The organism is Micromonospora citrea (assembly GCF_900090315.1).
GTDB classification, from domain to species: Bacteria; Actinomycetota; Actinomycetes; order Mycobacteriales; family Micromonosporaceae; genus Micromonospora; species Micromonospora citrea.
Window position 1 is genome coordinate 2,631,147 of the sequence record NZ_FMHZ01000002.1, and the last position, 224,509, is coordinate 2,855,655.

Consider the following 224,509-nt stretch of genomic DNA (forward strand, 5'->3'; position numbering starts at 1 on the left):
CCAGCTTCGCGTGGATGTCGGCCGACTGGGCCAGCGCGAGGCGCTTGACCCGCTCGTGCACCGCCCGGGCGTCGACGGTGACCGCCTCCAGCCCGTCGGAGTGCACCCCGAACTCCTCCGTGTCCCGGTAGCCGGTCACCACCTCGGAGCTGGCGATGAACGTCTTCGACGGCACGCAGTCGGACAGCACGCAGGCCCCGCCGGCGCCTTCGGCCTCCACGACGGTGACGTCGGCGTCAAGCTGCGCGGCGACCAGAGCCGCCTCGTAGCCCGCCGGTCCGCCGCCGATGATCACGATCCGGCTCACAGCGCCGTCCCTTCGTTCGCGACTGCGGGGCTCCGCTCCGCTGCACTCCTCACGCTCACCGGGCCATCCTTTCGTTCGCGGCTGCGGGGCTCCGCTCCGCTGCACTCCTCGCGCTCACCGTGCCCGCCCCCGACCAGTGCTCACAGTGACTTTCTTCTCCCGAACGCGTCCGACACGCACCGTCGTATTCTCCCCCACCCGGCGGGCGGGCTATCGTCATCGCCGTGCGTCATTACGCCGCCTACGGCTCAAACCTCGACCCCGCCCGCATGCGCGCCTACTGCCCGCACTCGCCGATGGTGGGCACCGGCTGGCTGGAGGGCTGGCGGCTCACCTTCGCGGGTGAGGACGTCATCGGCTGGGAGGGCGCGGTCAGCACCGTCGTCGAGTCGCCCGGCGACCGGGTCTTCGTGGCGCTCTACGACATCCACCCCTACGACGCCGCCCAGCTCGACGAGATCGAAGGCGTGACCGCCGGCACGTACCGCAAGCTGCACGTGCGCGTCTCGACCCTCGACGGCGACGTCACCGCGTGGGTCTACGTCTTCGACGGCTACGAGGGCGGCCTGCCCACCTCGTGGTACCTCTCGGAGATCGCGAACGCCGCCGAGAAGGCGGGCGCCCCGGACGACTACGTCACCGAGCTGCGGTCCCGCCCCACCGGCACCGCGTCGGCGTAGCGCGTATCCCACGGCCCCCAGTCTGCTCCGGGGCCGGGCCGGGCCTCCAGCCGGCCCCGGCCGGGGTCGTCAATCACACACGGCCGGCCCCGACCGGGGATCGCCGGTCACCCGGCGGCGGCCGGGACGACCAGCTCGTACATGTCGGTCCAGCGCACCTCGCGCAACCCCACCGAGCGGTAGAGCGTCACCGGGGCGGTGGGGTTGGTCAGGTCCACGCCCAGCCCGGCGGACTCGCGGCCCTTGGCCGCGTAGGTGGCGAAGGCCCGCAACAGCAGCGCCGCGCCCACCCCCCGGCGCCGGTACGCCGGCAGCACCGACAGGGCCCGCACGAAGCCCTCGTTCTGCTCCAGCGCCTGGTCGGAGGACTGGAGCGCCCCGGCCGGCACCCCGTCGACCTCGGCGACGAACCACTCGTCCCAGGTGGTGCCGAACGGGATGATCCGCTCCCGCCACCGGTCGAAGTCGACCGGCTCGTAGTCCGGGGTGTCGCGGAACGCGGTGTCGTAGATCCGGTGGAACTCGCGCAGGTCGGCCTCGTCGTCGCCGCGCAGCGGGCGGACGGTCACCCCGGGCGGGGGCGGCGGCTCGGCAGGCAGCCCGGCCAGCGGGCGGCGCATCCGCACGTACCGCTTGGCGCGGGTGAACCCGGCCTCGGCCAGCTCTTTCGCCCAGCGCGTCTCGGGGGCGAAGACGGCCGTACGCACCGTCAGCTCCGGCAGGCCCCGCTCGGCGGCGCGATCGGCGACCCGGTCGAGCTGCCGGGCCAGCAGGGGCGCGCGCAGGTCGTCGCCCCGCGCCGGGTCGACGTAGACCTCGACGAACTCGCGCCCGACGCCGGTCGGGTTGTCGAGCGTCGCCCAGGCCACGACCACGCCGTCGGGGTCGGTGACCACCCACGAGTCGCGGGCCGGGTCGAAGAACGGCGCGGTCAGCGCGGCCGTGACGTCCTCTGCGTCGAAGTCGGGGTGACCGACGGCGAAGGTGTCGGCGGCGTGCACCACGGCCAGGATCGCCGGCACGTCGTCGTGGGTGGGACGGCGGGCGTGCCGGCCGGCGGGAAGAGTCACGGGGGCGATCCTGACAGGCGGGCCGGCCGGTGCGCCGCCGAATTTCGCCCGGCCGCCCCGGGCCGGCTCAGCCCACCGGCGCGGTGGGTTCCAAGGCGGGCCCGGCTCAGCCGCCGCGCAGGTGGCCCCCCGAGCGGGACCGGCTCAGCCCACCGGCGCGGTGGCTCCGGGGGCGGGACCGGCTCAGCCGCCGCCGCGCAGGTGGGCCCGGGTCGCCAGGAGCAGGTCCACCAGCTCGGCGCCGTCCGCCGGGCCGAGGGCCGCGAAAGCCGCCGAGACCAACCGGTCCGTCACCGCCTCGGCCCACAGCCGCCGCCGCACCAGCGGCCCGACCGGCGGGTACGGCGGCGGCCAGCCGCAGGCCACCGCCCCGGCCTCCCCCTCCGGCCCGGCGAGCACCGCCTCCAGCGGGGTCATCCCGCCGGCCCGGACGGCGAGCAGGTGCGCCCCGGCGAAGTGCTCCCGGAGCAGACGCAGGCCGACGGCGGCCCGGGCGCCGGCGGTGCGCTCCGGCACCGGCATCGCCCGCCAGGCGGCGAAGAGCGGCATGCCGCTGGCGTCCGCGGCCTCGACCGCCCGGCCGAGCAGCGCCGCGAGCCGGCCCGCACCGGGGAGGGCGTCGAGCCGCTCGTCGCCCCACCGGCAGCACTCGGCGAGGGTGGCGGCGGCGACCTCGGCCGGGCGGACGGTGCGCAGCGCCGCGTCCCACCCGTCGGCGACCGCGTCGGGGGCCAGGAAGCCGAGGGCGGCGGCGACCGTCTCGGCGCGGACGTCACCGAGGGCGCCGGCCCGGCCCGTGACGTAGAACGACCAACCGGAGATCCCGAGCAGCCGGGCCCGGCGCAGGGTCGTCGGGCACCGGGTGTAGGCGTCGCCGAGTTCGAGCACGATCGGCTTGCTGGCCGCGGCGACCTGCTCCGGCGTCATCCGCCCGCTCCCGGGGTGCCCCCTCCGTCCACAGGGGTCAGTCTGCCCCGCCGTCGCCCGCCTCGGCATCCCCCTCTTCGGCGTCGAGGGCCTCCACCGCCGCCTCTACCTCGCCGGCGCGGCGGCGGGCGGCGGTCACCGTCCGCTCCGCCCCGCGGCGGGCCAGCTTCGCCCGGCTCAGGTCCTGCTCGGCGACGGCCCGCCGCCGCTCCAGCTCGGCCAGCTCCGCCTCGATCGCGTCCAGGGCGGCGGCGCCGTCGCGCTCGGCCGCCGTCGCGTCGGCCAGCTCCGACTCGGCCCGTTCCTGTTCGGTACGCGCCCTCGCCAGCTCCTTCTCCAGCGCCCGGCGCCGGCGGGCCCGCTCCGCGCGGGCTGCCCGTTCCGCCTGCTCGGCGCGGAGCGCGGCCCGGTCGACGCCGGCCCCGCGCCTGCCGGACGGTGTCGGCCGGCGCTCCGGTTCCGGCTCCTCGCCGCCGGTCACCAGGCGCAGCTGCGGGCGGGGCACCTCCCCGAACCCGGCGTAGTGGGCGGCCCGCAGCAGCCGGCCGGACCGGACCTGCTCGGCGACCTCGGTGTCGGAGAGCGCGGCGTTGAGGGTGCCCTCCACCTCGGCCAGCGGCAGCTTCCCGGCCGGCGGCGCCCCCTCGGCCCCGGCGGCCAGCTTGCGCACCTCGGCGACGAGCGCGCCGACCACCGCCCGTCGCTGGGCGGACAGCTCCCGCAGCCGGGGCCCCTTCAACTCGCGCTGGGCGGACCGCAGCGCCTCGGCGAGCTGGGCCAGGTCGGCGACCAGCTCGGGGCGGCGGATGGCGAGCAGGTTGACCAGCCAGGCGGCCACGGTGGGGCGGCGCAGCCGGGCGATCTCCCGGGCGGTCTTCGGGTCGCCGGCCCGCCGCGCCTCGGCGACGGCCTCGTCGCGGATCGCCACGAACCGGTCCGGTGGGGTGGTGTAGAGCCGGTGCACCAGCTCTCGGGGCGGGCCGGGCATCGCCGTCAGGCGTCGATCCGGGTGCCCGGTTCGAGCCGGCGGTAGTCGACCTCGGAGAGCCGGGCGAAGTTGTTGTTCAGCACGGCGAGCCCGTTGTCGTTGAGCAGCCCGTCGTGCAGCGCGTACGCCCGGCGCGGGGCGACGGCGCGGAGGAAGTCCAGCGACTCGGAGAACTTCGTCCACGGGGCGTGGATGGGCAGGAAGAGCGTGTCGACCCGCACGTCCTCGGGGACGACCAGGGAGTCCCCGGGGTGGTAGACGACGTCGTCGAGCAGGTAGGCCAGGTTGTCCACCACCGGGATGTCGGGGTGGATCACGGCGTGCCGGCCACCGTACGCGCGCACCGGCACGCCCGCGGCCGTGAAGGACTGTCCGGGTTGGACCGCCTCGAGGGCCTCGGCCGCGTCGCCCAGCATCCCGGCGAGCGAGGCCGGGCCGTGGATGGTGAACGGCCGACGGTCGAGCTGGCGGGTGACCGCCTCGACGTGCACGTGGTCGGGATGCTCGTGGGTGATCAGCACCGCGTCCGCCCCGTCGAGCGCCGCGGGCTCGCTGAACACGCCCGGGTCGATGACCAGCACTCCCCCGTCGTGCTCCACGCGGAGGCAGGAGTGGGCGTACTTGGTGACGTGCATCGTGACTCCAAGATTATCGAATCGTGATGTCCTGAGCGCAGTCTGCCGGAACCGGCGTATCGACGCGCCGCGTCTGAGGTATCGCCCCGCACGGGGCGACGACGAGGGGAGCCGGGATGGACGGACGGGAACGACGGCGCCGGGGCGTACGGCTGACGGCTGTCGCGCTGGTCGCACTGCTGGGGCTGGCGGCCTGCGGCAGCGGCGACTCCGGCGGGCGCGAGGACTCGGCCGCCAGCGCGCCGGAGGCGGCGCCGGCGGACCGGGACCGGGCCGGCGGCGCGGCGGAGCAGGGCGAGAAGGGCGCCGGCGCGGGCGCGCCGGACCTGCGCGTCGACCAGCGGTCCATCATCTACACCGGCTCCATGCGGGTGAAGGTTGACGATGTGGACGCCGCCGCGCGCAGCGCGATCGCCACAGTGACGGCGGCCGGCGGCTTCATCGGGGGCGACCAGCGACGCAGCGCCGACGCCGACGCCACCGCGAGGCTGGAGCTGCGGGTGCCCGCCGCGAAGTTCCACGGCGTGGTGGACGAGTTGGCGAAGCTGGGCCGGCAGGAGCGGCGGGAGATCCGCACCGAGGACGTCACCGAGCAGGTGGTCGACCTGGACGCCCGGATCACCACGCAGCGCGCCCGGGTGGAGACCGCCCGCAAGCTGCTGGCCCGGGCCACCACGATCAGCGACCTGGTGTCGCTGGAGAACGAGCTGGCCCGCCGCGAGGCCGACCTGGCCTCCCTGCAGGCGAAGAAGGACAGGCTGGCCGACCTGACCAGCCTGTCGACGATCACCGTGTCGCTGGTCGGGCCGGACGCGAGCACCGCCGACGAGGAGACCGAGGTGGGCTTCATGGTCGGGCTCGAGGGCGGCTGGAAGGTCTTCCTGACCTCGATGACGATCCTGCTGACCGTGCTGGGCGCCGTGCTGCCGTGGCTGCTGGCGTTCGGCGTGCCGCTGGCCGTCCTGCTGATGGTGCTGCGCCGCCGCCGGCGTCGCGCCGGCCCGCCGCCGACCCGGCCGGGCGGACCGGCCGGCCCGCTGCCCACCGCGCCGCCGCCGGTGCCCGCGGCCCGGCCCGGGCAGTGACCGGGCGGGTGCCCGTCCGGGCGGTGCCCCGGGCGGGCACCGTCCCGGCCGTACCCGGGGCGGGCACCGTCCCGGCCGTGACCAGGCGGGCACCGTCCCGGCCGTGACCGGGCGGGCACCGTCCCGGCCGTGACCGGGCGGGCGCCCGTCTGGACGGTGACCGGGCGGGCACCGTCCCGGCCGTGACCAGGCGGGCACCGTCCCGGCCGCGACCGTGCAGGCGCCCGTCCGGACGGTGACCGGGCGGGCGCCGCTGCCCACCGCGCCGCCGGGTGCCCGCGGTGCGGGGCCGGGCAGTGACCCGCCGGCGCGGCTTCCTACCGCGCCGCCGCCAGGGCCCGCAGCGCCGTCTGGACCATGAGCCGCACGCCGACCGGGATGGCCCGTTCGTCCACGTCGAACGAGGCCCGGTGCAGGTCCACGTTGGGGCCGGAGCGACCCACGCCGAGCCGGGCGAGCGCGCCGGGGACGTACTCCAGGTACCAGGAGAAGTCCTCGCCGCCCATGCTCTGCGGGGTCTCGGCGACGCCCTCCGGCCCGAGCGCGGCGGCGGTGGCGGCGGTCAGGACCTGGATGGCCCGCGAGTCGTTGCAGACCGGCGGGCGGCCACGCAGGTATTCCAGGTCGACCGTGGCCCCGGTCGGCGCGATCACGTCGCGGACCACCTGACCCACGATCTTGGGAGCCAGCTCCCAGGTGTCCCGGTCCATCACCCGCAGGGTGCCGGAGGCGGACGCTTCGGAGGGGATGACGTTGTAACGGGTGCCGGCCGTGGCGTGCCCGAACACCAGCAGCAGCCCGCTGTTGGCCGGCACCCGGCGGCTGACCAGGGCCGGCACCTCGGTGATCAGGCGGCCGAGGGCGTCGACCAGGTCGACGGTCAGGTGCGGCCGGGCGGTGTGCCCGCCGGGGCCGGTCAGCCGGACGGTGACGTTGTCGGCGGCGGCGGTGATCGGGCCGACCCGCAGACCCACCTTGCCGACCGGCTGGTTGGGGTCGCAGTGCAGCGCGAAGATCTGCACCACGTCGTCGAGGCCGCCGGCCTCGATGACCTCCAGCGAACCGCAGGGCAGGATCTCCTCGGCGGGCTGGAAGATCAGGCGGACCCGGCCGGGCAGCTCGCCGAGGTCGGCGAGCTGGGCCAGCAGCATGCCGACGCCGAGCATGACGGTGGTGTGCACGTCGTGGCCGCAGGCGTGGCAGACGCCGTCGACGGTCGAGCGGTAGGGCACGTCCTTCGAGTCGGTCAGCGGCAGCGCGTCGATGTCGGCACGCAGCGCGACCACCGGACCGTCGGGTCGGCCGTCGATGTCGCAGATGACCCCGTTGCCCTTGGGCAGCAGTCGCGGGCGCAGCCCCGCCAGGGAGAGTTCCCGGGCGATCAGGGCTGCCGTCTCGAACTCCTCGCCGGAGAGCTCCGGATGCGAGTGGAGGTGGCGACGGGTGGCGATCAGCCCGGGCACCCGGAGGGCGAGCAGGTGGTCCAGCTCGAACGGCAGGGGCTCGGACCCGGAAGGCGCCTCCGGCCAGGACGACGCCAGCTGGCCGCCGGTGGGCAGCGTCAACGCACTCGTCACGTCGAATTCTCGTTCGCTAGAGATGGATGGATCATCAGGAACAGCAGACAGCCTAGACCTCCGGCGGTGACGCTGCGCAACCTCGTTCCGGTGATCGTCGGGACGCACAGCGTCACGTATGCCCTGCTGAGAGCGCTCGTAGATCTGCGGGACAGCAGGTAGATCGCGGTCGAACGCCGTCATCTGCCCCACACCTCCTACAACGCGTAACCGGCTCGGCCGTCGCCAAATCGACGCCGATCTCGGGGGCCGTCGTTCCGAATTGTCGCATTAGTCGGTCCGATGAACCGACACTCCGACAATTGGCCGACCATCGTCGGCGACGGGCCCCGGAGACTGTCACACAGTCGAGCACGGGACGACCGCACACCGTGTGCGTCCGAGTTCACCCGGTCGGGTTACCCCGAACCGCTGCGGCACACGCCGCGACCGGTGGGCCGCGCCGCCCCGCCGGGCACGGGAGCCGCCCGGGCGGCGTCGCCCCGGCCCGCTCCCGCGGAACTGCGTCGCCGACCGGCGACGGGAACTCCTCCGACTGTAGCGCTCGCCCGGCATGCGCCGCGACCTGCACAAACGTCCCGACCGGCCGGCCCGTACGGGCAGCGGGAACGGCCGACGGCCGCCCGCTGCGCCGGGTGCGCGGGACCGGACGGCCGTCGGTCGGAGCTTGATCAGAAGCTTGATCAGAAACGGTCGGAGGGGCGGTAGAGCCCCCACACCTGGCGCAGGGTGCCGCAGACCTCGCCCACGGTGGCACGGGCCCGCAGCGCCTCCTTCATCGGGTAGAGCACGTTCCCGGTGCCCTCGGCGGCGGTCCGCAGCTCCGCGAGCGCCCGCTCGACCGCGCCGGCGTCCCGCTCGGCGCGCAGCCGGGCCAGCCGCTCGGCCTGCGCCGCCTCGATCGCAGGGTCGACCCGCAGCGGCTCGTACGGCTCCTCCTCGTCGACGGCGAACCGGTTGAGGCCGACCACCACCCGCTCGCCGGAGTCGATCTCCTGCGCGATCCGGTACGCCGACTGCTCGATCTCCCGCTTCTGGAAGCCCGCCTCGATGGCGTCGACCGCCGACCCGTGGTCGAAGACCCGGTCCATCAGCTCCGTCGCCGCCGCCTCGATCTCGGCGGTCATCGCCTCCACCACGTACGAGCCGGCGAACGGGTCGACGGTGGCGGTCAGGTCGGTCTCGTACGCCAGCACCTGCTGGGTGCGCAGCGCCAGCCGGGCCGCCTTCTCGGTGGGCAGCGCGATCGCCTCGTCGAAGCTGTTGGTGTGCAGCGACTGCGTGCCGCCGAGCACCGCGCCGAGGCCCTGCACCGCCACCCGGACCAGGTTGACCTCGGGCTGCTGGGCGGTGAGCTGCACGCCCGCGGTCTGGGTGTGGAAGCGCAGCATCATCGACTTCGGGTTCTTGGCGCCGAAGTCGTCGCGCATCAGCCGCGCCCAGATGCGCCGGGCGGCCCGGAACTTCGCCACCTCCTCCAGCAGGGTGGTGCGGGCGACGAAGAAGAACGACAGCCGGGGCGCGAAGTCGTCCACGGCCAGCCCGGCGGCCAGCGCGGCCCGGACGTACTCGACGCCGTTGGCCAGGGTGAACGCGATCTCCTGCGCGGGCGTCGCGCCGGCCTCGGCCATGTGGTAGCCGGAGATGGAGATCGTGTTCCACTTCGGCACCTCCTTGCGGCAGTAGCCGAAGGTGTCGGCGACCAGCCGCAGCGAGGGCTTCGGGGGGAAGATGTACGTCCCCCGGGCGATGTACTCCTTGAGGATGTCGTTCTGGATCGTGCCGTTGAGGGCCGATCCGGGGACCCCGTTCTCCTCGGCGACGAGCTGGTAGAGCAGGAGCAGCACCGAGCCGGGCGCGTTGATCGTCATCGACGTGGAGACCTTGTCCAGCGGGATGCCGTCGAAGAGCAGCCGCATGTCGTCGATCGAGTCGATGGCCACCCCGACCTTGCCCACCTCGCCGTGCGCGATCGGGTCGTCGGAGTCGTAGCCCATCTGGGTCGGCAGGTCGAAGGCGACCGAGAGGCCCATCGTGCCGGCCCGCAACAACTGGTGGTAACGCGCGTTGGACTCGGTGGCGGTGCCGAAACCGGCGTACTGGCGCATCGTCCACGGACGGGAGGTGTACATGGTGGGGTAGACCCCGCGCGTGTACGGGAACTCGCCCGGGCCGCCCAGCCGGGAGTCCAGGTCCTCCGGAAGGTCGGCCGCCGTGTAGACGCCCTTGATCGGGAAACCGGACTCGCTTGACCGCCGTTCGCTCATTAGCGGATGGTAGGACGCGCGACGGCTCCGGCGGGTGAGGGATACCGCACACCGGGCCGCAGGAGATCGACGAGAGGTGAACTTTCGGGCACGCAGTGTCGAGTTAGGGAAACGTCCGTCGCGTCGGCTTTCGCATCGGGCGTCGGAACCAGCAAGATAGGGGGGTTGTGTCCCAGCCCCCCTCGATTTCCCCCGGTGGCTTTTCTGTGACTCAGATCCCGACGTGGAGCGGCGGACCAGTCAGTCCCCCCAACGGACGCGCGACACCCGGCACCACCATCGGTGGTCGCTACTCGCTGCGTTCCGCGGTGGGCAACGGCGGCATGGGCACGGTCTGGCGTGCCACAGACACGCTCCTGCGGCGGGACGTCGCCGTCAAGGAGGTCGTCCTGCCCCCAGGGCTCGCCCCCAGCGACCGCGACGCCATGTACGAGCGCACCCTGCGCGAGGCCCGCGCGGCGGCGGCCATCCAGCACCCGGCCGTCGTCCAGGTCTACGACGTGGTCACCGAGGGCGGCCGGCCGTGGATCGTGATGGAGCTGCTGGACGCCCGCAGCCTCGCCGACATGGTCATCGAGGACGGGCCGGTCGCGCAGCGGGTGGTCGCCAAGATCGGCATCGCGCTGCTCGGCGCGCTGGAGGTGGCGCACGCGATCGGCGTGCTGCACCGCGACGTCAAGCCGGCCAACGTGCTGATCTGCGTCGACGGCCGCTGCGTGCTGACCGACTTCGGCGTGGCCCGGATGCCCACCGACGTGCAGCTCACCACCCCCGGGATGGTGCTGGGCTCGCCGCACTTCATCTCGCCCGAGCGGGCGATGGGCCAGGAGTTCGGCCCGCCGAGCGACCTGTTCTCGCTGGGCGTGACGCTCTACACGGCGGTGGAGGGGCGGCCCCCGTTCGACAGGGGCGACCCGATCGAGACCATGCACGCGGTGGTCGAGGACCCGCCCGCCCCGCCGCAGCGCAGCGGGCCGCTGACCCGGGTGCTCATGGGCCTGTTGGAGAAGGACCCGGCCCGCCGCCTCGACGTGCACACCGCCCGGGCGATGCTGCGCGAGCTGCTCGCCGGCCCGCTGACCAGCACCGCCGCGGCGGTCAACTCGGTGACCGACCCGTACTCGGTCGTGCCGGTGCAGCGGCCGGTGCCGGCCCCGCCGGCCGCCGAGCCGGAGCAGCCGAAGCCGAGCGGGCAGATCGGCGGGCGGGCGATGCTCGGCCCCGACGAGTCGCTCACCGACCGGCTGGCCGCCCTGCGCCGGGGCGAGCGCCCGGCCCAGGCCGCGCTTCCCGCCGGCTCCGCCGCCGCCATGGAGGACACCAGCGCCGACGCGCTGTCCGGGCCGCTGCACACGCCCACCGGCGCGATGCCGGCCCCGGGCGGGGCCGCGCCGACCGGCCGCACCTACGGCGGCCCGGAGGCCACCCCGCGCACCGGCGCCGCCGACGCCACCCAGCAGCTGCGGACCAACGCGGCCGGCCTGGTCGGTTTCAGCGGTCCGACGGAGGCCACCCAGCGGGTGAGCGCCGGCACGCCCGTCTTCGGCGCCCCACCGGAGGCCACCCAGCGGGTGAGCGCCGGCACGCCCGTCTTCGGCGCTCCACCGGAGGCCACCCAGCAGCTCGGCGGGACCTACGGCGGCGGCCAGTGGTCGGTGCCGGGCACCGGCCAGCCCTGGACCTCCCCGGCCACCGTGCCGGGCGCGGGCAACGCCGGCGGCGGGCTCGGCGGTCGCGTACGCGCCACCGGCGACCGACTCGTCGGCACGGTCAAGGGCTGGCCCCGCAAGGTCCAGCTCGCCGCCGCCGGTGGCCTGGCCGTGCTGCTGCTGATCGGTGCGGTCGTCCTGTTCACCGGCGGCGACGACCCGGCGCCGACCGTCCCGCAGGCCGCCCCGACCTCGCAGGCCCCGGCCGCCGGCGTGCCCGAGATGAAGGAGCACACCGGCAAGGGCGTACGGGTCCTGGTTCCCCAGGGCTGGGAGATCAAGAGCGCTGGCAACTGGGTGGACTACGTCGACCCGGAGGACGAGGGCCGCAAGGTCCGGATCCTGGTGGAAGACTTCCGCACCAACTCCATGCGCTGGGCGGAGGTCGCCGAGGACGGCCTGAAGAACCGTTCCAAGTCCTGCGCCAAGCCGTACGCCCAGCTCGCCATGAACGAGGTGCAGTGGGTCGGCATGGCGGCGGCCGAGTTCGAATACACCTGCGGCGAGGGCGACACCAAGCGGCACGGCGTGTGGCGCGGCGTGGTCCACGAGGGCAAGGTCTACTCGTTCTATCTCACCTCGACCGACGCGAAGTTCGACGAGAGCAAGCCGATCTTCGACGAGATGGTGAAGTCGTTCCAACTCACCGACGCCGGCTGATCGCAGGGGAAGAAGCAGCGGTGATCCGCCGGCGTGCTATCAAGAGGCATGCCGGCGGAAACCACTGACATCGACGACCTTCGCGAGCGAGCACGGCGCTGGCTCGACGACGACCCCGACCCGGCCAGCCGGGACGAGCTGCGGGCGGTGCTCGACCGCCTGCCGGCGAGCGCCCCGGAGCTGGCCGACCGGTTCGCCGGCCCGCTGACCTTCGGCACCGCCGGGCTGCGCGGCCCGCTGCGCGCCGGCCCGAACGGGATGAACCTCGCGGTGGTCACCCGGGCCGCCGCCGGGCTGGTCGCCTGGCTCGCGGCCCAGGGCGGCTCCGGCCCGCTGGTGATCGGGTACGACGCCCGGCACGGTTCCCGCGAGTTCGCCGAGCGCACCGCCCAGGTCGCCACCGGCGCGGGACGCCCGGCGCTGCTGCTGCCCCGCCCCCTGCCCACCCCGGTGCTCGCCTACGCGGTGCGGCACCTCGGGGCGGTCGCCGGGGTGATGGTGACCGCCAGCCACAACCCGCCCCAGGACAACGGCTACAAGGTCTACCTCGGCGCGGAGCTGGGCGGCACGCTCGGGGCGGGCGCGCAGATCGTGCCGCCGGCCGACGCCGGCATCGAGGCCGCGATCCGGTCGGTCGGCCCGCTGGCGGAGGTGCCGCTCGGCCCTGCCGGGGAGGTCCTCGGCGACGACCTGGTCGCCTCGTACGTCGGGCGGGCCACCGCCGTCATCGACCCGGACGGGCCGCGCGACCTGGCGGTGGCGTACACGCCGCTGCACGGGGTGGGCGCTGCGGTGCTCACGGCCGCCTTCGCCCGCGCCGGCTTCCCGGTGCCGGGGGTGGTGCCCGAGCAGGCGGAGCCGGACCCGGCGTTCCCGACCGTCTCCTTCCCCAACCCGGAGGAGCCGGGGGCGGTGGACCGGCTGATCGCGCTGGCCGAGTCGACCGGCGCCGACATCGCCATCGCCAACGACCCCGACGCGGACCGCTGCGCGGTGGTGGTCCGGGACACCGGCCCGGCGGCGAGCGCCCGGGGCGAGGTCGCCGGGCCCGCCGAGCCCGACGCCGACCGGCCCGGGTGGCGGATGCTGCGCGGCGACGAGGTGGGCGTACTGCTGGCCGACCACCTCATGCGGCGCGGCGTCACCGGCCTGTACGCCACCACGATCGTGTCGTCGTCCCTGCTGCGGGCCATGTGCGCCGCCCGGGGCCTGCCCTACGACGAGACGCTGACCGGGTTCAAGTGGATCGTGCGCGCCGGCGGTGGGGCCGAGCCGCTGGTCTTCGGCTACGAGGAGGCGCTCGGCTACTGCGTCGCCCCGGAGCACGTCCGCGACAAGGACGGCATCACCGCCGCGCTGACGGTGGCCGAGCTGGCCGCCGGGCTCAGGGCGCGGGGGCGCACGCTCACCGACCGGCTGGACGAGCTGGCCGCCGAGTTCGGCGTGCACCACACCGACCAGCTCTCGGTGCGGGTGGACGACCTGCGGGTCATCGCGGACGCCATGGCCCGGATCCGCGCCGCGACCCCGACCACGCTGCTCGGTCACCCGGTCACGGAGGCGCAGGACCTGCTCCCCGAGGCGGACGTGGTGATCCTGCGTACCCGGGCCGCCCGGGTGGTGATCCGCCCGTCCGGCACCGAGCCGAAGCTCAAGGCGTACCTGGAGGTGGTGGAGCCGGTGGCGGACGGCGACGTCGCCGCGGCCCGCGCCCGGGCCACGGACGCCGTGGCCGCCCTCCGCACGGAGATGAAGACGGCCCTCAACCTCTGACCCGCCCACCCGCTCCCCCGCTCCCCGCCCCCGCTTCCCGCGGTTGATCATGACGTTGCCGACCCGGGAAGCGCTTTCCGGCACCGGCAACGCCATGATCAACGCAAGTACGGGGCCGGGGCGGGGTGGGGTGGGGCGGGTGGGTGGGGCGGGGTGGGTGGGGAGCTGGGGTGGGGTCAGGGGCGGGGGCCCAGGGCGGCGTCTACGGCGCGGCCCAGGGCGGCCACGACGAGGCCCACCGAGGGGCGGACGACGGAGTCGTCGAGGCTGACGTTGCCCGAGAAGCCGGCGCCGCCGGCGATCTCCTCCAGGCGGCGGCGGGCGTCCCGGGCGGCGTCGCCGGTCAGGCCGAGCGCCGGCTCCATCCGCAGCACCGCGACCAGCGTGGCCAGGGCGGCGGTCCGCTCGTCGGGGAGCTGCCCGTCGGCCAGCGCCTCGGCCAGCCGGCGCCGGGTGTCCGCCTCCACCTCGGGGTCCACCGTCGGGTAGCGGTGCACGTGGATGAAACCCAGCTCGGTCTCGTCGACGTCGCGCACCACGCCCTGGGCGCACAGGTCGCCGAGGATCCTGTCGCGCAGGCCGTGCCGCAGCCGCTGCACCCAGGACGACGGGCTGTGCGGCGTGTCGGCGGCGATCCGGGCGAGCACCCCGTCGACGAGCGGCTCGCCGGTGGGCGTCGAATCGACCACCACCAGGGACCCCTCGGAATACACGATCCGCCCGGCCAGGGCCAGCTCGATCAGCACCGCGGCGGCCATCCCCAGGTCGAGGCTGATCCGCGGCATGGTCGCCTTGCCGGTCTCGTCGTCGTACGCGAGGAGAAGCAGCTCTTCGGCGAGCGCAACACCAGTCATGGCCGCAGACGCTAGCGGGTGCGCGCACCCCGCGCACCCACTGCGCCCCGACGACGCGCCGCCGCGACCACACGCCCCGCCGTCGCCGCAGGCCGGAGACGGTAGGCCAGGGACGGCACGCCGGGGCGGTCGGGGCACGCGCCCGACCGCCCCGGCGCGGCCGGTCAGCCCACCGTGCCGGTGCGACGGGCGTCGAGCATGAGCGCGTAGTGCAGCACGCGGCGCTTCGGGGCCGTCGCCAGGTATTCGTAGGCGAGCAGTTCACCGGTCGACGGGTGGAAGACCAGCAGCATCTGCGCCCGCTCCGGGTGCTGGCCCGTGGGCGGAACGAGGTCGGCGGTGACGGCCACCCCCTGGCGGCCGGCCCGGTCGACGACCCGGCCGCGCCACACGAAGCCGGGCTTCTCCGCGAGGATGGTGAGGAGGTCGGCCCGGGTCCGCCGCGGCACCAGGTAGCTGCTGTAGAGCTGGTACGTGCGCATGGCCAGCTCGCCCGCCGGCTTACCAGTCCCGAGCCAGCGCGCGAGTTCCGCCCGGTCGGCCGGCAACCGCCTGACCTGCGGGTCGGACGGGATCTCCCGGGCTCCCTCCGGCGGCCTGGTGGCCGAAGGGCTGGCAGCGGGCGTCTCCAGCGGCGGCCGCGTGGACCAGTATTCCCGGGACGCGGCGTCGGGGTACTCGACGCCCAGGATTCGATCGTCCTGCCACTGCCTGCCGTCGTCCGCCGCCCAGTGGCGGCGTTCCTGCACGTAGCTCATCGTGTGACCCTCGGGCGACGTCATCGTCGGTTCGCCCCAGGACTTGGTGTGGTGGTGTGAGTAGCGGCCACCGGTTGCGTCCTGCGGGCCGTCGACCAGGCGGGCGGCGAGCGCCCGCAGATGCCGTCCGGCCGGCTCGCCCTCGACGATCTCGTAGGCCACCGGAACGAGCACGGTCCCGGCGGCCGGCTGCGCGGGCACCGCGCCGGTGGGCGCCACGTCCCGGAGCACCTGTGCCACTCCGGCGGAGCCGAGCACGGCCAGCGCGGCGGCCGCGCCGACGAGCATGGTGCGGCGGGGCGCGCCCCGCCGCGCCGGCCCGGCCGGGGTCGCGGTCGCGGCCTCCGCGCGGAGGATCAGGTCGTGGGCGGTGAGGGGCGACGGGGGTACGACGGCGTCACGCGCCGGGTCGGCCGGGCCCAGGAGCTCCCGGATCTGCTGCTTGGTGTGCATGCTGCTGCTCCTCTCAGACGTGGGCGGACGCCGGCCGGGCGCCGCGGGCGGGGGTGGGGGTGGCCAGGGCGGAGCGCAGTCGGCGCCGGGCCCGGTAGAGCCGCACGGCGGCGGCGGACCGGGTGCAGCCCATGACGACGGCGGCGTCGCTGACTCTCAGGTCCTCCCAGCCGACCAGCCGGAGGATCTCCTGGTCGACTTCGGGCAAAGTGCGCAGCGCCCGGTGCAGGTCGAGCATCGGCACGACGGCGTCGGGCCCGACGATTCGCGCCGGTACGTGGTCCGCCTCGGCGAGCGGAAGCAGGTTCGGGCCGTCGCGCCGGGACCGCCACCGGTTCGCCACGACGTGCCGCGCCACGGCGTAGAGCCAGGGAAGGGCGCGTTCCGGCACCTCGCCGCGTCGCCGCCAGACGACGACGAACACGTCCTGGGCGAGTTCGGCCGCCGCCTCGGCATCGGGGAGCCGACGCATGCCGTATCTGACGATGTCCGGGTAGTGCGCGGCGTAGAGGCTGGTGAACCAGCCCTCGCCCCGCTCACCCACGGGTTTCACTATCGATCTCCCGACCGCAGTTCCTGACAGGGACACCACGTATGTGTCGCGGGCGGGGCGGATCGTTACCGGCGGCCGGGGCGGAAGTCCACCGGCCGGGGCGAGAACTCACCGGCCGAGGGCCGGAACGGCCTGCCGGCCGGGGCCGGAACGGCCTGCCGGCCGCAAGTCACCGGCCGGGGCGGAGGTCACCGGCCAGGGCGGGACGGCCCGTCGGCCGGAGCCCGCCCGCCCCGGCGGCCGGGGACGGGCGGGATGGCGTGGGCGCCGTCTAGAAGCGGGGCATGCCGCCGAACTGGCGGTCGCCGGCGTCGCCGAGGCCCGGCACGATGAACTTCCGGTCGTTGAGGCCCTCGTCGATCGAGGCGGTGACCAGGCGCAGCGGCAGGCCCGAGCGCTCCAGCCGCTCGATGCCGACGGGCGCGGCGAGGACGCAGAGCACGGTGATGTCGGTGCAGCCCCGGTCGGCCAGCAGCCGGCAGCAGTGCTCCAGGGAGCCGCCGGTGGCGAGCATCGGGTCGAGCACCAGCACCGGCAGGCCGCTCAGGTCCCGGGGCAGCGACTCCATGTAGGCGCGCGGCTCGTACGTCTCCTCGTCGCGGGCCAGGCCGACGAAGCCCATCGACGACTCCGGCAGCAGGCCGAGCGCGGCGTCGGCCATGCCCAGGCCGGCCCGCAGCACCGGCACCAGCAGCGGCGGGTTCGCCAGCCGGGTGCCCTCGGTGCCGGTGACGGGGGTCTGCACCGGGTACTTCTCGACGGGGAACGAGCGCGCGGCCTCGTACACCAGCATGGTGGTGAGTTCGTGCAGCGCCGCTCGGAACGACGAGGAGTCGGTGCGCGCGTCCCGCATGGCGGTCAGCCGCGACTGGGCGAGCGGATGGTCAATGACGTGTACGTCCACGATCGCTCAACCTACCGGTCCGCGCGCCCCGGCACTGCGGGTGCGGCCCGACCAGCGACGTCGCTCACCACGGGGCCCGGCCGGCCGACCCGTGACCAAGATCACGCGGCGGTCGGATGCGTAGACTTCGGGGCATGACGGCGACAGCGACGTCGGCCCGGTCGGAGCTCTCCGAGCTGGGACGATCCGAGACCGCTCTGCGGACCTTCCTGCACGGCCTGCCCGGCGTGGACCAGGTCGGCGCGGAGCAGCGGGCGGCACAGCTCGGCACCCGCTCCATCAAGACCACGGCCAAGGCGCAGGCGATCGACCTGGCGATCCGGATGGTCGACCTGACCACCCTGGAGGGGGCCGACACCCCCGGCAAGGTGCGCGCGCTGGCCGCGAAGGCGCTGCGCCCCGACCCGGCCGACCCGTCCTGCCCGCACGTGGGCGCGGTCTGCGTCTATCCCGCGATGGTCCCGTACGTGGCGGAGGTGCTGCGCGGTTCCGGCGTGCACCTGGCCAGCGTGGCGACCGCCTTCCCGTCGGGACAGGCACCGCTGGAGATCAAGCTCGCCGACACCCGGGCGGCCGTCGAGGCCGGCGCGGACGAGATCGACATGGTGATCAACCGGGGCGCGTTCCTGGCCGGGCGTTACAAGGAGGTGTACGACGAGATCGTCGCCACCAAGGAGGCCTGCGGGGACGCCCACCTCAAGGTGATCCTGGAGACCGGTGAGCTGGCCACGTACGACAACGTGCGCCGCGCCTCCTGGCTGGCGATGCTGGCCGGCGGCGACTTCATCAAGACCTCCACCGGCAAGGTCCCGGTCGCGGCGACGCCCCCGGTGACGCTGGTGATGCTGGAGGCGGTCCGCGACTTCCGGGCCGCGACCGGCCGGCAGGTCGGCGTGAAGCCGGCCGGCGGCATCAGGACCACCAAGGACGCGATCAAGTACCTGGTGATGGTCAACGAGACCGTCGGCGCGGACTGGCTCGACCCGGACTGGTTCCGCTTCGGCGCGTCCAGCCTGCTCAACGACCTGCTCATGCAGCGCACCAAGCTGACGACCGGCACCTACTCCGGTCCCGACTACTTCACCCTGGACTGAGAGCCGATGTTCGAATACGCACCCGCCCCCGAGTCCCGCTCGGTGGTGGACATCAAGCCCTCGTACGGGCTCTTCGTCGACGGGCAGTTCGTCGACCCGACCGACGGCGGCACCTTCAAGTCGGTCAACCCGGCCTCCGAGGAGGTCCTCGCCGAGATCGCCGAGGCCGGCGCTCAGGACGTGGACCGCGCGGTCCGCGCCGCCCGGGCCGCGTACGAGAAGGTCTGGGGCCCGATGCCGGGCCGCGACCGGGCCAAGTACCTGTTCCGGATCGCCCGGATCATCCAGGAGCGCTCCCGCGAGCTGGCCGTGCTCGAGTCGCTCGACAACGGCAAGCCGATCAAGGAGTCCCGCGACGTCGACCTGCCCCTGGTCGCCGCGCACTTCTTCTACTACGCCGGCTGGGCCGACAAGCTGGAGCACGCCGGCTTCGGCGCGAACCCGCGTCCGCTGGGTGTGGCCGCCCAGGTCATCCCGTGGAACTTTCCGCTGCTCATGCTCGCGTGGAAGATCGCTCCCGCGTTGGCGGCCGGCAACACGGTGGTGCTGAAGCCGGCCGAGACGACCCCGCTGACCGCGCTGCTCTTCGCCGAGATCTGCCAGCAGGCCGACCTGCCCGCCGGCGTCGTCAACATCGTCACCGGCGCCGGCGACACCGGCCGGGCACTGGTCGAGCACCCGGGCGTGGACAAGGTCGCCTTCACCGGCTCGACCGAGGTGGGCCGCGCCATCGCCCGCTCGGTGGCCGGCACCCGCAAGAAGCTCACCCTGGAGCTGGGCGGCAAGGCCGCCAACATCGTCTTCGACGACGCGCCGGTCGACCAGGCGGTCGAGGGGATCGTCAACGGGATCTTCTTCAACCAGGGGCACGTCTGCTGCGCCGGCTCCCGGCTGCTGGTCCAGGAGAACGTCGCCGACCGGGTGCTGGAGTCGCTGAAGCGGCGGATGGCCCAGCTGCGCGTCGGCGACCCGCTGGACAAGAACACCGACATCGGCGCGATCAACTCGGCCGCCCAGCTCGCCCGGATCCGGGAGCTGTCCGACGCCGGTTCCGCCGAGGGCGCGGAGCGCTGGTCGCCGCCGTGCGAGCTGCCGGAGCGCGGCTTCTGGTTCGCGCCGACGATCTTCACCGGAGTCACCCAGGCGCACCGGATCGCCCGGGAGGAGATCTTCGGCCCGGTGCTGTCCGTGCTGACGTTCCGCACCCCGGCCGAGGCCGTCGAGAAGGCCAACAACACGCCGTACGGGCTGTCGGCCGGGATCTGGACCGACAAGGGCTCCCGGATCCTGTGGATGGCCGACCGGCTGCGCGCCGGCGTGGTCTGGGCCAACACGTTCAACAAGTTCGACCCCACCTCGCCGTTCGGCGGCTACAAGGAGTCGGGCTACGGTCGCGAGGGCGGCCGGCACGGGCTGGAGGGCTACCTCAATGTCTGAGCGGGTCGCGGTACGCAAGACGTACAAGCTCTTCATCGGCGGGAAGTTCCCGCGCAGCGAGTCGGGACGGTCGTATCTCGTGCAGGACGCCAACGTTTCCCTCGCCTCCCGCAAGGACGCGCGGGACGCCGTGGTCGCCGCCCGCGCCGCCGTGAAGGGCTGGGCCGGGGCGACCGCGTACAACCGGGGCCAGATCCTCTACCGGGTCGCCGAGATGCTGGAGGGCCGGCGCGAGCAGTTCGTCTCGCTCGGCGTGCCCGGCAACGAGGTGGACGCGGCCGTGGACCGCTGGGTCTGGTACGCCGGCTGGTCCGACAAGCTCGCCCAGGTGTACGGCGGCGCCAACCCGGTGGCCGGGCCCTACTTCAACCTGTCGGCGCCCGAGCCGACCGGCGTGGTGGCCGTGGTGGCCCCGGAGTCCCCGGCGCTGCTCGGCCTGGTCAGCGTGATCGCCCCGGCGATCGTCACCGGCAACACGGTGGTGGTGGCGACCTCGCCGACGCAGCCGCTGGCGGCGGTGACCCTGGCCGAGGTGCTCGCCACCTCCGACCTGCCCGGCGGGGTGGTCAACCTGCTCACCGGCCGGATCACCGAGACCGTGCCGACGCTGGCCGCCCACATGGACGTCAACGCCGTCGACCTGACCGGGGTGGCCGACGCCGAGCTGGCGGCCGAGCTGGAGGTGAAGGCGGCGGAGAACCTCAAGCGGGTGCTCCGGCCGGCCCCGTCCGACCACGACTGGACCGCCGACCCGGGCATCACCCGGATGACCAGCCTGCTGGAGACGAAGACCGTCTGGCACCCGAAGGGCGTCTGAGGACGCGTGACCGGGGCGTCCGCCGACGCGGACGCCCCGGCTCGGCGCCGGTCGGCACGCCCCGGCCCGCGGATGGCTCGAGTAGGCGCCGTGGTCGACGCTGCCGCGCCAGGAGGCACGCCGGCGGATGGTCCAGGGCGGGACCGCAAACCCGGCAGGTCGCGGGTGGTGATGGGCATCGGTCGGCCCGCCGGGTGCTGTCGGGTCGGCCCGCCGGGTGCTCTCTGTTGGGCCACCGAATGCTCCCTGTCGGCCCGCCGGATGCCGTCGGGTCGGCCCGCCGGATGCCGTCGGCTCGGCCCGCCGAATGCTCTCTGTTGGGCCACCGAATGCTCTCTGTCGCCCCTGTGGAGCTGATGTCGTAGACGACTCAGGCATCCGCCGCTGGAAGGCCCGCCGCTCGACGCTCCGCTGTCCGCCGCACGATTGCTCGCCACAGGGTGCGCCAGCCACCGCCCAGCACCCGACCGCCCACCCCGGGTGCCGCCGCACGGTTACTGGCCGCAGGACGCACCAGCCGCTGCTGCCGCCGCCGCGCGACGGCTTGCCGTTGGTTCGTCGCTCACCGGTGTCGCCCCGCGCTGGGCGGGCTCGGGCTCGGTGGCCGCCGCTCGCAGGCTCTGCCGGGCCTGATGTCGTAAACGACTCAGCTCGACAGGGCGGCGAGGGCAACCCGCACCCGAACCGGCGCCGCCACCCCACGCGAGCCGGCCCCGCGCCGCATCCCTGCACAGATCGCCGCCGAGGATGTGCCCGACGTCACGTCGTACTACGGGGGGTAGGATTGCGGCGTGACTCGGCTCGGTGATCTCGAACGTGCGGTGATGGACGTGCTGTGGGACTCGGTCCCGACCACGTCGGACGGGATCACCGTGCGCGAGGTGGCCGACGCGCTGGACGGCCGCGAGTTGGCGTACACCACGGTGATGACCGTGCTGGACCGGCTCGCCGGCAAGGGCATGGTCCAGCGCGAGCGGGAGGGGCGGGCCTGGCGCTACCGGGCCGCCGCCAGCCGCGAGGCGCACATCGCCCAGCTCATGCTCGACGCCCTCGACCTCGGCGGCAGCCGGGACGCCGCGCTGGTGCGCTTCGCCCGCTCGGTGACCGGCACCGAGGCCGAGGTGCTGCGCGCCGCGCTCGGCGCCGAGGCCGCCGCCGGGCAGACCGGGCGCCGCCAGGACGGCCTGACCGACCGGATCGAGGCGCCGACCGACCGGGCCGGCCGGCCGGTCCGGGCCGACGAGGCAGCGGACCGGTAGGGCGGCGGCCGTGGCGTACGCCCTGCACTTCGCCGCGTCGATGCTGGCCTGCTGGCTGATCGCGCAGGTGCTGGCGCGCTCCACCTGGACGTGGCGCAGCCCTCGGGTGGCGATCGTCTGCTGGCAGGCGGTGGGGCTGGCGCTCGGCCTCTCCGCGATGGGCCTGCCGATGGCGGTGGGCCTGGCCGCCTACGAGCGGTCGACCGGCAGCGCGCTGGTCGCTCTGGCGACCGACCTGAGCCACGGCACCCTGCCCGTCGGGGTGGGCGCGCCGCAACTGGCCGCCGTGGGGGTGGGCTTCGGCATCGGCGCGGTGCTGCTGACCACGACGGTGCGCAGCATCCATGGCACCGTACGCGCCCAGCGCCGGCACCGGGACCTGCTCACCCTCGTCGCCCGGCGGGACCCGACGGTCCCCGGCGCGCTGGTGCTCGACCATCCGAGTGCGGCGGCGTACTGCCTGCCGGGGGTGAAGCCGCGGGTGGTGGTCAGCGCGGGCACGCTCGACCTGCTGGACCGGGAGCAACTGGCGGCGGTGCTGGCCCACGAGCGGGCGCACGCCCAGGAGCGGCACGATCTGGTGCTGCTGCCGTTCACCGCGCTGTGCCGGGCACTGCCCTGGTTCGCCTGGGTCCGCGCGGCGCACGAGCGCGTCGCGCTGCTGGTGGAAATGCGGGCCGACGACAAGGCCCGGGAGGCGCACGCCGACGCGCCGCTGGCCGGCGCGCTGCGCCGGTTCGCCGCGGCGGGCAACCGGATCACGCCGGCCGGCGCCCTCGGGATGGGCGACCGGGACCTCGACGTGCGGGTGCAGCGGCTGCTCGTCGCCGACCGGCCGCCTCGGCTGATCGGGGCCGCCGCGCTGACGGCGACGACCACCCTGGCCGCCCTGCCGATCTCGCTCTTCCTCAGCTAGGCCGCCGCCCCGGGCGGCATCGATCCCCATGATCGCCCTGCGTCGTCGCGGGTTCCTGCCGGGCTGATAGGTAGAGAAACTACGTGTAGGCTGACTACGACATGTGAGCCGACAGTACGGAGAGCCGGCCATGGACACGCTGCTCCTCGCCCGCCTGCAGTTCGCCACCACCACCTCGATCCACTTCCTCTTCGTGGTGGTCACGCTCGGCCTGGTCACCCTGCTCGTGGGATTGCAGACCACCGCGGTGCTGACCGGTAAGCCGGTCTACTGGCGGCTGACCCGCTTCTGGGGTCAGCTCTACGTGATCAACTACGTGCTCGGCATCGCCACCGGCATCGTCATGGAGTTCCAGTTCGGGCTGAACTGGAGCGGCCTGTCGCGCTACGTCGGCAACGTCTTCGGGGCACCGCTGGCCATCGAGACGCTCGTCGCCTTCTTCCTGGAGTCGACGTTCCTCGGCATGTGGATCTTCGGCTGGCACCGGCTGCGCCGGGGCGTCCACCTCGCCCTGCTCTGGGGCGTCGCGCTCACGGCGTACGCCTCGGCCTTCTGGATCATGGTGGCGAACTCCTGGCTGCAGAACCCGGTCGGCCACGAGGTGCGCGACGGCGTCGCCCACCTCACCGACTTCTCCGCGCTGCTGACCAACCCCAGCCTCGGCATGGCCTTCGGCCACGTGGTCTTCGCGGCGCTGCTGGTCGGCGGAATGCTGATGGCAGCGGTCAGCGCCTGGCACCTGATCCGGCGCACCCCGGACTTCGCACTGTTCCGCACCTCGCTGCGGATCGGCCTGGTCACCGCCGCGCTGTCGATCAGCATGGTGCAGGGCTTCGGCTTCGCCCAGTTCGGCCCGGTCGGGCAGGTGCAGCCCACCAAGTTCGGCGGCGGCCCGGCGGCGGACGAGCTGGTCGCCGACTGGACCGCCCGGTTCGGCCCGGGCGACTACACCCCACCGGTGCTCGCCAGCGTCGGCCTCGGCTTCATGGTCCTGATCGGTTTCGGTCTCGGCCTGCTCTGGCTGCTGCTCCCGCTGCTCTGGCGGGACTGGGCCGTCCGGCTGCGCTTCCCCCTCTGGCTGGTGCTGCTCGCCCTGCCGCTGCCGTTCGTCGCGGTGATCCTCGGCTGGATCTCCCGCGAGGTCGGCCGCCAACCCTGGGTCGCGTACGGGCTGCTGCCGGTGGACCAGGCGGTGTCGCCGGTCAGTCCCTGGCTGATGCTCGCCTCGCTCGTCGGCTTCAGCCTGCTGCTCGGCGCCCTGGCCGTCACCAACTGGGTGCTACTGGCCCGGTACGCCGCCCGGGGCGCGGCCGACCCCGCGCTGGGTCGCCGGCCAGGGCAGCCGCCCGCCGACCACCGCCCCGAGCCCGCCTTCGCCTGAGGAGACCACGTGGAACTCGCCTGGTACGCCCTGCTCGGCCTCTTCTTCGCCACCTACCTGGTGCTCGGCGGCTACGACTACGGCGTCGGCCTGCTGCTCGCCCGGGGCGCCGACCCGGCCCGCCGCCGCGCCGCCCTGAACGCCGTCGGCCCGTTCTTCCTCGGCAACGAGGTCTGGCTGGTGGCCGCCGTCGGCATCCTCTTCGGCGCGTTCCCCGTGCTGGAGGGGGAACTGCTCGCCGGCTTCTACCCGGCCGTGGCGGGCGCGCTGGTCGGGGTGATCCTGGTGACCGTCGGGGTGCAGTTGCGCAGCCGGCCGGCCGGGGCACGGGCCCGCGCCGCGTGGGACCGGGTCGTGGTCGTCGGCAGCGTGCTCGCCGCGCTCGGCTGGGGCACCCTGCTGGCCGGGCTGCTCCAGGGCGTACCGCTGCACGCCGACGGCCACGTCGCCGGCGTGACCCACCTGTTCACCCCCTTCGTGGCCGCCGCCGGGCTCGCGGTCGTCGCGCTGGTCGCGCTGCACGGTGCGACGTTCCTCACCCTCCGGCTGCCGACCGCCGAGGCCGCGCCGGTCGGGCGGCTGGCCCGCCGGCTCGTCCCGGTCGCGCTCGTCGCCGTCGGCGCGGCCACCGCGCTGGGCCTGCTCTCCGCCGACGTACGCGCCGCGGTCGGGCAGCCCGTGGCGGCCGCACTGCTGCCGGTGCTGCTGGTGTCGGTGCTGGTGGGGGCCCGGGTGGCGCTCGCCCGGCGGCGGCCGGGGCTGGCCTTCGCCGCCACCGGGGCGGCCCTCGCGCTGCCGGTCGCGCTCGTCGGCGCGGCCCTCTGGCCGCACGCGCTGGTCTCCACGGTCGACCCCGGGGCGTCCCTGACCGTGGCCGACGCGGCGGCGAGCACACCCACGCTGCGGCTGCTGGGCTGGCTGACGCTGCCGCTCCTGCCGGCCCTACTAGGCTTTCAGGCGATGTGCTGGTGGGTTTTCCGGGGACGGACCGACGGCAGGGCACCGGTGTACTGGTGAACCGCCGTCCCTTCGACCCGCGTCTGCTGCGCCGGGTCCCCGCGGCCCGGCGCGACCTCGCCGTGCTCGCGCTGCTCGGCGTGCTGGCCGCGGGGCTGGTCGTCGCGCAGGCCACCGCGCTGGCCGCGCTGCTGGCGACCGCGTTCGACGGGCGGCTGGACCGGCCCGCGCTGGCCGGTTTCGTCGCCGCCGTGGCCGCCCGGTCCGTGCTGGTGTGGGCGCAGGGCACGGTGTCGGCGCGGGTCGCCGCGACGGTCAAGGCGGCGCTGCGCGCGGAGCTGTTGGGCGCGGTCGGGCGGCAGGGCCCCGGCTGGGTCGCCGGCCAGCGCGCCGGGCAGCTCGCCACGCTGGCCGGGCGCGGGCTGGACGCGTTGGACGCCTACTTCACCGGCTACCTGCCGCAGCTCGTGCTGAGCGTCACCGTGCCGGTCGCCGTGCTGCTGCGGGTCTTCGTCGCCGACTGGGGCTCGGCGCTGATCATCGCGGCGACCCTGCCGCTGATCCCGATCTTCGGCGCGCTGCTCGGCTGGCAGGCGCAGGCCGCCACCGAGCGCCAGTGGCGGCGGCTCTCGCTGCTCGGCGGGCACTTCCTCGACATGGTCGCCGGGCTGCCCACGCTGCGCGCGTTCGGCCGGGCCGGGGCGCAGACCGAGGTGGTCCGCCGGATGGCCGACGGGCACCGCGTGGCGACCATGAAGACCCTGCGGATCGCGTTCCTCTCCGCCCTGGTGCTGGAGCTGGTGGCCACCCTCTCGGTGGCGCTGGTCGCCGTGCCGGTGGGCGTACGGCTGCTCGGCGGCGGGCTGACGCTGCAGACCGCGCTGCTGGTGCTGCTGCTCACGCCGGAGGCGTACCTGCCGCTGCGGGCGGCCGGCAGCCGCTTCCACGCCAGCATGGAGGGTCTGACCGCGCTGGACGAGGCACTCACCCTCTCGGCCGCCGCCCCCGCCGCGCCGGCCGGGGCCGGGGCCGCCCCCGACGGCCGGGGGGTGATCCGGTTCGACTCGGTGACCGTCGAGTACGAGCGGACCACCGCCCTGCGCGACGTCACGCTGACCATCCGGCCCGGCGAACGCATCGCGGTCATCGGCCCGAGCGGCGCCGGCAAGAGCACGCTGCTCGGCCTCCTGCTCGGCTTCGTCGCCCCGACCGTCGGCCGGGTCACCGTGGACGGGACGGACCTGGCCGGCACCGACCTGGACGCCTGGCGCCGCCAGGTGGCCTGGGTGCCGCAGCGGGCCCACCTCTTCGCCGCCTCGCTGGCCGACAACATCCGGCTCGGCGCCCCCGACACCCCGGACGCGGCCCTCGGCGCCGCCGTCCACGACGCCGCCCTGGACGACGTGGTCGCCGGCCTGCCGGAAGGGCTCGCCACCGTCCTCGGCGAGCGCGGGCACGGCCTGTCCAGCGGACAGCGGCAGCGCGTCGCGCTGGCCCGCGCGTTCCTGCGGGACGCCCCGGTGGTGCTGCTCGACGAGCCCACCGCCCGGCTGGACACCGCGAGCGAGGCCGTCGTCCTCGACGCCACCCGCCGGCTGGTGGCCGGACGGACGGCGGTGCTGGTGGCCCACCGACCGGCGCTGCTCGCCGACGCGGACCGGATCCTGCGGGTCGAGGACGGCCGGGTCACGGAGCTGACCCCGACGGTGGCCGGGGAGGCGACCCGATGACCGAGGCGCCGAGGCCGGCCGGAGACGCCGGAACGCGACCGGACGCGGGTGCCCCCGGCGAGCCGGCGCGCGTCCGCTCCCCCGAGCGGACCGTCCTGCGGCTGGCCCGGCCGTACCTGGACCGGCTGCTCGGCGCGGGGCTGCTCGCCGCCGCCACCGAGTTCGCCGGCCTCGCCCTGATGGCCACCGCGACCTGGCTGCTGATGAGCGCCGCCGGCCGGCCCCCGCTGGACCGCCTCACCGTGGCGATCGTCGCGGTCCGGGCGCTCGCCGTGAGCCGGGGCGTGCTCCGCTACACCGAGCGGCTCGCCGGGCACGACGCCGTGCTGCGGATGATCACCGACGTCCGGGCCCGGGTGTTCGCCACCCTCGCCGCCCGCCCGACCCTGCGGCAGCGCTCGGGGGACGCGCTGAGCCGGCTCGTCTCCGACGTGGAGGCCGTCCAGGACCTGCTGCTGCGGGTGCTGGTGCCGGCCTCGGCGGCGGCCCTGGTCAGCGCGGTCGCGGTCGGCGGGGCGGCGCTGATCTCGCCGGCCGCCGCCGGTGCGCTCGCCGTCGGGCTGCTGGTCGCCGGCGTGGCGCTGCCCGCCCTGGCCACGGCGCTGACCCGGCGCGCTGCCGCCGAACTCGCCCCCCTGCGCGGCGCGCTCGCCGTCGACGCGGTCGACCTCACCCACGGCGCCGCCGACCTGGCCGCGTTCGGCGCCACCGGGCACGCGCTGGAGGCGGCCGACCGACGCGCCCGGCGCCTGGTCCGGCTGGAGCGGCGCCTCGCCGCCACCGGCTTCGCCGTCGACGCCGCCGGGGTGCTGGTCTCCGGGCTCACCTCCGGCGCGGTGGTGCTCGCCGCCCTCGCGGCGGACGTGGACGGGGTGCTGGTCGGCGTGCTGGCGGTCGGCACGCTCGCCGCCGTCGAGATCGCGCTGGCGCTGGTCGGGGCGGGCCGGCAGTGGACCCAGCTCCGCGCCGGCCTGTCCCGGGTGGCCGCCCTGCTGGGCTCCTCGGCCGCGCCGCCCGAGTCCGGCGACACGCCGGTCGGCCCCGGCCCGCACGACGTGCGGTTCGCGGAGGTGACCGTGCGGTACCGGAAGGGTGCCGCGCCCGCCCTCGACGGCTTCGACCTCCACCTGCCGCCCGGCCGCCGGGTGGCCGTGGTCGGCCCGAGCGGCGCCGGCAAGAGCACCCTCGCCGCCGTACTCACCGGGTCGGTGCGCCCGGAGCGCGGGCAGGTCACCCTCGACGGGCGGGACCTGTCGGCGTACCGGGCCGGGGAGCTGCCCCGCGCGGTCGGCGGGCTGCTCGCCGAGGCGTACGTCTTCCACGCCACCGTCCGGGAGAACCTGCTGCTCGGGCGGCCCGGCGCCGACGAGGACGAGCTGGCGGCGGCGACGGCGGCGGCCGGCCTGCTGGACTGGGTACGCGAGCAGCCGGACGGCTGGGACACGGTGGTCGGCGAGGAGGGCGGCCAGCTCTCCGGCGGCCAGCGGCAGCGGCTCGCGCTGGCCCGGGCACTGCTGGCGGCGCCGGGCGTGCTGGTGCTCGACGAGCCGACCGAGGGGCTCGACCCCGCCGCCGCCGACGCGGTGCTCGCCTCGACGCTGGCGGCCACCCCGGCCGGGCACTCCGTGCTGCTGATCAGCCACCGGCTCAGCGGGCTGGCGGACCTAGACGAGATCGTGGTGCTGGACGCGGGCCGGGTGGTCCAGCGCGGCCGGCACGCCGAGCTGGTCGCCGCCCCCGGCTGGTACCGGGACCAGTGGCTGCTCCAGGACGCGGCCGAACGCGGATACCTGGCGCTGCGGCCCTGACCGTCGCGCCCCTCCCCGATCCCGCACCTCCGGGTCGGGCCAGGGTTGTCCCGGACGACGTCCGTCGGCCGCCCGTGCCAGGGTGGTGCCATGCGGGGCGACGACGCGACGGTGGTGGAGGAACGGCTGCGGGAGCTGGACGCGAGCCTGCGTGGGCCGCGCCGGTTGAAGTCCGACCTGCTGACCGAGGCGAGGCACGGCCTGCTGGACGCCGTCGACGCGTACCGGGAGGACGGGCTGCCGGCGGCGGAGGCCCAGCGGCGGGCGGTGGCCGAGTTCGGCTCCCCGGCGCAACTGGTTCCGGCCTACCAGGCGGAGCTGACGGTGGGGGCGCTGCGTGGGCTGTCGCTGCGGGTCGTCGGGCTGGCCGTGGTCGCGTTCGTGGCCGGCGACCTGACCTGGCAGGGAGCGAGCTGGAGCGACGGCCCCCGCCCGCCGGCCGGTTACGTGCTCCTGTCGGCCTCGGTGGACTGGATCTGGGCCGTCGCGTTCGTGCTGGCGGCGACCGGGCTGCTGCTCGCCGGGGCGGGCCGGTGGGCACCGCGCGGCGGCGACGCGGTCGGCCGGGCGGTGGGCACGGCCCTGACCGGTGTCCTCGCCCTCAGCGTGCTGGCCGGCGCGGGCCTCTTCGCGTGGTCGATGGGGCTGTGGGAGGCCGCCCTCACCTGGCCGCCCATGCTCGTCGGCGCGGCGGTGGCCGCCGCCGGCCACCTGTGGCTCGGCCGGGCCGCCCGCACCTGGCTGCTCGCCGTCCGCTCGACCGGGCGGTCGTCCACGCCGGCACCGGCCGCCTGACCGGACGGCCGGCCCCTCGCGCCCCCGACCGGTGCGTGGTTCCTCGCGATCGGCGCGGCCTGGCGCGGTCGTCTCGTGCGAGAGCTGGGATGCCGCCGGACGGGGCCGGCGCCGGGCGGCGTCAGGCGGGGGCGGTGGGCGGGGTGTCGGTGTCGAGGAAGCGGCCGACGGTGCTGCTGAACTCGCGCCACCCGGACCGCTCCCCGGCCAGCGCCCGCCGCCCCGCGTCGGTGAGCTGGTAGGTCCGCCGCTCCCGGCCGTTGACGGTGCTCCAGGTGCTGGCCACGTGGCCGGCCCGCTCCAGCCGGCGCAGCGCCGGATATATGGTGCCGGTCGGCAGGTCGAGCTGGCCGTCGCTGCGGGCCCGCAGCGCCTCGATGATGGCGTAGCCGTGCAGCGCGCCCTGCTCCAGCACCGCGAGCAGCAGCGCGTCGAGGTGTCCGTGCAGCGCCTGGGCCTTCATGCGTAGCAAGCCTACTTGTCGACGGGCCGCTCCGCCACCGGGGTGCGGGCACCGGCCCCCGGAGCCGCCCACTAGGGTATGTGCCCAGAGTCACTCGTCGGCGGCGGACGCCGGCGGGTGGGCAACCCGAAGCACACGGAGGTCAGCGTGGCCCGCCAGTCGCCCCAACGGCCCGACGCCGACGAGCCCGAGCTCGACGACGTGGACGACCCGGCCGAGTCCGACACCGCAACCGTCTCCGCCGAGGCCGCCCGCGCCCTCTGGGACGAGCTGCGGATCGACCCGGTGGAGATCGCGCTGCCCGCCGGCACCGGCTACACGCTGCGGGCCTACCGGCCGGCGCGGGAGCTGACCCCGACCGACGTCGCCGAGCGCGACCAGGACGATCCGTTCCTGGCCCGCCGCCAGGCCGTCGACGAGGACGAGGAGGAGGACGACGAGACCGTCGTCATCCTCGACGAGGACGTCGCCCAGGAGTTCGCCGAGAGCGACGAGGAGGACGGCAAGACCCGTCGCGAGGTCGCCGACGACGAGGACGCCGCGGCGGTCGCCGAGGCCGAGGACGAGGCGGGCGACGAGGAGGTCCCGGTCTTCCTCAGCCACCGCGGCAAGCTGCTGCTGTTCAAGACCCCCGAGTCGCTGGTCAGTTTCATCCGTTCCGGCGCGCCCAACGACCTGTCTCAACTGGACAGCTGGAACGAACTGTCCGAACGGGTGGAACCGGCCGACATCGCGCCGCTGGACGAGGACATCTACGAACTCGACCTGGTGGTGGAGAACCTCCGCGGCGGCCACGACACCTGGGACCCGACGCTGCTCATCGAGGCGGGCGAGGTGGCCCGCGACCTGGCGTACGCGCTGCGGCTGCCCGCCGTGCTGGACATGCTCTCCGCCGGCTCCAGCCTCGACGATCTGGACGAGGCGCTGCGCGCAACGGTCGACGGCGGCGTCGGCGGTTTCTTCGGCCGGCGGCGGCTGAAGAAAATCGGGGCACAAACCGCAAGTCTCGGTTGGCGCACCATTGTCGGCAAGATCTCTGCGGTCGTGGACTGGCGCGACTGACCCTTTACGGGGAGCATCAGTCTCTGGCAGTGAAAGCCTTGTGTCCCGGGAGGAGGACGACGCCGTGGCGCTCGTGCGCGTGTACTGCGGTCTGGCCTCGGCGGATCCGGCCGACCGATCGGCTTCGGCCGGTTCGACGCTGACGTCCGCTGTGGTCGACGACGCAGGCCGTCTGCTGCACGTCTGCGAGATCGGCGACGACCCGGCTGGCTACGCCCAGCTGGTCGCGCTGCTCGTGGAGCGGTCGGGCGGGCCGAGCGGAGCGGCGATCGCCGCCGACAGCGACGACCACACGGTCACCTCGCTGCTCAGCGCCGCGGGTCGTCCCCTGGCGATCGCCGACGACGACTCCGTCGACGACTTCGCCGAGCGGTTCGCCGACGACGACTCCCTCGAGGAGATGCAGTCACCCCCGGCCGAGCGGCGCGCCGTCGGCCTGGCCCGCGCCCTGCAGGCCGGCGCGCTCTCCGCCGTCACCCTCCCGGCTCCCCGCGACCTCGCGGGATACAAGCAGGTGCTCGCCGCGCACGCCGCGCTGGCCAGCGGCCGGCACTCCGCCGCCGTCGCGCTGCGCGAGGTGCTCCGCGAGCTCTACCCGGCCGCGCTGCGCGCCTATCCGGACCCGGCCGAGCCGGTCTCGCTGGCGGTGCTGGACGCACTACCCGAGCCGGGCATGCTGGCCGGGCGCGAGGTCTCGGTCGCCGCCGACGCGGTCGCGGCGCACCTCGCCGCCGACGGGGTCGCCAGCGCCGAGCAGCTCACCGAGGCGGTGACCGCCCTGCGGGTCGCCATCAGCGAGACGCCGCGACGCGCCACCGTCAACCGCGCGCTCACCTCCGCCGTGGCGGAGACCGTCCGGCAGGCCGTCGCCTCCGTCCGCGCCTGCGACGCCGGCTGCGAGGCCCTCGTCGGCGCGCTCAACTCCCGGGTCGGCGCGCCCGCCGAGCCGGCACCCGGGCGCCGCGCCGCGGCCCGGCGCGGTGAGCCGGTCGGCGACCTGCCCGGCCTCGCCCCCACCGGGGCAGGCCTGCGCCCCGCCCGGCCCACCGAGCCCGAGCCGGCCCCGACCGGCGGCCGGCGGAGCCGGCCGGAGCCCGTCTCCGGCGCGACGCCGCCCCCCGCGCCCCGGCCGCTCGGCCCCCCGCCGGTCGCCCCGGCCCCGATCACCCCGCCGCCCGTCGCCCCGGCGCCGGTGACCCCGGCCGCGGTGGCCGGTCCCCCGGTCTCCGCGCCGCCGTCGCGGCCCGCCGCTGCGCCGAGCCGCGTCGACGGCCCCACCAACCGCCCGGTCTCCGCGCCGCCGCCCCCGCCGCCCGGCATCACCCCGATCGCCCCGGCACAGCGCGGCACGGTCCCGCCGGCCGAGGCCGGGGAGCCGTTCCGGCCGACGCTGACCACCGCGGCGATCCAGAGCGCCCGCGCCGAGCGGCAACGCACCGTGATCCCGCCCCGGCCCAAGACCAGCAGCGAACCCCCGACGCCGACGGGCGGCTTCAGCGCCACCGACCTCAGCGTCCCCGTGCCCACCCCCCGGCCCGACCAGGACTCCGCTCCCCCCGGCTCGCGGGCCAACTGGCCGCTGGTCAACAACCCGGAGGACCCGTCCGACAGCTCCGCCACGAACCCGGTCGTCGGCTCCTACGGCGACCGTGGCGGGCGCGGCGTCGACGCGCCGACCGACCCGGGTGCCGAGCGGCGTGTGACCCCACCCTGGCTGGCCGACGACCTGCCCCAGGAACCTCCGATGCTGCGCCTGGTCGAGCCGCCGCCGCTGGCCGACCGCGCGCTGCGCGACGGGCCGGGCCAGCCCGCCGAGCCGGAGACGCCGCCGCTGCGGCTCGTCGACCGCGAGGAGGCCGGGCGCAGCGGCCGGCCGGCCCCCAGCCCCGAGCGTACGGCGGCCGAGCACCGGCCGGCGCCCCCCGTGGAGCGGCGGCCCCCGCCGGTCTCCGACGAGGGCGACGGCGATCTGCTGATCTTCGCGCAGGCCAAGTCCGCCTGGTTCGTGGGGCACACGGAGGAGTCCGACCTGGACTGGTCGACCACGGCCGACACCGGCTGGCAGGCCGCCGAGCAGGCCGCCCGCCCGGCGGTCGGCGCCGAGACGCGGGCCGGGCTGCCCAAGCGGGTCCCGCAGGCCAACCTCGTCCCCGGGTCGCCCCTGCGCGACGAGCGTCCCCTGCGGATCGTCCGGGACGCGGCGAGCCTCGCCGAGAACACGACCGGCTACTTCCGCGGCTGGCGTCGCGGGCAGGAGATCGGCGGGTTCGCGGTCGGCGGTCGACCCGGCCGGGAGGCCGCCGGCGGCTGGGACTTCACCCGCGACACCGGCGACCGCGACGACGACCGGGAATACGAGTACCGTTCCGCCGGATACCGCTCCTGATCGCCGGGAAACCGCCCTCCACCTGCGTGTCCCTGCCCACACCCGGATAATTTGACGCCGGGCCGCGGCGGCCGGGAGCATACCGGCGGAACGGCCGGCGGCAGGGGTCGCCGGGGGGAAGGCGACTCGTGGCGACATCGGCAACCGGTCCCTCCGTGCTCACCCGTCGCGGCCTGCTGGCTGCGGCGGCGGGCACTCTGCTGCTCAGCGCCTGCGGGCGCGAGGAGCCGGGCGAGGGAGATCCGGTCAGGACGGTCGCGCCGGGCGGTCAGGAACTGCTGATCGGGGTCAGCCTGGAGCTGACCGGCCCCGGCGCCGCGCTCGGCGTGCTCCAGCGACGCGCGCTGGACATCACCCTCGAAACGCTCAACGACAAGGGCGTGCCCATCGGCAACCTGCGCCGCAACGTCCGGCTGGAGGTGCGCGACAACGCCGGCGATGCCCGACTGGCGGCCCGGCAGGTCACCGAACTGGCCCGCGAGACCGGCGTGCACGCCCTGCTCGGCGGGACCATGGCGGAGACCTCCGTCGCCCTCGCCACCGTGGCGCAGCGGGAGCGGGTGCCGTTCGTCTCGCTCGGCTTCGGCGACGGGATCGTGCTGCCGCTGGCCCAGCGCACGTACGTCTTCAAGCTGACCCCCGACGGCGGCGACATGGCGCGGCGGCTGGCTCGGCTGATCGCCTCGCAGCGGCTGCGCCGCGTGGCGGTGCTGGCCCAGCACGGGCTGCACGGTGATTCGGGCGTACGGGCCACGTCAGCGGCCCTGCGAGCGGCCGGGCTGGAGCTGGTGTCCAGCACGCGGCTGCCCCGCACCGGCGAAAACTTCCGCCGGGCGGCCCGGTCGACGGCCGCCTCCCGGCCGGACGGCGTGGTGGTGTGGGCGACCGCCCCGGATTCCGCCGCCGCCGTCGGTGCGCTGCGCCGGGCCGGGTACGACGGTCCGGTGTTCCTCGACGCGGGTGCGGTCGCCGAGGAGACCCTCCAGGGCGGGAACGCGGCCACGATGGAGGGCGCGTACGCCGTCCACCCCGTCTCGCTGGGCGGGGCGATGCTCGCCAACACCACCATGTCGGCGCTGCTGCGTAAGGACTTCGTCTACCGCTACGTCCAGCTGCACGGCGGGTTCAGCGGCTTCGCCCCGTACGCGTCCGACGCGCTGCAGCTCATCGCGGACGCGGCGCGCCTGTCCACCAGCGTCGACCGTGGACGGTTGCGGGCGTTCCTGCAGAACCAGGTCACCGAGGGGATGGTGGGGATGTACTCCTTCACCCCCATCCGGCACGGCGGCATGGACCAGGGATCGCTGGGCCTCTACACCGTCAGCTCCGGCACCTGGACGCGGGTGTCCTGACCGTCGGCGCCCGCACCGGGCGCGGGCAGCGACGAGCGCCCGGTGCCGGCCGAAGCCGACGCCGGGCGCTCGTCGTTCGATCAGGCCGGTGCGACGGCGCGCGAGCGCCGCATGGTGAGCACGTACTCGACCAGCGAGATCAGCACGTGCTTGGTCGACTCCCGGTTCCGGGCGTCACAGGCCACCACCGGCACGTCGTTCGAGATCGCGAGCGCGTCCCGGACGTCCTGCGGGTCGTGGTACTGCATCCCGTCGAAGCAGTTGATGGCCACCAGGTACGGCAGCCGCCGGTGCTCGAAGAAGTCGATCGCCGCGAAGCAGTCGGCCAGCCGGCGGGTGTCCACCAGCACCACCGCTCCGATCGCGCCGCGCACCAGTTCGTCCCACATGAACCAGAACCGGGTCTGACCCGGCGTACCGAACAGGTACAGGATCAGGTCGCGGTCGATCGAGATGCGGCCGAAGTCCATCGCCACCGTGGTCGTCGTCTTGCCCGGCACCTGCCGGGTGTCGTCGACGCCCACGCCGGCGGAGGTCATGATCGCCTCGGTCGTCAGCGGCGTGATCTCCGAGACCGAGCCGACCAGCGTCGTCTTGCCGACGCCGAATCCACCGGCGATAACGATCTTCGCCGACGTCACGCGCCCGCTCGGGGCAGGCGGCCGGTGCGACATGTCAGAGCCTGCGAAGTCCACTCAGCACCCTCTCCAGCAGTTCAGTGCCCACCGCGTCGTCCGAGTCGTCCAGGATGGTCGGCTCGTGGACCGCGACCAGGCCGTCCGTCGCCATGTCGGCGATGAGCACCCGGGCCACACCGAGCGGGAGCTGCATCCGCGCCGCGATTTCGGCGAGCGACTGCACACGTCCGTCACACAGCGCGGCGATGTACTGGTGCTCGCGGCCCTGGCCGCCGTTGCCATTGGCAGCGGCCCGGCCGCGCACCGTCGTCTCGACGAGCGCCTCCAGCGCGATGTCGAGACGGGGGCGGGTACGACCGCGGGTCACGGCGTATGGACGGACCAACGCTCCGGTCGGTTCGTCACGATCGGCCATGTCGCCGCTCACCTCCTTCGTACCCGGCACCTGCTCCCGAGGGAGCCTGTCGTCGTTGTCGTTGCCGCCCCGCCGACCTCACGGTCAGCAGGTCGTCAGCCCAGCATGCCCGCAGCCGCACGCGGCTGCGGGGTCAGCGCGTCGCCCACCCGGTCGACCAGGAGGGCCATCTCGTAGCCGACCTGCCCGACGTCGCAGCTACGGGCGGCCAGCACCGCGAACGACGAGCCGTCCGAGATGGACATCAGGAACAGGAAGCCGTTGTCCATCTCCACCACCGTCTGCAGCACCGCGCCTCCCTCGAAGCAGCGGGCCGCACCCTGGGTGAGGCTGACGAGGCCGGACGCGATCGCGGCCAACTGGTCGGCCCGGTCACGCGGGAGATCCCGTGACGACGCGAGGAGCAGACCGTCCGCGGAGACGGCGACCGCATGCGCGACACCGGGCACCCGGTCGGCGAAGTTGGCCAGCAGCCAACCGAGATCCTGCGTAGTTGTCATCGTTCTTGCTCCTTCTGCCCGCTCCCGGCCACCGGGCCTGAGCCAGACTGCGAGGATTGCTGCCCTCCCGGAGTCGCCTCCGGGTTGGTCGGGTTGCTGTCCGACGGGGACGTACGCCCCCGCTGCACGCCCCGGTGGTACGCCGAGAGCAGGCCCCGGACGCCCTCCGGCGTACGCCGCTGCACCGAGGTGGTGGGCTTCTCCACCGCACCCGGCACGAGCTGCGCCATCGGGGTGCGCTTGGGCAGCCCCGTCGAGGTGGTCGCCGCGACCGGAACCTCGCTCGCCGCGGAGGCCGCGCGCCACCCGTCGTCGGCGGCGGTCTGCCAGCCGCCGCCCTGCTGCTGGGGCCGGCGGTGACCGAAGCTGTCGGCGACACCGGGGCGGGCACCCCCGTTGACCGTCGATCCGTTCTCGCGCGGCGCTCCTCCGGCCGTCGACTGCTCTGCCATCGGTGCGTTACCTGTCCCGGGTGGTGTCTGCTGCACGGCTCGACCGCTGGCGTCGACGCGGGCGAACTGCTGGGTCGCGGCGCCGTTGGCGGCCGGCGCCGCCTCCTCCGGGCCCGGCCGACGGGTACGGAACCAGGCCGACTCGAGCTCCCGGAAGATCGGCAGCTCCATCGTCTCGTCCGCGTACCGCTGCCGGTTCTGGGCCTGCGGCGGGGTGTTCGGCCGCGCCGGCGGGGCGGCCGGCACCGGGGCGGGGGTCGGCGTGGGGGCCGGAGCGGCCGGAGCCGGAGCGGCCTGCGCACCCGGGGTGTCCGCGCCGGAGCGCGGCACCCGCGGCAGCTCGGTGGTCATGTCCAGCGCGGCGGCGAGGCGCTCGGGCACCGGCGGGGTCACCGCGTCGCGCTCCGCCCCGGCGACCGGCGGCCAGGCCGGCGGCGCCGGGGTGCTCGGCCCGGGCGCGCCGGGAACCGGGCGCTGGGGCAGCGGGCCGGTCGGCGGGGCCGAGACCGGCGGGCCGGAGAACGGCGCGGCCGAGACCGGGTGACCGGAGACCGGCGACGCCGAGACCGGCATGCCGGAGACCGGAGCGCCGGAGACCGGGGGCGCCGAGTAGGGAATCGGCGGGGTCGACACCGGCGGGCCGGCGTAGTGCGACGGCGGCCCGGAGACCGGCGGGACGGGCGGGGCCGACACCGGGGGGACCGGCGGGGCCGAGTACGGCCGGGCCTCGGGGCTGCTGGGCAGCTGCCGCGGAACGGCGGCCTGCTGGCCGGTCGCGCCGGGGTCGTCGCCGGCACGCCGCTGCGGCAGCGGGTCGATCGGCTGCCCGTTGGACGTGCGGGGGCGGAAGGTCTCGCCGTTGGTGGTCCCGGTGGCGCCGGTCAGGTCGGACCAGGCCGGCATGGAGCGCGCGCCGCCCGCCGAGGCCGGCGTGCCGGCCCCGTTGCGCGGGGCCGGGTCGAACGGCCGGCCGCCGAGGGTGACCTGGTTGCCGGACTCGCCGGATCGCTGCGGCGGCGTCGGATTGGGCTGGCGGTGGCCGAGCGCCGGCAGCGCGCCGAAGGTCGGGGCCGGGCCGGAGGGCGCCCCGCCGAACGCGGGAGCCTGGCCCGACGACGGCCCGCCGAAGGCCGGGGCCGGGCCGGACGCCTGGGCGCCCGGAGCGGGCAGCGCGGGCGAGGACTGCACGCGGCCGGAGAGGGCCCGCGGCACGAGCACCGACGTGGGCATGACCACCTCGGCCACGGTCCCCCGGTCGGTGCCGGGCCGCAGCTCGACCTTGACGCCGTGCCGGGACGCCAGCCGGGCGACCACGACCAGGCCCATCATCCGGGAGACGGCGACGTCCACCTGCGGGGGCGTGGCGAGCCGCTCGTTGAGCTCGTGGAGCTGCTCGGGGCTGATGCCGATGCCCCGGTCCTCCACGTAGAGCGACGCGCGGTCGCCGACCCGGCGGGCCTCGACCATGACGTGCGAGTCCGGCGGCGAGAAGGCGGTGGCGTTGTCGAACAGCTCGGCGACGAGGTGCACCAGGTCGTTGACGGCGTGCGCGGAGACCTCGATGTCGCGGTCGATCACCCCGAACTCGATGCGGGTGTAGTGCTCGACCTCGGACTGGGCCGCCCGGAGCACGTCGATCAGCGCGGCCGGCTCCCGCTGCACGCGGGTGGAGTCGGCACCGGCGAGCACCAGGAGGTTTTCGTCGTTGCGGCGCATCCGGGTGGCCAGGTGGTCGAGCTGGAACAGCTCGGCCAGCCGGTCCGGGTCCTCCTCGCCGCGCTCCAGCCGGTCGAGGTGGCCGATCAGGCGGTCGACCAGGATCTGCGAGCGGCGGGCCAGGTTGACGAACATCGTCGCGACGGACGCGCGCAGCGCGGCCTGCTCGGCGGCGGTGCGGACGGCCTCCAGGTGGACCGCGTTGAACGCCTCGGTCACCTGGCCGAACTCGTCCTTGCTGCGCACCGGCAGCGGCTCGGCGATCTGGTTGGCCAGCTGCACCGGGGAGAGCTGGCCGGTGACCTGGGGGTCGCGCAGCCGGGCCACGGCCTGGGGCAGGCCGTACTGGGCGATGGAGAGGGCGCCCTGCCGCAGGTCGCGCAGCGAGCGGGCCATCGAGCGGGCGACCAGGTAGGCGAAGAGGATGGCCAGCAGCAGCATGCTGAGCAGCAGGCCGGTCTCCAGGAACACCTGGCGCTGCACGTCCGAGCGCAGGTCGTCGGCGACCGCGACGACGTCGCTGTCGATCTTCGACTCGACCGTGCGGATGAGCTTGGCGTTGGCCACCATGGCCGCGTCCCACTCGTCCGCGTCGAACGGCGCGCCGGTCAGGCTGTCGGCGGTGGTGATGCCGTTGAGCCAGCTGTTGTAGGTGTTCGCCTCGCGCAGGTCGGGGCCCGCGACCACCTGGGCGTAGTACTCCTGCTCGGGCTGGCTGGCCACCACCCGGAAGCTCTGCAGCCACTGGCTGGAGCCGGTGCTGGCGGCGATGTACTCGTTACGCAGGTTGGGGGTCAGCCGCTGCTGGATGAACGCCCGGTGCACCACGTCCCGGCGGCGGGACAGGAACTCCTTGTTGCGGGCGGTGGCGGTGGCCGCGCGCATCTGGTCGCTCAGCTCGTTGTCGCCGGCGAGCTGGGTGGCCGAGTCGCGGACGCTCAGCAGGTTGTCGATGAGGCCGTCGTAGGCCTGCATCGCCGGCACGAGCCCGAGCTTGCCGTTGAAGACCTGGCTGCGGGTGCCGGGAAGGTCGGTCAGGGTCTGGTCGATCTCGCGGAGCAGGGTCTCGAAGTTGGCCGGGAGGTCCTCGACCTCGCCGCGCTGCTGCGAGTAGGGCCCCCAGGCCTTGTCGACCCGACCGTTGGCCTCCTCGTAGGCCTGCTTGAAGCGGGCGGCGTCCTGGCCCTTCGGCACGCCCAGCAGGCGCAGCGCGTTGGTCCGCTCGTCCTGGAGCGTGTCGACCAGGTCACCCGAGTAGCCGACGAGGTTGGCCAGGTCACCGGCCCGGTTGGCGTTGTTGAGCGTCTCCAGGTGGTCCACCAGGCCACTGGTGCCCACGACGACCGTGGCGATGGTCGGCACGATCATGATGAGACCGAGCTTGGACCAGATCGGCATGTCGCGGAGCCGACCGGCGGGCCGGCGTAGCCGCGACAGGAAGGAGCCCGCCGTCTTTGGCCGTTTGCTCACGTCACCGCCCTCGACATTTCAACGTCCGCGTTGCCCTCGGACAACGCCCAGCGGCCGACCCAGCGGGTCGGACCATCCGAGATTCCATCACGCCACCCTAAAAAGAGAAAGCCCAGGTTGGCCGTCACGCGAGGTGTGATGAGATGTTGATGCAATTTGATCGCAGTCTGTCTGGCCGGAGTCACTGAAGGTAATGGATCACCCCCACCGCGTTGTCCTGCTCGCCGGCCCCTCCGGCTCGGGAAAGTCGTACATCGCACGGCGAACCGGCCTTCCGGTGCTGTGCCTGGACGACTTCTACAAGAACGGCGATGACCCTACGCTGCCACGACAGAACGACCTGGTGGATTGGGAGTCGCCCCGCTCCTGGGACGCCGAGGCCGCCGTGGAGACGATTACCCGACTGGCCACCGAGGGCAAGGCCGATGTGCCGGTTTATGCGATCGGTGAGGACCGCCGGGTGACCACCCGGCCGTTCGACCTGGCCGGTTCGCCACTTTTCGTGGCCGAAGGGATTTTCGCGGCCGAGATCGTCGAGGAGTGCCGCCGCCGGGGGGTGCTCGCCGGGGCGTACGCCCTGCGCCGGCCGCGCGGCGCGACCTTCGTCCGCCGGCTGGCCCGCGACCTGTCCGAGCAGCGCAAGGCGCCCCGGGTGCTGGTCCGCCGCGGGCTGACGCTGCTGCGCACCGAGCCGGCCGTGCTGCGCCGGCAGACCGGCCTCGGCGCCGAGGCCGCCCGGGCGGGTGAGGTGCTGCGCCGGGTGGCCGGCCTGCTCGCCGGCCACCCGCACCGCCCGTGACGCCCGCCGCCGCGACCGCGGCGGGACCGCCGGTGATCAGCCCAGCAGCTTGGCGTACGCGGGCTTGATCACCTCGTCGATGATCTTCAGCCGCTCGTCGAACGGGATGAAGGCGCTCTTCATGGCGTTGATGGTGAACCACTGGAGCTCCTTCCAGCCGTAGCCGAAGGCGTCCACCAGCAGGGCCATCTCCCGCGACATCGACGTGCCGCTCATCAGCCGGTTGTCGGTGTTCACCGTCACCCGGAACCGCAGGTCCCGCAGCAGCCCGATCGGGTGCTCGGCGATCGACGGCGCGGCGCCGGTCTGCACGTTCGACGACGGGCACAGCTCCAGCGGGATCCGCTTGTCCCGCACGTACGCGGCCAGCCGCCCGAGCACCGGCTCCGGTCCGGGCGTGATGTCGTCCACGATCCGCACGCCGTGGCCGAGCCGGTCCGCCCCGCACCACTGGATCGCCTGCCAGATCGACGGCAGGCCGAAGGCCTCGCCGGCGTGGATGGTGAAGTGGAAGTTCTCCCGCTGGAGGTACTCGAAGGCGTCCAGGTGCCGGGTGGGCGGGAAGCCCGCCTCGGCGCCGGCGATGTCGAAGCCGACCACCCCGGCGTCCCGGTGCCGCACGGCCAGCTCGGCGATCTCCTGCGAGCGGGCGGCGTGCCGCATCGCGGTGAGCAGGGTGCCGACCCGGATGTGCCGGCCCGCCTCGGCGGCCAGCGCGCTGCCCTCGACGAAGCCGGCGAGCACCGCCTCGACCACCTCGTCCAGGGTCAGGTCCCGTTCCAGGTGCTGCTCGGGGGCGAAGCGCACCTCGGCGTAGACCACCCCGTCGGCGGCCAGGTCCTGGGCGCACTCCCGGGCCACCCGGCGCAACGCCGACGCGGTCTGCATGACGGCGACGGTGTGCGCGAACGTCTCCAGGTAGCGCTCCAGGGAGCCGGAGTCGGCCGCCTCGACGAACCACCGGCCGAGCGCCTCGGGATCGGTGGTGGGCAGCTCGTGGCCCACCTCGGCGGCCAGTTCGACGATCGTCGCCGGCCGCAGGCCGCCGTCGAGGTGATCGTGCAGCAGCGCCTTCGGGACCTTGACGATGTCCTCGTAACGGATTGTCGCGACCATGCTCAGACCCTAGTCGGCCGCGCCCGCACCGGCCGACGGGACCAGCGGGGACCGGCGGGGACCCAGCGGGGACCGGCGGTGGGAGGCCGGCACCTGCGGCGGGGCGACGGCGGGCAGCTCCGGCGCGGTGATCTGCCGGGCCCGGCCGATGCCCACCCCCGGGCGAACCGGCCGCCGGTCCGGCGACCCACGCGGCCCGGGCACCGGCGCCGACGAACGTTCAGGCGAGGCGTGGCGGCGTCGCTCCCGTGGCGGGCCGACGCTGGGCCGGCACGGTGAACCTCGGGATGAGGTGCTGCGCCAGCGGGCCGATGCTGACGGCGAAGAGGAGGGTGCCGGGACCGACGGTGCCGCCGAGCGCCCAGCCCAGCGCGAGCACGCCGAGCTCGATGGCCGTGCGTGCCCGCCCGATCGGCAGGCCACGGGCGGCCAGTCCGGTCATCAGGCCGTCGCGCGGCCCCGGCCCGAGTCGCGCGCCGAGGTAGAGGGCCGTGGCGAGCCCGTTGAGCAGGACGCCGACGACCAGCAGGCCGATCCGGCCGGCGACCGGGAGCACCGGCGGCACGAGGGCGAGCGCGGCGTCGGCGACGAACCCGACCACCACCACGTTCGCGACGGTGCCGAACCCGGGGCGCTGCCGCAGCGGGATCCACAGCAGCAGCACTACCACGGCGACCAGGTTGACCACTTGGCCGAGGCTCAGCCCGGTCCGCTCGGCGAGCCCCTGGTGCAGCACGTCCCAGGACGCGAGGCCCAGGTCGGCGCGGACCATCAGGGCCACGCTGACACCGAACAGCGCGAGGCCGCCCAGCAGACGGGCCAGCCGGCCCGGCAATTTCGTTGACATGTCACTCACCTTAGAGAACCGGTTGATGACATGTCAACAAGATGACTACGATGCGTCTCGTGGACCAACCACGCTGGCTCGACGAGCGGGAGCAGCGCGCCTGGCGGGGGTACCGGCGGATGCGCCGCCTCCTCGACCTGGAGCTGGCCCGCGACCTCGCGCGGGACGCCGGCCTCTCCGAGCCGGACTACGACGTCCTCTCCGACCTCTCCGAAACCCCGGACCAGCGGTTGCGGCTCAGCGAGCTGGCCGACCGGATGCTCTGGTCCCGCAGCCGGCTCTCCCACCACCTGACCCGGATGCAGCAGCGCGGCCTGGTCACCCGCGAGGAGTGCGCCACCGACGGCCGGGGCGCGGTCGTCGCGCTCACCGCCGAGGGCCGGCGGGCGATCGAGGCCGCCGCCCCCGGTCACGTCGCGGCGGTCCGCCGGCACCTGATCGACCTGCTGACCCCCGACGAGGTCGCCGCGCTGGACGCGCTGAGCCACCGCGTGGTCGACCACCTCACCGGCCGGGACGGCGCGCGAGGCTGACCGATGGTGGTGCGGGCACCACCATCGGGCTGGCGTGCGCGCACCATCGAATCGACCCGTCCGGCTGCCTAGCGTCAGCGGCGACAAGGAAAGCCGACGCGGGGAGAGTCGCACGTGTTCACGACATTGGCCACAGCGGTGGTCCGCCGTCCGGGGCGGGTGATCGCTGGCTGGCTGCTCGCCATCGCCGCGCTGACCGCCGCCACCTTCGCCGTCTACGGGCCGGCGGGCCCACGCCCCGCCGACAGCCAGGCCGACTTCCTGCCGGCCCGCTACGAGTCCGCACGGGCCGCCGGCATCGCCGCCCGGATCTTCCCCGACCAGCCGGGCACCAGCGCGGTGCTGGTCGTCCGCCGGGCCGACGGGGCGCCGTTGACCCCCGACGACAGCGCCCGGATCGACGGGCTGCCGCAGGAACTGCGGGTCGCCGGCGTCACCGGGGTGACCCCGGGCGCGACCGCCCCGGACGGGCGGCTGCGGCTGGCCGAGGCACGCCTGACCGGCGACGCGCACGACGAGGCCACCATCCAGGCCGTCGGGAGACTGCGGGACGCCACCGACGACGCGCTGGCCGGCAGCGGCCTGGTCGCCGGCTGGACCGGCGAGGCCGCCGGCGCCGCCGACAGCTTCCTGCTCGACATGATCGTCAACGGCGCCATGATGCTGGTGATCCTGGTCCTGCTGCTCGTCGTCTTCCGCAGCCCGACGATCGCGCTGCTCAACCTGTTCCTGGTGCTGCTGGTGGCGCAGGCCGCCACCGGCCTGCTCGCCCTCGGCGGAAAGGTCTTCGGGTACGCCCTGGACGCCTCCACCACGGGCCTGCTCCCGGTCGTCCTGCTCGGCATCGGCACCGACTACGCGGTCTTCCTGCTCTTCCGCTACCGGGAACGGCTCCGGGCCGGCGAGGACCGGCGCGCCGCGATGGTCCACGCGGTCGGCCGGATCGGCGGCGCGGTCACCGTGTCCGCCCTGGTCGTGGCGGTGGCGTTCGGCGCGCTGGTGCTCTCCCGGCTCGCCTCCTTCCAGGTGCTCGGGCCGGCCCTGGCCGTCGCCGTCCTGCTCATGGTGGCCGCCGCGCTGACCCTGTTCCCCGCGGTCTACTCGCTGCTCGGGCGGCGGGCGTACTGGCCGGCAAAGCTCGTCGCGTCGGGCGACGACGCCGCCGCGCGGAACGGACGGGCGGCCCGCGCCGGCCGGCTGGTCGCCCGCCGGCCCGCCCGGGTGGTGCTGACCACGGTCGCCGCGCTCGCGCTGCTCGGCCTCGGCGCGCTGCACCACCGGCCGAGCTACGAGCTCGACGCGCTGCCGACCGGCTCCGAGTCGGCCGAGGCCCTGGACTGGCTCCGCTCGGGGCTGCCCGCCGGGACCCTCTCCCCCACCGACGTCTACCTCACCGGCGCCGGGGTGGACGCGGCCGGCGCCGAGCGGTTCGCCGAACGGCTCGGCGAGGTGCCGATCGTGGCGGCCCCGGCCGGCGTCGAGATCGTCGACGGCGTGGCGCGGGTGCGGCTGCTGCTGGCCGAGCCGCCGTACTCGCAGCGGGCGATCGACGCGGTGGAGTCCCAGTTGCGGCCGGCGGCGCACGCCGCGGCGCCGCCCGGCACCCGCGCGTACGTCGGCGGGGAGACCGCCACCTTCGCCGACGTCCGCGCCGTGCTCGACGAGGACCTGCGGCGGGTCTTCCCCGTGGCCGCCGGGCTTATCGGCCTGCTCCTGCTGCTCATGCTGCGCGGGCTGCTCGCCTCGCTGGGCCTGCTCGCCGCCGTCGCGCTCGGTTTCGCCGCCACCCTCGGCACCAGCGTGCTGGCGTTCCAGGTCGTCGGCGGCCAGCCCGGGCTCAACTTCCAGCTGCCGCTGGTCGTGTTCCTCTTCGTCACCGCGATCGGCACCGACTACAACATCCTGATGATCGCCCGGCTGCGGGAGGAACTGCGCGCCGGCCGCTCGCCCCGGCAGGCCGCCGAGGAGGCGGTACGCCGGGCCGGCCCGGCGGTCGCCGCGGCCGGGGTGATCCTGGCGGGCAGCTTCGGGGTGCTCGTCGCGTCGCCGATGATGGCCCAGATCGGGTTCGCCGTCGCCGTCGGCGTACTGATCGCCACCTTCGGCCTGTCCTGGCTGCTGGTGCCGGCGGCGGCCGCCCTCACCGGCCGGGCGGCCTTCTGGCCGGCGCGGACCCGCCCCGCGACACTGCCGGCGGGCGTCGCACCGACGTCCGCCCCGTCGGAGGCCGTCGCGCCGGCTAGGACAATGGCCCGGTGAGCGGGGTGCGGCGGGCGTGGCGGGAGCTGGGGCGGCTGGCCGTCGCGGCGGGGCTGGCCTGTCTGGGCCTCGGATGCTTCCTGGCCACCCTCCTGACCGCCGGGCTCAGTCTGCTCGGCGTCGGCCTGCCACTGCTCGACCGCACCCTCGCCGGCACCCGTGAGCTGCTGGACCGGCAGCGCCACCGGCTGCCCGGCCCGCCGGTCCGGTCCCCGTACCGGCCGGTGGCCGGGCCGCTGGTGGCCCGGCTGCGGACGGCGGCCGGCGACCCCGCCACCTACCGGGACCTGGCGTTCCTGTTCGCGCACTTCTGCTTCGCCCCGGTCGCCCTGGCGCTGGCCGTGGGGCTCTGGCTCGGCGCCGCCCAGGGCCTCGCCCTGCCGCTGATCCACACGGTTGCGCCCGGCGCGGTCGACAACTACCTCGGCGTGCCGATCGACTCCCCGGGCAACGCCGCGCTCGCCATGGTGCCCGCGCTGCTGGTGGGTGTCGGGGCGTACTGGCTGCCCCGGGGGCTGCTCCACCTGGACGACCGGCTGACCCGGGCGCTGCTCGCGCCGACCGCCCGCGCGGCCCTCGTCGAGCGGGTGGAGGAGCTGACCGACACCCGGGCGCAGACCGTCGACGCGCAGGCCGCCGAGCTGCGCCGGATCGAGCGGGACCTGCACGACGGCGCGCAGGCCCGGCTGGTGGCGATGGCGATGAACCTCGGCCTCGCCGAGGAGTTGCTGGCCCGCGACCCGGAGGCGGCTCGCGGGCTGGTCGCCGAGGCCCGTACGAGCGCCGGCACCGCCCTGTCCGAGCTGCGCGACGTGGTCCGCGGCATCCACCCGCCGGTGCTCGCCGACCGGGGGCTCGCCGGCGGCGTCGCCGCCCTCGCCCTCGGCGCCGCCCTCCCCGTCGACCTGGACGTCGACCTGCCCGACCGGCTGGCGCCGCCGCTGGAGTCGGCGCTCTACTTCACCGTCGCCGAGCTGCTCACCAACGCCGCCCGACACAGTGGGGCGGCCCGGGTGGCGGTGCGGCTGCGCCGGCTGGACGACACGGTCGCGCTGACCGTCTCCGACGACGGCCGGGGCGGCGCCGACCCGGAGCGGGGCACCGGGCTGGCCGGCATCCGCCGGCGGCTCGCCGCCTTCGACGGCCGGGTCCGGATCAGCTCGCCGGCCGGTGGGCCTACGGTTGTCGACGTGGAGCTGCCGTGCGAGTCGTGATCGCCGAGGACCTGGCGCTGCTGCGCGACGGGCTGATCCGCCTGCTCACCGCGTACGGCGACGAGGTGGTGGCCGCCGTGGAGACCGGCGACGAGCTGCTCGCCGCCCTGCTGGAGCACCGCCCCGACGTGGCGGTGGTGGACGTCCGCCTTCCCCCGACCCACACCGACGAGGGGCTGCGGGCCGCGCTGGCCGCCCGCGAGCGGATCCCCGGCCTGCCGGTGCTGGTCCTCTCCCAGTACGTCGAGCAGCTCTACGCCCGGGAGCTGCTCTCCGACGGCGCGGGCGCGGTGGGCTACCTGCTCAAGGACCGGGTGGCCGACGTCGCGCAGTTCGTCTCCGCCGTGCACGGGGTGGCCGGGGGCGGGATGGCGATGGACCCGGAGGTGGTCTCGCAGCTCCTCGCCCGGCCGGCCCGGGCCGCGCCGCTGCGCCGGCTGACCCCGCGCGAGCACGAGGTGCTGTCCCTGATGGCCGAGGGCCGCTCGAACGGCGCGATCGCGCAACGCCTGGTGATCACCGAGAAGGCGGTCAGCAAGCACATCAACTCGATCTTCGCGAAGCTCGACCTGCGCGACTGCGACGACGACCACCGCCGGGTCCGCGCGGTGCTGACCTATCTGGACGCCTGACGTGGACGCCCGCATCGTCGACCGGCTCCGCTGCCCGGTCTGCGCCGAGCCGCTGGCCGAGGCCGCCGCCGGGACCGCCCGCGCGCTGCGCTGCCCCCGCCGGCACAGCTTCGACGTCGCCCGGCAGGGCTACGTCAACCTCCTCGCCGGCCGCGCCCCGCACGCCGGGGACACCGCCGAGATGGTGGCCGCCCGCGCCGACTTCCTGGCCGCCGGGCACTACGACCTGATCTCGTCGGCCCTCGCCGCCGCCGCTGCGGACGCCGCCGACCGGGTGCGCGCGGCGCGGCCGGAGGCGTACCCCCTGGTGGTGGACGCCGGGGCGGGGACGGGCCGGCACCTCGCGGCGGTGCTGGCGGCGCTGCCGGACGCCGTGGGCCTGGCCCTGGACGTGTCGAAGCCGGCGCTGCGCCGGGCCGCGCGGGCCCACCCCCACGCGGCGGCGGCGCTGGCCGACACCTGGCAGCGGCTGCCGCTGGCCGACGCCGACGCCGCGGTGCTGCTCAACGTCTTCGCCCCGCGCAACGGCGCGGAGTTCCACCGGGTCCTCGCCCCGGCGGGGACCCTGCTGGTGGTGACGCCGGCCGCCGACCACCTCACCGAGCTGGTCGGCGCGCTCGGCCTGCTCCGCGTCGACCCCGACAAGGCGGACCGGGTCGCCGACAGCCTCGGCGGGCACTTCATCGAGGTGGCGGCGGCCGAGCACCGGCGGGAGCTGGCGCTGACCGGGCCGGAGGTCGCCACGCTGGTCGGGATGGGCCCCAGCGCCTGGCACACCGACCCGGCCGGGCTCGCCACCCGGATCGCCGCGCTGCCCGAACCGGTCCGGGTGACCGTCGCGGTGCGGCTGACCGTCTGGCACCCGGCGCCACGCTGACCCGACCCGGCGCGTCCCCCGCGCCGCCACGCTGACCCGACCCCGCGCGTCCCCCGCGCCGCCATGCTGACCCCGCACGGCGCGTCGCCCGCCGTCAGGTGGAGAGGTCGACCTCTTCCCAGCCCGGCGGCTCGTCGTGGTAGGGCCCCCGCAGGATCACCGCCCACTCCAGCGCCCAGCGGCGCTGGCCGATCGCGTTGGCGTCCACCAGGCCGGGCGGCGTCCGGCCGGCCCGCTCCGTCTCCAGGTACGCCCAGTCCAGGCAGTAGTGCAGGTCGAGCAGGGCCGCCGCGTCGGCGGGATGCTGCGGCGCGGCGAGGATCCGGGCGCGCCACTGACCGAAGGTCTCCCCGTCCGCGATGTGCGGCATCCGCTCGACCAGCCGCTCGTCCACCGGCAGCGTCGGGTCGAGCTGCTTGGTCAGGCCGAGCACCCAGGCCAGCGCGAACAGCGCGTCGTGGTGCAGCACGAACGAGCGGTGGTCGCCCTTGCCGCCGGTGACGAACTGGAACTCCGGTGGCGTGACCATGTCGACGAGGTGCGACGTGAGCAGCCAGCTCATCGCGGCCTGCGGCGGCATCCCGAAGCAGCGGGCCAGGATGAGGTGCAGCACCGCGATGCGGGCCTCGATCTCCACCGTGGAGCGGAGCTCGATCTGGTCGCCGGGCTCCCACACGAGCGGGAACTGGGGTGGCGGCAGCGGGAGACGCAGCCGGGACAGCTCGTCCAGGCTCGCCTCACGCACCTCCCGTGGATCGGGGGCAGGTACGGTCACGGCGAAGGTTCCTGTCTGCTCGCGACGACTCGGCGCCGGTTTGTCCCCCCTTGGCCAGGCAGGATAGCGGTCCGGGCCGAGCGGCACCACGCCGCCCCGGGCGACCGCCGCGCTCAGCCGATCCGCTCGATGACCAGCGGCGTAGCGGTGGGCGCCGACGACGAGATCCGCACCGCCCGCGCGGCGTCGTCCCGGGCGGCGGGGATCCGGGCGGCATGCTCGGCGCGCAGCTCGTACAGGGGGTCGCCGGCGCGCACCGGGTCGCCCGGGCGCTTGTGCAGCACGACGCCCGCCGGCACGCTTACCGGGTCCTCCTTGCGGGCCCGCCCGGCGCCGAGCCGCCACGCGGCGATCCCCATGTCGTACGCGTCGATCGAGGCGACGAAGCCGTCCGTGTCGGCGCGCACCACCTCGACCTCGTTCGCGGTCGGCATCGGGGCGTCCGGGTCACCGCCCTGGGCGCGGATCATCGCGCGCCACGAGTCCATCGCCCGGCCGTCGCGCAGCGCGGCCTCCGGGTCGGCGTCGGGCAGCCCCGCCGCGTCGAGCATCTCGCGGGCCAGCGCCAGGGTCAGCTCGACCACGTCGGCGGGGCCGCCGCCGGCCAGCACCTCGACCGACTCGGTCACCTCGACGGCGTTGCCGATCGTCAGGCCCAGCGGGGTGGACATGTCGGTGAGCAGCGCGACGGTCCGTACGCCGTGGGCGCCGCCCAGCTCGACCATCGTGCGGGCCAGCTCGCGGGCCTGCTCGACGGACTTCATGAACGCGCCGGAGCCGACCTTCACGTCGAGCACCAGCGCGCCGGTGCCCTCGGCGATCTTCTTGCTCATGATCGAGCTGGCGATCAGCGGGACGGCCTCGACGGTGCCGGTCACGTCGCGCAGCGCGTACAGCTTGCGGTCGGCCGGGGCGAGCCCGTCGCCGGCCGCGCAGATCACCGCGCCCACGTCCCGGAGCTGGGCGATGAACTCGTCGTTGCTCAGCGCCGCCCGCCAGCCGGGGACGGACTCCAGCTTGTCCAGCGTGCCGCCGGTGTGCCCGAGGCCACGCCCGCTGAGCTGCGGCACGGCCGCGCCGCACGCCGCCACCAGCGGGGTGAGCGGAAGAGTGATCTTGTCGCCGACGCCGCCGGTGGAGTGCTTGTCGACGGTCGGCCGGTCGACGGCGGAGAGGTCGAGCCGCTCCCCGCTGGCGATCATCGCGGCGGTCCAGCGGGCGATCTCCGTCGGCGTCATGCCGCGCAGCAGGATCGCCATGGCCAGCGCCGACATCTGCTCGTCGGCCACCAGCCCCCGGGTGTACGCGTCCACCACCCAGTCGATCTGCGCGTCGGAGAGCACCCCCCCGTCCCGCTTGGTCCGGATGACGTCGATCGCCGTGAAAGCACTCACCTTTGAGTTCCTATCGATCGTTGCGAAACGGGTCGACGGGCCGTGCCCACCGAGGGCTCGGGCCGACCGTGCCCGGCGAAGGGATCAAGCCTGACCGCCCGGAGCCGGGCACGGTCGGCCCGGGCCGCTCCAAGCTCAACCACCCCAGCGGGCAGGGATCTCCATCGGTGGCTCACCCTCGCCGGCCCAGAAGATCGCGCCCGAGGCGTCCACGACCACGACCCGGGGCGTACGGGCCAGCCCCCACGTGATCGCCTCGGCCGGGTCGCCCCAGCTCGGCCCCTCCTCCAGCACGCCGGTCTCGGCACTCTCGTCGTCGCCCGCCGACCGCTCCCAGTAGGCCGTCCAGACCTGCTGGCCGGCGGACAGGTCGGGGTGCACGAAGACCGTGCCGCGCCCACGCCAGGCGGCCAGCCGATCCGGCACCACGGGCACCGGCGCCTCCCCGGTCACCGCCTCCAGGTCGGCCACGTCGAAGGCGTGCGGCAGCAGCTCCGCCATCCGCAGCGGGCCGTCCTTCGCCTCGATGAGGCACTCCGGCCCGCCCTGCTCCCACAGCAGCTGGCGGCACCGGCCGCACGGCATCAGCGGCTCGCCGGTGGCGTCGACGCAGGAGAGGGCCACGATCCGGCCGCCCCCGGTGGCGTGCAGCGAGGAGACGACGCCGCACTCGGCGCAGAGCACCACGCCGTACGCGGCGTTCTCCACGTTGCAGCCGACCACCACCCGGCCGTCGTCGACCAGCGCGGCCGCCCCGACCGGGAACTTCGAGTACGGCACGTACGCGTGCCGCATCACCTCGGTGGCGGCGGCCCGCAGCCGCTCCCAGTCGATCTCCATGGGTTACTCCCCCGTCAGCCCTTGATGTACGGCTTGCCGTCGGCGGCCGGCGCCCGCACCCGGCCGACCAGCCCGGCCACGGCCAGGATCGTCGCCAGGTAGGGCAGCATGGCCAGGAACTGGCTCGGGATCGCGCTGTTGATGGCGCCGAGGTAGGTGGCGAGCTGGTCGGCGAAGCCGAAGAAGAGCGCCGCGAGCAGCGCCCCCGTCGGGCTCCACCGGCCGAAGATCAGCGCGGCGAGGGCGATGAAGCCCTTGCCGCCGATCATGTTCTTGGTGAACGAGTAGAGCGCCAGCGTGTAGGACGCGCCGCCGATGCCGGCCACCACCCCGGCGAGCAGCACGTTGCGGTAGCGCAGCCCGAGCACCTTGACGCCCAGGGTGTCGGCGGCGGTCGGGTGCTCGCCGACCGAGCGGGTACGCAGACCCCACCGGGTGCGGAACAGCGCGATGTGGATGACCAGCACCAGCAGCAGGCCGAGGTAGAGGAAGATGTTGCCCCGGAACAGCGCCGGCCCGAGCAGCGGGATGTCCGACAGCAGCGGGATCTCCCAGTTGCTGAACCGGGGGGCGCTGTTGTATTTCTGCGCGTCGGTCTGCATCAGCCGCTCGTAGAGGAAGCCGGTGACGCCGACCGCCAGCAGGTTGAGCACGATGCCCATGACGACCTGGTCGACCAGGTAGCGGATCGAGAAGACGGCCAGCAGCAGCGAGATGAACGCACCGCCGATCGCCGCCGCGACGAGACCCACCCAGACGTTGCCGGAGAGGCTGCCGAAGAGCGCGCCGCTGAAGGCGCCCATCAGCAGCTGCCCCTCGATGGCCACGTTGACCACGCCGGAGCGCTCGCAGAGCACGCCGGCCAGGGCGCCGAAGATCAGCGGCAGGGCCAGGATGAACGTGCCCCGGACGATGTTGACCAGCGGCATGAAGTTCTGCCCGGCCGGCGCGGCGGAGACCTGCCAGCAGAGGAACGACAGCACGAAGCCGACCAGGCCGACGCCGAGCACCAGGGTGAACCAGCGCTTCGGCAGCCCGGCGAGCATCGCGACGCCGGCGGCGACCGCGACGAGGCCGAAGAGGATCGCGCCGAGCGTGCCGTCGATCTTCAGCGCGGCGCCGGCGGCGTCCTCGCTGAGGGTGAAGCGGGCCTGCTCGCCGGTGGCGAGCGCCCCGAACAGCACTGTCGCCAGCAGGCCGAGCGCGAGCAGCACGGCGCCGACCTTGCGGGTGCGGGTCCAGAAGCCCTGGTCCACGGGGGCGACGGCGACGTCTTCGACAGCCATGGTGGACATGAGTTACCAGCCCTTCGCCAGGCTCGTCTGCAACCGGGCGGCGCGGGCGGCCCGGAGCTGGAAGATCGCCTTCACCAGGGCCGGCGCGGCGATGAAGATGACGATCAGCGCCTGGAGCACGGTGACCAGCTCCAGCGAGATCCCCGAGTAGGACTGCATCCGGTTGCCGCCGGCCTGCAACGCGCCGAAGAGCAGCGCGGCCAGCGCCACCCCCCACGGCTTCACCCGGCCGAGCAGCGCCACCAGGATGCCGTCGAAGCCGATCTGGGCGATCACCAGCGGCGTCAGCGCGCTCGCGGTGGAGCCGAGCACCATGTTCGAGCCGCCGAGGCCGGCCAGGATCCCGGCGAAGACCATGATCAGGACGTACGTCCGGGTGACGCTGATGCCGGCGGTCCGCGCGGCGTCCGGGTTGGCGCCGACCGCGCGCAGCTCGAAGCCGAGCGTGGAGCGGTTCAGCAGCCACCAGACCGCCCAGGTGGCCAGCACCGCCAGGATGATGCCGGCGTGCACCCGCAGGCCGTCGCCGAGCAGCCGGGGGAACTGGGCCGACGCGTCGACCGGCCGGCTGATCGCGTCCGTACGGTTCGGGTCCTGGATGCCGTTCTGCATGATGAGCCAGGTCAGGAAGTACGTGGCGATGTAGTTGAGCATGATCGTGTTGATCACCTCGTGGGCGCCGGTGCGCGCCTTGAGGATGCCCGGGATGAAGCCCCAGACGGCCCCGCCGAGCGCGCCGGCGAGCACCGCGACGAGCAGGTGCAGGCCGGGCGGCAGGGGCAGCAGGAAGCCGGCCAGCGCGGCCAGGATCACGCCCATGATGGCCTGGCCCTGGGCGCCGATGTTGAACAGGCCGCCCCGGAACGCCAGCGCCACCGACAGGCCGGTGAAGACCAGCGGCGCGGTGTAGGTGAGCGTCTCGGAGATCGGGCTCATCACGGCCTGGAAGCCGACCGCCTCGGGGTCGAAGACGGCACCCTTGAAGAGGTTCCCGTACGCCTCGCTGACCAGCGTCCAGCTCGCGGTGAGCGCGTCGGACGGCCGGGCGGTGATGTAGCTGTAGGTGGCCAGCACCTCGGGGTCGGAGACGATCATCAGCACCGCGCCGACGACCATCGCCAGGACCAGCGACAGCAGGGTCACCGTGAAGGTGTTCGCGGCCCAGAGATTGTCCAGGAACAGCCGCCCCAGCGAGGGCTTCGCCTCCGGCGCCGGCCGCTTCGGCGAGGTGGCCGGCTCGGCGCGCTCGGTGTTGCCGAGCGCGGTCTGCGCGGCCTGCGCCTCTGTCGCCGGCTCCTTGTCGGGGGAGCCCGCCTGGGGATTCGGGTTGTCCGGGGTGCCCGACCCGGGGTTCGGGTTGCTCATGCCGGCACTCCGCTTCGCTTGCTCATGCCTCGTCCTCGTTACCAGGGCGCTCGGCGGTGGGGGCCGCCGCGGCGCCGTCGGCCGTCGGCGCGGCCGGGGTCGTACCGGTCGCGGCGGCGGGCGCCGCGTCGGGGGTGATGCCGGCCATCAGCAGGCCGATCTCCTCGCGCGGGGTGTCCGGGCCGACGATGCCGATGATCCGGCCGCGGTACATCACGGCGATCCGGTCGGCCAGGCCGATCACCTCGTCGAGCTCGCTGGAGACCACCATGACGGCGGTGCCGACGTCCCGCTCGCGGATGACCCGGCTGTGGATGAACTCGATCGACCCGACGTCGACGCCGCGGGTCGGCTGGGCGGCGATGAAGAGCTTCAGCGGCCGGGACAGCTCCCGGGCCACGATCACCTTCTGCTGGTTGCCGCCGGAGAGGGTGCCGACCGGCGCGTCGGCCGAGGAGGTGCGGACGTCGAACTGCTCGATCCGCTCCTTCGCCGACGAGGCGATGGCGTCCGGCTTGAGCGCCAGGCCCTTGCCGAAGGGCGGCCGGTCGTAGATGTCGAGCACCAGGTTCTCCGCGACGGAGAACTCCTTGACCAGGCCGTCGACGCTGCGGTCCTCCGGCACGTAGCCGACCCCGGCGCGGAGCACCTTCTTGGTCGACCAGCCGTGGACCGGCTGCCCGTCGAGCGTGATCGTGCCGGCGAGCGTCGGGCGCAGGCCCATGATCGCCTCGATCAGCTCGGTCTGGCCGTTGCCCTGCACGCCGGCCACGCCGAGCACCTCGCCCGCGTGCACGGTCAGGTCGACCCCGTCGACCGCCCGGATGTGCCGGTCGTCGTCGACGACCAGGCCGGCGACCTCCAGGATCGGCTTGCCCGGGATGGCCGGCTCCTTCTCCACGGTGAGCCGCACGCTGCGGCCGACCATGAGCGCGGCCAGCTCGTCGCGGCTCGCCTCGGGGGAGGCGGTGCCGACGGTCTTCCCCCGCCGGATGACGGTGATCCGGTCGGCGATCGCCTTGACCTCGCCCAGCTTGTGGGTGATGAAGACGATCGACTTGCCGGCCGCCTTGAGCGACCGCATCACGGCGAGCAGTTCCTCGGTCTCCTGCGGCGTGAGCACCGCGGTCGGCTCGTCGAGGATGAGCAGGTCGACGTCCCGGGTGAGCGCCTTGACGATCTCCACCCGCTGCTGGATGCCGACCGGCAGGTCCTCGATCACCGCGTCCGGGTCGACCTGCAGGTTGTACCGCTCGGAGACCTCGGCGACCTGGCGCCGGGCCTTGCGCCGGTCCAGGAGGCCGACGATGCCGCCGCGAACCTGCTCGGAACCGAGCATGGCGTTCTCGGTGACGGTGAAGACGGGCACCAGCATGAAGTGCTGGTGCACCATGCCGATCCCGGCCGCGATCGCGTCGGACGGCCCGCGCAGCTTGAGCGGCGCGCCGTCGACCAGGATCTCGCCCTCGTCGGGCTGGTAGAGCCCGTAGAGCACGTTCATCAGGGTCGACTTGCCCGCGCCGTTCTCGCCGAGCAGGGCGTGGATCTCTCCAGGCTCCACCGTCAGGTCGATGTGGTCGTTGGCGACCAGATCACCGAACCGCTTGGTGATGCCGCGCAGTTCGAGTCTCAGCGCAACCTCCTGGAGTGCGAAGCGATGGTGCAGCGTAGCTGCCGGCGGACCGCTCGCGACGCGGGGCCGTCGTCGGGTGGTGCGGATCGGCCGCCCCGGCGCGCCGTGGGATGTCCCCGCGACGCCGGGGCGGCCGGAAGGTCGTGCTGTCACCGTTCGCCGGCCCGCCCCGGTGATCGTCTCACCGGGGCGGGCCGGCGGTGCCTCACTTCGGCTGGGCCGCGGAGGTGACCTTGACGGTGCCGGCGGCGATGTCCGCCTTCAGCTTGTCGATCTCGGCCTTCAGCTCGGCCGGGACCTTGCTGTCGAACTCGTGGTACGGGGCGAGCCCGACACCGTTGTTGGCGAGGTTGCCCAGGAAGCCCGGGTCGTGCGAGAGCTTCTCGCCGTTGGCGGCCTTGACGACGGCATCCTTGACGGCGTCCGGGATGTTCTTCTCGACGGTGGTGAGGATCGCCGAGCAGTCCGAGGTGCTTTCGCAGCCGTCGACGTCGACCCAGATGGCGCTGTACTTGCCGCCCGAGGCCTTGGCCGCGGCCGTGGTGCCGAGGCCGGCGCCGCCGGCGACCGGCATGATGATGTCGGCGCCCTGGGCGACCAGCGTGTCGCTGACCTTCTTGCCCTCGTCCTGCTTCTCGAACGAGTTGGTGAAGGAGCCCTCCTGGGTGGCCTTGTCCCAGCCGATGGCCTTGACGGTCTTGCCCTTGGTCTTGTTGTAGTGCGCGACGCCGTCGGTGAAGCCGTCCATGAAGATCCTGACCGGCTGGATCGGCACGGCGCCGTAGGTGCCCACCACGCCGGTCTTGGTCATGCCGGCCGCCAGGTAACCGGCGAGGAAGGCGGCCTGGGCGGTGTCGAACTGCATCGGATAGACGTTGGTCTCCGGCAGCTTCGCGTCGACGATGCCGAACTGCTGGTTCGGGTTCGCCTTGGCGATCTTGGAGGTGGCGTTACCCATCAGGCCGCCGACGGCCAGGATGAAGTCGCACTTCTGGTTGACGTACTGGGTCAGGTTGACCTCGTAGTCCGCCTCGGCCTTCGACGCGACGTACTTGATGTCGATGTTGTCGTTGGCCTTCTTGGCCGCCTCGAGGCCCTGCCACGCCGAGGTGTTGAACGACTTGTCGTCGATGCCACCGACGTCGGTCACCATGCAGGCGCTGTACTTCTTGTCGCCGCTGCCGGCGTTGTTGTTGTCCTCGGGAGCCTCACCACAAGCGGCGGCGCTCAGCACGAGCCCACCCACCGCGAAGACCGAGGCAATCCGCATCCCACGCACCGAGCGCAAGACGTCTCCTTCCCATTGCACACCGCGTCCTGCACGGTGGCAGCCCTTTGAGCCGGCCTGCGCTGCGCCGCCGGCGTCCCACGTTACGGACGGGAGCGTACGCCCGCGCCCACCCACCGGCCGACAATCGTGCACGACTGTTGAGTGCCTGTTACCCCTACGTAACCCTTAGGTGGGGCAGATCACTCTGAGTGCTGGTGGATGAGCACCGGGGCGTCGCGAAAACGTCCGTTTCTGCGCGTGCCCCCTGCCGGAAACGTTACCGCCAGAAGACCGCCACCGCCGCGTTGACCAGGGTCAACCCGACGATCGCCAGGAAGTGGCCGCGGTTGACCTCGTCGCGCTTGCGGGCAAAGAAGACCATTACGAAGATCAGCAGGGCGAGCACCAACTTGGTAACAAGTTTCGCCGGGTCCGGCTCGTCACCGTCGCGCAGCGGCGCGGAGAGGCCGATGCCGGTCAGCAGCATGATCACGGCACCCCAGAGCATGGCCGGGTTGATCCGCAGCTTGCCGCTGACGTACTGGACGATCGCGCCGCCGAGCAGCAGGGCGAAACCGATCAGATGGATGTAGCGCAGTATCAGTCTGAGAGCTTCCACGCCCACATCCTCCCCCACCAACGACGGATCGTAGTAGCGGGGCGCGTCAGGGCGTGTCCACCGCCGCCCCGGATCCGGCCGGGCGGAAGGGCCGGGCACCGGGATCGGCCCGCCGCGACGAACCACCAGCCGAGTCGGCCCGACGCGACGAGCCACCGGCGGAGGCGGCCGGGCGCGGCGAGCCGGCAGCCGAATCCGCCAGGAGCGGCGAGCCGGCCTCCGGGGCCGCCGGGCGCGGCGACTCGGCGGGGCGGCGGGCCAGCAGCACCAGGGTCAGGCCGACGAGCGCGTAGCCGGCCAGCACGGCGAGCGGCCGACCGGATCCGGCGCCGTCGAAGAAGGTCACCGAGCGGAGCAGGGTGCCGCCCGCGCCCACCGGCAGGAACTGACCGACCGTGCCCCACGGCTGCGGCAGCAGCTCGGGGGCCGCGCTGACCGCCGAGAGCGGGTTGCCGACCAGGAAGACCAGCAGCGCGCCCAGGCCGATACCCGGCCGGCCGAGCAGCGCCCCGAGGCCGGCCACGGTGGCGGCGGCGGCGAGCGCGAAGAGCCCGGCCGCCGCCGCCTCGGCGAGCGGGTCGCCGTCGAGCACGCCGAGCCAGCCGTGCAGCACGGCCGCGCCGACGACCCCGGCGAGGAGCCCGAACGCGAGCAGGCCGAGCAGCCGGGCGATCCGGCCGGTGACCACGAGGGTCAGCAGCGCGCCGGCCAGCACGCTCGCCATCGCGAAGGGCAGGAAGCCGGCCGCGAACCCGGCGCCCCTGGGATCGTCCGGCGCGCCGGAGACCACCTCGACCACCGGCACCGGGCGGCCCGCGGAGAACTGGGCGGCGGCCTCGGTGAGCAGCGCGGCGACCGTCGGGCTGGCGGCCGGGGCGGTGTGCAGGGCGACGCCCTCCGGACCGGCGACGAAGGCCGCGTACACCTGTCGGTCGCGCAGCGCCCGGTCGGCGGCCGCGGCGTCCGGCAGCGTGGTCACCTCGAAGGCCCCCGGCCGCGCAGCGGCGAGGCGGGCGGCGAGGTCGCCGGCGACGGGCGCCGGCCCCGCGACGGCGACGGGCAGGTCGCGCGGCGCCAGGTGGGTGGCCGGAGCCGCGAAGAGGGGCACGAGCAGCGCCAGCAGGACCGCCGCCAGGGCGGCGACGCCGAGGGCGGCGGGCAGGGGCGGCCGGGTGCGGGTCGACATGGGTCCACTCCTAAAACGAACGCTCATTCTCTTATGACTCCAGGCTGCCCCCCTCCGTGCCCGACTGTCAAGAACGAACGTTCGCTTTACGATGTATCCCGTGCCACGCGTCTCCCCGGAACACCTCGCCGCCCGCCGCCGCCAGATCGTCGACGCGGCGCGGCGGTGCTTCCTCCGAGAGGGCTTCCACCGCACCACCATGCAGGACGTGATCGCCGAGGCCGGCCTCTCGGTGGGCGCCGTCTACCGCTACTTCCCCAGCAAGGCGGATCTGATCAGCGCGATCGCCGAGGAGGCGGTCGGCGGTGCCGAGGCTGTCCTCGACGAGGTCCGCCACCGGGAGCCACCGCCTCCCCTGGCCGAGGCGCTCGACCGCGCGCTGGCCTACGTGGAGACCCAGCTCGGCGACGACGGCGTGCTGCGGATCGCGGTCCAGGTCTGGGGCGAGGCCCAGCGCGACCGGGCGTTGGCCACTCTCGTCGCCGGCAAGTACGACCACGTCCGCGGCTACCTCGCGGCGCTCGTCCGGCGCGCCCAGGACACCGGCGAGGTGGCCGCCGACGCCGACCCCGACGCCGTGGCCTCGGCCATGTTGGCCCTGATCCTCGGCTGGCTCCTCCAGCAACTGCTCACCGGCCGACCGGACCGCGCCACCTACATCGCCGGCGTCCGCGCCCTACTCACCCCCTGACCACCCCTACCCCGCGCCCCCCACGTGCGCGATCTTGCACTTCCTGCCCTCGATCTGGGCGATTGGTCCCTTACATCGGGGCAACAAGTGCAAGATCGCGAGGGCGGGGAGGGCGGGGTGGGGGTGGGGGTCAGGGGAGGCGCCAGGCCTGGAAGGTGGGGCCGTCGGCGGGGAGGGTGACCGCGCCGTCGGCGTCGGGGCGGAGGGCCGGGGCGCCGCCGTGGACGTTCTCGCCGGCCGGCAGGCCGACCAGCCGCACCGGGGCGCCGGGGGCCCGGCGGGCCAGCACCAGCACCGAGCCGGTCGGCGCCTCCCGCAGGAAGACCAGGGTGTCCGCGTCGTGGTGCAGCCAGCGCAGTCCGCCGTGGCGCAGGGCGGGCTCGGCGCGGCGCAGCGCCACCAACGCCCGGTAGCTGGCGAACGTGGCGGCGTCCCAGGTCTCGGGCCGGTGCCACGGCATCGGGGTACGCGAGCCCTCGCCGTTGGTGCCGGTGAGGCCCAGCTCGTCCCCGGCGAAGATCACCGGGGTGCCCGGCATGGTGGCGAGCAGGCCGGCGGCGACCTCCTGCCGCGCGGCGTCGCCGACCACCGTGCGGATCCGGGCGGAGTCGTGCGAGCCGAGCAGCTGCCACGAGTGCGTGTACGACCGCCACGAGACCAGCGAGCGGTAGGCGTTCATGGTGGCCAGCACGGCGTCGGCGTCCCGCCTCGGGACCCCGCCCGGGGTGCCGAGGAAGTTCGGCACCGGGTCGTCGCCGTGCCGCAGCCAGGACCAGACCGGGTCGGTGAAGCCGACGTAGTTCATCGTCCCGTGCCAGCCGTCGCGGTCCAGGTCGCCCGTGTGGTCGTGACCGTGCTCGGCCAGCAGCAGGCCGTCGGCGCGGGTCTCGGCGACCACCCGGCGCAGCAGCGCCGCCACCTCGTGGGTGTACGCGTCGGCGCCCCGCCGGCCCGTCATGTTCGCCACGTCGACCCGCCAGCCGTCCAGCCCGTACGGCGGGCGCAGCCAGCGGCGCAGCAGCGAGTCCTCGGCGGTGGCGAAGCGCCGGCGCAGCTCGGCGCTGCCCCAGTTCAGCTTCGGCAGCGACTTGACCCCGTTCCAGGACTCGTAGTCCCCGGTGACCTCGTCGAAGTAGTACAGCTCCCGCTCGGGCGCGGACACGTCGGAGGCGGCCCTGGTGAACCACTCGTGCGCGTCGCCGGTGTGGTTGCTGGTGATGTCGCCCAGCAGCCGCCAGCCCCGGGCGCGTACGGCGTCGGCGAGGCGGGCCAGCGCGGCGTTCCCACCGAGCAGCGGGTCGACGGTGTCGAAGCTGGACGCGTCGTAGCGGTGGTTGGAGCGGGCCGGGAAGATCGGGGTGAGGTAGACGGTGTTGACGCCGAGCCGGTCCAGGTGGTCCAGCCGCCCGGTGATGCCGTCCAGGTCGCCGCCGTAGAACTGGTACGGGGTCTCCGGCCCGCGCCCGATCACCGGCGTGTCCCAGTCGCACGGGATCGCCCAGTCCGGCAGTTCGCGGCCCTCGGCGGCGGCGGAGCGGGCGAACCGGTCCGGGAAGATCTGGTAGATCACCGCGTCGCGGGCCCAGGCCGGCGGCGGCGCGTACGTGACGAGCTTGAAGTCGCCGTTGTCCGGCACGTCGTGGGGCACGATGCCGGCGGCGTTGAGCCAGCGGTGGCCGCGACCGCCGGTCAGCAGGAACCGGTAGTTGCTGACCGGGTTGCGGGCCTCGACGGGGACCCGCCACCAGACGTCGCCGCCGTCGGTGCGGTCCACGACCGCCTCGGTGAAGCGGGGCTCTCCGTCGCCGGTGGTGCGCACGTGCACCTGCCGGACGTCGGCGCCCGCCGGCACCCGGACGAAGACGTCGACGACGTCGCCGAGGGCGGGCTCCTGCTCGGGCACGTACAGGGCGGAACCGTCGTGGTGCGGCAACAGGGACATGGTGGCGCCTTTCGCGTCGGTCGGACTGGGAGAGAAGGGGTCTCCCGCCGCGGCCGGTTGCCCGGCCGCGGCGGTCGATCCGTGACTGCTCCGGTGTACGTCGGACGCCGACGCCCTTGCCGCAGCTCTGCGGTGTCGCGCAACCGCCGGTGGACCCGGCTGGTCGCGACGGAGCGGCACCCCTCGCCTCGACCTCGGCGAGGAGCGACCACCTGTCCGCCTTATCCTTTGACCGCCCCGGCCGTGAGGCCGTTGACGATGTAGCGCTGGAGGAGTTGGAACACCAGCACCGTCGGGACGGCGGTGAGCAGGGTGCCCGCCGCGAAGATCCCGAAGTTGTTGTTGCGCTCGCCGGCCACCAGCCCGAACATGCCGACCGCGAGGGTCTTCGAGTTGGTGTTCGTGAGGAACACGTTGGCGATCACGAACTCGTTGATCGAACCGATGAAGGCGAGCAGGCCGGTCACCGCCAGGATCGGCGCCACCAGCGGCAGCATGATCCGGAAGAAGACCTGGGCGTGCGAGGCGCCGTCCATGGTGGCGGACTCGTCCAGCTCCTTCGGCAGCGTGTCGAAGAAGCCCTTCATCAGCCAGGTGTTCGCGCCGAGGGCGGCGCCCATGTAGAGCAGGAAGAGGCCCCACGGGGTGTTGAAGCCGATCACCGGCCACAGTTCGGTGACCTTCGTGAAGATCAGGAAGATCGCCACGATCGCCAGGAACTGCGGGAACATCTGGATCAGCAGCAGGGAGAGCAGCCCGACCCGGCGGCCGGCGAACCGCATCCGGGAGAAGGCGTACGCCGCCAGCGCCGACAGGAAGATCGACGCGAAGCTGGCCACCCCTGCCAGGAGCAGCGAGTTGAGGAACCAGCGGCCGAAGGCGGTCCGCTCGAAGAGGTTGGTGAAGTTCTCCAGCGAGGCGCCGGTCGGCACCAGCTCCGTGGAGGAGAGCGTGCCGAGCGGGTTGAGCGCCGCCGAGACGACGAACAGGATCGGGAAGAGGCTGAACGCCACCGCCAGGACGCCGACCAGGTGCCGCCATCCCACCTGGGCGAACCAGCGGTTCCGCCGTCCGGTCGCGTTGCGGTTGGCGACGGGCGCTTCGGTGCGGGTGCTCACGAGTACACCTCCTCCTGCTTGCGGGTCCGGGAGAAGCTGATCGCCGAGACCGTCGCCACGATCGCGAAGATGAAGATCGAGACAGCGGCGGCCAGGCCGTACTCGGCGCCCTGGGCGCCGAAGGCCAGCCGGTAGGTGTAGGTGATCAGCAGGTCGGTGGCGCCGGCCGTCGGGTTGTCCGCCGGGAACGGTCCGCCCTCGGTGACGAACTGGATCGCGTTGAAGTTGTTGAAGTTGTACGCGAACGACGCGATCAGCAGCGGCGAGATCGCCACCAGCAGCAGCGGCATGGTGACCGCGCGGAACGACTGGAACGGCGACGCCCCGTCGACCGAGGTGGCCTCGGTCAGCTCGCGCGGGATGGCCTGCAACGCCCCGGTGGTCACCAGGAACATGTACGGGTAGCCGAGCCAGAGCTGCACGAGCAGCACCGCGAGCCGGGCCGACCAGGTCTCACCGAACCAGTCCACCCCCAGCCCGAAGAGGTTGTTGATCAGGCCGAAGTCGGTGTTGAACATGTCCCGCCAGACCAGCAGCATCGCGAAGGACGGCATGGCGTAGGGCAGGATCAGCAGCACCCGGTAGAAGTTCGTGCCCCGCATCCGGGGTGAGTGCAGCGCGAGCGCGACGCCCATGCCGAGCAGGAAGGTGAAGCCGGTGGAGCCGAGCGCGAAGGCGAAGTTCCAGATCAGCGTGCCGAAGAACGGGCCGGAGATGGCCGGGTCGGTGAGCACGCTGGTGAAGTTGCGCAGCCCGACGTTGACCTGCCAGCCCTGGGCCAGTGTCTCGCCGTCGGCGGCGACGAAGGAGCCGACCTTCCCGTCGGCGGTCCAGGTCTTCCCGGTCTCGCTGTCGCGGATGCAGTCGCAGCCCGCGTCGTACGCCCGGACCGCCTTGCCCTCGTAGGCGCGCGACAGGCCGGACGAGCGCAGCGCGCCCCCGGAGGTCGGCACCACCAGGTCGGTGATGTCCTTGCTCCGGTTGCTGGCCTCGCCGAAGTTGAGGATCTGGTAGCCGTCGGCGGCGGTGACCTTGCCGCCCGGCGCGACGGTGACGCTGTTGGCGCCGAGCGGGCGCAGGCCCTCGGTGTCGCCGACGGAGACCGTGTTCGTCTGCGGGTCGGTGATCAGGAAGACCAGCTCGCCGGTGGCGGGGTCGCCCTTGGTGGCGACGGTCAGCGGGTACTGGATCGAGCCGGGGACCTGCTTCACCGAGCCGCTCTGGATGGCGACGATGGCGTCGTCCTTGCTGCCACGGTGGCCGTCGCCGAAGTTCGTGAACGCGGTGCTCGCGGTGTAGAGCACCGGGATGATCTGGAACGCCACCAGGAAGAGCGTGCCCGGGACCAGGTACTTGGCGGGAATGCGGCGGGGGCTCAGGTAGAGGTAGAAGAGTCCGGCGGTGGTCGCCAGCAGGATCGCCAGCCCGACCCAGAGCTCGGCCTCGATGAGCGGGAAGGCCGCCCAGACCGCGATCCCGGCCACGAGGCCGAGCAGGACCACCTTGACGAGCAGGCCGGTCAGCGTGGTCGGCGCGTGGTTCCGCGCGGTACGGGACTTGCGCGGGGACCCGGACCGTACGGGCCCCCGGCCCGGGGACTGCGTGGCAGCACCCGGGCCGGACGACGACGTACTCATTACTTGATCTGGCCGGAGATCGTCTTACCGGCTGCGGTGATCGTCTTGGCCGGGTCGGCACCGCCGATGATGGCGGCCTCCGCCTTGCCGAACGGGTCCCAGATCGCGGCCATGGCCGGGATCGCCGGGAGCACCTGGCCGTTCTTGCCGGCCTCCTGGAACTTGGCCAGGTCCGGGTCACTGCCCTTGACCTGGTCGAGCGCGGCGGTCAGCGCCGGCGGACGGGGCTCGGCGTTGTAGAGCGCCACGGCCAGCTCGGGGGTGGTGACGTGGTTGGCCACGAACTCCTGGGCCAGGGCCTTGTTCTGCCCCTTGGCCGCGACGTAGAAGGACTGGACGCCCACGAACGGCTGGGCCTCCTTGCCACCGGCGAAGCCGGGGACCGGGGAGATGTCGTACTTGATGTTGGCCTTCTTGGCGTCCGCGATGGCCCACGGGCCGGAGACCAGGTAGGCGCACTTCTTGCCGGTGAAGGTGGCGATGGAGTTCTCGCCGGTGATGGAGCGCTTCAGCGCACCCTCGCCCTTCTCACCCAGCTTGGCGATCTTCTGGAACGCCGCGATCGACTCCGGCTTGCCCACGCCCAGGTCCTTCGGGTCGTAGTCGCCGTTGGCGGCGGTGCCGAAGAGGTAGCCGCCGGCCGAGGTGTAGAGCGGGTAGATGTGGTACGCGTCGCCGTTCTGGCCGGACTGGAGGCAGAGGATCTCGCTGACCTTCTTCTCGGCCTTGAGCTTCTTGCCGGCGGTGACCAGCTCTTCGATGGTCTTCGGCGCCTCGGGGGCCAGCTCGGTGTTGCGGATCAGCGCCAGGTTCTCCATGGCGTAGGGCACGCCGTAGAGCTGGCCGTTGAAGGTCACGGCCTTGACGGCGGTCTCGTTGAAGGCGCTCTTCTGCTCGGCGGCGAGCTGGACCGGGTCGATGGCGCCGTTCTGGACGAGGTTGCCGATCCAGTCGTGCGCGCCGACCACGACGTCCGGGCCGCTGCCCTGCTGCGAGGCGGTGACGAAGTTGGTCTGGAGATCCTTGGAGACGGCCTGGACCTCGACCGTGACGCCGTTCTCCTGGCCGAACTTCTCGCCGAACGGCTTGAGGGCGGCCGCCCGCTTGTCGTCGGCCCAGATCACCAGCTTGCCGCCGGTGGCGGCCTTGGTGGATTCCTTCGCGGCCGGCTCGTCGTTGCTGTCGCTGCCGCAGCCCGACGCGGCGAGCGCCAGGCCGAGGACGGCGACCACACCCGCGGTACGGATGCGCATCGGTACTCCTGTCGTCATGGCGGCCCGCGGGGGAGGGCGACCCGCCAGTGGAAACCTCTGAAAATTTGTTGCCAACCGGCGCCCGGCGTGCTGCGCCGCTGCTCTCGCGTGTTGCGGGGACGTTAGCAAGGGGTTTCAGAGAATGGAAGGGCTTGCAGAAGTGTACGCAAGAACTTGCCGGTGAGCTAAAGTGCGGGCCATGCGCGCTCGACTGTCCGACATCGCCCAACAGGCCGAAGTCAGCGAGGCCACGGTGTCGCGGGTGCTCAACGACCGCCCGGGAGTGGCCCCCGAGACCCGGCAGGCCGTCCTGACCGCCCTCGACGTGCTCGGCTACGAGCGCCCGGCCCGGCTGCGCAAGCGCAGCGCCGGCCTGGTGGGCCTGGTGGTCCCCGAACTGGACAACCCGATCTTCCCCGCGTTCGCGCAGGTTATCGAGTCCACGCTGGCGCAGAGCGGGTTCACCCCCGTGCTGTGCACCCAGACCCCGGGCGGCGTCACCGAGGACGAGTACGTCGAGATGCTGCTGGACCGGCAGGTCTCCGGGATCGTCTTCGTCTCCGGCCTGCACGCCGACACCGCCGCCAACCACGACCGGTACCGGGCCCTGCTCGCCCGCCCGCTGCCCATCGTGATGATCAACGGGTACGCGCCGGGCATCCCCGCGCCGTTCGTCTCCTGCGACGACGGCGAGGCCACCGAGCTGGCCGTGGCCCACCTGGTGGCGCTCGGGCACCGCCGCATCGGCCTGATCACCGGCCCGGACCGGTTCGTGCCGGTGCAGCGCCGGGTGGCCGGCTTCCGGGCCGCGATGGCCCGGCTGGCCGGCGCGACCGAGGCGGACCTCGGCGAGCTGGCCGAACTCTCCCTCTTCGGCGTGGAGGGCGGCGAGGCGGCCGCCGCGCGGCTGCTGGAGCGCGGCGTCACCGGCATCGTCTGCGGCTCGGACCTGATGGCGCTCGGCGCGATCCGGGCCGCCCGGCAGCGCGGCCTTTCCGTGCCGGCGGACCTCTCGGTGGTCGGCTACGACGACTCCCCGCTGATGGCCTTCACCGATCCGCCGCTGACCACCATGCGCCAGCCGGTGGCCGCGATGGCGGTCGCCGCCGTGCGGGCCCTGGTCGACGAGATCAACGGGCACGCGGCCCCGCACTCGGAGTACGTGTTCCGCCCGGAGCTGGTGGTGCGCGGCTCCACCGCGGTCGCCCCGGCGGGTGGGTCCCGCCCGGCCCGCGGCGGCGACGGTCCGCACCGGCAGCGCCCGGCGCCGCCCGCACTCGCCGTGCCGGCCTGAACCCGCCCGCCGGCCGATCCCGCGCTCCGCGGGCCGGGAGATTTCGGGCGGGTGCAGGGCGTGACCGACGTCATTCCTTGCGCAAGAAATGCTTGACTCTTGCAGTATTCGGGCGGCATCCTGCTCAGACAAACCGCGCCGCACACCCGCACCGCACCGGGTGCCGCCGTCCCACGCGCCCACAGAAACGGGGAACCGCCTCCGATGACCGTCAGCAACCCCACGCCGACGACCGCCGACGACGACTGGTGGCGCTCCGCGGTCGTCTACCAGGTCTACGTCCGCAGCTTCGCCGACTCCGACGGCGACGGGATCGGCGACCTGCAGGGCATCCGCGAGCGGCTGCCCTACCTGCGTGACCTCGGCGTGGACGCACTCTGGCTGACCCCCTTCTACACCTCGCCCATGGTCGACGGCGGATACGACGTGGCCGACTACCGCGACGTCGACCCCATGTTCGGCACCCTGGCCGACTTCGACGCGATGATCACCGACGCGCACGCGCTCGGCCTGCGGATCATCGTCGACCTGGTGCCCAACCACACCTCCGACCGGCATCCGTGGTTCCAGGCGGCGCTGGCCGCCGGCCCGGGCTCCGCCGAGCGCGAGCGCTACCTCTTCGCCGACGGCCGGGGCGCCGACGGCGAGCAGCCGCCCAACGACTGGGAGAGCATCTTCGGCGGTCCCGCCTGGACGCGGGTCGACGACGGCCAGTGGTACCTGCACCTGTTCGACCCGGCCCAGCCGGACCTGAACTGGCGCCACCCCGAGGTCCGGGCCGAGTTCGAGGACATCCTGCGCTTCTGGCTGGACCGGGGCGTGGACGGCTTCCGGATCGACGTGGCGCACGGCATGATCAAGGCCGAAGGGCTGCCGGACGTCGGCTTCAGCACGATGACCACCGGCCAGCGCCAGGTGGAACTGCTCGGCAAGGGCCGGCTCCCCTACTTCGACCAGGACGAGGTGCACGACATCTACCGCGCCTGGCGGCCGATCCTGGACAGCTACCCGGGCGGCCGGATGGCGGTCGCCGAGGCGTGGGCCGAGACCCCGCAGCGCCTCGCCCGCTACATCGGCCCGGACGAGCTGCACCAGGCGTTCAGCTTCGACTTCCTCGACGCGACCTGGTCGGCCGACTCGTTCCGCAAGGTCATCGACACCGCGCTGGCCGAGTCGACAATCGTCGGCGCGCCGACCACCTGGGTGCTCTCCAACCACGACAAGCAGCGGCACGTCACCCGCTACGGCGACGGCGCGGAGGGGCTGCGCCGGGCGCGGGCGGCCACCCTGCTGATGCTCGCCCTGCCCGGCTGCGCCTACGTCTACCAGGGCGAGGAGCTGGGCCTGCCGGAGGTGCTCGACCTGCCGGACGAGCTGCGCCAGGACCCGGCGTTCCTGCGCACCGGCGAGAGCCGCGACGGCTGCCGGGTGCCGATCCCGTGGAGCGGCGAGCTGGCCCCGTACGGCTTCGGGCCGGCCGGCAGCGAGCTGAGCTGGCTGCCGGCCCCCGCGACCTGGCGCGGCCTCTCGGTCGCCGCCCAGACCGGCGTGCCGGGCTCGACGCTGGAGCTCTACCGCACCGCCCTGCGGATCCGCCACGAGCACCCGGCCCTGGCCGCCGACGCGGGCGGGGTCACCTGGCTGGAGACCGAGCCGGGTGTGCTCGCCTTCAGCCGCGCCGCCGGCGACACCGTGCTGACCTGCGTGGTCAACATCAGCGGTGCCCCGGCCCTGATCGACGGGTACGGCGAACCGATCGCCGCCAGCGAGCCGCTCACCGGGCAGGGCTCCGGCCACCTGCTCCCGGTCGACGCGGCCGCCTGGTTCGAACGGCGCTGAACGGGTAACCCGTCATCGACCTGGTCGTCCGTTGTGCCCCGCGCCGACGGGCGACCGGGCAACCGACCCCTTGTGGTGGGGGGTGAGGTGGCGTCGGCGCCTCGGGGAGTCCGCTCCCCGGGGCGCCGGCGTCCATCGGGGACGGGTGTCGCGCCCGGCCCGCGCGGGTACGACGCCTCCATGGTGGTTCGCGTCACGCAGTACACCCTCGACGTCGTCGACCTCGACCTGATGGCCGGCTTCTGGTCGGCGGCCCTCGGCTACGCCGTCCACGCGGGCGGCGACGGCAGCGCGAAGCTCTGCCCGCCGGACGGGACCGTGGAGGCCCCGACGGTCTGGTTGCAGGGCTCCGGCACCCCGAAGCACGGCAAGAACCGGCTGCACCTGGACCTCGTCGCCGACGGCGACCCGGCCGACGAGGTGCGCCGGCTGATCGGGCTCGGCGCCCGGCGCGCCGACGTGGGACAGCGCGGCGACGAGGGCCTCGACGTGCTCGCCGACCCGGAGGGCAACGAGTTCTGCGTGCTGCACCGACCCCCCGTCCGTCCCTGAGCCCTCGGACGGGCCCGTCCGCTCAGGCAGACCCGCCGGTCAGCTTCGCGGCGATGCGGCTGAAGCCGGCCCGCAGCTCGGCCTCGCTGGGCGGGGCGAGCGGCTCGGCGGGGTGGTCCTCCGCGGCCGCCGCCTCCAGTTCGTCGTCGATGGTGTCCTCGAAGTCGCCGTAGAGGTCGGCCTCCTCGATCCGCGCCGTCTCGTCCTCGGCGGCCACCTGCGCCGCGGCGATCTCGTTCCGGATCTCCTCCGCCGACACCGCCGGCAGCAGGGGCTCGACCACCGCCATCAACTGCTCCTCGGCGACCACCGCCTCAGCGAGCGCGAGGGCGTGCGGCCGCTCGTAGGGACCGCAGACCACCGGTTCCCACTCGTCGGCGTCGCCGAGCGGCCCGAAGGTGATGATCCAGGGCAGGCCGAGCATCGGCGAGTCGTCCGGCAGGTCCAGTGTCACGAGTGCGCCCACGCGCCCATCATCGTCCGTCCCGCCGCAAACGTGGGCGGCATTCGGCCCAATCACCGGCCCCGGGGGCGGGACCGATCCCGGGGACCCACCTTCCGCAGACGGCCCCCGGCAGCCGCAGAGGCCCGCCGGACCGATCGCGGCGGCCACCAGGTCCGCCGGAGCGGGGGCGGTCAGCCGGCGGCGGCGACCGCGGCCTGCCAGCGGTCGGACCACTCCCGGCGCAGCCGGTCGAGCTCGGCCTCGTCCACGCCGTAGGCGCTGACCGTCAGGCTGACGGGTGACACGTCGGCGCTGCTGCCCAGCGGCGCGCCGGCGGCCACCCCGATCAGCCTGCCCCCGGCGTCGACGACGATGCGCTGGCGCGGGCTGTCGTGCCAGCGCTCGGCCGGGCCCGCCGCGTCGAGCGCGGCGAGGGCCTGCGCGCCGGTCGCGGCGCCCGTCAGGTGGACGGTGCGCCGTCGCCCCGACGGCCGCCGCTCCAGCAGGAAGCGAAGCTGCTCGAAGAAGGTGCGCCAGCCCTCCGCGATCGCGTCCCACGGCTCGCCGCCGCCCGGCGGGGGCAGGACCACCCGCAGCCGCGTGCGGTCGCCATCGCCGACCAGCTGGATCTCCTGGCCGCCGGCCATCCCGATGCGGTCCGGCGGGGTGGGTCGGGCATGGTCGACGAAGATGAACCGGATCTCGTCGGCCAGACCCTCGTGCTCCCAGCCGAACCACTGCGAGATCCGGCCCGGCTCGGTCAGCGCCGACCAGACCCGCTCGGCGGTCGCGGCCACCGTCGTCTCGACTGCGGTCGTCCGCGCTTCGGCCATCGCTCTCCTCCTGCCGTCGTGGGCGGCGGCCGGGGTCTTCCGCCGCGTCGTCAGCCCGGGCGCGCCGCGTCGAGCGCCGCGCGGACCAGGGCGAGCGCCGCCGACGGCGGCACTCCCAACCGGGCGGCCTCGGCGGCGTAGTCGGCCGCCGCCCGCTGCAACCGGTCCACCGCATCATCGCGGCCGGGTGCGACGAAAGTGCCGTGCCGGCCCCGGGTCTCCAGCAGACCGGCCGCCTCCAGCTCCCGGTAGGCCCGCGCCACGGTGTTGGCCGCCAGCCCGAGGTCCGCCGCGAACTGCCGCACCGTCGGCAGCCGGGTGCCGACCGCCAGCCGGCCCGTCCCGATCAGCTCCGCGAGCTGCCCGCGCACCTGCTCGTACGGCGGCACCGCCGAGCCCTGGTCGACCGAGATCCGCACGCCCGCTCCCCCGTTCATCCGGCCCCGCCCGGGGTGCCGGGATCCGTGTCCGCGTCGAGGTCGGCCGGCGCCGGACCCTCCGCCAGGTCCACCACGCGGCCGCGCCGGCTGGTGGCGGCGAGCGCCGCGCCGAAGAGCACCAGCTGGTTGAGCAGGTAGAGGTAGAGCAGCAGCCCCACCGCGCCGGCCACCACGGTGTACGCCGGGTTCCGCTCGGTGCGCACCACGTAGTACCGCCCGACGGTGTTCAGCAGCGTGATGCCGACGGCGACGAGCAGCACCACCGGGCGCAGCCGGGACCGGCTCATCCGCAGCCGCGGCACCGCCACCAGCAGCAGGGTGGCGAGCACCGCGTTGACCAGCACGCTGAGCACCGCGCTGACCGTGGTCAGGCCGACCGAGCCGGTGCTGCGCAGCATGAACCGCAGCAGCGACTCCAGCGCGTCCACCGCCGCCACCGAGACGCCGAGCAGCACGAAGACGACGAGCAGCACCCCGAGGTCGACCAGGCGGCGGATCACCAGGTTCCCGGGCTGCTGGTTGAGCCCGTACATCAGCCGCTGCGAGGAGCGGATGGCCTCCACCCAGCCGATGCCGGTGAAGCCCAGGATGATCAGGCCGACCACCCCGACCGTGCCGCTGCTCTCGGCGATCTGCACGGGGTCCAGGAACGGCAGGTTCTCCCGCAGGAAGTCGGCGGCGGCGGCGCTGACCTCGTCGTTGTCCTCCAGGATGGCCCCGAAGATCGAGTACGCGACCAGCGCCAGCGCGAACACCGCGAAGAAGCCGTAGTACGCGATTGCGGCGGCCAGTCGCCCGCCCAGCAGGTCGTTGTAGAGCACGCCGGCCCGCCACAGGTGGTCGACCGCGGCGGACCGGCGGCGCGCGGCGCTGATCCGTCGGTCGATGCCCGCCTCGATGCGGCCCCACGCGTTCACGCCGTCATCCTCGCCGATCTCCCGCCGCCGGGGCGGGCAACCGGCCGTCGGCCCTCGCCGGCCCGGCGCGTCGCCGGCACCGATCGCGTCGCCGGCACCGGTCGCCGCGCGCCGGCGGCGGCTCGGACCACGTGACCGTGCGGCGGTGACCCGGCGGCTCCGCCGGCACCGGTCGCCACGGCGGCGGCGGGAGTCAGCCGCCCAGCCGGAAGTCCCGGCGCGGCTGCCACCGGGTCTCCCCGCTGTGCGAGAAGAGGGTGAACGCCTCCACCTCGAACATCGCGGAGAAGTCGGCCAGGTCCTCGTACGCCCGGTCGAGCGCCTCCGGCGCGACGTCCTGCGCGACGGTGACGTGCGGGTGGTACGGGAAGCGCGCCTCGCGGCGCAGCTCCGGGGCGGCGCTGATCGCGGCGGCGAGCAGCTCGCACTCGCTGATCCCGGCGGCCACGGCCACGAAGACCACCTGGGTCACCGGCCGGAAGGTGCCGGTGCCGCGCAGGTGCAGGGTGAACGGCAGGTGGGCGGCGGCCACCGCGGTGAGGTGCCGCTCCACCGCCGGCAGCGCCGCCACCGGGATCTCGGTCGGCCCGAGCAGGGTCACGTGCGCGGGCACGACCTGCGGGTCGCCGGCCTCGACCCGGCGTCGGGTGAGCAGGCCGCCCCACGGCTCCGGGATGTCCACCGCGATGCCGATCTGGATGGTGTCGCCGGCCTCCGGCGCCCCGTCCCTGCGATCCACGCTGCGCGCCACCCCTCCGGCCACCGACCTGTCCACCCTCACCCGTCGCGTCGCGGCGCTACTCGCCGCGCACCGGCGGGAAGAAGCCGACCCGCTCGTAGACGGCGCGCAGCGTCGCCGAGGCGACCACGCGGGCCTTCTCGGCGCCGGCGGCGAGCAGCTTGTCCAGCTGCGCCGGGTCGTCGAGGTAGGTCCGGGTGCGCTCCTGGATCGGCGTGACGAACTCCCGAACCACCTCGGCGAGGTCCTTCTTCAGGTCGCCGTAGCCCTTGCCGGCGTACGCGGCCACCAGGTCGTCGATGCTCCGCCCGCTGAGCGCGGAGTAGATGGTGAGCAGGTTGGAGACGCCGGCCTTGGTCTCGCTGTCGAAGACGATCTCCCGCCCGGTGTCGGTGACCGCCGAGCGGATCTTCTTGGCCGAGCGGGCCGGATCCTCCAGCAGGTCGATGATGCCGGCGGGCGAGGACGACGACTTCGACATCTTCGCCGTCGGGTCCTGCAGGTCGGTGATCTTCGCGGTGTCCTTGACGATGTGCGGCGCGGGCACGGTGAAGGTCTGCCCGAACAGCGAGTTGAACCGCTGGGCCAGGTCGCGGGAGAGCTCCAGGTGCTGGCGCTGGTCCTCGCCCACCGGCACGGCGTTCGCCTGGTAGAGCAGGATGTCGGCGGCCTGGAGGATCGGATAGGTGAACAGGCCGACGCTCGCCCGCTCGCCGCCCTGCTTCTGCGACTTGTCCTTGAACTGGGTCATCCGGCTCGCCTCGCCGAAGCCGGTGAGGCAGCCCAGCACCCAGGCGAGCATCGGGTGCTCCGGCACCTGCGACTGGACGAAGAGCGTGCTGCGCTCCGGGTCGAGGCCCACGGCGAACAACTGCGCGGCGGCCAGCCGGGACCGTTGGGTGAGCACCTTCGGGTCGTGCCCGGCGGTGATCGCGTGCAGGTCGACGACGCAGTAGTAGGCGTCGTGGGTGTCCTGCAGGGCCACCCAGTGCCGCACCGCGCCGAGGTAGTTGCCGAGGTGGAACGAGTCGGCCGTCGGCTGGATGCCGGAGAAGACGCGGGGGCGGGCGGGAACGTCGGACATGACGGCAATTCTGTCAGCAACCCCCGGCGTACGTCATGACGGGCCGGCGGGTCGGCTCCGACCCACCGGCGTGCGGGTGGTGGCCTCGCGCCGGGGCTCGGGCACGCGCACGGCGGAGACGGTGAGCCGGGCCACCCGGCGCCCCTCCAGCGTGTGCACCCGCAGCAGCCAGCCACCGGGCGGGGCGCCGGGTTCCGGGCCGCCGCCGTCGGCCGGGCCGCCGGTCACGGGCACCTCGTCGCCGGGGACCGGGAGCCGCCCCAGCGCCGCCATCACGAAGCCGCCCACCGTCTCGTACGGCCCGGTCGGCAGCGTCACGCCGGTGCGCTCGGCGAAGTCGGCGAGGTTGAGCCGGCCGTCCACCACGGCGGGCAGGCCGGCGTGCACCGGGTCGGGGGCGGTGTCGTACTCGTCGTGGATCTCCCCGATCAGCTCCTCGATCAGGTCCTCCAGGGTGACGATGCCGGCGGTGCCGCCGTACTCGTCGACCACCACGGCGAGGTGGTGGCGTTCCCGGCGCATCTCGCTGAGCGCGGCGAGCACCCGCTTGCTGCCGGGCAGCCGCTTCACCTCGCGGGTCAGCTCGCCGACCGTGGTGCAGGGGTCGAGGTCGGGGCGGAGCAGCACGTCGCGCAGGTGCACGAAGCCCACCACGTCGTCGTGGGTGCCGTCGACGACCGGGTAGCGGGTGTGCGTCTCGGCCCGGACCAGCCGTTCCGCCTCGGCGATGGTCAGCCGGGCGGAGAGGAAGACCACCTCGGTGCGGGGCATCATCACCTCGCGGACCAGGCTCGCGCCGGCGACCAGCACCTCGTCGATGATCCGGCGTTCGAACGGGTCGAGCAGGGTGTTGGCGGCCACCAGGTCGCGCAGCTCCGCCTCGCTGATCCGTTCCCGGCCGGCGGCCGGGCTGGCGCCGAGCAGGGCCGTCACCGCGCGGGTGGCGCCGTCGGCGGCGCGGACGACGATCCGGGCGACGGCCCGGGCCAGCGGGCCGGGCTCGCGGCGCGGCCGATTCCGGGCGCGTCGACGCAGCCCGGGACCACCCGCCTCCCGCATGACAGTGATGGTAGACAGCCCGGGGCCGCCCGGCGCGCGATGTTCGCCTCTGTTCGATCGTGAGAGGTTGTGGTGGAATGGCGAGGGCGCGGCCGGGTGCGCGTCGACGGCGGGCGGGAGCACCGCGACCGGCCTTAGGGTGATCACGACACGGGTCGCGACCGGGCGGCCGGGCGGGAGGAGACCGACGTGAAACTGCTCGTCACCGGCGGCGCCGGCTTCATCGGCAGCGTGGTGACCCGGATGCTGCTCGACGCCGGCCACGAGGTGGTGGTCCTCGACGACCTGCGCACCGGTCACCGGGAGGCGCTCGCGCCCGACGCCACGCACGTCGACGCCCCGGTCCACGACGCCGCCCGGGTGCTCACCCCGCAGGCCGGCTTCGACGGCGTGCTGCACTTCGCCGCCCTCATCGCCGCCGGCGAGTCGATGGTCAGGCCCGAGCTCTACTGGCACACCAACACCGTCGGCACCATCGCCCTGATCGACGCCGTCCGCGCCGCCGGCGTGCCCCGGCTGGTCTTCTCCTCCACCGCCGCGGTCTACGGCAACCCCACCGAGCTGCCGATCCCGGAGACCGCCGTGAAGGCCCCCACCAACACGTACGGGGCCACCAAGCTCGCCGTCGACATGGCGCTCACCTCCGAGGCGATCGCCCACGGCCTCGCCGCCGTCTCGCTGCGCTACTTCAACGTCGCCGGGGCGCACCTCGACGGCGACGTCGCGCTCGGCGAGCGGCACGACCCGGAGACCCACCTGATCCCGATCGCCCTGGAGGTGGCCGCCGGCCGACGCGAGAAGCTCCAGCTCTTCGGCGACGACTACCCCACCGTCGACGGCACCTGCGTGCGCGACTACATCCACGTCGCCGACCTGGCCCGCGCCCACCTGCTGGCGCTCGACGCGGCGACCGCCGGCCAGCACCGGATCTACAACCTGGGCAACGGCAACGGCTTCACCAACCGTCAGGTGGTCGACGTGGTCCGCGAGGTCACCGGGCAGCCGGTGCCGGTCGAGGTGGCCCCGCGCCGCGAGGGCGACCCCGCCGAGCTGGTCGCCTCGTCGGCGCTGGCCCGCGAGGAGCTGGGCTGGGTGCCGCGAAAGCCGACCCTGCACGACATGGTCGGCGACGCCTGGGCCTTCTACCGCACGCACGTCCTGGAACGCCGGTGACCGACCTCGCGCGCCCCGGGAGGCCGGCGACCGACGTCGCGGCCCGCGCCACCGCCGGCTTCCGCTCGGCGTACGGCGGGGAGCCCGCCGGCCGCTGGGCGGCTCCCGGCCGGGCCAACCTGATCGGCGAGCACACCGACTACAACGACGGCTTCGTGCTCCCCTTCGCCCTGCCGCTGCGCACCGTGGCAGCCGCCGCGGGTCGGCCCGGGCAGCGCTGGACGGTCTGGTCCGAGCTGTCCGGCGAGACGATCGACTTCGGCGCCGACGAGGTCGCCGCGCCCGGCCGGGTCACCGGTTGGGGCGCGTACGTGGCCGGGGTGGTCTGGGCGCTGCGGGAGGCCGGGCACGCGGTGCCCGGCGCCCGGCTGGCCATCGCCTCCGACGTGCCGCTCGGCTCCGGCCTGTCCTCCTCGGCGGCGCTGGAGGCCGCCGTGCTGGCCGCCCTGGTCGACCTCGGCGGGCTGGACCTGCCCCCCGAGCGGCAGCCCCGGTTGGCCCAGCGCGCCGAGAACGCCTACGTCGGCGCGCCGACCGGGATCATGGACCAGTCGGCCGTGATCCGCTGCCGCGCCGGCCACGCGCTCTTCCTGGACTGCCGCGACGAGTCGGTCGAGCACGTCCCGTTCGACCTGGACGCCGCCGGCCTGGCCGTGCTGGTGGTCGACAGCCGGGCCCCGCACCGGCACGCCGACGGCGAATACTCCGCCCGCCGCGCCTCCTGCGAGGCGGCGGCCGGGCTGCTCGGCGTGCCCGCCCTGCGCGACGTACCCGTCGACGGGCTGCCCGACGCGCTGGCCCGGCTCGACGACGCGGAGACCCGCCGCCGGGTGCGGCACGTGGTCACCGAGGACCAGCGGGTGCTCGACACCGTCGCCCTGCTGCGCGCCGGCAGCGTACGCGAGATCGGCCCGCTGCTCACCGCCTCGCACGCCTCGATGCGCGACGACTTCGAGATCACCGTGCCGGAGGTCGACACGGCCGTCGAGGCGGCCCTGTCGGCCGGTGCGCTCGGCGCGCGGATGACCGGCGGCGGCTTCGGCGGCTGCGTCCTCGCCCTGGTCGACGCCGGCCGCGCCGAGACGGTCGCCGCCGCCGTCACGGCCGCGTACGCCGAACGCGGCTTCGCCGCGCCCGGCCACGTCACCGTCCTGCCCGGCCCGGGGGCGACCCGGCTCGACTGAGCGCACGACCGGCAGGCACCCACGCGGGCAACGCCGTGGGGTCCCGGGGCGACCACGGCTTCCCACAGCGGAACCCCGTGCGGGCGGTGCCGGGGCGGCCACGGCGTCCCGGCGGGCGAGCCCCGCCGGCGGCGGCTGCCGGCCCCGCACCCGCTCCGCACCAGCCTGACCGTCCGGTCACGACGGTCGGTAGGGTGTTGTGCCCGCCGAGGATCCCAACGGGGAGGGAGACGACGTGAGCGATGCCGGAATCGTGGCGCAGGAGCGGGCGCTGGCCCTCAACGGCGTCGGGCGACACGCCGAGGCGGCGCAGGTGCTGCGCGACGCGCTGGCCGAGCAGCCCGACCACGTCGGGTTGCTGGTCGCGCTGGCCCGCTGCCACCGGTCGATGGGCCAACTGGCGTCGGCCATGCGCCTGGTCGACCAGGCCCTCGGCGTCGCCCGCGCCCAGGAGCACCTGCTCGCCGAGAAGGCCCGGATCCTGCTGGCAGCCGGGCAGGCCGGATACGCGGCGGCCGCCGCCCAGCGCGCCCTGGCGCTCGCGCCGCAGTCGTGGGAGGCCCACGCGCTCTTCGCCGAGGCGCTGCTGACCATGGGCAACCCCACCCGCGTCGTGGTCGCCCGCCGGCACGCCGACACCGCACGGCAGATCCGCCGCGACATCCCCGACGTGCACCTGCTGGACGCCCGGATCCACCTGCGGATGGGCCGGCTCCGCGCGGCGCGGGAGGCGTGCCGGCAGGCACTCGTCCTGGACCCGGCCCACGAGCCGGCCCTGGCCCTGATGGCGCGGATGGACGCGTCGCGGGACCGGGTCGGCCGCGCCGCCCGGGGATACTCCGACGCCCTGACCGCCGACCCGCAGGCCCACGGGTCCGCCGTGGCGCACGAGGCGGTCACCGCGGCCCTGTGCTGGCGGCTGTTCGACGCGGCGGCGCTGGCCGGCGTCGGCCACTGGGCGTTGTTCGCGCTGGTCGACGCCGGGCGGCCCGGACGGCTCGCCGTCGCAGCGGCCCTCCTGACGGTCGTCGCCGGGGCGATCCTGCCGGTCTGGCGCCGGCAGCCGCCCGCGGTCCGGCTCCAGCTCCGCCGCCAGCTCGGCTCGGCGTCCGTCGTGCTGTGCCTGGCGCTCACCGCGGTGGCGCTGGCCGGGCTGGTCGTCAGCGGCCTCGCCCCCGGCAGGGACACCCCCGCCGGCGGGATGGCCGCGCTGCTGCTGGTCCCGGCCGCCGCGATCCTCGCCTTCCGCGTCTGGCGGCAGCTCAAGCGCAGGGCCGTCCCGATGGTCCGCTGGGTCGGCTACCGGATCTGGACCCGCCTCGTGGCCCGCGCGAACGCACCGGCGCCGGCCGCCGACGCGGCACCGCCGACCGTGTAGGCGGAAGGCGGTCGGCCCGATGGGCGACGGGCGGGCGTCGGGCCCGCCCGTCGGTGCGGCTCACTGCGCCTCGACGATCATCCCCGCGCCGACCGTACGGTTGGTGGTCTCGTCGATGATCACGAATCCGCCGGTGGTGCGGTTACGGCGGTACTCGTCCGCGAGCAACGGCACGGTGGTCCGCAGCCGCACCCGACCGATCTCGTTGAGCCTCAGCTCGCCGGCCGACTCGTCCCGGTGCAGCGAGTTGATGTCCAGCCGGTAGTGCAGGCCGCGCACGATGGCCCGCGCCGAGCGGGTGGTGTGCTTGACGGCGTACCTGCCGCCGACCTGGAGCGGGCGGGTCTCGTCCATCCAGCACACCATCGCCTCGATGTCCTGCGCCACCGCCGGGGCGTTGTTCGGCCGGCAGATCATGTCGCCCCGGGAGATGTCGATCTCGTCCGCCAGGCGTACGGTGACCGACATCGGCGGGAACGCCTCCGCGACCGGCCCGTCGGCGGTCTCCACGGCGGAGATCCGGCTGGTGAAGCCGGACGGCAGCACCATCACCTCGTCGCCCGGCTTGAGCACCCCGGAGGCCACCTGGCCGGCGTAGCCGCGGTAGTCGGTGACGGTGGTGGACTGCGGCCGGATCACGTACTGCACGGGGAACCGGACGTCGACCAGGTTACGGTCGCTGGCGATGTGCACCCGCTCCAGGTGGTGCAGCAGCGACGGCCCCTCGTACCAGGGCATGTTCTCCGACCGGCTGACGATGTTGTCGCCCTTGAGCGCGGAGATCGGCACCACGGTCAGGTCGGGCGCGTCGAGCTTCGCGGCGAACGCGGTGAACTCGTCCGCGATCCGCTCGAAGACGTCCTGCGAGTAGTCGACCAGGTCCATCTTGTTGACGCAGAGGACCAGGTGCGGCACCCGCAGCAGCGAACAGAGGAACGCGTGCCGCCGGGACTGCTCGACCAGCCCCTTGCGGGCGTCCACCAGGATCAGCGCCAGGTCGGCCGTCGACGCCCCGGTGACCATGTTCCGGGTGTACTGGATGTGCCCCGGCGTGTCCGCGATGATGAACTTCCGCCGGGGGGTGGCGAAGTAACGGTAGGCCACGTCGATGGTGATGCCCTGCTCCCGCTCGGCCCGCAGGCCGTCGGTGAGCAGCGCCAGGTTCGTGTACTCGTCGCCCCGCGCCGCGCTGACCGCCTCGACGGCGGCGAGCTGGTCGGTGAAGAGCGACTTCGTGTCGTAGAGCAGCCGGCCGATCAGTGTCGACTTGCCGTCGTCCACGCTGCCGGCGGTGGCGAACCGCAGCAGGTCCATCGGCCGGGCGTCCGGCACGGCCCGGGTGTCCGCCGGATTCGCGCCGGCCGGCGGGACGGTCTCGGTGGTCATCAGAAGTAGCCCTCCCGCTTGCGGTCCTCCATGGCGGCCTCGCTGACCCGGTCGTCGCCGCGGGTCGCGCCGCGCTCGGTGATCCGGGTGGCCGCCACCTCCTCGATGACCTTCTCCACCGTGTCGGCGTCGGAGCGGACCGCCGCGGTGCAGGACGCGTCACCCACCGTGCGGTAGCGCACCCGCGCCTTGAACCGCTCCTCGCCCGCCCGGGGCCGGAAGAACTCGTTGACCGCGTACAGCATGCCGTCGCGCTCGACCACCTCGCGCTCGTGCGCGTAGTAGATCGACGGCAGGGCGATCCGCTCGCGGGCGATGTAGTGCCAGACGTCCAGCTCGGTCCAGTTGGACAGCGGGAAGACCCGGATCGACTCGCCCGGGTGGTGCCGGCCGTTGTAGAGCGACCACAGCTCGGGACGCTGGTTCTTCGGGTCCCACTGGCCGAACTCGTCGCGGAAGCTGAACACCCGCTCCTTGGCGCGGGCCTTCTCCTCGTCGCGGCGGGCGCCGCCGAACAGCGCGTCGAACCGGTGCTTCTCCACCGCGTCCAGCAGCACCGGCGTCTGGATCCGGTTGCGCATCCCGTCGCCCGACTCCCGCACCAGCCCGCTGGCCAGGGCCTCCGGGACGCTCGCCACCACCAGCTGCAGCCCCAGCTCGGCGACCCGCTGGTCCCGGTATTCCAGCACCTCGGGGAAGTTGTGGCCGGTGTCCACGTGCATGACCGGGAACGGGATGTTGGCCGGGGCGAACGCCTTCTGGGCCAGCCGGAGCATCACGATCGAGTCCTTGCCGCCCGAGAAGAGCAGCACCGGCCGCTCCATCTCGGCGACCACCTCGCGCATCACGAAGATGCTCTCGGCCTCCAGCGCGTCGAGGTGGGACACCTGGTAGGCGGCGGGGGCGGTCATGACACGGGCTCGCTTCGGTCGAATCCGCTCATCTGATTCCAGACCTTTCCGGTCGGACATGCCAAGAAGTGCCGATCAGGCTACCCGGAATGACGCTGCAGCGCTGCAAGCAACCGACTGGCGAGATCCTTGCGACAGACCAACAGATCCGGTAGACGTGGATCCGCCTCGTTGTATTTCAGCGCAGAACCGTCGATCCGGGAAGCGTGCAGTCCGGTGGCCGTCGCCACAGCCACCGGTGCCGCCGAGTCCCACTCGTACTGCCCGCCCGCGTGGATGTAGGCGTCCACCTCGCCGGTCACCACCGCGGCGATCTTGGCCCCGGCCGAGCCCATCGGCACCAGGTGCGCCCCGACGTCCTCGGCCAGGTCCGACAGGAACACCGGCGGCCGACTCCGGCTCGCCGCCAGGCGGATCGTCCGCCCACCTGGCGCCGTCGCCGCCTCCACCGTCATCGGCGGGTACGCCGGCGGATAGTCCGTGCCCAGCACCCGGTGCTGCGCCGGCAACGCCACCGCCCCCGCGACCAGGCCGTGCGGCGTCGGCGCCGTACGCGCCCAGAGCGCCACGTGCACCGCCCAGTCGGAGCGGCCCTCCTCGGCGAACTCGCGGGTGCCGTCCAGCGGGTCGACGATCCACACCCGGTCGGCGGTCAGCCGCGACACCGCCCCGGCGTTCACCTCCGCCGCCCACGCCAGCCGCGAGCCCTCGTCCTCCTCCGAGAGCACCGCGTCACCCGGCCGCCACCTCGCCAACTCGGTGCGGATCAGGTCGTGCGAGACCTTGTCCCCGGCCGACTTCAGCGCGCCCGCATCGGCGAAACCCATCTCGGCCCGCAGACCGAGCAGCGCCTGACCGGCCCTGGCCGCCAGCCACCGGGCGAACGCGCCGTCGATCATCGGAGGACTGCCCATAACCCTGCTCCCGTCGCCTCGCACGCGCTGCGCGCCGGCACGCCGGGCCCCGCCGCCGGTCGCGCCGCGCCGAAAGGCGCAGACTACCGGCTCACCGCGGGCGATCGGGGGCTCACACCCCGTGGTAGAGGTTCTGCGTCGGCTCCACGCCCCTGGTGACCACGGACTCCACCACGTCCGCCGCGCGGTCCACCAGGAACTCCAACTCCTTGCGCTCGACCGCGCCGAAATCCGACAGCACGTAGTCCGCCGGGTCCTGCCGGCCCGGCGGCCGGCCGATGCCGAACCGCACCCGGACGTACTCCTTCGTGCCCAACGACTTCGACATCGACCGCAGGCCGTTGTGCCCGCCCTCGCCGCCGCCGCACTTCACCCGAAGCTGGCCGTAGCCGATGTCCAGCTCGTCGTGCACCGCGATCACCCGGCCCGGCGGCACCTTGTGGAACTGGGCCAGGCCGGCCACCGGCCCGCCGGAAAGGTTCATGTAGGTCAGCGGCTTGACCAGCACCAGCTTCGGCCCGCCGAACCCGAGCCGCCCCTCGGCGACCTCCGCCACCGCCCGCTTGTGCCGGCCGAACCTCGCGCCGAGCCGACCCGCCAGCAGGTCGGCCACCATGAAACCGACGTTGTGCCGGTTGCCGGCGTACCCCCGACCGGGGTTGCCCAGGCCGACCACCAGCCACGGCCCCGTCTCGTCCGTCACGCCCCGCCCCTCCCGCTGCTCGCCGAGCACCAGCCCGCCCGGACACCGATACGCCGACAGGCGCCCCCGACCGCGCGGGGACGCCTGTCGCAACGATGCGGACCGATCAGGCCTCGGTCTTCGCCTCGGCGTTCTCCTCGCCCTCGGCGGCCGGAGCCTCGGCGCCCTCGGCGGTCTCCTCGCCGACCTCGGCCTCGGCCTCCTCGGCGGCCTCCTCGACCTCGGGGAGGGTGGCCTCGAGCTGCTCGGCGGTCGGCGCGGCGGTCACCGCGGCGACCGGCAGCTCCGGGTCGGCGGCCAGCTCGACGCCGGCCGGCAGCTCCACGTCACCGGCGGTGACCTGGGTGCCCGCCTCCAGGCCCTCGATCGACGCCTCCAGGTGATCCGGCACCTTGGTGGCGTCGGCGGTCACCGAGAGGGTGTCGTGGTCGTGCACGATCAGGGTGTCCTTCGCGGCCTCGCCGGTCAGCTGGACCGGGACCTCGACGGTGACCTTCTCGCCACGGCGGACCAGCAGCAGGTCCACGTGCTCGAAGGTGTCCTTGATCGGGTCACGCTGGATCGCCTTCGGCAGCGCCAGCACCTGGGTGCCGTCGCTGACCTCGATCGCGAAGAGCTGGTTGGCGCCGCCCTTGCGAATCGCGGCCGCGAACTCGCGGGACGGCAGCGCGATGTGCTTGGGCTTCTCGCCGTGGCCGTACAGCACGGCGGGCACCTTGCCGGCCCGGCGGGTACGACGGGCACCACCCTTGCCGAACTCGGTACGGGGCTCGGCGCTGATCTTTACCTCGGACACGGGGAAACTCCTGATGCTTCGCGCGGCGGCTTGTCGACTGGCGGTGCTGGGGCGAGGGGCTCGCTGGGGCTCATGCGTCGAGAACGACTGCCCGGAGCACCGCGTCGATGACGGTGCCTCCGTGCGGCGCTTGACAGCGGCCCGCCGGGCACCCTCGCCGTGGCAACCGCACCAGTCTACCCGAGATGATTCCGAGCTTTCCGGCAGTCCCCTTATCACCGTTCCCGCCGGCCCGCAGGCCGATCCGGGCCGGCCGCTCCCCGGCTGGCCGCCCCGCTTCCGACGGGCTACCCCGTTCTCGGCGGGCCGCCCCAACTCCCCGGCTGGCCGCCCCGTTTCCGACGGGCTACCCCGTTCTCGGCGGGCCGCCCCGCTCCCGGCGGGCGACCGCCGGGAGCGCCCCGCCCGGCGACGGTCGCGCCGGGCGCCGGCACCGGGCAGGAAGGGCGTCGCCCGCCCGGCCCGGCGCCGTCAGGCCGTCAGCGCCCATCACCGCAGAGGGATGGTCAGCGGGCGGTCGTCGTCAGCTCAGGCCACCGAAGAGGGTGGTCACCGAGCCGTCGTCGAACACCTCGCGGATCGCCCGCGCCAGCAGCGGCGCGATCGACAGCACGGTGATCTTGTCGAGCTGCTTCTCCGGCGGCAGCGGCAGCGTGTTGGTCACCACGACCTCGCTGATCGGGCTGTTCTTCAGCCGCTCCGTCGCCGGGTCGGAGAGCAGCGCGTGGGTGGAGGCGACGATCACGTCGGCCGCGCCGGACTCCCGGAGGATGTCCGCCGCCTTGGAGATCGTGCCGCCCGTGTCGATCATGTCGTCGACGATCAGGCAGACCCGCCCCTCGACCTCGCCGACCACCCGGTTCGCCACCACCTGGTTCGGCTTCAGCGGGTCCCGGGTCTTGTGGATGAACGCCAGCGGGCAGCCGCCCAGCCGGTCCGTCCACCGCTCGGCCACCCGCACCCGACCCGAGTCCGGCGCGACCACCGTCATCGGCCGGCCCGCGTACTTGTGCTCGACGTACTCCGCGAGGATGTCCATCGCGAAGAGGTGGTCGACCGGGCCGTCGAAGAAGCCCTGGATCTGCGCGGTGTGCAGGTCGACGGTGAGGATGCGGTTCGCACCGGCCGTCTTCAGCAGGTCCGCCACCAGGCGCGCCGAGATCGGCTCCCGGCCGCGGTGCTTCTTGTCCTGCCGGGAGTACGGGTAGAACGGCAGGACCACGGTGATCCGCTTGGCCGAGCCACGCTTCAGCGCGTCGATCATGATCAGGGTCTCCATGACCCAGGTGTTGACCCCGTGCGTCACGGACTGCACCACGAAGGCGTCCGAACCACGCACCGAGTCCTTGAACCGTACGAAGATCTCGCCGTTGGCGAACTCGTACGCGTCGGCCGGCGTCGGCGCGACGCCGAGCACCTCGCCGATCTCCTTGGCCAACTCCGGAAAGCCACGTCCGGAGAAGAGCATCAGGCTCTTGCGGTTTTCGGCGACGATGCTGCCCATGGGCCCGTCTGCTCCCGTTGGTCGGTGGTACCCGGCGGTGGTGGTGGGCCGGGGACTATTCGGTTGCAGTATCCCCCGCGCCGGACGCCGGCCTGACCGCCTCGGCATCCCCGTGGATTGCCTCACCTTCACTTGCCCCGGCGGCCCGCGCCGACACACCCTCACCGGCCCTGCCCGCCCGCTCGGCGGCCTCGGCGGAGGCCGTGCCGGGCCGCTTGCGGGCCACCCACCCGTCGATGCTGCGCTGCGGCGCCCGGGTGACCCCGAGCGCGCCCGGCGGCACGTCCTGGCTGATCGCGCTGCCCGCCGCCACGTACGCCCCCGCGCCCACCTCGACCGGCGCGATCAGGCTGGTGTCGCAGCCGATGAAGGCCGCCTCGCCGACCGTCGTGCGGTGCTTGTTCACGCCGTCGTAGTTCACGAAGATCGTCGCCGCGCCGATGTTGGCCTTCGCGCCGATCGTCGCGTCCCCCACGTACGACAGGTGCGGCACCTTCGCGCCCGCGCCCACCTCGGAGTTCTTCACCTCGACGAACGTGCCGACCTTGGCCTTCTCCGCCAGCCGGGCGTCCGGCCGCAGGTACGCGTACGGCCCCACGGTGGCGCCCGGGCCGACCTCGGCGCCCACGGCGTGGCTGCGCAGCACGGTGGCGCCCGGGCCCACCACCGTGTCGACCAGCGTCACGTCCGGCCCGACGACCGCGCCGGTGCCCACCACCGTACCGCCGCGCAGCTGGGTGTTCTGGTCGACGACCGCGTCCCGGTCCAGGGCCACGGTCACGTCGATCCACGTGGTGTCCGGGTCGAGGAGGCTGACCCCGGTGCGCATCCACGCCTCGTTGACCCGGTCCCGCAGCAGGCGGCGCAGCGCGGCCAGCTCGACCCGGTCGTTGCAGCCCAGCGTCTCCACGTGGTCCGCCGCCACGTGCACCGCCACCGGCTCACCGGCCGAGACCAGCAGGCCGAAGACGTCGGTCAGGTATTCCTCACCCTGGTCGTTGTCGGTCGACAGCTTGCCGAGCGCGTCGCGCAGCCGGGTCACGTCGAACGCGTAGATGCCCGCGTTGATCTCCCGGATCGCGCGCTGCGCCGCGCTGGCGTCGCGCTCCTCGACGATCCGCTCCAGCCGCCCGCCGGCGTCCCGCACGATCCGGCCCAGGCCGGTCGGGTCGGGCACCTCGGCGGCGAGCACCGTGGCCGCCGCGTTCTCGCCCTCGTGCGCCTCGACGAGCGCGGCCACCGTCTCCGGCCGCAGCAACGGCACGTCGCCGTTGATCACGACCACGGTGCCGGTGGCGTCCGACGCGGCGTCCAGCGCGATCCGGACGGCGTGCCCGGTGCCGAGCTGCTCGGCCTGGAGCACCGGCGTGGCCTGGGGGGCGATCTCCGCCAGGTGCGCGCGGACCTGGTCGGCGCCGTGGCCGACCACGACCACCGTGCGGTCCGCGGCCAGTGGCGCGGCGGCGGCGAGCACGTGGCCGACGAGGGTACGGCCGAGCAGGGGGTGCAGCACCTTGGGCAGCGCCGACTTCATCCGCTTGCCCTCACCGGCGGCGAGCACGACAACGGTGCGGAGGTGGGACTGGGACACGACGCGGGCTCCCGTCGGGACGGCGGACAGTCTCGCGGCCATGCTAACCAGACGAAAGTCCGCGACGAGCGGAAGCTCCCGGGAGAGGACTCGAACCCCTACAATCAGGACCAAAACCTGACGTCCTGCCATTAGACGACCCGGGACGGTCTAAAACGGGCAAAAAAGCAACCCGCCGGCCCCTACACCTTAGCGCCCCGGGGCGGCGACGCCATCGTTCATTCCCTTCATGATCCCCTCGATCTTCCAGTAGAGGCGGCTCGATCGCAGGACGTAGACGGTGAGACAGCCCCGATAGTCGCCTCCGACGTTCTGTCGTCTGGTCTCCGGACGGTGGCGCTTCAGAGAGGAGCGCTGGAACTTCTCCGCCGGCACCCCGACCAGATCCGCCCACCACCGCACCGCCGCCTCCTCGTCGGCACTCTCGTGGATGCTGACCCGGAAGCGCAGCGCAGCCGGGGCAACCCCCAGCGCCTCGACGAACCGGAGGAACAACAGCACCAGCACCGGGTCGCTGTTGATGAACTTGACCCGGCAGTCGTTGGGCCGCCACGGCTTGGCCTTGCCGCCCTCGCACCAGTAGATCGCCGCGCCGACCAGGACGAGTTCCCGGTGGCGGAGCTGCTTGACCCAGGCCGCGACCTTCGCCACCGTCTCGGCCCGGGCCGCGTCGCGGACGGCGCGGTGCCGACCCCACTAGGCGTCGGTCATCACCTTGGAATGCGCCCTCCGGCGCGCCCTCGCCTCGTCGGAGTCGCTGTCGATCGGAAGGTGACACACCCACTGGTAGGCGGTGGACCGGGCCACCCCCACCCGCCTCGCGATCTCCGGCACGGTGCACCCGTCGCGGCGCAGACTCAGCGCCCGCTCGTACAGCTCCGGCAGTGGCCCACGGTAGCCGCCGGCAGGCTGCGCCGTTGGCGGACCGGTGGTTGATGGATCAGTCATGACCAGCACGTTAGTACGGGCGTACGACAGTTCAAGCATTCATTCCCGACGCTGTCCCGTGCGCGCAGCACGAAGCTAAGTTACGGTGACGTAGGCGTAACTTCGTGATCGATCGTCCCTCTGCGAGGTGCCATGTCCACCACCCTTCTCGAGCCCGCGTCGGGCCCCAAGCCGCTTACCCAGGGGAGCCAGTCCCGAGGCATCCTCGTCGCCCTCTGGGCGTTCGTGGTGATTCCCTTCCTCGCCCTCCTCGCCGCCGTACCGGTCGCCTGGGGCGGCTGGCTGGGCTGGACCGACGTGGCGGTCGCCGCCCTCTGGTACGTCGTCTCCGGGCTGGGCATCACCGTCGGCTACCACCGCTACTTCACCCACGGCTCGTTCAAGGCCAAGCGCTGGCTGCGGGTGGCGCTGGCGGTCTCGGGCTCGCTGGCGGTGCAGGGCGACATCATCCAGTGGGTGGCCGACCACCGGCGGCACCACGCCTTCTCCGACCTGGAGGGCGACCCGCACTCGCCGTGGCGGTTCGGGGAGAGCGTGCGCGGGCTGGCCAGGGGCCTCTTCCACGCGCACGTCGGCTGGCTCTTCGGCCGGGAGCTGTCCAACCGGGAGCGGTTCGCCCCGGACCTGCTCGCCGACCGCGACATCAACCGGGTGGACCGGCTCTTCCCGCTGCTGGTGGCCGTCTCGGTGCTGGGGCCCGCGCTGATGGGCGGCCTGCTGACCTGGTCGTGGCAGGGCGCGCTGACCGCGCTCTTCTGGGGCGGGCTGGTCCGCATCGCGCTGCTGCACCACGTGACCTGGTCGATCAACTCGGTGTGTCACGTGTACGGCGAGCGGCCGTTCGCGATGCGCCAGGGCGACCGGGCGTCGAACTTCTGGCCGCTGGCGATCCTGTCGTTCGGCGAGAGCTGGCACAACCTGCACCACGCCGATCCGACCTGTGCGCGGCACGGGGTACTGCGGGGCCAGGTGGACATCTCGGCCCGGGTGATCTGGCTGTTCGAGAAGGCCGGCGCGGCCTGGGACGTGCGCTGGCCCAAGCCCGAGCGCATCGCGGCGAAGCTCGTCAAGCCGGCCACGGGGACGTAAACCGGGCGGTGCCTGTCGGGGGCACCTGGCAGTATGGCCGGGTGACCGAGCAGAGCGGGGGCGACGGCGGGCGGCCCGCCGCCGCCGGAGCCGGCGAGGAGACGGTCGGGCGGCGCCTCGTCGCCATCCGACCGATCGCCGGTGAGGCGACGACGTGAGCCGGCACACCGACGGCACCATTCCACGACAGGGCGTCACCGAGCGCCGGCGGAGTGACGACATGGCGGATGTCCCTGGCAGCACCGGCAGCACCGGCCGGCGGCGGGCGGTCGCCGCCGGCAAGACCTCTTCGCGGGTACGCATGTCGGCGGCCCAGCGGCGCGAGCAGCTGATCTCGATCGCCCGGCAGATCTTCGCCGAGCGCGGTTTCGACGCCACCTCGATAGAGGAGGTGGCGGCCCGCGCGAAGGTCTCCAAGCCGGTGGTCTACGAGCACTTCGGCGGCAAGGAGGGGCTCTACGCGGTGGTGGTGGACCGGGAGGTCCGGGCCCTGCTGGACAGGATCACCACGGCGTTGACCGCCGGTCATCCGCGTGAGCTGCTGGAGCAGGCGGCGATGGCCCTGCTGACCTACATCGAGGAGGAGACCGACGGCTTCCGGGTGCTGGTGCGCGAGTCCCCGGTGCTGTCGGCGACGGGCAACTTCAGCAGCGTCATGAACGACGTTGCGCACCAGGTGGAGCACATCCTGGGCGCCGAGTTCTCCAGCCGGGGCTACGACCCGAAGCTGGCCGAGCTCTACTCGCAGGCGCTGGTGGGCATGGTGGCGTTGACCGGCCGGTGGTGGCTGGAGGTGCGCAAGCCGCGCAAGGAGACGGTCGGGGCGCACCTGGTCAACCTGGCGTGGAACGGGCTGTCGCACCTGGAGGCCAAGCCGGGCCTGATCACGGCGCGGGGCCGCTGACCGCCGCGAGGCCCGTGAGCCAAGCGGGGGCCGCTGATCGCCGCGAGGCCCGTGAGCCAAGCGGGGCCGCTGATCGCCGCGAGGCCCTGAGCGACGCGAGGCCCTGAGCGACGCGAGGCCCTGAGCGACGCGAGGCCCTGAGCGACGCGAGACCCCGGAGCGGCGCGGGCGGTCAGCGGTGCGCCTCGGAGACCGGGTGGTGGCGGCGCCGCCGCTCCTCCTCGGCGTGCTCGTCGGTGCCGACCTTGTCGTAGAGGCCGGTGCCGAGCAGGAGCAGCCCGAAGATCATCGACACGATGACCGTGGACATCGAGAAGTTGAGGAAGTTGGCCTCGGTCTGGAGCACGGCCATCATGAGGATGCTGGTCGCCAGGAAGACGACCCCGGCGGTCAGGTTCATGTGGTGGCCGAGGTTGCCGCGCCGTGAGGCGCCGACGATCAGCACGATCCCGAAGATCACCGAGGCCAACGAGAAGGCCAGGTTGGTGCGGAGCCCGAGGGCCCAGGCGTCGCCGCGGTCGAAGAGCGGGTCGCCCCACGTCAGGGCGACGCCCCAGACCCCGAAGACCAGGATGTAGAGGCCGACCAGCCCGGCGAGGACCCGGTAGATCGGCCGCGCCGGGTGGTTCACGGGAAAGTGCGGCATGACCCCTCCGCCCGTTTGGTGACGATCACCCGATTGTCACCCGCGCAGAGCCCGATGTCCGGCAAAACACCCGAAGGCAGCGCCGAGGGGAAGGCAGAACCACAAAGGTCCCACCCCCCGGGCCGCAGGGCCGGGTTGGAGCGGGACCACGACAGGTTTTCGCCGGAGCCCGACCCGCGGAGGGATCAAGCCTGACCGCCCGGAGCGGGTCGGGCTCCGGCGAAAACCCACACAACCACTCAGAGCACGAGCCGGGCCTTCTGCCAGGCCTCCTTCTCCTCGTCCGTGCCGACCTTGCCGTACATCCCGACCATCAGCAGCACCAGGCCGACCACCATCAGCACGATGACGGTGATGATGCTGAAGTTGAAGATGTTGGCCTCGGTCTGGATGAAGGCGAGGCCGGCGAGGCTGATCGCCATGATGGCGTACGCCAGCCACTGGTTGATCATGACGTCGATGTTGCGACCGATCACGGTGCCGGCGAGCACCGCGGCCCCGAGCAGGATGCTGAGCAGCGAGAACCCGAGGTTCGTGCCCTGCGCGAGGACCTTGGTGTCGTCCTGCGCGAGGATCTCGTTCCCGGCGCTCGCGATGATGCCGAGCACGCCGAAGGCCACCAGGTACAGACCGGTCAGCCCGCCGATCGCCCGGTATACCGGCCGCGCGGGGTGGTTGACGGGGGTGTGGGCCATGTCTGTGTCTCCAACGCCGTTCGGGTGAGGGGTCGCGGACGATTGTCCCGCACCTCGCGGTGTGACGCCGCACACGGGGTGCCTCCCGCGGGCGGCGTCACGACGAGGGACGCCTCAGATCGCCGGGATCTCGTCCGCCAGGGCCAGCCACGATTCCTCGGTCCGCTCCCGCTCGGCCCGCAGCTCCCTGAGCTGGGCGTCGAGTTCGGCGACCTTGGCGTAGTCCGTGGCGTGCGCGGCGAGCTGGTCGAGCAGGCCCGCCTCCTTCTGCTCCAGCTTGGCGACCTGCCGTTCCAGCCGGGCCAGTTCCTTGCGCGCCTGCCGCGCCTCGGCGGCCGACATGCCGGCCGGGGCGGGCGTGCCGGCGGCGGTCGGGGCCGCCGCGGTCGGGGCCGGTCCGGGCCGGCCGGCGGCGCGGGCGAGGTACTCGTCGACGCCGCCGGGCAGGTGCACGAGGCGCCCGTCGCCGAACATCCCGTACGCGACGTCGGTGACCCGCTCGATGAGGTAGCGGTCGTGGCTGGCGACGACGACGGTGCCGGGCCAGGAGTCGAGCAGGTCCTCCAGGGCGGCGAGGGTGTCGGTGTCGAGGTCGTTGGTGGGCTCGTCGAACAGCAGCACGTTCGGCTCGCCGGCGAGCAGCCGGAGCATCTGCAACCGCCGGCGCTCGCCTCCGGAGAGGTCGCTGACCGGGGTCCAGAGCCGCCGGTCGTCGAAGCCGAAGACCTCGGCGAGCTGGGCGGCGGAGACCTCCCGGTCGCCGAGCTGCACCCGGCGGGCGACCTCCTCGACCGCTTCGAGCACGCGCAGGTGGCCGGGCAGCTCGGCCAGTTCCTGGGAGAGGAAGGCCGGCCGGACGGTCGAGCCGGTGGCGAGGCGCCCGCCGTCGGGGCGGGTCACGCCGGCGAGCATCCGCAGCAGGGTGGTCTTGCCGGCCCCGTTGCGGCCCAGGATGGCGATCCGGTCGCCGGGGCCGACCTGCCAGGTGACGTCGTGCAGGATCTCCTTCGGGCCGGCGTGCAGGGTGACGTTCTCCAGGTCGTACACCTGCTTGCCGAGCCGGGCGGTGGCGAGCCGTTGCAGCGACATGGTGTCGCGCGGCGGCGGGACGTCGGCGATGAGCGCGTTGGCCGCCTCGATGCGGAACCGCGGCTTGGAGGTGCGGGCGGGCGGGCCGCGGCGCAGCCAGGCGATCTCCTTGCGGAGCAGGTTCTGCCGGCGGGCCTCGGTGGCCGCGGCGACCCGCTCGCGCTCGGCGCGGGCGAGGGTCCACGCGGCGAAGCCGCCCTCGTACGCCCGGACGGTCTGGTCGGCGACCTCCCAGGTGGTGGTGCAGACGGCGTCGAGGAACCACCGGTCGTGGGTGACCACGACGAGCGCGCCCTTGCGTCCGACGAGGTGCTTCGCCAGCCAGTCGACGCCGCCGACGTCGAGGTGGTTGGTGGGCTCGTCGAGGATGAGCAGGTCGGACTCGCGGACCAGCAGCGCCGCCAGGGCGACCCGGCGTCGCTCGCCGCCGGACATCGGGCCGACGGGCTGGTCGAGGCCGAGGTGGGGCATGCCGAGGCCGTCGAGGATGGCGCGCACGCCGGCGTCGCCCGCCCACTCGTGCTCGGCGCCCATGCTCTCGCCGAGCCAGGCGGTGCCGAGCACCACGTCGCGGACGGTGGCGTCGGGGGCGAGCGTCAGGCTCTGCGGCAGCCAGGCGACCCGCAGGTCGCGGCGGTGGGTGACCCGCCCGTCGTCCGGTTCCTCCTGCTTGGTGAGCAGCCGCAGGAGGGTGGACTTGCCGGCGCCGTTGAGGCCGACGACGCCGATCCGGTCGGCGTCGTCGAGGCCGAGCGAGACGTCGGTGAGCAGCGCGCCGGCGGCGCCGTAGCCCTTGGACACCCGGTCCAGGTTGACGATGTTGGCCACGACCTCACCTCCCATGATCAAGGCGTCCCCGTGCCGGTCGGCACCTGGGACGCCTGAGCCTCCCAGGGTACGCGGACGTCGGGGCCCGCCCCGGCCGGCGTCGGGCCCGCGCGGGTCGACCGGCGGGGCGGCCGGCTTGTTCCAGGTCAGGCGGTCGCCGGAGCGCCGGCGGTCAGACGATGCGGGCGCCGGCGACCGGGCCGTGGGCGGTGCGCGCCTGGCGGCACACCCCGGCGGACTCCAGTTCGGCGGCGATCCGCTCGGCGTCGGCGGCGTCCGTCGCGAGGAAGACGCAGGTCGGCCCCGACCCGGAGACGATGCCGGCGAGCGCGCCGGCCGCCTCGCCGGCCTTCAGCGTCGCCGCCAGCGACGGGCGCATGGCCAGGGCGGCGTCCTGGAGGTCGTTGCCGAGGGTCGCCGCGAGCACCCGGGGGTCCCGCTGGCGCAGCGCGGCGAGCAGCGCGTCGGTGCTGCCCAGCGGCTCGCCGGCGGTGCCGGCGTCGCGGAGCCGGTCCAGCTCGCGGTAGGCGGCGGGGGTGGAGAGGCCGCCGTCGGCGACGGCCACCACCCAGTGCCAGGAGGTGGGTCGGGCCAGCACGGGGCTGACCGCCTCGCCGCGGCCGGTGCCGAGGGCGGTGCCGCCGTGGATCAGGAACGGCACGTCGGAGCCCAGGTCGGCGGCGATCCCGGCCAGCTCGTCGCGGGACAGTCCGGTGCCCCAGAGCGCGTCGCAGGCGACCAGGGCGGCGGCGGCGTCGGCGCTGCCCCCGGCCAGCCCGCCCGCGAGCGGGATCTGCTTGCGCAGGTGCAGCCGGGCGTGCGGGGCCACCCCGGCGTACCCGGCGAGGGCGTGGGCCGCCCGGATGGCCAGGTTGGAGTCGTCCAGGGCCAGTTCGCCGGCGCCCTCGCCCTCCATGGTGAGGGTGAGCGTGTCGCCGCGGCGGGCGGTCAGCTCGTCGTAGACGGAGATGGCGTGGTAGACGGTGTTCAGCTCGTGGTAGCCGTCGTGGCGCAGCGGGCCCACCCCGAGATGCAGGTTGATCTTGGCGGGCACCCGGACCCGCACCGGCCCGCTGGCGCCGCGCCGCCGCTGCTCGTCCTCGTCGTCCGGTCCCCAGGCCTCGGTCACCGGGCGATGTCCCGCGGGTGGAGGCGGATGTCGAACGGCTTGGTCACGATCAGCTCCTCGGCGGCGTCGGCGGCGGGCCCGTGCCGGCCGTCGACCAGGTCGTACGCGTGCACGTGCGGTGGCCCTCGGCGGGCCCGGCGTCAGCCTACTGTGCCGCGGACGGAGCGGACGGAGCCGACGCGGCGATGGCGGCGAACTGCTCGACGGTGAGTGACTCGCCGCGCGCGCCGGGGTCGACGCCGGCGGCGGCGAGCGCGGCGGCTGCCCGGTCCGCGCCGCCGGCCCAGCCGGCCAGCGCGGCGCGCAGGGTCTTGCGGCGCTGCGCGAACGCCGCGTCCACCACGGCGAAGACCCGTTCCCGGGGTACGTCGTCGCGGGGCGGCTCGCGGCGGGCGAAGGCGACCAGTCCGGAGTCGACGTTCGGCACCGGCCAGAACACGTTCGGCGGGACCTTGCCGGCGGCGCGGGCGCGGGCGTACCAGGCGAGCTTGACCGAGGGGACGCCGTAGACCTTGGAGCCGGGACCGGCGACGAGCCGGTCGGCGACCTCCTTCTGCACCATCACCAGGCCGTGTCGCAGGTCGGGCAGCTCGGCGAGCAGGTGCAGCACCACCGGCACCGCCACGTTGTAGGGCAGGTTCGCCACCAGGGCGGTCGGCGCGGGGTCGGCCAGGTCGGCGGCCCGCACCCGCAGCGCGTCGGCGTGGTGCACGGTGAGCCGGGCGGCGTCGGGGCCGGCGTGCCGGGCGGCCGTCTCGGGCAGCGCGCCGGCCAGCGTCGGGTCGATCTCCACGGCGTGCACGTGCGCGGCGACGGGGAGCAGGGCCAGGGTGAGCGAGCCGAGGCCCGGCCCGACCTCCAGCGCCACGTCGTCGGGGGTCAGCCCGGCGGCGGTGACGATGCGCCGCACCGTGTTCGGGTCGTGCACGAAGTTCTGGCCGAGCCTCTTGGTGGGGGCGACGCCCAGCCGGGCGGCAAGTTCCCGGATCTCCGCCGGGCCGAGGAGACCGGTCACGCCCCGTAGCCTATGCGGGCCGCCACCGGGGCGCGCGTGCCAGGGGTCCTCCCGGTCACCACGGGCCGAAGACGCGGTCGCCGGTGGCGGAGATGGCGGCGCACAGCTCGTCCAGGTCCGCGCCGGTCGTCGCGGCCAGGGACCGGACGGTCAGCGGGATCAGGTACGACGCGTTGGGCCGGCCCCGGTGCGGCATCGGGGTGAGGTAGGGCGCGTCGGTCTCCACGAGGATCTGGTCGATCGGGGTGACGGCGGCGGCCTCGCGCAGGGCGGTGGCGCTGCCGAAGGTGACCGTGCCGGCGAAGCTGAGCAGGTACCCCCGGCGGACGCACTCGCGGGCGAAGTCGGCGTCGCCGGAGAAGCAGTGCAGCACCACGGTGTCGGGGGCGCCCTCGTCGTCGAGGATCCGCAGCACGTCGGCGTGGGCGTCCCGGTCGTGGATGACCAGCGCCTTGCCGTACCGCTTGGCGATGGCGACGTGGGCGCGGAAGCTCTCCTCCTGGACGGCGCGCCCCTCCTCGCCGGTGCGGAAGAAGTCCATGCCGGTCTCGCCGACGCCGCGTACCCGGTCGCGGGCGGCGAGCGCCTCGATCTCGCGCAGCGCCTCGTCGAGGTCGGCCAGGCGGGGCGCCTCGTTCGGGTGCAGCGCCACGGTGGCCAGCACCGCCGGGTGGGTGTCGGCGACGTCCGCGCCCCACCGGGACGACGCCACGTCCACGCCGACCTGCACCAGCCGGTCGACGCCCACGGAGGCGGCGACGGCGACGGCCGCGGCGACCGGGTCCTCGGCGGGGCCGCCGCCGGGCACGCCGGCCTCGCTGACGGTGATGTCGAGGTGGGTGTGGCTGTCCAGCACGGGGCGGGGCAGCGGCTCGGGCGCGGGCGGGAACTCGCCGGCCCGGCGGGCGGCGCGCTGCTTGCGGGTTTCGGTGGGCTCGCTCATCGCTGGCCAGCATCACACACCGCCGCCGCCCGCCGTCGCGGGGACGCCACCGGCTGTTCACCGGGGTGGCACATGTCGCGCCTAGCGTCCCCGGGGTGACCGTCACCCCTCAGACCAGCGGACACGGTCCGCACGTGACGTACGGGGGCGCCGTGTACCCGGCGGAGGAGATCGCGCGGGGCGCGGCGTACGAGTTGTCCAGCGCGACCGGGACGCCCGGCTTCGAGTGGACCCGGCCCGGCACCGCCCGGCCGTGGCGCCGGTTCGTGCACGCCACCGAGGTCACCGACGTCCGTCCGGTGGCGGAGCCGACCGAGGAGCAGGAGGCGCCGCTGCTGGCCCCGCTGCACCGGGAGCGGGGCTGGGCGTACGTGCAGCAGCTCAGCCAGCAGCCGGCGGCGGCCGACGACCCGACGCTGGCGGCGGTGCGGGCCTCGGCGGTGATCCGGCGGGGCACCCGGATGGTGAAGGTGCTCTCCGCCCGGCAGCTCGCTGGCCACGTGCGGGGTTGGCTGCCGCACGGCTTCTGCTTCCGCGAGCACGACGTGGCGCACCTGCGTACGCCGGCGGCGACGACGGTGCTGCGCACCGACGGCACGGACGGCGGCCGGGAGGGCGCGGACGTGACGTACGCGCTGCGCTGGCGGGCCGCCGACCCGGGCGACTACGACCTGCCGGTCGGGAACGCGCACCGGGGGTTGACGGCGCTGGCGCCCCGGGACCGGTTGGGCGCGCCGGTGCTCGGCACCGGGTTCGTGCCCAGCAGCGCCCAACTCGTCCCGGAGTTCGTCACCCGGGACTTCGCCGACCTGCCGATGCCGGCGAACGCCACCCTGCTCGCCTATCCCGCCGACGGCGTGGAGGTGGTGCTCTACAGCTACCAGGCCGAGCAGCGCGGCTGGCTGCGGATGGTCGGCCCGCAGTGGCGGCACCTGCTGGCGGCGGTGCCGGGGCTCTCCCCCGACCAGGAGTACGTGCCGACCGGCGAGGCGCCCCGCTCGACCCGGCTGGTCGGCGGTCACGCCGGCGGCGAGTACGAGGCGGTGGCCGACCTGCCCGGCGGGTTCCGGGTGCTGGCGATGACCCGCGCCGCCCGGTATCCGGTGGAGTGGGCGGCCCGTCGGCTGCGGCTGGCCGACTGGCGGGGCGTGCCCTGCCTGGCGCTGCGGGAGGAGACCGGTTGGCTGCGCCTGCGCCTGCGCCGGCCCGATCCGGACGCGGTGGCGGAGACCGGGGCGCAGTGCCAGGAGCGGGGCGTCTACGAGGCGTGGGCGCCGGCCGCCGAGGTCACCGACGACCGGATCGTCGACCTGCCGTACGCGCTCTGACCTCTGCGGCGGTCCCGTCGGCATAACCGGGGGCGGGGCGGGAACGCGCACTCGTCCGACCGTCACGTGACCAGGAGACGCGCATGCCCTTCATCACCGTGGGGACGGAGAACTCCGCCCCCGTCGACCTGTACTACGAGGATCACGGCTCCGGTCAGCCGATCGTGCTGATCCACGGTTTCCCGTTCAACGGGGCGACGTGGGAGAAGCAGGTCGGTCCGCTGCTGGCGGCCGGCTACCGCACGATCACGTACGACCGGCGGGGTTTCGGCAACTCGGCCCAGCCGGCGTTCGGGTACGACTACGACACGTTCGCCGCCGACCTGGACGTGCTGATGAGCGAGCTGGGCCTGCGCGACGCGATCCTGGTCGGCCACTCGATGGGCACCGGCGAGGTGACCCGCTACCTGGGCGTGTACGGCTCGCAGCGGGTGGAACGGGCGGTGCTGCTGGCCCCGCTCGCGCCGTTCCTGCTGAAGACGTCGGACAACCCGGAGGGGGTCGAGAAGAGCCTCTTCCAGGGCTTCCAGCAGGCCATCCTCGACGACCGCTTCGCCTATCTCACCACCTTCTGCGAGGCGTTCTTCAACTACCAGGAGAACCGGGGCAGGCTGGTCAGCGAGGAGGCGTTCCGGGCGCACTGGGAGATCGGCGCGCGGGCGTCGGCGAAGGGCACGCACGACTGCGTGGACGCCTGGCAGACCGACTTTCGAGGCGACGTGTCGCGGATCGACGTGCCGGTGCTGATCATGCAGGGCGACGCCGACGCGGTGCTGCCGTACGCGAAGACCGGGCAACGGCTGCAACCGATGCTGCCCGGCAGCCAGCTGGTCACCCTCAGGGGTGCGCCGCACGGCATCCCGTGGACGAACGCGGCCGAGGTGAACCGCGGCATCCTGGACTTCATCGGGGCCCCGGCGATGGCCCGGGCCTGACCGCCGGTTCGGCCGACCCGGGCTGCGGTCGTCGCCGCCCGGGCCCGTACGACGACGGGCGCGACCCCGGCGGGGTCGCGCCCGTCGGCACCGCCGACCTCAGCCGGCCAGGCGGGCCAGCTCCTCGTCGACGATCGACGGGTCGAGCTTGCGGAAGACCGGCTTCGGCGCGGCCAGCGCGCGGCCCACCTCCAGCGGCACGGACTCCCAGCGCGCGCCGACCGTGTAGTCGCCGGTCAGCACCGGGTACGCGGGCCCGCCGTCGAGGTCCTCGACCTCCTCGACGACCGGCATCGGCGCGTGCACCCCGGTGCCGCCGAGCAGCTCGTGCACCTTCTGCGCGGAGTGCGGCAGGAACGGGGTGAGCAGCGTGTTGGCGTCGCTGACCACCTGGAGTGCGACGTGCAGGATGGTGCCCATCCGGGGCTTGTCCGCCTCGGCCTTTAGCTTCCACGGGGCCTGCTCGGAGAGGTACTTGTTGGCCTCGGCGACCACCCTCATCGCCTCGCCGATGGCCTGCTTCTGCCGGTGCCGGGCGATCAGGTCGCCGACGGTGGCGAAGCCGGCCCGGGCGGTGGCGAGCAGCGCCTCGTCGGCCTCGGTGAGCCCGGCCGGGTCGACCGGCGGGATCGCGCCGAAGTTCTTCGCCGCCATGGAGACGGACCGGTTGACCAGGTTGCCCCAGCCGGCGACCAGTTCGTCGTTGTTGCGGCGGAGGAACTCCGCCCAGGTGAAGTCGGTGTCGTTGCTCTCCGGGCCGGCGGCGGCGATGAAGTAGCGCAGCGCGTCGGCGTCGTAGCGCTCCAGGAAGTCCCGGACGTAGATGACGACCTTGCGGGAGGAGGAGAACTTGCGGCCCTCGATGGTGAGGTATTCGCTGGAGACGACCTCGGTGGGAAGGTTGAGCGCGCCCAGTTCGCCCGGCTCGCCGTCGTGCCCGCCGGCACCGGAGTAGCCGGAGAGCAGCGCCGGCCAGATCACCGAGTGGAAGACGATGTTGTCCTTGCCCATGAAGTAGTAGCCGCGGGCGTCCTTGCCCTCCGCGTCGGCGGACCACCACTTTCGCCACGCCTCGGGGTCGCCGGAGCGGCGGGCCCACTCGATGGAGGCCGACAGGTAGCCGATGACCGCGTCGAACCAGACGTAGATCCGCTTGTCGCCGCGGTCGCGCCAGCCGTCGAGCGGGATCGGCACCCCCCACTCCAGGTCACGGGTGATGGCCCGGGGCTGAAGGTCGTCGAGCAGGTTCCGGGAGAAGCGCAGCACGTTGGGGCGCCAGCCCTCCCGGGTGTCCAGCCACTGCCGCAGCACGTCGGCCAGGGCGGGCAGGTCCAGGAAGAAGTGCTCGGTCTCGACGAACTTCGGCGTCTCGCCGTTGATCTTCGACTTGGGGTCGATCAGGTCGACCGGGTCGAGCTGGTTGCCGCAGTTGTCGCACTGGTCGCCGCGGGCGCTGTCGTAGCCGCAGATGGGGCAGGTGCCCTCGATGTAGCGGTCCGGCAGGGTCCGGCCGGTGGACGGGGAGATCGCGCCGGTGGTGGTCCTCGGGACGATGTAGCCGTTTCGGTGCAGCCCCTGGAACAGCTCCTGCACCACCGCGTAGTGGTTGCGGGTGGTGGTGCGGGTGAACAGGTCGTAGGAGAGCCCGAGCGCCCGCAGGTCCTCGGCGATCACCCGGTTGTACCGGTCGGCCAGCTCGCGCGGGGTGACCCCCTCGGCGTCGGCCTGCACCTGGATCGGGGTGCCGTGCTCGTCGGTGCCCGACACCATGAGCACGTCGTGGCCGGCCATCCGCATGTACCGGCTGAAGACGTCGGAGGGAACGCCGAAACCGGAGACGTGGCCGATGTGGCGCGGGCCGTTGGCGTACGGCCAGGCAACCGCCGCGAGAACGTGACTCATGACCAGCAAGCCTAGTGACCCGTCCCGGGTGACCGCGAACCAATAGGGCCCGCGGGTCGGCGGTCCGGGCGGATCGGGTCGACCATTGGTCCTATTTGTCGCCGACACGCGGCGTGAGCTGCCCGCCTGCGTACCGGTGGCGGGGTGCAATGGTCGTCGTGACTGGCAGACGAGCGGCCCGCGACCAGGACGACCGCGGCGGCGGCGCGGCCGGGGCTGCGCGCGGCGCCGTCGCGCCGCAGCCCCGGGTGGTCCCGGCCGCCGCGCCGGAGGCGCCCGCCGAGCACGCCGGGGCCGCCGTCGAGGTCGAGCCCACGACCGGGGCGCCGGTCGACGCGGTGCCGCGCCGGGTCCCGGTCCGCCAGCCCCAGCACCGGCCCCGTCGGGGGCCGTCCCCGCCCGGGGGTACGCGGGGCGGCGACGACGCCACGGGCGGTCCGGACGGCGACGGCGACGGGGCCTACTGGCCGCCGATCGAGCAGGTGCACTGGGACGGCACGCCGATCAGGGAGGAGCCGCCGCACGAGCGGCAACGGCCCTCCCGGGACGGCGTCCGGCGCCCCCGGCGCGCCCCGCACCCGCCCGACCCGCTGCCGGGGCTGGCCGTGCTGCTGGCGTTGAGCCTGGTCGCGGCCTTCTTCTCGTGGGTGAGCGCGGGGCCGTTCTGGCTGGCGGTGGGGCACGCCACGCGGGGCACGGTGGTGATCGTCGACTGCGACGGGGGCGGGCTCACCCAGCGCTGCCGGGGCAACTTCTTCGCCGCCGAGGGATCGTGGATCGCGCACGGCGTACGCGTGAGCGGGGTGGCCGCGGAACGGACCGCGACCGGCGCGTCGTTGCCGGCCCGGATGACCGGCCCGGACGGCGGCACCGCGTACGCGGACACCGGCGCGGTCGGGCACCTGCGCTGGCTGCTCGGCCTGCTGGTGGTGCTGGGCTGCTGCGCCGGGATCGCCCGGTGGACCGGGTCCACCCGGCTCGCCGACCCTCGGCTGCGACGCTGGGCGGTGGCGGGGGCGGTCGCCGGTCCGCTGGCGATCACCCTGGGCTTCCTCGTCGCCGCCTGGTGAGCCGACCCGACCCCTCGACGGCCGGTCGGCCGCATCCGACGCCGTGGACTCCCCGCCGGCCGGATCCGACGCCGTGGACGCCCGTCGGTCGCTACGCCGGGGCGTGCACGACTCCGTAGACCTCGCGGCGGCGCAGGCCGTGCTCCGTGGCGACCTCGGTGATCGCGTCGCGCCGGGACAGGCCGGCGGCCTCCCGGGCGGCGACGGCGGCCCGCAGCGTGTCGTCGTCGGGCCGTTCCCGGGCCGACTCCGGCGCGCCCGCCACCACCAGCGTGATCTCGCCGCGCGGCTCGCCCTCGGCGGCCCATTCGGCCAGCTCGCCGAGGGGGCGGCGGACGATCTCCTCGTACGTCTTGGTCAGCTCGCGGCACAGCGCCGCCGGCCGGTCGGCGCCGAACGCGGCGGCCAGGTCGGCGAGCGCGCCGGCCACGCGGTGCGGCGCCTCGAAGAGGACGAGCGTCCGCTCCTCTGCGGCGAGGGCGCGCAGCCGGGAGCGACGGGCGCCGGGGGTGCGGGGCAGGAACCCCTCGAAGCAGAACCGGTCGCAGGGCAGCCCGGACAGGGCCAGGGCGGTGGTGACCGCGCTGGGGCCGGGCGCGGCGGTGACCGGCACGCCGGCGTCCAGGGCGGCGCGGACCAGCCGGTAGCCCGGGTCGGAGACGCTCGGCATGCCGCCGTCGGTGACCAGGGCGACCACGTACCCGGCGGTCAGCACGTCGGCCAGCTCGGGGGTGCGCCGCTCCTCGTTGCCCTCGAAGTAGGAGACGATCCGCCCCGCCACCGTGACGTCCAGGTCGCGGGCCAGGCGGGTGAGCCGGCGGGTGTCCTCGGCGGCGACCACGTCGGCGGTGGCGAGCACCTCGCGGAAACGGGCTGAGGCGTCGGCCGGGTTGCCGAGCGGCGCGCCGAGGAGGATCAGCCGCCCCGTGTCGGACATTTCACCCACGACAGCAGCTCCTTCATCGACGGCGGTGCGGGTTTCCGAGGCGACGGGCGCCACCGGGCACCTCCGCAGCCTACGATCGCCGGGTGACGAGCGCGTCGACAGCACAGAGCGCGGACCGGTCGGGACCGGATGCCACGGCGGGTGGCCCGCCCGACGGGTCCTCCCCGACCTCCGGCGGCGACGTTCCCGGCATCGTCCGGCGCCGGCTGGCGACCGTGGAGGCCCGGCTGGACGGCCGCTCCTGGCTGGCGACCGGTGTGGTCGTCGCGATCGCGGCCATCCTGCGGTTCGTCGGCCTGAGCCACCCGCCCGGCAAGATCTTCGACGAGATCTACTACGCCCGCGAGGGCTGGGCCCTGGTCGACAAGGGCGTCGAGTGGAACTACAAGGACGGCGCCGCCTCCTACGTGGTCCACCCGCCGCTGGGCAAGTGGCTCATCGGGCTCGGCGAGTGGGCCTTCGGCTACTCCGACGCCGAGCACAACATCTCGGTGCCCGGTCACCTGGTGACCACCTCCCCCGAGTTCGCCTGGCGGTTCTCGGCGGCGGTCGTCGGCACCCTGTCGGTGCTGCTGCTGGTCCGCGTCGGCCGGCGGCTGTTCCGCTCCACCGCGCTCGGCTGCGCCGCCGGCCTGCTGCTCGCGCTGGACGGTTTCCACCTGGTGCTGTCCCGGACGGCGCTGCTCGACATCTTCCTGCTGTTCTTCGTGCTGGCCACGTTCGGCGCCCTGGTGCTCGACCGGGACGCCCGTCGGCGCAGGTGGGCCCGGGCGCTGGAGGCGGGCCTCGACCCGGGCCGGCCGGGCCGGGCCGGGCGGCCCGCCGGCGGCTGGCGGGACTGGCCGTGGTGGCGGCTGGCCGCCGGGGTGCTGTTCGGCTGCGCGTGCGCGGTGAAGTGGAGCGCGCTCTACTTCCTGCCCGTCTTCGCGCTGCTGGTGATCTTCTGGGAGGTCGGGGTCCGCCGCTCCGCCGGCGCGCGGCGGCCGTGGCGGGACACCGCCCTCGACGAGCTGCCGTGGCTGGTGCTGGCCGGGGTGCTGATGGTGGTCACCTACGTCGCCACCTGGTCCGGCTGGCTGCTCGGCGACGACGGCTACTACCGCCTGGCGGAGCGGTACCCGAACGCCCCGCTCAGCGACACCCCCGTCGTCGGGGCGCTGAACAACCTGATCGAGTACCACAAGGCGGCGTACGGCTTCCACACCGGCCTGGACGACCCGCACAAATACCAGTCGTGGCCGTGGCAGTGGCTGCTGCTGGGCCGGCCGGTCGCCTTCTACTGGTCCGGCGACGGCGCCTGCGGGGCGGCGAGCTGCGCCTCCGAGGTGCTGCTGCTCGGCACTCCCCTGCTCTGGTGGTCGTTCCTGCCGGCCCTGGTGGCGCTGGCCTGGCTGGGCGTGGCCCGGCGGGACTGGCGGGCGGGCACGATCCTGTTCGTCGTGGCGGGCGGCCTGCTGCCCTGGTTCTGGTTCGCGCTCGACGGCCGGACGATGTTCTCGTTCTACACCGCGCCGGCGCTGCCGTTCCTGGTGCTGGCGGTGGTCTACGTGCTCGGCGCGATCGTCACGCCGGCGGGACCGGCCGGGGGCGGCGCGGTCGACGCCGGTCAGGACCGCCGGCTCGTGGGCGGGGTGGTCGCCGGCGCGTACGTGCTGCTGGTCGCGCTCTGCTTCGCGTACTTCTATCCGATCTTCGTCGGCAAGCTGCTGCCGTACGCGGAGTGGTCGGCGCGGATGTGGCTGGACGGTCGCTGGATCTGACCGACCCGACGCCCTCCGCTTGCAGGGGCGGCGGCCCGCGCGGAACGCGCTGCGGCCGGGCGGCGGCCAGCCCTCCTCGGCACGGGCAGCCGGCGACGGACCAGCGGAAACGGGTCCACATGCCAGCGAAGACGGGCCCGCACGCGGTGGCGTGCGGGCCCGTCGACAGAGAAGCGCGCCCCGATCGCCTGCCACGGGGGAAGCGGGCGATTGGGGCGCGCACACGAAGCTTAACCACCCCGTACCACCGGCACAACGGGGCGACTTCGGTCAGATTTCCGACCGGTGGCTGCCCGTACACCCAGATCACCTTCGGTCGTTGACGTTCCGTCATCTCGCGCGAACCGTACGAAACGGTGAAAGGCCCTCGATTCCCGCTTTCCGGGTCCGGGCCCGGGCACCCGGGCGGCCCCCGTCGCCGACCGTTCGGGCCGGAAGAGCCGCTCAAGGGGACCGCCGCCGCGAGAATCCGACCAGCTCACGGGGTTTCCGGCCCGACTGGGCGCTTCGTCATCGGCGTCCGGTCCACGCGATTAATCCGGATGTTCAGATGACGTAAATTCGACCCTCACCAAAGGCACCCGGGACGGTAATCCGGCCGTGCCACGGGCGGCGGACGGATCCCGTCGGCGGGACGGCGGGGCTCCGCGATCACCGGGCCGGAGATCAGATGCTCCTCGGCGTCCGGGGCAGCCAGCCGATGAACCGGTCCTGCAGTGACGTACCGGGGGCGGGCGGCAGGTCCTCCGTGGCGGCCGCGAGACACGACCCCAGGTAGACGCTGAGCGCGGCGCGGTCGACCTGGTATTCCATCAGCAGCCGGGCGCGCTTGGCGGCGCACGGCCACTCGGCGCCGCAGGTGTCGCACGTCCACTCAGGCGTCGACGGCGTGTGCTCCTCCACTGGGTACGCCGGGTCCTGGGCACCACCGGTCATCGCAGCCCTCTCCGATTCCAGGTGACGGCCCGGCCCGGGCCGTCGTCGAACATGGATGAAGGTCGCCCCCCGGCGACGCCTGTTCAGCGTCCGGGCACACCGCGGCGTTACGCGGTTGCGGTACGTTCACCAACCATGGCCCTCGCGACGCTGACCGTCGACCAGGTGCTGGCCTGGCGGGCCGGCCGGCACCTGCTGCACCGCCCGGCGGACGTGGACCCCGTGGACGTGGTCGGTCGGCTGGTCGGGGTGCAGGCACAGGTCCCCTCCGCCGCCGAGCAGGCCGTCGCCGCCCGGCAGGCCGACCCCCGCCCCGGGGCGCTCGCCGACGCGCTGGCGCGGCGGCGGCTGCTGCGCACCTGGGCGATGCGCGGCACCCTGCACGTGCTGCGCGTCGAGGACGCGCCCGCCTGCCTCTCCCTGCTGGCCGCCGGCCGGTTCTGGGAGAAGGGCTCGTGGCAGCGCACCTTCGTGACCGTGGACAAGCTCGCGGCGACAGCCGAGGCGGCCGCCGCCGCGCTGGACGGCCGGACGCTCACCCGGGAGCAGCTCACCGCCGAGATCGTGGAACGCACCGGCGACCGAACGATCGCCGGGCACCTCGGGTCGGGCTGGGGGGCCCTGTTCAAGCCGCTGGCCTGGCAGGGCCTGCTGGTGCAGGGGCCGGCCGAGGGCAACCGCGTCACCTTCACCCGACCCGAGACGCTGCTGCCCGACTGGCCCGGGCTGCCCGACCCGACGGAGGCGGCGTCCCGGGTCGTGCCGGCCTGGCTGGGCGCGTACGGGCCGGCGAGCCCGGAGACCTTCGACCAGTGGCTGAGCCGGGGCGGCTCGAAGCGGCCCGCGCTGCGCGGCTGGTTCGCCCGCCTGGTCGACGCCGGCGAACTGGTGCCGGTGACCGTCGACGACCGACCCGCGTACGCCCGGGCCGTCGACGTGGACGAGATCGCCGCCGCCCGCCCCGACGACGCCGTACGCCTGCTGCCCGCCTTCGACCAGTGGGTCCTCGGGCCGGGCACGAAGGACAGCACGATCGTCCCGGCCGCCCGGCGCGCCGCGGTCAGCCGGGCCGCCGGGTGGATCTCGCCGGTCGTGGTGCACCGGGGGCGGGTCGTCGGCACCTGGGAGGCGCGCGACGGCGAACCGGCGGTGGACCTGTGGCCGGAGTCGCCGCCGGTGCCGGCAGACGGCCTCGACGCCGAGCGGGCGCGCGTGCGGGCGTACCTCTCGGGCAGCGGCGATGCGTGACCTGCTGCCGCCGGCGGTGGCCGTGGCGGTGGCCGGGCCGGCGGACTGGACCGGCGAGCTGCTGCCGCCCGAACGGGCGTGCCTGAGCGACCGGGCGGTCCAGAGCCGCCGCCGCGACTTCACCGCCGGCCGGGTGTGCGCCCGGCGGGCCATGGCGGCGCTCGGCGTGCCGCCGGTCGCCGTGCCGTCGGCGGCCGACCGGTCGCCGGTCTGGCCGGCGGGCGTGGTCGGCGCCATCACCCACACCCGCGACTACTGCGCGGCGGCGGTGGCCCGCGACGCCGAGGTCCGCTCCGTGGGCATCGACGCCGAGCGGCACCGGGAGCTCGACGCGGGCGTACGCCGGCTGATCTGCCTGCCCGAGGAGGAGGAGCGGTGCGCCCGCCTCCCGGCCGGGACCGCCTGGCCGGCCGTGCTGTTCAGCGCGAAGGAGAGCATCTACAAGGTGTGGCATCCGGTCGTCGGCACCTGGCTCGACTTCCACGACGCGCTGGTGGAGCTCGACCCGGACGCGGGCACGTTCACCGCCCGCATCGCGCCGGCCCGGCTCGACGCCGCCCCGGTGGCGCGGCCGCCGGCCCTGGTCACCGGCCGATTCAGGGTGGACGACGCCCTGGTGCGCACCGCCGCCGTGCTGCCGTCGGTGTGACCCGCCGGGGCCGTCGCCTCTTCGACCGGGCACAGCGTCCGTTCAGGGGACAGCGTCCCGCCACGAAAGACGCGAAGATGTTCCGTTGTCCGCGCACGGTAGCGTCAGCCGCGTTTGCCGTCGTCGTCAGGTGCCTAGGAGTACGGTGAGTCACCCCCAGCCCCCATACGGGCCGCAGGATCCCAACCAACCGAGCCCGGAGCAGCAGCCGCAGCCGTACCCGACGGCACCGACGCCGCAGCCTCCCGCCGGCCAGGGCGGCTACCCGCCCCAGCCGCCGGTATCCGGCGCGCCGCAGCCCGCGGGCGACCCGTGGGCCCCGCTGCCGCCCGTGCCGCAGCCGAGCAGCGACCCGTGGGCCGCGCCCCAGCCGCCGGTCTCCGGCGCCCCGCAGCCCCCGGTCTCCGGCGCTCCGGGCGAGCCCTGGGCGCAGCCCCCGGTCTCCGGCGCTCCCCAGCCCCCGGTCTCCGGCGCCCCGGGCGAGCCCTGGGCGCAGCCCTCGGTGTCCGGGGCGTCCCAGCCGCCGGTCTCCGGCGAGCCGTGGGCCGCGCCGCACCAGCCGGTCTCCGGGATGCCGCAGCCGCCGCTCTCCGGCACGCCCTACCCGCAGATGGCGTCCGGCGCGCCCGGCTACCCGCTCGGCGCACCGCAGCCGGTCGCGCCGGCGAAGAGCTCGAAGAAGCCGATCCTGATCATCGCGATCGTGGCGGTCGTGCTGACCCTGCTCTGCTGCGTCGGCGGCATCGTGGCGATCGTCGCGGGCGCCGACAAGGCGAAGGACGACCTCGAGAAGGCCCTGCCCACCCCGATCACCACCAACGCGCCGGGCGGCGGGCCCGGTTCCAGCTCCGCCCCGGGCAAGGACGACGAGACCTACAACATGAAGCCCGGCGACACGCTGGTGCTCTCCGACGACGACGGGACGCTCGAGGTCACCGTCACGCGCTTCACCACCTCCACCAAGGGCTGCCGGGCGTACGCCCCCGATCCCGACAAGGGCATGTACCTGATCGCCCACGTCACCGCCACGGTGACCAAGGGCGAGGCCTCCATCAACCCCTTCTACTTCGAGTGGGTGGCCGACGACGGCACCACGACCAACGGCCTGGCCAGCGCGCTCTCCGGCTGCGGCGACACGCTGAGCTCCGGCAACAACCTGCGTACGGGCAGCAAGCGGGCCGGCACGGTCGTGTTCAACGTCCGCGACAAGAACGGCGCGCTGGAGTACAAGCACAACTTCCGCAGCGCCGGCTCCTGGAAGCCGTAGTCCGCTGCCGATGACGGAAGGCCGGTCCCCCTCGGGGCCGGCCTTCCGCGCTCAGCGGCCCGGCCCCCCGCCCACCGGGCGCCCGACCACCGGCCCCTGCTCCAGCAGGCCGGCGACCGTGACCAGCGGGGCCAGCAGCGACGGCACCAGCGCGGGATCCTCCAGCCGCCCGGCCCGGTAGGTGATCAGCTCGGCGCCGCGCACGCTCCAGGCCGGCACCGCCCCCGCCAGGTGCGCGGCGACCAGGGCCGGCCCGACCAGGGCCTGCTGCCCCGGGGCCGCCGCGCCCACCCGCCACCGCCGGTCGAACTCCTCGTGCCCGGTGGCGTAGACGTCGCTGCCGAACAGCGCGCGGCCCAGCTTCGAGAACACGCCGCGCGGCGCGACCGTGAGCGCCGGGAACTGCCACCGCAACCACACCGAACAGACGACGTACACGTGCGTCTGCGAGTTGGTCGTCTGGTTGCCGTTCGCGTCGGTCGACGTGTGCGTCTCGGTGTGCTCGTACTCGGCCACCCCGACGGGGCGGCCGTGCAGCCTCCCGGTCAGCGCGAACCGCACGCCCCGGCGGTTGCGCCCCGGCACCCGGTCGGTCCAGGCGACCCGGGGCCGCTCGACGTACGCCCAGCCGTGGTGGGCCGCCCACTGCCGCCACCGTTCCCGCCGCTCCCGCTCCCGCCGGTGGGCCGTCACGACCAGCGCGACGAGTCCCACCCCCAGGAGGACGGCGAGCCCCCCGCACCCGCCCAGGAAGAGCACGGTCGTCATCCGCTCCACGGCGGCAGCGTAGTGACCGCCCGCACGCGTGGCACCCCGGCTGACGGCGGCCCGGCTGACGCGACCAGGCTGGCGGCGGCCCGGCTGACGCGACCAGGCTGGCGGCGGCTCGGCTCACGCGACCAGGCTGGCGGCGGCCCGGCCCTCAGGTCGGGCCCCGGGTGCGTCCCCTCAGGACCGGGTGCGCGCGGCGGACTCCGCGGCGCGGACCCGGGCCACGGCGGCGTCGAACAGGTCCCATCCGTCCCACTCGGGGTGGCCTGGGTCGGTGGGGCGCCAGCCCCGCGCGAGCGCCTCGTCGAGCAGCGCCCGCACCACGCCCGGCCGGTGCAGGTTCAGGTGGCCGTCACCGGTCGCCACCCCGCCGGAGGGCAGGTATCCGTCGGGCACCGCGCGCCCCGGGCCGCCCATGAAGAGGATCCCCAGCCTGCCCGGCGCGCCGTCGCGGCTCACCGCGAGGCGCTCGCCGCAGCGCGGCCAGCCGTCGTCGCCCCGATCGACGTGGTGGCGATGGGTGACCGACCAGCGGTACGTCGCCTCGCCGACGACCAGCAGCCGCGCGCCGCTGCCCCGCCCCATCGGCGCAGTCTACGTTCCCCCGGACGCGCCGGGGGCGGGCAGCCGGGCGGCGAGCCGGTCCAGGGCCGGGGTGCTCACGCGGCGAGGGCGGGATGGCGGACGTACCGCGCGATCCACAGGCGAGGGACGACCTCCGTCTCGCCGGCCGGCACGAAGCCGAGAGACTCGTACAGGGCTCGCGCCGGCAGGTTGTCCCTGCCGGTGGCGACGATGACGCGCCGGTTTCCCGCCAGGGCCAGCGCCGCACGCACCAAAGCCCTGCCCAGCCCCTGCCGGTGGGCGGCGGGGTCGACGACGAGCCGGTGGATGTCCACCTCGGCGGCGTCGCCGGTCAGCGCGAGGGCACCGACCAGCCGCCGGCCGTCGAAGTGACCGAGCCAGCGCAGCGGCGCCGCCCGCAACTCGTCGAGCGACTCGCGCAGCGGCGGAATACGGTCGTCACCGATGATCGACGCCTCCACCGCGTACGCCGCCCGCTGCACCGACAGCAGGTCCCGCGCCAGCGGTTCGTCGTCGCGCGGCTCGATCTCCACGATCTCCACCGGCCCAGTGGATCACGCCGCGATCCGGAGCGTACGACCGTCCTCGGCCGCGTGCCGCCCCGGCGGGCGGCGAAATGCCGGCGACGGCGGGCGCGACGCCGGGCGCCGGCGGCGGAAATGCCGACGACGCCGGGCGCCGGCGGCGGAAATGCCGACGACGCCGGGCGCCGGCGGCGGAAATGCCGACGACGCCGGGCGCGGGCGGCGGCACACTGCCTTTCGTGCGCATCCGAGAAGTCAGCCGGACCGAACTTTCCGTCCTGCGGGACATCGAGCGTGCGGCCGGGGAGTGCTTCCGCGACGTCGGCATGCCGGAGATAGCCGACGACGAGCCGCTGCCGCTCGACGTCCTCGACCGCTACCGGCGGGCGGGCCGGGCGTGGGTCGCGACCGACTCCGCCGACGTGCCGGTCGGCTACCTCGTCGCCGACACCGTCGACGGGAACCTGCACGTCGAGCAGGTCTCGGTGCATCCCCGCCACGCGCGGCGTGGGGTGGGACGCCGCCTGCTCGACCACCTCGCCGGCCGGGCGGCGGCCACCGGCGTACCGGCCCTGACCCTCACCACGTTCGCCGACGTGCCGTGGAACGCCCCCTACTACGTACGCTGTGGCTTCCTGGTCGTCGACGACGCCGACCTCACGCCGGGGCTGCGGGCCGTCCGCGAACGCGAGGCCGCCCACGGGCTCGACCGCTGGCCCCGCGTCTGCATGCGTCGCCCCACGCCGACGACGGCAGGGTAGGCACGCCCGTGCCCGGCCTGCGCGTCACCGCGTCCTGCTCCCGCTGCACACCCCGATCGTCACCCAGCTAGTCACTCAGCCGCCGGCTTCGACTTCGACTGGCCGTAGTCTCACCTGCCAGTTGTGAGCGGCGTAGTCGGCCACGACCGCGTCGAAGTAGACGCCAACAGTTGGAAGCTCGCTGCCGCGCGGGAGCGCGGTTATCTCCAGCAGGCCAAGCGCATCCGGCTGGCCGCCGATCTCGACGAAGACGCCGAACGGCATCGCCGCGAGCACCCGCACGCGGACTCGTGCACCCACAGGCAGTGCCGACTTGATCGCTGGCCACGAGCGCTTTGCTCGCTCAGCTCTGCCGCCGAGCAAGCGCCAGGCGTCGGGGCTCATGGCCACTCATCCTCGCACGGTCAGTTTGGAAGGTGCCTTGACTCGCAGAACATGCTCCTACAGCCGTGCTGGTGAGCGGGTCGGCTTTTCGCTCACCCGCTGCCAGGATCGGACTGGCTGGTGCTGTTGGTGCCCTTTGTTGATCGGCCCTGCGGGCACAGCGGGCACGGCAGGAAGTCCGTCGGATGTTGCTACCGTCCAGCTATGCGACTCGATAGCCGTTCGTGGGCAGGCATGTTGGCGGTTGGACTCGGGTTGTCGGTGGGTTGGTTCTCGGCTGGGGAGGGCGGCTCGGTCCAACGCGCCCCTATCGCTTTCCTCGTCATGGCTCTCGGACTTGGCGGCGCTGGCCTTCTGGTCGGCGTGGTGTTGAGCCGTGGGAACCACCGAAGTTGGGTTGTGTCGGCGCTGATGCTGTTGACTTCCTTTTACGCCGGTACCTGGCTGAACTCGCCCTACCACAGCCTCGCTGGGGACGCGCTCGTCCTGGTCCTCGCCGCCATCCCGGCTTGCGTCACTTCGGCGCTCGGGCTCGCAGTCGGCCAGCACCTCGCGACCCGACGGGCTCCGACTCCTTCGGTGTGAACACGGGTGCGGCGCACTGTCGGCTGTCGTCCGCTGCCGCCTCATGAGGCAGAGCTACGCTTTCCCTGCCGCCTTGTATCGTCTCGTGCCAGCCGCTGGCAGCCCTTTCGCTGCGTCCTGGCTGCCCGACAAGCCCGGGTAAGTGCAGCGTCTGTTGAAAAAGGCCGTCTCCCACTGCGGGAAACGGCCTTTGAACTGGGTGGAGCTGAGGGGATTTGAACCCCTGACCCCCTCGATGCGAACGAGGTGCGCTACCGGTCTGCGCCACAGCCCCTCCGCCGGCGAACCGGCTTCGGTCCCACCCGGCTGTCACCGGGCGGGCCGGCGACAAGGCTAACAGGTCGACCGCCCCCGCCGCGAATCCACCCCCCGCCCTTCGAGATCTTGGCGCGCGAAGCGGCCCTTTCGGTCGTACCGGCGAGCGGGAGCCCGAAGGGCCCTTTCCGACGCGAGCGCGGGCCTCGGGGAGCGGGCGGGCGGCGGGGAAATCGATGGACAACGCGGGCGGAGAGGCGCAGCGTGGGGCGGATGCGACAAGAGGACGTCTGGGACGACGAGGCCGCCGACAGGTACGACACCCCCGGCGCCGGCATGTTCGCCCCCGAGGTGCTGGGGCCGACGGTGGAGCGCCTGGCCGAGCTGGCCGGCGGCGGTGCGGCGCTCGAATTCGCCGTCGGCACCGGCCGGGTGGCCGTTCCACTCGCCGCGCGCGGGGTGCCGGTCAGCGGCATCGAGCTGTCCCGCCCGATGGTGCGGCGGCTGCGTACGAAGGTGGACGAGGCAACGGTCCCGGTGGTCGTCGGCGACATGGCGAGCGACACCGTGCCCGGCGAGTTCTCGCTGGTCTACCTGGTCTACAACACGATCTCGAACCTGCTCACCCAGGCCGAGCAGGTGGCGTGCTTCCGCAACGCCGCCCGTCACCTCGCCCCGGGCGGCCGGTTCGTGATCGAGCTGTGGGTGCCGGAGCTGCGCAAACTCCCGATGGGCCAGGAGGCGACGGTCTGGCTGACGGAGCCGGGCTACATCGGCCTGGACACCTACGACGTGCTGCGCCAGCGGGTGGTGTCGCACCACTTCCGGTTCGACGGGAGCACGCAGGCCCGGCTGTTCCGCTCGCCGCACCGCTACATCTGGCCCGCGGAGCTGGACCTAATGGGTCAACTGGCCGGCTTCGAGCTGGAGAGCCGGCACGCGGACTGGTCCGGCACCGAGTTCACCGCGGACTCGCGGTCGCACGTGTCCGTCTACCGCCTGCCGGCCCCGAACTGATCACCGCGGACCGGCCCGGCCGGGCAGAGACCGACCATGCTCGCCCCGACGGGCATCAGGCGGGGTGGGTGCCGCGGCCGGACTGGTAGGGGCGGCCCCGCAGGCCGCCCGCACGCCGGTAGGAGACGGAGGCGCCGTTGGCCGCCGCCGGCAGGTCGGTGGGCCGGTCCAGGCCCATCGCGGCACGGCGTACCGCCTCACGCTGGGCCGCCAGGCGGCGCTGCGCCTCCCGGCGGGCCGCCGCCCGGCGGGCCTGCTCGCGCCGCACCTCGGCCTGGCGGGCGGCCAGCCACGCGGCCTCCCGGGCCCGCGCCCGCCGCCGCCGGCGCTCCGCCACCGCCCGCGCCCGCAGGTGTACGACGTACGCGACGAGCAGCGTGGCGGTGACGCCGAAGCTGATCCAGAAGCCGGGGCTGACCACGACCACGCCGATCAGCTCGACGAAGTTGAGCAGCAGCAGCGCGGCGAGCACCCGGCGCCGCCGGTAGACGGCGGGGGTGTGCTGCCGGCGCGGCGGCGGCCGGCGGCGGTTCTTCTTCGGTGCGGGCGGCACGGCGCGCAGCCGGCTCGGCCGGCGGGCCGCGGGCGGCGCGGAGACCGGGGCGGCGAGACCGCCCGTGTCCTTGTCCTCGCTGAGCGTGACGACGAGCGAGCGGGGCGGATGGACCGGCCGCCGTCCCGGGACAGTACGACGCCGCCGGCGGCGCTGGAGCACCCGCGCCGTCGACTGCGCCCGCTCCGCCACCAGCCGCTCGGTGGCGTCGTACCGGCGGACCAGCGCCGGGGCGAGGGCGAGCAGGCCGGCGGCGGCGAGGACGGCGAGGAGCACCGAGGTCGGCACCCTCACCCCTCCCGTCACCGAATTCGGAGCAACCGCCGCCCGACCGCAGGATCTTCCACCGAGCCTGGTCGGGTGCGTGGATCGTACGGGTGGTGCAGCGCTTGCCACAGCTTGCAGTCACTTGAGGTTACGGGCCGCCGACGCGGATGGTGACACGCCGCGCCGATCCCGCCCGTGGGACGGCTCACCCCGTGGTGGCGCGGATCCGGTGCCAGCGGGCCAGCAGGCCGCCCTCGGCGGCGACCTCCTCGCTGGTCATCGCGTATCCGATATGGTCCCGCCACGCACCGTCGATGTGCATGTACCGCACGTGGTACGCCTCCTCGCGGAAGCCGAGCTTCTCCACCACGCGCCGGGACGGCCGGTTCTCCGGCCGGATGTTCACCTCGACCCGGTGCAGCCCGCCGGGACCGAAGGCGTGGTCGACGGCGAGCGCCATCGCGGTGGGGATGATGCCACGACCGGCGACCCGGGAGTCCACCCAGTAGCCGACGTACCCGGAACAGAACGCCCGCCGCACGATGCTGCCCACGTTCAGGTGCCCGACCAGCCGCTCGCGCCCGTCCTCGCGCAGGCAGACCGCGAACGGCATCCCCTCGCCGGTGCGCGCCGACCGGCGCTGGTCGCGGTGCACCCACCGGAACGAGGCCGGCGAGTTCAGCTCGTGCCAGCTTCCCGGCAGGGTCGACTCCCACGGCGCGAGCCACTCCTGGTTGGCCCGGCGCACCTCGGACCAGGCGGCCGCGTCCGACCGCCGGTAGGGCCGCAGCACCACCGGGCCGTCGGCCAGCACCGCCGGCCATCCCGGCGCCCGCCCACCCCCGAACAGATTCACCGCGTCAGCTTCCGCTCGCGACCACGGCGCCCGCAAGGCCGCTCCCCCGCGCGCCGGGCCGGCCGTCCACCGCGACCGCGAGGGCTCGCTCACCGGCGCCGGTCCAGCAGGAGCACGTCCACCGTCGAGCCGGCCGCCGCGGTGGTCACCCGCTCGCCGAGCACCATCAGGCCGTTCGCCTCGGCCAGCCCGGAGAGGGTGTACGGGCCGCCGTTGAGCGGCTGGACCGTGTAGCCGCCGCCGCGCCGCTCGGCGACGTGCGCGGGGCGGAACTCGCGCAGCCCCACCGGCGACGAGATCGTCTCCAGCAGGTGCGCGCGGACGCTGGGCCGGAACACCGGTTCCGCCCCGGCCAGCAGGTTGATCGCCGGGCGGGCCAGCACCTCGAAGCCGATCAGGGCCGCGCCCGTGTCGCCGGGTAGACACACCACGGGCACCTCCTCGGCGCCGACCGTGCCGAAGCCGAGCGAGGTGCCCGGATAGAGCGCCACCTCGGTGAACGTGACCGGGCCGGCCCGGCTGCCCTCCCGGCGGGACAGGATCCGCCGCACCATGTCGCCCGGCCCGGTGCCGGTGCCCCCGGTGGTGATGATCAGGTCGGCGCGCAGCGTCTGGTCCTCCAGCAGCCCGCGCAGCCCTTCCGGGTCGTCGTCGCAGATGCCGACCCGGTACGCCAGCGCGCCCACCTCGGCCGCCGCCGCGGTGAGCGCGTGCGAGTTGGCGTCCACCGTCTGGCCGGGCTGGCTGCCCCGGCCCACGTCGACCAACTCGTCGCCGGTGGCCACGATGACCACCCGGGGGCTGGGCCGGACCACGACGTGCCCGATGCCGGTGGCGGCGAACACCGCGACCAGCGCCGGGGAGACGTACGTGCCGGCGCGGGCCAGCAGGGTGCCGGCGGGCAGTTCCTCGCCGGCCCGGCGCACCCCGTACCCCCGTTTGGGGACGCGAAAGATCTCCACCGCCGCCATGCCCTGGTCGGTCCACTCGACCGGGACCACCACGTCCGCGGCGAGCGGCAGCGGTGCCCCGGCGGCGACGGAGAAGCACGCGCCGGGGGTGAGCCGCACCGGGCGCCAGCTCGCCGCGCCGAGGTCGCCGACGACGTTGAGCCGCACGTTGCGTCCGCCCGGCCCGCCCGACTGGGTCGGGACGTAGCCCACGCCCCGACCGCCCCCGGAGATGTCCTCCCAGCGGGCCGCGTACCCGTCCACGGCCGCCTGGTCGAAGGCCGGGAAGGAGTGCGGCGCGACGACGTCCTCAGCGAGGACGTTGCCGTGCGCCTGGGTGAGGTCGAGGTCGAGCGGAGGCAGCGCGCGTAACCTGCGCAGCACGCTGCCCAGGTAGTCGGCGAGCGGCGTCAACTCGTTCGCGGCCGCCTCGGCGTCGGCCGACGCTGTCATGTACCAGTCACGCCCGACGCGTCGTCGTTGACGAACTCGGCCAGCCACTTGCGGAACTCGCCGCCGAGGTCGTCGCGCTCGGCGGCGATCTGCACCACGGTCTGGAGGTAGCCCAGCGGCATGCCGGTGTCGTAGCGGGTGCCCCGGTAGACGATGGCGTGCACCGGCGTGCCCTCGTTGCGCAGCAGCTCCATCGCGTCGGTCAGCTGGATCTCGCCGCCGCTGCCCGGTTCCGTCCGCCGGATGGCGTCGAAGATGCTGGCCGGCAGGACGTAGCGGCCCAGCACCGCGAGGTTGCTCGGCGCGTCCTCCGGCTTCGGCTTCTCCACCATGCCGGTGACCCGGACGACCTCGCCGATGTCGGTCAGCTCCGCCTCGGCCGGCTCGACCGAGGCGATACCGTAGCGCTTGGTCTCCGACGGGTCGACCTCGAAGAAGGCCAGCACCACGCCGCCGGTGCGCGCCTGGAGCTCCAACATGGCCGGCAGCAGCGGCTCGGACTGCTTCACGAACTCGTCGCCCAGCAGCACCGCGAAGGGCTGGTCGCCGACGTGCGACTCGGCGTACCCGACGGCGTGGCCGAGGCCGAGCTGCTCCGGCTGGCGGCAGGTGTAGATCTCGGCCAGCTCGCCGGGCCGGCGCACGGCGGCCAGCCGCTCGGCGTCGCCCTTCTCCTCCAGCCGGGCCTCCAGGTCGGGGCGGCTGTCGAAGTGGTCCACCATCGAGGTCTTGCCCCGTCCTGTGATCAGCAGGACGTCGCCGATGCCGGCCTGGGCGGCCTCCTCGACGATGTACTGCAGCACCGGCCGGTCGACGACCGGAAGCAGCTCCTTGGGCACCGCCTTCGTGGCCGGCAGGAACCGGGTGGCGAGTCCTGCGGCCGGGATGACGGCTTTGACCGCGCGGGAGCGACCGGTTGCGGCGGTCGCCGATGAGGGGTTCGCTGAGTGCTCCGACATGTCGCGAGACTATCGGCCACGGCTCTGCCGTGGAGGGTGAGGACCGGAAGACGCGCCGCCGCCCGTGCCCGGCCGTGCGGGACCGGGCCCGGCCGGCGCGGTACGCGGGTCGGCGTCGGGTCCGGGCGGGCCGGCGTGCGGATCGACGTCGGCGGAGTCGGCCGGATCCGGGCGGCTGCGGGCCGGCTGACGCGGGGCCCCGGCACGCGGCAGGCCGTCCTCGGAGGTGACCGCGCCAGCGGGGACGGGGATCTCCCGGGCCGGCGGATCGCCCCACCCGTCGGCGGCCCGGTCACCGTCGACCCGGCCCTCCCCGGCGGTCGGGTCGTCGGGAATCCGATCGTCGTCGGCCCGGCCCTCGGCGGTCGGGTCGTCGGGAATCCGATCGTCGTCGGCCCGGCCCTCGGCGGTCGGGTCGTCGGGAATCCGATCGTCGTCGGCCCGGCCCTCGGCGGTCGGCTCGTCGGCAATCCGACCGTCGTCGGCCCGGCCCTCGGCGGTCGGCTCGTCGGCAATCCGACGGTCGGGAGTCCGGTCGCCGTCGGCCGTCCGGGTGCCGGCGCTCCGCCAGGTGTCCCGGCCCGCCGCCTTGGCGGCGTAGAGCGCGTCGTCGGCGGCGTCCAGCACCTCCTGCCCTGAGCCGGCGTGGTCGGGATAGACGGCGATGCCGATGGAGACGGTGACCGGGATGGCCACGGGCCCGCCCCCGCCGTGCCCGCCGGCCGTCATCGGGGCCTCGCGCACGGCCGCCCCGAGCCGCTCCGCGACGATCGCCGCGCCCCGGGCGTCGGTCTCGGGCAGCAGCACCACGAACTCCTCCCCGCCCTGCCGGAAGGCGAGGTCCACCTCACGGATCTCGCCGCGTACCCGGCGGGCGAACTCGGCCAGCACGGCGTCGCCGGCCGCGTGCCCGTGCGTGTCGTTGACCTCCTTGAACCGGTCCAGGTCGAGGGCGAGGACGCTGAGCATCCGGCCGAACCGGCTCGCCCGCTCCACCTCCCGGCGGATCGACTCGCGCAGGTACCGGTAGTTCCAGAGCCCGGTCAGCGGGTCGGTCAACGAGAGCCGCTGCGCCTCCTCGTGCACCCGCACGTTGTCGACCGCGACGGCGGCGTGGCCGGCGAAGGTCCGCAGCGTCACCAGGTCGTCGTCGTCGAACTCGTCCGCGCCGAGCCGGTCGTAGAGGACGAGCACGCCGAGTGCCCCGGCCGGGGACGCCGGCTCCGCACCGGCCCGGGCGGCCGGCCCGTCCCCCGCCCGGCGCCCTCGGCCGTCCCCGCGCCGCCCGGAGCTCTCACCGCGCCGGAAGCGCCCGCCGCCCCGCCGGAGCCGCCCGGAGCTCTCACCGCGCCGGAAGCGCCCGCCGCCGCGCCGGAGCCGCTGGACGCGCCCGGAGCGCCCGGGGCCGCGAACGGCACCGCGATGTACGTGCGGCAGCGCGGCTCGCCGGGCGGCGCGGCCGTCGGCTCCACCCGGCCGCGCTGCGGTTCGCCCGTCGCCGCGACCGCGCCGACCACGCCGCTGCCCAGCGGCACCCGCAGCGGCCCGGCCCGGTCGTCCGGCGGGCAGCGCTCGTCCAGCCCTTCGGTGCACTGCGCGACGAGCCCTCCGCCGTCGTCGACCAGCAGGACCGCGCCGGCCCGGGCGCCCGTCGCCGCGATCGCGCTGTGCAGGATCACGCGCAGGATGCGTTGCAGGTCGTGCGTGCTGGCCAGGGTGTCGCCCAGCACCGCGAGGTGCCCGCGCAGCTGGTCGCGGCTGCTGGTCAGCGCCGCCACGTACGTGCCCGTCTCCCGGGTCATCCGGTTGAAGGCACCGGCCAGCCGTCCGATCTCGTCCCGGCTGCGCACCGGCACCCGGGCCGTCAGGTCGCCGCGGGCCACCCGGTCCACCGCGCCCGCCAGCTCCCCGAGCGGACGGGTGGTCACCCGGGCCAGCCGCCAGGCGGCCACCACGGCCAGCAGGGCCGCCACCAGCACCGCCGCGAGCAGCGCCGGGTAGAGGCCGGGCGGCTGTTCGCTGGGGACCGAGAGCACCAGCGGCAGCGGTTGGCCGGCCGACGGACCGACCCGGCGGACGTAACGGCCGTCGGCGGTCTCCGTGACCCGCTCCCCGTCGAGCGTGCCGGCGGCGGCGAGCACCGCGTCGCGTACCCCTGTCGACTCGGTGCTGTGGGCGAGCCGCACGGGCGCCTCGGCGTCGTCGAGCAGCGTGACCGCCACGCCGGTCACGGCCGCGAGCCGCGCCACGAAGGCCGGGTCGACCGGGTGCGCGGCGGCGACCGTGCCCAGCGACCCGCCGGACCGGTCGCGCAGGTCGACCCGGGCGGCGAGCGCCCGCACCGGGCCGGCGGACGGCGTGGCGGCCGAGCAGTCGCGCCAGGGCTCCGCCGGCCCGCCGGGCGTCGCGTAGGTGACCCGGCCGGTCACGTCGGTGACCCGCACGCCGGTCGCCAGGCCACGGCTGACCACCTGGCTCGCGGCGCCCGGCCGGTCGCCGGTCAGGGCCACCGCGTCGGCGGCGGCCCGCAGTTGCTGGCAGAGGGCGTCGACCGAGGTGCGCACGGCCGCGGCGGCCACCGCGAGCCGCTCGGTGGAGCGGCTGCGGTCGACCGACACCACTGTCGAGCCGACGAAGAGCGCCCCGAGCACCACCGGGCCGAGCACCACCGCCAGGAAGGCTGTGGTCAACCGCCCGCGTAGCGTCACTCGGTCCCCCCGGAAGTTCCGCCGCCGTCGCTTGCGATGCTGACACAGAGCAACCAGGTGACAAACGTTGCGTCAGGAGTGTTGCGTGCCCGATTTTTCTCATGAAGCGGAAGCGGCGAAGCGGGACGCCCGCGCCGCCGTGCTCGCCGCCCGCCGGGCGCTCACCGCCGCGCGGCGGGCCGACGCCGCCGGGCGCGTCCAGGCCGAGCTGGTGGCACTCGTACGCCGGCTGCGCCCGCGCCGGATGACGGCGTACGTGCCGGTCGGCTCCGAGCCGGGCGGGCCCGACCTGCCGGCGGTGCTGCACGGGGCGCTGCCGCCGGGAGGCGAGCTGCTGCTGCCGGTGCTCTGCGACGACCTCGACCTCGACTGGGCCGCCTGGACCGGGCCGGGCGACCTGGTGGCCGCCGGGCGGGGCATGCGCGAGCCGGCCGGGCCGCGACTGGGGCGGGACGCGGTGGCCGGGGCGGAGCTGGTGGTGGTGCCGGCGCTCGCGGTGGACCGCCGGGGGCTGCGGCTGGGTCGGGGCGGCGGCTCGTACGACCGGGCGCTGGCCCGGGTGCCGGCGACCGCCGTGACCGTGGTCCCGCTGCACGACGGTGAGCTGGTCGGGGTGCTGCCCGCCGAGCCGCACGACCGCCCGGTACGCGCGGTGGTCACGCCCGCCGACGGCCTGCGTACGCTGGACGCCGCCGCCGGGTGACGCGACCGGCGCCGGTGCTGGTGCCGGGGCGGACGGCGTCCCCGGCGGCGCGACCGGCGCCGGAGCTGGTGCCGGGGCGGACGGCGCTCCGGGCGTCGGGGTGTCGCGCCCCACACTTCCGCTGGACGAATCCGGGGCGATGACGCACCATTGGCACTCGAAGACGTCGAGTGCCAATCGGCCGTGCCTGATCCGGAGGAGAACGTGCCCACGTACCAGTACGCCTGCACCGCGTGCGGCCACCAGCTCGAGGCGGTGCAGTCCTTCTCTGACGAGCCGCTGACCGACTGCCCGGCGTGTGAGGGGCGGCTGCGCAAGCTCTTCAACTCGGTCGGCATCGTGTTCAAGGGCTCCGGCTTCTACCGGACGGACTCGCGCTCCTCGGGCGCCGACACGGGCAAGAACACCGGCGCGACCAAGCCGGCGAAGTCCGACTCGTCCTCGTCCGGCGACTCCGGCTCGTCGAACGGCTCGACCGCCTCGTCGTCGTCCTCGTCCTCGACCAGCTCGAACGGCTCCAGCGGCGGGGCGAGCAAGACGCCGGCCGCCAGCACCGCAAGCGCCTCCTGACGCCCGCCGCACCGACCCGGGGCCGGCCCTCGCCGCCCCGGGTCGTCGCTTGCCCGGGGGAACGGTCGACGCCTGCCCGCCGGTGAGCCGTCACCTCACCCCTGGTTGTCCACAGGACCGACGCGTCATCCACAGGCAGATCGTGGTTATCCACAGGCCCGGTGGGTTCTCCACAGCCGGGCGGGACCGGCGGCCCGGCGGGACGTCAGTCCCAGTGCGGGGGGCGCTCGGCCAGCAGCCAGTCGTCGTTGCCGCCGGAGCGTTCGCCCCAGCCCCGGTCGGTGTCGTCGGCGGTCTGCTCGGGCAGCACCACGAAGTCGTCGCTGAGGTCGACCGTGCGGTCGTCGTCGCCGCGTACGGCCGGCGTCCCCGGAAACTCGGTGCTCACGAGCGGCAAGACTAGCGCAGCGCCGGCCCGGTCACCGACGTCGAGCCGGCGGGGCGGCCGCGTCCAGCCGGTCGTCGGGCCCTCGCGTTGGTAGCGTCGGACGGCGTGACGACCCCCACCTCCGGCAGCGCCCCCGACGAGTACTGGCGGCGGCCCGAGCCTCCGCCGGAGGGGGGTCCGGCCCTGCCGGCACCCGGCGGCGGACATCCCGGCACACCTGCCACCACGCCGCCCGGCGGCGAACGTCCCGGCACACCGACCGGCACGCCGCCCGGGAGCGGCTACGCCGGCCCGCCGGCCACCACACCTCCGCCGGCCGGCTGGCGACCGCCGGTGCACCTGCGCCCCCCGCCGCCCCGGCGGCTGCCCCCGCAGGACATGGCGGGGCTCGACACGGCGGAACAGCACGCCCAGCGACTCACGTACGGCGTCGGTGCGGTGGCCGGCATCGTGCTGGTGCTCCTCGTCTGCCTCCTCTGCTCCCGCCGCCTCTTCTGACACCTCCGCCCGCCCTCCCCTCTCCTCCCCACTCCCCTGCGATCTTGCACTTTCTGCCCCGTCGCACCCGCACAAGAGGGACGAACCGGGGGCCGAAAGTGCAAGATCGCCGAAGCTGTCGGGAGGGAAAGAGGGAACGAGGGAGGGTCAGAGGGTGTTGCCCCAGACGGTCTCCGCGCCGGAGTGACCGGTGAGGTAGACGTAGACGAGGCTGACGACGGCTAGCGCGACCACGGCGACCGACAGCACCGGCGTGATCCAGGACGGCAGCCTCCGTACCCGCGGATGGCCGCTCGTGACCGCGAGCAGCAGCAGCGACACCACGGCCAGCGGCAGGACGTACCGGAACAGGATGTCGCCGTAGCGGGAGTGCTCGAAGATCTGGTCCACGATGGGGCCCTGCATGCCCCGGGCGACGAACGCGTCGGTCAACTCCTCGCCGGACTCGACCGCGACGAAGGCGGTCAGCGGCGCCACCACGGCGAGGATCGCCACCGCCCAGTCCAGCCGGGGCCGAAACCTGGGCAGCGCCACGTAGGCGCTGGCGAGCAGGGCCAGCAACGGCACGAACACGACGACCGCGTGCACGACCAGCACGTGGGCCGGCAGGCCCAGGATCTCCTTGAACATCGACACCTCCGGCGGTACGCGGTCGCGGGTTGCCAGCGTACGGTGCGCCGGTCGGCCCGCCCAGGCCCTGTCGACCGGCTACACGCGCCGCGGACCGCTCCGGTTCACCCTGCACACCACCGGCTGGGCTGTGGCCGGGGCCACCCCGAACCGGAGGCCGATCGTCGGCCTGGTCACCGCGTGCTGTCATTGGCGCATGTCCGGTGGGGAGGAACTGCTCCGGTCGAGGGGCCTGCGGGTCACCCGGCCGCGCCTCGCCGTACTCGACGTCCTGGCGGCGGGCGGCCACCTCGAGGTGGAGGAGATCACCCGGCGGGTCCGCGAACGCCTCGACTCCGTCTCCACCCAGGCGGTCTACGACGTGCTCGGCGCGCTGTCCCGGGCCGGGCTGTCCCGCCGGATCGAGCCGGCCGGCAGCCCCGCCCGCTACGAGGCGCGGGCCGGGGACAACCACCACCACGTCGTCTGCCGGGGCTGCGGCGAGATCGCCGACATCGACTGCGCGGTCGGCAACGCGCCCTGCCTGGACCCGGACATCGCCCACGGGTTCGAGGTCGACGAGGCGGAAGTGACGTTCTGGGGCCTCTGCCCGACCTGCCAGACCCGCCGATCCGCCGACGACTGACCGCCCGCCTGGTCGGACGACCGGCGGCCCGCGGGCCGACGGAGAGCAGCGACGCCCCGGCCAACCGCCTCCTGACCGCCCGCGACGACCGACGGCGGACCAACCGCCGACGACGGACGGGCCGGGACGACCGACGGCGGACCGCCGACGACGGCAGACGGACCGCGACGACCGACGACCGACCGCCGACGACGGCAGACGGACCGCGACGACCGACGACGGACCAACCGTGACTACCGACGGACCGCGACGGCGGACAGGCCCGAGCGACGGACGGCGGAGAGGCCGGCGGTCCGTTGCCGGGGGTGCGTCGCTCCGGGGCGTGGCACGCTTGGTCGGTGGACTCCGAAGATCTCGGTCTCTTCGGTCCGGGTTCGGTCACGTGGAAGGTGCACGAGGAGCCGATCCTGATCGTCGCCGGCCTGCGTTCGCTCTACCTCCAGGCGCTGCACCCTCGTGCGATGGCGGGGGTCGCCCAGAACAGCAACTACCGCTCCGACGCGTGGGGTCGCCTGGTGCGCACCGCAACCTACGTGGCGACCACCATCTACGGCACCACCGCCGAGGCGGAGGCCGCCGGGCTACGCGTACGACGGCGACACGCCCGGCTGCGGGCCACCGACCCGAGCACCGGGGAGGAGTTCCGCGTCGACGATCCCGACCTGCTGCGCTGGGTGCACGTCACAGAGGTCGAGTCGTTCCTCGACACGGCCCGCCGGGCGGGGCTGCCGCTGAGCGCCGACGAGATCGACGGCTACTACACCGAGCAGCGGCGAGCCGCCGCCCTGGTGGGCCTCGATCCGCAGACGGTTCCCGGCACCGCCGCCGAGGTGGCCGACTACTACCGCCGGGTCCGCCCGGAGCTGCGGATCACCCGCGAGGCGGCCGAGACGGCGCTGTTCCTCACCGCACCGCCGATCCCGTGGAAGCTCAGCCTGCCCGCCCGGATCGGGCTCAACCTGGGGCCGGCGCGCTGGGCGTACTTCGGCATCGCCGGCACCGCGTTCGCGCTGCTGCCGGCCTGGGCCCGGCGGATGTACGGCGGGCTCGGCCTGCCCACCACCGCGCTCTCGGCCGACCTGACCGTGCGGGCGCTGCGGCTGACCCTCGCCGCGGTGCCCCGCCGCTGGCGGGAGGGGCCGTTGCAGCAGGCCGCGAAGGCACGGGCGGCCCGCCTCGCCGACTCTGCCGCCTGAATCCCGCGCCCACCTCCGCCAGGGCCGCCGCACGAGTGTCGGCCGTCGCCCGCGTCTGCCGGCGGGCCAGCGCGTCGGCGAGCGCGCGGGCCGGAAGGCGGCGGCGGTCAGTCCCGGCCGGGCGCCGGGTCGACGGTGTGCTCGACGGCCGCCCACGGCTCCTTGCCCGGCGCCTGTGCCCCGGCGGGGCAGGTGCGCCGGTAGTCGCACCAGCCGCAGCGGGGGCCCGGTGTGGTCGGGAAGGCCTCGTCGGGGTCGTCGCCGTCGGCGACCGCCCGCTCGGCGGCCATGATGTCGCGCGCTGTCTCCTCGGCCCGGGAGAGCTGCCGGGCCAGCGACTCGACGGTGTGCTCGTGCGCGGCGACCGTGCCGGTGGGCAGGTGGTGCAGCTCCACCCGGCGGCAGGGCCGGCGGAACACCCGCTCCGCCGCGTACGCGTAGAGCGCGAGGGCCTGCGAGCCGCGCGCGTCGTCGGCGTCCAGCCCGGTGCGGCCCGTCTTGTAGTCGACGATGACCAGCTCGGGGCCCTCCGGGCCGGGGCGGGAGTCGATCCGGTCGGCGCGGCCGTTGAAGGCCAGCACCCCGGTCTTGACCGCCACCACCCGCTCCACGCCGAGCGGGTCGGCGCCCGGGTCCAGCGTCTCGACGTAGGACTCCAGCCAGCCCAGCGCCCGACGGTAGGCCGCCCGCTCCTGCTCGTCGTCGCGGTAGCCCTCGCGCACCCAGGTGCCCTTCAGCAGCGCGGCGAGCGCCTCCGGACGGCGCCGGTCGGGGCTGAGGGCATACCAGTTCTTCAGGGCGGTGTGCACGCTCGCGCCGAGGGAGTTGTGCGCCCACGGCGGGCCCTTCGGCGGGGCCGGACGGTCGACGTAGGAGTAGCGGTAGCGCCGGGGGCAGTCCGCGTAGGCGCCGAGCTTGCTCGGGGTGCAGACGAAGAGCCGCTCCGGCATGCCCTCGAAGCCGAGCTGCTCGGGCTGGCCGCCCCGGGGGCGGGGTGCCCGGCCGCCCGTGGCGGGGGACCGTCCGGCTGAAGAGGCTCGTCGCACACCGTGATCCTGCCATCCGGGCCCGACAAACTCGGCCGGCGGTCAGGCCATGTTGGCGTACTGGGTCACGAAGGCGGCCACCGCGTCGGCGATGAGCTGCACCGCGATCGCCGCCAGCAGCAGACCGGCGATCCGGGTCAGCACCTCGATGCCGCCGGGCCGCAGGATCTTGACGATTCCGCCGGAGAAGCGCAGCACGATCCAGACGGTGAGCATCACGGCCACGATCGCGGCGGCGATGGCGCTGTAGTCCGTCGCGCCGTCGGCCTGCTGGACGAAGAGCATGGTGGCCACGATGGCGCCGGGTCCCGCCAGCAGCGGCGTACCGAGCGGCACCAGCGCGATGTTCGAGGTGACCTGCTGGCTCGGATCGTCGGCCTTGCCGGTCAGCAGTTCCAGCGCCACCAGGATGAGCAGCAGCCCACCGGCGGCCTGGAGGGCCGGCAGGTCCACGTGCAGGTAGTCGAGGAGCGTCTGGCCCGCCACCGCGAAGACCACGATCACGCCGAGCGCCAGGGCGACGGCCTGCCAGGCCGCGCGGTTGCGGTCGCGGGCCGGCAGCGGGCCCGTCAGGGCCAGGAAGATCGGCATCATGCCCGGGGGGTCCACGATCACCAGCAGGGTCACGAAGACCTCACCGAACAGCTTTGCGTCCACGTGATCAACGTAGCCGCGCCGCCGGAGGCGGAAACGCGGATCAGCCGGAAGCGACCCCGGTCACGCCGCTCGACTCGACGAGGATCCGCTCGTACGCCGAGGGGTCGGTGGTGAACGCGCCGAGCCGGACGGTCTTGTGCGTGCCGTGGAAGTCCGACGAGCCGGTCACCAGCAGCCCCAGCTCGTCGGCGAGCGCACGGACGTGCGCCCGCTCGGCCGGGGAGTGGTCCTCGTGGTCGGCCTCCAGCCCCGCCAGGCCCACCGCGGCGAGATCGGCGATCAGCTCGTCCGGCACGATCCGCCCCCGCCGGGTGGCCCGGGGGTGGGCGAAGACCGGGACGCCGCCCGCCGCGCGGACGAGCCGGACCGCGTGGAAGACGTCGATGTCCTCCTTCGGCAGCCGGTAGCGCTCACCCAGCCAGTCCGGTCCGAACGCCTCCGTGGTGGTGGCCACCAGACCGGCCCGGATCAGCGCCTGGGCGATGTGCGGCCGGCCCACGGTCCCGCCGGCCGCCCCGGCGAGGATCTCGGGCCAGCTCACGTCGATCCCGTCGGCCCGCAGCAGCGCCACGATCCGTTCTCCCCGCTCCTCCCGCGCGGCCCGCACCCGGGTCAGCTCGGCGACGAGTTCCGGGGCGTCCGGGTCGAAGAGGTACGCCAGCAGGTGCAGCGGCACCGCCGGCTCCTCGCCGTACCAGCGGCAGGAGATCTCGGCGCCCCGCACCAGGTCGAGCCCGGCCGGCAGCGCCCGCAGGGCGGGCTCCCAGCCGGCGGTGGTGTCGTGGTCGGTGATCGCCACGACGTCGAGCCCGGACTCCGCCGCGGCTCGTACCAGCTCGGCGGGGCTGAGCGTGCCGTCGCTGGCGGTGGAGTGGGTGTGCAGGTCGATCCGCGGACGCGCGCTCACCGCCCTGACGCTACCGGCCACCGCCCGCCGGTCGTCAGGAGGCCTCGCGGCCGACCGGCACCGGCCGCTGACCGTCGACCAGGCCGGCGACCGGAGCGCCCGACGACTGCTCGCCCGCCAGCGCCCGGCTCACGTCGACGCGCACCAGGCCGGCGCGGGCGTCGGGGTAGTGCGCCGTGCCCTCCGGCGTCCAGGCGACCGGGCCGTGCACGGGCGGTCCGGCCGGCCGGACCGTCGGGGCGGAACGGAGCCAATCGAGGTCGACCAGCAGCGCCCGGGCCTCGCCGCCCGTCCGCCCGTTGACCAGGAGCCACCGCCCGTCGACCGAGACCGCGCCCTGCCCGTCGCCGCTCAGGACGGGCCCGCAGCCCGTTCGCGCCGGGGCGAGGTTCCGGGCCGGGTCGAGCAGGGCGAGACAGGGCCGTCGGGGCGTACCGGCGGACACCTGCGCGACCACGGTGCCGTCGGGACGGGTGCCGTAGACGTGCACGCTGGCCCGGTCGCCCCCGCTCTTCAGCGGACCCTGGGCGGGGCGCCACAGGGCGTGGCCGGGCTCGTCCGCGTCGAGCCGTACCACGACGGCGTCGCCCGCGAAGCCGACCGGCGTCGCGCCGGCCGGCACCGGCGTGCGGGCGGCGGCGACGACCTGGGCGCCGACGATCCCGGCGACGACGAGTTCGCCACCCTCCCGCCAGGCGACCTGGCGTCCGTCGCGGCTGAGAACGATGTCCCGCGCCCCGGCCAGCAGCAGGTGCGCCGCGCCGTCGGGGGACACCACCCACAGCGATCGGCCGGCCGCCGTCGGTGCGCCCACCACGGCCCAGCCCGTGCCGTCGGGCAGCCGCTGGGCCCGCTCGGCCGGGCCCACGTCGGGCAGCGTCAGTCGCTGCCCGCCCGCCGTGGTGAGCGACGTGCCGAGGATCAGGTCCACCTCTCCCCGGCCGAGATCGGCGGGAGGGGCGTCCAGCAACGCCGGGGTCGGGTCGGGCAGGGGCGAGGCGTACGGGTCGCCGAGCACCACCGTGGGATGCGTGGGCCGGCCGGGCTGCTGCCCCAGCTGGGCGATCCCGGTGCTGACCCCCACGGTGACGACCGCGGCCATCGCCACCCCGGCCAGGGTGCGCCGGCGCCGGGCCTGGTCGGCCCGTCGGATCGCCAGTCCCGCCGGGTCGGCGGCGAGCGGACGGGCGACGGCGACCCGGCGGGCGAACGTCTCCCGCAGCGCCTGCTCCAGCTCGTCCTCGGTCACGCCGTATGGACGCCCTGGGCCGTCGGTCCGGTTGTCAGCACGGCCCGTCGGGTGGCTCACCGACGCTCTCCGGCGCCGCTGCCGGCCGGTACGCCGGACGGGTCGAGCTCCTCGTCGCGGTCGGACGGCCCGGCGCCCGGCGCAGCCGGCCCGACGTCCTGCGCTGCCGGCCCGACGCCCTGCGCGGTGGGGTCGGTGCCGGATGCGACCGGCACGGCGGGCGCGGCACCCGGAGCGGTGACGCGCGGCGGCGCGGCGGTCGCCGCGACGACGGCCGCCGCGTCCGCCCCGACCACCATCGTCGGCGCGGCGTAGGCCGGCGGCCGCCCGGTCTCGGCGGGCGCGGGCGCGGGCCGACCGGCGGGCGCGGGCGCGGGCCGACCGGCATCGGCGGGCGCGGGCCGACCGGCGGAGGCGCTCCTGGGGCGGGCCGGGGATCGGTCAGCCCCGGCCGGCAGGTCGAGGGCGGCCTCGGCCCCCATCCGTCGGCGCAGGGTGCCCAGGGCGCGGGAGGTCTGGCTCTTGACCGTGCCCGGCGAGATGCCGAGCAGGGCGGCGGTCTGCGACTCGGACATGTCCTCGTAGTAGCGCAGCACGAGCACCGCCCGCTGCCGGGTCGGCAGCGCGCTCAGGTGGCGCCAGAGCAGGTCACGGTCGAGCTGCTGCTCGATCTCGTCGACCGCGGCACGTTCCGGCAGCGTCTCGGTGGGACGTTCACCGTGCCACCGCCGACGCCACCAGCTCGTCGAGGTGTTGACCATGACCCGGCGGGCGTACGGCTCGATCGCCTCGATCCCGCCGAGCCGCTTCCAGGCCAGGTAGGTCTTGGTCAACGCGGTCTGCAGCAGGTCCTCCGCGGTCGCCCAGTCCCCACTGAGCAGGTACGCGGTGCGCAGCAGGGCACCGGAGCGGGCCGCGACGAAGTCGCGGAACTCCTCCTCCAAGGGATCCCTGCCCGCCATCAGCCACCTCCGCGCCCCGTTTCCCTGGCAGGTTGCCACGGCCGGGGCGCCCGGGTCGACGGCGAATGGTGCGCAGTTCCTCCGATGTTCGGACGAAAAGTTTCACGCCCCGTCGTCGGCCTTGGCCTCGTCGGCCTCCTTGCCCAGCCGCGCCTCGACCGCCTGCGGCTCGTACATCTCCTCGACGACGCGCAGGTAGAGCTCGTTGGGGTTGGGCAGGTTCTTGATCTCGCGGAGCGCCTGCTCCTGGCCGGCGGACTCGAGCACGAAGGTGCCGTAGTTGAGCGCCCGGCCCGTCGGGGTCTGCTCGTACTTCATGTCGGTGACCCGGACCAGCGGCATCATCGCGACCTGCCGGGTGATGATGCCGTTGACCACCATCACCCGCTTGTTGGTCAGGATGAAGCGGTCGTACCACCAGTCGGCGACCTTCCACGCCACCCAGCCCATCACCGCGAACCAGAGCAGCACGGCGATCGTGGTGAGCGCCCCCACGTCCTGCCCGGCGAGGAAGCCGGAGAGGTAGCCGAGCACGAACGTCGCGGCGATGCCGACCAGCAGCGGCGTGGAGAGGTGGATCCAGTGCCGCTTCCACTCGCCCCGGTAGCGCTCGGTGGGGAAGAGGTAGCGCGCGACCAGCGAGCTGGGCTCGTCCTCCAACGGCAGGACCCGGCGCGGGGTCATGCCGGCGGCGTCGGCCCGCAGGCCGGCCAGCTCGTCCTCCGAGATCTGGGGCGGCTGGTAGCCGGCCTCGGGATCGCGGATCCAGGCCCGACCGGACCGCCCCTCCCCCGCGTAGGCCGGGCCGTCGCCGTAGCCGGCGTCGTCCGAAAGGGAGGGGCCGTCGCCCAGGCCCGGGCCGGTGCCGTAGCCCGGCCCGTCGTCGGGCCCGAGCCGAGGGATCGGTTCCGTGTCTCGCTCCCGGCGCTCCCGGTCGGGGTCGTCGGGGTCGAAGGGGGGACCGGAGGGGCTTCCCATCGGCGGCTAGGCCACGAGGCTGGTGAAGAAGTCGCCGAAGCCCTGTGCGATGTCCATGATGCCGCCGCCCAGGGACTTGAAGACGTCCGCGGCGGAATTTGGCCGGTAGGCGACGAAGAAGATCAAGAATGCGATTCCGGCCCAGGTGAGGACCTTCTTGACCATGGCGGGCCATCCTCTCGCGCGGCGCCGGGTCCCATTACCGCAGCGGCACCCAGAGTATCAGTGTGGTGTCGTACAGTGAATATCTGCGTCCGTTCTCCGACATTCCGGGATGGATGTCAAGCCCTGGAGCCCTGCCAGGCCCCGGAACCCGTCACGCCTTCCCGTGCAGATACGGAGACGGTGCGCCGTACACGAGCTCGGGCGGTGTCCACTCGGTCAGGTCGTGCAGCACGACTTCTTCCGCGAGCAGGTGACCCGCACTCGCCGGCCAGGCTATCGCATGGAGCCACAAACCCCGAGCCTCGCCGGCGTACGCGCTTCGATCAGTCGGCGAGTTCACGAGCCACAGTGGAGTCGGATGGCCGGCCACCTTGATCCTGGCCTGCCCGACGTGCTCCGGGTGACCGGGGCCGGGATCGGTGAGCGCCTCGGCCAACTCCGGGCCGGGATCGGGGCCGACCATCCCGGCGAACCGGGTGCCCAGGCCGACGCCCGGCTCCTCCGCCACGAAGACCAGGTCGGCGGGGCCCTCGCCGAGCGGCGCGGGGCCGGCGCAGGCCACCGCGGTGGCCCGGACGCCGGTCCGGTCGTCCCCGGCGTACGCGACCCCGGTCACGGTCCAACCCGGCGGCAGCGGCCACGGGCACCACAGGGGCGCCGACGGCCGGTGCGGCGGGTCGGCGGCGGCGATGATGCGGTCCACCACGCTCGCCACGATCTCCGCGCCGATGTGCTCGGGCACGTGCAGCGGGGGAACCGGCCCGCAGTCCAGGCAGCGCGACTCGGTGTGCATCAGGTCCGGAGCCCGCACCGGGCCCCCACATCTCGGACAACTCACCGCGACACTCACCATCCCACCGTCACCCCGCACCGCCGCGCCGTCAAGCGGAGCGCCGGTTTCGGTGCCACCGACCGCCCGCTCGCCCCCGGCCGGCACGCCCGCCGCCCGGGCCGGCGGCGCGACGGCTGCCCACGCGACCAGCGGGCCGGCACCTCAGGCCGGCGGCGGGCCGGCGTGCGCGCGGATCCAGGCGTGCATCGCGATGCCGCTGGCCACGCCGGCGTTGATCGACCGGGTCGAGCCGTACTGGGCGATGGAGAAGAGCTGGTCGCAGGCGGCGCGCGCCGCGTCGGAGAGGCCCGGCCCCTCCTGCCCGAAGAGCAGGGCGCACCGCCTCGGCAGGGTGGTCGTCTCCAGCGGGCGCGACCCGGGCAGGTTGTCGATGCCGACGACCGGCAGTTCCCGCCCGGCCGCCCAGGCGACGAACTCCTCGATCGTCTCGTGGTGCCGGACGTGCTGGTAGCGATCGGTCACCATCGCCCCGCGCCGGTTCCACCGGCGGCGGCCGACGATGTGCACCTCGGCGGCGAGGAAGGCGTTCGCGTTGCGGACGACCGTGCCGATGTTGAAGTCGTGCTGCCAGTTCTCGATCGCCACGTGGAAGTCGTGCCGACGCCGGTCCAGGTCGGCCACCACGGCCTCGCGCCGCCAGTAGCGGTAGCGGTCGACGACGTTGCGCCGGTCGCCCTCGGCGAGCAGCTCGGGGTCGTAGCGCGGGTCGTCCGGCGGGTTCCCCGGCCACGGTCCCACACCGACGTCGAGCTGGTCTCCGGTCACGGTCAGGCAGGGTACGGCCCACGGGCACCGCCCCGGGCCGCGACCCCGGCCCGCGTCAGCCCAGCCCCAGGGCGCCGCCCAGCCGGTCGAGGAAACGGCGGTCGGCGGGAGCCGGCGGCAGCCCCTCGGCGCCGGCCGTCGCCGCCCGGCAGACCCGGGCCGCGACCGACTGCACCCACTGCCGGTACGCCGCCGAGTCGGCGGGATCGGCCCGCCGCAGCACCCGGGTCGCGGCCCGGCAGGCGGCGAGCAGGTCCACCACGTCGGTGAGCCGGTCGACGGGCGGGGACGCGCCGTCGTGCCGGGCGTAGATGGCGGCGACCACCGCGCGTACGAGATCGCTGTCGAAGGCGCGACCGGCGGCGACCGCGTCCAGGCCGGCGAGCCCGGCGGCGACCGTCCGGCGGGGCCGGCCGGGGCCGGGCGCGGCGGCGGCGACGAGCACCCGGCCGGGCAGGCCGGTCAGCAGATCCCACTCGGCGGCGGAGTAGACGGCGGTGGTCGACGGTGCGGCGCGGCGGCCGGCAGAGGGCGGCTCTCCGGCGACGGAGTGGCTCATGGGGACCTCCGGCGCCAGCATATGCCCCGGAAGGGAGAAAGAGCCCCTTCCGCCCGGAACCCGGGCAGGAAGGGGCCGTCGCGTCAGCGCGGCTCGGGGAAGCTCGGCCGCTCCGGGTCCACACCCTCGGGCACGGTCGTGGCCGCGTACTCCTTCTTGGGGACCATCACCCGGCGGCGGAAGACGCAGACCATGGTGCCGTCCTGGTTGTAGCCCCGGGTCTCCACCGAGACGACGCCCCGGTCGGGCTTGGAGGACGACTCCCGCTTGTCCAGCACGGTGGTCTCGCCGTAGATCGTGTCGCCGTGGAAGGTCGGCGCCACGTGCCGCAGCGACTCGACCTCCAGGTTCGCGATCGCCTTGCCGCTGACGTCGGGCACCGACATGCCCAGCAGCAGCGAGTAGATGTAGTTGCCGACCACGACGTTGCGCTTGAACTGGCTCGCCGACTCGGCGTAGTGCGCGTCCATGTGCAGCGGGTGGTGGTTCATGGTGAGCAGGCAGAAGAGGTGGTCGTCGTACTCGGTGACCGTCTTGCCGGGCCAGTGCCGGTAGACCGCGCCGACCTCGAACTCCTCGTAGTAGCGGCCGAACTGCATCCTTGTCCCCTTCGACGGGCGGCGATGGAGTTCGGCACAGCATGCCTTATCGAGTGTTAAGGCAGCGGGTGGGGCGCGGGCCGTGCGGAAATGTCACACCGGCGCTCCCGGGGGGAGACGCAATGAGCGGCGGGGCCCTCCCCGGCACCCGCCGCCCACGCTCTGATGGGGAAGATTCTGCCGTACGGCAACGCGGAGGGAACAGAGACAGAGGTCACATTTATCTTTTTGTAACACTACTCTCCGTAGCTTCGACAGAAGCCTTCGGCGATCTCCGCACACCAGATAGCTGCTTGTCAAGCGCCAGATTGCTCATTTGCGCCAACCCGTCGTGTCGATCTTCCTGGAAGCGCTCCCATCACGGCTTGTCACGCAAATGCGTCCTGCACTTGCGTCCCGCACCGGCGCAACACAGTCGCACCCGTCGATGCGATGGCGATGCGGCCGGCCGCCCGTCGGCGCGCGTTTCGGTGGTCGGATGCCGGGAATTCCACGAGGTACGCCCTGGTTCCACCAGACGTAGCTATTCCGCGCCGATCGGAGACTTTCATGGCAACCGTAGAGCTGACCACGGCAAACTTCGACGAGGTCGCCGGCAGCGACGGCATCGTGCTCGTCGACTTCTGGGCCGAGTGGTGTGGCCCGTGCAAGCGGTTCGCCCCGGTCTACGAGCGCTCCTCGGAGAAGCACCCCGACATCGTCTTCGGCAAGGTCGACACCGAGGCGCAGCAGGAGCTGGGTGCCAAGTTCGACATCCGCTCCATCCCGACCATCATGGCGATCCGCGACGGCGTCATCGTCTTCGCCCAGCCGGGCGCCCTCCCCGAGTCCGCCCTGGAGAACCTGATCGAGCAGGTCCAGGCCCTCGACATGGACGACGTCCGCCAGAAGCTGGCCGGTCACCAGCACTGAGCCGAGCCTCCACGACGGCCGGGCCCACGGGCCCGGCCGTCGTCGCGTCCGGCGGGCGGGCCCGGCAGTCCTCGCGTCCGGCTGGTCCGACCGGGTCCGCGGGCCGGGCCGATCCCCGCCACCCGGCGGTGACATGTGACCGTCGGAGGGACCCGGGACGGGCGGTACATCCCGTATCGTCACGACCCGATGGAGACCTTGACCCGCCGCGGTCGTGCTGTCCGGCTCGCCGCCACCGCCCTCGGCCTGGCCGTCCTGCTCGCCGGCACCGTCTGGGGCACCGACGACCACTTCCCGTTCGGCCCGTTCCGGATGTACTCGACCTCGAACCCGCCCAGCCACCCCGCCCCGGACACCCGCGTCGAGGGCGTCGACAGCACCGGTGCGGTCGTCGACCTGGGCGAGAGCGCCACGGGCATCCGCCGCGCCGAGATCGAGGGCCAGCAGGACCGCTACGCCGCCGACCCCGAGCTGCTCACCGAGGTCGCCGACGCGTACGCCGAACGCCACCCCGGCGCGGCCGCGCTGGTGGAGGTCCGCATCGTGATCCGCTGGCACGGCATCCGGGACGGCCGCCCCACGGGCCGGTGGACCGACGAGACCGTGGTCTCCTGGAAGGCGCACCGATGACCCGCTGGTTGACCGAGCCGGTGCCCCGCGGCCGGGTGGCCGCCTTCCGGACCCTGATCTATCTCTTCGTCGCCGCCGACCTGGTCGTCTTCACCCCGTGGGTGCGCACCCGCGTCTCCGTGCCCGGGGAGCTCTACCAGCCGCTGCTCGTCGGGCGGGTCCTGCCGCTGCCCACGCCCACGCCGGCGCTGGTCGCCGTGCTCTTCTGGGCCCTGCTGCTGCTCGCCCTGCTCGCCGCGACCGGCCGGGCACCGCGGTTGCTCGGTTGGGCGGTCTTCGCGCTCTACTTCGAGTGGATGATCGTCGCGATGAGCTACGGCAAGGTCGACCACGACCGGTTCGGCCTGCTCGTCGCGCTGGCCGTCCTGCCCACCGCCGGACGGGCCCGGCACGGCGACACCACCCGCACCGAGGCGGGCGGCTGGGCGTTGCGGGTCACCCAGATCGCCGTCATCTGCACGTACTTCCTCGCCGCCTGGGCCAAGCTGCGCTTCGGCGGGCTGGACTGGCTGACCGGCTCGGTGCTGGCCCGGGCGATCATCCGGCGCGGCACCGAGCTTGCCGACCTGATCGCCTCGGTGCCGTACCTGCTGATCGTCGCCCAGTTCGGCATCGTCGCGTTCGAGCTGCTCAGCCCGGCGGTCTTCCTGCTGCGGGAGCGCTGGCGGCTGGCGACCGTGGGCTTCTTCTACTCGTTCCACCTGGTCACCATCGCGACCATCACCATCTCGTTCGCCCCGCACCTGGCGGCGATGACCAGCTTCCTGCCGCTGGAGCGGGTACGGCCCGTCGTCTGGGGCCGCCGGCTGCTCGGCCGCGCCCGACGGGACACCGGGCGGGCCTCCGACGCCGCCGGCCCCGCGCCGTCACTGGCCGGTCAGGCGTCCGCGGCCGGCCGGCCGGACGGGCCGTAGAGACGCTCCCGCGCCTCCTGCGGCAGCGCGCAGGCGGCCGTTCCACCCGGGAGCCGGTGCCGGTTGCGAGCCACCCAGCGGTACGCGGGCCAGGCGGCGGCGCGTACCGGCGGGATCCGGAGGCCGACGCCGGCCACCCGCCACAGCGGGCCGCTGTCGCCGAGCAGCTTCGCGATCGCGTCGGGGCCGGCCGCGCGGGAGCCGTCCGCGCCGACCCACTGCACCGCCTCCTCGCACTCGGCCTCGGTCAGGCCGAGCGCGTCGAGGTCCGCGAACTGCCACGGCACCACGTGGACGCCCGTGGGGATGCGCCGGTCGATGAACTCGGCGCAGCGGGTGCAGAACGCGCAGTCCCCGTCGTAGACGAACGTCGACCTCTCCATGCCCCCATCCTCCACCCGCCGGGCGCCGGCCGGACGGCGAGGTGGGCGGGAACACGGCGGGCCGCTTGCGCTCTGCTCGCACACGTGTTCGAATGAGGGCCATGCGCTGGGACAACCTCTCCGCTCCCCCGGACGAGGGGGTCCCCGATCGGGCAGCGCCAGCGACGCCACCCCTGCCGCTGGCGCTGCCCGGCGCGGTAGCCCGCACCTTCGACACCCCGGGCTTCAGCGGCATGACGTTCTACGAGATCCGGGCGAAGTCGATCATCAACAAGGTGCCCGGCACGTCACGCGTCCCCTTCGAGTGGACGATCAACCCCTACCGCGGATGCAGCCATGCATGCAAATACTGCTTTGCGCGGAACACGCACACCTACCTCGACCTCGACGCCGGGGCGGACTTCGACCGGAAGGTCATCGTCAAGGTCAACGCGGGCGAGCTGGTCCGGCGGGAGCTGGCCGCGCCGCGCTGGCGGGGCGCGCACGTCGCGATGGGCACCAACGTCGACTGCTACCAGCGGGCCGAGGGGCGCTACCAGCTCATGCCGCAGATCATCGCGGCGCTGCGCGACTTCGCCAACCCGTTCTCGATCCTCACCAAGGGCACGCTGATCCTGCGGGACCTGCCGCTGCTGCGCCAGGCCGCCGAGGTGACCCGGGTCGGCGTCTCGTACTCCGTGGGTTTCGTCGACGAGCGGCTCTGGCGCGCGGTCGAGCCGGGCACCCCCAGCCCGCGGCGGCGGCTGGACGCGGTGCGGGCGCTCACCGACGCCGGCTTCGACGTCGGGGTGCTGATGGCGCCGATCCTGCCCGGGCTCAGCGACGACGACGCGTCGATCGACGCGACAGTGGCGGCGATCGCCGCCGCCGGGGCGACCAGCGTGACCCCGTTGGCCCTGCACCTGCGGCCCGGGGCCCGGGAGTGGTACGCGAGCTGGCTCGGCCGCGAGTTCCCGCACCTGGTCCCCCGCTACCGCGAGCTCTACCGCTCCGGCGCCTACGCCCCGCAGTCCTACCAGCGGGAGCTGACGGCGCGGGTGCGGATCGCGGCGCGCCGGCACGGCCTGCACCGGGGCGAGCGCGGTGACGACCGCCGCCCATCCGACCCGGCACCCGCGCCCCCGCACGCCGAGCAGCTCACTCTCATGTAGACGAAGGCCGATACGCTGCCCGCGTGCGGGAGACGATCGATCGTGCGCTGCGTCGACAGCGCGTCGCGGTGGCGGTCGCGGTGGCCGTTGGCCTCTTCTGGGGGCTGGCAGCGGGATTGGCGCGCACCAGCGGGCAGGTTGCCCTGCTCACCCTGGTGCCACTGGTCGCGCTGCTGTGGAGCCTCATGCGCGCTTTCGGCAAGCCGGGCGACGGTGACCTGCGGACGGACGAGCGGGAGCGTGCCTTCTTCGTCCCGCCGACGGCACGGATGAGCTACCGCTGGGTCCTGCTCGCCTTCCTCACCTACACGACGGCGAACCAGCTCGCCGCGGACCGGGACGACCTGTGGTGGTTCTACCCAGTCCTCGCCGGCCCGCTCGCCGTACTGCTGGCCGTCCTCCTCTGGCGGCGGGTGCCGAGCGTCGCGCTGACCCCGGACGGGATCGAGGCCGGCCATCCGCTCCAGCAGGTCCGGGTGCCGTGGGAGGCCCTGGACCCGGCGGTGCCGAGCCCTTCGTACCGGCACTCCAACGTGCTGCGGCTGCCGGTACGCAGCCGCGACCAGGTCCGGTTCCGGGGGATCGGCTCGCGCCGCCACACCGCCGTCGAGACCGGTGAGCTGGACGTCGCGCCGGACGTGCTGGCCGGGGCGATCCAGCACTACGCCGCGCATCCCGAGCACCGCGCGGCGATCGGCACGCCGCAGGAGCACGCCCGGCTGCGCAGCGCGCTCGCGGGCGAGGGCTGAGCGGCGAGGATAGAGTCGGCGGGTGCGCTCCGCTCAGCAGATCCTCGCCGACTCCGCCGTGATCGCCGTCGTGGGCGCGTCCCGCGACCCGCGCAAGGCCGCGCACAGCGTGCCGTTGCAGATGCAGCGGTACGGCTGGCGCATCATCCCGGTCAACCCGACGGCCGACGAACTGTTCGGCGAGCGCGTCCACCGGTCGCTTGCCGACATCCCGCACCCGGTCGACCTGGTCGACGTGTTCCGGCCGGCTGAGGACGCGGTCGACGTGGTCCGCGAGGCGGTGGCGATCGGCGCGCCGGCGGTCTGGTTGCAGCTCGGCATCGTCTCGCCGGAGGCGCGCCGCATCGCCACCGAGGCGGGCATCGACTACGTCGAGGACCGCTGTCTGATCGTGGAGCGCGCCGCCGCCGGCCTGACCCGGCTCGGCTGAGCGACGCGCGGCGGGCGGTGCGGCTCGACTCAACGGGCGCACGGCGTGTCTCGCCACCCGGCGGGCTCAGCGGCGGCGGCGCTTGCCATGCTCCGCGCTGTCGAGCTGATGTCGCAGACGATTCAGGCACCGCGCCAACGCGGGACGGCGCGGACGAGCCACGCCCCCACCGATGATGTCGTGGACCGCCCACGCACCGCGTCGCCGCGTGTCGTCGTGGACCAGCCACGCACCATGCCGGGAGGCCGTGAACCAACCACGTGTCCCGCCGCCGGAGACGCTGTGGGCCATCCACGCACCGCGCCGGGTGACGTCGTGCGGCAGCCACACCATCCCGCAGGGGATGTCGTGCACCAGCCGCGCACCGCGCCGGGTGACGTCGTGCGGCAGCCACACCATGCCGCAGGGGATCTCGTGCACCAGCCGCGCACCGCGCCGTCGGGTGATGTCGTAGACGACTCAGCTCCACAGGAGCCGACGGGCGACACCGGCGGTGGGCCGGCGCCCGCCGACACGAGAGCGCCCGCCGACACGAGGACGCCCGCCGACACGAGGACGCCCGCCGACACGAGGACGCCCGCCGACACGAGGACGCCCGGCGCTGCGAGAACGCCCGGCGCTGCGAGAACGCCCGGCGTTGCGAGGACGCCCGCCGACGCGACGGGGCCCTCGGCCTCAGAGCTTGTACTCCTTGAGCAGGCCCCGGGAGATGATCGTCTTCTGGATCTCCGAGGTGCCCTCGCCGATGAGCAGGAACGGGGCCTCGCGCATGAGCCGCTCGATCTCGTACTCCTTGGAGTAGCCGTAGCCGCCGTGGATGCGGAACGCCTCCTGGACGACCTCGGCGCAGTATTCCGAGGCGAGCAGCTTGGCCATGCCGGCCTCGACGTCGTTGCGCTGGCCGGCGTCCTTGAGGCGGGCGGCGTTGACCATGAGGGCGTGCGCGGCCTCGATCTTGGTGCCCATCTCGGCGAGCTTGAAGGCGACGGCCTGGTGCCTGGCGAGGGGCTGGCCGAAGGTGTGGCGCTGCTGGGCGTACGCGACGGCGAGTTCGAAGGCGCGGATGGAGATGCCGCAGGCGCGGGCGGCCACGTTGACCCGGCCGACCTCGATGCCGTCCATCATCTGGTAGAAGCCGCGGCCGACCTTCTCCGCTCCGCCGAGGACGGCGGACTCTCCGACGGTCACGCCGTCGAGCACCATCTCGGTGGTCTCGACGCCCTTGTAGCCCATCTTGTCGATCTTGCCGGGGATGGTGAGGCCGGGGGCGGTCTCGCCGAAGCCGGGCTCCTTCTCCAGCAGGAAGGTGCTCATGTTGCCGTAGACCGAGTCGGCGCCGGTGTCGGTCTTGACCAGGGTCGCCACCACCGAGGAGTACGCCCCGTTGGTCAGCCACATCTTCTGGCCGTTGATGACGAACCGGTCGCCGTCGCGGACGGCCTTCGTCTTGATCGCCGAGACGTCGGAGCCGCACTCGGGCTCGGACATCGAGAAGGCGCCGCGCACCTCGCCGGTGGCCATCTTCGGCAGCAGCCGGGCCTTCTGCTCGGCGGAGCCGTGCTGGGAGATCAGGTACGCGACGATGAAGTGGGTGTTGACGATGCCGGAGATCGACATCCAGCCCCGGGACAGCTCCTCCACCACGAGGGCGTACGTCAGCAGGGACTCGCCGAGCCCGCCGTACTCCTCGTCGATGGTGAGGCCGAAGAGGCCCATCTCGCGCATCCCGTCGAGGATGTCGGTCGGGTACTCGTCGGCGTGCTCCAGCCGCTGCGCGTGCGGGATGATCTCCTTGTCGGCGAACTCCCGGACGGTTTCCAGGATCGACCGCTGCACATCGGTCAGGCCGGGCGTCTGGGCGAGTCGGGCCATCTCAGCCTCCGGGGGTCGGCGCCTTACTCATGGGTAACTGAACGCTCGGTCAGTATCGGCCGCCTGGCCGGTGAGGCCAAGGTGACCAGTCCACACAACCGCTGTGAAAAGGTTCACCGCTGCGGGTAGCGTCCGGCAAGAGGGACGCGATCCGTCACCGGCAGGAGGAGACCGTGAGCCAGCCACCGCCGCCGGGCCCGCCCGATCCGGACCGGCCGTCGTCGCCCTGGGAGCCCCCGCCGGGCCACGACCCGTCGCGGTCCGAGCCGCCGCCGTCGTGGTCCGAACCGCCGTCGTACGGCCCGCCGTCCCAGGAGCAGCCGTCCTACGAGCAGCCGGCGTACGGGCAGCCGTCCTACGAGCAGCCCGGCGAGCCGCCGCACGGCCAGCAGTGGGGGCACCAGCCCCCGTACACCCCGCAGGTGCCCTACGGGCAGTACGGCCCGCCATCCGGTCCCCGGCCGGGCGGCACGAACGTGCTGGCCATCCTCTCGCTGGTGCTCGCGTTCGTGTTCTCCCCCGCCGGCATCGTCCTCGGGCACCTGGCCAAGCGGCAGATCCGCACCACGGGCGAGGAGGGTGACCAGCTCGCCACCTGGGGCCTCGTCCTGAGCTACGCCTTCACCGGGCTGGGCCTGCTCGCCTGCTGCGGGTGGATCGCCCTGGTCGTCGTCGCCGGCGACGGCGGCACCAACTACTGACGCCGCCGGGTCACCGGAACTGCGCCTCGCGGACGCTGTTGCCGCCGTCCACCACCAGCATCTGCCCGGTGATGTACGACGCGGCCGGCGAGCAGAGGAAGGTGATCGCGGCGGCCACCTCGTCGGGCGTGCCGGGGCGGCCGACCGGGGTGCCCAGGCCCTGCCTGATCTCCGCGACCGTTGAGGCCGCGGTGTGGATGGTGCCCGGCGCGACGGCGTTCACGGTCACCCCGTCGGCGATCATCTCCATCGCCAGCGCCCGGGTCAGCCCCACCACGCCCGCCTTGGCCGCCGCGTACGCCGCCTCGGTCGGCAGCGCGTTGACCGGCCCGGCGGTGGCCGCGAGGTTGACGATCCGACCCCAGCCCCGCTCGGCCATCCCGCCGATGAAGGCCCGGCTGCACAGGAACGCGGTGGTCAGGTTCCGGTCGATCTCGCCGCGCCACTCGTCGTAGCTGAGCTGGGCGACCGGGCGCAGCACCTCGGGGCTCGCCCGGCTGGCCAGGCCGGCGTTGTTGACCAGCACCTCCACGTCGCCGAGCTGCTCGGTGACCGCGTCGGCGAGCGCCCCGACCTCCGACTCGTCGGTGAGGTCCGCGACGAAACCGGTCACGCCCAGCTCGCTGGCCCGCTCGTGGATGCGCCGGGTGGTGGAGACGATGGCCACCCGGGCGCCGAGGTCGGTCAGCCGGCGGGCCGTCGCGTACCCGATGCCGTCCGCGCTGCCCGCCCCCGTGACCAGGGCGACCTTCCCGTCGAGCCGCATCGTCACCGGGTCGGGCAGCGGCGCCGGGTCGTCGACGCCGGCGGGACCCGCCGGGGCGGCGGCGCGGCTGCGCCGGGCCAGCCCGGGACGGCTCGCGTCCCGTCTCGGTCGACTTCCGGAGCGGTCCGCGGCTCGCGCGTCAATCACCATGCCAGGATCCTGCCCGCTCACCCGGGCCCGGGCAACGCGGCACACCCGGGCGGCGAGCCCTTGCGTGTGGGAGGGCGTGACTACCCTGACGGGCGCACCCGACCCAACGGAGTAGACGAATGACATACCCCCCGCCCTCCGGCGGCTGGAACGACCCGGCGTGGTCGGGCCAGCAGTCGAGCCCGCCCGCCGACCCGGTGAGCGGTCAGCCCGTGCCCGCCCAGCCCGCCACCGCCGACCCGTACGCCCCGGCGGACCCGTACGCGGGCGGCGACCCGTACGCCGACGTGAAGCAGGCCACGGGCCAGCCCGCGGTCGCCGGATATCCGCCGCCGGCCTACCCGATGTACGGCTACGCCGCGCCGCAGCGGACCAACGGCATCGCGATCGCCGCCCTGGTGCTCGCCCTCGTCGGCTTCGCGTCCTGCATCACGGCGCCGGTCGGCGCGATCCTCGGTCACGTCGCGCAGAAGCAGATCCGGCAGACCGGCGAGGGCGGCGAAGGCATGGCGAAGGCCGCCATCATCATCGGCTGGATCCTCACCGGCCTGGTCGTGGTGGGCATCATCTTCTACGTGGGGATCATCATCTTCGCGATCAGCCAGGCGGACAGCGGCAGCAGCAGCTACTGAACGACGGTGCCGCCCCGGTGTGCACCGGGGCGGCACGGATCGTCGGTTCCGGCGGGACTACTCCGCCGGCGGGGTGAAGGACGAGGTCCGGGTCATGCCCGCGGCGCGGCCCTTCGCCGCGACCACGAGGGCCATCTTGCGGGACGCCTCGTCGATCATCTCGTCGCCGAGCATCACGGCGCCGAGCCTGCCGCCCGCCTCGGAGGTGTAGTGCTCGTACGCGTCGAGGATCAGCTCGGCGTGGTCGTAGTCGTCCTGGGTCGGCGAGTAGACCTCGTTCGCGGCGTCGATCTGGCCCGGGTGCAGCACCCACTTGCCGTCGAAGCCGAGCGCCGCCGAGCGCTTGGCCACCTCGCGGAACCCGTCCACGTCGCGGATCTGCAGGAACGGGCCGTCGATGGCCTGCTTGTCGTGCATCCGCGCGGCCATCAGGATCCGCATGAGGATGTAGTGGTACGGGTCGCCCGGGTAGTCCGGGATGAGGGCGCCCACCACCAGGGACTTCATGTTGATCGAGGCCATTAAGTCGGCCGGGCCGAAGATGATCGTCTCGACCCGGGGCGAGGCGGCGGCGATGGAGTCGATGTTGACCAGGCCGGCGGCGTTCTCGATCTGCGCCTCGATGCCGATCCGGCCGACCTCCAGCCCCAGGGTCTTCTCCAGCTGGGTGAGCGTCATGTCGAGCCACTGCACCTGGGCCGCGTTCTGCACCTTCGGCAGCATGATGCAGTCGAGGTTGGCGCCGGCGCCCTCGACCACGTCGATGACGTCCCGGTAGGTCCACGGAGTCGTGAGGTCGTTGACGCGTACGACCCGGGTCTTGCCCGACCAGTCGCCCTCGTTGAGCGCCGCGACGATGTTCTTGCGGGCGTCGGGCTTTGCCAGCGGGGCGACCGCGTCCTCCAGGTCGAGGAAGACCTGGTCGGCGGGGAGGCCCTGGGCCTTGCCGAGCATCTTGACGCTGGAGCCGGGTACCGCGAGGCAGGACCGGCGGGGGCGACCGACTGCGGCCATGGATGCGCTCCTTCCAGCGTGCGGCGGGCACGCCGACGCCAACCTGACGAGAATGCGAAGACCTGACGAACCCGGAGGGCTTTGTGACGCCACGGTAACCTCGTGCCGTGACCGGGGTGAATGGACCTGTGGAAGATCTCACTGGGCGTCGACTGGTGGTGGTGACCGGGGCCAGTTCGGGTATCGGGCTGGCGGCCGCCGTCGACCTGGCGCGCCGAAACGACCAGGTGGTACTGGTCGGCCGGGACCCGGCCCGGCTCCAGGCCGCGGCGGAGCAGGTCCGGGAGGCGTCCGGCGAGCGGCCCGAGCTGTTCCGGGCCGACTTCGCGGTGCTGGACGACGTGCGCCGGCTGGCCGAGAAGCTGCGGGCCGCGTACGACCGGATCGACGTGCTGGCCAACAACGCCGGCGCGATCGTCCTCCAGCCGCTCACCACCGTCGACGGTTTCGAGCTGTCGATCCAGGCCAACCACCTGGCCCCGTTCCTGCTCAGCAACCTGCTGCGGGACCGGATCGGCCGGATGGTGGTGACCGCCTCCGGCGCGCACCGCAGCGGCGTGCTCGACCCCGGCGACCTGAACGCGCCGCTGCGCCGCTACCGCCCGATGCGCGCGTACGGCACCAGCAAGCAGGCGAACATCCTGTTCACCGCCGAGGCGGCCCGGCGCTGGCCTGACGTCCCGGCGTACTGCTTCCACCCCGGGGTGGTGCGCACCCGGTTCGGCAACGACAGCCGGCTGGTGGCCGTGGGCATGCGGATGCTGCCGTTCCGCAGCCCCGAGAAGGGGGCCGAGACGCTGGTCTGGCTCGCCAACCAGGATCCGTCGCGGCTGCGCACCGGCGGCTACTACGCCGACCGGCGGCCCCGCCGGCCGCTGCGCAAGGCGGCCGACCCGCAGCTCGCCGCGCGGCTCTGGGCGGCCAGCGCCGAGGCGGTCGGCGTCCCGGCGTGAGGCACGCCGACACCGCCCCGGCCCGCAGCGCGCACCGGCCACGCCGGCCTGAGCGGTGTCCCGCGTGATCGCCACGCTGCGATACTTCGCCGCATGACGACGGGGAACGACACCGCCACCGCACACGCCCCAGGGGACGCGGCCGGTCGGCCGGCGGACGCCGCTCCCGGCTCGGCCGGCGACACGTTGCGCGTCCTCGGCGCGGACCAGGAACTGGCCGCCCGGATCGACGCCGAGCTGACGGCCTTCAACAACCGGGCGACCGGCGCGGACGACGAGGCCGACCTCTCCGTGCGGGTCACCGACGCCGACGGCGAGATCGTCGCCGGGCTGACCGGCTGGACGTGGGGCGGCTGCGCCGGGATCAACACGATCTGGGTACGCGAGGACCGCCGCGGGAAGGGCTGGGGCGGCCGGCTGCTGCGCGCCGCCGAGGAGGAGGCCCGCCGGCGCGGCTGCACCCAGATCTCGGTCGCGTCGTTCTCGTTCCAGGCGCCGGAGTTCTACCGCCGCAACGGCTACCTGGACACCGGGCGCCGGGAGGGCATCCCCGGCGGCCACGTCGACCACCAGTTCTGGAGGTCGCTGGTCACCGATCCGGCCGCCGCCGTGCGCGTGGTCGCCCTGGTCGACCTGCCCGAGGTCGAGGCCGGCAGGCGGTACGAGGACGCGGTGCTGGGCCTGCTCGGGCGGCACGGCGGGCGGCTGGAGCGCCGGCTGCGCACCGGCGACGGGCACGCCGAGGTGCACCTGATCCGGTTCGACACCCGGGACGGCTACGACGCCTTCCTGGCGGATCCGGAGCGGCTGGCGCTGCGGGAAGCGCTGGGCGACGCCGCGCCCACGGCCCGCGTGCTGGAGGTCCACGAGGCCTGACGGCGCGGTGGCCGTGCGAGCCGCAGGCGGCGCGCGGGCCCGGACGCCCCCTCGTCGGCCCGGCCGCGCGCCGCCACACCCCCACCCGGCGCGGACGCCACCACACCCCGCCCGGCGCGGACGCCACCACACCCCGCGCGGCGCGGACGCCGCCACACCCGCCCGGCGCGACGCCACCACACCCCGCCCGGCGCGGACGCCGCCACACCCGCCCGGCGCGACGCCGCCTCACCCGGCCGGCGCGGGCGCTGCCTCAGCCGGCCGGCGCGGGCGCCGCCTCAGCCGCCGGGCGCGCACGTCGCCGCCTCCGTCGGACGCCCACCAGCCCGACCCCGGCCGCGACCAGCAGGGTCACGCCGGCCAGCCCGAGGGCGACCAGCCAGGACGGCGGCGGGCCGAAGTCGGGCTCGCCCGCCGTCCGGACCGCGCCGTCGACCGCGAGGTCGGCGGCGACCGAGAGCTCGGTGACGCCGTCCGGGGTGCGCCACAGCACCTCGGGTGCGGCGGCGCCCCGGCGCAGCAGCACCACCTGGACGGCCACCGTGCCCGGCTCGTGGTAGGGGCTGCTCGCGATGTCGTGCTCGTCCGGGTGGTTGACCGCGTCCGGCCCGGGCACGCCCACCAGCGCGACCGCCTCGTCCGCCGACCGCCAGCCGAGCACCTGCAGGAAGGTGGCGGAATCCACCGCCGGGAAGGAGGAGGCGGTCGACCAGGGCGGGACGGCCAGTTGCCAGCTACGCCGGTAGGTCGGCACCGGGCCGGGGCAGCGCCCGCAGACGGTCCGCAGCACCACGGCCACCGACTGCCCGTCGGGCAGCCACGCGCCCGGCCCGGCCAGTCGCCCGTCACCCACCGACAGCTTCAGGTAGGGCGCGGCGGTGCCGTCGGCGCCCGCGTCGGCGACCCGGGTCAGCCACACCTCGTTGCGGACCTGGACGGCGAGGGCACCCCCGTCCCGGGTCACGGCCGCCCGCCCGGGGTGCACCCACGCGGTGCCGACCGGGACCCGCAACACGTCGGCCCGGCGTTCCCGGTCGTACAGGCCGACGTGCGGGGTGGCGTAGGTGTTCGGCGGGGTGAAGGTGTCCTCCGCCGCGTAGGCGAGCCGCCTGCCGTCGGGCGCGAAGGCCAGCGGGTGCCCCCGCACGTCGGCGCCGGTGTGCTCACCCGTGGTCAGGTCGAACAGCCGCCCGCCGGCCCAGACGTACCGGCCGTCCGGGGAGAGCAGCGCGTCGAAACCGGGCGAGGCCGGGCCGGCGTCCAACCGGCGGTAGCGGTCGGTTCCGGCGGCCACCACCGCCATCCGGGTCTCGTGCCAGTCGCTGCGGACCGCCGGGCCGCCGAACAGCGCCGCCGCCGGGCCGGGCGGCGATCCCTCGACGGACGCCGTGAACAGTCCCGGCGCGACCAGGCGGGACGGCAGGCCGGGCGCGTCGACGCGCGAGGCCGCGGGAGCCGGCGGGGCGACCGGGCGCAGCGCGTACCCGACGCTGAGGACCAGCACCAGGACGGCCAGCGCGCCGGCCGCGGCGGCCCGACGCCCACGGTGCCGGCGCCGCGCGGTGTCGAAGAGATCCTCCGGCACGGTGGCGGCCGGCACGCCGTCGGCCAGTCCGTGCAACGCCGCGGTGAGTCGCTCGGTCATCGGTACACCTCCTGCGGTTTCCGGCCGACCAGCTCGGCCAACTCGGGGGCGAGGGCGCGCAGCCTGCTGAGGGCGTGTCGCGTCTGGCTCTTGACGGTGCCGAGCCGGCAACCGAGCAGTACTGCGGTCTCGGCCTCGCTGCGGTCCTCGTAGTAGCGCAGCACCAGCACGGCCCGCTGCCGGACCGTCAACCGGTCCAGCGCCGCCCGCAGCGCCAGCCGCAGGTCGACGTCGTCGGGCGCGGCGGCCCGCTCGGGCAGCGCCGCGCCCAGTTGCTCGGGCGGGCGGGCCCGTCGCCACCGCCACCAGCTCGCGGCCTGCGTGTAGAGCACCCGGCGCAGGTACGCCCCCGGATCGTCGAGCCGTTCCCAACGCACGGCCACCCGGGCGAACGCCACCTGCACCAGATCCTCGGCGTGGTGCCGGTCGCCGGTGAGCAGGTAGGCGAACCGGGTCAGCCCGGTCGTCTCCTCGCGGACGAACTCGGCGAAGCCGGCTCGGGCGCGGTCCTCAGCAGTCAACGAACAGCCCTCCTCACCCAGGCAGACGCGGGCAGGGGTCGTCCCGGAGGGAACCCGCCCGCCGGCGGTCACCGCGACGGCGGTGACCGCCACCTGGTTCCGCAGCTCTTCCGCCCCGGCGGCGACCGGCACGACGCCCGCCGGGACGACGGCGCGACGGGGCGGGACGAGTCAAGCGGCGGGCCGGCGCGGCACGGACGCGGATCAGTCGGGCAGCGGGCCGGCGTCGGCCGGGACGGCGGTGGACGCCGGTGGGACGCGACGGGCGCCGAGCACCACCACCGCGACGCCGGCCAGCAGCAGCGCCAGGCCGGGCAGGGCGGTGGCCCGGGGCAGCTGGCCCAGCCAGGCCCAGCCGATCAGGGCCGCCCCCGGCGCCTCCAGCAGGACCAGCACGCTGACGGTGGTCGCCGAGACGCGGCGCAGCGCGTAGTTGAACATCGAGTGCCCGAGCAGTTGGGCACCGGCCACCAGGGCGAGCACGGCGGCCCAGGTGCCGGCGTCGAAGCCGGTCAGCGGCACTCCGCCGACCAGGCAGACGACCAGCAGGAGCAGCGCGCAGACGCCGTAGCAGATGGTGGTGTACGTCGTGGTGCTGATCGTCGTGCGGGCCCGCTCGCCGAACGCGGTGTAGACCGCCGCGAACATGCCGCCGACCACCGCGAGCAGGTCGCCGGCGAAGGCCCGGCCCGAGACGGCGAAGTCGGCCCCGGTGGCGAGGGCCGCCCCGGCGACCGCCACGCCGATGCCGGCCCACACGGCCGGCGGCAGCCGGCGACCCTGGCCACGGGCGATCAGTCCCTGCCAGACCGGTTGGGTGGCGCCCAGCGCCGTCGCCGCGGCGACCGAGGTGAGCTGGGCGCTCGGCATCCAGGTGGCGAAGTGGGCGGCGAGCGCGACGCCGGACAGGACGCAGTAGAGCCCCTCGCGCCGCCCGGCGCCCACCGTCAGCGACCGGAACTCGGCCCGCCGCCGCCCGAGCGCGTACGGGCCGAGCACCGCGGCCGCGAGCAGGTTGCGCCAGAACGCGACGGCCAGCGCGGGCGCCGCCGCGAAGGCCACCAGCGGGGCGGACGACGAGACGGCCACGACGGCCAGGGCGAGCGCCCCGGTGGTCACCGGGTCGAGGGGCGGGCGGTGCGGTGCGGTGGACACGGGGAGCAATCCTCACATGACGCCGGCCAGCACGGACCGTCAACGCTCGGTTACGATCACGGCTGTCCGCGCCGGCGACCCCTCGACCGCCCGGAGGCGCTCCCCCATGCCCACCTTCCAGGCGGTGCTGTTCGACTTCTTCGGCACGCTGACCCGTTCCGTGCAGCGGGGCGAGGCGCACCGGTCGACCGCCGAGCTGCTCGGATGCCCGCCCGGCGTCCTCGTCGACGTGCTCGACCGCACCTTCTACGAACGTGCCTGCGGGCGGTTCGGCAACGCCGAGGCGACCCTGCGCTGGGTGTGCGAGCAGGTCGGCGTACGTCCCTCCGACGACGCGGTCCGCTCGGCGGTGGCCTCCCGCCACCGGGCCGTACGCGCCGACACCCGGCTGCGGGACGAGGCGGTGCCCATGCTGGCCGCGCTGCGCCGCCACGGCCTGCGGACGGGGGTGATCAGCGACTGCACGCACGAACTGCCGGCGTTCCTGCCCCAACTGCCGGTCGCCCCGCTGCTCGACGTCCGGGTCTTCTCGGTGCAGGTCGGCCGCTGCAAGCCGGATCCGGCGCTCTACCAGGCGGCGTGCCGGCGGCTCGGCGTGGCCGCCGCGGACTGCCTCTACGTCGGCGACGGCGGCAGCCAGGAACTGACCGGGGCGGAACGGGCCGGCATGACCGCGGTGCGGCTGGCCGCGCCGGACCTGGCCGAGCACATGGTGTTCAACGCCGACGCGGCGTGGCGCGGGCCGGTGCTGCGCTCGCTCGACGAGGTGGTCGACCTGGTCTCCCGGGCGGTGGACGCGCCGGTGCCGGCCGGCTGCGGCACCTGACCCGCGCCCCGGCCCACGCGCGGGCGGGTCGGCGGGGACGGTGAGGCGGGCGGACGCGGCACGGGCGGGCCAGCGGCGGCGGACGCGGCGCGGGCGGGTCGGCGGCGGCGGACGCGGGGCGGGCGGCTCAGCGGCGGCGGACGCGAATGCGGCGGGGACGGCGGGGTGGATGGGTCAGCGGCGGCGGACGCGAATGCGGCGGGGACGGCGGGGTGGACGGGTCAGCGGCGGCGAACGCGGTGCAGGCGGAACGGCTTGCGGGTCGCGCGGACCACCGGCGCCTCCCGGGGCACCTCCGCGAGCGAGCCGGCGGGCAGTTCGGCCCCGGCGAGCGGATCACCGGCCGGGGTCAGCCGGTTGAGCGCGCAGCCGTCGGCCGCCCAGCGGGCCACCAGCTCGGCGGTCGGCCCGGGCGCGTTCAGCCGCTTCGCGGCCACCAGCGGGGCGGTGGTCTCCCAGTGCTCGGTGCCCGGCGCCAGGCGGCTCACCCGGGCCGGCCAGGTGACGATCCGCCCGCCGTGGTCGCCGCGCAGGGTGACCTGGGCTTCCGTGGCGTCGGCCAGCCCCGGCGCGGACTGCTCGCCCGGGCCGCTGACCACGAAGAGCGCGCCCTCCAGGGGCACGCACCAGAGCGCGAGCGCCGGCCCGCCGGGCACGCTCACCCAGGCCACGGCGGCCTTCTTCATCGCCTCGTCGACCAGCGGCGTGCTGGTCCGGTCCGCGTCGGTCACACCGGCATCCTCCCGCACCCGCCCCGGCTCCGTCAGCGCCGCCCGGCTCCCGGCCGCGTCGCGGCACGGGTCGCGCGGGGTTCCACAGGTCCGAGCACGCGGAACGCGGCCCGCGCGCGGCCTTCCCAGAACCCACCGCGACCTCCAGCCGAGCTGACGAACCCTCAGCCGACGAACGGGGGGACCATGATCTCGCCCCGGGCCACCGGCATCACGTCGCCGGCCACGGTGGCGCCGACGGCCTGGCCGCCGGCGGCGGTCACCGTGCAGGCCAGCACGGACGGGCGGTTGATCTCGACGCCCTGGTGGACGGTGTACGCCGCGCGCCCGTCGGCGGGCAGCAGGCCGCTGGCGACCAGCCACACCCCGAGGCCCAGGGCGGCCGAACCGGTTCCCGGGTCCTCCGGCACGCCGACCCCGGGAACGAAGACCCGGGCGTGCGCGGTTTGCGCCGCGGCGTCCCAGGAGAAGACGCTGACGTGCTCGACTCCGTATCGCTGTGCCGCCGCCGCGTTGACCCGGGCGCGGGCGACCGCGTCCGGACGGACCGGAAGGTAGGGAAACTCCAACCCGCAGCCGGCCACCCGGGGCGCCGGGCCGGCGTGGTCGTCCGCGCTGAGCCCCGCCATCTCCAGCAACGGCTCCGGATCCAGCTCGGGGCCGAGGGTGGGGACGCCGCCGGTCAGCGTGGCCCCGGTCGCGGTCACCTCGATCGGCAACACGCCCGCGCCGCACTCCTGGGTGACCTGCCCCACGCCGAACATGCCCCGGCGGCTCGCCGTCACCGCCGCGCCGACGCTGGGATGCCCCGCGAAGGGCAGTTCCTCGACGGGGGTGAAGATGCGGGCCCGGTAGGTGGCGCCGACCTGGGTGGGCGGGAGGACGAACACCGTCTCGGAGAGGTTGAACTCACGCGCGAGCGCCTGCATCTGATCGGTGGCCAGCGCTTCGGCGCCGAACACCACGGCCAGCGGGTTGCCGGCGAACGGGCGGTCGGTGAAGACGTCCACGATCTCGTAGGCCAAGGTCGACATGTTGATAGACACTAGGCGCTTAGGCTGGTGCCCGTGAGCACGCCGACCCGGATCTACATCGCCCGGCTCGCCGGGGTCGCCGTCTTCGACCCCAACGGCGACCAGGTGGGCCGGGTCCGCGACGCGGTGGCCCGGCTGCGCCCGACGCAGCGCCCGCCGGAGGTGGTCGGGCTGGTCGCGGAGATGCCGATGCGGCGGCGCATCTTCCTCTCCATCAACCGGATCACCTCCATCGACTCGGACGCGATCGTGCTCGGCACCGGGACGCTCAACCTGCGCCGCTTCGAGAAGCGCCCGAACGAGCTGCTCGTGCTCCAGGAACTGCTCGACCGGCGGGTGCAGGTCGAGCCGGGCGGGCAGGCGGGCTCGGTCGTCGACGTGGCGATGGAGTGCAGCCGGGGCGGCGAGTGGTCGCTGACCAGGGTGGCCGTACGCGAGCAGACCGGCCGGCTGACCCGCCGGGGCCACCTGCACCAGGTGGAGTGGGAGCGGGTACGCGGGCTCAGCGGCATCGCCGACAGCCGGGGCACCGCCAACCTGCTCGCGGTGCTGGAGGACATGCGCCCGGCCGACCTCGCCAACGCCCTGCAGGATCTCCCCGACGCCCGGCGCAACGAGGTCGCCGCCGCGCTCGACGACGAGCGTCTGGCGGACGTGCTGAGCGAGCTGCCGGAGCACGACCAGGTGGAGATCCTGGCCGCGCTGGACCGGGAGCGGGCCGCCGACGTGCTGGAGGAGATGGATCCGGACGACGCGGCCGACCTGCTCAGCGAGCTGCCCCCGCCGGAGCAGGACGTGCTGCTCGACCTGATGCAGCCGGACGAGGCCGACCCGGTCCGTCAGCTCCTCAAGTACACGCCGGGCACGGCGGGCAGCGTGATGACCTCCGAGCCGGTCATCCTGCCGCCGGACGCCACCGTCGCCGAGGCCCTGGCGCGGATCCGGGAGCCGCAGCTCTCCCCCGCGATCGCCGCGCAGGTCTTCGTGTCCCGGGCGCCGATGACCACGCCGACCGGCCGTTACCTCGGCATGGTGCACTTCCAGCGGCTGCTCCGGGAGCCGCCGGCCGACCTGCTCGGCGGGGTGGTGGTCAACGACATCGACCCGCTGCGGGCGGCCACCCCGCTGCCGGAGATCACCCGCCGGATGGCCACGTACGACCTGGTCGCCATGCCGGTGGTCGACCGCAACAACCGGCTGGTCGGCGCGGTCACGGTCGACGACGTGCTGGACCACCTGCTGCCCCGGGACTGGCGGGACCGGGACGCCACAGCGGGCCCGAGCACCACCGAGCCGGTGGGCGGCACGGATGGCTGACGGGCGGCGGGCGCAGCGGCTCGACCAGCCGCGCGAGCCCCGGGGCGTCAAGCTGCCCCGGTTCGACCCGGAGGCGTTCGGGCGGTGGTCCGAGGGGATCGCCCGGGGGATGGGCACCGCGAACTTCATCGTCTACATGACGATCGTGATCGCGCTGTGGTTCGGCTGGAACACCCTGGCCCCGGCGCACCTGCGCTTCGACCCGTACACCTTCACGTTCCTGACCCTGATGCTGTCCCTGCAGGCCAGCTACGCGGCCCCGCTGATCCTGCTGGCGCAGAACCGGCAGGCGGACCGGGACCGGGTCTCCCTGGAGGAGGACCGCCGGCGGGCGACCATGCAGAAGGCCGACACGGAGTACCTGGCCCGGGAGATCGCCGCGCTGCGCAACGCGATGGGCGAGGTGGCCACCCGGGACTTCCTCCGTTCGGAACTGGCCCGGCTGGCCGAGGAACTGGACGAGGCGAGCCACCGCCGGCAGCGGCTGGAGCGCCGTCAGCAGGAGCGGGCGACGCAGCAGGAGACGGGCGGGGAGGGCCTGGACGAGCCCCGCGACGACCTGGACGGCGACTGGTCCCGGGACGGCCGGCCCGAGGTCCGGGACGCGTGAAACGCCGCTCGCCCCAAGGGGCCGGGTGAGCGGCGTTCGCCTCGATCGTCCCACTTCGCCCCGTACGTCGTCCACCCCCAACCGCGGTCATCGATTCGCTCACACCGGGCCCCGCTGGCGGCGGTGCGGGGTGGCCGCCGACGTAGCATTGCGGGCATGTCAGCACCCGTCAGCACCGTCTCCGACGCGATCCAGGCCGCGCTGGCCACCGTCAACGACCCGGAGATCCGCCGGCCCATCACCGAACTCGGAATGGTCCGCTCCGCCGAGGTCGGCGACGACGGCGTCGTACGGGTCGAGCTGTTGCTCACCGTCGCCGGCTGCCCGCTGAAGGACAAGCTGCGCTCGGACATCACCGCCGCGGTCGGCGCGGTGCCCGGGGTGACCGGCGTGGAGATCGAGTTCGGCGTGATGAGCCCCGAGCAGCGCCAGGAGCTCCAGTCGAAGCTGCGCGGCGGCGGCGCCTCCCAGGAGCCGGTCATCCCGTTCGCCCAGCCCGGCTCCCGCACCCGCGTCTACGCGGTCGCCAGCGGCAAGGGCGGCGTCGGCAAGTCCAGCGTGACGGTCAACCTGGCCGCCGCCCTGGCCGCCCGCGGGCTCTCCGTCGGCGTGGTCGACGCCGACATCTACGGCCACTCGGTGCCCCGGATGCTCGGCGCGGACGGCCGCCCGACCCGCGTCGAAGACATGATCATGCCGCCGCAGTCGCACGGCGTGAAGGTCATCTCGATCGGCATGTTCACCGCCGGCAACGCCGCCGTGGTGTGGCGCGGCCCGATGCTGCACCGGGCGCTGCAGCAGTTCCTCGCCGACGTCTACTGGGGCGACCTGGACGTGCTGCTGCTCGACCTGCCGCCGGGCACCGGCGACGTGGCCATCTCGCTGGCCCAACTGCTGCCCAACTCCGAGATCCTGGTCGTCACGACGCCGCAGGCCGCCGCCGCCGAGGTGGCGGAGCGGGCCGGCGCGATCGCCCTGCAGACCCACCAGCGCGTCGTCGGCGTCATCGAGAACATGTCGTGGCTGGAGCTGCCGGACGGCTCCCGGATGGAGGTCTTCGGCGCCGGTGGCGGCCAGACGATCGCCGAGTCGCTGACCAAGACCATCGGCGCCCAGGTGCCGCTGCTCGGGCAGGTCCCGCTCGACACCCGCGTCCGCGAGGCCGGCGACGAGGGCACGCCGATCGTGCTGGCCGAGCCGGAGTCGCCGGCCGCGAAGGCGCTGGGCCAGGTCGCCGACCGGCTCGCCCTGCGGCGGGAGTCGCTGCTCGGCAAGCCGCTGGGCCTCAAGCCCGCCGGCCGCTGACCGCCCGCCGGCCGCCGCCGGCGCTGTCGCCACCCGACCGGGGGCGGCGTTCCCCCGGGAGCGCCGCCCCCGTCGCCGTACGGCCCCCTCTCCGCGCGGAGAGGGGGCCCGGGCGCAGGTGTGGTGGAGCGGGCCGAGGGGCTCAGGTGGCGTCGTCGTAGCTGACGCGCGGGGCGGGGGCCGGAGCGCCACCGGTGGCGGTGGCCGGACGGCCGGTCGACCGCAGGTCGGCGGCGGAGGCGACGTCCTTCAGCTCGTTGTGCACGCCGGTGACGTCCGCGCGGAGGTTGTCGTAGACGCCCTGCAGCGGCTTCCGGATCGCCTGCTCGTCCTCCTCGCTGAGCAGGTGCTTGCGGATGAACGCCTTGGGGTGCAGATCCTCCAGCTGGATGTCGGTGCCCAGCTCGCGGCTCAGGTCGGTGGTGGCGCTGCGGGCCATCGTGCGCAGGTTACGCACCATGCGCAGGCCGTCGCTGATCACCGTGGGCAGCCGGTCACCGAAGATCAGCAGCGCCAGGAGCAGCAGCGCACCGATCTCCCACCAGTTCAGGTTGTCGAACACTGCGCGGGCCTCCTCTCGGCGTCAGAGCAAGACTACGCACGTCGGACGCCGCACGGGGAGGGGGTGAGCGGCCCTCACTTGGCGTCTGCGGCCAGCGTCACGGAGGCGTTCTGCCTGTTGGAGCCCCGTCGGTACTCGACCGTCACCACGGATCCCGGCGCGAACTTGCGCACCAGGGCGATCAGGTCGGTCGGCTCCGTCATCGGCCGCCCGTTGAGCTTCAGGATCACGTCGCCGGCCCGCAGCCCCGCGCCGGCCGCCGGCCCGGACGGCTCGACGGCCGCCAGGCGTACGCCTGCCCCGCCGGTGCCCGCGCCCTGCCCGCCGACCTGGGCGCCGATGACCGTGCGCCGGGCCTTGCCGGTGCCGATGATGTCCTGGGTCACCCGCTTGGCCTGGTTGATCGGGATGGCGAAGGCCAGGCCGATGTTGCCCGCCTCCTGCCCGTCCGAGACCAGCGACTTGATCGTCGAGTTGACGCCGATCACCCGGCCGGCGCCGTCGACCAGCGGGCCGCCGGAGTTGCCGTGGTTGACCGCCGCGTCGGTCTGGATCGCCGCGTAGTAGCGCGTGGGGCCGCCCGGCTCGCCGGCCTGCATCGTCCGGTCCAGCGCGCTGACGATGCCGGCGGTGACCGTGTTGGCCAGCGAGAGCGGCGAACCGATGGCCAGCACGGGGTCGCCGACGGCCAGCGCGTCGGAGTCGCCGAACTCGACCGGGCGCAGGCCCGTCCGGGAAACCTTGATCACCGCGATGTCGGACTCCGGGTCCTGGCCGACGACGGTGGCCGGGGCGGTGCTGCCGTCGTTGAAGACCACCGACGCCTTGCCGCCGGTCGACCCCGCCAGCACGTGGTCGTTGGTGATCACGTGGCCGTCGACGCTCGCGATGAAGCCGGACCCCTCGCTCGTGCCGCCGAGGCTGGGCACGCGGACGGTCACCACGCTGGGCAGCACCCGCTCGGCCACCCCGGCGAGCGACTCGGGCCGGCGCTGGGCCAGGCCGGGCGCCTGCGGATCCGCGCCGAGCACCGTGCCCGCCGCGGCACCGCCGCGCACCGCGAAGGCGTACCCGAGGGCGCCGCCGAGGCTGCCCGCGAGCAGCGCGGTGATCAACGGGATGAGCAGCAGTTGCCGCAGCGTCGGCCGGCGCGGGGCGTCCGGGTCGCTGACCGGCTCCGGCTCGGTGCCGGGGATCGGTGCGGCCGGCAGCACCACGGCGGCCGGCGCGGCCGGGTCGCGCCACGGGTCGGCGAGCGCGTCGGACCACCAGGGTGATGGTGTCGTGCCGCCGGCGGCGCCCTGCGGCGCCGGCGGCGACCCCACCGGCGGGTGTCCGGGCCCCGGCGGTCGCGCCGGTCCCGGAGTCCCCCCGGGCTGGCGCCAGTCCCAGCCGTCGGTCACGTCGGTGCCTCCCAGTCCGTCCCCGGATCCCGCGCTCCACGGACCGGGCGAGGGCTCGCCCGGTCGCGATCGACGGAATACCGCTTCCAGGATTACACGGATGCCGCGTACCCAGTCACCGGTTGCCGGCCGTGATCGTCAGGTGGCGGACGCGCGGCTGCGCCCGTCCGGCGTCGCCTCTAGGCTCACAGTGCCCACCCGCCCCCGCACCACTCGCGCCGCCCGGAGGTGTGTCATCGCCACGGTCGCCGGTTCCGGCACCTCGACGGCCCAGGCCCTGCAGTTCGCCGAGTCGTACGTGACCGAGGATCTCGTGCTGCGCACCGCCCGCAGCCTGGCCCGGGAGGTCGGCCTCGACGCGGTGACGCCCGGCGCCGGGGCGGCGCTGCGGCTGCTCGCCGCCGCCGGCAGCGCCCGCGCGGTGGTGGAGATCGGCACCGGCACCGGGGTCAGCGGCGTCTGGCTGCTGCGCGGCATGCGCGCCGACGGCGTCCTCACCACCATCGACGTGGAGGTGGAGCACCAGCGGATCGCCCGCCGGATCTTCGCCGAGGCGGGCTTCGCCGCCGGCCGGACCCGGATCATCACCGGCCGGGCGCTGGACGTGCTCCCCCGCCTCGCCGACGGCGCGTACGACCTGGTCTTCGTGGACGCCGAGTCGACCGGGTTCGCCGCCTGCGTCGACGCGGCGCTGCGGCTGCTGCGGCCGGGCGGCGTGCTGGCGCTCAACGGCATGCTCGCCGACGGCCGGATCGGCGACCCCGCCGCCCGGGACGTCGAGACGGTCACCATCCGGGAGACGATCAAGGCGATCCGGGAGTCGGAACACTGGACCCCGGCGCTGCTGCCGGTCGGCCACGGGCTGCTCGCCGCCGTCAAGTGCTGACCCGCCGTCGGCCCGTCGTGGGCCGGCGGCGCCGGTCGGTCAGCCCAGCGTGCCCAGCCAGCGCAGCAGCGAGCGTACGCCCCAGCCGGTCGCGCCCTTGGTCAGCTCCGCGTCGTCGCCCTCGGCCCAGGACGGCGCGGACATGTCCACGTGCAGCCACCGGTCCCGCAGGTCGCCGGTGAACTCGCGCAGGAACAGGGCGGCCATCACCGAGCCGGCGCCCCGGTCCGGCGAGCTGTGCAGGTCGGCCAGGTCGCTGCCGAGGTGCTCGACGTAGTCGGCGGGCAGCGGCATCCGCCAGGCGGCCTCGCCGGCGGCGGCGACCGCGGCCAGCACGTCGGCGGCGAGGCCGTCGTTCTCGCTGTAGAGCGCGCCCGTGCGCTTGCCCAGCGCGACCGCGTTCGCCCCGGTCAGCGTGGCGAGGTCGACCAGCAGGTCGGGCTTGAGCTCGGCGACGGCGTAGGCGAACGCGTCGGCGAGGACGAGCCGCCCCTCCGCGTCGGAGTTCGTCGTCTCGCTGGTCGTGCCGCCGTAGTGGCGGACGACGTCGCCGGGGCGGAACGCCGAGCCGCTGAGCATGTTCTCCGCCAGCGGCGCGAGCGTGGTGATCCGCACGGGCAGGCGCAGCGCCGCCGCGCCGAGGGTGGCCGCGACCACCGCCGCCGCGCCGGCCATGTCCTTGCGCATCAGCTTCATCGCCGGCACCGGCTTGATCGAGATGCCCCCCGTGTCGAACGTGATGCCCTTGCCCACCAGCACCACGTGCGTACGCGCGCCGGCCGGCCGCCAGTCCAGCTCGACCAGGCGCGGGGCGCAGGCCGAGCCGCCGCCGACCGCGAGGATGCCGCCGAAGCCCTCCTCGGCCAGTTCCTCCGGTCCGCGTACCCGCAGGTGCAGGTCCGGCACGTCCACGGCGGCCACGTTGGCGGCGACCTGGCCGGCGAACCACTCCGGGTTCTTGACCGAGGAGGGGGTGTTGGTGAGGTCGCGGGCGAGCCGCGTCATCCGGGCCGTCGTGCGGGCCGTCTCGACGGCTCCGGCGTGCGCGTCCGGATCGGCCACCACCACGTCGACCCCGGCGAGCGCGGGGGCGGCGCCGGCGTCGGTCAGCCGGAACCGGTACGACGCCAGCAGCAGCCCCTCGACGAGACCGCGTACCGCCGCGGGGGCGACACCGGTCGGCATGACCAACGTGACGCGCGTCTCATCGCGGGCGGCCCGGGCCAGCGCCGCGCCGGCCGTCCGCCAGGCCGCCTCGTCGCCCTCGCCGACCCCGAGCAGCAGCAGTCGGCCGGGCTCACGCCCGGGCCGCAACTGCGCGTGGACCTCACCGGGCCGCCCGGTCGAGCGGGTCGCCGGGACCAGCGCGACGGCCTCCTCGGCCACGCCGTCGGGCAGCGCCACGTCGGTCGGGGCCGGACGGGCCGGGGCGTCGTCGGCCGGACCCGGCCGGACGGGCAGCACGAGGGTGTCGGGCCGTTCCGGCTCGACGAGCAGACGGATGGCGAGCACGCGGAGCCGTACCTCCAGGAAAGCTCGCGGAGCGGGCTCCGCGGAAGAATGAAGACCCTGAGCCACCGGCGAGGCCGGTGGCTCAGGGGTTGACGAAACGCCCGCGCTGGCGCGCGGACCGCTCCTCGGTCAGCCGGCGGCCGCCTTGAGCGCGTCACCGAGCGCGTTGGCCTCGTCGGGAGTCATCTCGACGACGAGCCGGCCACCGCCCTCCAGCGGGACCCGCATGACGATGCCCCGGCCCTCCTTGGTGACTTCCAGCGGACCGTCGCCCGTCCGCGGCTTCATCGCCGCCATGTTGTCTCCCCTCAGACCTACACCAGGGTCGGTGGGTTGCCCCACAGCCACTTCGTCTTGACCACCCGCAACCTACGCGGGGGTGTCGACCAACGATTTTCCCTGATGAACACCGCCGGACCCAAACCGAAGCAGCATTGATGTAACAGCATCTAGCTTATCCTGAGAAGGCCTGTCACAATGTGCGGTCATGCAGGCACGGTCGGCACTCTTCGACCTGTACGGCGACCACCTCCGGGCGAGGGGTGGCCGGGCACCGGTCGCCGCCCTGGTCAGGCTGCTCGCGCCGCTCGGGATCGCCCCGCCCGCCGTGCGTACGGCGGTTTCCCGGATGGTCCGTCAGGGATGGCTGGACCCGTGCCGGCTCACCTCCGGCCCGGGATATTCGATCACACCGAAAGCCGCCCGCCGACTGGACGAGGCGGCGGCCCGGATCTACCGGACCGGCCGGATCACCTGGGACGGTCGGTTCGATCTCCTGGTGCTGGAGGCGCCCGCCTCGCGGCGGGAACGCCAACGCCTGGCCGCCAACCTGACCTTCCTCGGCTACGGCGCCCTCGACGAGTGCACCTGGGTGGCCACCCGTCCGGGCGAGGACGTGGACGTGCTGCTCGACGAGGCGGACGTGCGCTACGAGCGGTTCACCGCCGCCCACACCTCCGGCACCCCCGGCGCGATGGGCGTCGTCCGCCGCGCCTGGAACCTGACCGAGATCGGCCAGGCGTACGAGCAGTTCGTCGCCGAGCAGCGCCCGCTGCTGGCCGGCGTCACCGTACGCAGCCCGGACGAGGAGGCGTACGCTGCCCGGTTCCGGCTCGTGCACGCGTGGCGTACCTTCCTGTTCCGGGACCCGCAGCTGCCACCCGCGCTGCTCCCCGAGCGTTGGCCCGGCACCGCCGCGGCCAGCTTCTTCGACCGGCACGCGGCCCGGCTGCGTCCGGCCGCAGACCGTTACGTCGAGCAGTGCCTCGACGCCGGCAACCGCATCGCCCGACAGAAGGGTCGTTAGAAAGTGACCGAGCCGCTGCTCGTCGACCGCACCGACGCCGTCGTCACCCTGACGCTGAACCGCCCGACGGCGATGAACGCGCTCGACGTGGCGCTCAAGGAGGCGCTGCGGGACACCCTGGCCGAGCTGGAGACCGACCGTTCCTGCCGGGCCGTGGTGCTCGCCGGCGCGGGCGGGTCGTTCAGCGCCGGCCAGGACCTGCGCGAGCACGTCAAGACGCTGGAGTCGACCGACGGCAACCCGCTGGACACCGTCCGGGCGCACTACAATCCGATCGCCGCGCGGCTGGCCAACCTGCCCAAGCCGGTGGTCGCGGCGGTGCGCGGGATGGCCGCCGGCGCGGGCGCCTCGCTGGCCTTCCTGGCCGACATCCGCATCGGCGGGCCGTCGACCAGCTTCCTGATGGCGTTCGCCAAGGTCGGGCTCGCCGCCGACACCGGCGCCTCCTGGACGCTGCCCCGGCTGGTCGGCCACGCCAAGGCGGTCGAGCTGCTGATGCTGGCCGAGCCGGTGCGCGCGCAGGAGGCCTGCCAGCTCGGGTTGCTCAACCGGGTGACGGAGGACGACGAGCAGGTGCTGCCGACCGCGCAGGAGCTGGCCGCCCGGCTGGCCGCGGGCCCGACCGTCGCGTACGGGGCGATCAAGCGGCAGCTCTCCATCGCCGACGCGGGCACCCTGGCCGACGCCCTGGCCGCCGAGGCGCAGGCGCAGGCGATCTGCGGCGGCACCGACGACCACCGCGCCGCCACGATCGCCTTCGTCAACAAGCAGAAGCCGGTCTTCGAGGGGCACTGAGGCCCGGCCCGCCCGAGCGTCGTCGCAGTCGTCGCAGCGACCTCGGGCCCGCCCCTGGGGCGTCGTCCGGCGACGGCGCCCGGGGCGGGATCAGTCGTCCTCCTCCGGGTCCTGGTTGGCCTCCGCGCCGAGCACGAACGCCTGCATGGCCAGCTCGTCCCCGGAGGGAGAGACGAAGGCGGGCAGCTCGCGCGGCCCCAGCTCCTGCACGTAGGCCCAGAACAGCCGGACCGCCTCGGCGGGCGACGCGGCCTCGATCGGCAGGTCGAGGCTGACCAGCCAGGACCGGCGCTGCGGCGGCGGACCGAGCCGGTCGGCCAGCTCCTGGAACACCGCCGGGTCGAGCTCGGTCACCGGGCCGTCGAGCGCCACCGTCTCGGCCGGCACCGGCTCGTCGAAGGCCCGCCGCGTGTACGCCACCACGAGCGGCGCCTCGACCCGCTCCGACAGCGGATCGTCCGGATCCTCCCGGTCCTGGCGGCTGGCCGTGGCGACCCGGCCCAGCGCCACCAACCGGGGCGGCTCGTCGACCAGCACGGCCACCCGGTCGCCGGGGCGAGGGCGGGCGGCGTCGGCCAGGCCGGTCAGCTCGATCGTGTCGTGGTGGACGAGCCGCTCGGCCTCGTAGCGCCCGCTGGACAGCAGCACGGCCCAGGCGCCCGTGCCGTCGACGTGGGGCGCCCCGTCCACCCGGTGCGCGGTGTCGGTCGTCATGGCCTCCATCCCATCACGCCGCCTCGGCCGCCACGACGTGGCAGCCGGCAAGGTGGTCGTCGACCATCCCGGTGGCCTGCATCAGCGCGTAGGCCGTGGTCGGGCCGACGAACCGGAAGCCCCGCTTCTTGAGCGCCTTGGCGAGCGAGGTGGACTCGGGGGTCAGCGCGGGCACCTCGGCGAACGACGTGGGCCGGGCCGGCCGGGCCGGCGGGGCGAACGACCAGAGCAGCGCGGAGAGCCCTTCGGGCAACTCCAGCGCCGCCCGGGCGTTGGCGATCGCCGCCTCGATCTTGGCCCGGTTGCGGACGATTCCGGCGTCGGCGAGCAGCCGCGCCACGTCGGCCTCGTCGTAGCCGGCCACGGTCTCGATCCGGAACTCGTCGAAAGCCAGCCGGAACGCCGGGCGTTTGCGGAGGATGGTCAGCCAGGAGAGCCCCGACTGGAACGCCTCCAGCGTGATCCGTTCGTAGAGCGCGTCGTCGCCGTGCAGGGGCCGGCCCCACTCGGTGTCGTGGTAGGCGGCGTAGTCAGGGGTGCTGGCCCCCCAGCCGCAGCGCGGCAGCCCGTCGGCACCGATCACCAGGTCAGTCACGCGTCCACGCTAGGGCACGGCCCCGACAGGCCCGTCGCCCGTGGGCACCCCCGAGCGCCGGTACGCGCACCGGCGACAGGGTCCTTTCCGACCGGGGTCACTGACATCGGGGCGTCCCGGTCGGTGCGACAGCCCGATGTCAGGGACGTCGAGTCGATCAGGCGAATCGCCCGCGATCAGGGCAGCCGGCCCTGCTCCACCAGCCGGGCGAACTTCCGCAACGCCCGGGTCAGGCTGAACTTGGACCCCGGCCAGAGCACCGGCCAGGCCACCCGTCCGGCCGGGCCGCCGGGCAGGTGGAACCACTCGTGCCAGACCACCTGGGTACGGTCCCGCGCCAGCGGGGTGCAGCGCAGCACGCCGGGACCGCGCAGCAGCTTCCCGCAGTGCACCACGCGGACCTCGTAGGGCGCGTCCACCCGGACCACCCGCATCTCGTCGCGCAGCACGGCGGGACCGAGCGCGGTGACCGCCTCGACCAGGCTGCCCTCCCCGCCGTCCCCCTCGACCACCCGGACGGTGGTGAAGGGGATCCAGTCCGACTGCCGCTCCCAGGCGGTCAGCGCCGCGAAGACCCGCTCCGCCGTCGCGTCGACGATGACCGTGGCGGTGACCTCACCCGCGCCGGGCTGCGCCGCCTCGCGCAGGTCCTCGCCGCCCTCCGGTCCGGTCACGCCGACTCCGACCGGACCACCGGCCCCTGCCGTCCGGCGTCGCCCGACGGCGCCGTCGTTCCGTCGTCGCCCGGGCCGGAAGCGCTCCGGGGCTCGCCCGCCTGCGCCTCGGACGGCCGCTCCGCGCCCGCCGGGTGAACGGGCTCCGCAGCCCCGTCGCCGCCCGCCGGAACGCCCGTCGCGTCGCCAGGGCGGACCGCGGGCGCGTCCTCGGATCGGACCGCGGGCGCGTCCTCGGGACGGGCCGCGAACGCGTCTTCAGATCGCCCCCCGGCCGCGTCGTCCGGGCGGGCGTCGACGTCGGCGGGCGTCCCGCCGGCTGCCGGGGACCCGGCGTCCGGCCCGGCGAACGCGGGAACCGGCTCGACGACCACGTCGGAGACGCCGGACCCGCCCGGCCGATCGGACCGGGCCGGCGCGTGCGCGTCGGCACCGACCGGCACCGTCCCGCGCGCCTCCGTCGGCGACGCGGCGGCCGTCGCCCCGGCCGCCTGCTCCCGGGCGCGGCGCAGCGCGTCCGCGTCCGCCGTCCGCCCCGCACGCAGCGCGGCTACCTCGGCCTCCAGCACGCCGATGAGCTCGGACTTGTAGCCGATGTCGTAGGCCGCCCGGCGCATCGCCTGGTCGACCTGGTCCATCCGGTAGCCCCGCAGCGCGGTGTCGAACCGGACGTCACCCACGTCGGCCTCGCCCAGCGGGCGGGCGCCCGGCAACGGGACGGCGCGCCCGTCCGGCTCCGCCGGCACCAGGCCGGGATCCCGGCCGGTGACCAGCACCGTCACCCCGAACACCACGGCCGCGACGGTCAGCGCCACGACGAGCAGGAGCAGAACCCGATCCATGCACAGATCGTGGCATGTCGAACGGGCCGGAGCGACCCCACCACCCCACCGGCCACCGGGTGTCCGCCGGGCGACGGCCGCCCACAGCGCCCGGACCGGCGCGCGCGGCGGACCGACGGGCGGGCAGACGCGGATGGCATCCACGCCAGGCGGGCGGGCGGGCGCGGATGGCATCCACGCCAGGCGGGCTGGCGGACGCGGATGGCATCCACGCCAGGCGGGCGGGCGAGCGCGGGTGGGATTCACGCCGGGCGGGCGAGCGGGGTGTACCGGCTTGGCCGGGCCGGACCGCACGAACCCGGCAGTGGCGGGCGCGGCCGACGACGACCGTGGCCGCCCGCCGCTGCCGGCCCCCGGACGCGGGTACGACCGACCGGCCGGGCCCGGCGGTGGCGGACCGACTAGCGTCGTGATCGGCCGGCGGCGGGCACGGGTCGACGGCGCGGACCTTCAGGAGGCGGTATGGCCGGGGCGCTTCGGCTCGGTGGGCGCACGTTCGGCCCGGGCGAGCTGGTGGTGATGGCGATCGTCAACCGGACGCCGGACTCGTTCTTCGACCGGGGCGCGACCTTCGCCCAGGACAGCGCGCTGCGCGCGGTCGAGCGGGCGGTCGAGGAGGGTGCCGAGATCATCGACATCGGCGGGGTCAAGGCGGGCCCGGGCGCGGAGGTCGACGTGGCCGAGGAGATCCGGCGCACCGTGGCGACCATCGCCGCCGTCCGGGCCGCCTTCCCCGACGTCGTGATCTCGATCGACACCTGGCGGGCCGAGGTCGCGGTGGAGGCGGTGGCGGCGGGCGCCGACCTGCTCAACGACACCTGGTCCGGCGCCGACCCGGCCCTGGCCCGGGTGGCGGCGGAGACCGGGGCCGGGCTGGTCTGCTCGCACGCCGGGGGCCTGGCGCCACGGACCCGGCCGCATCGGGCGGCCTTCACCGACGTGGTGGCCGACGTGGTCGCGACGGTGACCGGGCTCGCGGAGCGCGCGGTCGGGTTGGGCGTACGGGCCGACGGGATCCTGATCGACCCGGCGCACGACTTCGGCAAGAACACCCGCCACTCCCTGGAGATCACCCGCCGACTCGACGAGCTCACCGGCACCGGCTGGCCGCTGCTGGTCGCCCTGTCGAACAAGGACTTCATCGGCGAGACGCTGGACCTGCCGGTGGCCGAGCGGCTGGAGGGGACGCTGGCGGCCACGGCCGTCTCCGCCTGGCTGGGCGCCCGGGTGTTCCGGGCACACCAGGTGCGCCCCACCCGCCGGGTGCTCGACATGGTCGCCTCGATCCGCGGCGACCGCCCGCCCACCGCGACCCGACGCGGCCTCGCCTGACCCTGCCCGACCGCGACCGGGTCAGGTCCAGCGGAGGATCTTCTTCCGCCAGGCGTAGAGGATGCCCAGCGCGAGCACGGCGACGAAGACCGCCATCTCGACCACCGTCACCATCCCGAACCCCGGCCGGTCGAAGACCACGGCCCAGGGGAAGAGGAAGACCGACTCCACGGCGAACAACACGTAGAGGTACGCGTACACGTAGTAACGGATCTGCATCTGCGCCCAGTCCGCGCCGACCGGGTCGAGGCCGCATTCGTAGCTGGTGCGCTTGCCGAAGGGATCGGCCGGACGGGCAGGACGTAACACCCGGTTGGCCGAGAACGCAGTAACGAAGAAGAGGACGCTGGCGAGCAACAGCAGCCCGAGCGTCGCGTACGAGCCCAGGTAACCGGTCACGGTCGATCAGCCTACCGCCCCGCGCGGCCGGCCGAGCGTTACGGATCTGTTTCCGTGCGGGACTAGTGCCACCAAGCAACATTTGCCGAATATTGGAACCCTCACTCATCGTCACCGGAGGACAGATGGCCCGCGTGGACGTACGGCCCGGCCGACGGGCGCGTGACCGGCGCACCGTGCCCCTGCTGGCGATCTCGCTCGCGGCCGGGCTCACGGTCGCCTCGGTGCCGGGCTGGGCGACGGCGGCTCCCACCGCCGCCCGGGTCGCCACCGCCCCGACCGAGCCGGTCGGCGAGCCCGGCGAGGAGCCGACGGCCGACCCGACGGACCCGGTCCCCAGCGAGGCGCCGTCGACCGTGTCGCCGCCGCCGCAGAGCACGCCGCCGGCCGCGACGACCGAGCCGGCCCCGACGACCACGGCTCCCCAGGAACCGGCGCCCACCACCACCTCGCCGACCACCAGCACGCCGCCCCCGGCCCCGTCGGCGCCGCCGGTCCGGCCGTCCGCGCCCGCCCCGGGCAGCCCGTCGGCGCCCGCGGCCGGGGTGAGCGTCACCACCGACGACATCACCCTGACCTCCGCGTACTGGAACGCCCCGAGCACCGTCACCACGCTGCGGGTGACCGTCACCAACACCGGCGCCTCCTCCGCCCGGGTCCGGCTCGCCTACACGCTCCCGGCCGGCCTGACCGACGCCGGCACCGAGGGCTGCGCGGACGCCGGCGGCGGGGAGCACCGCTGCGGCGAGTGGACGAGCGCGCCGGGCGCCCGGTTCAGCACCCTGCTGCGGGTACGCGTGGGCGGCGACGCCTGGCGGAAGATGCCGCTGAGCGGCTCCGTCCGGGTCACCGCGGCCGTCCCCGGCGCCGCGCCGGTGAGCGACAACGAGGGCTTCGCCGTGCTCTTCCCGCCCGGCCCGCCGGCGCCCGGGATCAGGCTGGCGGCCGACGAGGTCACCTTCGACATCAGCGGCGGGGCGAGCGGCCTCGACGTACGCCTGGGCAACACCGGCCGGGTGGACGCCGACGGCCGGGTCGAGGTGATCCTGCCGGCCGGGGTGACCGTGCCGGCGCCCCCGGCCGGCTGCACCACCGTCGACCCGACGCGTACCCGCTGCGACCTGGGCACCGTTCCCGCCGGCCGCACCGCCGACCTGCGGCTGCCGGTCGCCGCGACGCCCGAGGCCCAGCGGCAGGCCCCGCTGGCCGGCGCGGTGCTCGGCCAGCTCGATCCGCGCAGCGGCCGGCCCCGGCAGGTGCAGATGAGCTTCCGGATCACGGCGGCCGCCGCCCTGGCCACCCCGGTGGTGTCGACGCCGGCGCCGACCGGGTCGCAGGGCGTGCTGGCCGCCGACGCCCCGAGCCTGCGCGACGGCGGGGGGATCAGTTCCGTACGGCGGACGGCGATCACCCTGATCGCGGTCTCCACGCTGCTGGTGGTGCTGGCCCTCGCGCTGGCCACCACCTCCCTGCGGCGGCGGTCGGGCGCCGCGATGACCGAGCGGACACCGGGGCCCACGCCGGCGGACTGACCCCGGGGCGCGCCGACCGAGCCCGGTGATCTGGATTACGGCGGGCGGGCGGAAACACCTCAAACCGGTGTGGAACCCCGCCCGATCCTGTCCCACAGGGCGGCCTACGAGAAAGGTGGAACGACGATCCGACGTAGGCTCTCAGGTGAGGAACTACGGCGGACCGGGCCTGCCCCGAGCAGGTCTGGTGCAGCGGTGCGTCAAGGAGGTCACGTGGCCGGGCTAGGCGAGGTCACCATCATGTTCAGCCGCCCGCGCGACCGCGCACAGCGAAGCGAGGTGCAGGCGTGACCAAGCAGATCCGTCAACTGGACCGGGTGGTGATCCGGTTCGCCGGCGACTCCGGCGACGGCATGCAGCTCACCGGCGACCGGTTCACCTCGGAGACCGCGCAGCTGGGCAACGACATCTCCACCCTGCCCAACTTCCCGGCGGAGATCCGGGCGCCCGCCGGCACCCTGCCCGGCGTGTCGAGTTTCCAGGTGCACTTCGCCGACTACGACATCCTGACCCCCGGCGACGCGCCGAACGTGCTGGTCGCGATGAACCCGGCGGCGCTCAAGGCCAACCTCGCCGACCTGCCGCGCGGGGCGGACATCATCGTCAACACCGACGAGTTCACCAAGCGCAACCTGGCCAAGGTCGGCTACCAGGCGAACCCGCTCGAGGACGACTCCCTCGCCGGCTACGTGGTGCACCCGGTGGCGCTGACGTCCATGACGGTCGGCGCGCTGGCCGAGCACGACGTGTCCAAGAAGGACGCCGAGCGGGCCAAGAACATGTTCGCCCTCGGCCTGCTCTCCTGGATGTACAACCGGCCCTACGAGTCGACGCTGCGCTTCCTGGAGCGCAAGTTCGCCGCCCGCCCGGAGCTGGTCGCGGCGAACGTCGCGGCGTTCCGCGCCGGCTGGAACTTCGGCGAGACGACCGAGGACTTCGCCGTCCGCTACGAGGTCAAGCCGGCGAAGATGCAGCCGGGCACCTACCGCAACATCACCGGCAACGCGGCCCTGTCGCTCGGCCTGGTGGCGGCCGGCGTGCGCTCCGGGCTGCCGGTCTTCCTGGGCGCCTACCCGATCACCCCGGCCTCGGACATCCTGCACGAGCTGAGTAAGCACAAGCGCTTCGGCGTGCTCACGATGCAGGCCGAGGACGAGATCGCCGCGGTCGGCGCGGCGCTTGGCGCGTCGTACGGCGGCTCGCTCGGCGTCACCACCACCAGCGGCCCCGGCGTGGCGCTCAAGAGCGAGACCATCTCCCTCGCGGTGGCGCTGGAGCTGCCGCTGGTCATCGTCGACGTGCAGCGGGCCGGCCCCTCGACGGGCATGCCCACCAAGACCGAGCAGGCCGACCTCAACATGGCGCTCTACGGTCGCCACGGCGAGGCCCCGGTCGCGGTGATCGCGCCGAAGTCGCCGGCCGACTGCTTCCACGCGGCCATCGAGGCCGCCCGGATCGCGCTGACCTACCGCACCCCGGTCATCCTGCTCTCCGACAACTACGTCGCCAACGGATCCGAGCCGTGGCTGCTGCCCGACGTCGAGTCGCTGCCCGACCTGCGGGTCGAGTTCGCCACGAAGCCCAACGGCGACGACGGCACCACGTTCCTGCCCTACCTGCGCGACCCGCAGACCCTCGCGCGGCCGTGGGCCGTGCCGGGCACCGCCGGGCTGGAGCACCGCATCGGCGGCCTGGAGAAGGCCGACAAGACCGGCGACATCTCGTACGATCCGGCGAACCACGACTTCATGGTGCGCACCCGGGCGGCGCGGATCGAGACGATCCCGGTGCCCGACGTCGAGGTCGAGGACCCGGACGGCGACGCCCGGGTGCTGGTGCTCGGCTGGGGCTCGACGTACGGGCCGATCGGCGCGGCGTGCCGGGGCCTGCGCCAGCGCGGCCACGCCATCGCCCAGGCGCACCTGCGGCACCTGGCCCCGATGCCGGCCAACCTCGGTGAGGTGCTGCGCTCCTACGACCGGGTGGTCATCCCCGAGATGAACCTCGGCCAGCTCGCCCACGTGATCCGGGCCAAGTACCTGGTCGACGCCATCGGCTACAACCAGGTCCGCGGCCTGCCGTTCACGGCCAACGAGCTGGAGACGATGCTGGAAGAGGTCCTGAAGAATGTCTGAGCCCGTCGCCCTCAAGCTCACCGCCAAGGACTTCAAGTCCGACCAGGAGGTGCGCTGGTGCCCCGGCTGCGGCGACTACGCGATCCTCGCCGCGATCCAGCAGTTCATGCCGGAGCTGAACATCCCGCGCGAGCGGATCGTCTTCGTCTCCGGCATCGGCTGCTCGTCCCGCTTCCCGTACTACATGAACACCTACGGGATGCACTCGATCCACGGCCGCGCCCCGGCGATCGCCACCGGCCTGTCGGCCAGCCGGCCCGACCTGTCGGTCTGGGTGGTCACCGGCGACGGTGACGCGCTCTCCATCGGCGGCAACCACCTGATCCACGCGCTGCGCCGCAACGTCAACCTGAAGATCCTGCTGTTCAACAACCGGATCTACGGCCTGACCAAGGGCCAGTACTCGCCGACCTCGGAGGTCGGCAAGATCACGAAGTCGACCCCGGCCGGCTCGGCCGACGCCCCGTTCAACCCGCTCTCGCTCGCCCTCGGCGCCGAGGCCACCTTCGTGGGCCGCACCATCGACTCCGACCGCAAGCACCTCCAGTCGGTGCTGCGGGCCGCCGCTGAGCACCAGGGCTCGGCGTTCGTGGAGATCTACCAGAACTGCAACATCTTCAACGACGGCGCGTTCGACCAGCTCAAGGAGCCGGCCACCCGCGACGACTTCCTGATCCGACTGGAGCACGGGCAGCCGATCACGTTCGGCAAGGACGGGCAGTTCTGCGTCGTGCACCCGCCCGGCGGGTTCGGCCTGGAGGTCCGGGAGACCGCGTCGGTCCGCCCGGACGAGATCGTCGTGCACGACGCGACGGTCACCGACCCGGCGTACGCCTTCGCGCTGTCCCGGCTGCCCGGCCTCGACCTGCGGAACACCCCGATCGGCGTGTTCCGCTCGGTGGAGCGGCCGTCCTACGACAGCGTGGTGCAGGGGCAGCTCGACGCCGCCCGGGCGACGGTGACCGAGACCCCGGAGCAGCAGCTCGCCGGCCTCCTCGCCAGCGGGGACACCTGGACCATCCTCTAGACGGCGTACCGGCCGGCCACGCTCCTCGCCGAGGAACGTGGCCGGCCGTCACGTTTCCGGGCCGCGCCGGTCCGGCCACGGCCCGGGGCGCTGCTGGAGCGGCGGCGCGCCCGGCTGGCCTGGCCGTGCCGCAGGGCTGCCGGCTCGCGTTCCCGAGGACGCCTGGGCAGGCGGGCCCACGCCGGGCGTACGGAGAAGGGCCCGCAACCGGTAGCCGGTCGCGGGCCCTTCCGTTTCGGCGGGGGCCGACCCGATCAGAAGATCAGGTTGAACGAACCCCAGCCGCTGGAGATCACCTTGCCGCTCGCGTCGATCCACTGGCCCTTGCCGTTGGTCGTGTAGAGCCGCATCTGGTTGTTGCTGTTGACGCCCAGCATGTCCATCATGTTGTCGCCGCTCCAGTCGCCCGGCGTCATGATGTGCTTGAAGCCGCCCCAGCCGCTGCCGATCTGGGTGCCGGCCGGGTTGGTCCAGCCGCCCTTGCCGTCGGACTGGTACATCTTGAGGACACCGGTCGAGGTGCGGCCGATGATCACCTCAAGCCCGTCGCCCTTCCAGGCGCCCGGCGTGAGGAACAGGTTGAACCCGTTCCAGCCGGTGCCGATCCGGGTGCCCGACGGGTTCTCCCAGCCGCCCGCACCGTTGCTGGTGTAGCGGACGAGGTCGCCGTTGGACTTGCGGACCAGCAGGCTCGGGCGGTTGTTGCCCATCCAGTTGTTCGTCACCATGAGCGCGGTGAAGCCCGCCCAGCCGGTGCCGATCAGCTTGCCGCCGCCGACGAAGTTGCCCTGGCCGTCGGTGTTGTAGATGTACAGCTCGCCGGTGGTCTTCATCGCCATGATGGACGGCCGCTTGTCGCCGTTCCAGTTGTAGACGCGGAAGACCCGCTTGAAGCTGCCCCAGCCCGAGTTGAGCTGGCGCGACATGTAGAAGCCGCCGTACCCGTCGTTGCTGAACCCGCTGCCGTAGTAGAGCCGCAGGTTGCCTCCGCTGTCCCGGGCGATCAGGTCGGTGCGACCGTCACCGGTCCAGTCGGCGTTGACCAGCGGCGGGCGGGTCAGGTCGGCCTTCACCGTGTTGACGTAGTTGTTCAGCCGCACGTAGAAGCCCGGTGCCTCGCCGCACGTGTAGCCCCAGCTGGTGACGCCGACCTGCTTGCCGGCGACCAGGATGGGTCCGCCGGAGTCGCCGTTGCAGGTGTCGCTCTCCGGCGCCCCGGGCAGGCCCGCCCCGGCGCAGAACATCTCGGCGCTGTAGTACTGCCCCGGAACGTTGCAGTACGAGTCGGACTGCATCGGCACCGTGGACTTGCGCAGCCGGCTGTCCGGGTAGTCATCCTCCGGGCCGGTCTTGCCGTAACCGGCGATCACTGCGGAGGTGCCGGCGGCGTACGGCGTCTGGTCACCCTGGTTGCCCAGGCTGACCGGCGTGTACTCGGCGGGCAGGTTCTGCTTGAGGGTGATCACCGAGACGTCGTTGCGGATCGGCGCCTCGGGGTCGTCGTACTGCTGCGCGAGGTTCCAGCTCGGGTGGGTCCAGTTGGATGCCACCTCGGCCACGTAGCCGCTGCCGCCGACGATGTTGCCGTTGCTGTCGACGAGCTGGTCGTTACCGGCGATGACCCGGGTGGCGCCCGGCATGCCGGTGACGCAGTGCGCCGCCGTGAGCACCTTGTTGGGGGCGATGATGGTGCCGGTGCACCAACCCCAGAAGTAATCGCCGTCGACCCGCAGCGTCGTGACGATACCGACGATGTAGGGGAACTCCGACGCGCTGGCGAACTCCCCCTTCACGATGCGGGGCGACGGACCGGTGCCGGTCTGGAACCGCGGTCCCTTGGCGCCCGGCGAGGGCAGCTCCAGCTTGCCCTTGTGCAGGTTCGGCAGCCTGTCCAGGTCCCTGGGCCCGGACTCGCTGGCCGCGTCGTACACGCCGCCGGCAGGGGCGGCCTGAGCGACGGTAGCGGGTGCGACGAAGGCCGCACCGGCGAGGGCGAGGCCGACGACGCCGGCCGACCAACGCCGCCTGGCTCCTGCGGATGTTGCCACTTCAGCCACTGATTGGTTTCCCGTCGTTCGATTAACGAGGCGCTCGGAACGTTCGGCGGAACTCGCTCGACCGGACGGAGGGACGATCGACGCGCGGGCACCAGCCCACGCGCGAGAAGGATGCGGCCCCCGTCGTGCCTGCGCCAGTTAGGCGCGTCGACTGCGGTCGATGACGCCCACCGGCAACTCCAAGCCGCCAAACGGTAGCAGGCGGCCCGCCGCCGAAAAAGATCCGCATAGACGATTCTCCGTCAGCCCAAAGGGCCGGGCCGAGGAGGACTCACGTGCGGCAGGGGCGCCGGGCCGGTCAGGGCGCGGCGGTCGCCTGAGGACGGTCGTCGCGGACGTGGACCAGCATGTCGCCGGTCTCGATGACGGCACCGGCCTTGTCGGCCAGGGTGACCACCTTGCCCCGGCGGACCAGGGCGATGACCAGAGAGTCCAGCTCCCGGGGCGAGCGGCCCACCTCGGCCCGCTCGGCGGAACGCATCGCCAGCGCCATGCCCTGGCCCGGCGTGAGCAGGTCCTCCACCACGTCGATCAGCGGCGGCGCCGAGGTGGACAGCCCCAGCAGCCGGCCGGCGGTGGCCGAGGAGACGATCACGTGGTGGGCGCCGCTCTGCTTGAGCAGCGGGGCGTTCTCCGCCTCGCGGGCGGCGGCGATGATCCGCACCTGGCCGGCGGTGAGCTGCCGTACGGTCAGCGCCACCAGGACCGAGGCGTCGTCACTGTCGGTCGCGATGATCACCGCCTTGGCGTTGCGTACGTGGGCCTCGTTGAGCACCGACGACCGCGTCGCGGACCCCTCGATCGCCACCAGACCGGCCGACGTGGCCTGCCGCAACGCCGGGCCGCTGCGCTCCACCACGACGATGCGGGACTTGTCGAGCCCGTTCTCGAGCAGGGCGGAGACCGCGCTGCGGCCCTTCGTGCCGTAGCCGCAGATGATGACGTGGTCCTTCACGGCTCTCCTCCACCGCGACAGGCGGCGCCCGGTGCGGTACTGCTCGGTCAGCACTTCCAGGGTGGTGCCGACCAGGATGATCAGGAAGATGACCCGGGCCGGCGTGATGTATACGACGTTGATCAGCCGGGCGGTCTGGCTGAACGGGGTGATGTCGCCGTAACCGGTGGTCGAGAGGGTGACCACCGTGTAGTAGAAGCAGTCGAGGAGGGTCATCCCGTCCTCGTTGACGTCGCGGTAGCCGTCCCGGTCGAGATAGACCACGGCGACGGTGGCGAAGACCAGGCCGACGGCGGCGGCCAGCCGGAGGCTCAGCGCGCTCAGCGGCCCCCGTCGCTGCGCGGGAAAGTGGATCACCTGAGGACCTGCCCCGCCTCCGTCGTCGCCTGCACGCCCACAACATAGCGGCCCGGACGGATTCCGCACGGCGAGGTCGCCAACCGGGGCAACCGGTCGGGCGTCCGGACCCGACTCCCGGGTGACAGACGCGGACCGACCCGGTCGAGGCCGGGCAGACGGAGGGGGTCATCCCTCGTGAGACGACGCGGCGGGCCGCCCGAGGCCGACGCCGAATACACCGACTACGTCCGGGCCGGGATGCCGCGATGGCGACGGACGGCCTACCTGATGTGCGGCGACTGGGACCGGGGCGACGACATCCTGCAGCGGGTGCTCACGGAGCTCTACCGCGGCTGGGCCCGGGCGCGACGGGCCGACAACCTCGACGCGCTGGTCCGCACCATGCTGGTGCGGCGGCTGATCGACGAGCGGCGACTGCGCTGGGCCCGGGTGGCGCTGGGCCACGCGCTGCCCGAGCGGGCGGCGGGCGGAGCCGACCCGACCGACCGGATCACCCTCGTGGGGGCGCTGCGCCGGCTCCCGCCGCGGCAGCGCGCGGTGCTAGTGCTCCGGTACTTCCAGGACCTCGGCGTCGACGAGACCGCCCGGACCCTCGGCTGCTCGCCCGGCACGGTGAAGAGCCAGGCGGCCAAGGGCCTGGCCACGCTGCGCACCCTGCTCACGCCCACCCTGACCGGCAACTGAGAGGAGCACCGATGCTCGACGAGCGCCAGGTCGCCGACCTGATGCGGCACGAGATCTACCCGGAACCGCCCTCGGGCGTACTCGACATCGACCGGGCGATGCGCACCGGCCGCCGGCAGCGCCGCGCGGCACGGGCCGCGGGCGGGGCGCTGCTGGCGGGCGCGCTGGTCGCCGGCGCGGCGGTCGCGCCGGGCCTGCTGGCCACGGACCGCCCACCCGTCGCGCAGCCCGGGGGGCCGGCGGCCGGCGGCAGCACCGGCCTCCCGGCCGCGCTGGCCACGGTCGACCCACAGCGGGTGTACGTCCGCTTCGGCTGGCTGCCGTCAGGTACGAGCCGCCTCTCCTACCACGCCGGGCTGCTCCAGTCCGGTCCCGGCGTGCTGCTCAACGCCGACTCCCGGCAGGACCCGCGGGACGACTGGCGCGGCGTGTCGGTCCGTCTGTACCCGAAGGGGGCGCAGCCGCAGGCGCCGCAGCGGGACGACGGCACCACGGCGTCGACCACCGGCACCGACGCGGGCCCGGAGCTGAACGGCGGGCCGAGCAGGTGGGCCGTCTACTCGCCGACGGCCGGGCCGGAGGCGGTGCTGCGATGGCGGTACGCCCCGGACGGCTGGGCGGAGGTGCGTGTCGTCGGCACCGAGGGGGAGGTGCGCGACACCGCGACCCGGGTGGCGCAGACGCTCCGGTTCGGCGACGACCCGGTGCCGATGCCCGCCACCGTCGAGGGCGTCCCCGACAACCTGCGGCTGCTCGAGGTGAGCGTCTCCGAGTCGGTCACCGGGTCGCACACCTGGTACGCGGGAACGACCTGGACGGCGGAGCCGGCCACCGCGGAGCCGGGGCGGCAGCGGGCGCGCACCCTCAGCGTCGGCTTCTCCCGTCCCGGCGGCGTCGCCGTGCCGGGCGCCAGAGAACTGCCCGCTCCGAACACCACCGTGGACGGGCACCGGGCGTACCGGCAGGGTGACCAGTCGCTGCTGGTCTACGACGTGGACGGGGTGGACGTGTTGATCGAGCACACCGGCGTCCTGCCCGTCGACGGCACCGGGGCGTTGTTCGCAACGGTCCGGCTGCGTCCCGGCGCCTCCGACTGGCACACCCACCTGCGCGGGTGACCCAACCCCACCCGGGGCACGCGGCCATCAGGTCGGCGTGCCCCGGGCTGGGCGGTCCACGGGGCGGGGGCAGGGCATGATGAGGGGTGTACCCGACGGCGACCACGAGAGTGAGGCCCGCATGTCGTTGCTGCGACGAGTGATCGGCGGGGTGCTGCGCCGGCTCCGCCTGCGGCAGGGCCGCACGCTACGCGAGGTGGCCGAGGCCGCCGGGGTCTCCGTGCCCTACCTGTCCGAGGTCGAACGCGGTCGCAAGGAGGCCTCCTCGGAGGTGCTCGCGGCGATCTGCCGGGCGCTCGGCATCCACCTGTCCGACCTGCTGGAGGAGGCGCGCGACGACCTGCGCCGGGTCGAGCCGCGCATCCCGGCCGCGCCCCGGGCGGGCCTGGCCCGCGCCGGGTCGGATCCGGCCGGCGTCGACCCGGTCGGGCTCCAGCGGGCGGACGTCGCCCGTGCCGTGCCGGTCACCCGGGTCGGCCTGCGTACCGGCGGGCCCCTGCTCCACCTGGCGCCGAGGGCCGGCGGGCCGACCGTACGGGTCGGGCGCCCCGCCTCCGCCGGGGGCGGTCGCCCCTGGCCGCGTACCGCCGCCGCGCTCGGCTGCGGGCGCTGCCGGTCCGGCCGACGGCGGCCGGTGGTCGTCTAGGTCGGCCGCTTTCCGCCCTCAGCGGATCTGCCCCCGGCAGAATCACTACGGCGACACGCCGCGCGCCGGGCAGTCTGGAGGGGCCGGTCCCCCGGGCGTCTCCGGTCGCCCGCCGGCACTGCGGGAGGGCGCGCGATGATCCCTACGGGCGTACGCATGTTGGACGGTGGGCATCCGTCCTTCGACGACCAGGTGTTCAACCGGCTGCTGAAGGAACGGATCATCTTTCTCGGCACCGAGGTGACCGACGAGTCGGCGAACCAGATCTGCGCCCAGATCCTGCTGCTCGCCGCCGAGGACGCGGAGCGGGACATCTTCCTCTACATCAACTCGCCGGGCGGCTCGGTGAGCGCGGGAATGGCCGTCTACGACACGATGCGCTACGTCAAGAACGACGTGGCCACCCTGGCGCTCGGCCTGGCCGGCTCGATGGGGCAGTTCCTGCTCTGCGCCGGTGCCGCCGGCAAGCGCTACGCGCTGCCCCACTCGCGGATCATGATGCACCAGCCGTCCGGCGGGATGGGTGGCACGGCCGCGGACATCACCATCCAGGCCGAGAACATGCTGCACGTGAAGCGGACCATGCAGGAGCTGATCGCCCAGCACAGCGGGCGCACCCTGGACGAGATCCAGCGGGACTGGGACCGCGACCGGTGGTTCACCGCCGAGCAGGCCCGCGAGTACGGCCTGATCGACAAGGTGCTCACGCGGGCCGAGCAGCTTCCCGCGAGCTGACGCGCGACCGGCTCCGGCGGCGGTGGCGACGACCGGTCGGCCTCGGGGGGCGGCCGGTCCGCCCGAACCCGTCGGCGTGACCGCGATCCTGGGCGACCGCCCGTTCCGGCGGTGGCCGCCGGTCCCGTGGTGGCCGCCGGTCCCGTGGTGACCCCCAGTCCGTGGTGACCGCGGTCCCGTGGTGCCCGCGGTCCCGTGGTGACCCCCGGTCCCGTGGTGACCCCCGGTCCCGGGCTGACGGCGGTCACCACCGTGGCGGCGGCCGGCGATGGTCCCGCCGGCCGCCGCGTCCCGCCGTCGGGCAGGTCGACGAAGTCGTCCAGGAGGCCCGGGGCGCTGTCGCCGTCGAGCCGGTAGGTGACGTTCGCGGCGTAGCAGGGGCCGTCACCGGTGATCGTCGTCGAGGCGAGGAGCCGCTGCCCGCCGACGGTGACGAAGTTCGGGCCGCCGGAGTCGCCGTAGCAGGCCCCGCCGTAGTTCCGGCTCTCGTTCGTGGCGAGCCGGACCCAGGTGTCGATGAACGCGTTGAAGGCACAGGGCCTCCGATGGGGAGGCGTGAAGCGTTACCGGCACCGGACGCGCCCCCTCGATCCGCGTCCGATCCCCGGTACGCATGGCGGCCGGTGACACCGCCGATACGCGGAGCCTATTCCCGGCGATGGGATTATGCGCGGGCTGCGGGCGCAGCGCCTTGCGGACGAATCTCGTTACAGCCGCGCCGGCCGTCCGGACGTCCCGCGACGCGCCGGCCGGGCACGCCGCAGGCGTGCCCGGCTGCGCGGGATGCTCCGTCCGCGGCCGGACCGTCACCGTTCGACGGTCAGCACCACCTTGCCCAGCGCCCGGCGCCCCTCCAGGTCGGCGTGCGCCGTGGCGGCGTCGGCCAGCGGATACGTCGTGACCAGCGGCCGCCACCAGCCCTTCCCGGCCAGCTCGACCGACCGGGCGGCGAGCGCCGGGATGCCGCCGGGCAGGGCGCGCATCCGCTGCCCCAGCCAGCCGACGGTCAGGCCGCTCGCGACCACGTCGTCGGTCCCGATCCGGGTCGCCTCGCCGGCCGACCAGCCGAACATCATGAACCGGCCGCCCGGCTTCATCAGCTCCAGGGCCGACCGGCCCACCGCGCCGCCGACTCCGTCGTACACCAGGCTCAGGCCGCCGACCTGTTCCCGCACCCGGTCCGCCCAGTCCGGGAGCCCGTAGTCCACGACCAGGTCCGCGCCGAGTTCGTGCAGCCTCGCCGTCCGGCCGGCGCCCCGCGCCGCCGCCACCACCGTGGCGCCGGTCGTCCGCGCGGCCTGGACCAGCAGCCAGCCCACCCCGCCGGCCGCCGACGGCACGAAGACGACGTCGCCGGCCGCCGGCGGCTCCAGGTCGAAGACGCCGAGCGCGGTCCGGCCCGTGCCGACCGCCGCCACCGCCTCGGCGCAGCCCAGGCTCGGCGGTACGACGTGGAGCGACTCGACCGCCGTGACCGCCTGCTCCGCGTAGCCGCCCGGCACCATGCCCAGGTGGGCGACCACCCGCCTGCCCCGCCACGACTCGTCGACGCCCTCACCCAGGTCGTCGACGACGCCCGCGACCTCCCGCCCCGGGATGGTGGGCAGCTCGGGCGGCGGCATCGGGCCGCCGGCCTCGCCCCGACGCAGGCTGGTGTCGAGCAGGTGTACGCCGCTGGCCGACACCGCGATCCTGACCTGGCCGGGGCCGGGCGACAGGTCGGGCACCTCGCCGAGAACGAGGTTCTCCGGAGGACCGAACTCGTGAAGCTGAATCGCACGCATGCCCCCATCCGACTACCTCAACCTCACTTGAGGTCAACCTGCGGCACGGTGGCTCCGGTCACTGCGGAGCGACGGGTCCACCGAGGTCAGGGGCGTACGGGGCGGTGCGCCGCGGGGTTCACCAGTTGAGCGGCGACGTCGGCGCAGATCGACGCACCGTATTCGAGGCCCCGCTCGTCGGGATAGCGCGTCTGCACCGCCAGGACCCACCTGTCGCTGATGGCGAGGCAGTTGACGTGCCAGTTGCCGTCGTAGGCGAGGGAGGTCCAACCGTTCTTGATGCTGACCGGCTCCGCGTCGAGCAGTTCCGCCGGCAGCCCGTCGATGATGCCCCACCGGCCGCCCTGCCTCGTCGCCCGCTGATCCTTCCTGGCGGTGGTGCCCCAGACGTTGCGCATCTCCTCGAGGACCCAGTCGGTCCACTCGGGGCCGGCGGCACGGCCGCTCCGGACGCAGTCGCCCAGTCGCACCGCGTCCTGGGCGCTCATCTCGGTGAAGCTCCACCACCCGACGTATCCGGGCACGGTGCCGGGCCTCGTGTTGGTCAACCGACACAACTTGATCATCCGTCGGACCACCGCCTGCCGACCGCCGAGATCGTAGAGAGCTTCGGTCGAGTCGTCGGAGCTGTACCGGATCGCATGGCTGGCCTGCCTGAGGCGTACGTCCGAGGGCTTGCGGCCTGCCTCCGTGCTCCGGCGCAGGAAGTCGGAGACGATCCAGACCTTGATCATCGATTCGGTGGAGTTGGTTGACGTCGCACTGTTCGGCGAACCGGCGATCCGTCCGCCCGCGCGGTCCAGCAGCGCCCACGCGAGGAACCCCTCCACCGGCACCGACACCGGCCCCGCGACCAGCGTCGGCGGTGGCAGGCTCGGCGTCGCGGTGGGAGCAACGAAGTCGGGGCCGGTCGGACCGGGGTCGGTGGCGAATCTGGCGAACGCGGCGGGGGCCAGCAGGACGCCACCGGCCAGGATCGTCATCACCGCGAACGCCAGTGCCAGGCGTGGACGCATGGGAGTCGACCTCCAGTGGTGTGGTGTGGGACAGCAGCCGTGGATGCCGGGCGGGCCGCGCCGGGGCGGCCCGCCCTGGTGGTACGCGAGGTCAGCCGGTCTGACCGACCTTGTCGACGACGGTGAGGCTCACCATCGCCGAGGTCCCCTGGGTGCCGAGGAAGGCATGGGTCCCGGCGTCGAAGACGAGCACGTTCAGCCCTCCTCCGTTCGGCACGTCCCAGGTGATTCCGATGCCCGGCCGGCCCGCGCCGTCGCTGACGTTCTCCACGGCCCGTAGACCCGGCATCGCGGCCGCTGCCTCGTACAGCGCGGCCCGTGACTGCGGTCGGAGATAGCTGCCGGCGAGGATGTGCACCTCCTTGCCGACGGCGTTCACCGAGCCGGAGCCGCCGCTGTGCTGCTCGGCCAGGTAGGCCCGCATGGCGGCCGCGTCGGTGGGCACGTCGGTGCGGTACGCCGGCTGCGGGGTGCACGGCTCGGTCCGGCCCGGGAGCGCCTTGTCGCCCTTGATGAGGGCGGCCCGCCCGTTCCGGCAGCCCGGAAGGACGGTCGTCTCCGTGCCGCCCGCCGGTGCGGTCTGCCGCACCAGGCCGTCCCGGGTGCCGTCCACCGACTGCCAGACCTCGTGGAACGCCTGGCCGTACTGGGTGCGCCGATAGATGAACTGGTCGGACCGGGGCACGATGTCGGGCGTCCGGAGCGAAGCGGCCGCAGCGTTCCGCAGCACCTGGCGGGCGTCGGCCTTGGCGGCGGGCACGTCCCCGCCGAGCCCATCGGGAGCGAGCACGACCACCGAGGTGACCGCCACCGCGACTCCCGCCGCCACCAGTCCGCCGAACACGAGCCGCCAGCTACGTCGGGTCGTACGACGGGCCGGTGTCGGAGCCGGGGCCGGTGGGGCCATCGCGGCCAGGAGCCGGGCGCGGGCCGGGGCCAACTGCTCGGGGGTGGCCGGCGGGACCTCCTCGCCGATCCGCTGGAGCAGCCGCATGTCATCCATTGCTCATTGCCTCCTCGATCGTGATGTTGATGTCGCCGCCCAGCGCCTGGCGAAGCAGCCTGCGGGCGCGGTTGAGCCGTGACCGCACGGTGCCGACCGGGATCGCGAGCGCGGCGGCGACCTGGTCGTAGGTCAGTTCCTCCCAGGCGATCAGGAGCAGCGCGTCCCGATCGCCGGCGGAGAGCTCGGTCAGGGCGTGGAGCAGGGTGTGGCGCAGCGACTGCGCGGTGACCACGGTGGCCACCCGGTCGGCGTGCGACGCCTCACTCGTCGTGGGGACGCACGCCTGCCGCAGCCGGTACTCGCGCTCTTCCTCGCGTCGGTGCTGGCTGACGAGGTTGGTCGCGATTCCGTAGAGCCACGGCCGGGCGTCCGGGTAGACGGTGTCGTACCGCTCCCGGCGCCGAAACGCCGCCAGGAACGTCTCGGCGGCCAGGTCGTCGGCGATCCCCGCACCGAGCCGCCTCGCGAGATAGCGGTGGATGTGCGCTGCGTGCCGGTCGAAGATCGCGGCGAAGCTCTCCGGGTCCCGGATGGACCGCTCGATGACTTCCGCGTCCGTCAGCGCGCCGATGTCGACAGTGGTCATTTGTCTTGGACGTTTCATGCACGACCTTTCACGAGCCGAGCCGGGAAGCCATCACCTGTCATCCGCAGGTCGCCGGGAAAAGGTTCACGGTCCGACGCGCAACTCGCTCCGCAGCACCTCGCGGGCCGCCGCCTGATCGGTTCCGGCCCGGCCGAGGAGTCGGCCGGCGGGGTGGGCTGTCCCCTCCGGGCAGGTGCGCGACCAACACGGCATGCACGTAGGGTCGTCGCATGGCTGACGCGGTCGTGATTCCCGGCGCCAGGTTCGGCCCGGGCGTTCCCCTGCTGATGTACGGCGGCGACGTGGCGGAGCAGCGGGGCGCGACGGTGCACCGACACTCGTGGTCCCAGGAACTTCCGGCTCTCGACGAGCCGGCGATCGAGGGCTGGGTCAGCGGCCAGGTGGTGCCGCTGATCGACTCCGTGGGCGGTTGCCCGCTGCTGGTCGCCAAGTCGCTCGGCACGAACGCGGCGGCGATCGCCGCCGAGAGGTCCCTGCCCGCCGTGTGGCTGACGCCCCTGCTCACCATGCCCTGGGTAGCCGACGCGCTGAGTCGTGCGACCGCGCCGTGCCTGCTCGTGGGCGGCACTGCCGACAAGTTGTGGGACGGTGACCTCGCCCGCCGGCTGTCACCCCACGTGCTGGAGGTCGACGGCGCCGACCACGGCATGTACGTTCCCGGTCCACTCACGGAGTCGATCGCGGTGCTCGGCCGGGTCGTCGTCGCCGTGGAGGAGTTCCTCGATGCGATCGGCTGGCCGAGCTAGGCCGGGCCCCGCATGTGCTGGCGCCCGGAAACTCGGAAAGCGGCGGATGCGCGCCGCGGAACCGACGAAGCCGTCCGGCCGCCCGAAGGTCACGCCTCCGCGCACTCCCGCAGGTGCCCGGCCAGTCCGGGGGCGGTCGCGAGCACCAGTGGATCAACGCTGGCGCGGATCAGATCGGCCTCCTCGTCACCTCGCTGGCCATCGAGAATGACGACGACGAAGTCGGCCGGAAGCAGATCGTGGATGCCGCCCCGACGGGCGGTCACGGTCATCGCCCTGCACACTCGGGCCATGGCGTCATCGTGCGCCGCCTCTAGCGTCTCCATCGCCGCGTCCCGGTCGGCATCAGTGCCGGCGGGCCCGAGAAACTCCTCGCTCAGGCGGTGGTACCACGGCCGCATCGCGTCGCTTGCGGCGTCCAGGACGTCCCACCGCCACTCCGCTGGGGCGAACCGCGTCGAGTACCCGTGGTCCCGGCTCACCTCGGCCTCGGCGTTGGCGGCGAGGGCCGGCGGGAGGATCTGGACGCCGTCGCTGTAGAACAGGTGAAAGGCCGCGGCGTACAGCCGCTCGTCCGGATGCGCTGCGGCGAGGCCGGCCAGGCTCCGACATCCGTTGTCGTGCCACGCCGCCTCGAAGGCGTCCCAATCCACCGACGCACGCTACCGCGAGCCCGAGGCCTCCCCGGTCCCGGCTCGTTCGCGCGCGGCGAGATTGTCCGGGACGTGCGTCTCGGCCCACTGCCGTACGGCACGCAGCGGGACCGGCAGGAACGACCGAGGTCGGTCAGGGCGTCTTCGACGTGCGGCGGGTTGCCGCCCCGGCCGGTACGGGCGATCAGGCCGTCAGCCTCCATGGCGCGCAGTGTCTCGGTGAGGGCTTCTGGGTGATGCCGCCGGCTTGGTACTCGCCGCGTCCTACCTCGGCTTCCTCGCGGCCACCGCCCTGGGACACGGCTGGGGCCTCCTGGCCGTCGCCGCGCGGTGTCCGTGGTCTGCATTGTCGGCGAGATCATCTACGCGGGCAGCGCCACCGCGCTCGCTCCGGTCCGTGTCCTGGGCCGCGCCCTCGCCCGATTCCAGGTCTCCACGGGCTTCGGCCTCGCGGTCTCCCCGGCGGTCATCACCGCTCTCGCCTCGCGCGGCTCGGCCGCCCTGTGGGGCAGCCGCACCGCTGCCACGCTCCTCTCCGCCTCCGCCGTTGCCACCGGAAAGAACCGAGGAACGCCGCTCATTGGTGGCCGCCGCCGGGCGCGAGCAGGCTCGTGAGCGCGGCGAACGTCTACGCGACGTGCATCGGCGGCGACCGTGCCCGGATGAACGAGCGGATCGAGCGGTCTGCTCAGGTGATGACAAGTTCGGTCGGCAGTACTCCGCCGGACGCATCGCGACCTTCGCGCGAAGCGAAGAACGTGACCCGACCAGCCTGCGTGCGGTGGTCGACTACTGGTGGGCCCTTTCCACGACGCGAAGCGCAACAAGGCTGGCGCTGCCCTCACCGAGGCGCCCTGGGTTCGGCTCCACCTGAGCTACCACTGAATCGGAGAGGCCGGGCGAGCTCTGCTGACCGGCGGCAAGCCGCGTAGCGGCGCGGCAGCCATGCCCCGCCCTCGGCGACGGCCAACCACTCTCGCGGTCGTCACGGCACCACTTGGGAGCGTCCCGCATCGGCGACCTTCGCATCACGAGATCAAGTTGTCGCCCCGCCGGCCTGGGCACCTGAGGGTCTACCAGCGGAAACGCCTCTCGACATCTCGCACCACTCCCCTGCCGTCCGCCGACCTCTTGCGGACTCGACGCGGACCGCTCGCCTGGCTGCCCGCGCGTGACCGCTGGGCCTCGTGGCTACTGGCCCAGGGCGGGCCCGGCCCCCACACGAGCGGCAGAGGTCACCCCCTCGCGAACGGCAGCTGCTGCCGCGTCCAGCTCGACGCGCTCCCTGCGCCGCCAGTCCGCGTCGATACGGAAGGTGTCACCGGCGAAGCGCGGGAACACGTGCAGGTGCACATGGAAGATCTCCTGGAACGCAGCTGCTCCGTCGGCGAGGAACATGTTGACCCCCTCGCACCGCAGCGTGGAACGGCGAAGCGCTCCGGCGAGCCGGTGAGCCCGCGTCCACATCCGTCCACCGACATCCTCGGGCAAGTCTTCCAAGCCAACGGCGTGCAGGCGTGGCACGACGAGCAGATGCCCCGGAGTCACCGGGTGCAAGTCCATGAATGCCACGATCTCGTCATCCTGATGGACCAGGCTTGCTTCCACTTCACCTCGCACGATGGCGCAGAAGATGCAGCCGTCTGCCTGGGCGAGCCCGTTTCCAGTCAAGGTCATGCACGAAACGTAGCCATCCCGGCTGACGCTGGTCGACAACCGGCCCCAGGCGGGCAAGCGGTGGACCAACAGCGGCGAGGTGCACGACCGGCGCGGGCTGAAGCACCGGGCGGCAGCGGAATCCCGGGTCGTGCCGATCCCGCCGGAGCTGGTGGGCATCCTGCGGCGGCATGTCGACCGGTTCGGCGTCGTCGATGACGGTCGGCTGTTCCCCAGCAGCAAGGGAAACGTGGTGGCAGCGTCGACGTACTCGCGGGTGTGGAAGGCAGCGCGGGAGCTGGCGCCGACTCCGGTGCAGGTGGCGTCCCCGCTGGCCGGGCGGCCGTACGACCTGCGCCACGCGGCGGTGTCGCTGCGGCTGACCTCCGGTGTTCCGGCAACCGACGTCGCCGCCCGCGCGAGGCACTCCGTGGACGTGCTGCTGAAGGTGTACGCCAAGTGCATCGACGGCCAGGAGGCGACGGTGAACCAGCGGATCGAGGACGCGTTGGGCGGCTCGGGTGCGTAGTCTCTACGGCGGCCTCACCAGTCCGGATCTTGGCGCGCACAGCCGGTGCGACCTGGGAAAACGCCACCAAGATCAATCCGTGAATAGTCCGTGGACAGCGACAACGGCGGCTCCGGGCGGCACACCACTGCACAGGTCGACCGATCGACGCGGAACCTTATCCGCAGGTCAGGAAGCGTTTTTGCTGATCTTCGAGGTGCCCCCGGCAGGATTCGAACCTGCGACACACGGTTTAGGAAACCGTTGCTCTATCCCCTGAGCTACGGGGGCGCGAGCGCCTAGTGTAGCGACCTGCGGGTTCACCTGGGGTGGCAGGGAGTGGCCCGCGTTCACCCGCGTCACCCGGACCCCCGTTCTCCCAGCCTAGGACCACACCCGGAGCACACGAACCCCGGTTTGCGACCGGCGGTCAGCCGCAGTGACCCGCGTTGGCACCGGTTCACCCGGGTTGGTACCCGCTGGAGAGCACACACCGCGCACATCATCGAAGATCACCGGTCCGTAGCCAGGTCGCACGAATCCTGGTGACGCGAGTGAAACCCTCGGTCTGGCGCCGTTGACCTACGTCGTAACAGGTCGCCGAGATGCCTGTTCCTCGATACTCTGGGCGACCGTGACGATCCGTAGTCTCGTGCCGCTACCCGTCCGTCGCCACTTTCGCGATCTCAGCGCCGGCTACAGCACCCTCCGGCTGATCGCGGGCATGTGGGAGGACCAAGGGTTCACGCCGTCCGGTGATCCGAACGACGAGACGAGCGAGCGGCGAGGATTCTGGCGTGAGTTCGAGGACAACGTGGACTGGACCGATCCCACCCACGTGAACCGTGTTCTGCGTGTGTACGAGACGCTGATCGACGCGATGCCACCAGAAGCGTTGGTGAGCACCCGCAAGTTCATGGAACGGCAAGGCTTCGACGTCGACCTTGAGGGCAGGATCAGCCCGAAGTCAGACAGCGCCCTCCCCGCTGCGGCGACGATGCCACGGGCGCTGACGGCGCTGCGAGACCCGGAGATGATCCTGGACTCGTTCGAACGAATCAACAGGGCACTCCCGAGCGACCCAGCCCAGGCCATCGGATCCGCGAAGGAACTGGTCGAGGCAACCGCAAAAACCGTGCTCGAAGAGCTGGGCATCTCGTTCGACGGCAAGACCGCTAAGCTGCCTCAGCTCATCGACAGGGCACAGCGCGAACTCGGGCTTCACCCGCAGACCGTCGCACCGGGGCCGGATGGCAGCCAGGCTGTCAAGCGCATCCTCGGCGGGCTGTCGGGCATCGCGCTCGGCCTCGGTGAACTGCGCAACGAGGGCTGGGGCACCGGCCACGCCGCACGCCGCACAGGGCTGCGTCCTCGTCACGGTTACCTCGCGGTCGGAGCGGCGCACACCTGGTGCCAGGTCATCCTCGACACGCTCGCCGATCCGGCCGCACCTTGGCGGGCGCAGGCAGGCGTCACGGCAAGGTGATCCCTCACCTGCGCGGGATGGGTAAGAATAATCGAGCCGAGGGGCCGGACTCCCTCAGACCAGCTCCCTGCGGTCCCACGCAGTCCCGAACGACGCCCAGCGCCCGCATCAGCACGGGCTGCGCTGGACCAGTTCGCGCAGTTCCTCTTCCCGATTGGTTCCTCTGATTGCCGATGGGACTCCGGTCAGCCGAATAACCGGCCCACGAGGGCGCCCTGACCGGACTGCAGGACGTGCGCCGTGCGTAACGGTATCCAGAAGCACTCGAACTGGGTGGGCTCCTGCTCGCCGTCGTGGTCTTCCTGGCTCGCCCATCGCTCAGGCGTCGGCCCGCGCAGCGCCAGCTCGAAGACGTGGCGACGCTGGATCTCGAAGCGGAGCGGGCTGATGTCGTACTCGATCTCCCCCAGCTTGCGCACGACGGTGAAGCCGGTCAGTCCCGTCTCTTCGCGGGCCTCGCGCAGCGCCGCGTCCGGCGAGCGATCAAGGCCCGCGGCCACTTCCCGAACGAGCAGGCCGCGTTGAAGTGTCTGTACCTGGTGACCCGGTCCCTGGACCCCACCGGAGCAGGCAGAGCCCGATGGACGATGCGCTGGAAACCCGCGTTGAACGCCTTCGCCATCACCTTCAGCGACCGCTTCCCAGCCGCTGAAACCTACTAACCAAGATCGCCGGAAACACCGTTGGCGAGACAGCCCCCAGTTCCTTGGTGACGCTCTGGTAGGTGTCCCGGGTGAGGGTCGTGGTGGAATGGCCGAGTTGTTCGGCGAGGACCTTGATGTCGACACCGGCATCGAGGGCCACGGTGGCGGCGCCGTGGCGGAGGTCGTGCAGCCGGATCGGAGGCAGCCCAGCCTTGCGGACGAGCCTGCGGAAGCGTTGGGTGACGGCGTTGGGGTGCCAGGGCTGCCCGTCGGGCCGGACGAAGAACAGGCCGGTGTCGGGCCAGCTGCTGCCGGCGGCAAGCTGCCAGGCGGCACGGCGGACCCTGTAGGCGGCGAGGACCTTGACGGTCTCGGCGTCGAGCATCAGGTCGCGGGTGCCGGCCCTGCTCTTGGGGGGCTTCTGCACCGCCGTGTAGCCGTGGGTGGCGATCTGGTTGTTGATCGTCGTCTCGCGGCGGTCGAGGCGGACCTCGCTGTCGCGCAACCCGCACGCCTCACCCCGGCGGGGCCCGCGGTAGGCCATGTAGTGCCACATCGGGTACAGGTCGGGGGCGTGAGCGGCTGCGTAGTCGAGAAACCGCACGATCTGCGTGTCGGTCCACACCATCACGGGGCCGGGCACCTCCCCGGTGGCCCCCCACCGCCGTACCCGTTCGTCCTCCCAGACGACGGGCAGCGGCCGGCTGGCGGGAGTCTTGACCAGCGCCGCGGGGTTGGAGCCGACGATGAGTTCGTCGGCGAGGGCGTCGTTGATCGCCTTGCGTAGGCAGGCGCGGATGCGCTGACGGGTCGAGGGCCCGGTCGGACGGACACCGGCGACCGTGGCGCGGACTCCGGGATCGGTGCTGGCCTTCGCGGTACGGATCTCCTCGTTGCGGTTCTCGATGGCGGTGAACATGGCACGGACGTGGCCGGTACGCAGCTTGTCCAACGGGATCTGGCCGAGATGCGGGATGAGGTGTACCCGCACGATCCGGGCCGCCCGTGGTGACGGCGCACGACCGGCTGCCACGCACGTGAGGCTGGCAGCAGCCTGACCGCTGACCGATCCCGACGCGGGTCCGACCGTCTGGTCGGACCCGCCGTCGGCGTACGGCTTCGAGCGCAGAGCCGGGTACGCCACCGGGCATATGGCAGCCATCTGCGGCTGCGGCTCGCGGCCGAACCTGTCTGGAAACGGTCAACTACAGCCAGTCGTGCTGGTCGACCCGGCGGCGTCCGGATCTACCGAGTTGAGTGCACCCGCTGACGTCACGTGACGCCGCCTCCACCATAGATATAGAACATTGGTCAATCGTCCATCTTCGAATGCGCGCCGTTGTGGGATGCTTGATCCACGGGAACGGACGCGTGGCGGAACTGGCGAGCTTTCGTTGGCGGACAAGCCGAACTAGAGAATTTTGATGACGAACTCCAGTCGGACGTCTCGCTCGTCGGAGGACCCGCTATATTCGGTCCTTACACTCTATCAACAGTCATCCGAGACTCCGACACGGTTCGCCCAGCCATCGCTGTCCATGCTGGCGTACACGCCAACCTCATATCCGAGGCCGTCGTGGACGGGAAGCTTGCGAAATCCGACTCACCGAAAGCAGTCCCTATCAGGGAGGCTGACGAGCAGGCTATACCTACTGATCGACTGCCGGGTCTATCACTGCGGCCCTCGGAATTGCGCATAGATTGGCCCTAGCATTCGGTCGTCGTCCGCGAATCTCTGCCGCGCCGCGTCAGTGAGAGGTAGTTGGTCGGCAATTAACCGGCGCAGGGTGTCGTGGAGGCCAACGATGCTTCTTTCAACAAGCCTGAAGTCGGTGTACGCGGCCTTACCGCGGTGCGAGAGGTTACTTCGGACCCGGTACCAGGCGTCGTGGCCCGCGACGGCGGCCTGCTGGGCACCTTCGCCATGTACCACCGCGTCCCGCGCATCCCGCAGGACACCGACCTCGCCCTCGCCCGGGTCTTCGCCGGCACTGCCGCCCTGGCCATCGAACGCCACCACATCGAACAGGCGAAGGCGGCCGCCGAAGCACGCGCCAAGGCCGCCCATGACGAGCTGGCCAAGGCGGTACGCGCCGAGCGTGAGCTGCGCGCCGAGGCCGAACAACGCGCCGCGGCAGCCGCGGAACTGGCCGACCGGATGCGCGCCGCCGCGGCCGCGCAGGCCGCCACGCCGCGACCCGAGCAGTGCCAGCTCGGCGGTAGCGACGCGTGCGACGCACCGGCCGAGCTCAAGATTGCCGACTCGTGGGGGGACTCGGCGTGGGGATGTCCCGCTCACGTCGAGGAGGCCATCCTCAACGTGCGATCGGTGTTCATCGCCAACAAAGCGCTCGGAGGCCTGGCCGCCTACCTCAATCGCTAGCACGACGGAGCGTCGGCGGTCCCACGAGGCGTCGTACCTGTTCGATGGTCTCCGCTGAGCGTTCCTGGTCGCGGCGTCCGCCTGGGTGTCGCCACGCGCGGTCGTCCCTGCCGCCCACCCGACGCGCTGCGGCGAGGAGGCGCGGGGTCGGATCCTCAACTACCGCGCAAGATCTCCCGACCGCCGAGGCACGCGCTGAGGATCTCCAGTACTGTGGCTGAATCCTGTAATCGATCAGTAACGCAAGCCTTCGCACAATGGATGCTCCGGAGGACGCCATCATGCTGAGCCTCGCGGCCAGCCCGCTCGCTACAACTGTCTACTTTGGAGCTTTGAGACGCGGCGGGCAATTCCGGCACCCGGGGCCGGGCCGGCCCTCCCGGTGGCTGATCTCGCCTACGAATCGGGCTGCCGCACACCGTCACGGCCAGTCCGAATATCGCTCCGCGTCGCGCCCAGACGCTACCGGACGTGACGGGCAGGAGCAGCGATGAGCACGCACGTGCAGGTGGCACTGGCGCGCAAGACCCTCAGCGCGTGGGGCATGGGCATCTTCGGCGCGGCGGCCTCGGCGCCACTGGTCGTACTCGCCGGCGGCATCGTCGCCACCTACGCCAGTACTCAGGTGACCAGCGTGCCGCTGGTGTTCCTGTTGGTCGGTGGTGTGGTCGCGCTGCTGCTGGTCGGATACACAGCCATGTCTCGCCAAGTACCACACGCCGCGGCTTACTACGCCATCCTCGCCCAGGGTCTGGGGCGCAGCTGGGGCGTGGCGGGCGGCGTGGTTGCGCTGGTCGCGTACAACGCCATCCAGATCAGCCTCTACGGACTGCTCGGCGCCACGCTGGCGAGCCTGATCGGCGGCAACTGGTGGGCGTGGGCGGGCGCCGCCCTGGTCCTGGTGGCCGTATTCGGGGTCCGAGCCGTCGCGCTGTCCACGGCGCTGCTGACCGCCGTCCTGGCGGGCTCCCTGGTGATCGTCGCGCTGTTCGGGGCGTCCGCCGTGGCCGACCCGGCCGCAGGCACCCTGTCCTGGGAAGGATTCTCGCCCGCCGGCCTCGGGGTGAGCGGAATCGGTGGTGCGGTCGCGCTGTGCCTGGCAGCCCTGATGGGGGTTGACGCGCCCGCGAGCTTCGCCGAGGAGAGCCGGGACGAGGGAGCCATCACCCGTGCGGTCTTCGCAGGGGTGCTGTTCCTGACGGTCGTGTATGCCGGGGTGGCGTGGGCGATGGGGGTGGCGGTAGGCCCAGACCAGGTCGCCGCTGTCGCCGCCGATCCGAACGGTGGTCTTCCGTTCTCGGTGTTGGAGCAGCGCCTGGGCGGGTTAATGACGCCGTTGGCGCAGATGATGCTGATCTTCGCGATCGTCACGTCACTGCTGGCGTTTCACAGCGTGGCGGCGCGGTACGCGTTCGCGATGGCCCGCGAGGGGGTGCTGCCGGCGGCGTTGGCGCGCTCGGGCAGCGGAACCCGGGTCAGCGCGCCTGTCGGCGGGTCGCTGCTGCAGACCGGAATCGCCGTGGCGGTCGTGGGCGTCTTCGCCGTGCTGCGGGCGGACCCGATGGCCACCCTGTTCACGTGGCTGTCGACGCTGGGGGCACTCGGGCTGTTGTGCCTGCTGGTGTCCGCGTCCGTCGCGGCGATGGCGTCGCGGACCCGATTGCTGGCCGGCGCTGGCGTGCTGACGTCGGTGATCGCGCCGCTGTTCGGCGTGGTCTTCGGGGTGGTCGTCCTCGCCGCGATGGTCGTCAACGTAGGGTCGTTGCTGGGCGCTGCTTCCGGTTCCCTGTCGCCGTACCTGCTGCCGGTGATCATCGCCGCCGCCGGCCTCGGCGGGGGCCTGTGGGCGGTTGCCCTGCGCCGCATGCGTCCGGAGACCTACGAGGGCATCAGCCGGGGCCGACCGGACACACACGCCGTACCTGACGACGTCGGCGTGACCTTCTGATCCGGGAACTGGACGATGACGCACCCGATGTCGCCGCCACCCGGCCGGCACCACATGAACGTCGATGACCGCGGCTGGCCAGCGGCCGAGCAGCCGCCTCGTGCCCCAACCGGGCAGCAGTACCCGCCACAGCGGTGGACGGAACCTCCGCAGCGGCAGTTGCCGCAGGACCCGCCTCGTCTGTCGCCACCGGCTTCCGAACGGACTCCACCCCCGCCGGGGCTGCCGGACGAGCCGACCCCCGAGGAGCGCACCTGGGTGGACCTGCGGTTGCAGATCGCGTCCCGGCTGCGTGCCGTCAACGCCAAACACTGCCACGAGGCGTTCGACCGGTTCGGCAAACGCAACGCGCTCGGCCCGCACGGGGTCGTGCTGTTCTACGTCGCCGCCGACCGGCACGCGCCGAACGGCTACCGCCTGATGATCGCGACCCGCCTGTTTCTGGCGGGGCCGGAGTCCGACGACCTGCCCCGGGTGATGCATGACTTGACCCGGACGGCCGCCGACAACATCGCCCGCGGCAACAAGCGGGGCCAGCGGTGGGACCCGCGCGGGCCTGAAGGGTCGATGGTCAACGGCGGTGACCTGGACATGCCCCGCGACGCGACCTACGTCGGCATCGGCGTGAGCACCCTGGACAGCGACGCCGGCCCGTGGCACACCGTCGCCAGTTCCGTGCACAATCAGCCGCTGAACACCCCCCACCCGAAGTCGGTGTTCGACCTGGCAGGGCAAGGCATCGCCCTGCTGACCGACGGCACCGCGCTGCGGATGGTGCGCGACCCGCACCGGCGCTTCGGCGACGACGGGGTCACCAGCAACAAGAGCCTCGACGCGGGCCGCCGGTGGCCGTACAACCCGTACGCCAACCTCACCGAGCAGGGTGACCAGGCCCTTCGCGCGGCTTGGGCGCAGCTGACACTGCTGCACAGCACCCTCGCGGAGCACCTACTCGCCAGGCGGCCCGCGTGACGGGCGGCCCCACCAACCAGGTCGGGTTCCTCACCGACGATGCCGTCGACCTGGGCGGCTCTCCGGTCGACGCGGAGACGGTGGTTCAGGCGCTGCTCAACCAGGCCACCGCCGGGCAGCCCACCGCGATCGGCTTCCCCGGCGCGGTGGACATCGACTACACCCCGGTCATGCCGCTGTTTCGACAGCTGTTCAACAACGTCGGCGACCCGGCAACCGACCCCGGCGGCACCGCGCACACCAAGGCCCTGGAACGCGCGGTGATCGACTGGTGCGCCGACCTGATGGCGCTACCCGCCGACGATCGGTGGGGCTACGTCACCTCCGGCGGCACCGAGGGCAACCTGGCCGCCCTGCACGCCGCGCGCCGCCGCTACCCGGGCGCGGTGGTCTACTACTCCCAGGCCGCCCACTACTCGATCGGCAAGATCCTCGACATCATCGGCGCCCCGCATGCGCTGGTGGACGTCGACGAGCGCGGCGAGATGGACTACCAACACCTCGCCGCGCTCGTCGGATGGCGCCGCCACCAGGCGGCGATCGTGGTGGCCACGGCCGGCACGACAATGACCGAGGCCGTCGACGATCCCGCACGCATCGACACCGTCCTGCGCGAAGTCGGGATCGACCGCCGGCACGTACACGTCGACGCCGCCCTCGCCGGCATCCCACTGGCCCTCGACGGCGCGTTGACTCTCGACGAGAGCAGCGGCGTGGACACCCTCGCGGTGTCAGGTCACAAGTTCTTCGGAACCCCGATCCCGTGTGGGCTGGTGCTGATGCGCGACAGCATCCGCCGGCCCGGGCGGCACATCCCCTACACCGCCACCTCCGACACCACCGTCAGCGGGTCCCGATGCGGGCAGGCCACCGCGATGCTGTGGTATGCCATCGCCACCCACGGACGCGACGGTCACCGAGCCCGAGCCGCCCGCGCCCGGGACCTGGCCGCGTACGCCGTCGAGCAGCTCGACGCCGTCGGCTGGCCCGCCTGGCGTCACCGCCACGCCTTCACCGTCGTACTGGCCACCCCGCCCCCCGCGGTGGCGCGAAGGTGGCTGCTCGCCACCGAAGGACAGTGGTCGCACACCATCTGCATGCCGGGCGTCACCCGCGGGCAGATCGACGCGCTGGTCACAGACCTCCACACCGCGATTCGCGACGGCGTGACCATTCCAGGACAGCGGCGACCTCCGCAGTCGGCCACCGTGCGACAGCACGTCGGTGCTGGCGGGCCCTGACTCAGGCGTACTGATCTGCCGCAATCAGCTCGTTGCGCCGAGTAACAGCGAGCGGCGGCCGGTGCCCGGACCTACCGAATGCAGCGCGTGGCTCTGCCCACGGCGGAATGTCTTGATTCCGGAGGCGACGGTCGGAGAGGCTCAGGGGCGTGCCTGAGCTGATAGACATCACGGTCGGTGACCTGCACTTCTCACTGCGGGTATGGCAAGCCGTCGACAAGTACAAGACGCCCGCCGTGCTGCTTCATGCCACCGGAAAGACCGCAAGCGATTGGGACGTGATCGCCTCGGGCCTGTGTACGGAGCGGACCGTGTACGCCGTCGACCTGCGCGGCCACGGCGCCAGTGACTGGCCCGGCACGTACAGCCTGAAACTGTTCGCGCAAGACGTCATCGGAATCCTGGACCAGCTGGACATCGGCGCGGTGGACCTGGTCGGCCATTCCCTCGGCGGTCTGGTGGCCTGCCGGGTGGCCGCCGAATGGCAGGGACACGTCCACAAACTCGTGCTTGAGGACATCGGTTACCCGCACCCTCGACCGCCGGGGCTTCCCGACCGTCCCGCCGGGGATCTGCCCTTCGACTGGCACATGGTGGAGCAGGTCCGGCCCGAGATCGACGATCCGGATCCAGGATGGGCCGACATCGTCGCCCGGATCACGGCACCCACTCTGCTCATCGGCGGCGGAGCAGCGAGCCATGTCCCCCAGGAGCACGTTGCCGAACTATCCGATCGTTTGGCCGACGCCCGGCTGACGACGATCGCGGCCGGCCATCTGGTGCACGAGACCGTTCCAGACGAGTACCTCAGGACCCTGATCGCATTCCTCACCCAGTGATCGACGCCCATCCCTATCGCCGCCGAGCGAACGCGCTGGCTAGGCGTCCTCCTCGTCAAACGGCTCGTCACTCCACCGCCACCACGCCTCGTTGCCATCGATGTGAAGAAGGAACTCTGGAACCTCCTGGCCCTCCGGGTACCGAAGCGTCACGGCGTTTCGGACTGCCTCGTACGCGCGCTCCCAGGACTCGGCATCCTCATCGATACCATCGAGCAGCCGCAGTTCCTCGGCGAAGAGCGGCCGGACCTCAGCGAGCCCCTCCCTCGGGTTGACACGAGCGTTCAGCCACGGAAAGTCGCCGCCGGTCACCACGAGATCAGCAAGTACCCCGCCGTCGTCGCGCCGGTGCAGCGTCCAAGCGCCGCCGTGATGATCACTCACGATGACGACATTACGTAGCGACTGCAGGGGATTCCCCGCCGACCCGTACCCGGCTTCGGCTTCGCCACTGGTAGCACCTCGGCCATGGTCAGATGCACGCTCAGGCGATGAAGAAGTTCGCCGAGTCCAAGGATGACCTCTACTTTCAACTCGCGGCGAACTTCCTCTTCGAGCCCGACATGATGGCCAAGTGGGAGGACGCGAGCGACGCCTCTACCGCGGCAGCTGTGTCGTGGTTCCGTACCCGGGAAAGCCTGCCCGGCGTCCTGCAGCAGTGGCGAGTCGCTGGCGCGCGCCGAGTCCGCGACAGCAGGGGCCGGCGCCCTCGCATCTCGGACGCGGCCATTGTTCCTCAGCGCGACGAGGCTGCCATCCGTCGACGCCAGGAAGCCGAGTCGGCCCTACGGAAGGGGCGTCGCAAGAAGCGATGAGCCTGTACATGCAGCAGCCGCAACGCATCAGCTGATCTTCAGCAAGCGATCGCAGCAGGGCAGCACAGCGACCGGCACGCAATGGCGGAAAACAAGGAAGCGCAGGTCATCAACCTGGGGATGCAGACGGAGCGTCGGGTTAGGAAACCGTTGCTCTATCCCCTGAGCTACGGGGGCGCGAGCGCCTAGTGTAGCGACCTGGGGTTCACCCGGGGTGGGAGGGAGTGGCACAGGTTCACCCACGTCACCCGGACCCCTGTTCTCTCAGCCCAGCCACGCCCCGAGCACACGAACCCCGGTCCGCGACAGGCGTCGCACGGGGTGACTCGCGTTGGCACCGGTTAGCACCGGTTGGAGAGCGCACAACGCGCGAATCACCCAAGATCATGATGCGCACTCCCCGGGCAAGGCCCGCCGGCCGGCAGTAGCGCGGGTCGGCGGCAACCCTCCGCGAGCTTCGTTCGCCGGCTCAGCTCAGACGCCCGACGCAGGGCCAGCGTTCGGGATGAGTCCGGCACGACACGCAGCACCCGGATCAACCGCGGGCTGCGGGCGAGGATCTCGGTGGCCGTCCGCCCGACCACCACGCCGGCGGCACGTTGCCCGGGCAGGTTCACGGTCTGCTGCCGTGCGGCTCCCACCATCGCCTCGGCGACCGGAACGGCGTTAATGACGTGGCCGCGTCGGAGCAGGGCGGTGATCCGGTCGACGCCGGCGTGCCGGATCGCGGCCGGGGTCTGCCAGCAGGCGATCGGACCCTTCCGGTTGAGCTCTACGGCTCGCTCCAGGGCGGGGCTGATGCCGGTGAGTAGTTCCTGCAACCGGAACAGGGTGGCGATGCGCTGCCCGACGAGGTCGGCGCGGTAGCTGGTCAGGACGGTCAGCTCGGCGAGAATCTCGGGTCCTGTCGGCCTATCGCAGCCACCGCAGTGCGGCGTCGGCGGCGCCGTCGGGGGTGCTGTTGAAGGCGATGGCCGCGCCGGGGGAATGTTGCCGGATCAGGTTGATCACCTTTTCGAAGAACTCAAGCAATGGTTCGTGCTTGCGGATACCGCCTCCCACCACCACGCAGGCGTAGTCCTTTCGGGCCAGCGCCTCGATGATCACACTTTCGGCATTCTCGTCGGGTGCCACCAAGCACAGATCGGCCTCGATGCCATGATCTTCGAACCGAGCCTGACCACGGGCAATTGCCTTCACAACCGGCTCAGGATTCCAGCCCGGGATTTTGGCGGGATCGAGACCGACCACCAGGACTGCCCCAGTGCCATGCATCCTTCCACCTCCAGGAAACGGTCTGGCTCAGCATCGCGACTTGTGGCACGAGCCGGCCGAGCACCATCGTCGTGCTTGAAGGACGCCTCTCACCTTTCTGATGCTGTCACAGATGGCATCAAACGCGCTGGATAGGACTAGCGACGGTCGTGCCAGCGGATGTCGCCGGGTCGGCGTGGCCAGTCAGAGTGAGCAACGACTTGCGGCCGTCTCGCGTACGGCAAGGTTGCGTCCAGGGAATTGGTGTACGACTGGCCAGGACCTGCCACACCGCCTCGGTGTCGGCGGCGTCGGTGTAGGCGTCGCGCCCGTTCCATGCGTCCATGAGTGCCCATGCCAGCGCATCGGTGACCTTAGGTAACCGCAAATGTGAGACAGGGCCGTTATTTGTACAGTCCAGCCCGTCAGGGTGGTGCGGGCGATCGGGAAGGTTCGACGATGACGGAGTTCGAAGATCTACGGCTCGCGGTCTACCGCTCGTTCGCCCGCACCGGGCGCGCGCCGAGTGCCGAGGACCTGGCGGCGACAACCGAGGCGGACATCGGAACGGTACGGGCCGGGCTGGCCGAGCTCGCCCGTACCCGCCACGTCGCCCTCGACGAGGCGGGGCGAATCGTCATGGCGCATCCGTTCTCGGCCGTACCGCTGGGCTTCGCGGTGATGGGCCGACGGACGCTGTGGTGGGGCGGCTGCGCCTGGGACTCGTTCGCGCTGCCGCAGTTGCTCCGCGAGGAAGGCGAGGTCCTCGTCTCCACCCGCTGCCCCGCCTGCTCCCGCCCGCACGCCTGGAACGTCGGCGCCGACGGCCCACCCGACGGCGACCAGGTCGCCCACTTCCTCGTGCCCGTCACACGAATGTGGGACGACGTCGTCCGCACCTGCGGGCACCAGCGGCTGTTCTGTTCCACCGAGTGCGTCGACGCGTGGTGTCACCAGACCGGGTCCACCCGCGGCTACGTGATGGACCTGCCCACCCTCTGGCGGCTGGCCGCCCACTGGTACGACGGACGCCTCGACCGCGGCTACCGCAGACGGGAACCGGAAGCCGCCAAGGAATACCTGCGCGGTGTGGGACTCTCCGGCCTGTTCTGGGGGCTGTGAGCGCCCCGAGTCTACGGTTACTGATGCCGCGCCCGTTCGACCCGCCCATCGGCGAGGCGGGAGCGAATGACACCTCGAAGGTCAGCCACAGGCACGGCGGAACACACTCAGCCATACCCACCCCAGCCTGCGGGAGCGGCCGGGCCCGCCCCTCACCGTCGCCGGCGGACACCGCGGACACGTGCCCGCCTAACCGAGGTCCACGACTTCCACGACCCGGCCACCCCCATCCTCGCCGCCTCACCTTCACGCCGCATGCCCGGATACCGGACCCTCGGCTTCGCCAGAACATAGGTGCATCCGCCTGAATTGCGGATTGCAGGTCAGCAAGGACGGGCGGAGCTGGAGCATCGGCGCCGCCGGCGCCGACGTGGATCGGATCGCCGGTCACACCACTGCCGGCGTCTCGATCACCACCACCATCCCGCCAGTGTTCGACGCCTACGCCACCACTCACCAGACCGACGACGTCACCGCCGCCGCCCACGAGCATGCCCTGACGGGATGCCCGCTCATGCGGTCGGGGTGTTGAGGACGCAGTCAACGGCCGTGTACAGAGTTTCGGTTTCGGACTTCAGGATCGAGTCCTCGGCGGGCAGGGCTCGTTCGATGGAGAGCCCTTGGAGGACGGTGAGCAGGAATCTCACCCGGCGTGCGTGGTCTTCCCTGGGAAGCGCGCCTTCGTCAGCGAGAACCGTCAGCCAGTACTCGACACGGCGCCACCCTTCCCGCTCCAAGGCGAGATACGCCGCGCGCACCTCCTCGGTCGGTTCGGGTGCGATGAACATCTGGTACGCCCTGCCCCACGCCTCACGTGCTTGCTCCCCTACGCCGGCGGGGGCGAGCACTTGCCGGAGACAGTTGACCAGTCGATCCCGGGCGGGTAGCGATCGGTCGTGGATCGGGTCATCAGGGAACATCCGGTCGTAGATTCTGGCGAGCACGGCGTCCTGCAGCGCGCGCTGGGTCGGAAAGTGGAACCTGAGCGAGCCCGTGCTCACCCCGGCCCGTGCCGCGACCGCACGCACGCTCAGCCGCGTAGTCACATCCTCTGCGAGCATCGCCGCCGCAGCCGCGAGAATCCGCTCCCGTGAGCCGGTGCTTACGTCCTGTGTCATCCGCCACCTCCTAGCACATCGTACTAGCACACTGTGCTAGCGTTGCCACTAGCACAGCGTGTTAGTGAGAAGCGGCGGTCAACGGCGAGCGAGGAAACGTGATCGAGGACTGGCGGCGACGGCGGACAGCCAAGCGCATCAAGAGCGGAGACGGGCGGGCATTGAAACGCCTCCGCTGGTGGCAGCTACCCTTCCGCGCATTGTTCTACCTCCCGCTGCCCAACCGGGATGGCCGGCAGACGGTGTATGCCGTCGACATCCCACGCCGGACTGACCCGGAAGGCGGCAAGGCGAGAGCGCACCTGTATCTCGACGGCAGACACCACGCCGAGTCCAAGCTCCCGGCAGCCTTCCCCGTCGAGGGCGGCACCATCCACGTGGCGATCAGTGCATTCGGGCTCAAGCGCTGCCACTACGTCACCACCGCCGGCGCGGAGCACCGGCTCATTCCTGATCCGAAGTCCGCCGAAGGACGCCGTGCCCGCGTCGAACGCGAGCACCCGACGCTGAGCCGCTCGATCAGTCTCCTCTCGGTGCTGATGCTCCTCATCGGCGTGGGCCTGAATCTGCTGCAACTCGCCGAACCGATTTCGCAGATCCCCCCGATCGCCGAAAACATCGGAACCTTCGAATCGCCCGTACACCTACCGGTCTGGCTCAACTTCGCCCTCGCCGTCGGGGCCATTCTGGGGAGCAGTGAGCGGGCACTCCGCCTGCGTCACAGCGTGCTCGACCAAGTCGGGAAGTAACCGTATGCACAAGAGGAAGTCATGATTACGACAGACAAGCCGAACTCGCTACTCACCTCGGGCGAGCCCCGCAATGGGCCGTCAGTTCCAACTGGAACGGAATACCACCGGGTACTCGCAGGCGACAAACGCCGGATCGGTCGCGGCATCCTCGCAATCATCCTCCTGCTGGCAGGGTTCGTCATCTTCCCGACGGTTATCGGCAGGGCGGTTGCGCTCATCGACGTACGGATGGGCAACACCCCGCCGATCCTGGGCGGCACCGACTACACGCCGCTCTACCACGCCGGCACGATGTTCTCCCTCGGCCTGCTCATTCCGTGGAGCATGCTCATCCAGCGGTGGCTCTACCGGGTGCCCGGGGCGTCCCTGCACTCCGTGACGTCGCGGTTCCGCTTCGACCTGCTCGGCAAGTCGCTGCTCATCTTCGGTCCCGCCTGGCTGGTGGTCAACGCCCTCGGAGCTCTCACGCCCGTTGAGGAGTCCCCCTGGTCGCAGACCGACCTCATCGCCATCTTCCTCGCCACGATGCTCCTCACCCCGCTCCAGTCGGCGGGCGAGGAATACGGCGTGCGTGGGCTGATCTTCCGCGTGATCGGAAGCTGGACCCGCAGCCCACGGGCGGGACTGGTCGCCGGGGTGCTGGTCTCGAGCCTGCTGTTCACGGCCGCACACGGCGCGACGGATCCGTACATCATCGTCTGGTACTTCGTGCTCTGGACCGGCCTTGCGATCATCACCTGGCGCACAGGCGGGCTTGAAATCGCGGTCATGCTCCACGCCGTACTCAACACATTCAGCCTCATCCTGGCCACATCCCTGCGGGTAGACCTCGGTAGTGCACTGCAGGACCGCTCAGCCGGAGTCGGCACGCCGTACCAGCTCGTCCCCGCATTCACTGTCATCGTCATCACCGCAATCATCTGGTGGCGCACCCGAAAGACAGGACCAGCACTCACCGCGGGCCTCAGTCAAGAACCACGTCACACGCGGTCGTGACGTGGACGCCTCTGCTGATCCCCAGCGGGCGACCACAGCAATGCCCCGCTGCGACCAGAACACGAAGGGGCAGAACCATGCGACCTTCTTGATCTTGGTGGGCAGGGTGGAGCGGCCGGCGCCAAGCCTCAGACCCGGACCCGCCGCGAAGCGGCCCGCTACGCTCGCGAAACACGACTGGCCGTGAGCGACCCGGCCGCCGGGTCACCGCCGCCCGACAACGTCAATTGATGGATTGAGAGCATGTCTGCCTCCTGGATCACCACGCCGATCAGCACGGACCTTCTCCGCGGCGCGCTCGACGTGCAGCGCACCGCGCGCGGGGTGCTGCCGCACCGGCTGCCCGCCTGGGCCCGCGCCCAGTACACCGACGGGCAACTCGCCATGGTGGAGGCCCAACCCGCCGGCGTGCGGCTGGCCTTCCGCACCAGCGCCACCGCGATCGAGTTGGACACGCTGCCCACCCGACACACCTACCTCGGCCTGCCGGCCCGCCCCGACGGCGTCTACGACCTGCTCGTCGACGGTCACCTGACCGACCAGGCCAGCGTCACCGGCGGGGACACGGTGACCATCGACATGACCAGCGGGACCACGCAGCGCCGGTCCGCTCCGCCCGGCACCGTCCGGTTCACCGGCCTGCCCGACCGGGCGAAGGACATCGAGATCTGGCTGCCGCACCACGAAACCACCGAACTCGTCGCCCTGCGCACCGACGCCCCCGTCGCGCCCGTGCCCGACCGGGGGCGCCGGGTGTGGCTGCACCACGGCAGCTCCATCAGTCAGGGCTCCAACGCCACCAGCCCCACCGCCACCTGGCCCGCTGTCGCCGCGTCCCTCGGCGGCGTCGACCTGGTCAACCTCGGCTTCGGCGGCAGCGCGCTGCTCGACCCGTTCACCGCCCGCACGATGCGGGACGCCCCGGCCGACCTGATCAGCGTGAAGATCGGCATCAACCTGGTCAACGCCGACCTGATGCGGCTGCGCGCCTTCGTCCCGGCCGTGCACGGCTTCCTCGACACCATCCGCGACGGCCATCCCACCACGCCGTTGCTGGTCGTCTCCCCGATCTACTGCCCCATCCACGAGGACACCCCCGGCCCCGGCGCGTTCGACCTGGCCGCCCTCGCCACCGGACAGGTGCGTTTCCGGGCCACCGGAGACCCGGCGGAACGGGCGAGCGGGAAACTCACCCTCCGTGTCATCCGGGACGAGTTGGCGCGGATCACCGCCCAGCGCGCTGCCGACGACCCGAACCTGCACCACCTCGACGGCCTCGACCTCTACGGCGAGGCCGACTTCGCCGAGCTGCCGTTGCCCGACCAGCTCCACCCGGACTCCGCCACTCACCGGCGCATCGCCGAACGCTTCGCCGAGCGGGCGTTCGCCGCCGACGGCCCCTTCGCGGAGCGCCGCTCCTGATCCACCTGCGGTCGGTCCGCGCCGCGCCGTTGATGTCTGATCGGCATGAATCCCGCGACTTCTGTCTTCGACCGCATGCCGGATCGCTGTCAGGGTCGAGTCTGTCCGACCGGCTGTCCGGCGCCCGGTCCACGCATCGACAGGAGTGATCATGATTTTTGCGACACGCCGCCTGGTGGCCATGGCGGCAGTGGTGTCCCTGGCCGCCTGCAGCCCGGCCGGTGCCGCCGAGCAGCCGGCGCGGGACAGCGCGGTGCCGGCCCCCGCGTCACCCGCACCCGACCGGGAACACGAGTTCCGGCAGTTGGAGAAGAGGTTCGACGCGCGGCTGGGCGTCTACGCGATCGACACCGGCAGTGGCCGGACGGTGGAGTACCGGGCCGACGAACGGTTCGCGTACGCCTCGACCTTCAAGGCGTTGGCCGCCGCCGAGATCCTCGACGAGACCACGGACGCCGAGCTGGACCGGGTGGTGCGGTACTCGGCGGACGACCTGGTGACCTACTCGCCGATCACCGAGCGGCACGTCGCCACGGGCATGACGCTGCGCGCCATCGCGGACGCCGCCGTCCGGTACAGCGACAACACCGCCGCCAACCTGATGTTGCGCCATCTCGGCGGGCCGCAGAAGTTCGAGAAGGAGCTGCGGGAGGTCGGCGACAAGGTCACCGATCCGGCGCGTTACGAGACCGAACTCAACGAGGCCAGGCCCGGCGATCGGCGGGACACCAGCACCGCGCGGGCCCTGGCTGAATCCCTGCGGGCGTACGCCGTCGGTGACGCCCTGGAACCCGCGGACCGTGACATCCTCAACGGTTGGCTGCGGGGCAACACCACCGGCGGCGAGCTGATCCGCGCCGGTGTCCCCGACGGCTGGGTCGTCGGTGACAAGACCGGCGCCGGCGGCTACGGCACCCGCAACGACATCGCGGTGATCTGGCCCCCGGACCGCGCGCCGATCGTCCTCGCGGTGCTGTCCAGCCGGGACGAGAAGGACGCCAGCTATGACAACGCCCTCATCGCCGAGGCGACGAAGGCGGTGCTGGCCGGCTGGTGACCGTGGACCGGCACCCACTCGTCGCCGAGCGCGCGCACGTGTCGGACACCGCAGGGCGGCAGCGATGAAGGCCCGACCGGGGCGTGGGACGCCGACTGGTGGGCCGCTGCCGCCCTGCACCCTACGAATCGAGGTGACCCGGGATGTGGAAACGTGACCACGATGTCTTCACCAACGCCGCATCGCTGCTGATCTGTGGCCTTCTGGCCGGAGTGGTGGTCGCCGCGGCGGCCTTCCCCGCGGTGGCGATGTCCGGCCTCACGGCGAAGGCCGGCGCCGAGACGTTCGGCGCGCTGCCGAAGGAGCTGACGGTGGCCCGCGCGCCGCAGATCAGCTACCTGCTCGCCTCGGACGGCAAGACACCGCTCGCGACCATGTACGACGAGAACCGGCGGGACGTGAAGCTCGCCGACGTGTCGCCGTTGATGCAGAAGGCGATCATCGCCGCCGAGGACCACGACTTCTACCGGCACAACGGGGTCGACCTCGACGGCGTCGCCCGGGCCTTCGTCAACAACCGGTCCGGCACGAACGGTCAGCAGGGCGCCTCGACGCTGACCATGCAGTACGTGCGGCTCGCCATCGCATACTCCGCCTCGCACCCGGCCGACGTGGTCGCCGCGACCGAGGACACCAGCGCCCGCAAGCTACGCGAGATGCGCTACGCCTTGGAGATCGACAAGGAGTTCTCCAAGGACGAGATCCTGGAGCGCTACCTCAACATCGCCGCCTTCGGCAACGGCGCGTACGGCATCTTCGCCGCCAGCCAGGTCTACTTCGGCAAGCCGCCCAGCAGGCTCAAGCTGGAGGAAGCCGCGCTGCTGGCCGGCATGGTGAAGGCGCCGAGCCAGAACGACCCGACCACCCGCAGCGGCCGGGGTCTCGCCTTCGACCGGCGTAACTACGTCCTGCAGAACATGGTCACCATCGGCGCGATCAACCAGCAGCAGGCGGACGCGGCCAAGGCCACCAGGATGGTCGTGAAGGGCAAGCGCACCCCGAACGGCTGCGTCGCCACCAACCAGCGCAACTGGGGCTTCTTCTGCGACTACTTCTACCGCTGGTGGATGTCGCAGGAGGCCTTCGGCTCCACCAGCTATGACCGGGAACGGCGTCTCAAGAGCGGTGGCTACCGGGTGATCACCACCCTGGACGTTCAGGCCCAACGCGGTGCGGACCAGGCGGTACGCAGGGCCAAGAGCGAGACCGCCGAGGAAGCGGCCATGGTCGCCGCGGTGGAACCGGGCACGGGTCGCGTCCGTGCCCTCGCCGTGAACCGCACCTTCCGACCCGACGACCCGGGGAACCCGACCAACAAGCCGCACAGTGACCCGAAGCAGCGGGCGAAGGGCGCCTCGGGCAACTACCCCAACACGGTGAACCCGTTACTCACCGGAGGCGACGGCATCACCGGCTACCAGGCCGGCTCGACCTTCAAGATCTTCACCGTCGTCGCCGCCCTGGAGAAGGGCATCCCCCTCAGCCACACCATTGACGCACCACAACGGTTTCGGTCGGAGTACGTCATCGACCGCGCCAGCCCCACCGCGTGTCCGGGAACCGATCTCTACTGCCCCACGAACTCCGACAAGAAGGCCGGTGGCGTGCTGAACATGTGGAGCGCGTTCGCCCGGTCGACAAACACCTACTTCGTGCCACTGCAACAGCAGGTCGGCGCCGAGAACGTGGTCGACGTGGCCAAGCGGCTCGGTGTCCGGTTCCGGGTCGACCGGGAGAACCGGTGGGCCGGCAACCGGGAGGCCGCCCACGACTGGGGCGCGTTCACCCTGGGCGTCTCCGCCACGACCCCGCTGGAACTGGCCAACGCGTACGCGACCCTGGCCGCGGACGGCACCTGGTGCGCACCGACACCGGTGCAGGAGATCCGCGGTCCGGACGGCGGGACCCTGAGCGTCGCCGATCCCCGTTGCGAGAAACGGATCGACACCGCAGTGGCCCGCGCCGCCGTCGACGTCGCCCGCTGCCCCGTCGGCGACGACTCCGCCACCAGCCGGTGTGGCGGCAGTCGGACGGCCGCGCAGGTGAAGGCCGCAGTGGACGCGCCGGTCGCCGGCAAGACCGGCACCACCGACGCGGAGAACTACGCCTCCCTGGTCGCGATGACCAAGCAGTACGCCGTCGCGGGCATCCTGACCGACCCGGACTGGCCGCAGACCACCGTGAAGATGCGGCACCAGCAGCGCGACGGTGTCAACCCGCCGGTCTACGAGACCCTGGCGGCGGCCATGCAGGGCAAGCCACGCATCGATTTCGCACCGGCACCGACGGAACTGGTCAGCTGAGCCGGGCGCGGCCCGTACGTTGAGGTGTCACGGTGCGGTGGTGACGATCCGACGGAGCCTGGGAGCCGATGGATCACCTGGGCCCTTCGGACGCGGGAAGCCCGCGACCGCGGACACCGGAGCACGCCGGCGAGCCCTACGCGATCGACCGGTCCAGCGACTCCGGCGACGCGTCCCTGTCGATCCTCGCAGCCGTCAACATCGCCATGGTGGCGCTGGTCTGGCTGAGCGAGCGGCGGGCCCGGGCCACGTCCTGATCAACTCCACCAGGGCAGGGTGCCCGTGCGCAGGTGGTCGTGCAGGGAACGGGCGACCTGCGCCATTGTCGCCTCGCTGCCGGGCTGCGCGGCGGCAGGCACCCGCGAGGCGGTGAGCGCGGCGACCGCGTACGACTGCCCGTCGGCGTGGTCCACCACGCCTACCTCGTGGCGCAGGTGCAGCAGGGTGCCGGTCTTCGACGACCAGCGGGAGGCGTCGGAGGTGAAGTCCGGGGCGAGCCGCTGCCGGTGCAGGTTGTCGCCCATCAGGGCGCGTGTTCGCGCGGCGGTGGACCCCTGGATCGTCGACGGCCGCCAGAGGGCTTGCAGCAGGTCGACGAAGGCGCGGGCCGACCCGGTGTTGGCGCGGGTGACGTCGAGCTGGGCGACGGGGTGGCCCTGCCCGGGGGTGGCCGCGCCGATGGCGAGGGAGTGGGCCAGGTGCACGTCATCGGGGCCGAGGCGTTCCGCCGGAGTGTCGGCGAGTTCACCGACCCGATGCCGCACGGCGATGCCGTCGACGCGCAGTCGCCGCAGCTCGGCGGCGACCCCGGTCGGCGGGACGAGGTCGAACAACGCGTCGGCGGCGACCGAGTCGCTGATGGAGGTGCTCAGGTAGAGCAGGTCGTCCACGGCGATCCGCGCCGGATGGCGGAAGCGGCTCAGCCCGGTCGGGCCCGGTGTGGTGATCCGGCCGGGCGCGAGATCGACCGGTCTCGCCGGGTCGAGTTCCCCACGCGCGACCCGTTCGAGCACGGCGACCGCCAGCGGCACCTTCACCAGCGACGCCGCCGGGTACGGGGTCTCCGTGTCGAAGCCGATCTCCTCGCCGGTGTCGAGGTTGCGGACCAGAAAGGCGCCGTCGAGACCCGCCTCGTCGAGCAGGTCACGCGCGTTGCGGACGACAGCGGCGACGCTCATGCCGGCTCTCGCGTCGAGCGGTCACCGAGTGTGCGGTCCTCGGCCGACCCCGGGCGGCCGTCGGGCGCGCCCAGGCATCGGGCGATGTCCACGTACAGGACCGTGCCGAACTGGTCGAGGTCCTCGCGTACGCCGGCGGTGACGTCGTAGCCCCGCAGGAGCCGTGGGCCGGCGAGAGGGCACCAGTGCAGTCCGAAGTCCTCGGCCTGCTGGCGGGAGCAGAGCAGCAGGTCGGGAGAGCCGAGGGCCGCTGCCGCGGCGTCGACCAGGGACGGCGCGACCGCCACCTGAGCCGGTACCAGGCCGGCCGCCTGGCCCGCGCGGGTCAGCGGGTCCCGCAGGTGCGCGACGTCGTCCTCGGGTTGGATCAGGATCCGCCGGCGTGCCTGCGTGCGGGCCCGGCCGCTGCGCAACGTCTCCAGGAACACCGTCGGCGCCGGGAACGGGGTCCGGGCAGCCAGCCCCAGCGGCACCCGCCAGGCGGCTGTCGCCTCCGGAACCGCCACGATTCCGGCACCGACCTCCAGGGTCCGGCAGAGCCGTTCACGCTCGGACGGGCCGGCCGGCCGTACCTCCAGGTGGATGCGCTGCCGCCGCGCCTCGACCACCAGATCGGCGAGGCGGCGCGGCGGGCAGATCTCGGGTACGGCGACCCGCAGCGGACGCAACCGGGCCCGCTCGGCGTCGTCGCCCATGGCATCGGCGAGGTCGACCAGGCGCCGGGCTGACGGCAGCATGTCCTGCCCGAACGACGTCAGCCGCACCGCGCGGGACGACCGGTCGAACAGCCGCGCCCCGAAGTGCTCCTCCAGGGCGGCGATCCGGCGACTGGCGACGGACTGGGGGATGCCCGCAGCGGCGGCCCCGGAGGTGAAGCTGCCGTGGCCGCTGACCGCGACGAAGGCCCGGCAGGCGGCGACCACATCCACCCACCGAACATATACCCGGAGCGCGTGAACGAACCGGCGCGCTGCCTGCCTGCCCAGCATCAGGCCGGAGCCGGCCTGATGCTGGGCGACGACACAAGGTGACACGGGGCGTCAGGTGGCGGCACCGACGCGTGGCCGTGCGGACCGCTGTCTCGATCCCGCGGTCGAGCAGGAAGCACTCACTGCGAGATCGCGGTCGCCTCCAGTTCGACGAGCACGTCGGGCTCGAAGAGGTGGTCCACCCCGATCAGCGACGCCGGCGGAAGGGGCCAGGGCAGGCCGAGCTCCTCGACGACCGATTCGATCCCGGCCATGAACGGCCCGATCTTCTCGGGTGCCCAGTCGGTCACGTAGAAGGTCAACCGGACCACGTCCTCAAATGACGCGTCGGCTCCGGCGAGGGCCCGACCGGTGTTGCGCAGTACCTGCGCGACCTGCCCGGTCAGGTCGCCCGGCGCAACCGGTGTGCCGTCGCCCAGGCGGGCGATCTGACCGCTGACGTGGATGTGACGTGACCCGGTGGCCACCGCCACGTGATCGTAGGGCGTGTGCGGCTGGAGGCCTTCGGGGCTGAAGCGGGTGACGGGCATCGTTCTCCTCTGCTGGGAACCAACTCGGTTTACTATTGATACCTAGTTGACGGAGGACACTTCAAGGAGACCTGGTTTCATGCGCGACACCACCACCGCCCTCGCCGAGGAACTGCGTATCGACGCGCCACACCGCGAGTTGCTCGACCAGGTGTTGGACAAGTGGTCGCTCAGCGTTCTCAACGAACTGTGCGAGCGCCCGTGCCGGTTCAACGAGCTACGCCGGGCGATCCCGGCCGTGACGCAGAAGTCGCTCACGGCGACCCTGCGACGGCTCGAGCGCAACGGGATCATCGAACGTCACGTCGTGGCGACCCGCCCGGTCGCGGTGGAGTACCGGATCACCCGGTTGGGAAAGACCCTGCGCGCCCCGGTCGACGCCCTCCTCGAATGGGCTGACACCTACCTGCCGCAGATCGACCACGCCCGCAAGGCGTTCGACGCGGAGATCGAGTGACGAATGCGGGCCGCGGCGCCCTGGTTCCGCCTCTCGGCCGGCTGTCGTATCCGGAAACCGCGAAATGCGTGGCCGGTAGGCGGTCGGACCATGACGAACGCCTCGACCCGGTCACCGGACCGGCGCGAGCAGCCTGCCGCCGTCCAGCTCAGCCACGGTGCCGGTCCAGCGTTCCCGGAACAGCCGGTCGTGCGACGCCACCACCACCGCGCCCGGGTAGTCGGCCAGGGCCTGTTCCAACTGCTCCACCAGCACCAGCGACAGGTGGTTGGTGGGCTCGTCGAGCACCAGCACGTCGGCCTCACCGGCCAGCAGACGTGCCAGGGCCAGACGGCGGCGCTGCCCGACCGACAGCATGCTCACCGGTTTACCGAAGTCGCCGGTACGGAACAGACCCAGCGACTCCAGCCGCTCGGCGTGCTCCTCCCAGGTGCCCGCCCCGCCCGCCGCGAACGCCGACAGCAGGCTCCGCGACGGGTCACCGATCGGGCTCTCCTGCGGCAGGTGGCCGACCACCCCACGGCGCCCCACAGTGCCCTGGTCCGGCTGGACCACGCCGGCCAGCACGTCGAGCAGCGTCGACTTGCCGGCCCCGTTCGGGCCGGTGACCAGCACCCGCTCGCCGGCGGCGACGGACAGTTCCGGCACCAGCAGACGGCCGGCGACGTGCAGCCCGCGCGCGGTCAGGACCGCCCCCTCCCGGACCGACGCGTCCAGTGGCGCGTGCAGACGCAACGGGTCCGGCGGCCGGGGCACCGGCTCGGCGTGCAGGCGGCCGAGGCGTTCGGCCGCGCCCCGTACCCGGGTGGAGATGGACGCCTGGACGCGGCGGCCGTCACCGTTGTACTTGCACTTGTTGTGGTCCTTGATCGCCCGGCCCGGCGCCACCCGGTACGCCGTCGTCGCGCCCCACTCGGTCCAGTGCTCGATCTCAGCGGTCCACTCGGCGTACGCCTGCTCCCAGCGTTGCCGGGCCGCCCGCTTCTCGGCGAGATAACCGGCGTAGCCGTTGCCGTAGCGCACCACGGTGGCCCGGTCCCCGTCCACCTCGAGGATGGCGGTGGCCACCCGCCGCAACAGCAACCGGTCGTGGGTCACCACCACCAACGTGCCCCGGTGCCGGCGGAGTCTGTTCTCCAGCCACGTCAGCGCTGCCTCGTCGAGGTGGTTGGTGGGCTCGTCGAGCAGCAGCAGCTGCGGTTCCGCGGAGAGCACGCCAGCCAGCGCGAGCCGGGCCCGCTGGCCGCCGGAGAGCGTGCCCAGCTCGCGCTCCGACGCCAGGTCCCCGATGCCCAACACGGACATCGCGGCCCGGACCCGGGAATCAGCCTCGTAGCCGCCACGCAGCTCGAAGGCGGTGAGCATCTCTCCGTACGCGGCCAGCGTGCCGGCGTCGGCGTTGCCGAGCCCCTGCTCGGCCTCGCTGATCCGGCGCTGCAGGTCGCGCAGGTCGGCCAGGGCCGCGTCGAGCGCGTCACCGACGGTGGCGGTGTCCGGCAGGTCGAGCACCTGGCCGAGGTACCCGATCCCGCCGTCCGCGGTGACCACGATCTCACCCTCGTCCGGCCTCTCCTGGCCGGCGATCAACCGCAGCAGGGTCGACTTGCCGGCGCCGTTCTCACCGACCACGGCGACACGCTCGCCGTCGCCCACGGATGCGGAGACCGCGGTCAGAACCCGGCCGTGCGGGTACGCCTTGCTCACCGTGTGCAGTGCGAGTTGGGTGGACAAGAGATTCTCCTCCGCGTCGTTCAAACTCGGACACGGCCGTCGAGCAGGGCCAGTTCGGTCCCCTGCCAGCCACGGCGCAGCCATCGGTCGTGAGAGGCGACGACGACGCCACCCGGCGCGCTGCGCAGCGCTTCCTCCAACTCCTCCACCAGGCGCAGCGACAGATGGTTGGTCGGTTCGTCGAGCAGCAGGACGTCCGGCGGTCGGGCCACCAGCACCGCCAGGGCGACCCGCCGGCGCTGGCCGGTGGAGAGCAGCCCGACCGGCCGTTCCGCATCGCGCCCGGCCAGTAGCCCGAGCCGGGACAGCGGGACTGCCGGATCCTCACCAGCCGCCTCGAGGTAGTACGAAAGGGCGGAGCGCTCCGGATCGGGGAACTCGACGTCCTGCTCGAGCAGCGCGACCCGCAGGCCCGCCGACCGGTGGGCCGTGCCGGCGTCGGGCGCCAGCTGACCGGCCAGCACCCGCAACAGGGTGGACTTGCCCGCCCCGTTCGGCCCGGTGATCAGCAGCCGCTCGCCCGTGTTGACGGTCAGATCGTCGATCGTCAGCCGGCCGTTCACCCGGACCAGCCGCAACGACACGCTGCCCTCGCGCGGCCCGTTCTCGGTCAACGCCACGGTGAGGCTGAGCTGGGCCGGCGGGCGGCGCACCTGGTTGGCGGTGAGTTCGTCCAGGCGCTGCTGGGCGTTGCGGACACGCCGGGAGATCTGCTTCTGGACCCGGCCGCCGTGCCGGTCGTACCCGATCTTGTTGTTGTCCTTGATGGTCCGCGCGTGGTTCACCTCGTGCGCGGTGGTCACCACCGCCTGCCGCAGCTCCTTCAACTCCTTCTGCTCGGTCTCGTACTGCTGCTCCCAGCGCGCCCGCTCGGTGCGCTTGACTTCGAGGTAGTCGGAGTAGGTGCCGCCGTAACGAGTGACACCGCCGCGGGACGGGTCGAGGTCGATGATGTCGGTGCAGACCGCGTCGAGAAACGCGCGGTCGTGCGACGCCAGCACGACCGCGCCCGGGAGTCGGGCGAGCCGGCCCTCCAGGAACGTGACCGCCTCGTCGTCGAGGTGGTTGGTCGGCTCGTCGAGCAGCACCGCCTGCGGCTGGCGGATCAGCAGCGCGGCCAGGCCGAGCCGGGTGCGCTGCCCACCCGAGAGCGACCCGAGCGGACGCTCCGAGTCCACAGCGGACAGACCAAGACCGTCGAGCACCAGCTTGGCTCGGTGGCCGGCGTCCCACAGGTCGTGATCCTGGGCCCAGCCGAGCAGATCGCCGTACTCGGTGAGGGCGGCCTCTTCCTCGGGTCGGGCGGCAAGGATCTCACCGAGTTCGTCGAGGCGGTCCCGCACCCGGTGGAACTCGGCGAGCGCGTCGTCGACGACGGCACCGACCGGGGCGTCGGCCGGGAACGGAAGCTCCTGCCGCAGGAACTCGGTGTCGGCCGGACGCTGCACCTCGCCGCCGTCCGGTTCCTCCTCACCGGAGAGCAGTCGTAACAGCGTCGACTTGCCGACCCCGTTCTCGCCCACCATTCCCAGCCGCTGGCCGGGACCCGCCGAGAGGGATACACCGTCGAGAACAATGCGGTCGCCGTAGACCTTGATCAGATCGCGGGCATGCAGAACGGACACGTTGGTCACGCGGACACCAATCGCCGAATCGAAAGAAGGAATCGACTGCCCGCCGGGCCTCAACATCCACCAGACAGGTGGGCGGCCACGGCAGTGGGCTGGGTGCGCGTCAGTAGATCACCTGGTGATACTCACATGAATCGGACCCCAGATCAACATGTTTTTGAGTTTTCTCCGACAACGCGGAGGGTTGGTCAGCAGGCCAGAGCCTGCCCGTGGGTGGACGCCTGACCGTGAGCGTGGAGGCGTCGGCTCGTCGGTGGTGAGCTGACGGCTGGCGGCAGTGGGCCGTGACCTCACGCCTGGCCGGCTCCGTGCCCTTGGCGGCACCTGTCCGTCCGCTGCTGCCAGGGCTGAACCCTGCGTACTGCTCAGGGAATCACCTTCACGATGACCGGCGTACCCTCGGGAACGTTCCGCAGCGCGACGGAGATCTCCCTGCCGATCTCGCGGTTCGTCCAGGTGTCCATCAGCCGGAAATTGTCGTAGGTGTCCTTCCCGTCCAGTTGCAGCTCCTGGATGTGGTCCGGGTCGTAACCCACGCCGGCGGCCTTGGGCCGGCCCTTGCCGGCGTAGAGGCGCTCGACCACGCGTTTGTTGGCGAGGTACTTGTTCGTCTCCGCGGTGCCCGTGTCCCGGGTCAGGCGCCCGCCCTTGGTCAGGCGCCGGATGATCCGCTCCCGGTAGACGTTGGTGCGGGTGCGCCGCTTGCCGGTCGACGGGTCGTACACCTTGTTGCTCTCGCGGTCCGGCGCGGCCTTCTTCAGCCTGCCCTCCCGGCCGAGCCGGACGAGGTCACGCGCCTTGCGGTCGAAGTCGCGCCTGTCGAAGTCCGGCCGGTACCTCAGCACCAGCACCGCCGGCTCGTCCGGCTCCGTGCCGGCGGACCTGGCGGCGCGAAACACGTCGGCGTTCGCCAGCGAGGCCGAGACGATCCGGGCATCGGCCGGTTCCCCGGTCGGGGACGCGCCCTCGCGGGGATCATCCGGGGTGCCGTCCCCCGTCGGAACGCCCGCGATGGTGTTGAGAAGCTGCGGAAGCAGGACTGCGAGCAGGACGGGACCGAGAACGCCGGCACCGGCCAACACGGCGGCCGCCGCGATGCCGACCGCGGGAAGCCTGCCGTAGCAGCCGGTCAGAGCGTCACCCATCCCGCCGCAGTCGATGGGTACGCCGTCGGCCAGGAGTTGGAGAAGCACGGCCGCCCCCGATTCCGGGTGTCATCGTCGATCTCGAATATATTTACATGGATCGTCGCAGGACCGGGTCACGGTTACTCGGATTGATGGGAGACGCCGATGCCAGACCGATCCGAGCCTGGAGAGGCCCCCACGCCGGTCCTCGTGATGCGGCTTCTCGGCCTGGTCGCGGCGCTCGTTCTCCTCGCCGCAGCGGTCGTCGCCGCCGTGTCGTGGCCGACCACGCCGCAACGCTCGACTCCGCTGCCGATCCGGTTCCACGCGTACGATCCGGCAACCGGCCGCGTCTCCGAAACCCCGCGATCGAGGTTCCAGGGCGGGCAGCTCGTTCCGGCTGCCACGGTGGGTGCGCGGACGGTCGAGTCCGGTTCCCGGGAATCCGTGCGGGCCAGATGGCACGACGCGACCGGCTACCGGACCAACAGTGTCGACCTGTCGGGTCTCGAGGAACTCCGCACCAACCCGGTGCCGTTGAGCGCCACGTCCGCCGCGCCCCCGGGCAACTACCAGTTCGTGCTGGCCGCCGTGGAGAACGACCAGGTCGTCGAGGTGCTCGCCTGGGTGCACGTGAAGATCGAGCGATGACCGAGGACGATTCCTCGCCACGGCAGCCGGCCGTGCCCCGGCCGGCGGCCGACTCGGCCGAAGCCGCCGCGCAGCCGGCCGTGCCCCCGCCGCCGGCCGACCCGGCCGAAGCCGCCGGCCACCCGGAGGAGCCCGCCGCGCCGGCCCACGGCGGTGCGGCCACGCCGGCAGCGACGGTGGCGACGACGACGACGGAGACGCCCGGGGCGTACCGGTTCGACCGCCTCGGAGCCGTCGTCGCGATCGGCGGGGCCCTGCTCGCGCTGATCGCCGCCGCGGCATTCGTCGCCGTGGTCCGCGATGACGACGACGATCTGCGGATCTTCGGTGCGATCAACCTCGTGGGCATCGGCATCACCCTGCTGGCCGCGAGCGCCGCCGTCACCGTCGCGGCGATCGTCTCCGCGCGGAGCAACTCCCGGCGTACCCGCTTCCTGGCCTGCGCCATCGGCGGTGCGCTGGTGTTCGTCGTACCGGCGATCCTGATGGCGCTCAGCGTGCTCCTGTCGGTCGCCGTAGCCTGGCGGGGCGCGCTGCTGAGCGTTCCCACGACCGTGTTCGCGCTGTGGACGTTCCGCCGCATGCAGCGCAACCGCAGGCCACCGTGGTGGCTGATCCTGGTGGCCTTCGCCTGGGGGCTCCTCGTCGCCTCGTACTTCTCCCAGATGGTCGAGGTCATGCTGCACACCGTCGTCACGGCGGAGGTGCCACCGGGCACCGCGACGATCATCGCCCACTCGGCCGCCGCCGCGTTCCCTGAGGAACTCGTCAAGGGCGCCGGCGTCGCGGCGGTCGTGCTGCTCGCCTGGCGACGGGTCGACGGCATGCTCGGCGGCATCGTCGTCGGCGCCTGCGTCGGCCTCGGCTTCCAGTTCGCCGAGTCGATATCCTACATGACGCAGAACTTCGACGCCGTGCTCTACCAGCACTGGTACCGGCAGGTCACCGGGCTGCTGGTCAGCCATGCCACGTACACGGGGATCATCGGCGCCGGGGTGGGACTGGCCACGCAGCTCAACAGTTGGCCGCGGCGGGTGACGTGCGCGGCCAGCGGCTTCGCCTTCGCCGTCGCCGCCCATCTGGTCTGGGACATCTGCGCGATGGGCCACTTCTACTGGGAGTCGGACGATCCGACGATCCAACTGTTCGTCGCGCAGCCGGTGAACCTGCTCGTCCTGAAGGGCCCGGCCTTCGCCGTCCTGCTCTTCCTCGTCGTCCTGGCGCTGCGCCGGGAGACGAGGTCGCTGCACCGGCAACTGCGGGCCGAGGCGGCCGACCCGACGGGCGCGGTCACTCCGGCCGAGGTCTCGGTACTCCTCGACGCACCGCGCCGGTTCATGATGCGGCTCCACACGCTGCTGTGGGAGAGCCCTGCCGCGTACAGGCGGATCAAACGCCTGCATGCCGCGCAACTTGACCTGGCGTTTGCCCGTTGGCGGCGCGAGCGGGGTGAGCCGCAGCCGCCGTCGACCGAAGAGGCACTGCGGCAACTGATCCTCGAGCTGAAGACCGAGGCGCCCGCCCCCGACGCCCCCTCGGCGTCGCGGCGGGGCGAGCGTCATCCGGCCCAGGTCGCACCATGAGCTGCGGTTGGCCCCCGCCGCCGACTCATCGCCCGCGCCGCGGCGGCGGCCCCGTCAGTACTTCATGACGCAGTAGACGACGGTGGGGTTCGTGAACCGGTACCAACGGTTCCACCGCTTCTCCCGCGTGCACTGCCTGTCGTCCTTGGCGCCGGGGACGATGTCGATGATCCACACCGTGCCGGGCGCCTCGCACTTCACGGCGCCGACGATCCAACCCTTCTTCGGGATCTTGTAGCAGTAGTTGCGCACCAGGTGAAGCTCAAGACAGAGGCGATAGCCGTCCTCGGTGATGTAGGGCGAATCCGGGTCGGCACACTGCCCTCTGGAGTAGTCGACGGACAGCACGCGATAGGTGCCCCGGGTGCCGTTGCAGTTGCCGATCCCCAGGAAGTCGCCCTGCTCGTTGACGACGATGCACTGCCCGATCCTGGCCGGCGGATCCGGGACGGATTCCGTGGTCTCCGGCGGGTCGACCGGCGACGAGGTGGAATCGTCGGGCGACGGCCTCTCCGTCGGTGTCGGATCGGTCGAGTAGTCGTCGGCGCTGGCCACCTCGGACACGTCCCCGCGATCGGAGAACGCGACGACCCCGCCCACGACAGCGCACACCCCGCAGAGACACAGCATCAGCACTGCGGCGACCACTCCGACGACGATCGCCGTCTTACGTTGCGGCGGGGCCGGCGTCCGGAGGCCAGCGTTCTGCGCGGCCTCACCCGCGAAGTCGGGTGCACCAGGCCGCGGCGGCAGTGTCATGCGGCGATTGTGCCAAGGATCGCAGTTCGCTGTCACCGGCCGTGACCGACCTTTTTGGACAGTACGCCGAAGGTGGCAGGCCGCCTCCCCTGACCGGTTCGCCCCACGAACGCGGGACCGAACCGGCCAGCCGTGCGACCGCCACCTGTCAGAGGTCCAGCACCAGGCGCGGCGTCCGGTAACGGGAGACGCACGGGTAGATCAGCTCCCGGCCGCCGAGCTGCCGCGCGAGGACCGGGTGGGCGAGGTGGGCGAATTCCTCGACGCGTTGACCCGGGTCGCCGCCGGCGGGACCGTCTTCGATCCCGAGGTGGTCCGCCAGATCCTCGCCCGTCGCCGCCGCGACGACCCGCTGGGCAGGCTCGCCCCGCGCGAGCTGGAGGTGCTCCGGCTGATGGCCGAGGGCAGGTCCAACGCCGGCATCGGGGAGGAACTGGTGATCACCGAGCGGTCGGTCGAGAAGCACATCAACAGCATCTTCCACAAGCTGCACCTGCCGGTGACGACCGGCGACAACCGGCGGGTGATCGCCGTGCTGCGCTATCTCGGCAGCGGCCGACGGGACGCGGCCCACCCGGTCCGCCGATCTCGCGCCGGTGGCCGCCGAGCCTGACGCCACCCCGACCCGATCAGCCGCCGCGCCACCCGCCATCCACCGGGGCCGGTGGACGGCGCGCCGGCCTCGGCGGCTCGATCCGGTCCGCCGGACGCCGGACGGCGGACGGCACGCCGGCACGCCGGCCTCGGCGGCACGCCGGCCTCGACGGCGGCCTCGGCGGCGGCCCGGACGCCTCACCCGCCCGCCCGGAACTTCGGGGTGACCACCGACAGTCCCAGGGCGGCGGGCAACGGCGCGACGCCCGGACCGCCGGCCCGCACCCAGGCGGCGATGTCGTCGACCACCGAGTCGTGCAGGACCAGACCGAACCAGACCGGCCGGGCGCCGGCGCGCCGCGCGGCCGGCGCGGGGTGCACGACGACCAGGTTGGACTGCGCGCAGAGGTCGAGGCAGACGCTGACCCGTACCCGATGAGGCGCCCGCAGCGCGGCGCGCAGCCGCCGCAGTTGCGCGTCGTGGTCGACGGCGGGGTGCTTGCGGGCGCTGCCGCAGCAGCAGTCCCGACACACGGTGACCAGGCAGCCAGGTGCGGCGGTCATGGACGGCTCCTCGGTCCCCGGTCGCGCGGGCGGCACGTGCCGGTCACGACGCGGGCGGGTGGAAGGTGATGGCGGGCCGCCCGGTGGTCGGGTGCGTCGCGACGTCGGCGCGGACGCCGTACACGTCGGCGAGCAGCGCCGGGGTGAGCACCTCGACGGGCGGGCCTGCGACGACGACCCGCCCGGCGGCCAGGACGACCACCGTGTCGCAGAACATGGCGGCGAGGTTGAGGTCGTGCAGCGCCGCCAGGGTGGTGACCCCGGACCGGCGAACCAGGTGCAGCAGGTGCAACTGGTGACCGATGTCGAGGTGGTTGGTGGGCTCGTCGAGCAGCAGCAGGAACGGTTGCTGGGCGAGCGCGCGGGCCAACTGGACCCGCTGCCGTTCGCCGCCGGAGAGGGTGTGCCAGCGGCGGTCGGCGTACCCGTCGAGGTCCACCCGGGCCAGCGCGTCGGCCGCGGCGGCACGGTCGGCGTCGCTGTCCGACCACCGCGAGCGGCGGTGCGGGATGCGGCCGAGCAGCACCACCTCGCGGACGGTGAGGTCCAGGTCGGTGTCGGCGTGCTGGGCGAGCAGCGCGGCGCGCCGGGCCAGCGTGGCCCGGGGCAGGGCGGCGACGTCTTCGCCACCGACGGTGACCCGCCCGCCGTCGGGCGCGGTGAGTCGGGCGACGATCCGCAGCAGGGTGGTCTTGCCGCAGCCGTTGGGGCCGAGCAGCCCGACGAGGCTGCCGGGCGGCGCCGCGCAGGTGACGTCGTCGAGGATCCGCCGGGCCGCGACGGACCAGGACACCTCGGTCACGGTGAGCATCAGTCGCCCACCTTCCGGCGGCGCAGCAGCACCACGAAGGCGGGCACCCCGAGCAGCGCCGTGAGCACCCCGACCGGAAGTTCCCGGGGCGCGAACAGGGTCCGCGCGGCGGTGTCCACCCAGATCAGGAAGATCGCGCCGGCGAGGACGACGACGGGCAGCAGGCGCCGGTGGTCGGCGCCGGTGAGGAACCGGGCGGCGTGCGGCAGGATCAGCCCCACGAAACCCACCGCGCCGCTGACGGCGACCAGCGCCGCGGTAAGCAGCGCGGTGGCGACCAGCAGCAGCCACCGGACCCGAGCGACGGGCACGCCGAGGGTGGCCGCCGCGTCCTCACCGAAGGCGAAGGCGTTGAGCGCGCGGGCGTACGCCGCCACCAGGGTGAGCACGGCGGCCAGGACCGGCGCCGCCCAGGCCAGGGCGGCCCAGTCGACGCGGGCCAGCGAGCCGGAGAGCCAGAAGGTGATGCTCTGGGTGGCGTGCGGGTTCGCGACCCAGATGATGACGAACGACGTCGCCGCCCCGCAGAGCTGCGCGACGGCGACCCCGGCCAGCACCACCCGGGTGGGCGCCAGCGCGGCTCGCCGCCCGGCCACCAGGGCCACGACCGCGAACGCTGCCAGCGCTCCGCTGAAGGCCCCCCCGGTGAGCGCTGCGACCCCGCCGCCGACGCCCAGGACGAGGACCGTGACCGCGCCGAGCGACGCGCCGGAGGAGACCCCGAGCAGGTACGGGTCGGCCAGCGGGTTGCGGGTGACGGTCTGCATCACCGCGCCGACGGCCGCCAGTCCGGCCCCGACGACGCCGGCGCCGAGCACCCGGGGCAGGCGCAGCCGCCAGACGATGTGTTCGCGCAGGGGTGGCACATCGGCGTGGGCCAGGCCCAGGCGGTCGGTCACCACCGCCCAGACCGTCGACACGGGGATGTCGGCCGGCCCGAGGGCGACGGCCACGCTGATCGACCCCACCAGGCCCGCCAGCAACGTGACCAGCAGCGCGACAGTGCCGGCGGGATGGCTGGACCGGGGCGCGGCCGTACGGCGCGCGCCGGCGACACGGCGGACCACGGTGGTCAGCGGCCCGCTCCGCCGGGCAGCCGCGTCACTCCCGCGGCGAGGGCCTCGGCGCCGAGCACCGCCCGCACCCCGGCGGTGGTGGACGAGAACGGGATGGCGACGAACCGCTGGCCGGCCACCGCGGGCAGGTGCCGGAGAGTCGCGTGCCGGGCCAGGAACGCCCTCTTCGCGGCGGCCGGGTCCCAGGTCGCGTCGACCAGCACGATGACGTCGGGGTCGCGTTCCACGACGCTCTCCCAGCCGGTGTCGGCCCAACCGCCGGAGAGGTCGCCGAACGCGTTGTCGACCCCGACCGCTGACATGATCATGTTGGGGCCGCCGCAGCAGGCGCCCACGCTCGGCGCGTCGGTGCCGGCGTCCCACCAGAGCACGGACAGGTCCCGCGCTCCGCCAAGGCCGGCGGCAGCGGCGGCGATCCGCGCCCGGTGGTCGGCGATGAGCTGCTCGGCCCGCTCGGGCACCCCGAAGACGGCCGCGACGTCGCGGATCTCGGCGAACACGTCCTCGATCGTCAGCTTTCCCGGCCGGTGCTGCGTCGGACACCCGGCGGGTGAGAGGTACGTGCCGATGCCGAGCCCGGCCAGCGCGGCGCGGTCACCGACGCCCTCGTCGCCGAAGGCGCTCTGGAACGAGGCGTAGACGAAGTCCGGCTCCGCCTCCAGCAGCTTCTCCTTCGCCGGGTACGTCCCGGACAGCACCGGCACCGAGGCGTACGCGGCGGCGTACTCGGGCAGGATCGCGTCGTCCAGGTACGCCGTGCCGGCCATGCGGTCGGCCAGCCCGAGCGCCAGCATGATCTCGGTGGCGGGCTGGTTCAGGGTGACCGCCCGTCGGGGCGGTGCGGCGACGGCGATCGGCGTACCACAGTTGGTCAGGGCGACCTCTGCGGCGGACACTCCGGGCGTCGTGGTGGGATCGCCCGTGGCACAGCCGCCGAGCATGACGAGCAGGACGGACAGTGGCGCGGCAACGCGCCGGGACAGGGTGGACCGCACAGCGCGCACGCGCATCGGGACCGCCTTCCAGCACCTCGTGGACGGGTCATCGCAGTGCCGTGGCCGGTCTCCTGGCTGACGGGAGGTGCGTCCGTGGCCGGCCTTCCCAGGCGTTGAACGCCCAGTGACCTCTGACGACGAGGGCCGCGAACTTCCCGATCACAGTGGCGAGGGCCGCACCGGTCTTCCACCGGCTTCCCGAACACCACGGCAACGTCACCCTAGCCCGCACCCGGCCCGGACGCCACGGTGACGAATGCCATGCGCGAGCCGCCGTCCATTGTGGACACTGTCCGGATGCTGCGCTGCGGCGAGGCGCCAGGACCGACCCGACCGAACAGACGGGCGTCTGCCAGGCGCACCGGCGCGACGGCGGCGGGTGGCGGACAGCCGACAGGTGGCGGACAGCCGACAGGTGGCGGGGGGCCGTTCAGGTTCCCGGGGGCGGAAGGTCGACGACCCGGGTTGCCCAGCGAGCCATCAGGGCCGGGTCGTGCGTGATGAGCAGGACTCCGGCGCCGTGCTCGCGCTGGTAGTCGGTGATGACGGCGGCGAGGTGGGCCTGGGTGGAGGCGTCGAGCATGGCGGTGGCCTCGTCGCAGAGCAGGTACGCCGGCCGGTGCACGAGCGCCCGGGCGAGGCAGGCCCGTTGCAGCTGTCCGTCGCTGACGGCGTGCGGGCGACGGGCGAGCAGGTCCGGGGTGAGGCCGACGAGGTCGGCCAGCTCCGCCGCCCGGGCCCGCGCCTGCTCCGCCGGCACACCGGTGGCGCGGAGCGGTTCGGCGACGATGTCGGCGAGGCTGAGCCGTGGGTCGGTGGCGGCCCGGGGAGACTGGAACAGGATCGCCACCCGGGTGCGGACGGCGGCCGGCAGCCGGTGACGGACGCCGGCGACCCGGTGGCCGTCGAGGGAGACGTGCCCCGCGTCGGGGGCGTGCAGCAGGGCGAGGACCCGGGCCAGGGTCGACTTTCCGCTGCCCGAGGGCCCGTGCAGCCCGACCGTCTCCCCGGGATCGACGCGCAGGTCGACGCGGTCGAGGACGCGCTGCCGGCCGTAGGAGACGGTGACCTCGTGGGCGGCGAGGGCGGCGACGGTCGTGCTCGGCACGGTGCGCGCATCGCAGGTCGTCCTCGGTGCGGTGGCCGTACCGCCGGTGGTGCCCGGCGCGACGTCCACGCCGTCGGTGGTGGTCATGCCGGCACCCCGATCGGCAGCGGGTGGTGGCAGGCGACGTGCTCCGGGCCGTCCGTGCCCGGGGCGGGCGGCGTACGGCAGATGTCGGTGGCGCGGTCGCAGCGCGGTGCGAAGGCGCAGCCGGCGGGCAGGTCGGTGAGCATCGGCGGGTGCCCCGGCACGGGACGGAACGCCCGCTCCGGCAGCGCGTCGAGCAGGCCTGCGGTGTAGGGGTGCGCGGGCGCGTCGAACAGCGCCCCGGTGGGCCGCCGCTCCACGATCCGGCTGGCGTACATCACGGCGACGGTGTCGGCGACCCGGCGGGCGGCGGCCAGGTCGTGGGTGATGAGCAGGACGGCGGAGCCGGCGTCGCAGCGGCGTCGCAGCAGGTCGAGGGTGTGGTCGACCAAGGGCCGGTCGAGGCCGGTGGTGGGCTCGTCGGCGAGCAGCAGCGGTGGGTCGGGGGCGAGCGCCAGGGCGGTGGCGAGGCGCTGCGCCATGCCACCGGACAGCTCGTGGGGGTAGCGGTCGAGGTCGGCGGGGTCGAGGCCGACGTCGGCGGCGAGCCGCTCGGCGGCAGCGGGCGCGTCCCGCCGGGCGTGCCCGTGGGCGCGCAGGGTCTCCACCAGCAGCCGCCGGCCGGTGCGTACGGGGGTCAGCGCGGTGGCGGGACTCTGCGGCACCAGCCCGACGGCGCGACCGCGCACGGCGCGGGCGAGCCGACGCTCCGTGCAGCCGGCGAGGTCGATCTGCTCCCCGCCGGGCGGGGACAGTCGGGCGTGACCCGAGACGGTGGCGTTGCCGGGGAGCAGGCCGAGCAGGGCGTGGGCGAGCACCGACTTGCCGCAGCCGGACTCCCCCACCACGGCCAGGAGTTCGCCCGGGCGGACGGTCAGGCGCAGGTCGGTGACGGCGTGCACCACGGCGTCGCGCAGTTGGAAGCGGACGGTCAGCCCGTCGACGTCCAGCAGTGCGGGACGCGGGTCGACGGCGGCGCGGTCGGCTCCGTCGGCGGCCCCGGCGGCGTCGGCGGGCCCAGCGGCGTCGGCGGGCCCAGCGGCGTCGGCGGGCCCGGCCGTGAGGCCGTCGGCGGCGCCACCGGCGGGTCCGGCAGCGGCGACGGTGCCGTCGGCGGCACCGGCAGCGACGGCGCGCCCGGCAGCGACGGTGGTGGCGCGGTGGTCGCGGGTGGTGGTCACAGGTTCAGCTCCGCTCGTACGCGCGGGTCGAGGCGGTCGCGCCACCGGCCGGTGAGGACGGCCAGGGCCAGGGTGACGACGACGAGGAGCAGGCCGGGGACGAGGCTGGCCCACCAGGCGCCGGTGAGCAGGGACCGCTGCCCGTCGTTGATCATGTTGCCGATCGAGGCGAGGTGCGGGGGCAGGCCGAGACCGAGGAAGGACAGCGCGGTCTCGTGCCAGACGGCGTGCGGCACCATCAGCGTGGTGGCCAGCGCCAGCCGGGGCAGCACGTGCGGGAGCAGGTGCCGGGTGATGACCCGGGTGCGGCTGGCGCCGCCGGAGATCGCGGCGTCGACGAAGGGCCGGGTACGCAGGCTGAGCAGCTCCGAGCGGACGATGCGGGCGGTGGAGAGCCAGTGCGTCAGCCCGATCGACAGGATCACCGCGCCCAGGCTCGGGCGCAGCATCGCGACGATGAAGATGCCCAACAACAGGTGCGGCAGCGCCGCGATCGTGTCGACCACCCGCATCAGCACCCGGTCGACCCAGCCGCCCAGCGTGCCGGCCACCGCGCCGACGAGGCCGCCGATCACGGTGGCCACGAGCGCGGCGACCGCGCCGACGAGCAGCGAGACGCGCAGGCCGTAGAGGCTGCGGTGGGCCACGTCGCGGCCCAGGTCGTCGGTGCCGGCCGGGTGCGCCCAGGACGGTGCGAGCCGGGTACGCGCCAGGTCCACCGCGCTCTCGTCGAGCGGCCAGAGGACGGGGGCGAGGAGGCAGGCCACGCCCGCGCCGACGAGCACGGCCCAGGCGACGGCGGCACCGGCGCGGCCCGTACGCGGCTTCGGCCGCCGGATCCGGGCGGTCAGGGCGAGGTCAGTCATCGAGGCGTACCCGTGGGTCGGCGGCGGCGTAGGCGAGGTCGGTGGCCAGGTTCGCGGCCAGCACCACGACGGTGGTGGCCAGGGTCGTGGCCGCCAGCAGCGGGAAGTCGCTGCCCAGCGCGGCCTGGACGGTGACCGCGCCGAGGCCCGGCAGGGAGAACACGGTCTCCACCAGGACGGCGCCGCCGATGAGTTCGGGCAGGTGGGTGCCGACGAGGGTGAGGAACGGCAGCAGCGCGGTACGCAGGGCGTGGCCGAACAGGACGGTGCGGCCGGGCAGGCCCCGGGCCCGGGCGGCGAGGACGTGGTCGTCGCGGAGGCTCTCGGCGACGGCGTCCCGGATGAACAGCACGAACCACGGCAGCTGGGCGACCGCCAGCACGCCCACCGGGAGGATGAGGTGCCGGGCCACGTCGGCGGGGTCGGTGCCGGTGGCGGTGACGTCGGTCAGCCCGCCGGCCGGCAGCCAGCCGAGGGTGAGGGCGAACAGGGCGATCGCGGCCAGCCCGATCCAGAACACCGGCATCGACTGCACGGCGTACGCGGCGGCGCGCAGCGCCCGGTCGAACCAGCCGCCGCGCCGGTACGCGGCCAGCGTGCCCAGCAGCAGGCTCGCCACGAGGACGAGGGCGAGGGCGGCGCCGACGAGCAGCAGGGTCCAGCCGGCGCGGGCGGCGAGCACGGAGGTGACCGGCTCGTGGCGGCTGGTGGACCAGCCCAGGTCGCCCCGGAGCAGGTTGCCCACCCAGCGCAGGTACTGCACCGGCAGCGGGTCGTCGACGCCCCAGTTGGCGCGGATCTGCGCCAGGTTCTCCTCGCATGCGGTGAAGGCCGCCGCGCCGGCGTACTGGTGGGCGGGGTCGATCGGCGAGGCCGCGCCGAGGGCGAACATGCCGACGCTGGTGGCAGCGAGGATCGGCACCGCCACCAGCAGCCGGCGACGGACCACCGCCCCGGCTCCCGCCAGCCGTCGGCGGCGGCCGGCGGGGGTGGCCGGGGCGGGCGCGGTCACTTCCGGGTCCAGGTGTGGATGTTCCACCAGAGGCTGTTGGCCACATCGTGCTCGTGCGGCTCCACGCGCGGCGTCACCCCGACGACCCCGTCCTTCACCACGTAGGTGTGCTGGAGGTAGGTGAGGAACACCCACGGCAGGTCGGCCGCGAGCTGCTTCTGGAAGGTGGCGTACGCCGCCCTGCGGGTCGCCGGGTCGGCGTTGTCCCGGCCGGCCCGCAACGCCTCGTCGGCCACGGCGGAACGGTAGAAGCCGGGGTTGAAGAAGCCCTGGCCGGCGAAGGCGGAGCCGAACAGCTTGTAGGTGACGAAGTCCGGGTCGTACGGCGTGCCGTAGCCCATGACCACCGCGTCGCTCTTCATCCGGGGGGTGATCGCGTCCCAGGTCAGCCCCTCGGGAGTGATCTTGATGCCGACCTTCCTGGCGTCGGCGGTCACCGCGAGGGCGAGTTCCTTGCGCAGGCTGTCGGTCGCCGGATACATCAGCGCGAACGCGGCCGGCCGGCCGTCCTTCACGCGGATGCCGTCGGGGCCGGGTTTCCAGCCGGCGGCGTCGAGGGCGGCGGTCGCGGCGGCCGGGTCGGCGGCGGACCTGCCGACGATCGACGGCTCGGCGAACTCCGACGTGGGCGGGACCGGCCCGAACGCGGGCTCGCCGGCGCCGCCGAGCAGACCGTCGACCATGGCGGCCCGGTCCACCGCCGCGTTCAGCGCCCGCCGCACCGCCGGGTCGCCGGTCACCGGGTTACCCATCGGCAGCATCACGCCCCGGTAGTCGGCGGTGGGCACCCGCTGCACGCGGTAGCCGCCCAGCCCGTCGAAGCCTGCGGCGAGCTTGGGCGCCAGCTCCGCCGCGTCGAACTCGCCCGCCCGCATCCGCTGCGCGCGTACGTTGTCGTCGGCGACGAACGCCACCACCACGCCGGAGTTGGCGGGTCGGCCACCCCAGTACTTCTCGTTGGCCGCGAGGACGAGCCGGTCGCCCGGGGTCCAGGACGTCACCCGGTACGGGCCGGTGCCCACCGGCCTGCGGTTGAACTCGGCCTTGTTGACGTCCTGGCCGGCGAGGGCCTTCGCGGGGACGATGCCCAACGTCAGCCGCTGGAGGAACGGGGCGTAGGCGTGGCGCAGCGTGAAGACCACGGTCGACGGGTCCGGCGCGGCGACCGAGGCGAGCATGTCCAGGTCGGAGCGGAGCGTGGAGTCGACCTTCGGGTCCAGCACCGCCTGGTAGGTGAAGACCACGTCCTGCGCGGTCAGCGGGCTGCCGTCGTGGAACAGCACGCCGTCGCGCAGCTTCGCGGTGACCGTCCGCCCGTCCGCCGAGACGGCCGGCAGTTCCCGCGCCAGCGCCGGCACCAGCTGGTTGCGCGCGTCGCGGCCGACCAGCCCGTCGAAGATGAGCGAGGCCCCGTCGACCCCGTAGTTGAGCACCGGGTTCAGCGCCTCCGGCTCCCCCGCCGTCGCCACCACGAGGGTGCCGGCGGGGCCCGTGCCCGCCGACGAGGTGGTGGGGGAC

216 protein-coding genes, 3 tRNA genes, 6 pseudogenes and 1 riboswitch (2 of these 226 only partly in view) are annotated in these 224,509 nt (G+C 73.6%); of the genes and pseudogenes, 94 read left to right on the forward strand and 131 right to left on the reverse strand.

Features of this window, described 5'->3' with window-relative positions; all coding sequences use genetic code 11:
• Positions 1-307: the start of an NAD(P)H-quinone dehydrogenase gene (locus tag GA0070606_RS11935; RefSeq protein ID WP_091097945.1), read on the reverse strand. It extends 1,097 nt beyond the left edge of the window; 307 of the gene's 1,404 nt are visible here — the first part of the coding sequence; its start codon is at positions 305-307; the stop codon falls past the left edge of the window.
• Positions 308-531: 224 nt separating this feature from the next.
• Here GA0070606_RS11935 and GA0070606_RS11940 point away from each other — a divergent pair, with 224 nt between their 5' ends.
• Positions 532-987 (forward strand): gamma-glutamylcyclotransferase, encoded by a 456-nt coding sequence (locus GA0070606_RS11940; protein WP_091097949.1) that lies wholly within the window; start codon positions 532-534, stop codon positions 985-987.
• A 107-nt stretch (positions 988-1,094) separates the two neighbouring features.
• Here the strand turns inward: GA0070606_RS11940 and GA0070606_RS11945 are convergent, their stop codons facing one another.
• The 4 genes from GA0070606_RS11945 to GA0070606_RS11960 all read right to left on the reverse strand — a co-directional run bounded on the left by GA0070606_RS11945 (position 1,095) and on the right by GA0070606_RS11960 (position 4,607).
• Complete coding sequence (locus GA0070606_RS11945; RefSeq protein ID WP_091097953.1) at positions 1,095-2,057, reverse strand: GNAT family N-acetyltransferase; 963 nt, start codon at positions 2,055-2,057, stop codon at positions 1,095-1,097.
• A gap of 183 nt (positions 2,058-2,240) precedes the next feature.
• A complete protein-coding gene (locus tag GA0070606_RS11950; RefSeq protein ID WP_091097957.1) occupies positions 2,241-2,984 on the reverse strand; it encodes an SCO6745 family protein in 744 nt (247 codons plus the stop codon).
• A 37-nt stretch (positions 2,985-3,021) separates the two neighbouring features.
• Positions 3,022-3,972: a hypothetical protein gene (locus GA0070606_RS11955; protein ID WP_091097961.1), complete on the reverse strand. Its 951-nt coding sequence runs from the start codon at positions 3,970-3,972 to the stop codon at positions 3,022-3,024.
• Positions 3,973-3,977: 5 nt separating this feature from the next.
• On the reverse strand, positions 3,978-4,607 hold the full coding sequence (locus GA0070606_RS11960; protein ID WP_091097965.1) for an MBL fold metallo-hydrolase: 630 nt from the start codon (positions 4,605-4,607) through the stop codon (positions 3,978-3,980).
• A gap of 116 nt (positions 4,608-4,723) precedes the next feature.
• On the opposite strand from GA0070606_RS11960, the gene GA0070606_RS11965 reads away from it, so the two are divergent.
• Positions 4,724-5,692, forward strand: coding sequence for a DUF4349 domain-containing protein (locus GA0070606_RS11965; RefSeq protein ID WP_091097969.1), 969 nt, complete (start codon positions 4,724-4,726; stop codon positions 5,690-5,692).
• 317 nt (positions 5,693-6,009) lie between these two features.
• Here the strand turns inward: GA0070606_RS11965 and GA0070606_RS11970 are convergent, their stop codons facing one another.
• A complete protein-coding gene (locus GA0070606_RS11970; protein ID WP_091097973.1) occupies positions 6,010-7,269 on the reverse strand; it encodes an amidohydrolase in 1,260 nt (419 codons plus the stop codon).
• A 683-nt stretch (positions 7,270-7,952) separates the two neighbouring features.
• A complete protein-coding gene (locus tag GA0070606_RS11975; protein WP_091097977.1) occupies positions 7,953-9,536 on the reverse strand; it encodes an acyl-CoA mutase large subunit family protein in 1,584 nt (527 codons plus the stop codon).
• Between the two features lie 206 nt (positions 9,537-9,742).
• Between GA0070606_RS11975 and GA0070606_RS11980 the strand changes: the two genes are divergently transcribed.
• Complete coding sequence (locus tag GA0070606_RS11980) at positions 9,743-11,905, forward strand: serine/threonine-protein kinase (RefSeq protein WP_091097980.1); 2,163 nt, start codon at positions 9,743-9,745, stop codon at positions 11,903-11,905.
• Between the two features lie 48 nt (positions 11,906-11,953).
• A complete protein-coding gene (locus GA0070606_RS11985) occupies positions 11,954-13,678 on the forward strand; it encodes a phospho-sugar mutase (RefSeq protein WP_091097984.1) in 1,725 nt (574 codons plus the stop codon).
• A 176-nt stretch (positions 13,679-13,854) separates the two neighbouring features.
• Here GA0070606_RS11985 and GA0070606_RS11990 read toward each other — a convergent pair whose 3' ends face one another.
• The 4 genes from GA0070606_RS11990 to upp all read right to left on the reverse strand — a co-directional run bounded on the left by GA0070606_RS11990 (position 13,855) and on the right by upp (position 17,200).
• Positions 13,855-14,532 carry a GOLPH3/VPS74 family protein gene (locus GA0070606_RS11990; RefSeq protein WP_091097987.1) on the reverse strand — a complete coding sequence of 226 codons (678 nt, stop codon included), beginning with the start codon at positions 14,530-14,532 and terminating at the stop codon, positions 13,855-13,857.
• Between the two features lie 164 nt (positions 14,533-14,696).
• Positions 14,697-15,743 (reverse strand): CU044_5270 family protein, encoded by a 1,047-nt coding sequence (locus tag GA0070606_RS11995; protein ID WP_091097991.1) that lies wholly within the window; start codon positions 15,741-15,743, stop codon positions 14,697-14,699.
• 13 nt (positions 15,744-15,756) lie between these two features.
• Entirely contained in the window at positions 15,757-16,287 is a 531-nt protein-coding gene (locus GA0070606_RS12000; protein WP_245724657.1) for an RNA polymerase sigma factor, read from the reverse strand.
• Positions 16,288-16,567: 280 nt separating this feature from the next.
• Positions 16,568-17,200, reverse strand: a complete 633-nt coding sequence (gene upp / locus GA0070606_RS12005) for a uracil phosphoribosyltransferase (RefSeq protein ID WP_091097998.1) — start codon at positions 17,198-17,200, stop codon at positions 16,568-16,570.
• A 134-nt stretch (positions 17,201-17,334) separates the two neighbouring features.
• On the opposite strand from upp, the gene deoC reads away from it, so the two are divergent.
• From deoC to GA0070606_RS12055, 10 genes are all read left to right on the forward strand, one after another.
• A complete protein-coding gene (gene deoC, locus GA0070606_RS12010; RefSeq protein WP_091098001.1) occupies positions 17,335-18,294 on the forward strand; it encodes a deoxyribose-phosphate aldolase in 960 nt (319 codons plus the stop codon).
• 6 nt (positions 18,295-18,300) lie between these two features.
• Complete coding sequence (locus tag GA0070606_RS12015) at positions 18,301-19,731, forward strand: aldehyde dehydrogenase family protein (RefSeq protein WP_091098005.1); 1,431 nt, start codon at positions 18,301-18,303, stop codon at positions 19,729-19,731.
• On the forward strand, positions 19,724-20,548 hold the full coding sequence (locus GA0070606_RS12020) for an aldehyde dehydrogenase family protein (protein ID WP_091098008.1): 825 nt from the start codon (positions 19,724-19,726) through the stop codon (positions 20,546-20,548). The genes GA0070606_RS12015 and GA0070606_RS12020 overlap by 8 nt, the downstream gene beginning before the upstream one ends.
• 791 nt (positions 20,549-21,339) lie before the next feature.
• Entirely contained in the window at positions 21,340-21,807 is a 468-nt protein-coding gene (locus GA0070606_RS12025) for a BlaI/MecI/CopY family transcriptional regulator (RefSeq protein WP_091098011.1), read from the forward strand.
• Between the two features lie 10 nt (positions 21,808-21,817).
• A complete protein-coding gene (locus GA0070606_RS12030; RefSeq protein WP_091098014.1) occupies positions 21,818-22,723 on the forward strand; it encodes a M56 family metallopeptidase in 906 nt (301 codons plus the stop codon).
• Positions 22,724-22,853: 130 nt separating this feature from the next.
• Positions 22,854-24,104, forward strand: a complete 1,251-nt coding sequence (locus GA0070606_RS12035; protein WP_091098018.1) for a cytochrome ubiquinol oxidase subunit I — start codon at positions 22,854-22,856, stop codon at positions 24,102-24,104.
• Positions 24,105-24,113: 9 nt separating this feature from the next.
• On the forward strand, positions 24,114-25,121 hold the full coding sequence (locus tag GA0070606_RS12040; RefSeq protein ID WP_091098020.1) for a cytochrome d ubiquinol oxidase subunit II: 1,008 nt from the start codon (positions 24,114-24,116) through the stop codon (positions 25,119-25,121).
• Positions 25,118-26,791 (forward strand): thiol reductant ABC exporter subunit CydD, encoded by a 1,674-nt coding sequence (gene cydD, locus GA0070606_RS12045; RefSeq protein WP_091098024.1) that lies wholly within the window; start codon positions 25,118-25,120, stop codon positions 26,789-26,791. The genes GA0070606_RS12040 and cydD overlap by 4 nt, the downstream gene beginning before the upstream one ends.
• On the forward strand, positions 26,788-28,599 hold the full coding sequence (gene cydC, locus GA0070606_RS12050; protein ID WP_091098028.1) for a thiol reductant ABC exporter subunit CydC: 1,812 nt from the start codon (positions 26,788-26,790) through the stop codon (positions 28,597-28,599). Before cydD ends, cydC begins: the two co-directional genes overlap by 4 nt.
• A 90-nt stretch (positions 28,600-28,689) precedes the next feature.
• Positions 28,690-29,394 carry a permease prefix domain 1-containing protein gene (locus GA0070606_RS12055; RefSeq protein ID WP_091098031.1) on the forward strand — a complete coding sequence of 235 codons (705 nt, stop codon included), beginning with the start codon at positions 28,690-28,692 and terminating at the stop codon, positions 29,392-29,394.
• A 121-nt stretch (positions 29,395-29,515) separates the two neighbouring features.
• Here the strand turns inward: GA0070606_RS12055 and GA0070606_RS12060 are convergent, their stop codons facing one another.
• A complete protein-coding gene (locus GA0070606_RS12060) occupies positions 29,516-29,857 on the reverse strand; it encodes a PadR family transcriptional regulator (protein ID WP_091098034.1) in 342 nt (113 codons plus the stop codon).
• Positions 29,858-29,974: 117 nt separating this feature from the next.
• On the opposite strand from GA0070606_RS12060, the gene GA0070606_RS12065 reads away from it, so the two are divergent.
• The 3 genes from GA0070606_RS12065 (at position 29,975) to GA0070606_RS12075 (ending at position 34,657) form a co-directional block, all read left to right on the forward strand.
• Positions 29,975-30,919, forward strand: a complete 945-nt coding sequence (locus GA0070606_RS12065) for a DNA primase (RefSeq protein WP_091098038.1) — start codon at positions 29,975-29,977, stop codon at positions 30,917-30,919.
• A 40-nt stretch (positions 30,920-30,959) separates the two neighbouring features.
• Positions 30,960-33,305, forward strand: coding sequence for a transposase (locus GA0070606_RS12070; RefSeq protein WP_091098042.1), 2,346 nt, complete (start codon positions 30,960-30,962; stop codon positions 33,303-33,305).
• 128 nt (positions 33,306-33,433) lie between these two features.
• A complete protein-coding gene (locus tag GA0070606_RS12075; RefSeq protein WP_091098046.1) occupies positions 33,434-34,657 on the forward strand; it encodes an ABC transporter substrate-binding protein in 1,224 nt (407 codons plus the stop codon).
• An 80-nt stretch (positions 34,658-34,737) separates the two neighbouring features.
• Here the strand turns inward: GA0070606_RS12075 and GA0070606_RS12080 are convergent, their stop codons facing one another.
• From GA0070606_RS12080 to GA0070606_RS12095, 4 genes are all read right to left on the reverse strand, one after another.
• Positions 34,738-35,331 (reverse strand): GTP-binding protein, encoded by a 594-nt coding sequence (locus GA0070606_RS12080; protein ID WP_091098050.1) that lies wholly within the window; start codon positions 35,329-35,331, stop codon positions 34,738-34,740.
• Between the two features lies 1 nt (position 35,332).
• On the reverse strand, positions 35,333-35,710 hold the full coding sequence (locus GA0070606_RS12085; protein ID WP_030329021.1) for a DUF742 domain-containing protein: 378 nt from the start codon (positions 35,708-35,710) through the stop codon (positions 35,333-35,335).
• Positions 35,711-35,805: 95 nt separating this feature from the next.
• Positions 35,806-36,210, reverse strand: a complete 405-nt coding sequence (locus GA0070606_RS12090; RefSeq protein WP_067370442.1) for a roadblock/LC7 domain-containing protein — start codon at positions 36,208-36,210, stop codon at positions 35,806-35,808.
• On the reverse strand, positions 36,207-39,848 hold the full coding sequence (locus GA0070606_RS12095; RefSeq protein ID WP_091098053.1) for a sensor histidine kinase: 3,642 nt from the start codon (positions 39,846-39,848) through the stop codon (positions 36,207-36,209). The genes GA0070606_RS12090 and GA0070606_RS12095 overlap by 4 nt, the downstream gene beginning before the upstream one ends.
• 193 nt (positions 39,849-40,041) lie before the next feature.
• On the opposite strand from GA0070606_RS12095, the gene GA0070606_RS12100 reads away from it, so the two are divergent.
• On the forward strand, positions 40,042-40,647 hold the full coding sequence (locus GA0070606_RS12100) for an ATP-binding protein (RefSeq protein WP_091098057.1): 606 nt from the start codon (positions 40,042-40,044) through the stop codon (positions 40,645-40,647).
• Between the two features lie 36 nt (positions 40,648-40,683).
• Here GA0070606_RS12100 and GA0070606_RS12105 read toward each other — a convergent pair whose 3' ends face one another.
• A complete protein-coding gene (locus GA0070606_RS12105; RefSeq protein ID WP_091098060.1) occupies positions 40,684-41,763 on the reverse strand; it encodes an adenosine deaminase in 1,080 nt (359 codons plus the stop codon).
• Positions 41,764-41,983: 220 nt separating this feature from the next.
• Positions 41,984-42,610 carry a membrane protein YczE gene (gene yczE, locus GA0070606_RS12110; RefSeq protein WP_091098064.1) on the reverse strand — a complete coding sequence of 209 codons (627 nt, stop codon included), beginning with the start codon at positions 42,608-42,610 and terminating at the stop codon, positions 41,984-41,986.
• Between the two features lie 59 nt (positions 42,611-42,669).
• Between yczE and GA0070606_RS12115 the strand changes: the two genes are divergently transcribed.
• The 5 genes from GA0070606_RS12115 to GA0070606_RS12135 all read left to right on the forward strand — a co-directional run bounded on the left by GA0070606_RS12115 (position 42,670) and on the right by GA0070606_RS12135 (position 48,125).
• Positions 42,670-43,143, forward strand: coding sequence for a MarR family winged helix-turn-helix transcriptional regulator (locus GA0070606_RS12115; RefSeq protein ID WP_091098067.1), 474 nt, complete (start codon positions 42,670-42,672; stop codon positions 43,141-43,143).
• 114 nt (positions 43,144-43,257) lie between these two features.
• The gene (locus GA0070606_RS12120) at positions 43,258-45,402 is read left to right on the forward strand and encodes an MMPL family transporter (protein ID WP_091098071.1); all 2,145 of its coding nucleotides are present in this window, start codon (positions 43,258-43,260) and stop codon (positions 45,400-45,402) included.
• Positions 45,399-46,616: a sensor histidine kinase gene (locus GA0070606_RS32895; protein ID WP_091098075.1), complete on the forward strand. Its 1,218-nt coding sequence runs from the start codon at positions 45,399-45,401 to the stop codon at positions 46,614-46,616. Before GA0070606_RS12120 ends, GA0070606_RS32895 begins: the two co-directional genes overlap by 4 nt.
• A complete protein-coding gene (locus tag GA0070606_RS12130; RefSeq protein ID WP_091098079.1) occupies positions 46,604-47,248 on the forward strand; it encodes a response regulator in 645 nt (214 codons plus the stop codon). Before GA0070606_RS32895 ends, GA0070606_RS12130 begins: the two co-directional genes overlap by 13 nt.
• A 1-nt stretch (position 47,249) precedes the next feature.
• Positions 47,250-48,125 (forward strand): putative RNA methyltransferase, encoded by an 876-nt coding sequence (locus tag GA0070606_RS12135; RefSeq protein WP_091098082.1) that lies wholly within the window; start codon positions 47,250-47,252, stop codon positions 48,123-48,125.
• A gap of 94 nt (positions 48,126-48,219) precedes the next feature.
• Here GA0070606_RS12135 and GA0070606_RS12140 read toward each other — a convergent pair whose 3' ends face one another.
• The 9 genes from GA0070606_RS12140 to GA0070606_RS12180 all read right to left on the reverse strand — a co-directional run bounded on the left by GA0070606_RS12140 (position 48,220) and on the right by GA0070606_RS12180 (position 58,502).
• Positions 48,220-48,900 carry a DUF4272 domain-containing protein gene (locus GA0070606_RS12140; RefSeq protein ID WP_091098087.1) on the reverse strand — a complete coding sequence of 227 codons (681 nt, stop codon included), beginning with the start codon at positions 48,898-48,900 and terminating at the stop codon, positions 48,220-48,222.
• Positions 48,901-49,013: 113 nt separating this feature from the next.
• A complete protein-coding gene (locus GA0070606_RS12145; protein ID WP_091098090.1) occupies positions 49,014-50,294 on the reverse strand; it encodes a thymidine phosphorylase in 1,281 nt (426 codons plus the stop codon).
• A 135-nt stretch (positions 50,295-50,429) separates the two neighbouring features.
• Positions 50,430-51,134 (reverse strand): cytidine deaminase, encoded by a 705-nt coding sequence (locus tag GA0070606_RS12150; RefSeq protein WP_091098093.1) that lies wholly within the window; start codon positions 51,132-51,134, stop codon positions 50,430-50,432.
• Between the two features lie 14 nt (positions 51,135-51,148).
• Positions 51,149-52,429 (reverse strand): ABC transporter permease, encoded by a 1,281-nt coding sequence (locus tag GA0070606_RS12155; protein ID WP_091098095.1) that lies wholly within the window; start codon positions 52,427-52,429, stop codon positions 51,149-51,151.
• 3 nt (positions 52,430-52,432) lie between these two features.
• A complete protein-coding gene (locus GA0070606_RS12160) occupies positions 52,433-53,794 on the reverse strand; it encodes an ABC transporter permease (RefSeq protein WP_091098098.1) in 1,362 nt (453 codons plus the stop codon).
• Positions 53,795-53,816: 22 nt separating this feature from the next.
• Complete coding sequence (locus tag GA0070606_RS12165; RefSeq protein WP_342672165.1) at positions 53,817-55,580, reverse strand: ABC transporter ATP-binding protein; 1,764 nt, start codon at positions 55,578-55,580, stop codon at positions 53,817-53,819.
• Between the two features lie 52 nt (positions 55,581-55,632).
• On the reverse strand, positions 55,633-56,697 hold the full coding sequence (locus GA0070606_RS12170; RefSeq protein WP_091098101.1) for a BMP family lipoprotein: 1,065 nt from the start codon (positions 56,695-56,697) through the stop codon (positions 55,633-55,635).
• A gap of 277 nt (positions 56,698-56,974) precedes the next feature.
• Complete coding sequence (locus GA0070606_RS12175; RefSeq protein WP_091098105.1) at positions 56,975-57,316, reverse strand: hypothetical protein; 342 nt, start codon at positions 57,314-57,316, stop codon at positions 56,975-56,977.
• A 46-nt stretch (positions 57,317-57,362) separates the two neighbouring features.
• A complete protein-coding gene (locus tag GA0070606_RS12180; protein ID WP_176737302.1) occupies positions 57,363-58,502 on the reverse strand; it encodes a hypothetical protein in 1,140 nt (379 codons plus the stop codon).
• 100 nt (positions 58,503-58,602) lie between these two features.
• On the opposite strand from GA0070606_RS12180, the gene GA0070606_RS12185 reads away from it, so the two are divergent.
• On the forward strand, positions 58,603-59,193 hold the full coding sequence (locus GA0070606_RS12185) for a TetR/AcrR family transcriptional regulator (RefSeq protein ID WP_176737303.1): 591 nt from the start codon (positions 58,603-58,605) through the stop codon (positions 59,191-59,193).
• Between the two features lie 130 nt (positions 59,194-59,323).
• On the opposite strand, the gene GA0070606_RS12190 is transcribed toward GA0070606_RS12185, so the two are convergent.
• The 4 genes from GA0070606_RS12190 to GA0070606_RS12205 all read right to left on the reverse strand — a co-directional run bounded on the left by GA0070606_RS12190 (position 59,324) and on the right by GA0070606_RS12205 (position 65,143).
• Entirely contained in the window at positions 59,324-61,135 is a 1,812-nt protein-coding gene (locus GA0070606_RS12190; protein WP_091098112.1) for a glycoside hydrolase family 13 protein, read from the reverse strand.
• A gap of 221 nt (positions 61,136-61,356) precedes the next feature.
• The gene (locus GA0070606_RS12195; protein ID WP_091098116.1) at positions 61,357-62,253 is read right to left on the reverse strand and encodes a sugar ABC transporter permease; all 897 of its coding nucleotides are present in this window, start codon (positions 62,251-62,253) and stop codon (positions 61,357-61,359) included.
• On the reverse strand, positions 62,250-63,890 hold the full coding sequence (locus GA0070606_RS12200) for an ABC transporter permease subunit (RefSeq protein ID WP_091098119.1): 1,641 nt from the start codon (positions 63,888-63,890) through the stop codon (positions 62,250-62,252). Before GA0070606_RS12200 ends, GA0070606_RS12195 begins: the two co-directional genes overlap by 4 nt.
• Positions 63,890-65,143 (reverse strand): sugar ABC transporter substrate-binding protein, encoded by a 1,254-nt coding sequence (locus GA0070606_RS12205; RefSeq protein WP_091098123.1) that lies wholly within the window; start codon positions 65,141-65,143, stop codon positions 63,890-63,892. Before GA0070606_RS12205 ends, GA0070606_RS12200 begins: the two co-directional genes overlap by 1 nt.
• 199 nt (positions 65,144-65,342) lie before the next feature.
• On the opposite strand from GA0070606_RS12205, the gene GA0070606_RS12210 reads away from it, so the two are divergent.
• From GA0070606_RS12210 to GA0070606_RS12220, 3 genes are all read left to right on the forward strand, one after another.
• Entirely contained in the window at positions 65,343-66,437 is a 1,095-nt protein-coding gene (locus GA0070606_RS12210; RefSeq protein ID WP_091098126.1) for a LacI family DNA-binding transcriptional regulator, read from the forward strand.
• Between the two features lie 204 nt (positions 66,438-66,641).
• Entirely contained in the window at positions 66,642-68,276 is a 1,635-nt protein-coding gene (locus GA0070606_RS12215) for a glycoside hydrolase family 13 protein (RefSeq protein WP_091098129.1), read from the forward strand.
• 180 nt (positions 68,277-68,456) lie between these two features.
• The gene (locus GA0070606_RS12220) at positions 68,457-68,828 is read left to right on the forward strand and encodes a VOC family protein (RefSeq protein WP_091098133.1); all 372 of its coding nucleotides are present in this window, start codon (positions 68,457-68,459) and stop codon (positions 68,826-68,828) included.
• A 22-nt stretch (positions 68,829-68,850) separates the two neighbouring features.
• Here GA0070606_RS12220 and GA0070606_RS12225 read toward each other — a convergent pair whose 3' ends face one another.
• The 7 genes from GA0070606_RS12225 to GA0070606_RS12255 form a co-directional block, all read right to left on the reverse strand.
• Positions 68,851-69,294 carry a hypothetical protein gene (locus GA0070606_RS12225; protein WP_091098136.1) on the reverse strand — a complete coding sequence of 148 codons (444 nt, stop codon included), beginning with the start codon at positions 69,292-69,294 and terminating at the stop codon, positions 68,851-68,853.
• Positions 69,295-69,464: 170 nt separating this feature from the next.
• Complete coding sequence (locus GA0070606_RS12230) at positions 69,465-70,106, reverse strand: SRPBCC family protein (protein ID WP_091098140.1); 642 nt, start codon at positions 70,104-70,106, stop codon at positions 69,465-69,467.
• Positions 70,107-70,156: 50 nt separating this feature from the next.
• Positions 70,157-70,525, reverse strand: a complete 369-nt coding sequence (locus tag GA0070606_RS12235; RefSeq protein WP_245724658.1) for a GntR family transcriptional regulator — start codon at positions 70,523-70,525, stop codon at positions 70,157-70,159.
• Between the two features lie 14 nt (positions 70,526-70,539).
• Positions 70,540-71,463, reverse strand: a complete 924-nt coding sequence (locus GA0070606_RS12240; protein WP_091098147.1) for a YihY/virulence factor BrkB family protein — start codon at positions 71,461-71,463, stop codon at positions 70,540-70,542.
• 193 nt (positions 71,464-71,656) lie between these two features.
• Positions 71,657-72,238 carry a 2'-5' RNA ligase family protein gene (locus GA0070606_RS12245; RefSeq protein ID WP_091098153.1) on the reverse strand — a complete coding sequence of 194 codons (582 nt, stop codon included), beginning with the start codon at positions 72,236-72,238 and terminating at the stop codon, positions 71,657-71,659.
• Positions 72,239-72,260: 22 nt separating this feature from the next.
• Positions 72,261-73,286 carry a tryptophan--tRNA ligase gene (gene trpS / locus GA0070606_RS12250; protein WP_091098156.1) on the reverse strand — a complete coding sequence of 342 codons (1,026 nt, stop codon included), beginning with the start codon at positions 73,284-73,286 and terminating at the stop codon, positions 72,261-72,263.
• A 33-nt stretch (positions 73,287-73,319) separates the two neighbouring features.
• On the reverse strand, positions 73,320-74,345 hold the full coding sequence (locus GA0070606_RS12255) for a hemolysin family protein (RefSeq protein ID WP_091098161.1): 1,026 nt from the start codon (positions 74,343-74,345) through the stop codon (positions 73,320-73,322).
• Between the two features lie 189 nt (positions 74,346-74,534).
• On the opposite strand from GA0070606_RS12255, the gene galE reads away from it, so the two are divergent.
• From galE to GA0070606_RS12270, 3 genes are all read left to right on the forward strand, one after another.
• Positions 74,535-75,518, forward strand: coding sequence for a UDP-glucose 4-epimerase GalE (gene galE, locus GA0070606_RS12260; protein WP_091098164.1), 984 nt, complete (start codon positions 74,535-74,537; stop codon positions 75,516-75,518).
• Positions 75,515-76,702, forward strand: a complete 1,188-nt coding sequence (gene galK, locus GA0070606_RS12265; RefSeq protein ID WP_091098168.1) for a galactokinase — start codon at positions 75,515-75,517, stop codon at positions 76,700-76,702. Before galE ends, galK begins: the two co-directional genes overlap by 4 nt.
• Positions 76,703-76,937: 235 nt before the next feature.
• On the forward strand, positions 76,938-78,080 hold the full coding sequence (locus GA0070606_RS12270; protein ID WP_176737304.1) for a tetratricopeptide repeat protein: 1,143 nt from the start codon (positions 76,938-76,940) through the stop codon (positions 78,078-78,080).
• A 60-nt stretch (positions 78,081-78,140) separates the two neighbouring features.
• Here the strand turns inward: GA0070606_RS12270 and cysN are convergent, their stop codons facing one another.
• The 10 genes from cysN to GA0070606_RS12320 form a co-directional block, all read right to left on the reverse strand.
• Complete coding sequence (gene cysN / locus GA0070606_RS12275) at positions 78,141-79,466, reverse strand: sulfate adenylyltransferase subunit CysN (protein ID WP_091098175.1); 1,326 nt, start codon at positions 79,464-79,466, stop codon at positions 78,141-78,143.
• A complete protein-coding gene (cysD, locus tag GA0070606_RS12280) occupies positions 79,466-80,377 on the reverse strand; it encodes a sulfate adenylyltransferase subunit CysD (protein WP_091098179.1) in 912 nt (303 codons plus the stop codon). Before cysD ends, cysN begins: the two co-directional genes overlap by 1 nt.
• 80 nt (positions 80,378-80,457) lie before the next feature.
• Positions 80,458-81,291 (reverse strand): inositol monophosphatase family protein, encoded by an 834-nt coding sequence (locus GA0070606_RS12285; RefSeq protein ID WP_091098182.1) that lies wholly within the window; start codon positions 81,289-81,291, stop codon positions 80,458-80,460.
• Between the two features lie 112 nt (positions 81,292-81,403).
• A complete protein-coding gene (gene pth, locus GA0070606_RS12290) occupies positions 81,404-81,994 on the reverse strand; it encodes an aminoacyl-tRNA hydrolase (RefSeq protein ID WP_091107639.1) in 591 nt (196 codons plus the stop codon).
• Between the two features lie 106 nt (positions 81,995-82,100).
• Positions 82,101-82,790, reverse strand: a complete 690-nt coding sequence (locus GA0070606_RS12295; RefSeq protein ID WP_091098186.1) for a 50S ribosomal protein L25/general stress protein Ctc — start codon at positions 82,788-82,790, stop codon at positions 82,101-82,103.
• Positions 82,791-83,313: 523 nt separating this feature from the next.
• The gene (locus GA0070606_RS12300) at positions 83,314-84,294 is read right to left on the reverse strand and encodes a ribose-phosphate diphosphokinase (RefSeq protein ID WP_091098190.1); all 981 of its coding nucleotides are present in this window, start codon (positions 84,292-84,294) and stop codon (positions 83,314-83,316) included.
• 55 nt (positions 84,295-84,349) lie between these two features.
• Positions 84,350-85,885, reverse strand: coding sequence for a bifunctional UDP-N-acetylglucosamine diphosphorylase/glucosamine-1-phosphate N-acetyltransferase GlmU (gene glmU / locus GA0070606_RS12305; RefSeq protein WP_425413041.1), 1,536 nt, complete (start codon positions 85,883-85,885; stop codon positions 84,350-84,352).
• Positions 85,886-85,960: 75 nt separating this feature from the next.
• Positions 85,961-86,031: transfer RNA gene (locus GA0070606_RS12310), tRNA-Gln, on the reverse strand.
• A gap of 43 nt (positions 86,032-86,074) precedes the next feature.
• Positions 86,075-86,536 carry a hypothetical protein gene (locus tag GA0070606_RS12315; RefSeq protein WP_091098197.1) on the reverse strand — a complete coding sequence of 154 codons (462 nt, stop codon included), beginning with the start codon at positions 86,534-86,536 and terminating at the stop codon, positions 86,075-86,077.
• A 45-nt stretch (positions 86,537-86,581) separates the two neighbouring features.
• Positions 86,582-86,833: a helix-turn-helix domain-containing protein gene (locus tag GA0070606_RS12320; protein ID WP_176737305.1), complete on the reverse strand. Its 252-nt coding sequence runs from the start codon at positions 86,831-86,833 to the stop codon at positions 86,582-86,584.
• Positions 86,834-86,965: 132 nt separating this feature from the next.
• Between GA0070606_RS12320 and GA0070606_RS12325 the strand changes: the two genes are divergently transcribed.
• On the forward strand, positions 86,966-87,922 hold the full coding sequence (locus tag GA0070606_RS12325) for an acyl-CoA desaturase (protein WP_091098206.1): 957 nt from the start codon (positions 86,966-86,968) through the stop codon (positions 87,920-87,922).
• 220 nt (positions 87,923-88,142) lie between these two features.
• Positions 88,143-88,826 (forward strand): TetR/AcrR family transcriptional regulator, encoded by a 684-nt coding sequence (locus GA0070606_RS12330; protein WP_091107641.1) that lies wholly within the window; start codon positions 88,143-88,145, stop codon positions 88,824-88,826.
• A gap of 172 nt (positions 88,827-88,998) precedes the next feature.
• On the opposite strand, the gene GA0070606_RS12335 is transcribed toward GA0070606_RS12330, so the two are convergent.
• The 6 genes from GA0070606_RS12335 to GA0070606_RS12360 all read right to left on the reverse strand — a co-directional run bounded on the left by GA0070606_RS12335 (position 88,999) and on the right by GA0070606_RS12360 (position 95,171).
• Positions 88,999-89,472 (reverse strand): DUF4383 domain-containing protein, encoded by a 474-nt coding sequence (locus tag GA0070606_RS12335; RefSeq protein WP_091098210.1) that lies wholly within the window; start codon positions 89,470-89,472, stop codon positions 88,999-89,001.
• Between the two features lie 239 nt (positions 89,473-89,711).
• Positions 89,712-90,167, reverse strand: coding sequence for a DUF4383 domain-containing protein (locus GA0070606_RS12340; protein WP_091098214.1), 456 nt, complete (start codon positions 90,165-90,167; stop codon positions 89,712-89,714).
• Between the two features lie 114 nt (positions 90,168-90,281).
• A complete protein-coding gene (locus GA0070606_RS12345) occupies positions 90,282-92,084 on the reverse strand; it encodes an ABC-F family ATP-binding cassette domain-containing protein (RefSeq protein ID WP_091107643.1) in 1,803 nt (600 codons plus the stop codon).
• 172 nt (positions 92,085-92,256) lie between these two features.
• Positions 92,257-93,213, reverse strand: a complete 957-nt coding sequence (locus GA0070606_RS12350; protein ID WP_091098216.1) for a 4-(cytidine 5'-diphospho)-2-C-methyl-D-erythritol kinase — start codon at positions 93,211-93,213, stop codon at positions 92,257-92,259.
• 145 nt (positions 93,214-93,358) lie between these two features.
• Entirely contained in the window at positions 93,359-94,228 is an 870-nt protein-coding gene (rsmA, locus tag GA0070606_RS12355) for a 16S rRNA (adenine(1518)-N(6)/adenine(1519)-N(6))-dimethyltransferase RsmA (RefSeq protein ID WP_091098219.1), read from the reverse strand.
• A gap of 55 nt (positions 94,229-94,283) precedes the next feature.
• Positions 94,284-95,171 carry a TatD family hydrolase gene (locus GA0070606_RS12360; RefSeq protein ID WP_091098222.1) on the reverse strand — a complete coding sequence of 296 codons (888 nt, stop codon included), beginning with the start codon at positions 95,169-95,171 and terminating at the stop codon, positions 94,284-94,286.
• A gap of 95 nt (positions 95,172-95,266) precedes the next feature.
• Here GA0070606_RS12360 and GA0070606_RS12365 point away from each other — a divergent pair, with 95 nt between their 5' ends.
• Positions 95,267-96,499 carry a hypothetical protein gene (locus GA0070606_RS12365; RefSeq protein ID WP_091098227.1) on the forward strand — a complete coding sequence of 411 codons (1,233 nt, stop codon included), beginning with the start codon at positions 95,267-95,269 and terminating at the stop codon, positions 96,497-96,499.
• An 83-nt stretch (positions 96,500-96,582) separates the two neighbouring features.
• A complete protein-coding gene (locus GA0070606_RS12370; RefSeq protein WP_091098231.1) occupies positions 96,583-97,434 on the forward strand; it encodes an alpha/beta fold hydrolase in 852 nt (283 codons plus the stop codon).
• A 99-nt stretch (positions 97,435-97,533) separates the two neighbouring features.
• Here the strand turns inward: GA0070606_RS12370 and metG are convergent, their stop codons facing one another.
• A complete protein-coding gene (gene metG, locus GA0070606_RS12375; protein WP_091098238.1) occupies positions 97,534-99,336 on the reverse strand; it encodes a methionine--tRNA ligase in 1,803 nt (600 codons plus the stop codon).
• Between the two features lie 149 nt (positions 99,337-99,485).
• On the opposite strand from metG, the gene GA0070606_RS12380 reads away from it, so the two are divergent.
• Positions 99,486-100,406 (forward strand): hypothetical protein, encoded by a 921-nt coding sequence (locus tag GA0070606_RS12380; RefSeq protein ID WP_245724659.1) that lies wholly within the window; start codon positions 99,486-99,488, stop codon positions 100,404-100,406.
• Positions 100,407-100,497: 91 nt separating this feature from the next.
• Here the strand turns inward: GA0070606_RS12380 and rsmI are convergent, their stop codons facing one another.
• Positions 100,498-101,343, reverse strand: coding sequence for a 16S rRNA (cytidine(1402)-2'-O)-methyltransferase (gene rsmI / locus GA0070606_RS12385; protein WP_425413092.1), 846 nt, complete (start codon positions 101,341-101,343; stop codon positions 100,498-100,500).
• Between the two features lie 92 nt (positions 101,344-101,435).
• Between rsmI and GA0070606_RS12390 the strand changes: the two genes are divergently transcribed.
• Positions 101,436-103,112, forward strand: coding sequence for a dolichyl-phosphate-mannose--protein mannosyltransferase (locus GA0070606_RS12390; protein WP_091098243.1), 1,677 nt, complete (start codon positions 101,436-101,438; stop codon positions 103,110-103,112).
• A gap of 666 nt (positions 103,113-103,778) precedes the next feature.
• Here the strand turns inward: GA0070606_RS12390 and GA0070606_RS12395 are convergent.
• Positions 103,779-104,048: a hypothetical protein gene (locus GA0070606_RS12395; protein WP_091098246.1), complete on the reverse strand. Its 270-nt coding sequence runs from the start codon at positions 104,046-104,048 to the stop codon at positions 103,779-103,781.
• A 135-nt stretch (positions 104,049-104,183) separates the two neighbouring features.
• Here GA0070606_RS12395 and GA0070606_RS12400 point away from each other — a divergent pair, with 135 nt between their 5' ends.
• The 3 genes from GA0070606_RS12400 to GA0070606_RS12410 all read left to right on the forward strand — a co-directional run bounded on the left by GA0070606_RS12400 (position 104,184) and on the right by GA0070606_RS12410 (position 107,212).
• Complete coding sequence (locus GA0070606_RS12400) at positions 104,184-105,296, forward strand: winged helix DNA-binding domain-containing protein (RefSeq protein WP_091098251.1); 1,113 nt, start codon at positions 104,184-104,186, stop codon at positions 105,294-105,296.
• The gene (locus tag GA0070606_RS12405) at positions 105,289-105,945 is read left to right on the forward strand and encodes a 4'-phosphopantetheinyl transferase family protein (RefSeq protein WP_091098255.1); all 657 of its coding nucleotides are present in this window, start codon (positions 105,289-105,291) and stop codon (positions 105,943-105,945) included. The genes GA0070606_RS12400 and GA0070606_RS12405 overlap by 8 nt, the downstream gene beginning before the upstream one ends.
• A gap of 145 nt (positions 105,946-106,090) precedes the next feature.
• The gene (locus GA0070606_RS12410) at positions 106,091-107,212 is read left to right on the forward strand and encodes a DUF4352 domain-containing protein (RefSeq protein WP_091098259.1); all 1,122 of its coding nucleotides are present in this window, start codon (positions 106,091-106,093) and stop codon (positions 107,210-107,212) included.
• Between the two features lie 51 nt (positions 107,213-107,263).
• Here GA0070606_RS12410 and GA0070606_RS12415 read toward each other — a convergent pair whose 3' ends face one another.
• From GA0070606_RS12415 to GA0070606_RS12425, 3 genes are all read right to left on the reverse strand, one after another.
• On the reverse strand, positions 107,264-107,989 hold the full coding sequence (locus GA0070606_RS12415) for a hypothetical protein (RefSeq protein WP_141721653.1): 726 nt from the start codon (positions 107,987-107,989) through the stop codon (positions 107,264-107,266).
• A 171-nt stretch (positions 107,990-108,160) separates the two neighbouring features.
• Positions 108,161-108,568 (reverse strand): hypothetical protein, encoded by a 408-nt coding sequence (locus GA0070606_RS12420; RefSeq protein WP_091098265.1) that lies wholly within the window; start codon positions 108,566-108,568, stop codon positions 108,161-108,163.
• 74 nt (positions 108,569-108,642) lie between these two features.
• Positions 108,643-109,110, reverse strand: a complete 468-nt coding sequence (locus GA0070606_RS12425; RefSeq protein WP_218106009.1) for a GNAT family N-acetyltransferase — start codon at positions 109,108-109,110, stop codon at positions 108,643-108,645.
• 221 nt (positions 109,111-109,331) lie between these two features.
• Between GA0070606_RS12425 and GA0070606_RS12430 the strand changes: the two genes are divergently transcribed.
• Positions 109,332-109,853 carry a GNAT family N-acetyltransferase gene (locus tag GA0070606_RS12430; RefSeq protein WP_245724660.1) on the forward strand — a complete coding sequence of 174 codons (522 nt, stop codon included), beginning with the start codon at positions 109,332-109,334 and terminating at the stop codon, positions 109,851-109,853.
• A gap of 75 nt (positions 109,854-109,928) precedes the next feature.
• Here the strand turns inward: GA0070606_RS12430 and GA0070606_RS33250 are convergent, their stop codons facing one another.
• Together GA0070606_RS33250 and GA0070606_RS12445 are read right to left on the reverse strand one after the other, a co-directional pair.
• Positions 109,929-110,237 (reverse strand): hypothetical protein, encoded by a 309-nt coding sequence (locus GA0070606_RS33250; RefSeq protein WP_245724661.1) that lies wholly within the window; start codon positions 110,235-110,237, stop codon positions 109,929-109,931.
• A gap of 785 nt (positions 110,238-111,022) precedes the next feature.
• Positions 111,023-111,096 (reverse strand) — tRNA-Ala (locus tag GA0070606_RS12445).
• A 254-nt stretch (positions 111,097-111,350) separates the two neighbouring features.
• Between GA0070606_RS12445 and GA0070606_RS12450 the strand changes: the two genes are divergently transcribed.
• Complete coding sequence (locus GA0070606_RS12450) at positions 111,351-112,094, forward strand: class I SAM-dependent DNA methyltransferase (protein WP_091098275.1); 744 nt, start codon at positions 111,351-111,353, stop codon at positions 112,092-112,094.
• A gap of 55 nt (positions 112,095-112,149) precedes the next feature.
• On the opposite strand, the gene sepX is transcribed toward GA0070606_RS12450, so the two are convergent.
• The 5 genes and pseudogenes from sepX to GA0070606_RS34005 all read right to left on the reverse strand — a co-directional run.
• A complete protein-coding gene (gene sepX / locus GA0070606_RS12455) occupies positions 112,150-112,941 on the reverse strand; it encodes a divisome protein SepX/GlpR (protein ID WP_176737306.1) in 792 nt (263 codons plus the stop codon).
• Positions 112,942-113,119: 178 nt separating this feature from the next.
• Positions 113,120-113,728 (reverse strand): GNAT family N-acetyltransferase, encoded by a 609-nt coding sequence (locus GA0070606_RS12460; protein WP_425413093.1) that lies wholly within the window; start codon positions 113,726-113,728, stop codon positions 113,120-113,122.
• 131 nt (positions 113,729-113,859) lie between these two features.
• Positions 113,860-115,173, reverse strand: a complete 1,314-nt coding sequence (locus GA0070606_RS12465) for a molybdopterin molybdotransferase MoeA (protein ID WP_091098288.1) — start codon at positions 115,171-115,173, stop codon at positions 113,860-113,862.
• A complete protein-coding gene (locus GA0070606_RS12470; RefSeq protein ID WP_091098292.1) occupies positions 115,170-116,132 on the reverse strand; it encodes a UTP--glucose-1-phosphate uridylyltransferase in 963 nt (320 codons plus the stop codon). Before GA0070606_RS12470 ends, GA0070606_RS12465 begins: the two co-directional genes overlap by 4 nt.
• Positions 116,133-116,444: 312 nt before the next feature.
• Positions 116,445-118,840: pseudogene (locus GA0070606_RS34005) on the reverse strand (diguanylate cyclase); the annotation flags it as partial.
• A gap of 85 nt (positions 118,841-118,925) precedes the next feature.
• On the opposite strand from GA0070606_RS34005, the gene GA0070606_RS12485 reads away from it, so the two are divergent.
• Together GA0070606_RS12485 and GA0070606_RS12490 are read left to right on the forward strand one after the other, a co-directional pair.
• On the forward strand, positions 118,926-119,543 hold the full coding sequence (locus GA0070606_RS12485; protein ID WP_091098294.1) for a 5-formyltetrahydrofolate cyclo-ligase: 618 nt from the start codon (positions 118,926-118,928) through the stop codon (positions 119,541-119,543).
• Between the two features lie 183 nt (positions 119,544-119,726).
• On the forward strand, positions 119,727-120,113 hold the full coding sequence (locus tag GA0070606_RS12490) for an FmdB family zinc ribbon protein (RefSeq protein WP_245724662.1): 387 nt from the start codon (positions 119,727-119,729) through the stop codon (positions 120,111-120,113).
• Positions 120,114-120,318: 205 nt separating this feature from the next.
• Here GA0070606_RS12490 and GA0070606_RS12495 read toward each other — a convergent pair whose 3' ends face one another.
• Positions 120,319-120,501: a hypothetical protein gene (locus GA0070606_RS12495; RefSeq protein WP_091107652.1), complete on the reverse strand. Its 183-nt coding sequence runs from the start codon at positions 120,499-120,501 to the stop codon at positions 120,319-120,321.
• A gap of 105 nt (positions 120,502-120,606) precedes the next feature.
• On the opposite strand from GA0070606_RS12495, the gene GA0070606_RS12500 reads away from it, so the two are divergent.
• Positions 120,607-120,999, forward strand: coding sequence for a hypothetical protein (locus GA0070606_RS12500; RefSeq protein WP_245724663.1), 393 nt, complete (start codon positions 120,607-120,609; stop codon positions 120,997-120,999).
• A gap of 147 nt (positions 121,000-121,146) precedes the next feature.
• On the opposite strand, the gene GA0070606_RS12505 is transcribed toward GA0070606_RS12500, so the two are convergent.
• On the reverse strand, positions 121,147-121,629 hold the full coding sequence (locus GA0070606_RS12505; RefSeq protein WP_091098302.1) for a DUF2231 domain-containing protein: 483 nt from the start codon (positions 121,627-121,629) through the stop codon (positions 121,147-121,149).
• 196 nt (positions 121,630-121,825) lie between these two features.
• On the opposite strand from GA0070606_RS12505, the gene GA0070606_RS12510 reads away from it, so the two are divergent.
• Both GA0070606_RS12510 and GA0070606_RS12515 read left to right on the forward strand, forming a co-directional pair.
• The gene (locus GA0070606_RS12510) at positions 121,826-122,254 is read left to right on the forward strand and encodes a Fur family transcriptional regulator (RefSeq protein WP_091107654.1); all 429 of its coding nucleotides are present in this window, start codon (positions 121,826-121,828) and stop codon (positions 122,252-122,254) included.
• Positions 122,255-122,592: 338 nt separating this feature from the next.
• Entirely contained in the window at positions 122,593-123,450 is an 858-nt protein-coding gene (locus GA0070606_RS12515; RefSeq protein ID WP_091098306.1) for an oxygenase MpaB family protein, read from the forward strand.
• A 107-nt stretch (positions 123,451-123,557) separates the two neighbouring features.
• Here GA0070606_RS12515 and GA0070606_RS12520 read toward each other — a convergent pair whose 3' ends face one another.
• The 11 genes from GA0070606_RS12520 to GA0070606_RS12565 all read right to left on the reverse strand — a co-directional run bounded on the left by GA0070606_RS12520 (position 123,558) and on the right by GA0070606_RS12565 (position 132,190).
• Positions 123,558-124,400, reverse strand: coding sequence for a RecB family exonuclease (locus GA0070606_RS12520; protein WP_091098310.1), 843 nt, complete (start codon positions 124,398-124,400; stop codon positions 123,558-123,560).
• A 138-nt stretch (positions 124,401-124,538) separates the two neighbouring features.
• Positions 124,539-125,153: a MarC family protein gene (locus GA0070606_RS12525; protein WP_091098313.1), complete on the reverse strand. Its 615-nt coding sequence runs from the start codon at positions 125,151-125,153 to the stop codon at positions 124,539-124,541.
• 40 nt (positions 125,154-125,193) lie between these two features.
• Positions 125,194-126,060 carry a PHP domain-containing protein gene (locus GA0070606_RS12530; RefSeq protein ID WP_091098318.1) on the reverse strand — a complete coding sequence of 289 codons (867 nt, stop codon included), beginning with the start codon at positions 126,058-126,060 and terminating at the stop codon, positions 125,194-125,196.
• Positions 126,061-126,094: 34 nt separating this feature from the next.
• On the reverse strand, positions 126,095-127,309 hold the full coding sequence (locus tag GA0070606_RS12535) for a hypothetical protein (protein ID WP_141721657.1): 1,215 nt from the start codon (positions 127,307-127,309) through the stop codon (positions 126,095-126,097).
• 56 nt (positions 127,310-127,365) lie between these two features.
• A complete protein-coding gene (locus GA0070606_RS33695) occupies positions 127,366-128,271 on the reverse strand; it encodes a SigE family RNA polymerase sigma factor (protein WP_091098325.1) in 906 nt (301 codons plus the stop codon).
• A 102-nt stretch (positions 128,272-128,373) separates the two neighbouring features.
• Positions 128,374-129,249 carry a PH domain-containing protein gene (locus tag GA0070606_RS12545; RefSeq protein ID WP_091098328.1) on the reverse strand — a complete coding sequence of 292 codons (876 nt, stop codon included), beginning with the start codon at positions 129,247-129,249 and terminating at the stop codon, positions 128,374-128,376.
• Positions 129,250-129,255: 6 nt separating this feature from the next.
• A complete protein-coding gene (locus tag GA0070606_RS32480) occupies positions 129,256-129,414 on the reverse strand; it encodes a hypothetical protein (protein WP_007455302.1) in 159 nt (52 codons plus the stop codon).
• 151 nt (positions 129,415-129,565) lie between these two features.
• The gene (locus tag GA0070606_RS12550) at positions 129,566-130,267 is read right to left on the reverse strand and encodes a DUF6758 family protein (RefSeq protein ID WP_342672166.1); all 702 of its coding nucleotides are present in this window, start codon (positions 130,265-130,267) and stop codon (positions 129,566-129,568) included.
• Between the two features lie 141 nt (positions 130,268-130,408).
• On the reverse strand, positions 130,409-131,032 hold the full coding sequence (locus tag GA0070606_RS12555) for a TrmH family RNA methyltransferase (RefSeq protein ID WP_091098332.1): 624 nt from the start codon (positions 131,030-131,032) through the stop codon (positions 130,409-130,411).
• 55 nt (positions 131,033-131,087) lie between these two features.
• Positions 131,088-131,591, reverse strand: coding sequence for a hypothetical protein (locus tag GA0070606_RS12560; RefSeq protein ID WP_091107658.1), 504 nt, complete (start codon positions 131,589-131,591; stop codon positions 131,088-131,090).
• An 83-nt stretch (positions 131,592-131,674) separates the two neighbouring features.
• Positions 131,675-132,190 carry a MaoC family dehydratase gene (locus tag GA0070606_RS12565; RefSeq protein WP_091098336.1) on the reverse strand — a complete coding sequence of 172 codons (516 nt, stop codon included), beginning with the start codon at positions 132,188-132,190 and terminating at the stop codon, positions 131,675-131,677.
• A 549-nt stretch (positions 132,191-132,739) separates the two neighbouring features.
• Here GA0070606_RS12565 and trxA point away from each other — a divergent pair.
• The 3 genes from trxA (at position 132,740) to GA0070606_RS12580 (ending at position 134,646) form a co-directional block, all read left to right on the forward strand.
• Positions 132,740-133,102: a thioredoxin gene (gene trxA / locus GA0070606_RS12570; RefSeq protein WP_091098340.1), complete on the forward strand. Its 363-nt coding sequence runs from the start codon at positions 132,740-132,742 to the stop codon at positions 133,100-133,102.
• A 189-nt stretch (positions 133,103-133,291) separates the two neighbouring features.
• On the forward strand, positions 133,292-133,732 hold the full coding sequence (locus GA0070606_RS12575; protein ID WP_091098344.1) for a hypothetical protein: 441 nt from the start codon (positions 133,292-133,294) through the stop codon (positions 133,730-133,732).
• Positions 133,729-134,646 (forward strand): HTTM domain-containing protein, encoded by a 918-nt coding sequence (locus tag GA0070606_RS12580; RefSeq protein WP_091098348.1) that lies wholly within the window; start codon positions 133,729-133,731, stop codon positions 134,644-134,646. Before GA0070606_RS12575 ends, GA0070606_RS12580 begins: the two co-directional genes overlap by 4 nt.
• On the opposite strand, the gene GA0070606_RS12585 is transcribed toward GA0070606_RS12580, so the two are convergent.
• Positions 134,610-135,029 (reverse strand): thiol-disulfide oxidoreductase DCC family protein, encoded by a 420-nt coding sequence (locus tag GA0070606_RS12585; protein ID WP_091098352.1) that lies wholly within the window; start codon positions 135,027-135,029, stop codon positions 134,610-134,612. The two genes, GA0070606_RS12580 and GA0070606_RS12585, sit on opposite strands and share 37 nt — an antisense overlap.
• Positions 135,030-135,130: 101 nt before the next feature.
• Between GA0070606_RS12585 and GA0070606_RS12590 the strand changes: the two genes are divergently transcribed.
• The 3 genes from GA0070606_RS12590 to GA0070606_RS12600 are packed head-to-tail and all read left to right on the forward strand — an operon-like array spanning position 135,131 to position 137,359.
• Positions 135,131-136,180: an Rv2578c family radical SAM protein gene (locus tag GA0070606_RS12590; protein ID WP_091098356.1), complete on the forward strand. Its 1,050-nt coding sequence runs from the start codon at positions 135,131-135,133 to the stop codon at positions 136,178-136,180.
• A 23-nt stretch (positions 136,181-136,203) separates the two neighbouring features.
• Entirely contained in the window at positions 136,204-136,929 is a 726-nt protein-coding gene (locus GA0070606_RS12595) for a hypothetical protein (protein WP_091098358.1), read from the forward strand.
• A 22-nt stretch (positions 136,930-136,951) separates the two neighbouring features.
• Positions 136,952-137,359 carry a CoA-binding protein gene (locus GA0070606_RS12600; RefSeq protein ID WP_091098361.1) on the forward strand — a complete coding sequence of 136 codons (408 nt, stop codon included), beginning with the start codon at positions 136,952-136,954 and terminating at the stop codon, positions 137,357-137,359.
• A 66-nt stretch (positions 137,360-137,425) separates the two neighbouring features.
• Here GA0070606_RS12600 and GA0070606_RS12605 read toward each other — a convergent pair whose 3' ends face one another.
• Both GA0070606_RS12605 and GA0070606_RS12610 read right to left on the reverse strand, forming a co-directional pair.
• Complete coding sequence (locus GA0070606_RS12605; RefSeq protein ID WP_091098365.1) at positions 137,426-137,779, reverse strand: hypothetical protein; 354 nt, start codon at positions 137,777-137,779, stop codon at positions 137,426-137,428.
• A 255-nt stretch (positions 137,780-138,034) separates the two neighbouring features.
• Positions 138,035-139,231, reverse strand: a complete 1,197-nt coding sequence (locus GA0070606_RS12610) for an acyl-CoA dehydrogenase family protein (protein ID WP_091098369.1) — start codon at positions 139,229-139,231, stop codon at positions 138,035-138,037.
• Between the two features lie 173 nt (positions 139,232-139,404).
• Here GA0070606_RS12610 and GA0070606_RS12615 point away from each other — a divergent pair, with 173 nt between their 5' ends.
• A complete protein-coding gene (locus GA0070606_RS12615; protein WP_091098373.1) occupies positions 139,405-139,932 on the forward strand; it encodes a DUF4190 domain-containing protein in 528 nt (175 codons plus the stop codon).
• Positions 139,933-139,942: 10 nt separating this feature from the next.
• Here the strand turns inward: GA0070606_RS12615 and GA0070606_RS12620 are convergent, their stop codons facing one another.
• Positions 139,943-140,779: an SDR family NAD(P)-dependent oxidoreductase gene (locus GA0070606_RS12620; protein WP_176737536.1), complete on the reverse strand. Its 837-nt coding sequence runs from the start codon at positions 140,777-140,779 to the stop codon at positions 139,943-139,945.
• Positions 140,780-140,967: 188 nt separating this feature from the next.
• On the opposite strand from GA0070606_RS12620, the gene GA0070606_RS12625 reads away from it, so the two are divergent.
• Entirely contained in the window at positions 140,968-141,480 is a 513-nt protein-coding gene (locus tag GA0070606_RS12625; protein WP_091098379.1) for a DUF4190 domain-containing protein, read from the forward strand.
• A 57-nt stretch (positions 141,481-141,537) separates the two neighbouring features.
• On the opposite strand, the gene GA0070606_RS12630 is transcribed toward GA0070606_RS12625, so the two are convergent.
• Positions 141,538-142,494, reverse strand: a complete 957-nt coding sequence (locus GA0070606_RS12630) for an HpcH/HpaI aldolase/citrate lyase family protein (RefSeq protein ID WP_091098383.1) — start codon at positions 142,492-142,494, stop codon at positions 141,538-141,540.
• 128 nt (positions 142,495-142,622) lie between these two features.
• Here GA0070606_RS12630 and GA0070606_RS12635 point away from each other — a divergent pair, with 128 nt between their 5' ends.
• Positions 142,623-143,447, forward strand: coding sequence for an SDR family NAD(P)-dependent oxidoreductase (locus GA0070606_RS12635; RefSeq protein WP_091098387.1), 825 nt, complete (start codon positions 142,623-142,625; stop codon positions 143,445-143,447).
• A gap of 93 nt (positions 143,448-143,540) precedes the next feature.
• Positions 143,541-144,323, forward strand: coding sequence for a GNAT family N-acetyltransferase (locus GA0070606_RS12640; protein ID WP_091098392.1), 783 nt, complete (start codon positions 143,541-143,543; stop codon positions 144,321-144,323).
• Positions 144,324-144,576: 253 nt separating this feature from the next.
• On the opposite strand, the gene GA0070606_RS12645 is transcribed toward GA0070606_RS12640, so the two are convergent.
• The 3 genes from GA0070606_RS12645 to GA0070606_RS12655 form a co-directional block, all read right to left on the reverse strand.
• Complete coding sequence (locus GA0070606_RS12645; RefSeq protein ID WP_091098395.1) at positions 144,577-145,968, reverse strand: WD40 repeat domain-containing protein; 1,392 nt, start codon at positions 145,966-145,968, stop codon at positions 144,577-144,579.
• The gene (locus GA0070606_RS12650) at positions 145,965-146,489 is read right to left on the reverse strand and encodes a SigE family RNA polymerase sigma factor (protein ID WP_091107660.1); all 525 of its coding nucleotides are present in this window, start codon (positions 146,487-146,489) and stop codon (positions 145,965-145,967) included. The genes GA0070606_RS12645 and GA0070606_RS12650 overlap by 4 nt, the downstream gene beginning before the upstream one ends.
• 204 nt (positions 146,490-146,693) lie before the next feature.
• A complete protein-coding gene (locus tag GA0070606_RS12655; RefSeq protein ID WP_091098399.1) occupies positions 146,694-147,644 on the reverse strand; it encodes a DMT family transporter in 951 nt (316 codons plus the stop codon).
• Positions 147,645-147,750: 106 nt separating this feature from the next.
• Between GA0070606_RS12655 and GA0070606_RS12660 the strand changes: the two genes are divergently transcribed.
• Positions 147,751-148,470 (forward strand): HAD family hydrolase, encoded by a 720-nt coding sequence (locus GA0070606_RS12660; RefSeq protein ID WP_091098402.1) that lies wholly within the window; start codon positions 147,751-147,753, stop codon positions 148,468-148,470.
• A gap of 221 nt (positions 148,471-148,691) precedes the next feature.
• Here the strand turns inward: GA0070606_RS12660 and GA0070606_RS12665 are convergent, their stop codons facing one another.
• Positions 148,692-149,201 carry a hypothetical protein gene (locus GA0070606_RS12665; RefSeq protein ID WP_091098406.1) on the reverse strand — a complete coding sequence of 170 codons (510 nt, stop codon included), beginning with the start codon at positions 149,199-149,201 and terminating at the stop codon, positions 148,692-148,694.
• Between the two features lie 164 nt (positions 149,202-149,365).
• The gene (locus tag GA0070606_RS12670) at positions 149,366-150,235 is read right to left on the reverse strand and encodes a PhzF family phenazine biosynthesis protein (protein WP_091098409.1); all 870 of its coding nucleotides are present in this window, start codon (positions 150,233-150,235) and stop codon (positions 149,366-149,368) included.
• A 33-nt stretch (positions 150,236-150,268) separates the two neighbouring features.
• On the opposite strand from GA0070606_RS12670, the gene GA0070606_RS12675 reads away from it, so the two are divergent.
• From GA0070606_RS12675 to GA0070606_RS12685, 3 genes are all read left to right on the forward strand, one after another.
• Positions 150,269-151,552, forward strand: a complete 1,284-nt coding sequence (locus GA0070606_RS12675; RefSeq protein ID WP_091098413.1) for a magnesium transporter MgtE N-terminal domain-containing protein — start codon at positions 150,269-150,271, stop codon at positions 151,550-151,552.
• Positions 151,545-152,162 carry a DUF1003 domain-containing protein gene (locus GA0070606_RS12680; protein WP_091098416.1) on the forward strand — a complete coding sequence of 206 codons (618 nt, stop codon included), beginning with the start codon at positions 151,545-151,547 and terminating at the stop codon, positions 152,160-152,162. The genes GA0070606_RS12675 and GA0070606_RS12680 overlap by 8 nt, the downstream gene beginning before the upstream one ends.
• 156 nt (positions 152,163-152,318) lie before the next feature.
• A complete protein-coding gene (locus GA0070606_RS12685; RefSeq protein ID WP_091098420.1) occupies positions 152,319-153,467 on the forward strand; it encodes an Mrp/NBP35 family ATP-binding protein in 1,149 nt (382 codons plus the stop codon).
• Positions 153,468-153,609: 142 nt separating this feature from the next.
• Here GA0070606_RS12685 and GA0070606_RS12690 read toward each other — a convergent pair whose 3' ends face one another.
• Both GA0070606_RS12690 and GA0070606_RS12695 read right to left on the reverse strand, forming a co-directional pair.
• The gene (locus tag GA0070606_RS12690; RefSeq protein ID WP_091098424.1) at positions 153,610-154,029 is read right to left on the reverse strand and encodes a twin-arginine translocase TatA/TatE family subunit; all 420 of its coding nucleotides are present in this window, start codon (positions 154,027-154,029) and stop codon (positions 153,610-153,612) included.
• A gap of 74 nt (positions 154,030-154,103) precedes the next feature.
• Entirely contained in the window at positions 154,104-155,447 is a 1,344-nt protein-coding gene (locus GA0070606_RS12695; RefSeq protein WP_176737537.1) for a S1C family serine protease, read from the reverse strand.
• A 283-nt stretch (positions 155,448-155,730) separates the two neighbouring features.
• Here GA0070606_RS12695 and GA0070606_RS12700 point away from each other — a divergent pair, with 283 nt between their 5' ends.
• Entirely contained in the window at positions 155,731-156,318 is a 588-nt protein-coding gene (locus GA0070606_RS12700; protein ID WP_091107661.1) for an O-methyltransferase, read from the forward strand.
• Positions 156,319-156,357: 39 nt separating this feature from the next.
• Here GA0070606_RS12700 and GA0070606_RS12705 read toward each other — a convergent pair whose 3' ends face one another.
• Positions 156,358-157,830, reverse strand: coding sequence for a leucyl aminopeptidase family protein (locus GA0070606_RS12705; protein ID WP_091098430.1), 1,473 nt, complete (start codon positions 157,828-157,830; stop codon positions 156,358-156,360).
• Between the two features lie 129 nt (positions 157,831-157,959).
• The gene (locus GA0070606_RS12710) at positions 157,960-158,127 is read right to left on the reverse strand and encodes a DUF3117 domain-containing protein (RefSeq protein ID WP_007455245.1); all 168 of its coding nucleotides are present in this window, start codon (positions 158,125-158,127) and stop codon (positions 157,960-157,962) included.
• 190 nt (positions 158,128-158,317) lie between these two features.
• Between GA0070606_RS12710 and GA0070606_RS12715 the strand changes: the two genes are divergently transcribed.
• On the forward strand, positions 158,318-159,136 hold the full coding sequence (locus GA0070606_RS12715; RefSeq protein WP_091098434.1) for a PaaX family transcriptional regulator: 819 nt from the start codon (positions 158,318-158,320) through the stop codon (positions 159,134-159,136).
• Positions 159,137-159,139: 3 nt separating this feature from the next.
• Positions 159,140-159,931: an enoyl-CoA hydratase/isomerase family protein gene (locus GA0070606_RS12720; protein WP_091098437.1), complete on the forward strand. Its 792-nt coding sequence runs from the start codon at positions 159,140-159,142 to the stop codon at positions 159,929-159,931.
• A gap of 90 nt (positions 159,932-160,021) precedes the next feature.
• On the opposite strand, the gene GA0070606_RS12725 is transcribed toward GA0070606_RS12720, so the two are convergent.
• From GA0070606_RS12725 to GA0070606_RS34010, 4 genes and pseudogenes are all read right to left on the reverse strand, one after another.
• Positions 160,022-160,645, reverse strand: coding sequence for a hypothetical protein (locus tag GA0070606_RS12725; protein WP_091107663.1), 624 nt, complete (start codon positions 160,643-160,645; stop codon positions 160,022-160,024).
• 13 nt (positions 160,646-160,658) lie between these two features.
• Complete coding sequence (locus GA0070606_RS12730) at positions 160,659-161,240, reverse strand: DNA-3-methyladenine glycosylase I (RefSeq protein WP_091098441.1); 582 nt, start codon at positions 161,238-161,240, stop codon at positions 160,659-160,661.
• A gap of 176 nt (positions 161,241-161,416) precedes the next feature.
• Positions 161,417-161,914, reverse strand: coding sequence for an SRPBCC family protein (locus GA0070606_RS12735; RefSeq protein WP_091098445.1), 498 nt, complete (start codon positions 161,912-161,914; stop codon positions 161,417-161,419).
• Positions 161,915-162,117: 203 nt separating this feature from the next.
• A pseudogene (locus tag GA0070606_RS34010) lies at positions 162,118-162,756 on the reverse strand (DivIVA domain-containing protein); the annotation flags it as partial.
• Between the two features lie 462 nt (positions 162,757-163,218).
• Between GA0070606_RS34010 and folP the strand changes: the two are divergent.
• Positions 163,219-164,088: a dihydropteroate synthase gene (gene folP / locus GA0070606_RS12745; RefSeq protein WP_091098450.1), complete on the forward strand. Its 870-nt coding sequence runs from the start codon at positions 163,219-163,221 to the stop codon at positions 164,086-164,088.
• 21 nt (positions 164,089-164,109) lie between these two features.
• Here folP and ndhC read toward each other — a convergent pair whose 3' ends face one another.
• Complete coding sequence (ndhC, locus tag GA0070606_RS12750) at positions 164,110-164,487, reverse strand: NADH-quinone oxidoreductase subunit A (RefSeq protein WP_091098453.1); 378 nt, start codon at positions 164,485-164,487, stop codon at positions 164,110-164,112.
• Positions 164,488-164,612: 125 nt separating this feature from the next.
• Between ndhC and GA0070606_RS12755 the strand changes: the two genes are divergently transcribed.
• The 3 genes from GA0070606_RS12755 (at position 164,613) to GA0070606_RS12765 (ending at position 169,181) form a co-directional block, all read left to right on the forward strand.
• On the forward strand, positions 164,613-166,019 hold the full coding sequence (locus GA0070606_RS12755) for a hypothetical protein (protein ID WP_091098456.1): 1,407 nt from the start codon (positions 164,613-164,615) through the stop codon (positions 166,017-166,019).
• A gap of 287 nt (positions 166,020-166,306) precedes the next feature.
• Complete coding sequence (locus GA0070606_RS12760) at positions 166,307-168,154, forward strand: 2-oxoacid:acceptor oxidoreductase subunit alpha (protein ID WP_091098460.1); 1,848 nt, start codon at positions 166,307-166,309, stop codon at positions 168,152-168,154.
• Positions 168,147-169,181, forward strand: coding sequence for a 2-oxoacid:ferredoxin oxidoreductase subunit beta (locus GA0070606_RS12765; protein WP_091098463.1), 1,035 nt, complete (start codon positions 168,147-168,149; stop codon positions 169,179-169,181). Before GA0070606_RS12760 ends, GA0070606_RS12765 begins: the two co-directional genes overlap by 8 nt.
• 254 nt (positions 169,182-169,435) lie before the next feature.
• Here GA0070606_RS12765 and GA0070606_RS12770 read toward each other — a convergent pair whose 3' ends face one another.
• Together GA0070606_RS12770 and GA0070606_RS12775 are read right to left on the reverse strand one after the other, a co-directional pair.
• Positions 169,436-171,229 carry a trypsin-like serine protease gene (locus tag GA0070606_RS12770; protein ID WP_176737307.1) on the reverse strand — a complete coding sequence of 598 codons (1,794 nt, stop codon included), beginning with the start codon at positions 171,227-171,229 and terminating at the stop codon, positions 169,436-169,438.
• Positions 171,230-171,536: 307 nt separating this feature from the next.
• Complete coding sequence (locus tag GA0070606_RS12775) at positions 171,537-172,550, reverse strand: potassium channel family protein (protein ID WP_091098471.1); 1,014 nt, start codon at positions 172,548-172,550, stop codon at positions 171,537-171,539.
• Positions 172,551-172,727: 177 nt separating this feature from the next.
• On the opposite strand from GA0070606_RS12775, the gene GA0070606_RS12780 reads away from it, so the two are divergent.
• The 4 genes from GA0070606_RS12780 to GA0070606_RS12795 all read left to right on the forward strand — a co-directional run bounded on the left by GA0070606_RS12780 (position 172,728) and on the right by GA0070606_RS12795 (position 175,736).
• Positions 172,728-173,237 (forward strand): SigE family RNA polymerase sigma factor, encoded by a 510-nt coding sequence (locus GA0070606_RS12780; RefSeq protein WP_245724664.1) that lies wholly within the window; start codon positions 172,728-172,730, stop codon positions 173,235-173,237.
• Between the two features lie 11 nt (positions 173,238-173,248).
• Positions 173,249-174,355, forward strand: a complete 1,107-nt coding sequence (locus tag GA0070606_RS12785; RefSeq protein WP_091098475.1) for a hypothetical protein — start codon at positions 173,249-173,251, stop codon at positions 174,353-174,355.
• A 121-nt stretch (positions 174,356-174,476) separates the two neighbouring features.
• The gene (locus GA0070606_RS12790; RefSeq protein ID WP_091098478.1) at positions 174,477-175,001 is read left to right on the forward strand and encodes a helix-turn-helix domain-containing protein; all 525 of its coding nucleotides are present in this window, start codon (positions 174,477-174,479) and stop codon (positions 174,999-175,001) included.
• Between the two features lie 135 nt (positions 175,002-175,136).
• Entirely contained in the window at positions 175,137-175,736 is a 600-nt protein-coding gene (locus tag GA0070606_RS12795; RefSeq protein ID WP_091098483.1) for an ATP-dependent Clp protease proteolytic subunit, read from the forward strand.
• 806 nt (positions 175,737-176,542) lie between these two features.
• Here GA0070606_RS12795 and GA0070606_RS12805 read toward each other — a convergent pair.
• The 4 genes from GA0070606_RS12805 to GA0070606_RS12820 all read right to left on the reverse strand — a co-directional run bounded on the left by GA0070606_RS12805 (position 176,543) and on the right by GA0070606_RS12820 (position 180,128).
• Entirely contained in the window at positions 176,543-177,520 is a 978-nt protein-coding gene (locus GA0070606_RS12805; RefSeq protein ID WP_091098486.1) for a zinc-binding dehydrogenase, read from the reverse strand.
• A gap of 86 nt (positions 177,521-177,606) precedes the next feature.
• Entirely contained in the window at positions 177,607-178,536 is a 930-nt protein-coding gene (locus GA0070606_RS12810) for a hypothetical protein (protein ID WP_091098489.1), read from the reverse strand.
• A 91-nt stretch (positions 178,537-178,627) separates the two neighbouring features.
• Positions 178,628-179,539 (reverse strand): CU044_5270 family protein, encoded by a 912-nt coding sequence (locus GA0070606_RS12815; RefSeq protein WP_091098491.1) that lies wholly within the window; start codon positions 179,537-179,539, stop codon positions 178,628-178,630.
• Positions 179,532-180,128 (reverse strand): RNA polymerase sigma factor, encoded by a 597-nt coding sequence (locus GA0070606_RS12820; RefSeq protein ID WP_091098495.1) that lies wholly within the window; start codon positions 180,126-180,128, stop codon positions 179,532-179,534. Before GA0070606_RS12820 ends, GA0070606_RS12815 begins: the two co-directional genes overlap by 8 nt.
• Positions 180,129-180,358: 230 nt before the next feature.
• Here GA0070606_RS12820 and GA0070606_RS12825 point away from each other — a divergent pair, with 230 nt between their 5' ends.
• Positions 180,359-180,895 carry an alpha/beta hydrolase gene (locus tag GA0070606_RS12825; RefSeq protein WP_091098498.1) on the forward strand — a complete coding sequence of 179 codons (537 nt, stop codon included), beginning with the start codon at positions 180,359-180,361 and terminating at the stop codon, positions 180,893-180,895.
• Between the two features lie 89 nt (positions 180,896-180,984).
• Here the strand turns inward: GA0070606_RS12825 and GA0070606_RS33260 are convergent, their stop codons facing one another.
• Positions 180,985-181,548 (reverse strand): DUF4303 domain-containing protein, encoded by a 564-nt coding sequence (locus GA0070606_RS33260; RefSeq protein ID WP_091098502.1) that lies wholly within the window; start codon positions 181,546-181,548, stop codon positions 180,985-180,987.
• Between the two features lie 125 nt (positions 181,549-181,673).
• A pseudogene (locus tag GA0070606_RS33700) lies at positions 181,674-181,910 on the reverse strand (hypothetical protein); the annotation flags it as partial.
• Here GA0070606_RS33700 and GA0070606_RS32485 point away from each other — a divergent pair.
• Positions 181,879-182,163: a hypothetical protein gene (locus tag GA0070606_RS32485; RefSeq protein WP_218106202.1), complete on the forward strand. Its 285-nt coding sequence runs from the start codon at positions 181,879-181,881 to the stop codon at positions 182,161-182,163. The pseudogene GA0070606_RS33700 and the gene GA0070606_RS32485 overlap by 32 nt on opposite strands.
• Positions 182,164-182,739: 576 nt before the next feature.
• Here GA0070606_RS32485 and GA0070606_RS12845 read toward each other — a convergent pair.
• Positions 182,740-183,225, reverse strand: coding sequence for an HIT family protein (locus GA0070606_RS12845; RefSeq protein WP_091098507.1), 486 nt, complete (start codon positions 183,223-183,225; stop codon positions 182,740-182,742).
• Positions 183,226-183,304: 79 nt separating this feature from the next.
• On the opposite strand from GA0070606_RS12845, the gene GA0070606_RS12850 reads away from it, so the two are divergent.
• On the forward strand, positions 183,305-183,733 hold the full coding sequence (locus GA0070606_RS12850) for a site-specific integrase (protein WP_245724665.1): 429 nt from the start codon (positions 183,305-183,307) through the stop codon (positions 183,731-183,733).
• A 197-nt stretch (positions 183,734-183,930) separates the two neighbouring features.
• Here the strand turns inward: GA0070606_RS12850 and GA0070606_RS12855 are convergent.
• Positions 183,931-184,003 (reverse strand) — tRNA-Arg (locus tag GA0070606_RS12855).
• Positions 184,004-184,346: 343 nt separating this feature from the next.
• Between GA0070606_RS12855 and GA0070606_RS12860 the strand changes: the two genes are divergently transcribed.
• Positions 184,347-185,198: an abortive infection family protein gene (locus GA0070606_RS12860; RefSeq protein WP_141721659.1), complete on the forward strand. Its 852-nt coding sequence runs from the start codon at positions 184,347-184,349 to the stop codon at positions 185,196-185,198.
• A gap of 185 nt (positions 185,199-185,383) precedes the next feature.
• Here the strand turns inward: GA0070606_RS12860 and GA0070606_RS12865 are convergent, their stop codons facing one another.
• Complete coding sequence (locus GA0070606_RS12865) at positions 185,384-185,698, reverse strand: NUDIX domain-containing protein (RefSeq protein WP_245724666.1); 315 nt, start codon at positions 185,696-185,698, stop codon at positions 185,384-185,386.
• Here GA0070606_RS12865 and GA0070606_RS12870 point away from each other — a divergent pair.
• Positions 185,666-185,860, forward strand: a pseudogene (locus GA0070606_RS12870) (transposase); the annotation flags it as partial. The gene GA0070606_RS12865 and the pseudogene GA0070606_RS12870 sit on opposite strands and share 33 nt — an antisense overlap.
• On the opposite strand, the gene GA0070606_RS12875 reads toward GA0070606_RS12870, so the two are convergent.
• Complete coding sequence (locus tag GA0070606_RS12875) at positions 185,826-186,875, reverse strand: site-specific integrase (RefSeq protein WP_245724667.1); 1,050 nt, start codon at positions 186,873-186,875, stop codon at positions 185,826-185,828. The pseudogene GA0070606_RS12870 and the gene GA0070606_RS12875 sit on opposite strands and share 35 nt — an antisense overlap.
• A gap of 759 nt (positions 186,876-187,634) precedes the next feature.
• On the opposite strand from GA0070606_RS12875, the gene GA0070606_RS12880 reads away from it, so the two are divergent.
• The 5 genes from GA0070606_RS12880 (at position 187,635) to GA0070606_RS12900 (ending at position 193,225) form a co-directional block, all read left to right on the forward strand.
• Positions 187,635-188,225, forward strand: a complete 591-nt coding sequence (locus tag GA0070606_RS12880) for a hypothetical protein (RefSeq protein WP_245724668.1) — start codon at positions 187,635-187,637, stop codon at positions 188,223-188,225.
• Between the two features lie 490 nt (positions 188,226-188,715).
• Positions 188,716-190,173, forward strand: a complete 1,458-nt coding sequence (locus GA0070606_RS12885; protein WP_176737309.1) for an APC family permease — start codon at positions 188,716-188,718, stop codon at positions 190,171-190,173.
• 258 nt (positions 190,174-190,431) lie between these two features.
• Positions 190,432-191,145 (forward strand): hypothetical protein, encoded by a 714-nt coding sequence (locus GA0070606_RS12890; protein WP_245724669.1) that lies wholly within the window; start codon positions 190,432-190,434, stop codon positions 191,143-191,145.
• Positions 191,142-192,386, forward strand: a complete 1,245-nt coding sequence (locus GA0070606_RS12895; protein ID WP_091098514.1) for a histidine decarboxylase — start codon at positions 191,142-191,144, stop codon at positions 192,384-192,386. The genes GA0070606_RS12890 and GA0070606_RS12895 overlap by 4 nt, the downstream gene beginning before the upstream one ends.
• Before the next feature lie 149 nt (positions 192,387-192,535).
• Positions 192,536-193,225 (forward strand): alpha/beta fold hydrolase, encoded by a 690-nt coding sequence (locus GA0070606_RS12900; RefSeq protein ID WP_091098518.1) that lies wholly within the window; start codon positions 192,536-192,538, stop codon positions 193,223-193,225.
• Positions 193,226-193,264: 39 nt separating this feature from the next.
• On the opposite strand, the gene GA0070606_RS12905 is transcribed toward GA0070606_RS12900, so the two are convergent.
• Complete coding sequence (locus tag GA0070606_RS12905; protein ID WP_091098521.1) at positions 193,265-193,609, reverse strand: hypothetical protein; 345 nt, start codon at positions 193,607-193,609, stop codon at positions 193,265-193,267.
• Positions 193,610-193,716: 107 nt separating this feature from the next.
• Between GA0070606_RS12905 and GA0070606_RS12910 the strand changes: the two genes are divergently transcribed.
• A complete protein-coding gene (locus tag GA0070606_RS12910) occupies positions 193,717-194,040 on the forward strand; it encodes a hypothetical protein (RefSeq protein ID WP_141721661.1) in 324 nt (107 codons plus the stop codon).
• A 374-nt stretch (positions 194,041-194,414) separates the two neighbouring features.
• Here GA0070606_RS12910 and GA0070606_RS33270 read toward each other — a convergent pair whose 3' ends face one another.
• Positions 194,415-194,861, reverse strand: a complete 447-nt coding sequence (locus tag GA0070606_RS33270) for a hypothetical protein (RefSeq protein ID WP_245724670.1) — start codon at positions 194,859-194,861, stop codon at positions 194,415-194,417.
• 91 nt (positions 194,862-194,952) lie between these two features.
• Positions 194,953-195,315, reverse strand: a complete 363-nt coding sequence (locus GA0070606_RS12920) for a hypothetical protein (RefSeq protein ID WP_091098528.1) — start codon at positions 195,313-195,315, stop codon at positions 194,953-194,955.
• A 438-nt stretch (positions 195,316-195,753) separates the two neighbouring features.
• On the opposite strand from GA0070606_RS12920, the gene merB reads away from it, so the two are divergent.
• Positions 195,754-196,416, forward strand: coding sequence for an organomercurial lyase (gene merB / locus GA0070606_RS12925; RefSeq protein ID WP_091098530.1), 663 nt, complete (start codon positions 195,754-195,756; stop codon positions 196,414-196,416).
• A 316-nt stretch (positions 196,417-196,732) separates the two neighbouring features.
• The gene (locus tag GA0070606_RS12930) at positions 196,733-196,948 is read left to right on the forward strand and encodes a hypothetical protein (protein WP_245724671.1); all 216 of its coding nucleotides are present in this window, start codon (positions 196,733-196,735) and stop codon (positions 196,946-196,948) included.
• Here the strand turns inward: GA0070606_RS12930 and GA0070606_RS12935 are convergent.
• Positions 196,929-197,534, reverse strand: a complete 606-nt coding sequence (locus tag GA0070606_RS12935) for a TetR/AcrR family transcriptional regulator (protein ID WP_091098534.1) — start codon at positions 197,532-197,534, stop codon at positions 196,929-196,931. The genes GA0070606_RS12930 and GA0070606_RS12935 overlap by 20 nt on opposite strands.
• A gap of 98 nt (positions 197,535-197,632) precedes the next feature.
• Between GA0070606_RS12935 and GA0070606_RS12940 the strand changes: the two genes are divergently transcribed.
• From GA0070606_RS12940 to GA0070606_RS12965, 6 genes and pseudogenes are all read left to right on the forward strand, one after another.
• Positions 197,633-198,283, forward strand: a complete 651-nt coding sequence (locus tag GA0070606_RS12940; RefSeq protein WP_091098539.1) for a hypothetical protein — start codon at positions 197,633-197,635, stop codon at positions 198,281-198,283.
• 21 nt (positions 198,284-198,304) lie between these two features.
• On the forward strand, positions 198,305-199,282 hold the full coding sequence (locus tag GA0070606_RS12945) for a CPBP family intramembrane glutamic endopeptidase (protein WP_091098543.1): 978 nt from the start codon (positions 198,305-198,307) through the stop codon (positions 199,280-199,282).
• Between the two features lie 243 nt (positions 199,283-199,525).
• Positions 199,526-200,704, forward strand: a complete 1,179-nt coding sequence (locus tag GA0070606_RS12950; protein WP_091098547.1) for a GDSL-type esterase/lipase family protein — start codon at positions 199,526-199,528, stop codon at positions 200,702-200,704.
• 148 nt (positions 200,705-200,852) lie between these two features.
• The gene (bla, locus tag GA0070606_RS12955; RefSeq protein WP_425413094.1) at positions 200,853-201,761 is read left to right on the forward strand and encodes a class A beta-lactamase; all 909 of its coding nucleotides are present in this window, start codon (positions 200,853-200,855) and stop codon (positions 201,759-201,761) included.
• A 143-nt stretch (positions 201,762-201,904) separates the two neighbouring features.
• Positions 201,905-204,055, forward strand: a pseudogene (locus GA0070606_RS12960) (transglycosylase domain-containing protein); the annotation flags it as partial.
• 77 nt (positions 204,056-204,132) lie between these two features.
• On the forward strand, positions 204,133-204,321 hold the full coding sequence (locus tag GA0070606_RS12965) for a hypothetical protein (RefSeq protein WP_091098554.1): 189 nt from the start codon (positions 204,133-204,135) through the stop codon (positions 204,319-204,321).
• On the opposite strand, the gene GA0070606_RS12970 is transcribed toward GA0070606_RS12965, so the two are convergent.
• From GA0070606_RS12970 to GA0070606_RS12980, 3 genes are all read right to left on the reverse strand, one after another.
• The gene (locus GA0070606_RS12970; protein WP_091098557.1) at positions 204,322-205,242 is read right to left on the reverse strand and encodes a serine hydrolase; all 921 of its coding nucleotides are present in this window, start codon (positions 205,240-205,242) and stop codon (positions 204,322-204,324) included. It lies immediately after the preceding gene.
• Entirely contained in the window at positions 205,239-206,171 is a 933-nt protein-coding gene (locus GA0070606_RS12975) for a LysR family transcriptional regulator (protein ID WP_091098561.1), read from the reverse strand. Before GA0070606_RS12975 ends, GA0070606_RS12970 begins: the two co-directional genes overlap by 4 nt.
• 179 nt (positions 206,172-206,350) lie before the next feature.
• Complete coding sequence (locus tag GA0070606_RS12980) at positions 206,351-206,761, reverse strand: RidA family protein (RefSeq protein ID WP_091098566.1); 411 nt, start codon at positions 206,759-206,761, stop codon at positions 206,351-206,353.
• 79 nt (positions 206,762-206,840) lie between these two features.
• On the opposite strand from GA0070606_RS12980, the gene GA0070606_RS12985 reads away from it, so the two are divergent.
• On the forward strand, positions 206,841-207,218 hold the full coding sequence (locus GA0070606_RS12985) for a winged helix-turn-helix transcriptional regulator (RefSeq protein WP_091098570.1): 378 nt from the start codon (positions 206,841-206,843) through the stop codon (positions 207,216-207,218).
• 111 nt (positions 207,219-207,329) lie between these two features.
• On the opposite strand, the gene GA0070606_RS12990 is transcribed toward GA0070606_RS12985, so the two are convergent.
• From GA0070606_RS12990 to GA0070606_RS13000, 3 genes are all read right to left on the reverse strand, one after another.
• Positions 207,330-208,973, reverse strand: coding sequence for an ABC-F family ATP-binding cassette domain-containing protein (locus GA0070606_RS12990; RefSeq protein ID WP_425413042.1), 1,644 nt, complete (start codon positions 208,971-208,973; stop codon positions 207,330-207,332).
• A complete protein-coding gene (locus tag GA0070606_RS12995) occupies positions 208,970-210,583 on the reverse strand; it encodes an ABC-F family ATP-binding cassette domain-containing protein (RefSeq protein ID WP_091098577.1) in 1,614 nt (537 codons plus the stop codon). Before GA0070606_RS12995 ends, GA0070606_RS12990 begins: the two co-directional genes overlap by 4 nt.
• A gap of 362 nt (positions 210,584-210,945) precedes the next feature.
• The gene (locus GA0070606_RS13000) at positions 210,946-211,773 is read right to left on the reverse strand and encodes a hypothetical protein (protein WP_091098582.1); all 828 of its coding nucleotides are present in this window, start codon (positions 211,771-211,773) and stop codon (positions 210,946-210,948) included.
• A 99-nt stretch (positions 211,774-211,872) separates the two neighbouring features.
• Here GA0070606_RS13000 and GA0070606_RS31925 point away from each other — a divergent pair, with 99 nt between their 5' ends.
• Both GA0070606_RS31925 and GA0070606_RS13005 read left to right on the forward strand, forming a co-directional pair.
• Positions 211,873-212,358 carry a hypothetical protein gene (locus GA0070606_RS31925; protein ID WP_141721663.1) on the forward strand — a complete coding sequence of 162 codons (486 nt, stop codon included), beginning with the start codon at positions 211,873-211,875 and terminating at the stop codon, positions 212,356-212,358.
• A complete protein-coding gene (locus GA0070606_RS13005) occupies positions 212,355-213,941 on the forward strand; it encodes a PrsW family intramembrane metalloprotease (protein ID WP_141721665.1) in 1,587 nt (528 codons plus the stop codon). The genes GA0070606_RS31925 and GA0070606_RS13005 overlap by 4 nt, the downstream gene beginning before the upstream one ends.
• A 54-nt stretch (positions 213,942-213,995) precedes the next feature.
• On the opposite strand, the gene GA0070606_RS13010 is transcribed toward GA0070606_RS13005, so the two are convergent.
• Entirely contained in the window at positions 213,996-214,700 is a 705-nt protein-coding gene (locus GA0070606_RS13010) for a hypothetical protein (RefSeq protein WP_141721666.1), read from the reverse strand.
• Between the two features lie 229 nt (positions 214,701-214,929).
• Here GA0070606_RS13010 and GA0070606_RS33275 point away from each other — a divergent pair.
• Positions 214,930-215,313 (forward strand): annotated as a pseudogene (locus tag GA0070606_RS33275) (response regulator transcription factor); the annotation flags it as partial.
• A gap of 179 nt (positions 215,314-215,492) precedes the next feature.
• Here GA0070606_RS33275 and GA0070606_RS13020 read toward each other — a convergent pair.
• From GA0070606_RS13020 to GA0070606_RS13060, 9 genes are all read right to left on the reverse strand, one after another.
• Positions 215,493-215,858 (reverse strand): hypothetical protein, encoded by a 366-nt coding sequence (locus GA0070606_RS13020; protein ID WP_091098597.1) that lies wholly within the window; start codon positions 215,856-215,858, stop codon positions 215,493-215,495.
• A gap of 43 nt (positions 215,859-215,901) precedes the next feature.
• On the reverse strand, positions 215,902-216,669 hold the full coding sequence (locus GA0070606_RS13025; RefSeq protein WP_091098599.1) for an ABC transporter ATP-binding protein: 768 nt from the start codon (positions 216,667-216,669) through the stop codon (positions 215,902-215,904).
• Entirely contained in the window at positions 216,669-217,736 is a 1,068-nt protein-coding gene (locus GA0070606_RS13030) for a FecCD family ABC transporter permease (protein ID WP_176737310.1), read from the reverse strand. The genes GA0070606_RS13025 and GA0070606_RS13030 overlap by 1 nt, the downstream gene beginning before the upstream one ends.
• A gap of 5 nt (positions 217,737-217,741) precedes the next feature.
• The gene (locus tag GA0070606_RS13035; RefSeq protein ID WP_091098603.1) at positions 217,742-218,755 is read right to left on the reverse strand and encodes an ABC transporter substrate-binding protein; all 1,014 of its coding nucleotides are present in this window, start codon (positions 218,753-218,755) and stop codon (positions 217,742-217,744) included.
• Positions 218,756-218,784: 29 nt separating this feature from the next.
• Positions 218,785-218,965, reverse strand: a riboswitch (cobalamin riboswitch).
• 205 nt (positions 218,966-219,170) lie between these two features.
• Positions 219,171-219,935 carry an ABC transporter ATP-binding protein gene (locus GA0070606_RS13040; protein ID WP_091098606.1) on the reverse strand — a complete coding sequence of 255 codons (765 nt, stop codon included), beginning with the start codon at positions 219,933-219,935 and terminating at the stop codon, positions 219,171-219,173.
• The gene (locus GA0070606_RS13045; protein ID WP_245724672.1) at positions 219,932-221,113 is read right to left on the reverse strand and encodes an ABC transporter ATP-binding protein; all 1,182 of its coding nucleotides are present in this window, start codon (positions 221,111-221,113) and stop codon (positions 219,932-219,934) included. The genes GA0070606_RS13040 and GA0070606_RS13045 overlap by 4 nt, the downstream gene beginning before the upstream one ends.
• Complete coding sequence (locus GA0070606_RS13050; protein ID WP_091098609.1) at positions 221,110-221,979, reverse strand: ABC transporter permease; 870 nt, start codon at positions 221,977-221,979, stop codon at positions 221,110-221,112. Before GA0070606_RS13050 ends, GA0070606_RS13045 begins: the two co-directional genes overlap by 4 nt.
• Positions 221,972-223,018 (reverse strand): ABC transporter permease, encoded by a 1,047-nt coding sequence (locus GA0070606_RS13055; protein ID WP_245724673.1) that lies wholly within the window; start codon positions 223,016-223,018, stop codon positions 221,972-221,974. Before GA0070606_RS13055 ends, GA0070606_RS13050 begins: the two co-directional genes overlap by 8 nt.
• Positions 222,988-224,509: the 3' portion of an ABC transporter substrate-binding protein gene (locus GA0070606_RS13060; protein ID WP_091098615.1), read on the reverse strand. It continues 71 nt past the right edge of the window; the window shows 1,522 of its 1,593 coding nt (coding positions 72-1,593); its start codon lies beyond the right edge, outside the window; the stop codon is at positions 222,988-222,990. The genes GA0070606_RS13055 and GA0070606_RS13060 overlap by 31 nt, the downstream gene beginning before the upstream one ends.

Bases quoted from the DNA above. Each gene is read 5' to 3' on its own strand.
- GA0070606_RS11950 (WP_091097957.1), bottom strand. From the start codon at position 2,984: ATGACGCCGGAGCAGGTCGCCGCGGCCAGCAAGCCGATCGTGCTCGAA.
- GA0070606_RS11955 (WP_091097961.1), bottom strand. From the start codon at position 3,972: ATGCCCGGCCCGCCCCGAGAGCTGGTGCACCGGCTCTACACCACCCCA.
- GA0070606_RS11960 (WP_091097965.1), bottom strand. From the start codon at position 4,607: ATGCACGTCACCAAGTACGCCCACTCCTGCCTCCGCGTGGAGCACGAC.
- GA0070606_RS11965 (WP_091097969.1), top strand. From the start codon at position 4,724: ATGGACGGACGGGAACGACGGCGCCGGGGCGTACGGCTGACGGCTGTC.
- GA0070606_RS11975 (WP_091097977.1), bottom strand. From the start codon at position 9,536: ATGAGCGAACGGCGGTCAAGCGAGTCCGGTTTCCCGATCAAGGGCGTC.
- GA0070606_RS11985 (WP_091097984.1), top strand. From the start codon at position 11,954: ATGCCGGCGGAAACCACTGACATCGACGACCTTCGCGAGCGAGCACGG.
- GA0070606_RS11990 (WP_091097987.1), bottom strand. From the start codon at position 14,532: ATGACTGGTGTTGCGCTCGCCGAAGAGCTGCTTCTCCTCGCGTACGAC.
- GA0070606_RS11995 (WP_091097991.1), bottom strand. From the start codon at position 15,743: ATGCACACCAAGCAGCAGATCCGGGAGCTCCTGGGCCCGGCCGACCCG.
- deoC (WP_091098001.1), top strand. From the start codon at position 17,335: ATGACGGCGACAGCGACGTCGGCCCGGTCGGAGCTCTCCGAGCTGGGA.
- GA0070606_RS12015 (WP_091098005.1), top strand. From the start codon at position 18,301: ATGTTCGAATACGCACCCGCCCCCGAGTCCCGCTCGGTGGTGGACATC.
- GA0070606_RS12020 (WP_091098008.1), top strand. From the start codon at position 19,724: ATGTCTGAGCGGGTCGCGGTACGCAAGACGTACAAGCTCTTCATCGGC.
- GA0070606_RS12035 (WP_091098018.1), top strand. From the start codon at position 22,854: ATGGACACGCTGCTCCTCGCCCGCCTGCAGTTCGCCACCACCACCTCG.
- cydC (WP_091098028.1), top strand. From the start codon at position 26,788: ATGACCGAGGCGCCGAGGCCGGCCGGAGACGCCGGAACGCGACCGGAC.
- GA0070606_RS12055 (WP_091098031.1), top strand. From the start codon at position 28,690: ATGCGGGGCGACGACGCGACGGTGGTGGAGGAACGGCTGCGGGAGCTG.
- GA0070606_RS12060 (WP_091098034.1), bottom strand. From the start codon at position 29,857: ATGAAGGCCCAGGCGCTGCACGGACACCTCGACGCGCTGCTGCTCGCG.
- GA0070606_RS12080 (WP_091098050.1), bottom strand. From the start codon at position 35,331: ATGTCGCACCGGCCGCCTGCCCCGAGCGGGCGCGTGACGTCGGCGAAG.
- GA0070606_RS12085 (WP_030329021.1), bottom strand. From the start codon at position 35,710: ATGGCCGATCGTGACGAACCGACCGGAGCGTTGGTCCGTCCATACGCC.
- GA0070606_RS12090 (WP_067370442.1), bottom strand. From the start codon at position 36,210: ATGACAACTACGCAGGATCTCGGTTGGCTGCTGGCCAACTTCGCCGAC.
- GA0070606_RS12100 (WP_091098057.1), top strand. From the start codon at position 40,042: ATGGATCACCCCCACCGCGTTGTCCTGCTCGCCGGCCCCTCCGGCTCG.
- GA0070606_RS12105 (WP_091098060.1), bottom strand. From the start codon at position 41,763: ATGGTCGCGACAATCCGTTACGAGGACATCGTCAAGGTCCCGAAGGCG.
- yczE (WP_091098064.1), bottom strand. From the start codon at position 42,610: ATGTCAACGAAATTGCCGGGCCGGCTGGCCCGTCTGCTGGGCGGCCTC.
- GA0070606_RS12150 (WP_091098093.1), bottom strand. From the start codon at position 51,134: ATGGAGATCGACTGGGAGCGGCTGCGGGCCGCCGCCACCGAGGTGATG.
- GA0070606_RS12155 (WP_091098095.1), bottom strand. From the start codon at position 52,429: ATGTCCACCATGGCTGTCGAAGACGTCGCCGTCGCCCCCGTGGACCAG.
- GA0070606_RS12160 (WP_091098098.1), bottom strand. From the start codon at position 53,794: ATGAGCAACCCGAACCCCGGGTCGGGCACCCCGGACAACCCGAATCCC.
- GA0070606_RS12170 (WP_091098101.1), bottom strand. From the start codon at position 56,697: ATGCGGATTGCCTCGGTCTTCGCGGTGGGTGGGCTCGTGCTGAGCGCC.
- GA0070606_RS12180 (WP_176737302.1), bottom strand. From the start codon at position 58,502: ATGTCGACCCGCACCCGGCCGCCCCTGCCCGCCGCCCTCGGCGTCGCC.
- GA0070606_RS12190 (WP_091098112.1), bottom strand. From the start codon at position 61,135: ATGTCCCTGTTGCCGCACCACGACGGTTCCGCCCTGTACGTGCCCGAG.
- GA0070606_RS12200 (WP_091098119.1), bottom strand. From the start codon at position 63,890: ATGAGTACGTCGTCGTCCGGCCCGGGTGCTGCCACGCAGTCCCCGGGC.
- GA0070606_RS12205 (WP_091098123.1), bottom strand. From the start codon at position 65,143: ATGCGCATCCGTACCGCGGGTGTGGTCGCCGTCCTCGGCCTGGCGCTC.
- GA0070606_RS12210 (WP_091098126.1), top strand. From the start codon at position 65,343: ATGCGCGCTCGACTGTCCGACATCGCCCAACAGGCCGAAGTCAGCGAG.
- GA0070606_RS12215 (WP_091098129.1), top strand. From the start codon at position 66,642: ATGACCGTCAGCAACCCCACGCCGACGACCGCCGACGACGACTGGTGG.
- GA0070606_RS12220 (WP_091098133.1), top strand. From the start codon at position 68,457: ATGGTGGTTCGCGTCACGCAGTACACCCTCGACGTCGTCGACCTCGAC.
- GA0070606_RS12230 (WP_091098140.1), bottom strand. From the start codon at position 70,106: ATGGCCGAAGCGCGGACGACCGCAGTCGAGACGACGGTGGCCGCGACC.
- trpS (WP_091098156.1), bottom strand. From the start codon at position 73,286: ATGTCCGACGTTCCCGCCCGCCCCCGCGTCTTCTCCGGCATCCAGCCG.
- GA0070606_RS12255 (WP_091098161.1), bottom strand. From the start codon at position 74,345: ATGCGGGAGGCGGGTGGTCCCGGGCTGCGTCGACGCGCCCGGAATCGG.
- cysN (WP_091098175.1), bottom strand. From the start codon at position 79,466: ATGACCACCGAGACCGTCCCGCCGGCCGGCGCGAATCCGGCGGACACC.
- cysD (WP_091098179.1), bottom strand. From the start codon at position 80,377: ATGACCGCCCCCGCCGCCTACCAGGTGTCCCACCTCGACGCGCTGGAG.
- GA0070606_RS12285 (WP_091098182.1), bottom strand. From the start codon at position 81,291: ATGGGCAGTCCTCCGATGATCGACGGCGCGTTCGCCCGGTGGCTGGCG.
- GA0070606_RS12300 (WP_091098190.1), bottom strand. From the start codon at position 84,294: ATGGGCAGCATCGTCGCCGAAAACCGCAAGAGCCTGATGCTCTTCTCC.
- GA0070606_RS12320 (WP_176737305.1), bottom strand. From the start codon at position 86,833: ATGACTGATCCATCAACCACCGGTCCGCCAACGGCGCAGCCTGCCGGC.
- GA0070606_RS12325 (WP_091098206.1), top strand. From the start codon at position 86,966: ATGTCCACCACCCTTCTCGAGCCCGCGTCGGGCCCCAAGCCGCTTACC.
- GA0070606_RS12330 (WP_091107641.1), top strand. From the start codon at position 88,143: ATGGCGGATGTCCCTGGCAGCACCGGCAGCACCGGCCGGCGGCGGGCG.
- GA0070606_RS12335 (WP_091098210.1), bottom strand. From the start codon at position 89,472: ATGCCGCACTTTCCCGTGAACCACCCGGCGCGGCCGATCTACCGGGTC.
- GA0070606_RS12340 (WP_091098214.1), bottom strand. From the start codon at position 90,167: ATGGCCCACACCCCCGTCAACCACCCCGCGCGGCCGGTATACCGGGCG.
- GA0070606_RS12360 (WP_091098222.1), bottom strand. From the start codon at position 95,171: ATGAGCGAGCCCACCGAAACCCGCAAGCAGCGCGCCGCCCGCCGGGCC.
- GA0070606_RS12370 (WP_091098231.1), top strand. From the start codon at position 96,583: ATGCCCTTCATCACCGTGGGGACGGAGAACTCCGCCCCCGTCGACCTG.
- metG (WP_091098238.1), bottom strand. From the start codon at position 99,336: ATGAGTCACGTTCTCGCGGCGGTTGCCTGGCCGTACGCCAACGGCCCG.
- GA0070606_RS12380 (WP_245724659.1), top strand. From the start codon at position 99,486: ATGGTCGTCGTGACTGGCAGACGAGCGGCCCGCGACCAGGACGACCGC.
- rsmI (WP_425413092.1), bottom strand. From the start codon at position 101,343: ATGTCCGACACGGGGCGGCTGATCCTCCTCGGCGCGCCGCTCGGCAAC.
- GA0070606_RS12395 (WP_091098246.1), bottom strand. From the start codon at position 104,048: ATGACCGGTGGTGCCCAGGACCCGGCGTACCCAGTGGAGGAGCACACG.
- GA0070606_RS12400 (WP_091098251.1), top strand. From the start codon at position 104,184: ATGGCCCTCGCGACGCTGACCGTCGACCAGGTGCTGGCCTGGCGGGCC.
- GA0070606_RS12405 (WP_091098255.1), top strand. From the start codon at position 105,289: ATGCGTGACCTGCTGCCGCCGGCGGTGGCCGTGGCGGTGGCCGGGCCG.
- GA0070606_RS12420 (WP_091098265.1), bottom strand. From the start codon at position 108,568: ATGGGGCGGGGCAGCGGCGCGCGGCTGCTGGTCGTCGGCGAGGCGACG.
- GA0070606_RS33250 (WP_245724661.1), bottom strand. From the start codon at position 110,237: ATGAGCCCCGACGCCTGGCGCTTGCTCGGCGGCAGAGCTGAGCGAGCA.
- GA0070606_RS12450 (WP_091098275.1), top strand. From the start codon at position 111,351: ATGCGACAAGAGGACGTCTGGGACGACGAGGCCGCCGACAGGTACGAC.
- GA0070606_RS12465 (WP_091098288.1), bottom strand. From the start codon at position 115,173: ATGACAGCGTCGGCCGACGCCGAGGCGGCCGCGAACGAGTTGACGCCG.
- GA0070606_RS12470 (WP_091098292.1), bottom strand. From the start codon at position 116,132: ATGTCGGAGCACTCAGCGAACCCCTCATCGGCGACCGCCGCAACCGGT.
- GA0070606_RS12505 (WP_091098302.1), bottom strand. From the start codon at position 121,629: ATGTTCAAGGAGATCCTGGGCCTGCCGGCCCACGTGCTGGTCGTGCAC.
- GA0070606_RS12510 (WP_091107654.1), top strand. From the start codon at position 121,826: ATGTCCGGTGGGGAGGAACTGCTCCGGTCGAGGGGCCTGCGGGTCACC.
- GA0070606_RS12520 (WP_091098310.1), bottom strand. From the start codon at position 124,400: ATGCCGGAGCGGCTCTTCGTCTGCACCCCGAGCAAGCTCGGCGCCTAC.
- GA0070606_RS33695 (WP_091098325.1), bottom strand. From the start codon at position 128,271: ATGGCGGGCAGGGATCCCTTGGAGGAGGAGTTCCGCGACTTCGTCGCG.
- GA0070606_RS12545 (WP_091098328.1), bottom strand. From the start codon at position 129,249: ATGGGAAGCCCCTCCGGTCCCCCCTTCGACCCCGACGACCCCGACCGG.
- GA0070606_RS32480 (WP_007455302.1), bottom strand. From the start codon at position 129,414: ATGGTCAAGAAGGTCCTCACCTGGGCCGGAATCGCATTCTTGATCTTC.
- GA0070606_RS12550 (WP_342672166.1), bottom strand. From the start codon at position 130,267: ATGGTGAGTGTCGCGGTGAGTTGTCCGAGATGTGGGGGCCCGGTGCGG.
- GA0070606_RS12560 (WP_091107658.1), bottom strand. From the start codon at position 131,591: ATGAGCCACTCCGTCGCCGGAGAGCCGCCCTCTGCCGGCCGCCGCGCC.
- GA0070606_RS12565 (WP_091098336.1), bottom strand. From the start codon at position 132,190: ATGCAGTTCGGCCGCTACTACGAGGAGTTCGAGGTCGGCGCGGTCTAC.
- trxA (WP_091098340.1), top strand. From the start codon at position 132,740: ATGGCAACCGTAGAGCTGACCACGGCAAACTTCGACGAGGTCGCCGGC.
- GA0070606_RS12575 (WP_091098344.1), top strand. From the start codon at position 133,292: ATGGAGACCTTGACCCGCCGCGGTCGTGCTGTCCGGCTCGCCGCCACC.
- GA0070606_RS12580 (WP_091098348.1), top strand. From the start codon at position 133,729: ATGACCCGCTGGTTGACCGAGCCGGTGCCCCGCGGCCGGGTGGCCGCC.
- GA0070606_RS12585 (WP_091098352.1), bottom strand. From the start codon at position 135,029: ATGGAGAGGTCGACGTTCGTCTACGACGGGGACTGCGCGTTCTGCACC.
- GA0070606_RS12590 (WP_091098356.1), top strand. From the start codon at position 135,131: ATGCGCTGGGACAACCTCTCCGCTCCCCCGGACGAGGGGGTCCCCGAT.
- GA0070606_RS12610 (WP_091098369.1), bottom strand. From the start codon at position 139,231: ATGGCCCGACTCGCCCAGACGCCCGGCCTGACCGATGTGCAGCGGTCG.
- GA0070606_RS12625 (WP_091098379.1), top strand. From the start codon at position 140,968: ATGACATACCCCCCGCCCTCCGGCGGCTGGAACGACCCGGCGTGGTCG.
- GA0070606_RS12630 (WP_091098383.1), bottom strand. From the start codon at position 142,494: ATGGCCGCAGTCGGTCGCCCCCGCCGGTCCTGCCTCGCGGTACCCGGC.
- GA0070606_RS12640 (WP_091098392.1), top strand. From the start codon at position 143,541: ATGACGACGGGGAACGACACCGCCACCGCACACGCCCCAGGGGACGCG.
- GA0070606_RS12645 (WP_091098395.1), bottom strand. From the start codon at position 145,968: ATGACCGAGCGACTCACCGCGGCGTTGCACGGACTGGCCGACGGCGTG.
- GA0070606_RS12660 (WP_091098402.1), top strand. From the start codon at position 147,751: ATGCCCACCTTCCAGGCGGTGCTGTTCGACTTCTTCGGCACGCTGACC.
- GA0070606_RS12670 (WP_091098409.1), bottom strand. From the start codon at position 150,235: ATGTCGACCTTGGCCTACGAGATCGTGGACGTCTTCACCGACCGCCCG.
- GA0070606_RS12680 (WP_091098416.1), top strand. From the start codon at position 151,545: ATGGCTGACGGGCGGCGGGCGCAGCGGCTCGACCAGCCGCGCGAGCCC.
- GA0070606_RS12685 (WP_091098420.1), top strand. From the start codon at position 152,319: ATGTCAGCACCCGTCAGCACCGTCTCCGACGCGATCCAGGCCGCGCTG.
- GA0070606_RS12710 (WP_007455245.1), bottom strand. From the start codon at position 158,127: ATGGCGGCGATGAAGCCGCGGACGGGCGACGGTCCGCTGGAAGTCACC.
- GA0070606_RS12715 (WP_091098434.1), top strand. From the start codon at position 158,318: ATGCAGGCACGGTCGGCACTCTTCGACCTGTACGGCGACCACCTCCGG.
- GA0070606_RS12725 (WP_091107663.1), bottom strand. From the start codon at position 160,645: ATGACGACCGACACCGCGCACCGGGTGGACGGGGCGCCCCACGTCGAC.
- folP (WP_091098450.1), top strand. From the start codon at position 163,219: ATGGCCGGGGCGCTTCGGCTCGGTGGGCGCACGTTCGGCCCGGGCGAG.
- GA0070606_RS12755 (WP_091098456.1), top strand. From the start codon at position 164,613: ATGGCCCGCGTGGACGTACGGCCCGGCCGACGGGCGCGTGACCGGCGC.
- GA0070606_RS12765 (WP_091098463.1), top strand. From the start codon at position 168,147: ATGTCTGAGCCCGTCGCCCTCAAGCTCACCGCCAAGGACTTCAAGTCC.
- GA0070606_RS12785 (WP_091098475.1), top strand. From the start codon at position 173,249: ATGCTCGACGAGCGCCAGGTCGCCGACCTGATGCGGCACGAGATCTAC.
- GA0070606_RS12790 (WP_091098478.1), top strand. From the start codon at position 174,477: ATGTCGTTGCTGCGACGAGTGATCGGCGGGGTGCTGCGCCGGCTCCGC.
- GA0070606_RS12795 (WP_091098483.1), top strand. From the start codon at position 175,137: ATGATCCCTACGGGCGTACGCATGTTGGACGGTGGGCATCCGTCCTTC.
- GA0070606_RS12805 (WP_091098486.1), bottom strand. From the start codon at position 177,520: ATGCGTGCGATTCAGCTTCACGAGTTCGGTCCTCCGGAGAACCTCGTT.
- GA0070606_RS12810 (WP_091098489.1), bottom strand. From the start codon at position 178,536: ATGCGTCCACGCCTGGCACTGGCGTTCGCGGTGATGACGATCCTGGCC.
- GA0070606_RS12815 (WP_091098491.1), bottom strand. From the start codon at position 179,539: ATGGATGACATGCGGCTGCTCCAGCGGATCGGCGAGGAGGTCCCGCCG.
- GA0070606_RS12820 (WP_091098495.1), bottom strand. From the start codon at position 180,128: ATGACCACTGTCGACATCGGCGCGCTGACGGACGCGGAAGTCATCGAG.
- GA0070606_RS12825 (WP_091098498.1), top strand. From the start codon at position 180,359: ATGGCTGACGCGGTCGTGATTCCCGGCGCCAGGTTCGGCCCGGGCGTT.
- GA0070606_RS12845 (WP_091098507.1), bottom strand. From the start codon at position 183,225: ATGACCTTGACTGGAAACGGGCTCGCCCAGGCAGACGGCTGCATCTTC.
- GA0070606_RS12885 (WP_176737309.1), top strand. From the start codon at position 188,716: ATGAGCACGCACGTGCAGGTGGCACTGGCGCGCAAGACCCTCAGCGCG.
- GA0070606_RS12910 (WP_141721661.1), top strand. From the start codon at position 193,717: ATGAAGAAGTTCGCCGAGTCCAAGGATGACCTCTACTTTCAACTCGCG.
- GA0070606_RS12920 (WP_091098528.1), bottom strand. From the start codon at position 195,315: ATGCATGGCACTGGGGCAGTCCTGGTGGTCGGTCTCGATCCCGCCAAA.
- merB (WP_091098530.1), top strand. From the start codon at position 195,754: ATGACGGAGTTCGAAGATCTACGGCTCGCGGTCTACCGCTCGTTCGCC.
- GA0070606_RS12935 (WP_091098534.1), bottom strand. From the start codon at position 197,534: ATGACACAGGACGTAAGCACCGGCTCACGGGAGCGGATTCTCGCGGCT.
- GA0070606_RS12945 (WP_091098543.1), top strand. From the start codon at position 198,305: ATGATTACGACAGACAAGCCGAACTCGCTACTCACCTCGGGCGAGCCC.
- GA0070606_RS12950 (WP_091098547.1), top strand. From the start codon at position 199,526: ATGTCTGCCTCCTGGATCACCACGCCGATCAGCACGGACCTTCTCCGC.
- GA0070606_RS12965 (WP_091098554.1), top strand. From the start codon at position 204,133: ATGGATCACCTGGGCCCTTCGGACGCGGGAAGCCCGCGACCGCGGACA.
- GA0070606_RS12970 (WP_091098557.1), bottom strand. From the start codon at position 205,242: ATGAGCGTCGCCGCTGTCGTCCGCAACGCGCGTGACCTGCTCGACGAG.
- GA0070606_RS12980 (WP_091098566.1), bottom strand. From the start codon at position 206,761: ATGCCCGTCACCCGCTTCAGCCCCGAAGGCCTCCAGCCGCACACGCCC.
- GA0070606_RS12985 (WP_091098570.1), top strand. From the start codon at position 206,841: ATGCGCGACACCACCACCGCCCTCGCCGAGGAACTGCGTATCGACGCG.
- GA0070606_RS31925 (WP_141721663.1), top strand. From the start codon at position 211,873: ATGCCAGACCGATCCGAGCCTGGAGAGGCCCCCACGCCGGTCCTCGTG.
- GA0070606_RS13005 (WP_141721665.1), top strand. From the start codon at position 212,355: ATGACCGAGGACGATTCCTCGCCACGGCAGCCGGCCGTGCCCCGGCCG.
- GA0070606_RS13010 (WP_141721666.1), bottom strand. From the start codon at position 214,700: ATGACACTGCCGCCGCGGCCTGGTGCACCCGACTTCGCGGGTGAGGCC.
- GA0070606_RS13020 (WP_091098597.1), bottom strand. From the start codon at position 215,858: ATGACCGCCGCACCTGGCTGCCTGGTCACCGTGTGTCGGGACTGCTGC.
- GA0070606_RS13025 (WP_091098599.1), bottom strand. From the start codon at position 216,669: ATGCTCACCGTGACCGAGGTGTCCTGGTCCGTCGCGGCCCGGCGGATC.
- GA0070606_RS13035 (WP_091098603.1), bottom strand. From the start codon at position 218,755: ATGCGCGTGCGCGCTGTGCGGTCCACCCTGTCCCGGCGCGTTGCCGCG.
- GA0070606_RS13040 (WP_091098606.1), bottom strand. From the start codon at position 219,935: ATGACCACCACCGACGGCGTGGACGTCGCGCCGGGCACCACCGGCGGT.
- GA0070606_RS13050 (WP_091098609.1), bottom strand. From the start codon at position 221,979: ATGACTGACCTCGCCCTGACCGCCCGGATCCGGCGGCCGAAGCCGCGT.